This window comes from Cellulomonas sp. P5_C5, from assembly GCF_054049655.1.
The window spans coordinates 1-225012 of record NZ_JBFULY010000008.1 but is presented as its reverse complement, the minus strand read 5'-3'; the positions used below and the strand labels follow the sequence as shown (position 1 = coordinate 225012).

The 225012-nt window shown below is 72.2% G+C and carries 230 protein-coding genes, 4 tRNA genes, 3 pseudogenes and 1 riboswitch (1 of these 238 only partly in view); of the genes and pseudogenes, 168 read left to right on the top strand and 69 right to left on the bottom strand.

Features of this window, described 5'->3' with window-relative positions:
• Together resB and ccsB are read left to right on the top strand one after the other, a co-directional pair.
• Window positions 1-1627, top strand: partial view of a cytochrome c biogenesis protein ResB gene (gene resB, locus ACXJKF_RS10075; RefSeq protein WP_456787569.1) — the 3' portion only. Its footprint begins 62 nt before the window's first position; 1627 of the gene's 1689 nt are visible here — the last part of the coding sequence; the start codon falls outside the window, past its left edge; its stop codon occupies window positions 1625-1627.
• The gene (ccsB, locus tag ACXJKF_RS10070; RefSeq protein ID WP_456787568.1) at window positions 1624-2643 is read left to right on the top strand and encodes a c-type cytochrome biogenesis protein CcsB; all 1020 of its coding nucleotides are present in this window, start codon (window positions 1624-1626) and stop codon (window positions 2641-2643) included. The genes resB and ccsB overlap by 4 nt, the downstream gene beginning before the upstream one ends.
• A 3-nt stretch (window positions 2644-2646) precedes the next feature.
• Here the strand turns inward: ccsB and ACXJKF_RS10065 are convergent, their stop codons facing one another.
• Window positions 2647-2964: a PLDc N-terminal domain-containing protein gene (locus tag ACXJKF_RS10065; RefSeq protein WP_456787567.1), complete on the bottom strand. Its 318-nt coding sequence runs from the start codon at window positions 2962-2964 to the stop codon at window positions 2647-2649.
• Window positions 2965-3021: 57 nt separating this feature from the next.
• On the opposite strand from ACXJKF_RS10065, the gene ACXJKF_RS10060 reads away from it, so the two are divergent.
• Together ACXJKF_RS10060 and ACXJKF_RS10055 are read left to right on the top strand one after the other, a co-directional pair.
• Entirely contained in the window at window positions 3022-3309 is a 288-nt protein-coding gene (locus tag ACXJKF_RS10060) for a DUF4229 domain-containing protein (RefSeq protein ID WP_456787566.1), read from the top strand.
• A gap of 46 nt (window positions 3310-3355) precedes the next feature.
• Window positions 3356-3538, top strand: a complete 183-nt coding sequence (locus ACXJKF_RS10055; protein WP_456787565.1) for a hypothetical protein — start codon at window positions 3356-3358, stop codon at window positions 3536-3538.
• Here the strand turns inward: ACXJKF_RS10055 and ACXJKF_RS10050 are convergent, their stop codons facing one another.
• The gene (locus tag ACXJKF_RS10050; protein ID WP_456787564.1) at window positions 3539-4411 is read right to left on the bottom strand and encodes a 1,4-dihydroxy-2-naphthoate polyprenyltransferase; all 873 of its coding nucleotides are present in this window, start codon (window positions 4409-4411) and stop codon (window positions 3539-3541) included.
• Window positions 4408-5550: an o-succinylbenzoate--CoA ligase gene (gene menE, locus ACXJKF_RS10045; RefSeq protein ID WP_456787563.1), complete on the bottom strand. Its 1143-nt coding sequence runs from the start codon at window positions 5548-5550 to the stop codon at window positions 4408-4410. The genes ACXJKF_RS10050 and menE overlap by 4 nt, the downstream gene beginning before the upstream one ends.
• A 92-nt stretch (window positions 5551-5642) precedes the next feature.
• On the opposite strand from menE, the gene ACXJKF_RS10040 reads away from it, so the two are divergent.
• From ACXJKF_RS10040 to ACXJKF_RS10030, 3 genes are all read left to right on the top strand, one after another.
• Window positions 5643-6737, top strand: a complete 1095-nt coding sequence (locus ACXJKF_RS10040) for a DUF3048 domain-containing protein (protein WP_456787562.1) — start codon at window positions 5643-5645, stop codon at window positions 6735-6737.
• 64 nt (window positions 6738-6801) lie between these two features.
• A complete protein-coding gene (locus ACXJKF_RS10035) occupies window positions 6802-7875 on the top strand; it encodes a DUF3048 domain-containing protein (RefSeq protein WP_456787561.1) in 1074 nt (357 codons plus the stop codon).
• A gap of 118 nt (window positions 7876-7993) precedes the next feature.
• Complete coding sequence (locus ACXJKF_RS10030) at window positions 7994-8149, top strand: hypothetical protein (RefSeq protein WP_456787560.1); 156 nt, start codon at window positions 7994-7996, stop codon at window positions 8147-8149.
• An 8-nt stretch (window positions 8150-8157) separates the two neighbouring features.
• On the opposite strand, the gene ACXJKF_RS10025 is transcribed toward ACXJKF_RS10030, so the two are convergent.
• On the bottom strand, window positions 8158-9126 hold the full coding sequence (locus ACXJKF_RS10025; protein WP_456787559.1) for a 1,4-dihydroxy-2-naphthoyl-CoA synthase: 969 nt from the start codon (window positions 9124-9126) through the stop codon (window positions 8158-8160).
• A gap of 110 nt (window positions 9127-9236) precedes the next feature.
• On the opposite strand from ACXJKF_RS10025, the gene ACXJKF_RS10020 reads away from it, so the two are divergent.
• From ACXJKF_RS10020 to ACXJKF_RS10000, 5 genes are all read left to right on the top strand, one after another.
• Window positions 9237-9566 carry a DMT family transporter gene (locus tag ACXJKF_RS10020; RefSeq protein ID WP_456787558.1) on the top strand — a complete coding sequence of 110 codons (330 nt, stop codon included), beginning with the start codon at window positions 9237-9239 and terminating at the stop codon, window positions 9564-9566.
• 29 nt (window positions 9567-9595) lie between these two features.
• Entirely contained in the window at window positions 9596-10138 is a 543-nt protein-coding gene (locus tag ACXJKF_RS10015; RefSeq protein ID WP_456787557.1) for a TetR/AcrR family transcriptional regulator, read from the top strand.
• A 20-nt stretch (window positions 10139-10158) separates the two neighbouring features.
• Window positions 10159-11127, top strand: coding sequence for an o-succinylbenzoate synthase (locus tag ACXJKF_RS10010; protein WP_456787556.1), 969 nt, complete (start codon window positions 10159-10161; stop codon window positions 11125-11127).
• Entirely contained in the window at window positions 11124-12965 is a 1842-nt protein-coding gene (gene menD, locus ACXJKF_RS10005; protein WP_456787555.1) for a 2-succinyl-5-enolpyruvyl-6-hydroxy-3-cyclohexene-1-carboxylic-acid synthase, read from the top strand. The genes ACXJKF_RS10010 and menD overlap by 4 nt, the downstream gene beginning before the upstream one ends.
• A 289-nt stretch (window positions 12966-13254) precedes the next feature.
• Window positions 13255-14958: a trypsin-like peptidase domain-containing protein gene (locus ACXJKF_RS10000; protein WP_456787554.1), complete on the top strand. Its 1704-nt coding sequence runs from the start codon at window positions 13255-13257 to the stop codon at window positions 14956-14958.
• A 152-nt stretch (window positions 14959-15110) separates the two neighbouring features.
• Here ACXJKF_RS10000 and ACXJKF_RS09995 read toward each other — a convergent pair whose 3' ends face one another.
• Window positions 15111-16463, bottom strand: a complete 1353-nt coding sequence (locus ACXJKF_RS09995) for an isochorismate synthase (RefSeq protein ID WP_456787553.1) — start codon at window positions 16461-16463, stop codon at window positions 15111-15113.
• A gap of 72 nt (window positions 16464-16535) precedes the next feature.
• Here ACXJKF_RS09995 and ACXJKF_RS09990 point away from each other — a divergent pair, with 72 nt between their 5' ends.
• The 23 genes from ACXJKF_RS09990 (at window position 16536) to ACXJKF_RS09880 (ending at window position 40678) form a co-directional block, all read left to right on the top strand.
• Window positions 16536-17234 (top strand): demethylmenaquinone methyltransferase, encoded by a 699-nt coding sequence (locus tag ACXJKF_RS09990; RefSeq protein ID WP_456787552.1) that lies wholly within the window; start codon window positions 16536-16538, stop codon window positions 17232-17234.
• Window positions 17235-17438: 204 nt separating this feature from the next.
• Entirely contained in the window at window positions 17439-18035 is a 597-nt protein-coding gene (locus tag ACXJKF_RS09985; protein ID WP_456787551.1) for an alternate-type signal peptide domain-containing protein, read from the top strand.
• 26 nt (window positions 18036-18061) lie between these two features.
• The gene (locus tag ACXJKF_RS09980; protein ID WP_456787550.1) at window positions 18062-18547 is read left to right on the top strand and encodes a hypothetical protein; all 486 of its coding nucleotides are present in this window, start codon (window positions 18062-18064) and stop codon (window positions 18545-18547) included.
• A 141-nt stretch (window positions 18548-18688) separates the two neighbouring features.
• Complete coding sequence (locus ACXJKF_RS09975; protein WP_456787549.1) at window positions 18689-19144, top strand: hypothetical protein; 456 nt, start codon at window positions 18689-18691, stop codon at window positions 19142-19144.
• Window positions 19141-20085, top strand: a complete 945-nt coding sequence (locus ACXJKF_RS09970; protein ID WP_456787548.1) for a signal peptidase I — start codon at window positions 19141-19143, stop codon at window positions 20083-20085. The genes ACXJKF_RS09975 and ACXJKF_RS09970 overlap by 4 nt, the downstream gene beginning before the upstream one ends.
• On the top strand, window positions 20082-20726 hold the full coding sequence (locus tag ACXJKF_RS09965) for a hypothetical protein (RefSeq protein WP_456787547.1): 645 nt from the start codon (window positions 20082-20084) through the stop codon (window positions 20724-20726). The genes ACXJKF_RS09970 and ACXJKF_RS09965 overlap by 4 nt, the downstream gene beginning before the upstream one ends.
• Window positions 20727-20952: 226 nt before the next feature.
• On the top strand, window positions 20953-22218 hold the full coding sequence (locus ACXJKF_RS09960) for a geranylgeranyl reductase family protein (RefSeq protein WP_456787546.1): 1266 nt from the start codon (window positions 20953-20955) through the stop codon (window positions 22216-22218).
• A gap of 32 nt (window positions 22219-22250) precedes the next feature.
• Complete coding sequence (locus ACXJKF_RS09955) at window positions 22251-22613, top strand: NADH-quinone oxidoreductase subunit A (protein WP_456787545.1); 363 nt, start codon at window positions 22251-22253, stop codon at window positions 22611-22613.
• A 27-nt stretch (window positions 22614-22640) separates the two neighbouring features.
• Window positions 22641-23192: a NuoB/complex I 20 kDa subunit family protein gene (locus tag ACXJKF_RS09950; RefSeq protein WP_456787544.1), complete on the top strand. Its 552-nt coding sequence runs from the start codon at window positions 22641-22643 to the stop codon at window positions 23190-23192.
• Entirely contained in the window at window positions 23189-23977 is a 789-nt protein-coding gene (locus ACXJKF_RS09945) for an NADH-quinone oxidoreductase subunit C (RefSeq protein WP_456787543.1), read from the top strand. Before ACXJKF_RS09950 ends, ACXJKF_RS09945 begins: the two co-directional genes overlap by 4 nt.
• The gene (locus ACXJKF_RS09940) at window positions 23974-25323 is read left to right on the top strand and encodes an NADH-quinone oxidoreductase subunit D (protein WP_456787542.1); all 1350 of its coding nucleotides are present in this window, start codon (window positions 23974-23976) and stop codon (window positions 25321-25323) included. Before ACXJKF_RS09945 ends, ACXJKF_RS09940 begins: the two co-directional genes overlap by 4 nt.
• Window positions 25320-26159 (top strand): NADH-quinone oxidoreductase subunit NuoE, encoded by an 840-nt coding sequence (nuoE, locus tag ACXJKF_RS09935; RefSeq protein WP_456787541.1) that lies wholly within the window; start codon window positions 25320-25322, stop codon window positions 26157-26159. The genes ACXJKF_RS09940 and nuoE overlap by 4 nt, the downstream gene beginning before the upstream one ends.
• Window positions 26159-27499: an NADH-quinone oxidoreductase subunit NuoF gene (gene nuoF / locus ACXJKF_RS09930; protein ID WP_456787540.1), complete on the top strand. Its 1341-nt coding sequence runs from the start codon at window positions 26159-26161 to the stop codon at window positions 27497-27499. Before nuoE ends, nuoF begins: the two co-directional genes overlap by 1 nt.
• The gene (locus ACXJKF_RS09925) at window positions 27496-30075 is read left to right on the top strand and encodes an NADH-quinone oxidoreductase subunit G (protein ID WP_456787539.1); all 2580 of its coding nucleotides are present in this window, start codon (window positions 27496-27498) and stop codon (window positions 30073-30075) included. The genes nuoF and ACXJKF_RS09925 overlap by 4 nt, the downstream gene beginning before the upstream one ends.
• Window positions 30072-31421, top strand: coding sequence for an NADH-quinone oxidoreductase subunit NuoH (gene nuoH, locus ACXJKF_RS09920; protein WP_456787538.1), 1350 nt, complete (start codon window positions 30072-30074; stop codon window positions 31419-31421). The genes ACXJKF_RS09925 and nuoH overlap by 4 nt, the downstream gene beginning before the upstream one ends.
• A gap of 55 nt (window positions 31422-31476) precedes the next feature.
• Window positions 31477-32217 carry an NADH-quinone oxidoreductase subunit NuoI gene (gene nuoI / locus ACXJKF_RS09915; RefSeq protein ID WP_456787604.1) on the top strand — a complete coding sequence of 247 codons (741 nt, stop codon included), beginning with the start codon at window positions 31477-31479 and terminating at the stop codon, window positions 32215-32217.
• Window positions 32214-33146: an NADH-quinone oxidoreductase subunit J gene (locus ACXJKF_RS09910; RefSeq protein WP_456787537.1), complete on the top strand. Its 933-nt coding sequence runs from the start codon at window positions 32214-32216 to the stop codon at window positions 33144-33146. Before nuoI ends, ACXJKF_RS09910 begins: the two co-directional genes overlap by 4 nt.
• Entirely contained in the window at window positions 33143-33442 is a 300-nt protein-coding gene (gene nuoK, locus ACXJKF_RS09905) for an NADH-quinone oxidoreductase subunit NuoK (protein ID WP_456787536.1), read from the top strand. Before ACXJKF_RS09910 ends, nuoK begins: the two co-directional genes overlap by 4 nt.
• 52 nt (window positions 33443-33494) lie before the next feature.
• Window positions 33495-35450 carry an NADH-quinone oxidoreductase subunit L gene (nuoL, locus tag ACXJKF_RS09900; protein WP_456787535.1) on the top strand — a complete coding sequence of 652 codons (1956 nt, stop codon included), beginning with the start codon at window positions 33495-33497 and terminating at the stop codon, window positions 35448-35450.
• 14 nt (window positions 35451-35464) lie between these two features.
• Window positions 35465-37003, top strand: coding sequence for an NADH-quinone oxidoreductase subunit M (locus ACXJKF_RS09895; protein WP_456787534.1), 1539 nt, complete (start codon window positions 35465-35467; stop codon window positions 37001-37003).
• The gene (nuoN, locus tag ACXJKF_RS09890; protein ID WP_456787533.1) at window positions 37000-38703 is read left to right on the top strand and encodes an NADH-quinone oxidoreductase subunit NuoN; all 1704 of its coding nucleotides are present in this window, start codon (window positions 37000-37002) and stop codon (window positions 38701-38703) included. Before ACXJKF_RS09895 ends, nuoN begins: the two co-directional genes overlap by 4 nt.
• 46 nt (window positions 38704-38749) lie before the next feature.
• The gene (locus ACXJKF_RS09885; RefSeq protein WP_456787532.1) at window positions 38750-39757 is read left to right on the top strand and encodes a polyprenyl synthetase family protein; all 1008 of its coding nucleotides are present in this window, start codon (window positions 38750-38752) and stop codon (window positions 39755-39757) included.
• Between the two features lie 186 nt (window positions 39758-39943).
• Complete coding sequence (locus tag ACXJKF_RS09880; protein WP_456787531.1) at window positions 39944-40678, top strand: PP2C family protein-serine/threonine phosphatase; 735 nt, start codon at window positions 39944-39946, stop codon at window positions 40676-40678.
• On the opposite strand, the gene rarD is transcribed toward ACXJKF_RS09880, so the two are convergent.
• A complete protein-coding gene (gene rarD / locus ACXJKF_RS09875) occupies window positions 40665-41621 on the bottom strand; it encodes an EamA family transporter RarD (RefSeq protein WP_456787530.1) in 957 nt (318 codons plus the stop codon). The two genes, ACXJKF_RS09880 and rarD, sit on opposite strands and share 14 nt — an antisense overlap.
• A 304-nt stretch (window positions 41622-41925) precedes the next feature.
• Between rarD and ACXJKF_RS09870 the strand changes: the two genes are divergently transcribed.
• Complete coding sequence (locus ACXJKF_RS09870; RefSeq protein ID WP_456787529.1) at window positions 41926-43731, top strand: carbohydrate-binding module family 20 domain-containing protein; 1806 nt, start codon at window positions 41926-41928, stop codon at window positions 43729-43731.
• A 273-nt stretch (window positions 43732-44004) separates the two neighbouring features.
• Window positions 44005-45378, top strand: coding sequence for an FAD-dependent oxidoreductase (locus tag ACXJKF_RS09865; protein WP_456787528.1), 1374 nt, complete (start codon window positions 44005-44007; stop codon window positions 45376-45378).
• Window positions 45379-45396: 18 nt separating this feature from the next.
• On the opposite strand, the gene ACXJKF_RS09860 is transcribed toward ACXJKF_RS09865, so the two are convergent.
• Genes ACXJKF_RS09860 through ACXJKF_RS09850 form a run of 3 tightly spaced genes read right to left on the bottom strand, consistent with a single transcriptional unit; the run spans window position 45397 to window position 47875 of the window.
• Window positions 45397-46176 (bottom strand): amino acid ABC transporter ATP-binding protein, encoded by a 780-nt coding sequence (locus ACXJKF_RS09860; protein WP_456787527.1) that lies wholly within the window; start codon window positions 46174-46176, stop codon window positions 45397-45399.
• The gene (locus ACXJKF_RS09855; protein WP_456787526.1) at window positions 46173-47039 is read right to left on the bottom strand and encodes an amino acid ABC transporter permease; all 867 of its coding nucleotides are present in this window, start codon (window positions 47037-47039) and stop codon (window positions 46173-46175) included. The genes ACXJKF_RS09860 and ACXJKF_RS09855 overlap by 4 nt, the downstream gene beginning before the upstream one ends.
• Window positions 47036-47875 (bottom strand): ABC transporter substrate-binding protein, encoded by an 840-nt coding sequence (locus tag ACXJKF_RS09850; RefSeq protein ID WP_456787525.1) that lies wholly within the window; start codon window positions 47873-47875, stop codon window positions 47036-47038. Before ACXJKF_RS09850 ends, ACXJKF_RS09855 begins: the two co-directional genes overlap by 4 nt.
• 116 nt (window positions 47876-47991) lie before the next feature.
• On the opposite strand from ACXJKF_RS09850, the gene htpX reads away from it, so the two are divergent.
• Complete coding sequence (htpX, locus tag ACXJKF_RS09845; RefSeq protein WP_456787524.1) at window positions 47992-48876, top strand: zinc metalloprotease HtpX; 885 nt, start codon at window positions 47992-47994, stop codon at window positions 48874-48876.
• Between the two features lie 92 nt (window positions 48877-48968).
• On the opposite strand, the gene ACXJKF_RS09840 is transcribed toward htpX, so the two are convergent.
• Window positions 48969-49475 (bottom strand): YajQ family cyclic di-GMP-binding protein, encoded by a 507-nt coding sequence (locus tag ACXJKF_RS09840; RefSeq protein ID WP_456787523.1) that lies wholly within the window; start codon window positions 49473-49475, stop codon window positions 48969-48971.
• A gap of 150 nt (window positions 49476-49625) precedes the next feature.
• Here ACXJKF_RS09840 and ACXJKF_RS09835 point away from each other — a divergent pair.
• Window positions 49626-49707: transfer RNA gene (locus ACXJKF_RS09835), tRNA-Tyr, on the top strand.
• Between the two features lie 162 nt (window positions 49708-49869).
• Entirely contained in the window at window positions 49870-51960 is a 2091-nt protein-coding gene (locus ACXJKF_RS09830) for a RecQ family ATP-dependent DNA helicase (protein ID WP_456787522.1), read from the top strand.
• Between the two features lie 11 nt (window positions 51961-51971).
• Here the strand turns inward: ACXJKF_RS09830 and ACXJKF_RS09825 are convergent, their stop codons facing one another.
• Window positions 51972-52574 carry an isochorismatase family protein gene (locus tag ACXJKF_RS09825; RefSeq protein ID WP_456787521.1) on the bottom strand — a complete coding sequence of 201 codons (603 nt, stop codon included), beginning with the start codon at window positions 52572-52574 and terminating at the stop codon, window positions 51972-51974.
• A 46-nt stretch (window positions 52575-52620) separates the two neighbouring features.
• On the bottom strand, window positions 52621-53076 hold the full coding sequence (locus tag ACXJKF_RS09820) for a hypothetical protein (protein ID WP_456787520.1): 456 nt from the start codon (window positions 53074-53076) through the stop codon (window positions 52621-52623).
• 128 nt (window positions 53077-53204) lie between these two features.
• Between ACXJKF_RS09820 and ACXJKF_RS09815 the strand changes: the two genes are divergently transcribed.
• The 5 genes from ACXJKF_RS09815 to ACXJKF_RS09795 all read left to right on the top strand — a co-directional run bounded on the left by ACXJKF_RS09815 (window position 53205) and on the right by ACXJKF_RS09795 (window position 54532).
• Window positions 53205-53277 (top strand) — tRNA-Thr (locus ACXJKF_RS09815).
• Between the two features lie 61 nt (window positions 53278-53338).
• Window positions 53339-53412: transfer RNA gene (locus ACXJKF_RS09810), tRNA-Met, on the top strand.
• An 85-nt stretch (window positions 53413-53497) separates the two neighbouring features.
• Entirely contained in the window at window positions 53498-53668 is a 171-nt protein-coding gene (gene rpmG, locus ACXJKF_RS09805) for a 50S ribosomal protein L33 (RefSeq protein WP_028045094.1), read from the top strand.
• Window positions 53669-53678: 10 nt separating this feature from the next.
• Window positions 53679-54128, top strand: a complete 450-nt coding sequence (locus tag ACXJKF_RS09800) for an FAS1-like dehydratase domain-containing protein (RefSeq protein WP_456787519.1) — start codon at window positions 53679-53681, stop codon at window positions 54126-54128.
• Window positions 54125-54532: a MaoC family dehydratase gene (locus ACXJKF_RS09795; RefSeq protein ID WP_456787518.1), complete on the top strand. Its 408-nt coding sequence runs from the start codon at window positions 54125-54127 to the stop codon at window positions 54530-54532. The genes ACXJKF_RS09800 and ACXJKF_RS09795 overlap by 4 nt, the downstream gene beginning before the upstream one ends.
• On the opposite strand, the gene ACXJKF_RS09790 is transcribed toward ACXJKF_RS09795, so the two are convergent.
• The gene (locus ACXJKF_RS09790; RefSeq protein ID WP_456787603.1) at window positions 54525-55592 is read right to left on the bottom strand and encodes a LacI family DNA-binding transcriptional regulator; all 1068 of its coding nucleotides are present in this window, start codon (window positions 55590-55592) and stop codon (window positions 54525-54527) included. The two genes, ACXJKF_RS09795 and ACXJKF_RS09790, sit on opposite strands and share 8 nt — an antisense overlap.
• 181 nt (window positions 55593-55773) lie before the next feature.
• Between ACXJKF_RS09790 and ACXJKF_RS09785 the strand changes: the two genes are divergently transcribed.
• The 3 genes from ACXJKF_RS09785 to ACXJKF_RS09775 all read left to right on the top strand — a co-directional run bounded on the left by ACXJKF_RS09785 (window position 55774) and on the right by ACXJKF_RS09775 (window position 59602).
• Window positions 55774-57150, top strand: coding sequence for an MFS transporter (locus ACXJKF_RS09785; protein ID WP_456787517.1), 1377 nt, complete (start codon window positions 55774-55776; stop codon window positions 57148-57150).
• Window positions 57151-57169: 19 nt separating this feature from the next.
• Entirely contained in the window at window positions 57170-58438 is a 1269-nt protein-coding gene (locus ACXJKF_RS09780) for an MFS transporter (RefSeq protein ID WP_456787516.1), read from the top strand.
• 63 nt (window positions 58439-58501) lie between these two features.
• Window positions 58502-59602 carry a UDP-N-acetylmuramate dehydrogenase gene (locus ACXJKF_RS09775; RefSeq protein ID WP_456787602.1) on the top strand — a complete coding sequence of 367 codons (1101 nt, stop codon included), beginning with the start codon at window positions 58502-58504 and terminating at the stop codon, window positions 59600-59602.
• Here ACXJKF_RS09775 and ACXJKF_RS09770 read toward each other — a convergent pair.
• From ACXJKF_RS09770 to ACXJKF_RS09730, 9 genes are read right to left on the bottom strand one after another with little or no spacing between them, the layout of a single operon-like run.
• Window positions 59524-59964: a GntR family transcriptional regulator gene (locus ACXJKF_RS09770; protein WP_146844298.1), complete on the bottom strand. Its 441-nt coding sequence runs from the start codon at window positions 59962-59964 to the stop codon at window positions 59524-59526. The two genes, ACXJKF_RS09775 and ACXJKF_RS09770, sit on opposite strands and share 79 nt — an antisense overlap.
• Window positions 59961-60890, bottom strand: coding sequence for a hypothetical protein (locus ACXJKF_RS09765; RefSeq protein ID WP_456787515.1), 930 nt, complete (start codon window positions 60888-60890; stop codon window positions 59961-59963). Before ACXJKF_RS09765 ends, ACXJKF_RS09770 begins: the two co-directional genes overlap by 4 nt.
• Before the next feature lie 59 nt (window positions 60891-60949).
• Window positions 60950-61969, bottom strand: a complete 1020-nt coding sequence (locus ACXJKF_RS09760; RefSeq protein WP_456787514.1) for an adenosine deaminase — start codon at window positions 61967-61969, stop codon at window positions 60950-60952.
• Window positions 61966-62658 (bottom strand): response regulator transcription factor, encoded by a 693-nt coding sequence (locus ACXJKF_RS09755; RefSeq protein WP_456787513.1) that lies wholly within the window; start codon window positions 62656-62658, stop codon window positions 61966-61968. The genes ACXJKF_RS09760 and ACXJKF_RS09755 overlap by 4 nt, the downstream gene beginning before the upstream one ends.
• Window positions 62655-64196 carry an ATP-binding protein gene (locus ACXJKF_RS09750; RefSeq protein ID WP_456787512.1) on the bottom strand — a complete coding sequence of 514 codons (1542 nt, stop codon included), beginning with the start codon at window positions 64194-64196 and terminating at the stop codon, window positions 62655-62657. The genes ACXJKF_RS09755 and ACXJKF_RS09750 overlap by 4 nt, the downstream gene beginning before the upstream one ends.
• 42 nt (window positions 64197-64238) lie before the next feature.
• On the bottom strand, window positions 64239-65000 hold the full coding sequence (locus ACXJKF_RS09745; RefSeq protein WP_456787511.1) for a MerR family transcriptional regulator: 762 nt from the start codon (window positions 64998-65000) through the stop codon (window positions 64239-64241).
• A gap of 48 nt (window positions 65001-65048) precedes the next feature.
• Complete coding sequence (locus ACXJKF_RS09740; RefSeq protein WP_456787510.1) at window positions 65049-65885, bottom strand: ABC transporter permease; 837 nt, start codon at window positions 65883-65885, stop codon at window positions 65049-65051.
• On the bottom strand, window positions 65882-66727 hold the full coding sequence (locus ACXJKF_RS09735) for an ABC transporter ATP-binding protein (RefSeq protein ID WP_456787509.1): 846 nt from the start codon (window positions 66725-66727) through the stop codon (window positions 65882-65884). Before ACXJKF_RS09735 ends, ACXJKF_RS09740 begins: the two co-directional genes overlap by 4 nt.
• 4 nt (window positions 66728-66731) lie before the next feature.
• Entirely contained in the window at window positions 66732-67961 is a 1230-nt protein-coding gene (locus tag ACXJKF_RS09730) for a pyridoxal phosphate-dependent aminotransferase (protein ID WP_456787601.1), read from the bottom strand.
• 256 nt (window positions 67962-68217) lie between these two features.
• Between ACXJKF_RS09730 and ACXJKF_RS09725 the strand changes: the two genes are divergently transcribed.
• From ACXJKF_RS09725 to rplA, 5 genes are all read left to right on the top strand, one after another.
• Window positions 68218-68290, top strand: a tRNA-Trp gene (locus ACXJKF_RS09725).
• Between the two features lie 142 nt (window positions 68291-68432).
• Window positions 68433-68720 (top strand): preprotein translocase subunit SecE, encoded by a 288-nt coding sequence (gene secE, locus ACXJKF_RS09720; protein WP_456787508.1) that lies wholly within the window; start codon window positions 68433-68435, stop codon window positions 68718-68720.
• A 108-nt stretch (window positions 68721-68828) separates the two neighbouring features.
• On the top strand, window positions 68829-69677 hold the full coding sequence (gene nusG / locus ACXJKF_RS09715) for a transcription termination/antitermination protein NusG (RefSeq protein WP_456787507.1): 849 nt from the start codon (window positions 68829-68831) through the stop codon (window positions 69675-69677).
• A gap of 91 nt (window positions 69678-69768) precedes the next feature.
• Window positions 69769-70200 (top strand): 50S ribosomal protein L11, encoded by a 432-nt coding sequence (rplK, locus tag ACXJKF_RS09710; RefSeq protein WP_456787506.1) that lies wholly within the window; start codon window positions 69769-69771, stop codon window positions 70198-70200.
• Between the two features lie 179 nt (window positions 70201-70379).
• Window positions 70380-71096 (top strand): 50S ribosomal protein L1, encoded by a 717-nt coding sequence (gene rplA / locus ACXJKF_RS09705; protein ID WP_456787505.1) that lies wholly within the window; start codon window positions 70380-70382, stop codon window positions 71094-71096.
• 73 nt (window positions 71097-71169) lie between these two features.
• Here the strand turns inward: rplA and ACXJKF_RS09700 are convergent, their stop codons facing one another.
• The 3 genes from ACXJKF_RS09700 to ACXJKF_RS09690 form a co-directional block, all read right to left on the bottom strand.
• Window positions 71170-71697, bottom strand: coding sequence for a hypothetical protein (locus ACXJKF_RS09700; protein ID WP_456787504.1), 528 nt, complete (start codon window positions 71695-71697; stop codon window positions 71170-71172).
• The gene (locus ACXJKF_RS09695) at window positions 71678-72307 is read right to left on the bottom strand and encodes an RNA polymerase sigma factor (RefSeq protein ID WP_456787503.1); all 630 of its coding nucleotides are present in this window, start codon (window positions 72305-72307) and stop codon (window positions 71678-71680) included. Before ACXJKF_RS09695 ends, ACXJKF_RS09700 begins: the two co-directional genes overlap by 20 nt.
• Before the next feature lie 68 nt (window positions 72308-72375).
• On the bottom strand, window positions 72376-73767 hold the full coding sequence (locus ACXJKF_RS09690) for a S8 family peptidase (RefSeq protein ID WP_456787502.1): 1392 nt from the start codon (window positions 73765-73767) through the stop codon (window positions 72376-72378).
• A gap of 360 nt (window positions 73768-74127) precedes the next feature.
• Here ACXJKF_RS09690 and ACXJKF_RS09685 point away from each other — a divergent pair, with 360 nt between their 5' ends.
• The gene (locus ACXJKF_RS09685; RefSeq protein ID WP_456787501.1) at window positions 74128-76503 is read left to right on the top strand and encodes a CHAT domain-containing protein; all 2376 of its coding nucleotides are present in this window, start codon (window positions 74128-74130) and stop codon (window positions 76501-76503) included.
• A 10-nt stretch (window positions 76504-76513) separates the two neighbouring features.
• On the opposite strand, the gene ACXJKF_RS09680 is transcribed toward ACXJKF_RS09685, so the two are convergent.
• Both ACXJKF_RS09680 and ACXJKF_RS09675 read right to left on the bottom strand, forming a co-directional pair.
• The gene (locus ACXJKF_RS09680) at window positions 76514-77056 is read right to left on the bottom strand and encodes a hypothetical protein (protein ID WP_456787500.1); all 543 of its coding nucleotides are present in this window, start codon (window positions 77054-77056) and stop codon (window positions 76514-76516) included.
• 5 nt (window positions 77057-77061) lie between these two features.
• Complete coding sequence (locus ACXJKF_RS09675; RefSeq protein ID WP_456787499.1) at window positions 77062-77481, bottom strand: DUF4383 domain-containing protein; 420 nt, start codon at window positions 77479-77481, stop codon at window positions 77062-77064.
• 323 nt (window positions 77482-77804) lie between these two features.
• Here ACXJKF_RS09675 and rplJ point away from each other — a divergent pair, with 323 nt between their 5' ends.
• The 8 genes from rplJ (at window position 77805) to tuf (ending at window position 91541) form a co-directional block, all read left to right on the top strand.
• Window positions 77805-78338: a 50S ribosomal protein L10 gene (gene rplJ / locus ACXJKF_RS09670; protein ID WP_056585871.1), complete on the top strand. Its 534-nt coding sequence runs from the start codon at window positions 77805-77807 to the stop codon at window positions 78336-78338.
• An 84-nt stretch (window positions 78339-78422) separates the two neighbouring features.
• On the top strand, window positions 78423-78812 hold the full coding sequence (rplL, locus tag ACXJKF_RS09665) for a 50S ribosomal protein L7/L12 (protein ID WP_056585868.1): 390 nt from the start codon (window positions 78423-78425) through the stop codon (window positions 78810-78812).
• A gap of 448 nt (window positions 78813-79260) precedes the next feature.
• Window positions 79261-82770, top strand: a complete 3510-nt coding sequence (gene rpoB, locus ACXJKF_RS09660) for a DNA-directed RNA polymerase subunit beta (RefSeq protein WP_456787498.1) — start codon at window positions 79261-79263, stop codon at window positions 82768-82770.
• 107 nt (window positions 82771-82877) lie between these two features.
• Entirely contained in the window at window positions 82878-86747 is a 3870-nt protein-coding gene (locus ACXJKF_RS09655; RefSeq protein WP_456787497.1) for a DNA-directed RNA polymerase subunit beta', read from the top strand.
• Between the two features lie 441 nt (window positions 86748-87188).
• A complete protein-coding gene (gene rpsL / locus ACXJKF_RS09650) occupies window positions 87189-87560 on the top strand; it encodes a 30S ribosomal protein S12 (RefSeq protein ID WP_013770160.1) in 372 nt (123 codons plus the stop codon).
• On the top strand, window positions 87560-88030 hold the full coding sequence (gene rpsG, locus ACXJKF_RS09645) for a 30S ribosomal protein S7 (RefSeq protein ID WP_028045072.1): 471 nt from the start codon (window positions 87560-87562) through the stop codon (window positions 88028-88030). The genes rpsL and rpsG overlap by 1 nt, the downstream gene beginning before the upstream one ends.
• Before the next feature lie 89 nt (window positions 88031-88119).
• Window positions 88120-90222, top strand: coding sequence for an elongation factor G (fusA, locus tag ACXJKF_RS09640; protein ID WP_456787496.1), 2103 nt, complete (start codon window positions 88120-88122; stop codon window positions 90220-90222).
• Between the two features lie 125 nt (window positions 90223-90347).
• The gene (gene tuf, locus ACXJKF_RS09635) at window positions 90348-91541 is read left to right on the top strand and encodes an elongation factor Tu (protein ID WP_456787495.1); all 1194 of its coding nucleotides are present in this window, start codon (window positions 90348-90350) and stop codon (window positions 91539-91541) included.
• An 86-nt stretch (window positions 91542-91627) separates the two neighbouring features.
• Here tuf and ACXJKF_RS09630 read toward each other — a convergent pair whose 3' ends face one another.
• Complete coding sequence (locus tag ACXJKF_RS09630) at window positions 91628-91993, bottom strand: hypothetical protein (RefSeq protein WP_456787494.1); 366 nt, start codon at window positions 91991-91993, stop codon at window positions 91628-91630.
• A 374-nt stretch (window positions 91994-92367) separates the two neighbouring features.
• Between ACXJKF_RS09630 and rpsJ the strand changes: the two genes are divergently transcribed.
• The 32 genes and pseudogenes from rpsJ to ACXJKF_RS09470 all read left to right on the top strand — a co-directional run bounded on the left by rpsJ (window position 92368) and on the right by ACXJKF_RS09470 (window position 110883).
• A complete protein-coding gene (rpsJ, locus tag ACXJKF_RS09625) occupies window positions 92368-92676 on the top strand; it encodes a 30S ribosomal protein S10 (RefSeq protein WP_013117879.1) in 309 nt (102 codons plus the stop codon).
• 22 nt (window positions 92677-92698) lie between these two features.
• Window positions 92699-93358 carry a 50S ribosomal protein L3 gene (gene rplC, locus ACXJKF_RS09620; RefSeq protein ID WP_456787493.1) on the top strand — a complete coding sequence of 220 codons (660 nt, stop codon included), beginning with the start codon at window positions 92699-92701 and terminating at the stop codon, window positions 93356-93358.
• A gap of 2 nt (window positions 93359-93360) precedes the next feature.
• Window positions 93361-94029, top strand: a complete 669-nt coding sequence (gene rplD, locus ACXJKF_RS09615) for a 50S ribosomal protein L4 (protein ID WP_456787492.1) — start codon at window positions 93361-93363, stop codon at window positions 94027-94029.
• On the top strand, window positions 94026-94328 hold the full coding sequence (rplW, locus tag ACXJKF_RS09610; RefSeq protein ID WP_055912151.1) for a 50S ribosomal protein L23: 303 nt from the start codon (window positions 94026-94028) through the stop codon (window positions 94326-94328). Before rplD ends, rplW begins: the two co-directional genes overlap by 4 nt.
• Window positions 94329-94346: 18 nt before the next feature.
• Window positions 94347-95186, top strand: a complete 840-nt coding sequence (gene rplB / locus ACXJKF_RS09605; RefSeq protein ID WP_055912153.1) for a 50S ribosomal protein L2 — start codon at window positions 94347-94349, stop codon at window positions 95184-95186.
• Window positions 95187-95198: 12 nt separating this feature from the next.
• Entirely contained in the window at window positions 95199-95480 is a 282-nt protein-coding gene (gene rpsS / locus ACXJKF_RS09600; RefSeq protein WP_055912154.1) for a 30S ribosomal protein S19, read from the top strand.
• Window positions 95481-95536: 56 nt separating this feature from the next.
• A complete protein-coding gene (gene rplV / locus ACXJKF_RS09595) occupies window positions 95537-95905 on the top strand; it encodes a 50S ribosomal protein L22 (RefSeq protein ID WP_456787491.1) in 369 nt (122 codons plus the stop codon).
• Entirely contained in the window at window positions 95905-96747 is an 843-nt protein-coding gene (gene rpsC, locus ACXJKF_RS09590) for a 30S ribosomal protein S3 (protein WP_456787490.1), read from the top strand. Before rplV ends, rpsC begins: the two co-directional genes overlap by 1 nt.
• 2 nt (window positions 96748-96749) lie before the next feature.
• Complete coding sequence (gene rplP, locus ACXJKF_RS09585; protein WP_028045061.1) at window positions 96750-97166, top strand: 50S ribosomal protein L16; 417 nt, start codon at window positions 96750-96752, stop codon at window positions 97164-97166.
• Entirely contained in the window at window positions 97166-97405 is a 240-nt protein-coding gene (gene rpmC / locus ACXJKF_RS09580) for a 50S ribosomal protein L29 (protein ID WP_055912162.1), read from the top strand. The genes rplP and rpmC overlap by 1 nt, the downstream gene beginning before the upstream one ends.
• Window positions 97406-97409: 4 nt before the next feature.
• Window positions 97410-97715 carry a 30S ribosomal protein S17 gene (gene rpsQ / locus ACXJKF_RS09575; protein ID WP_456787489.1) on the top strand — a complete coding sequence of 102 codons (306 nt, stop codon included), beginning with the start codon at window positions 97410-97412 and terminating at the stop codon, window positions 97713-97715.
• 160 nt (window positions 97716-97875) lie between these two features.
• The gene (rplN, locus tag ACXJKF_RS09570; protein WP_034625870.1) at window positions 97876-98244 is read left to right on the top strand and encodes a 50S ribosomal protein L14; all 369 of its coding nucleotides are present in this window, start codon (window positions 97876-97878) and stop codon (window positions 98242-98244) included.
• A 2-nt stretch (window positions 98245-98246) separates the two neighbouring features.
• Complete coding sequence (gene rplX / locus ACXJKF_RS09565; protein ID WP_146844270.1) at window positions 98247-98588, top strand: 50S ribosomal protein L24; 342 nt, start codon at window positions 98247-98249, stop codon at window positions 98586-98588.
• Window positions 98588-99160 (top strand): 50S ribosomal protein L5, encoded by a 573-nt coding sequence (gene rplE / locus ACXJKF_RS09560; protein WP_056088935.1) that lies wholly within the window; start codon window positions 98588-98590, stop codon window positions 99158-99160. Before rplX ends, rplE begins: the two co-directional genes overlap by 1 nt.
• Window positions 99161-99162: 2 nt before the next feature.
• Window positions 99163-99348 carry a type Z 30S ribosomal protein S14 gene (locus ACXJKF_RS09555; RefSeq protein ID WP_028045055.1) on the top strand — a complete coding sequence of 62 codons (186 nt, stop codon included), beginning with the start codon at window positions 99163-99165 and terminating at the stop codon, window positions 99346-99348.
• Between the two features lie 85 nt (window positions 99349-99433).
• A complete protein-coding gene (gene rpsH, locus ACXJKF_RS09550; RefSeq protein WP_055912171.1) occupies window positions 99434-99832 on the top strand; it encodes a 30S ribosomal protein S8 in 399 nt (132 codons plus the stop codon).
• Between the two features lie 24 nt (window positions 99833-99856).
• On the top strand, window positions 99857-100396 hold the full coding sequence (gene rplF / locus ACXJKF_RS09545) for a 50S ribosomal protein L6 (RefSeq protein WP_456787488.1): 540 nt from the start codon (window positions 99857-99859) through the stop codon (window positions 100394-100396).
• A gap of 2 nt (window positions 100397-100398) precedes the next feature.
• Window positions 100399-100770 (top strand): 50S ribosomal protein L18, encoded by a 372-nt coding sequence (rplR, locus tag ACXJKF_RS09540; RefSeq protein ID WP_055912174.1) that lies wholly within the window; start codon window positions 100399-100401, stop codon window positions 100768-100770.
• A gap of 34 nt (window positions 100771-100804) precedes the next feature.
• The gene (gene rpsE / locus ACXJKF_RS09535) at window positions 100805-101470 is read left to right on the top strand and encodes a 30S ribosomal protein S5 (RefSeq protein ID WP_456787487.1); all 666 of its coding nucleotides are present in this window, start codon (window positions 100805-100807) and stop codon (window positions 101468-101470) included.
• The gene (rpmD, locus tag ACXJKF_RS09530) at window positions 101470-101652 is read left to right on the top strand and encodes a 50S ribosomal protein L30 (RefSeq protein ID WP_028045050.1); all 183 of its coding nucleotides are present in this window, start codon (window positions 101470-101472) and stop codon (window positions 101650-101652) included. The genes rpsE and rpmD overlap by 1 nt, the downstream gene beginning before the upstream one ends.
• Window positions 101653-101654: 2 nt before the next feature.
• Window positions 101655-102389: a 50S ribosomal protein L15 gene (gene rplO / locus ACXJKF_RS09525; RefSeq protein WP_456787486.1), complete on the top strand. Its 735-nt coding sequence runs from the start codon at window positions 101655-101657 to the stop codon at window positions 102387-102389.
• 160 nt (window positions 102390-102549) lie between these two features.
• Window positions 102550-103845 carry a preprotein translocase subunit SecY gene (gene secY, locus ACXJKF_RS09520; RefSeq protein ID WP_456787485.1) on the top strand — a complete coding sequence of 432 codons (1296 nt, stop codon included), beginning with the start codon at window positions 102550-102552 and terminating at the stop codon, window positions 103843-103845.
• Window positions 103842-104423 (top strand): adenylate kinase, encoded by a 582-nt coding sequence (locus ACXJKF_RS09515; RefSeq protein WP_456787484.1) that lies wholly within the window; start codon window positions 103842-103844, stop codon window positions 104421-104423. The genes secY and ACXJKF_RS09515 overlap by 4 nt, the downstream gene beginning before the upstream one ends.
• A 1-nt stretch (window position 104424) precedes the next feature.
• Complete coding sequence (map, locus tag ACXJKF_RS09510; RefSeq protein ID WP_456787483.1) at window positions 104425-105267, top strand: type I methionyl aminopeptidase; 843 nt, start codon at window positions 104425-104427, stop codon at window positions 105265-105267.
• Between the two features lie 329 nt (window positions 105268-105596).
• Entirely contained in the window at window positions 105597-106508 is a 912-nt protein-coding gene (locus ACXJKF_RS09505; RefSeq protein ID WP_456787482.1) for an LPXTG cell wall anchor domain-containing protein, read from the top strand.
• Between the two features lie 296 nt (window positions 106509-106804).
• On the top strand, window positions 106805-107026 hold the full coding sequence (gene infA / locus ACXJKF_RS09500; protein WP_013770189.1) for a translation initiation factor IF-1: 222 nt from the start codon (window positions 106805-106807) through the stop codon (window positions 107024-107026).
• A gap of 68 nt (window positions 107027-107094) precedes the next feature.
• On the top strand, window positions 107095-107208 hold the full coding sequence (gene rpmJ / locus ACXJKF_RS09495) for a 50S ribosomal protein L36 (protein WP_013117849.1): 114 nt from the start codon (window positions 107095-107097) through the stop codon (window positions 107206-107208).
• A 198-nt stretch (window positions 107209-107406) separates the two neighbouring features.
• The gene (gene rpsM, locus ACXJKF_RS09490) at window positions 107407-107787 is read left to right on the top strand and encodes a 30S ribosomal protein S13 (protein WP_056023447.1); all 381 of its coding nucleotides are present in this window, start codon (window positions 107407-107409) and stop codon (window positions 107785-107787) included.
• A gap of 68 nt (window positions 107788-107855) precedes the next feature.
• Window positions 107856-108104, top strand: a pseudogene (locus tag ACXJKF_RS09485) (small ribosomal subunit protein uS11); the annotation flags it as partial.
• A gap of 118 nt (window positions 108105-108222) precedes the next feature.
• Entirely contained in the window at window positions 108223-109236 is a 1014-nt protein-coding gene (locus ACXJKF_RS09480; protein WP_055912188.1) for a DNA-directed RNA polymerase subunit alpha, read from the top strand.
• Between the two features lie 72 nt (window positions 109237-109308).
• A complete protein-coding gene (gene rplQ, locus ACXJKF_RS09475; protein WP_456787481.1) occupies window positions 109309-109851 on the top strand; it encodes a 50S ribosomal protein L17 in 543 nt (180 codons plus the stop codon).
• 300 nt (window positions 109852-110151) lie between these two features.
• The gene (locus ACXJKF_RS09470; protein WP_456787480.1) at window positions 110152-110883 is read left to right on the top strand and encodes an alpha/beta fold hydrolase; all 732 of its coding nucleotides are present in this window, start codon (window positions 110152-110154) and stop codon (window positions 110881-110883) included.
• Window positions 110884-111121: 238 nt separating this feature from the next.
• Here ACXJKF_RS09470 and ACXJKF_RS09465 read toward each other — a convergent pair whose 3' ends face one another.
• Window positions 111122-111889 carry an ROK family protein gene (locus tag ACXJKF_RS09465; RefSeq protein WP_456787479.1) on the bottom strand — a complete coding sequence of 256 codons (768 nt, stop codon included), beginning with the start codon at window positions 111887-111889 and terminating at the stop codon, window positions 111122-111124.
• 268 nt (window positions 111890-112157) lie between these two features.
• On the opposite strand from ACXJKF_RS09465, the gene truA reads away from it, so the two are divergent.
• Entirely contained in the window at window positions 112158-113075 is a 918-nt protein-coding gene (gene truA / locus ACXJKF_RS09460; protein ID WP_456787600.1) for a tRNA pseudouridine(38-40) synthase TruA, read from the top strand.
• Window positions 113076-113294: 219 nt separating this feature from the next.
• Here the strand turns inward: truA and ACXJKF_RS09455 are convergent, their stop codons facing one another.
• Window positions 113295-113735, bottom strand: coding sequence for a DUF5709 domain-containing protein (locus ACXJKF_RS09455; protein ID WP_456787478.1), 441 nt, complete (start codon window positions 113733-113735; stop codon window positions 113295-113297).
• A 102-nt stretch (window positions 113736-113837) separates the two neighbouring features.
• Here ACXJKF_RS09455 and ACXJKF_RS09450 point away from each other — a divergent pair, with 102 nt between their 5' ends.
• A complete protein-coding gene (locus ACXJKF_RS09450) occupies window positions 113838-115520 on the top strand; it encodes an ABC-F family ATP-binding cassette domain-containing protein (RefSeq protein WP_456787477.1) in 1683 nt (560 codons plus the stop codon).
• Between the two features lie 2 nt (window positions 115521-115522).
• Here ACXJKF_RS09450 and ACXJKF_RS09445 read toward each other — a convergent pair whose 3' ends face one another.
• A complete protein-coding gene (locus ACXJKF_RS09445; protein ID WP_456787476.1) occupies window positions 115523-116119 on the bottom strand; it encodes a LysE/ArgO family amino acid transporter in 597 nt (198 codons plus the stop codon).
• A 72-nt stretch (window positions 116120-116191) separates the two neighbouring features.
• Here ACXJKF_RS09445 and ACXJKF_RS09440 point away from each other — a divergent pair, with 72 nt between their 5' ends.
• The 7 genes from ACXJKF_RS09440 to ACXJKF_RS09410 all read left to right on the top strand — a co-directional run bounded on the left by ACXJKF_RS09440 (window position 116192) and on the right by ACXJKF_RS09410 (window position 122073).
• The gene (locus tag ACXJKF_RS09440; RefSeq protein ID WP_456787475.1) at window positions 116192-117127 is read left to right on the top strand and encodes a LysR family transcriptional regulator ArgP; all 936 of its coding nucleotides are present in this window, start codon (window positions 116192-116194) and stop codon (window positions 117125-117127) included.
• 231 nt (window positions 117128-117358) lie between these two features.
• Window positions 117359-117808: a 50S ribosomal protein L13 gene (gene rplM / locus ACXJKF_RS09435; RefSeq protein ID WP_055912203.1), complete on the top strand. Its 450-nt coding sequence runs from the start codon at window positions 117359-117361 to the stop codon at window positions 117806-117808.
• Window positions 117809-117846: 38 nt separating this feature from the next.
• Entirely contained in the window at window positions 117847-118335 is a 489-nt protein-coding gene (gene rpsI, locus ACXJKF_RS09430; protein WP_055912205.1) for a 30S ribosomal protein S9, read from the top strand.
• 124 nt (window positions 118336-118459) lie between these two features.
• A complete protein-coding gene (glmM, locus tag ACXJKF_RS09425; RefSeq protein ID WP_456787474.1) occupies window positions 118460-119809 on the top strand; it encodes a phosphoglucosamine mutase in 1350 nt (449 codons plus the stop codon).
• Window positions 119810-119847: 38 nt separating this feature from the next.
• Window positions 119848-120474 (top strand): peptide deformylase, encoded by a 627-nt coding sequence (locus tag ACXJKF_RS09420; protein WP_456787473.1) that lies wholly within the window; start codon window positions 119848-119850, stop codon window positions 120472-120474.
• Window positions 120475-120639: 165 nt separating this feature from the next.
• A complete protein-coding gene (locus ACXJKF_RS09415) occupies window positions 120640-121338 on the top strand; it encodes a DedA family protein (RefSeq protein ID WP_456787472.1) in 699 nt (232 codons plus the stop codon).
• 120 nt (window positions 121339-121458) lie between these two features.
• Entirely contained in the window at window positions 121459-122073 is a 615-nt protein-coding gene (locus tag ACXJKF_RS09410; RefSeq protein ID WP_456787471.1) for a hypothetical protein, read from the top strand.
• Between the two features lie 9 nt (window positions 122074-122082).
• Here the strand turns inward: ACXJKF_RS09410 and coaA are convergent, their stop codons facing one another.
• Both coaA and ACXJKF_RS09400 read right to left on the bottom strand, forming a co-directional pair.
• A complete protein-coding gene (gene coaA, locus ACXJKF_RS09405; protein ID WP_456787599.1) occupies window positions 122083-122970 on the bottom strand; it encodes a type I pantothenate kinase in 888 nt (295 codons plus the stop codon).
• A gap of 204 nt (window positions 122971-123174) precedes the next feature.
• Window positions 123175-123663 (bottom strand): annotated as a pseudogene (locus ACXJKF_RS09400) (TetR/AcrR family transcriptional regulator); the annotation flags it as partial.
• Between the two features lie 75 nt (window positions 123664-123738).
• Here ACXJKF_RS09400 and ACXJKF_RS09395 point away from each other — a divergent pair.
• From ACXJKF_RS09395 to ACXJKF_RS09385, 3 genes are read left to right on the top strand one after another with little or no spacing between them, the layout of a single operon-like run.
• Window positions 123739-124359, top strand: a complete 621-nt coding sequence (locus ACXJKF_RS09395; RefSeq protein WP_456787470.1) for a YbhB/YbcL family Raf kinase inhibitor-like protein — start codon at window positions 123739-123741, stop codon at window positions 124357-124359.
• Between the two features lie 42 nt (window positions 124360-124401).
• The gene (gene glmS, locus ACXJKF_RS09390; protein WP_456787469.1) at window positions 124402-126258 is read left to right on the top strand and encodes a glutamine--fructose-6-phosphate transaminase (isomerizing); all 1857 of its coding nucleotides are present in this window, start codon (window positions 124402-124404) and stop codon (window positions 126256-126258) included.
• Window positions 126255-126608: a holo-ACP synthase gene (locus tag ACXJKF_RS09385; RefSeq protein WP_056023491.1), complete on the top strand. Its 354-nt coding sequence runs from the start codon at window positions 126255-126257 to the stop codon at window positions 126606-126608. Before glmS ends, ACXJKF_RS09385 begins: the two co-directional genes overlap by 4 nt.
• Before the next feature lie 4 nt (window positions 126609-126612).
• Here the strand turns inward: ACXJKF_RS09385 and ACXJKF_RS09380 are convergent, their stop codons facing one another.
• Window positions 126613-127599 (bottom strand): LLM class F420-dependent oxidoreductase, encoded by a 987-nt coding sequence (locus tag ACXJKF_RS09380; protein WP_456787468.1) that lies wholly within the window; start codon window positions 127597-127599, stop codon window positions 126613-126615.
• A gap of 106 nt (window positions 127600-127705) precedes the next feature.
• Here ACXJKF_RS09380 and ACXJKF_RS09375 point away from each other — a divergent pair, with 106 nt between their 5' ends.
• From ACXJKF_RS09375 to ACXJKF_RS09345, 7 genes are all read left to right on the top strand, one after another.
• Window positions 127706-129199, top strand: coding sequence for a bifunctional ADP-dependent NAD(P)H-hydrate dehydratase/NAD(P)H-hydrate epimerase (locus tag ACXJKF_RS09375; RefSeq protein ID WP_456787467.1), 1494 nt, complete (start codon window positions 127706-127708; stop codon window positions 129197-129199).
• Window positions 129196-129810: a nucleoside/nucleotide kinase family protein gene (locus ACXJKF_RS09370; protein ID WP_456787466.1), complete on the top strand. Its 615-nt coding sequence runs from the start codon at window positions 129196-129198 to the stop codon at window positions 129808-129810. Before ACXJKF_RS09375 ends, ACXJKF_RS09370 begins: the two co-directional genes overlap by 4 nt.
• A 236-nt stretch (window positions 129811-130046) precedes the next feature.
• On the top strand, window positions 130047-131213 hold the full coding sequence (alr, locus tag ACXJKF_RS09365) for an alanine racemase (protein WP_456787465.1): 1167 nt from the start codon (window positions 130047-130049) through the stop codon (window positions 131211-131213).
• Window positions 131210-131740: a tRNA (adenosine(37)-N6)-threonylcarbamoyltransferase complex ATPase subunit type 1 TsaE gene (tsaE, locus tag ACXJKF_RS09360; RefSeq protein ID WP_456787464.1), complete on the top strand. Its 531-nt coding sequence runs from the start codon at window positions 131210-131212 to the stop codon at window positions 131738-131740. The genes alr and tsaE overlap by 4 nt, the downstream gene beginning before the upstream one ends.
• A gap of 4 nt (window positions 131741-131744) precedes the next feature.
• A complete protein-coding gene (gene tsaB, locus ACXJKF_RS09355; RefSeq protein ID WP_456787463.1) occupies window positions 131745-132488 on the top strand; it encodes a tRNA (adenosine(37)-N6)-threonylcarbamoyltransferase complex dimerization subunit type 1 TsaB in 744 nt (247 codons plus the stop codon).
• A complete protein-coding gene (gene rimI / locus ACXJKF_RS09350; protein ID WP_456787462.1) occupies window positions 132485-132958 on the top strand; it encodes a ribosomal protein S18-alanine N-acetyltransferase in 474 nt (157 codons plus the stop codon). The genes tsaB and rimI overlap by 4 nt, the downstream gene beginning before the upstream one ends.
• Entirely contained in the window at window positions 132955-133776 is an 822-nt protein-coding gene (locus tag ACXJKF_RS09345) for a sulfurtransferase (RefSeq protein ID WP_456787461.1), read from the top strand. Before rimI ends, ACXJKF_RS09345 begins: the two co-directional genes overlap by 4 nt.
• A 54-nt stretch (window positions 133777-133830) precedes the next feature.
• On the opposite strand, the gene ACXJKF_RS09340 is transcribed toward ACXJKF_RS09345, so the two are convergent.
• Window positions 133831-134472, bottom strand: a complete 642-nt coding sequence (locus tag ACXJKF_RS09340) for a malonic semialdehyde reductase (protein ID WP_456787460.1) — start codon at window positions 134470-134472, stop codon at window positions 133831-133833.
• Window positions 134473-134559: 87 nt separating this feature from the next.
• Here ACXJKF_RS09340 and tsaD point away from each other — a divergent pair, with 87 nt between their 5' ends.
• Window positions 134560-135600 (top strand): tRNA (adenosine(37)-N6)-threonylcarbamoyltransferase complex transferase subunit TsaD, encoded by a 1041-nt coding sequence (tsaD, locus tag ACXJKF_RS09335; RefSeq protein WP_456787459.1) that lies wholly within the window; start codon window positions 134560-134562, stop codon window positions 135598-135600.
• A gap of 3 nt (window positions 135601-135603) precedes the next feature.
• Here tsaD and ACXJKF_RS09330 read toward each other — a convergent pair whose 3' ends face one another.
• The 4 genes from ACXJKF_RS09330 to ACXJKF_RS09315 form a co-directional block, all read right to left on the bottom strand.
• Window positions 135604-136122, bottom strand: coding sequence for a hypothetical protein (locus tag ACXJKF_RS09330; RefSeq protein ID WP_456787458.1), 519 nt, complete (start codon window positions 136120-136122; stop codon window positions 135604-135606).
• A complete protein-coding gene (locus tag ACXJKF_RS09325; protein WP_456787457.1) occupies window positions 136119-136466 on the bottom strand; it encodes a PadR family transcriptional regulator in 348 nt (115 codons plus the stop codon). The genes ACXJKF_RS09330 and ACXJKF_RS09325 overlap by 4 nt, the downstream gene beginning before the upstream one ends.
• A gap of 76 nt (window positions 136467-136542) precedes the next feature.
• On the bottom strand, window positions 136543-137691 hold the full coding sequence (locus ACXJKF_RS09320) for a glutamate--cysteine ligase (RefSeq protein WP_456787456.1): 1149 nt from the start codon (window positions 137689-137691) through the stop codon (window positions 136543-136545).
• Window positions 137691-138872, bottom strand: a complete 1182-nt coding sequence (locus tag ACXJKF_RS09315; protein WP_456787455.1) for a THUMP-like domain-containing protein — start codon at window positions 138870-138872, stop codon at window positions 137691-137693. Before ACXJKF_RS09315 ends, ACXJKF_RS09320 begins: the two co-directional genes overlap by 1 nt.
• 204 nt (window positions 138873-139076) lie before the next feature.
• Here ACXJKF_RS09315 and groES point away from each other — a divergent pair, with 204 nt between their 5' ends.
• Complete coding sequence (gene groES / locus ACXJKF_RS09310; RefSeq protein ID WP_055912235.1) at window positions 139077-139373, top strand: co-chaperone GroES; 297 nt, start codon at window positions 139077-139079, stop codon at window positions 139371-139373.
• A 145-nt stretch (window positions 139374-139518) separates the two neighbouring features.
• Here the strand turns inward: groES and ACXJKF_RS09305 are convergent, their stop codons facing one another.
• On the bottom strand, window positions 139519-139815 hold the full coding sequence (locus ACXJKF_RS09305; protein ID WP_456787454.1) for a WhiB family transcriptional regulator: 297 nt from the start codon (window positions 139813-139815) through the stop codon (window positions 139519-139521).
• 252 nt (window positions 139816-140067) lie between these two features.
• Between ACXJKF_RS09305 and ACXJKF_RS09300 the strand changes: the two genes are divergently transcribed.
• The 5 genes from ACXJKF_RS09300 (at window position 140068) to ACXJKF_RS09280 (ending at window position 144540) form a co-directional block, all read left to right on the top strand.
• Window positions 140068-140985 (top strand): MerR family transcriptional regulator, encoded by a 918-nt coding sequence (locus tag ACXJKF_RS09300; RefSeq protein WP_456787453.1) that lies wholly within the window; start codon window positions 140068-140070, stop codon window positions 140983-140985.
• A 158-nt stretch (window positions 140986-141143) separates the two neighbouring features.
• Window positions 141144-141869 carry a response regulator transcription factor gene (locus ACXJKF_RS09295; protein WP_456787452.1) on the top strand — a complete coding sequence of 242 codons (726 nt, stop codon included), beginning with the start codon at window positions 141144-141146 and terminating at the stop codon, window positions 141867-141869.
• A 55-nt stretch (window positions 141870-141924) separates the two neighbouring features.
• Window positions 141925-143436 carry an IMP dehydrogenase gene (guaB, locus tag ACXJKF_RS09290; protein WP_456787451.1) on the top strand — a complete coding sequence of 504 codons (1512 nt, stop codon included), beginning with the start codon at window positions 141925-141927 and terminating at the stop codon, window positions 143434-143436.
• Window positions 143437-143443: 7 nt separating this feature from the next.
• Window positions 143444-144181: a class I SAM-dependent methyltransferase gene (locus ACXJKF_RS09285; RefSeq protein WP_456787450.1), complete on the top strand. Its 738-nt coding sequence runs from the start codon at window positions 143444-143446 to the stop codon at window positions 144179-144181.
• Window positions 144182-144198: 17 nt separating this feature from the next.
• Window positions 144199-144540, top strand: a complete 342-nt coding sequence (locus tag ACXJKF_RS09280) for a MazG nucleotide pyrophosphohydrolase domain-containing protein (protein ID WP_456787449.1) — start codon at window positions 144199-144201, stop codon at window positions 144538-144540.
• On the opposite strand, the gene ACXJKF_RS09275 is transcribed toward ACXJKF_RS09280, so the two are convergent.
• Both ACXJKF_RS09275 and ACXJKF_RS09270 read right to left on the bottom strand, forming a co-directional pair.
• On the bottom strand, window positions 144516-146090 hold the full coding sequence (locus ACXJKF_RS09275) for a helix-turn-helix domain-containing protein (RefSeq protein WP_456787448.1): 1575 nt from the start codon (window positions 146088-146090) through the stop codon (window positions 144516-144518). The genes ACXJKF_RS09280 and ACXJKF_RS09275 overlap by 25 nt on opposite strands.
• A 112-nt stretch (window positions 146091-146202) precedes the next feature.
• Window positions 146203-146922, bottom strand: coding sequence for an exonuclease domain-containing protein (locus ACXJKF_RS09270; RefSeq protein ID WP_456787447.1), 720 nt, complete (start codon window positions 146920-146922; stop codon window positions 146203-146205).
• 125 nt (window positions 146923-147047) lie between these two features.
• On the opposite strand from ACXJKF_RS09270, the gene ACXJKF_RS09265 reads away from it, so the two are divergent.
• The 8 genes from ACXJKF_RS09265 to ACXJKF_RS09230 all read left to right on the top strand — a co-directional run bounded on the left by ACXJKF_RS09265 (window position 147048) and on the right by ACXJKF_RS09230 (window position 155777).
• Window positions 147048-148172 (top strand): GuaB3 family IMP dehydrogenase-related protein, encoded by a 1125-nt coding sequence (locus tag ACXJKF_RS09265; protein ID WP_055912249.1) that lies wholly within the window; start codon window positions 147048-147050, stop codon window positions 148170-148172.
• A gap of 222 nt (window positions 148173-148394) precedes the next feature.
• Complete coding sequence (locus ACXJKF_RS09260) at window positions 148395-149156, top strand: DeoR/GlpR family DNA-binding transcription regulator (RefSeq protein ID WP_456787446.1); 762 nt, start codon at window positions 148395-148397, stop codon at window positions 149154-149156.
• Complete coding sequence (gene pfkB, locus ACXJKF_RS09255; protein ID WP_456787445.1) at window positions 149153-150100, top strand: 1-phosphofructokinase; 948 nt, start codon at window positions 149153-149155, stop codon at window positions 150098-150100. The genes ACXJKF_RS09260 and pfkB overlap by 4 nt, the downstream gene beginning before the upstream one ends.
• Window position 150101: 1 nt before the next feature.
• A complete protein-coding gene (locus ACXJKF_RS09250) occupies window positions 150102-150557 on the top strand; it encodes a PTS sugar transporter subunit IIA (protein WP_456787444.1) in 456 nt (151 codons plus the stop codon).
• On the top strand, window positions 150554-152068 hold the full coding sequence (locus ACXJKF_RS09245) for a PTS fructose transporter subunit IIC (protein WP_456787443.1): 1515 nt from the start codon (window positions 150554-150556) through the stop codon (window positions 152066-152068). The genes ACXJKF_RS09250 and ACXJKF_RS09245 overlap by 4 nt, the downstream gene beginning before the upstream one ends.
• A gap of 29 nt (window positions 152069-152097) precedes the next feature.
• Window positions 152098-152376 (top strand): HPr family phosphocarrier protein, encoded by a 279-nt coding sequence (locus ACXJKF_RS09240; protein WP_055912255.1) that lies wholly within the window; start codon window positions 152098-152100, stop codon window positions 152374-152376.
• Window positions 152373-154082, top strand: coding sequence for a phosphoenolpyruvate--protein phosphotransferase (gene ptsP, locus ACXJKF_RS09235; protein ID WP_456787442.1), 1710 nt, complete (start codon window positions 152373-152375; stop codon window positions 154080-154082). Before ACXJKF_RS09240 ends, ptsP begins: the two co-directional genes overlap by 4 nt.
• Window positions 154083-154145: 63 nt before the next feature.
• The gene (locus ACXJKF_RS09230; RefSeq protein WP_456787441.1) at window positions 154146-155777 is read left to right on the top strand and encodes a succinic semialdehyde dehydrogenase; all 1632 of its coding nucleotides are present in this window, start codon (window positions 154146-154148) and stop codon (window positions 155775-155777) included.
• A gap of 72 nt (window positions 155778-155849) precedes the next feature.
• Here the strand turns inward: ACXJKF_RS09230 and ACXJKF_RS09225 are convergent, their stop codons facing one another.
• From ACXJKF_RS09225 to ACXJKF_RS09215, 3 genes are all read right to left on the bottom strand, one after another.
• The gene (locus tag ACXJKF_RS09225) at window positions 155850-157145 is read right to left on the bottom strand and encodes an acetate/propionate family kinase (RefSeq protein ID WP_456787440.1); all 1296 of its coding nucleotides are present in this window, start codon (window positions 157143-157145) and stop codon (window positions 155850-155852) included.
• Window positions 157142-159214, bottom strand: coding sequence for a phosphate acetyltransferase (gene pta, locus ACXJKF_RS09220; protein ID WP_456787439.1), 2073 nt, complete (start codon window positions 159212-159214; stop codon window positions 157142-157144). The genes ACXJKF_RS09225 and pta overlap by 4 nt, the downstream gene beginning before the upstream one ends.
• An 85-nt stretch (window positions 159215-159299) precedes the next feature.
• Window positions 159300-161777, bottom strand: coding sequence for a phosphoketolase family protein (locus ACXJKF_RS09215; RefSeq protein WP_456787438.1), 2478 nt, complete (start codon window positions 161775-161777; stop codon window positions 159300-159302).
• Between the two features lie 292 nt (window positions 161778-162069).
• Here ACXJKF_RS09215 and ACXJKF_RS09210 point away from each other — a divergent pair, with 292 nt between their 5' ends.
• Window positions 162070-162999, top strand: a complete 930-nt coding sequence (locus ACXJKF_RS09210; protein ID WP_456787437.1) for an SURF1 family protein — start codon at window positions 162070-162072, stop codon at window positions 162997-162999.
• Here the strand turns inward: ACXJKF_RS09210 and arfB are convergent.
• The 3 genes from arfB to ACXJKF_RS09195 all read right to left on the bottom strand — a co-directional run bounded on the left by arfB (window position 162965) and on the right by ACXJKF_RS09195 (window position 167242).
• Window positions 162965-163393 (bottom strand): alternative ribosome rescue aminoacyl-tRNA hydrolase ArfB, encoded by a 429-nt coding sequence (gene arfB, locus ACXJKF_RS09205; protein ID WP_456787436.1) that lies wholly within the window; start codon window positions 163391-163393, stop codon window positions 162965-162967. The two genes, ACXJKF_RS09210 and arfB, sit on opposite strands and share 35 nt — an antisense overlap.
• Window positions 163394-163691: 298 nt before the next feature.
• Window positions 163692-165431, bottom strand: a complete 1740-nt coding sequence (locus tag ACXJKF_RS09200; RefSeq protein WP_456787435.1) for an ABC transporter ATP-binding protein — start codon at window positions 165429-165431, stop codon at window positions 163692-163694.
• Window positions 165428-167242, bottom strand: a complete 1815-nt coding sequence (locus tag ACXJKF_RS09195) for an ABC transporter ATP-binding protein (RefSeq protein ID WP_456787434.1) — start codon at window positions 167240-167242, stop codon at window positions 165428-165430. Before ACXJKF_RS09195 ends, ACXJKF_RS09200 begins: the two co-directional genes overlap by 4 nt.
• 234 nt (window positions 167243-167476) lie before the next feature.
• Here ACXJKF_RS09195 and ACXJKF_RS09190 point away from each other — a divergent pair, with 234 nt between their 5' ends.
• The 5 genes from ACXJKF_RS09190 (at window position 167477) to ACXJKF_RS09170 (ending at window position 172928) form a co-directional block, all read left to right on the top strand.
• Complete coding sequence (locus ACXJKF_RS09190) at window positions 167477-168991, top strand: OmpA family protein (protein ID WP_456787433.1); 1515 nt, start codon at window positions 167477-167479, stop codon at window positions 168989-168991.
• 49 nt (window positions 168992-169040) lie between these two features.
• Window positions 169041-170624, top strand: coding sequence for a glutamine-hydrolyzing GMP synthase (gene guaA, locus ACXJKF_RS09185; RefSeq protein ID WP_456787432.1), 1584 nt, complete (start codon window positions 169041-169043; stop codon window positions 170622-170624).
• 4 nt (window positions 170625-170628) lie between these two features.
• Window positions 170629-171027: a DUF3817 domain-containing protein gene (locus tag ACXJKF_RS09180; protein WP_456787431.1), complete on the top strand. Its 399-nt coding sequence runs from the start codon at window positions 170629-170631 to the stop codon at window positions 171025-171027.
• Window positions 171028-171078: 51 nt separating this feature from the next.
• Window positions 171079-172218, top strand: a complete 1140-nt coding sequence (locus ACXJKF_RS09175; protein ID WP_456787430.1) for a glycosyltransferase family 4 protein — start codon at window positions 171079-171081, stop codon at window positions 172216-172218.
• Between the two features lie 140 nt (window positions 172219-172358).
• A complete protein-coding gene (locus ACXJKF_RS09170) occupies window positions 172359-172928 on the top strand; it encodes an aromatic ring-opening dioxygenase LigA (protein WP_456787429.1) in 570 nt (189 codons plus the stop codon).
• A gap of 72 nt (window positions 172929-173000) precedes the next feature.
• On the opposite strand, the gene ACXJKF_RS09165 is transcribed toward ACXJKF_RS09170, so the two are convergent.
• Window positions 173001-173669 carry a hypothetical protein gene (locus ACXJKF_RS09165; RefSeq protein ID WP_456787428.1) on the bottom strand — a complete coding sequence of 223 codons (669 nt, stop codon included), beginning with the start codon at window positions 173667-173669 and terminating at the stop codon, window positions 173001-173003.
• On the bottom strand, window positions 173669-175063 hold the full coding sequence (locus tag ACXJKF_RS09160; RefSeq protein WP_456787427.1) for a PspC domain-containing protein: 1395 nt from the start codon (window positions 175061-175063) through the stop codon (window positions 173669-173671). The genes ACXJKF_RS09165 and ACXJKF_RS09160 overlap by 1 nt, the downstream gene beginning before the upstream one ends.
• Before the next feature lie 136 nt (window positions 175064-175199).
• Between ACXJKF_RS09160 and ACXJKF_RS09155 the strand changes: the two genes are divergently transcribed.
• From ACXJKF_RS09155 to ACXJKF_RS09135, 5 genes and pseudogenes are all read left to right on the top strand, one after another.
• Complete coding sequence (locus tag ACXJKF_RS09155) at window positions 175200-176504, top strand: ATP-binding protein (RefSeq protein WP_456787426.1); 1305 nt, start codon at window positions 175200-175202, stop codon at window positions 176502-176504.
• On the top strand, window positions 176501-177157 hold the full coding sequence (locus ACXJKF_RS09150) for a LuxR C-terminal-related transcriptional regulator (RefSeq protein ID WP_456787425.1): 657 nt from the start codon (window positions 176501-176503) through the stop codon (window positions 177155-177157). The genes ACXJKF_RS09155 and ACXJKF_RS09150 overlap by 4 nt, the downstream gene beginning before the upstream one ends.
• 53 nt (window positions 177158-177210) lie before the next feature.
• Window positions 177211-177447: a type II toxin-antitoxin system prevent-host-death family antitoxin gene (locus tag ACXJKF_RS09145; RefSeq protein ID WP_456787424.1), complete on the top strand. Its 237-nt coding sequence runs from the start codon at window positions 177211-177213 to the stop codon at window positions 177445-177447.
• A complete protein-coding gene (locus ACXJKF_RS09140) occupies window positions 177444-177869 on the top strand; it encodes a PIN domain-containing protein (RefSeq protein WP_456787423.1) in 426 nt (141 codons plus the stop codon). Before ACXJKF_RS09145 ends, ACXJKF_RS09140 begins: the two co-directional genes overlap by 4 nt.
• 24 nt (window positions 177870-177893) lie before the next feature.
• Window positions 177894-178304: pseudogene (locus ACXJKF_RS09135) on the top strand (NUDIX hydrolase); the annotation flags it as partial.
• Window positions 178305-178403: 99 nt separating this feature from the next.
• Here ACXJKF_RS09135 and ACXJKF_RS09130 read toward each other — a convergent pair.
• Window positions 178404-179540, bottom strand: coding sequence for a serine hydrolase domain-containing protein (locus ACXJKF_RS09130; RefSeq protein WP_456787422.1), 1137 nt, complete (start codon window positions 179538-179540; stop codon window positions 178404-178406).
• Window positions 179541-179637: 97 nt separating this feature from the next.
• Here ACXJKF_RS09130 and ACXJKF_RS09125 point away from each other — a divergent pair, with 97 nt between their 5' ends.
• From ACXJKF_RS09125 to ACXJKF_RS09115, 3 genes are read left to right on the top strand one after another with little or no spacing between them, the layout of a single operon-like run.
• Window positions 179638-180753, top strand: coding sequence for an alcohol dehydrogenase catalytic domain-containing protein (locus ACXJKF_RS09125; RefSeq protein WP_456787421.1), 1116 nt, complete (start codon window positions 179638-179640; stop codon window positions 180751-180753).
• Window positions 180750-181505: a 3-oxoacyl-ACP reductase FabG gene (gene fabG, locus ACXJKF_RS09120; RefSeq protein WP_456787420.1), complete on the top strand. Its 756-nt coding sequence runs from the start codon at window positions 180750-180752 to the stop codon at window positions 181503-181505. The genes ACXJKF_RS09125 and fabG overlap by 4 nt, the downstream gene beginning before the upstream one ends.
• A complete protein-coding gene (locus tag ACXJKF_RS09115; protein WP_456787419.1) occupies window positions 181502-181957 on the top strand; it encodes a MaoC family dehydratase in 456 nt (151 codons plus the stop codon). Before fabG ends, ACXJKF_RS09115 begins: the two co-directional genes overlap by 4 nt.
• A 130-nt stretch (window positions 181958-182087) precedes the next feature.
• On the opposite strand, the gene ACXJKF_RS09110 is transcribed toward ACXJKF_RS09115, so the two are convergent.
• Both ACXJKF_RS09110 and ACXJKF_RS09105 read right to left on the bottom strand, forming a co-directional pair.
• Window positions 182088-183311, bottom strand: a complete 1224-nt coding sequence (locus tag ACXJKF_RS09110) for an acetyl-CoA C-acetyltransferase (protein WP_456787418.1) — start codon at window positions 183309-183311, stop codon at window positions 182088-182090.
• Entirely contained in the window at window positions 183311-184504 is a 1194-nt protein-coding gene (locus tag ACXJKF_RS09105; protein WP_456787417.1) for an acyl-CoA dehydrogenase family protein, read from the bottom strand. Before ACXJKF_RS09105 ends, ACXJKF_RS09110 begins: the two co-directional genes overlap by 1 nt.
• 101 nt (window positions 184505-184605) lie before the next feature.
• Between ACXJKF_RS09105 and ACXJKF_RS09100 the strand changes: the two genes are divergently transcribed.
• From ACXJKF_RS09100 to ACXJKF_RS09080, 5 genes are read left to right on the top strand one after another with little or no spacing between them, the layout of a single operon-like run.
• Complete coding sequence (locus ACXJKF_RS09100) at window positions 184606-185247, top strand: QsdR family transcriptional regulator (protein ID WP_456787416.1); 642 nt, start codon at window positions 184606-184608, stop codon at window positions 185245-185247.
• A complete protein-coding gene (locus ACXJKF_RS09095; RefSeq protein ID WP_456787415.1) occupies window positions 185244-185648 on the top strand; it encodes an acyl-CoA thioesterase in 405 nt (134 codons plus the stop codon). Before ACXJKF_RS09100 ends, ACXJKF_RS09095 begins: the two co-directional genes overlap by 4 nt.
• Window positions 185649-185706: 58 nt before the next feature.
• A complete protein-coding gene (locus ACXJKF_RS09090) occupies window positions 185707-186786 on the top strand; it encodes a phosphotransferase family protein (RefSeq protein WP_456787414.1) in 1080 nt (359 codons plus the stop codon).
• On the top strand, window positions 186786-187991 hold the full coding sequence (locus tag ACXJKF_RS09085; RefSeq protein ID WP_456787413.1) for an acyl-CoA dehydrogenase family protein: 1206 nt from the start codon (window positions 186786-186788) through the stop codon (window positions 187989-187991). The genes ACXJKF_RS09090 and ACXJKF_RS09085 overlap by 1 nt, the downstream gene beginning before the upstream one ends.
• A complete protein-coding gene (locus ACXJKF_RS09080) occupies window positions 187988-189571 on the top strand; it encodes a long-chain-fatty-acid--CoA ligase (RefSeq protein ID WP_456787412.1) in 1584 nt (527 codons plus the stop codon). Before ACXJKF_RS09085 ends, ACXJKF_RS09080 begins: the two co-directional genes overlap by 4 nt.
• 57 nt (window positions 189572-189628) lie before the next feature.
• On the opposite strand, the gene ACXJKF_RS09075 is transcribed toward ACXJKF_RS09080, so the two are convergent.
• The 9 genes from ACXJKF_RS09075 to ACXJKF_RS09035 form a co-directional block, all read right to left on the bottom strand.
• Window positions 189629-190894, bottom strand: coding sequence for an ABC transporter substrate-binding protein (locus ACXJKF_RS09075; RefSeq protein WP_456787411.1), 1266 nt, complete (start codon window positions 190892-190894; stop codon window positions 189629-189631).
• Between the two features lie 5 nt (window positions 190895-190899).
• Window positions 190900-191991, bottom strand: a complete 1092-nt coding sequence (locus ACXJKF_RS09070; RefSeq protein ID WP_456787410.1) for a branched-chain amino acid ABC transporter permease — start codon at window positions 191989-191991, stop codon at window positions 190900-190902.
• The gene (locus ACXJKF_RS09065) at window positions 191988-192866 is read right to left on the bottom strand and encodes a branched-chain amino acid ABC transporter permease (protein WP_456787409.1); all 879 of its coding nucleotides are present in this window, start codon (window positions 192864-192866) and stop codon (window positions 191988-191990) included. Before ACXJKF_RS09065 ends, ACXJKF_RS09070 begins: the two co-directional genes overlap by 4 nt.
• The gene (locus tag ACXJKF_RS09060) at window positions 192866-193576 is read right to left on the bottom strand and encodes an ABC transporter ATP-binding protein (protein WP_456787408.1); all 711 of its coding nucleotides are present in this window, start codon (window positions 193574-193576) and stop codon (window positions 192866-192868) included. The genes ACXJKF_RS09065 and ACXJKF_RS09060 overlap by 1 nt, the downstream gene beginning before the upstream one ends.
• Window positions 193573-194319, bottom strand: a complete 747-nt coding sequence (locus tag ACXJKF_RS09055) for an ABC transporter ATP-binding protein (RefSeq protein ID WP_456787407.1) — start codon at window positions 194317-194319, stop codon at window positions 193573-193575. Before ACXJKF_RS09055 ends, ACXJKF_RS09060 begins: the two co-directional genes overlap by 4 nt.
• 109 nt (window positions 194320-194428) lie before the next feature.
• Window positions 194429-195169 (bottom strand): glucose 1-dehydrogenase, encoded by a 741-nt coding sequence (locus ACXJKF_RS09050; RefSeq protein ID WP_456787406.1) that lies wholly within the window; start codon window positions 195167-195169, stop codon window positions 194429-194431.
• A complete protein-coding gene (locus tag ACXJKF_RS09045) occupies window positions 195166-196143 on the bottom strand; it encodes an NADPH:quinone oxidoreductase family protein (protein ID WP_456787405.1) in 978 nt (325 codons plus the stop codon). The genes ACXJKF_RS09050 and ACXJKF_RS09045 overlap by 4 nt, the downstream gene beginning before the upstream one ends.
• 4 nt (window positions 196144-196147) lie before the next feature.
• Complete coding sequence (locus ACXJKF_RS09040) at window positions 196148-196723, bottom strand: TetR/AcrR family transcriptional regulator (RefSeq protein WP_456787404.1); 576 nt, start codon at window positions 196721-196723, stop codon at window positions 196148-196150.
• A gap of 25 nt (window positions 196724-196748) precedes the next feature.
• Entirely contained in the window at window positions 196749-197501 is a 753-nt protein-coding gene (locus tag ACXJKF_RS09035) for an SDR family oxidoreductase (protein ID WP_456787403.1), read from the bottom strand.
• A 106-nt stretch (window positions 197502-197607) separates the two neighbouring features.
• On the opposite strand from ACXJKF_RS09035, the gene ACXJKF_RS09030 reads away from it, so the two are divergent.
• The 3 genes from ACXJKF_RS09030 to pcrA are packed head-to-tail and all read left to right on the top strand — an operon-like array spanning window position 197608 to window position 200977.
• Window positions 197608-197955, top strand: a complete 348-nt coding sequence (locus tag ACXJKF_RS09030; protein ID WP_146844189.1) for a hypothetical protein — start codon at window positions 197608-197610, stop codon at window positions 197953-197955.
• Between the two features lie 38 nt (window positions 197956-197993).
• Entirely contained in the window at window positions 197994-198476 is a 483-nt protein-coding gene (locus tag ACXJKF_RS09025; RefSeq protein WP_456787402.1) for a DUF456 domain-containing protein, read from the top strand.
• Window positions 198477-198535: 59 nt separating this feature from the next.
• Window positions 198536-200977: a DNA helicase PcrA gene (gene pcrA / locus ACXJKF_RS09020; RefSeq protein ID WP_456787401.1), complete on the top strand. Its 2442-nt coding sequence runs from the start codon at window positions 198536-198538 to the stop codon at window positions 200975-200977.
• Between the two features lie 58 nt (window positions 200978-201035).
• Here the strand turns inward: pcrA and ACXJKF_RS09015 are convergent, their stop codons facing one another.
• Both ACXJKF_RS09015 and ACXJKF_RS09010 read right to left on the bottom strand, forming a co-directional pair.
• Window positions 201036-201584: a Clp protease N-terminal domain-containing protein gene (locus ACXJKF_RS09015; RefSeq protein ID WP_456787400.1), complete on the bottom strand. Its 549-nt coding sequence runs from the start codon at window positions 201582-201584 to the stop codon at window positions 201036-201038.
• The gene (locus ACXJKF_RS09010; RefSeq protein WP_456787399.1) at window positions 201584-201796 is read right to left on the bottom strand and encodes an RNA polymerase subunit sigma-70; all 213 of its coding nucleotides are present in this window, start codon (window positions 201794-201796) and stop codon (window positions 201584-201586) included. Before ACXJKF_RS09010 ends, ACXJKF_RS09015 begins: the two co-directional genes overlap by 1 nt.
• Before the next feature lie 192 nt (window positions 201797-201988).
• Here ACXJKF_RS09010 and ACXJKF_RS09005 point away from each other — a divergent pair, with 192 nt between their 5' ends.
• From ACXJKF_RS09005 to ACXJKF_RS08990, 4 genes are read left to right on the top strand one after another with little or no spacing between them, the layout of a single operon-like run.
• Window positions 201989-202531: a hypothetical protein gene (locus tag ACXJKF_RS09005; RefSeq protein WP_456787398.1), complete on the top strand. Its 543-nt coding sequence runs from the start codon at window positions 201989-201991 to the stop codon at window positions 202529-202531.
• 27 nt (window positions 202532-202558) lie between these two features.
• On the top strand, window positions 202559-203287 hold the full coding sequence (locus ACXJKF_RS09000) for a hypothetical protein (RefSeq protein ID WP_456787397.1): 729 nt from the start codon (window positions 202559-202561) through the stop codon (window positions 203285-203287).
• Window positions 203284-204663 (top strand): RCC1 domain-containing protein, encoded by a 1380-nt coding sequence (locus ACXJKF_RS08995; protein WP_456787396.1) that lies wholly within the window; start codon window positions 203284-203286, stop codon window positions 204661-204663. Before ACXJKF_RS09000 ends, ACXJKF_RS08995 begins: the two co-directional genes overlap by 4 nt.
• Window positions 204660-205235: a signal peptidase I gene (locus ACXJKF_RS08990; RefSeq protein WP_456787395.1), complete on the top strand. Its 576-nt coding sequence runs from the start codon at window positions 204660-204662 to the stop codon at window positions 205233-205235. Before ACXJKF_RS08995 ends, ACXJKF_RS08990 begins: the two co-directional genes overlap by 4 nt.
• Window positions 205236-205261: 26 nt before the next feature.
• Here ACXJKF_RS08990 and ACXJKF_RS08985 read toward each other — a convergent pair whose 3' ends face one another.
• Window positions 205262-205954 carry a uridine kinase gene (locus tag ACXJKF_RS08985; protein ID WP_456787394.1) on the bottom strand — a complete coding sequence of 231 codons (693 nt, stop codon included), beginning with the start codon at window positions 205952-205954 and terminating at the stop codon, window positions 205262-205264.
• Window positions 205955-206178: 224 nt separating this feature from the next.
• Here ACXJKF_RS08985 and sucC point away from each other — a divergent pair, with 224 nt between their 5' ends.
• From sucC to ACXJKF_RS08970, 3 genes are all read left to right on the top strand, one after another.
• Window positions 206179-207360, top strand: a complete 1182-nt coding sequence (gene sucC, locus ACXJKF_RS08980; protein ID WP_456787393.1) for an ADP-forming succinate--CoA ligase subunit beta — start codon at window positions 206179-206181, stop codon at window positions 207358-207360.
• A gap of 52 nt (window positions 207361-207412) precedes the next feature.
• Window positions 207413-208288, top strand: coding sequence for a succinate--CoA ligase subunit alpha (gene sucD / locus ACXJKF_RS08975; RefSeq protein WP_456787392.1), 876 nt, complete (start codon window positions 207413-207415; stop codon window positions 208286-208288).
• A 118-nt stretch (window positions 208289-208406) separates the two neighbouring features.
• Complete coding sequence (locus ACXJKF_RS08970) at window positions 208407-209690, top strand: cell division protein PerM (RefSeq protein WP_456787391.1); 1284 nt, start codon at window positions 208407-208409, stop codon at window positions 209688-209690.
• A gap of 6 nt (window positions 209691-209696) precedes the next feature.
• Here the strand turns inward: ACXJKF_RS08970 and ACXJKF_RS08965 are convergent, their stop codons facing one another.
• Complete coding sequence (locus tag ACXJKF_RS08965; RefSeq protein ID WP_456787390.1) at window positions 209697-210230, bottom strand: hypothetical protein; 534 nt, start codon at window positions 210228-210230, stop codon at window positions 209697-209699.
• A 77-nt stretch (window positions 210231-210307) separates the two neighbouring features.
• On the opposite strand from ACXJKF_RS08965, the gene purN reads away from it, so the two are divergent.
• On the top strand, window positions 210308-210955 hold the full coding sequence (gene purN, locus ACXJKF_RS08960; RefSeq protein WP_456787389.1) for a phosphoribosylglycinamide formyltransferase: 648 nt from the start codon (window positions 210308-210310) through the stop codon (window positions 210953-210955).
• A 16-nt stretch (window positions 210956-210971) separates the two neighbouring features.
• Window positions 210972-211059, top strand: a riboswitch (ZMP/ZTP riboswitch).
• 37 nt (window positions 211060-211096) lie between these two features.
• Window positions 211097-212689 (top strand): bifunctional phosphoribosylaminoimidazolecarboxamide formyltransferase/IMP cyclohydrolase, encoded by a 1593-nt coding sequence (gene purH, locus ACXJKF_RS08955; RefSeq protein ID WP_456787388.1) that lies wholly within the window; start codon window positions 211097-211099, stop codon window positions 212687-212689.
• Here purH and ACXJKF_RS08950 read toward each other — a convergent pair.
• Complete coding sequence (locus tag ACXJKF_RS08950) at window positions 212686-213951, bottom strand: FAD-dependent oxidoreductase (RefSeq protein WP_456787387.1); 1266 nt, start codon at window positions 213949-213951, stop codon at window positions 212686-212688. The two genes, purH and ACXJKF_RS08950, sit on opposite strands and share 4 nt — an antisense overlap.
• A 114-nt stretch (window positions 213952-214065) precedes the next feature.
• Here ACXJKF_RS08950 and ACXJKF_RS08945 point away from each other — a divergent pair, with 114 nt between their 5' ends.
• A complete protein-coding gene (locus tag ACXJKF_RS08945) occupies window positions 214066-214437 on the top strand; it encodes a DUF3017 domain-containing protein (RefSeq protein WP_456787386.1) in 372 nt (123 codons plus the stop codon).
• A 64-nt stretch (window positions 214438-214501) separates the two neighbouring features.
• Here the strand turns inward: ACXJKF_RS08945 and ACXJKF_RS08940 are convergent, their stop codons facing one another.
• The gene (locus tag ACXJKF_RS08940) at window positions 214502-215563 is read right to left on the bottom strand and encodes an MIP family channel protein (RefSeq protein ID WP_456787385.1); all 1062 of its coding nucleotides are present in this window, start codon (window positions 215561-215563) and stop codon (window positions 214502-214504) included.
• Window positions 215564-215831: 268 nt separating this feature from the next.
• Here ACXJKF_RS08940 and ACXJKF_RS08935 point away from each other — a divergent pair, with 268 nt between their 5' ends.
• From ACXJKF_RS08935 to ACXJKF_RS08920, 4 genes are all read left to right on the top strand, one after another.
• Window positions 215832-217049 carry an NADP-dependent isocitrate dehydrogenase gene (locus tag ACXJKF_RS08935; protein WP_056585665.1) on the top strand — a complete coding sequence of 406 codons (1218 nt, stop codon included), beginning with the start codon at window positions 215832-215834 and terminating at the stop codon, window positions 217047-217049.
• 105 nt (window positions 217050-217154) lie between these two features.
• Window positions 217155-218144 (top strand): malate dehydrogenase, encoded by a 990-nt coding sequence (locus ACXJKF_RS08930; protein ID WP_456787384.1) that lies wholly within the window; start codon window positions 217155-217157, stop codon window positions 218142-218144.
• A gap of 2 nt (window positions 218145-218146) precedes the next feature.
• Window positions 218147-218536 (top strand): hypothetical protein, encoded by a 390-nt coding sequence (locus ACXJKF_RS08925; RefSeq protein WP_456787383.1) that lies wholly within the window; start codon window positions 218147-218149, stop codon window positions 218534-218536.
• Between the two features lie 84 nt (window positions 218537-218620).
• Window positions 218621-219508 carry a 3,4-dioxygenase subunit beta gene (locus ACXJKF_RS08920; RefSeq protein ID WP_456787382.1) on the top strand — a complete coding sequence of 296 codons (888 nt, stop codon included), beginning with the start codon at window positions 218621-218623 and terminating at the stop codon, window positions 219506-219508.
• Here ACXJKF_RS08920 and ACXJKF_RS08915 read toward each other — a convergent pair.
• Window positions 219487-220146 (bottom strand): alpha/beta fold hydrolase, encoded by a 660-nt coding sequence (locus ACXJKF_RS08915; protein ID WP_456787381.1) that lies wholly within the window; start codon window positions 220144-220146, stop codon window positions 219487-219489. The two genes, ACXJKF_RS08920 and ACXJKF_RS08915, sit on opposite strands and share 22 nt — an antisense overlap.
• A gap of 136 nt (window positions 220147-220282) precedes the next feature.
• Between ACXJKF_RS08915 and ACXJKF_RS08910 the strand changes: the two genes are divergently transcribed.
• Genes ACXJKF_RS08910 through ACXJKF_RS08895 form a run of 4 tightly spaced genes read left to right on the top strand, consistent with a single transcriptional unit; the run spans window position 220283 to window position 224995 of the window.
• Window positions 220283-221809: an ABC transporter ATP-binding protein gene (locus ACXJKF_RS08910; RefSeq protein ID WP_456787380.1), complete on the top strand. Its 1527-nt coding sequence runs from the start codon at window positions 220283-220285 to the stop codon at window positions 221807-221809.
• On the top strand, window positions 221806-222903 hold the full coding sequence (locus ACXJKF_RS08905) for an ABC transporter permease (protein WP_456787379.1): 1098 nt from the start codon (window positions 221806-221808) through the stop codon (window positions 222901-222903). Before ACXJKF_RS08910 ends, ACXJKF_RS08905 begins: the two co-directional genes overlap by 4 nt.
• Window positions 222900-223811 carry an ABC transporter permease gene (locus ACXJKF_RS08900; protein ID WP_456787378.1) on the top strand — a complete coding sequence of 304 codons (912 nt, stop codon included), beginning with the start codon at window positions 222900-222902 and terminating at the stop codon, window positions 223809-223811. Before ACXJKF_RS08905 ends, ACXJKF_RS08900 begins: the two co-directional genes overlap by 4 nt.
• Before the next feature lie 32 nt (window positions 223812-223843).
• A complete protein-coding gene (locus ACXJKF_RS08895) occupies window positions 223844-224995 on the top strand; it encodes a BMP family ABC transporter substrate-binding protein (RefSeq protein WP_456787377.1) in 1152 nt (383 codons plus the stop codon).
• Window positions 224996-225012 lie beyond the last annotated feature (17 nt).

Genomic DNA, 225012 nt, shown 5'->3' with positions numbered 1-225012 from the left:
CGCTGCACCTCCGAACCTGCCCACCCTCGGCTTCGTCGGCTGGATGCGGTGGGCCTGGCGCCAGCTCACCAGCATGCGGGTCGCCCTCCTGCTGCTCATGCTCCTGGCCGTCGCCGCCGTGCCCGGGACGGTCTGGCCGCAGCGCGCGCAGGACACCGCCAAGGTCGCGCAGTACCTCACCGACCACCCGACCAGCGGCCCCTGGCTGGACCGGCTCGGGTTCTTCGACGTGTACTCCTCCGTCTGGTTCTCGGCGATCTACCTGCTGCTGTTCGTCTCGCTGGTCGGCTGCATCCTGCCGCGCACCAAGGTGCACCTCGCGGGCGTCCGCGGCCGACCGCCGCGCGCCCCCCGCCGGTTCACGCGGTTCCCCGCGCAGGGGTCCGGCCTCGCGGACGCCACGCCGTCGCAGGTCGCCGACGACGCCGCGGCCGTGCTGCGGGGCGGCTGGCGCTGGCTCCCGTTCGTCCCGACGTACCGCGTCGACACCCGCGACGAGGGCAGCGGCACCGTCTCGGTGTCCGCGGAGCGTGGGTACCTGCGGGAGACCGGCAACCTCGTCTTCCACCTCGCCCTCGTCGGCCTGCTCATCTCGGTGGCCACCGGGCAGGTGCTGCACTACCGCGGGCAGGCGATCGTCGTGCAGGGCCGCGGGTTCGCGAACGCGCAGGTCGACTACGACACCTTCGAGCAGGGCACCGGGTTCACCCCGACGAGCCTCGTCCCGTTCACGCTGCGGCTCGACGAGTTCGAGTCCCGCTTCGACCCGGACACGCTGCAGTCCCGCGACTTCACCGCGCACGTCACCCTGACCAACCCGGGCGAGGAGCCCGTCGAGGAGACCATCAAGGTCAACCACCCCCTCGACGCGGGCGGCGCCAAGGTCTACCTGCAGGGCAACGGGTACGCGCCCGACATCACGGTGCGTGACGCCTCCGGCCAGGTCGCGTTCTCGGGCCCCACGCCGTTCCTCCCGCAGGACGAGGTCTACACGTCGCGCGGCGTCGTCAAGGTGCCCGACGTGTCCGGCGACCAGGAGCAGATCGGCCTCGTCGGCTACCTGCTGCCCACCGTCGACGAGCGCGAGACGCCGTTCGGGCCCGCCTACGCCTCCGTGAACCCGCAGCCCGAGGACCCGGCGCTGGTCCTCGCCGTCTGGAAGGGCAACCTCGGGCTCGACACCGGCGTCCCGCAGAACGTCTACGAGCTCGACGAGGCCCGGATGACGCAGCTCATGGGCGACGACGACAAGCCGGTGACCCTCGTCGTGAAGCCCGGCGAGACCGTCGACCTGCCCGACGGGATGGGCACGCTCACGTTCGAGGGACTGCCCCGGTACGTCGCGCTCGACCTGCGCCACGACCCCGCCCTGCCGTTCGTGCTCGTGTTCGCGCTGCTCGCGTTCGCCGGGCTCGCCACCTCGCTGTTCGCACCCAGGCGCCGCGTCTGGCTCCGCCTTGCACCGGACGACGGTCGTACAGTGGTGACCGCCGCGGGGCTGGCGCGCGGCGATGACGTCGGGCTCCAACCCGAGCTCGACCGGGTGCTCGCGGAGACCCTCGCCCGCACGGCTGACAGACCCCCGGTCGCTCCCCGCGGCCCGTCCTCAGGAGAGGCCACACCATGACCACCGGTGACCTGAGCACCTTGCTCGTCTGGGGTGCCGCGACCGCGTTCACCGTCGCGCTCATCGCCTACAGCGTGGACCTCGCGCGCATCGCCGACCGGGCGCAGAAGCGGGTCCCCGAGGCTGCCCTCGCGGGTGCGTCGGGCGGCCGTCCCGCCACCGCCGTCGCGGGCTCCGAGGCCCAGAGCGCGCCCGGCCGGTCGGTCCGCGCCGAGGGGATCGCCCGGTCGACCACCCTGCTCGGGCTCGCCCTGCTGTTCGCAGGCATCGTGCTGCGCGGCATCGCTGCCGGCCGGTGGCCTACCGCCAACATGTACGAGTTCACCATCGTCGGGGTGTTCGTCGCCGTCCTCGTGCTGACGATCGTGCAGCGCCGGCGCGTCATCGCGTTCGTCGGCGTGGTCGTCATGGGCATGTCCGTGCTGGCGCTCGTCCTCGCGCTCAACGCGTTCTACATCCAGGCCGACCAGGTGCAGCCCGCCCTGCAGAGCTACTGGCTGATCCTGCACGTCGGCGTCGCGATCACCGCCACCGGGATCTTCACCGTCGCGTTCGCGGCCGCCATCCTCCAGGTCCTGCGCAGCTTCCGCGAGGAGGCGCTCGCCGCCGACGCGCCCGCGGTGACGGTCGGCACCCCGGGTCGCTCGGACCGCTTCCGGGGCTGGGTGGGCGGACCGAGGTTCGGCTGGCTGGAGCAGGTGCCCGGCTCGCGCGAGCTCGAGGCGCTGTCCTTCCGGCTCAACGCGGTCGCCTTCGTGCTGTGGACCTTCACGCTCATCGGCGGCGCCATCTGGGCCGAGCACGCGTGGGGCCGGTACTGGGGCTGGGACCCCAAGGAGGTCGGCACGTTCGTCGCGTGGGTCGTCTACGCGGCCTACCTGCACGCCCGCACCACGCGCGGCTGGAGCGGCCGGCGCGCGTCCTACTTCGTGTTCGTCGGGTACGCCGTCGTGCTCGCGAACTTCACGGTCGTGAACCTCGTCGTCACCGGGAAGCACTCGTACTCGGGCATCTGACCCTCAGGCCGGGGGCGGGGCGTCGTCCGACGCCCCCGGATCGGCGCGACGGCGGTCGTCGTCCAGGCGGGACAGGAAGTCCGGGTCGTCGTCGGGCCCCGTGGTGCGGCGGTGCTGGGTCGACGGGCCCGGCCCACCGGACGCCCGTCGCGACCAGCGCACCGCGAGCCAGGCGAGCGCGCCGATCAGCGGCACGACGAGGATCAGCGCGACCCAGAAGATCGGGTGCACCCCGAGGCGCTCGTCGTCCGTGCTGCGGATGACGTCGATCACGCAGTAGACGATCAGCCCGATGATCAGCAGGACGGCCAGGTTCCTCACCTCGTCAGACTAGACGCCCGGGACGGGCAGGGGGGTCCCAGCGCCTACCCTGGAACCGTGCCTTTCGTCGTCTACTCGGTCCTGCGCCTCGCGCTCTTCGGCGCCTGCCTCGGCCTGCTCTGGTGGGCCGGCCTGCGCTCGTGGCTCGTGGTCATCGTCGCCGCCTTCCTCGCGTGGGGGATCTCCTACGTCCTGCTCGCCGGCCCGCGGGACGCGGCAGCCCGGCAGCTGGCCGATCAGGCGGAGCGTCGTCGTGCCGCGGGCGACCGGACGGTGCTCGGCAAGCGTGCGCAGGAGGACGCGGACGTCGAGGACGCCGCCGACGAGGCCGCACGCGACAGCTGAGTCGCGCCGCGCGCTGTCCGTCTCCTGGCTGTACCGGAACGCCGAGGTGACCGACGTGCCGGCGGTCGACGGCGCCTGGGTCGTGCACCTGCGCGCGCACGAGGTCGCGGCGTGCACAGGTGTCGCCTGGGTCGTCAGCGAGGCGTTCCTGGTCGACGTGGAGGCCTCCGCGCCGCCCGGGTCGGTCAGCCAGCAGGTCGACGTGGTGCGCGGCTGCGGCGACGAGTAGTCAGAGCGCCAGACCCACGCCGAGCAGCACGCCGAACGCGAGCTCGAGCAGACCGGTGCCCGCCAGGACCGGGACCAGTGCCCGTCCGCGCGCGCCGAGCAGCACCGTGACGGCCAGGACGACCGACGGCGCCAGGAGCAGCAGGACGATCAGCGTCCACGGCGACGCGAAGGCGCACCCGATCCCGCCGAGCAGCACGGGGCCGATGACGAGCACCGCGTAGGCACGCCGCGACCACCGGTCGCCCAGCCGCACCGCGAGGGTCCGTTTGCCGACGAGGGCGTCCGTGGGGATGTCGCGCAGGTTGTTGGCCATGAGCAGCGCGCACGCGAGCATGCCGACGCAGACGGCACCGACCCAGGCGGGCCAGGAGAGCTCGTCGGCCTGCGTGTAGGTGGTGCCGAGCACGGCGACGAGACCGAAGAAGACGAACACGCCGACCTCACCGAGCCCGCGGTAGCCGTAGGGCCGCCTGCCGCCGGTGTAGCCCCAGGCTGCCACGATCGCGACGGCGCCGACGGCGAGCAGCCACCACTGGCCGGTCAGCGCGACCAGGACCAGGCCGAGCACGGCGGCGAGGCCGAACGCGGCGAAGGCCGCGGCCTTGACGGTCCCCGGGCTCGCGGTGCCCGACGCGGTCAGCCGCAGCGGGCCGACGCGGTCCAGGTCGGTGCCGCGGATGCCGTCGGAGTAGTCGTTCGCGTAGTTGACGCCCACCTGCAGCGCGAGCGCGACACCGAGCGCGAGCGCCGCGCGTCCGAGGTGGGCCTCGCCGAGCTGGGCGGCCGCCCCGGTGCCGACGAGCACGGGCGCGGCGGCTGCCGGCAGCGTCCGCGGTCGTGCACCCTGCACCCAGTCGCTGGCAGTCGTCACGTGGGGTTCCTCTCGAGCTGACGGGTGGCGAGCTGCGTGGCGGCCCGACGGTCGATCTTGCCCGGCMCGCGCACGGGGAGCGACTCCGTGACCACGAGGTGGCGCGGGGCGTGCGCGGCGCCGAGGTGGTCGGTGACGGCGGCCCGGACCTGCTGCAGCGTGGGCGGGCGGGTGCCCGCCCGGGCGACCACGACCGCGACGACGGCCTGGCCCCACTCGGCATCGGGCACGCCCACGACGCAGACGTCGACGACGCCGGGCAGACCGGCGAGCACCGACTCGACCGGCGCGGGTGGCACCTTGACGCCCCCGCTGACCAGCACGTCGTCGGCGCGGCCGAGCACGTGGAGTGCGCCGTCGGACCACGCCCCGAGGTCCGACGTGCGCAGGTACCGGATCCCGTCCACCTGCACGAACGCCGCTGCGTCGAGGTCCGGGCGGCCCAGGTAGCCGTCGGCCAGGACCGGGCCGGCGAGCAGGATCCGGCCGTCGTCGTCGAGCCGGACGACCACCCCGTCGAGCGGCACCCCGTCGTAGACGCACCCGCCCGACGTCTCGGTCATGCCGTACGTCGTGCGCACGGCGACCCCGGCCGCGCGGGCGCGGCTCAGCAGGTCCGGGGCGGTCGCGGCGCCGCCCAGCAGCACGCCGTCGAAGGACCGCAGGGCGCCGGTCGCAGGGCCGTCGTCCAGGAGCCGCACCAGCTGGGTGGGGACGAGGGACGTGTACCGCGGCCCGCCGGTCGGCATCGCGTCGACCGCCGCGACGAAGGCCGCTGCCCGGAACGGGCCGGGTTCCGGCACGGTCGGCTCGGTCCCCGCCAGCACCGAGCGGACGAGGACCTGCAGCCCGGCGACGTGGTCCGTCGGCAGGGCGAGCAGCCAGTGCCCGGGACCGGAGAGCCGGTCGTGCGTCGCCGTCGCCGACGCACGCAGCGCGGCGGCGGAGAGCAGCACGCTGCGGGGTTCACCCGTGGATCCTGAGGTGCGCAGGACGACCGTGACGTCGTCGCCCACGTCGCCGGACGTCGCCCCGCCGGATCCCGGCGCCACCGCAGGTCCGGCGCCCGAGAGAGCCGCCGCGAGCGCCGGAAGGAGCAGGCCCGGCCGCGCGGGTACGTCACGCAGGGGCCGGATCACCCGCTCAGCGTAGGTCCGCTGCGGCGCGTGCCGGGCGGGGCGCACACCCTCACGCCGTAGAGTGTCGCGCGGTTCACACCCGAAGGAGCACCGTGTCGCCTGTTCTCACCGCCCCGTCCGCCCGTCGGCGATCCCTCGCGATCGTCGCGCTGGCGACCGGCGCCGTCCTCGTCCTCGGTGCGTGCAGCGGGTCGCCGACGGACCCGTCGCCCGTGGCCCCGGTGACCGAGGCGCCCGTCATCGACGCGGCGAAGGCTGCTCCGCCCGCACCGGTCGTGCCGCCGCGCTGGCCGCTCACCGGCGTGGCCGCCGCGGACGTCACGGTGCGCCCCGCGCTCGCGATCAAGGTGGAGAACTCGGGCGAGGCCCGGCCGCAGACCGGTCTGGACCAGGCCGACGTCGTGTGGGAGCAGGTCGTCGAGGGTGGCATCAGCCGGTTCGTCGCCGTGTACCAGTCGCAGGTGCCGGCCGAGGTCGGTCCGATCCGCTCCGTCCGCCCGATGGACCCCGCGATCACGGCACCCCTGCACGGTCTGATCGCCTTCTCGGGCGGCCAGCCCCAGTTCGTCCAGGACCTCAAGAACGCGGGGCTGCAGACCGTCAGCATGGATGCCGGGGCCGACGGCTTCTACCGCAAGAAGGGCGTCGGTCCGGCGCCGCACAACGTGTACGGGACGCCGCAGACGTTCTGGGACCAGGCCGACGGTGAGCACTCGGCCGCGCCGGCCACGCAGTTCGTGATGGCGAAGTCCCCGGAGAAGGCCAGCGCGGTCGTCGCGGGCGGCCCGGCGTCGACCGTGGCCGTGCACCTGTCGGGCTACGCGCGGCCGACGTGGACGTGGGACGCGGCGAGCGGCACGTGGCTGCGCGCTGAGGGCAGCGCGCCCGCGATGCTGCGCTCCGGCGCCCAGATCGCCGCGACGAACGTGGTCACGCTCAAGGTGCAGGTGGTGAACTCCGGCACGACGGACCCCGCGGGCAACCCCGTCCCGGAGACGGTGCTCGAGGGCTCCGGCGACGCGACGGTGTCCAGCGGCGGCAAGACGGTCACGGGGACGTGGGCCAAGACCGGGACGGACGGCGTCCTGACCCTCGCGGCGGCCGACGGCTCGGTCCTGACGCTCGCGCCGGGGATCACGTGGGTCGAGCTGGTCCCGGTGGACTCGGGTTCGGTCACGATCAGCTGAGCCGGGCAGGCTCATGACAGCCTGGTCCGGTGGGCCAGGTGGACGACGGGGGAGCGCGATGACGATGACCACACGACGAGGGACCCGCAGCGCGCTCGCCGCGGTGCTCGCCGGGCTGGCGCTGGCCGTCGCCGGCTGCGGCTCACCGCAGGAGGAGCCGCAGGAGCCGCCCGCCCCGGTGACGCAGGGTCCGACGATCGCGCCCGACAAGGCGCCCGCGCCCGTGCCCGTCGTCCCGCCGACCTRGCCGCTGACCGGGGTCGCRGGCGAGCCGGCCGCGCGGCCCTCGCTCGCGGTGAAGATCGAGAACACCGCCGTGGCCCGCCCGCAGACCGGGCTGGACCAGGCGGACGTGGTCTGGGAGACCATCGTCGAGTTCGACGTCTCCCGGTTCATCGCGGTGTTCCACTCGCAGGTGCCCGCCGAGGTCGGGCCCATCCGGTCCGTGCGGCCGATGGACCCGGTGATCCTGGCCCCGATGCACGGGCTCCTGGCGTTCTCCGGCGGCCAGCCGGGCATCCTCGACCTGGTCGCCGCCAGCGGCGTCCAGATGATCAGCCACGACGCCGGCGCCCCGGGGATGTACCGGACCAAGGACCGGGCGGCGCCGCACAACGTGTACGGGGATCCCAACACGTTCTGGGGCCTGGCGGACGCCGACCACCAGGCGCCCCCCGGGGAGCAGTTCACCTTCGCCCGCAGCGCCGACCGCGCCGCGGCCGTCGTGGCCGGGACGCCCGCGAACACGCTCGCGTTCCAGCTCTCGCCGGCCTCCAGCCCGACCTGGACGTGGGACGCCGCGAGCGGGACGTGGCTCCGGGCCGAGGGTGCGACGCCCGCGACGGCCCGCACCGGCGCGCAGCTCTCGGCGGTCAACGTCGTCTCCATCACCGCCGACCACCCGAACACGGGCTTCGGCGCCCAGGGCGGCGCGCCCGTGCCCACCTACACGCTGGTCGGCTCGGGTGACGGGGTCGTCGCGACGGGTGGCAAGACGGTCGCCGTCCGCTGGCAGAAGGACTCCGACACGGCGCCGATGCGGCTGTTCACCGCGGACGGCAAGCCCGCCGACCTGGCGCCGGGGAACACGTGGGTCGAGCTGGTGCCGGCCGGGAGCGGGTCCCTGACCATCGGCTGAGCCCCGGGGTTGTCCGACCAGGGGATGATCTCCGGGGGCCGGTTGGCCACCTCTGGTCGGGACGTGGACGGGCCTCCGGGTCGATGCCCGGCCGCGGTGCGCKGGGGACGCTGGACGCATGACAGCTCACCACCCCGCACCCGCCGAGCACGACGTCCGGTCCCTCGGTGCCGTCGTGGTCTCGGCCGTCGTCCTCGTCGCGCTGCTCGTCGGTGCCGCCGGGGTCCTCGGCTCGGTCGTCGACCTCGCGGGCTGGGCGATGTCCGGCAGCTAGTCCGGCAGCTAGTACGCGTACGGGAAGCCCGACCAGTCGGGCTCGCGGCGCTGCAGGAACGCGTCGCGCCCCTCGACCGCCTCGTCGGTCATGTACGCCAGGCGGGTGGCCTCCCCGGCGAACACCTGCTGCCCGGCCAGCCCGTCGTCCGCCAGGTTGAAGGCGAACTTGAGCATGCGGACGGCCTGCGGCGACTTGGTCGCGATGATCCGGGCGTACTCGAGCCCGGCCTCCTCGAGCTCCGTGTGGTCGACCACGTCGTTGACGGCCCCCCACGCGAGCGCCTGCTCCGCCGAGTACTCGCGGGCCAGGAAGAAGATCTCGCGGGCCCGCTTCTGCCCCACCTGCCGCGCCAGGAGCGCGGACCCGTACCCGCCGTCGAACGACCCCACGTTGGCGTCGGTCTGCATGAAGCGGGCGTGCTCACGGCTGGCGATGCTGAGGTCGGCGACGACGTGCAGCGAGTGGCCGCCGCCGGCCGCCCAGCCGTTCACCAGCGCGACGACGACCTTCGGCATCGTGCGGATGAGCCGCTGGACCTCGAGGATGTGCAGCCGCCCGGCGCGCGCCGGGTCGACGTCCTGCGCGGTGTCGCCCGACGCGTACTGGTAGCCCGACCGGCCGCGGATGCGCTGGTCGCCGCCCGAGCAGAACGCCCAGACCCCGTCCTTGGGGCTGGGGCCGTTGCCGGTGAGGAGCACCGTGCCGACGTCGGAGGTGGTGCGGGCGTGGTCGAGCACGCGGTACAGCTCGTCGACGGTGTGCGGGCGGAAGGCGTTGCGGACCTCGGGGCGGTCGAACGCGACGCGGACCACCGGCAGGTCCCGGGGGACGGCGCCGCGGCCCGCGTCCTCGGGCCCGGGGCGGGCGAACCCCCGGTGGTACGTCAGGTCGGTCAGGTCCTCGAAGCCGTCGACCGTGCGCCAGCGCGTCGGGTCGAACGTGTCGGAGACGGGGGCCGGCAGCTCGGTGGTCACGGCCGCAGCCTAACCGCGCCGAGCCGTTCTGGTACGATCGTACTAGAAACGTGCGCGGGACGGCGGGGACTGCCACCCGGCGCGCACGGACGGAAGAGTGGTGCACCACCATGTCCCTGGCCTGGATCGTCCTGGTCCTGTCCGGCATGCTCGAGGCCGGCTGGGCGCTCAGCCTCAAGGCGTCCGACGGCTTCACCCGGCTCTGGCCCAGCGTGCTGTTCGTCGTGCTGCTCGTCGCGTCCATGGGCGGGCTGGCCTGGGCGCTGAAGTCGCTGCCCGTGGGCGTCGCGTACGGCGTCTGGGTCGGCATCGGGGCGGCGCTCACCGCGGTCCTCGCGATCGTCTTCTTCGACGAGGCCGTCTCCGTGCTGAAGATCGTGTCGCTCGTGCTGATCATCGCGGGCGTCGTCGGGCTCAACCTCTCGTCTAGCGCGCATTGACCGGTGCACCGGGCGTCCGCCCCAGAGGCGTGCAGCGGCGTGACGACCTCGCCCGCGCCRCCGCGGGCGTCATCCTGCGCGACGGACCCGGTGCGCTCACGCACCGCCGGGTCGCGGCCGAGGCGGGGGCGTCCCTCTCCGCGACCACCTACTACTTCGCGTCGCTCGACGACCTGGCGGCGGCAGCCGGGCGCTCGCTCGCGGACGGCTGGGCCGCGCACGCGCGAGCGGTCCTGGCGACGGCGCCCACCGTGACCGTGCAGCAGGACCCGGCCGCGGCGGCATCCGTGCTGGTCGACGCCGTCCTGCCCGCCGGGGACGACGCCCAGGTGCGCAGCCACTACGAGCACCTGCTCGGTGCCGGGCGGCACGCCGCGCTGGCCACGGCCTTCGCCGCCGGGCGCGACGTCGTCGACGCGGTGCTGGCTCAGCTCGTCGGACGTGTCGGGTCGCCCACCTCGGCGGCCGTCACCACCGCGATCGTCGACGGTGCCGTCGTCACGGCCCTGACCGAGCAGCGTCCGGTGCGCGCGACCGCGTGCGCGCTGCTCGTCGAGGCGTGGGGGCGCTGAGTCCGCCGTACGCTGACGACGTGCCGTACAACCCCGCTGACCTGCACGTCTGGTCCCTGCAGCTCCGGACCCGGTTCCGCGGGCTGACCGTCCGCGACGGGGTCCTGGTGCGCGGCGCGGCCGGGTGGGCGGAGTTCAGCCCGTTCTGGGACTACGACGCCGCCGAGTCGGTGGCGTGGTGGCGGGCCGCGCGCGAGGCGGCCGACACCGGCTGGCCGGCGCCCGTCCGGACGCGGATCCCGGTCAACGTCACCGTCCCCGCCGTCGACGCCGAGACCGCGCACCGGATCGTGCGCGAGTCCGGCGGCTGCCGGACGGCGAAGGTCAAGGTCGCGGAGCCGGGGCAGTCGCTCGCCGACGAGATCGCCCGCCTCGAGGCGGTCCGCGACGCGCTGGGACCGGCCGGACGGATCCGCGTCKACGCGAACGCCGCGTGGGACGTCGACACCGCCGTCGCCCGGCTCGCCGCGCTCGACCGGGCCGCCGGCGGGCTCGAGTACGCCGAGCAGCCGGTGCCGGGCGTCGACGACCTCGCGGCGCTGCGCCGACGCACGCACGTCCCCCTCGCGGCCGACGAGTCGATCCGCCGGGCCGACGACCCCCTCGCGGTCGCCCGCGCGCACGCGGCGGACGTCGTCGTGCTCAAGGTCCAGCCCCTCGGCGGCGTGCGCGCGTGCCTGGAGCTGGCGGAGCGGATCGGGCTGCCGGTCGTGGTCTCGTCGGCGCTCGAGTCGTCCGTCGGGCTCGCGGCCGGGATCGCGCTCGCGGCCGCGCTGCCGGAGCTGCCGTACGCGTGCGGCCTGGCCACCGCGCAGCTGTTCCAGGACGACCTGGTGAGCCACCCGTTCCTGCCCGTCGACGGGGCGCTCGACGTCCGCCGGCCCGATCCCGACCCGGACCTGCTCGCCGCCGCGACCGCACCCGACGAGCTCACCGCGCGGTGGGTCGCCCGGCTCGCAGCCGTCGAGGCCGTCGAGGCTCGGGCATGATGGCGGGCGTGACGCCGCCGCCCCTCGATCCCGACCCGGCGACGACCGCAGCCAGGGTGCTCGTCCAGACCCTCGCCGCCCTGGGCGTCGAGGACGTGGTGCTCGCCCCCGGCTCCCGCAGCGCGCCGCTCGCGTACGCGCTCGCGGACGCCGCCCGCCCGGACGACCAGCGCCCGGCCGGAGCCCCCCGCCTGCGCCTGCACGTGCGGGTGGACGAGCGGTCGGCCGCGTTCCTCGCCGTCGGTCTCATCCGGGCCTCCGCGCACGGCAGCGGCGACCAGCAGCAGGCGCCGCGCCCGGTCGCCGTGGTCACCACCTCGGGGACCGCCGTCGCCAACCTGCACCCCGCCGTCCTCGAGGCGCACCACAGCGGCCTGCCGCTCGTCCTGCTCACCGCGGACCGCCCGCACGAGCTGCGCGGCACGGGCGCCAACCAGACCACCGACCAGGTCGGCATCTTCGGCGGCGCGGTGCGGCTCGCGGTCGACCTGCCCGCCCCCGTCGGGCTGCCCGACGAGGCTCGCAGCGTGCGCCGCACCGTCTCGCGCGCCATCGCCGCGGCCACCKGCGCGCGCACCGGCGACCCGGGCCCGGTGCACCTCGACCTGGCGTTCCGCGAGCCGCTCGTGCCCGGCGCGGCGCCGTGGCCGGAACCCTCGACCGCCGGCCTGACGCTCGTGCAGACGCGGCACGTGGCACCGGCCGCGACCACGGGCGCCCTGCCGACCGTCGACGCCGCCGCACCCGCGCGACGCGGGGGCGTGCCCACCGTGCTGATCGCCGGGGACGGGGCCGGACCCGCCGCGCGCCGGCTCGCGGAGGTCAACGGCTGGCCCTTGCTGGCGGAGCCCTCGTCCGGCGCGCGGGGAGGCACGCACGCGATCGCGGCCTACCGTCTCCTGCTGGAGCACCCCCGGCTCGGCGGCGCGATCCGGCGGATCGTCGTCCTCGGCCGCCCGACGCTGTCCCGGCCCGTCCAGCACCTGCTCGCCCGGCCGGACGTCGAGGTCGTCGTGATCGCCCCGCGCGGCCGCGACTGGCCCGACGCGGCCCGCAACGCCGGCGACGTCCTGCTCGACCCGCCGGCCCGCATGCGGCAGGGCCGGATGCCGGCGCCTGCCGGGTGGCTCGACGCGTGGCGGACCGCCGACGCGGCCGCGAGCGCCGCGATCGACGAGGTGCTCGACGGCCTCGACGCCGGCCGCCGGTCGCGCAGCGGCACCCGCGTGACCGGCCCGGCGCTCGCCCRGGTGGTCGCGCAGGTGACCGGCACGGGCGACGCGCTGGTGATCGGCTCCTCGAACCCCGTGCGAGACCTGGACCTCGTCGCGCGGTGGGACGCCCCGCCGGTGGTCCTGGCCAACCGCGGGCTGGCGGGCATCGACGGCACCGTCTCCACGGCCGTCGGCGCAGCGCTCGGCATGCCGGAGCGACGCGTCCGCGCGCTGCTGGGAGACCTGACGTTCCTGCACGACGTCGGGGGTCTCCTGCGCGGCCCGCTCGAGGCGCAGGTGCACCTCCAGCTGGTCGTGGCGAACGACGACGGCGGGTCGATCTTCGCGACTCTCGAACCGGGGGAGCCGGACCGGGCCGACGCGTTCGAGCGGGTGTTCGGCACGCCTCACGGCGCGGACCTCGCCGCGCTCTGCGCGGGGTACGGCGTCCGGCACACGCGGGTCAGCGACGTCGACGGTCTGCTCCCCGCGCTCGCGGCGCCGGGACCAGGGCTGAGCGTCGTCGAGGTCCGGGTCGACCGTGTCGGTCGTCGCGCTCTCGGCGAGCGGATCGCCGCCGAGGTGTCCGCCGCGGTCGAGACCGCGCTGACTACTGCTGGATAGAGCCGAGCGGCGGACTTCCGTACGTCGGGCGCTCCCTGCCGCAGCGGTCGCAGACCTCGAAGTCCGCACCGGCGCCGCCCATCTCGGGGTTGCGCTCGTGGTGCCACCGATGACGTCCGAGATGACACAGGATCCAGCCCATGACTGCCTCCTCACGGCGGACGCTACTCCTCGGGTGTCACGGGCAGCCGGGGGTCCACTCGAAACTCGCAGGGAATTCCCAGGTTCTGCGAAGGCTCCCCCCAGCCCGGCCCGGTGTGATGTACCTCGACCAAGGAGGGCACACACCATGACGACCACCCCTGAGAACGGCGCGAACAACGCTGCCGACCAGAACCCCCAGACGTTCCCGACCCAGCCGCTGCCGCCCGTGGGCGCGACGCAGCCGCTGCCGGTCCAGGCGACGCAGCCGCTGCCGGCCGCTCCGGCCCAGGCGCACCCGACCAACCCGTTCACGCCTCCGCACCCGGCCGCCCCCGCGGACCAGCGCGCGGCGTACGAGGCCGCCCAGCGCGCCGCGGCGGCACAGCACTACGCCGCCCAGCAGCAGGCCGCCGCGCAGCAGCCGGCGCAGATCGACCAGTTCGAGGCCGTGCGCCGCGCCCAGTGGGAGGCCGCCCAGCGCGCCGCCACCCACGACCCGGCGACGGTGCAGCAGCCCGTGGCCGCCTACGCGGGCCAGCCGGCGCCCGCGCCGCAGGGCAGCGTCCCGACGCAGCGCAAGCGCGGTCTGTGGCTCCCCGTGACGGGTGCTGCGGCCGCGGCGGCGATCATCGCCGCCGTCGCCACCGCGGGCCTCACGCACGCGCTGTCCGACGGTGACGGCTCGACCGCCCGCCCGGCGTCGCTCGCCACCATCGGTCAGTCCAGCAACGACACCGTCCCCGTCTCGGGCTCCACGTCGGACGACCCGAACTGGGAGGCCGTCGCCAAGGCGGTCCAGCAGTCGGTCGTCGCCATCCAGGTGAGCGACGGGAACGGCGGTGGCGCGCAGGGCTCCGGCGTCATCATCGACGACAAGGGCCACATCGTCACCAACAACCACGTCGTCGCCGGCGCGGACGGCGACGTGCAGGTCACCCTGGTGGACGGCCGCCTCTTCGAGGCGACGGTCGTCGGCACGGACCCCACGACGGACCTCGCGGTCATCAAGCTCAAGGACGTCCCGGACGACCTCAAGGCGTCGGCGCTCGGTGACTCGTCCAAGGTCACCGTCGGCGAGCCGGTCATGGCGGTCGGCAACCCGCTCGGCCTGGCCAACACGGTCACCACCGGCATCGTGTCCGCCATCGACCGCCCGGTCTCGACCGCGGGCGAGAACAGCACCGAGGCCACGGTCACCAACGCGATCCAGATCGACGCGGCGGTCAACCCCGGCAACTCCGGTGGTCCGCTGTTCGACGCGCAGGGCAAGGTCATCGGCATCAACTCGTCGATCGCGACGCTGTCCAGCGAGTCCGGCTCGATCGGTCTCGGCTTCGCCATCCCGGTCGACCTGGTCAAGAACATCGCCGCCCAGCTGGTCGAGGACGGCACCGCGGAGCACGCGTTCCTCGGGGTCGGACTGTCCGACGGCACGGCCACGGCCGACGACGTCACGCGCCGCGGCGCGGTCGTGGAGTCCGTCACCGACGGCTCGCCGGCCGCCAAGGCCAAGCTGCAGGTCAAGGACACCATCGTCGCGATCGACGGCAAGGCCGTCGGCGGCGCCGAGTCCCTCACCGCCTACGTCCGGTCGCTCGCGTCCGGCGCGGACAGCACCCTGACCGTGGTCCGCGACGGCAAGGCGATCGAGGTCGACGTGACGCTCGCGGTCCGGCCGGAGAGCGTCCAGCAGGAGCAGGCTCCCGACCAGCAGGCCCCCGACGAGCAGGCTCCCGACCAGGGCCAGCCGGCTCCGGACGACCAGCAGGGCGGCTCCGGCATCCCCGACGGGCTCAGCCCGGAGCAGCTGTGGGAGTGGTTCCAGCAGCAGCAGGGCGGCCAGGGCTGAGCCCGGTCGTCACCCCCTGACCGCCGGCGGTCGCGGCCGTCGTCCCCTCCACGGACCCGGCCGTCGGCATGCACGACCTGTGGTCCGGCAACGGATCACCCTCCCGTCCTGACCGCCGCCCCTGCGGCCGGGACACGGCCTCGGCCGGGACATCAGCTGCGGCTGGTGTCCCGGCCGAGCGCGTACCGCATGGGGACCAGCTTGGCCTCGGACTCCGCCAGCTCGGCCGGCGGGTCGGACGCGGCGACGACGCCGCAGCCGGCGAACAGCCGGACCCGCCGCGGGTCGTCGGGGTCGATCGCCGCGGACCGCAGGGCGATGCCCCACTCGCCGTCGCCGTCGGCCCCGAACCAGCCGACAGGTCCCGCGTACCGGGCCCGGTCCATGCCCTCGATGCTCCGGATGAGCTCGCGCGCCGCGAGCGTCGGGGTGCCGCAGACGGCCGCCGTCGGGTGCAGCGCCGCCGCCAGCGCGAGCGACGACGGGTGTTCGTCCCGCCCAGGGTCGCCGCTCGGTGCTCTCAGCACGCCCGTGACGTCCGACGCGAGGTGCAGGACGTTGGGCAGGTGCAGCACGAACGGGACGTCGGGCACGTTGGTCGAGGAGCAGAACGGCTCGAGTGCGTGGGCCACCGACGTGACGGCGTACTCGTGCTCCTCGAGGTCCTTGGACGAGTGCGCGAGGATCGCCGCCCGGGCGAGGTCCGCGGCGTCGTCGCCGGTGCGCCGGATGGTCCCCGCGAGCACCCGGGAGGTGACGAGGCCCTTCTCGGACCGGACCAGCAGCTCGGGCGTCGCGCCCACCATGCCGTCGACGCTGAACGTCCAGCACGACGGGTACTGCACGGCGAGCCGTTCGAGGGCCCACCGCACGTCGACCGGGTGCTCGGCGCGGGCGTGCACGTCGCGCGCCAGGACCACCTTCTCCACGTCGCCGGCCTTGATGGCGGCGATGCCCCGGGCGACGATGTCGCGCCAGCCGTCCGCGCTGACCGCGCCGTCGGCGTAGACGACGGTGCCGGGGTCGAGGGGCGGCACCCGGGGTCCGACGACGTCGGTGAGCTGCGGTGCGGCGTGCAGCCGGGCTCCCGCGGTGATCGTGGTCAGCCAGGTCTTCCCGCCACGGCGGCCCACCACGACCTTCGGGACGACGATGACGCYGCCGGCGGCGGAGCGGTCGTCGAACGCGAACGAGCCGAACGCGACCGGGCCGGTACCCGGCAGCTGGACCTCGTCGCGGACGATCGCGCGGGCCAGCACGTCCTGCCAGGCACGCTCGGCGTCGGCGAACCGGTCGGCGCMGGAGACCTCCACGCGCAGGGTCTCGCCCCAGGCGACCAGGCCGTCGCCGCGACGGACCCAGGCCAGCGGACGCTCCGTCGGCAGGAGGTCGAGGAGGTCATGGGGGTCCGGTGCGCCGGCGTCGCCCAGGTCGTCGAGGGCGACCGTCCGGACGAGGAGCGGCTGCGGGACGGCGTCCGCGGGGGCGGAGGTCTGCGTGCTCATCGGTTCCAGCGTAGGCCTCGCCACCGTGTCCGCCCTGTCGAAGGGGCGCTGCGGACCTGCGACGATGGACACATGTCCCGTGCCTCCCTCGACAAGGACCCCCAGGACGTCRCCGCCATGTTCGACGCCGTGGCCCACCGCTACGACCGGACCAACGACGTCATCTCGCTCGGCCAGGACCGGTCGTGGCGCAAGGCGACGCTCAAGGCGCTCGACGCGCAGCCCGGCGAGACGGTGCTCGACCTCGCCGCCGGGACGGGCACGTCGGCCGAGCCGATGGCGGACGCCGGTGTCAAGGTGGTCGCGTGCGACCTGTCCGTCGGGATGCTCGACGTCGGCAAGCGCCGCCGCCCTGACCTCGCGTTCGTCGCGGGGGACGCGCTGCACCTGCCGTTCGCCGACGCGTCGTTCGACGCGGTCACGATGTCGTTCGGGCTGCGCAACGTCAACGACGTGGACGCCGCCCTCGACGAGCTGCTGCGCGTCACCAGGCCCGGCGGCCGGCTGGTGGTCTGCGAGTTCTCCCGGCCCACGTTCAAGCCGTTCCGGGCCGTCTACCAGAACTACCTGATGCGGGCGCTGCCGCCCGTGGCCCGCGCGGTCTCCAAGGAGCCGGACGCCTACGTGTACCTGGCGGAGTCGATCCGCGAGTGGCCGGACCAGCACGCGCTGGGTCTGCTCATCAAGCACGCCGGCTGGGAGCACGTGGCCTACCGGAACCTGTCCGGCGGGATCGTCGCCCTGCACCGGGGAACCCGCCCGGACCACTAGGGCACGTCTGACCAGCGCGAAAGCCCGCGCGCCGGAATTGCACTCGTTCGCCTCATGGACTCCGAAGTGTTCTGGGTGGTAGTGCCCACATGACTGCGTGACAGAGGGCGAAGACGCCCTGTCGCACCTCATGGACGCCCGACCTGCTCCCGAGGGAAGCCTCAGCCGGTGGTGTAGCCGGTGACGGCTACGGGAGGCACGGACATGCGCAAGACGACGAAGGGCGCCATCGCAGTTGGCGCGGGAGTGGCACTGCTGCTGGGCGGCGCCGGCACGCTGGCCTACTGGCAGGTGGGCACGGCTGTCGACAGCACGACGGGTATCCAGTCCGGGACGCTCACGATCGCACCCAAGACCGGCGCGACGACGGCCGTCTGGACCTGGGGCACCGGCTCGACGACGTTCAACCCCGCGACCCAGCGGATCGTCCCCGGCGACATCGTGACGCGTACGCAGGTGTTCACGGTCACCGGTCAGGGCGACCACCTCAAGGCGGAGATCGCGCTCAACCTCGCACCCGCGGTCGCGAACAACGCTGCGATGCTGACGGCCCTCGGGACGCCCGTCACGACCATCACCGGTTCGACCGTCACGGCCCCGACCACGCTTACCTCGGCCGCCGGCCCGACGGGGACCGTGCTCACCATCACGCCGAACGTCTCCGGCTCGGTGTCGTTCGACGTGACCGTCAAGTCCGTCGTGACGTTCCCGTTCGGGACCGCAGTCGACAACACCACCATCGGTCAGACCTTCGACCTGTCGGGCGCGACCATCGTCGCCAAGCAGATCGCGTTCCCCTGATCGCCCCTCTCTCCTGAAGGCCTGTCATGTCGATGCGTGCCCGGCTCGCCGCCGTCGTGGTCGTCGCGCTCCTGCTCAGCGGGAGCGCGACGGCCTACGCCGCGTGGTCGAGGTCGGCGGCTGTGGCGGCGACAACAGGTCTCCAATCGGGGAGCTACGCGATCGCGGTCGGCTGGGTCACACCGGTGCCGACGACCGCTATGTGGCCCGGCGAGAGCCGGACCGGGGTCGCGCGGGTCACCCACTCCGGCAGCGGGCGCTGGCAGTACCTGCTGGCGACGGCGACAGGGACGGGGACGCTCCCGGGTCTGACGGTGACCTACGCGGCCTGGGTGGGCGGTGTGTGCACGACGCCGATCGCTGCCGACGTGTGGAGTGCGGTGCAGCCCACCGGCACCTCCGTCGACGTCTGCGTCACCGCGACGCTCCGGTCCGATGCCGCGAGCGCCGCCCAGAACGTGACGTCCGCGTTCAACGTCGTGGTGACCGGTCGGAACCAGTCCACGAGCTGAGTCACCGCCAACCGTCCTCAGGACGCGCGGACGAAGAGGAGGGAACTGATGGAGCGCACACGGCGTGAGCCTCCGTCCTCCCTCCGGCGTGCCCGGTTCGCGCGTGCAGCGAGGTTCTGGAGCAACTCCACTCTCGCCCTGGTGGCAGCTGCGGTCCTCGTGCTGGGCGGGGGCGGGGCCGCCTGGGCCTGGTGGGCCATCAGCGGCACCCTGAGCGGGAGCGCCTCGGCGATGGTGGTCGCGCCTCCCACCGGTCTGCTGTGCGCGGAGACCGGCCTCCTCAACGTCCGGCTCTCGTGGACCGCCAACACCCAGGCCCTGCCGACCGGAGCGGTCCGGCAGTACGCCGTCGTGACGGTCGGGGCCGGGGGTGCGGTCACCGAGATCAGCGCCGCCGACACCACGACGACCCGCACGATCGCGCCCGGCGTGATCACCCAGGACGGGACCAACGCGGTGGCGGTCCAGACGCGGGTCGTGTTCCCCGGGACACCCGGTCCGCCCGCGGTCCCTGGGGCGACGTGGTCCTCCGTGAGCTCGAGCTCTGTCGGCGTGAACCGCAACTGGTTGTTCCTGTACTACCTGGACTGCGCATGAGCGGCGCCGGTTGGAGTGCGGCCAGGCGGTGGACCGGTGCGACCCTGTCCACCCTCGCCCTCGTGTGCGTCGCTGCCGTGGCCCTCGTCATGATCGTGATCCCCCTCGCCATGAAGGCCACGCCCTTCACGGTGCTGACGGCGAGCATGCTCCCGACGATGCCTCCCGGGACACTCGTCGTCACGAGGCCCACGCCCCCCGACGACATCACCATCGGCGACGTCGTCACCTACCAGCTGCGCAGCAACGAGCCGGACGTCGTGACGCACCGCGTCGTCGGCCTGGGGTGGGACTCCGCCGGCGAGCGGTCCTTCATCACCCGCGGTGACGCGAACACCGTCGACGACGAGCCCGTGCGCGCGGTCCAGGTGCGCGGAACGGTCGCCTACGCCGTGCCCTACCTCGGATACGTCAACACCTGGGTAGGGATCAACCGGCCAGGGTGGCTGCTGAAGACTGTCGCCGCCGCCCTGATCGGCTACGGCCTGGTCCTGGTTCTGAGCGGGGTTCGAGATCGTCGTCGGCGGATCGTCGCGACGGACACCGACGAGCCCGACTCCGAGCCGACGACCGAGCTGGACCCGGCGACCGACTCCGTGTCGACGGCCGACGGGGAGCCGGCGATCGAGCCGGAACCGACGACCGGTCCCGGCCCGGAGGTCGAGGTCGAGCCGGAGGCCGGGCCGCAGCCGACGACCAGGTCGACGGCAACGCCGAAGCCCCGTGCCACGACCAAGCCCGGTGCGACGACCAAACCGACGGCCAAGTCGACGGCCAAGCCCCGTACGACGACCAAGTCGACGGCCAAGCCCCGCACGATGACTAAGCCGACGGCCCTGGCACCCACCGCCGAGGCCACGACCGCCGGCAGACCGAACCCTCGCGCCGAGCGGCTGGGGTCGTCCGCCGAGCTCGCCGCCACGTCGCAGGCGTCGTCGTGACCGCGGCCCGGCGATGGCTGCGCGGCGTGTCGTCGGGCTTGCTCATCGCGCTGACGATCGTCGTGCCCGCTCTCCCTGCGGCGGCTGCGAACGAGCTGGAGCTGTCGAGTGACGGGGTCACCTGGTCGAGCACGCTCACGGGCGTGCTCTTCGGTGCGCCCGAGCACGTCGTTCCAGGTGACGTCGTCACGTCGGCGCTCTGGGTGCGCAACGGGAGCGCCGACCCTGCCCAGGTTCGGCTCGACGTCGCGGACGATCTCGGGATCACGCCGGGCACGCTGGCCGGCGACCTGTCCCTCGCGATCGACGGCGACCCGGTGGCGGGCGGTGCGCGGTGGGCAGGGCCGGTGCTCGCACCGGGCGCCGCTGTCCGGATCCCGCTGGTCGTCTCGTTCGCCGCTGCGTCACCGAGCGGGACCCAGATGAGTGCGGCCGCGGTCCTCGACTCGGTGCTCCTTGTGCAGTCTGTCGTCAGTCCGACGCCCACCCCCGGCGCTACTGCGACCGGCACCACGCCCCGCGGTGGGCTGGCGCACACCGGCCAGGACGTCGCCGCGACGCTCCTCGTCAGCCTGGCTGCCGTGGGGTTCGGCGTCCTGCTCCTCGCGTCCCGCCGCCGCGCGCGGCGTCACGAGGGCTGACACTCCGACGCCTGTCGCCCGGACGACTGTCCGGCTGCGCCGCCCGGGTGAACAATGGGCGTCGACCGACCCCTCCCGACGGTTGCGGCACCCCGTCGACCGGGTGATCACGCCACGTCCCGGACCTGCTGCGGTGAGGTTAGGAATGCCTTCGCAGACAGCCCATGTGGCGCTCGTTACACTCGCCGAGAGCAGTACGTGAACAACGTCACAAGTGGGGTCACTGGTGGTGGGAGCTACGCACGATGACGCGGATGTCATCGTCGTCGGCGCGGGCCCGGCTGGGTCCGCCGCCGCGTTCCACTGCGCCTCCGCGGGCCTGGACGTGCTGCTCCTGGAGAAGTCGGAGTTCCCCCGGGACAAGGTCTGCGGGGACGGTCTGACGCCGCGCGCGGTCGCGGAGCTGGTGCGGATGGGCCTGCCCATCCGTGAGCAGGACGGCTGGATCCGCAACGTCGGGCTGCGGGTCATCGGGGGCGGTCATCGCCTCGAGCTCGCCTGGCCGGAGCTGTCCAGCTACCCGTCGTACGGGCTCGCGAAGTCGCGGATGTCCCTGGACCACACGCTCGCGGACCACGCGCGGGCGGCGGGCGCCAAGCTGCAGGAGCGCACCACCGTCACGGGACCGGAGCGCGACGAGCGCTCGGGCCGGGTGGTGGGCGTGCACGCCAAGGTCGACGGCGAGACGGTCACGTACCGCGCGCCCCTGGTCATCGCGGCAGACGGCGTCTCCGCCCGGCTCGCGACGGGCATGGGGCTGGAGAAGCGGATGGACCGCCCGATGGGCGTCGCGGTCCGCACGTACTTCCGCACGCCGCGGCACGACGACCCGTGGATGGAGAGCCACCTCGAGCTCCGGGACGGCGCGAACAACCTGATGCCGGGCTACGGCTGGATCTTCTCGCTCGGCGACGGCACCGCGAACGTGGGCCTCGGGTCGGTGGCCTCGACGGCCGCGGCGACGAAGGTCGACTACAAGAAGCTCTTCGCCACGTGGATGGCCAACGCGCCCGCCGAGTGGGAGTTCACGCCCGACAACCAGGTGGGACCCGTCAAGGGTGCGGCGCTGCCGATGGGCTTCAACCGCGGGCCGCTCTACGGCAACGGCCTGATGCTCGCGGGCGACTCCGCCGGGATGATCAGCCCGTTCAACGGCGAGGGCATCGCGTACGGCCTCCAGGCGGGACGCGTCGCTGCCGACGCCATCTCGCAGGGGCTCGCGCGCGGTACCGCGGCCGGTCGCGAGCGCGCGTTCGCCACGTACGAGCGCCGGATGAAGGACGACCTGGGCGGCTACTACACGCTCGRCCGGGTCTTCGTGCGGCTGATCGAGCACCCGGAGGTCATGCGGGTCTGCACCCGTTACGGGCTGCCGCGGCCGCTGGTCATGAAGTTCGTCCTCAAGCTCCTGTCCGACTGCTACGAGCCGAAGGGCGGTGACCTGGTAGACCGGGTGATCGCCGGCCTGGCCAGGATCGCCCCCGCAGCATGACCCCCGACCACAACGAAGTGGAGTGACGCGCGATGAGCAACCCGTACGTCCCGCTGCTCTTCCTCATGGGCATCGCCGCCGTGCTCGCCCTCGGCGGAGTCGGCTCGAGCGTGATCCTGGGCCCCAAGCGGTACAACCGCGCCAAGCTCGAGGCGTACGAGTGCGGCATCGAGCCCACCCCGCACGCCATCGGCGGCGGCCGCTTCCCGATCAAGTACTACCTGGTCGCGATGACCTTCATCATCTTCGACATCGAGGTGGTCTTCCTGTACCCGTGGGCGGTCAGCTTCGCGGACCTGGCGATCTTCGGCCTCGTCGCGATGATCGCGTTCCTGGTCCTCATCACCGTCCCGTTCGTCTACGAGTGGAAGCGCGGCGGGTTCGAGTGGGACTGAACATCTACGCAGGCTGGGAGATCTGAGATGGGCATCGAAGAGGCACCCTCCGGGTTCCTGCTGACGACGGTCGAGGACCTGGTCGGCTACTTCCGCAAGGGCTCGCTCTGGCCTGTCACGTTCGGCCTGGCCTGCTGCGCCATCGAGATGATGGCCACGGGCGCGCCCCGGTACGACATCTCGCGGTTCGGCATGGAGGTCTTCCGGGCGTCCCCGCGTCAGGCGGACCTGATGATCGTCGCCGGTCGGGTGAGCCAGAAGATGGCGCCCGTGGTCCGGCAGGTCTACGACCAGATGTCCGAGCCCAAGTGGGTGCTCTCCATGGGCGTGTGCGCCAGCTCGGGCGGCATGTTCAACAACTATGCGATCGTGCAGGGCGTCGACCACATCGTCCCCGTCGACATCTACCTGCCAGGCTGTCCGCCGCGGCCCGAGATGCTGATCAACGCCATCCTCACCCTGCACGAGCAGATCCAGAACGAGCCGCTCGGCGCCAACCGCAAGGCTGCGGCCGCTGCCGCCGAGGCCGCCGCGATGGCCGCGACGCCGACGTCGCAGATGACGGGGCTGCTCAAGTGACCGACGAGAAGACCGACGCCGCCGACGCCGCGAAGCCGGGCGAGTCGACGACGGCCGCGCAGCCGACCACCGAGGCCGCGCTCGAGGCCGGCTCGCAGAACATCCCCGCCGAGGGGCGGCGGCAGATCGAGGTCGTCGACGTCCGCCGCGGCATGTTCGGGGCCAGTGGCTCGGGCGACACGTCCGGCTACGGCGGGCTGGTCACCGCGATCGCCCTGCCGGGTCCGAGCGATCGGCCGTACGGCGGCTGGTTCGACGAGGTCGTGGACATCCTCGCCGAGGTGCTCGACGAGTCCGGCACCACCTACGCGGCGGCCGTCGAGTCCGTCGTCGTGGACCGTGAGGAACTCACGCTGCACGTCGCGCGCGAGCACCTCGTGGAGGTCGCGCAGGTGCTCCGGGACGACCAGGACCTGCGGTTCGAGCTCAGCCTCGGCGTCTCGGGCGTGCACTACCCGCACGACGCCGGCCGCGAGCTGCACGCCGTCTACCACCTGGTCTCGGTGACCCACTCGCGCCGGTTGCGGCTCGAGGTCGCGGTCCCGGACTCCGACCCGCACCTGCCGTCGACGGTCGGGGTGTACCCGGCCAACGACTGGCACGAGCGGGAGACGTACGACTTCTTCGGGATGATCTTCGACGGTCACCCCGCGCTGGCGCGCATCGAGATGCCCGACGACTGGCCGGGCCACCCGCAGCGCAAGGACTACCCCCTCGGCGGTATCCCGGTCGAGTACAAGGGCGCCACCATCCCGCCCCCGGACCAGCGGAGGTCGTACCGATGACCACCCAGACACCTCACAGCACGGCCCACGTGGTCGACGCGGACGCCGAGGGCGTCCCGTCCTTCGAGGCGTCGGGCGGCGACTGGTCCGAGATCGCCGAGGAGGCTGCCCGCCTCGGCGAGGAGCGGATCGTCGTCAACATGGGGCCGCAGCACCCGTCGACCCACGGCGTGCTCCGGCTCATGCTCGAGATCGACGGCGAGACGGTCACCGAGGCCCGCGCGGGCATCGGCTACCTGCACACCGGCATCGAGAAGAACATGGAGTTCCGCACCTGGACCCAGGGCGTGACCTTCTGCACGCGCATGGACTACGTCGCGCCGCTGTTCCAGGAGGCCGCGTACTGCCTGGCGGTCGAGAAGCTGCTCGGCATCACCGACGACGTGCCCGAGCGGGCCACGGTCATCCGCGTGCTGATGATGGAGCTCAACCGGATCACGTCGCACCTGGTCTGCCTGGCCACGGGCGGCAACGAGCTGGGTGCGACGACGATCATGACCGTGGGCTTCACGGCCCGCGAGGAGATCCTCAAGATCTTCGAGCTGATCACGGGCCTGCGCATGAACCACGCGTACATCCGCCCGGGCGGTGTCGCCCAGGACATCCCGCCGGGTGCTATCGACACCATCCGCGAGTCGCTGGTGCTCGTGCGGCACTACTTCAAGCAGCTCGAAGACCTCATGATGGCCAACCCGATCCTGCACCTGCGCCTCAAGGACGTCGGCTACCTGGGCCTGTCGGGGTGCATGGCGCTGGGCGTCACGGGTCCGGTGCTCCGGTCGGCGGGCCTGCCGTACGACGTGCGCAAGGCGAACCCGTACTGCGGCTACGAGACCTACGACTTCGACGTCCCGGTCGCCCAGTCGGCGGACTCCTGGGGCCGCCTCGTGCTCCGCGTCGAGGAGTGCTACCAATCCATGAAGATCGTCGAGCAGACCCTGGACCGCCTCCAGAAGATGGGTCCCGGGCCGGTCATGGTCGAGGACAAGAAGGTGGCCTGGCCTGCGCAGATGGCCATCGGCTCCGACGGCATGGGCAACTCGCTGGACCACATCCGGGAGATCATGGGCACCTCGATGGAAGCCCTGATCCACCACTTCAAGCTGGTGACCGAGGGCTTCCGCGTGCCGGCCGGCCAGGTGTTCCAGACCGTCGAGCACCCGCGCGGCGAGCTGGGCGTGCACCTGGTGTCCGACGGGGGGACGCGGCCGTACCGCGCGCACTTCCGGGACCCGTCGTTCAACAACCTGCAGGCCACGTCGATCATGTGCGAGGGCGGGCAGGTGGCCGACGTCGTCGTCGCCGTCGCGTCCCTCGACCCGGTGCTGGGAGGGGTGGACCGATGAGCATCGAGACCAGCCGGACTCACAAGACCTCCTACGACGCCGAGACGCACGCGCGCCTCACCGCGGACTCGGACCTGATCGTCGCCCGCTACCCGCAGGCGCGCTCGGCCCTGCTGCCGATGCTGCACCTGGTGCAGTCGGAGGACGGCTACGTCAGCCCGCGGGGGATCGCGTTCTGCGCGGCCCACCTGGGCCTGTCCACCGCGGAGGTGTCCGCGGTCGCGACGTTCTACACGCAGTACAAGAGGCACCCGAACGGCACGTACACGGTCGGCGTCTGCACCAACACGCTCTGCGCGATCATGGGCGGCGACGCCATCTGGGAGGACCTCTCGGACCACCTGGGCGTGGGGCACGACGAGACCACCGACGACGGGGTCATCACGCTGGAGCGCGTCGAGTGCAACGCGGCCTGCGACTACGCGCCGGTCGTGATGGTCAACTGGGAGTTCTTCGACAACCAGACCCCGGACAGCGCCCGCCAGCTCGCCGACGACCTCACCGCGGGCAAGCCGGTCGTGCCGACGCGCGGGGCGGACAGCGTCTGCTCCTTCAAGGAGATGTCCCGCGTCCTGGCCGGCTTCGGTGACGGACGGGCCGACGAGGGCGTCGGCGCCGGTGTGCCGACGCTGCGTGGTGTCGAGCTGGCGCGCGCCGAGGGCTGGACCGCGCCGGAGTTCCCGGGCGTGTCGACGTCGGCAGCGCCGGTGGGTGCCACCGCGCCGGGCGTCGGCGAGGAGCAGTCGAGCGCGGAGCGTCCGGCCACCACCCCGGCGGACGTCTCGCCGGCGGCCGAGCAGAAGAAGCAGTCCACCGACGACGCGAAGGAGTCGTGATGGCGACGACCCTCACCCCGGTCCTCACGGACACGTGGGACGCCGACCGCTCCTGGTCGCTCGCGTCGTACGAGGATGCGGGCGGCTACCGCGGCCTGCGTCGTGCGCTGGGCATGCAGGCGGCCGACGTGGTCACCATGGTCAAGGACTCGGGCCTGCGCGGCCGCGGGGGAGCGGGCTTCCCGACGGGCATGAAGTGGGGCTTCCTGCCCGCACCCGACGGCGGACCGCGCTACCTGGTGGTCAACGCGGACGAGTCCGAGCCGGGGACCTGCAAGGACATCCCCCTGATGATGGCCAGCCCGCAGCACCTGATCGAGGGCATGATCATCACGAGCTACGCGATCGGCTGCCACCACGCGTTCCTGTACGTGCGCGGCGAGGTCCTGCACGTCTACCGCCGACTGCTGCTGGCCATCGAGGAGGCGCGAGCCGCCGGCTTCCTCGGCACCGACATCCTGGGCTCCGGCTTCGACCTGGAGATCACGCTGCACGCCGGTGCGGGTGCGTACATCTGCGGCGAGGAGACGGCGCTGCTGGACTCGCTCGAGGGCCTGCGCGGCCAGCCGCGGCTCAAGCCCCCGTTCCCCGCGGTCGCCGGTCTGTACGCGCGGCCGACCGTGGTGAACAACGTCGAGTCGATCGCGTCGGTGCCGGGCATCGTCCAGGGCGGCGCGGACTGGTTCAAGTCGATGGGCACCGAGCGCTCGACGGGCCACGGGCTGTTCTCCCTGTCCGGGCACGTGACGCGGCCTGGGCAGTACGAGGCGCCCCTGGGCATCACGCTGCGCGAGCTGCTGGAGATGGCCGGCGGCATCCGCGAGGGCCACGAGCTGAAGTTCTGGACCCCCGGGGGATCGTCGACGCCGATCTTCACGGCCGAGCACCTCGACGTCCCCCTCGACTACGAGTCGGTCGGCGCCGCGGGCTCGATGCTGGGCACGCGTGCGCTGCAGATCTTCGACGAGACGACCTCGGTGGTCCGCGCGGTGACGCGGTGGACCGAGTTCTACAAGCACGAGTCGTGCGGCAAGTGCACCCCCTGCCGTGAGGGCACGTACTGGCTGACGCAGGTGCTGCAGCGGATCGAGGCCGGGCAGGGCACCCTCGCGGACATCGACCTGCTCCTGGACCTGTGCGACAACATCCTGGGCAAGGCGTTCTGCGCGCTCGGTGACGGTGCCACCAGCCCGATCACGTCCGCGGTGCAGTACTTCCGGTCGGAGTTCGAGGCCGGGACGCACACGCCCGCGGACATCCTGTTCCCCCCGGAGCGCAGCAGCCTGTTCTCCTACCGGCCGAAGTCCGACAACGCCGTTCTCGCTGGGGTGCACGCATGACGATCCTGTCCTCCGGGCCGACGACCTCCCTCGTCCCCGCCGCACCGGTCCCGCAGGCCGAGCCGGCGGGTGAGCTGGTCACCTTCACCGTCGACGGCATCGAGACCGCCGTGCCCAAGGGCACCCTGGTCATCCGCGCCGCCGAGGAGCTCGGCATCCAGATCCCGCGCTTCTGCGACCACCCCCTGCTCGCCCCCGCCGGCGCCTGCCGGCAGTGCCTGGTCGAGGTCTGGGCCCCCGGTCGCGACGGCAAGCTGGCCAAGATGCCGAAGCCCCAGGCGAGCTGCACGCTCGAGGCCACCCCGGGCATGCAGGTCAAGACGCAGCACACGTCGCCGGAGGCCGACAAGGCCCAGCACGGCGTCATGGAGCTGCTGCTCATCAACCACCCGCTGGACTGCCCGGTCTGCGACAAGGGCGGCGAGTGCCCCCTGCAGAACCAGGCGATGAGCAACGGCCGCGCGAGCACGCGGTTCGTCGACGTGAAGCGCACGTTCCCCAAGCCGATCGCGATCTCGACGCAGATCCTGCTGGACCGCGAGCGCTGCATCCTGTGCCAGCGCTGCACCCGGTTCTCCGAGGAGATCGCGGGCGACGTCTTCATCGACCTGCAGAAGCGCGGCGCCAACCAGCAGATCGGCACGTTCGACACGTCCGTGCTCGGCTTCGTCGGCGACGCCCCGCTCGGTGCCGCGGCCGAGGACACCTCCGGCCGCCCGTTCGCGTCCTACTTCTCGGGCAACACCGTGCAGATCTGCCCGGTCGGTGCCCTGACCAGCGCGGCGTACCGGTTCCGGTCGCGGCCGTTCGACCTGGTCTCCACGCCCGGCGTCGCCGAGCACGACTCGCAGGGGTCGGCCATCCGGATCGACCACCGTCGCGGCGTCGTGCTGCGTCGGCTCGCCGGTGAGGACCCGACGGTCAACCAGGAGTGGATCACCGACAAGGACCGCTTCGCGTTCACGTGGCAGTCCGCGCCGGACCGCATCACGACCCCGCTCGTGCGGAACGCGGACGGCGAGCTCGAGCCGGCCAGCTGGGTCGAGGCGCTCGACGTGGCCGCCGCCGGTCTGCGGGCCGCGCAGCAGCCGGACGACCCGCGCGAGACCGCGACCGGCGTCGCGGTCCTGCCCGGTGGTCGCCTCACGCTCGAGGACGCGTACGCGTACGGCAAGTTCGCCCGCGTGGCGCTCGGCACCAACGACGTCGACGGCCGTGCCCGTCCGCACTCGGCGGAGGAGGAGGCCTTCCTCGGTCACCACGTCGCCGGCCGCACGCTGGAGGTCACCTTCGCGGACCTCGACCGCGCGCCCGCGGTGCTGCTCGTCGGGCTCGAGGCCGAGGAGGAGGCCGGGATCGCGTTCCTGCGGCTCCGCGACTCCGTGGTCTCGCGCAAGCTGCGCGTGCTGTCGATCGCCGCACTGGCGAGCCGCGGCCTCGAGCGCCTGTCGGGCACTCTGCTGCCCGCGGCGCCGGGGACCGAGACCGAGATCCTCGACGGCATCGGGACCGACCCGTCGCTGCAGGACGCGGCCGAGCTGCTGGGCTCCGCGGGTGCTCTCGTCCTGGTCGGCGAGCGGCTCGCCGGGGTTCCGGGTGGCTTCTCGGCCGCCGTGCGGCTCGCGCAGCGCACCGGTGCCCGGCTCGCCTGGGTCCCGCGCCGCGTCGGTGAGCGCTCCGCCGTCGAGGCGGGCCTGCTGCCGTCCCTGCTGCCGGGCGGGCGCCCGGTCGCGGACTCCGCGGCACGCGTCGACCTCGCGGTCGCCTGGGGGGTGGAGCACCTGCCGGCCGAGCCGGGGCGGTCCACCACGCAGATCCTCGCCGCGGCGCGCGCGGGACTGCTCGGCGGCCTCGTCGTCGGCGGCCTCGAGCTCGCGGACCTGCCCGACCCGGCGATCGCCCGTGAGGCGCTCGACCGGGTCTCGTTCCTCGTCTCGCTCGAGGTCCGGCACTCCGAGGTGACCGACCGCGCGGACGTCGTCTTCCCGGTCGCCCCGCCGACGGAGAAGTCCGGCACGTTCGTCACCTGGGAGGGGCGACCCCGCCCGTTCCCGCAGGCCCTGTCCTCGCACGCCATGGCCGACCACCGCGTGCTCGACCGGCTGGCGGACGCCCTCGGGGTCGACCTGGGGCTGCAGACGCTCGACCGCGTGCACGCCGAGCTCGACCAGCTGGGCGGCTGGGACGGCGCCCGCGTCGGCGCCCCCGACGTGACGGCCGCCGAGCCTCCTGTGGTGCCCGCCGGGTCGGCCGTGCTGGCCACCTGGCACCAGCTGCTCGACGCCGGTCGCCTGCAGTCCGGCGAGCAGTTCCTCGCGGGCACCGCCAAGCGCCCCGTCGCCCGCATCTCCGCCGGCACGGCCGCGGCGGTCGGGGTGCAGGACGGCGGCAGCCTGAGCGTGTCCACCGACGCGGGCACGCTGACGCTGCCCGCCGTGGTCACGGACATGCCGGACCACGTGGTGTGGCTGCCGACGAACGCCGTCGGCGCGGGTGTCCGCGACGCGCTGCACGCCGACGGGGGCGACCTCGTCCGCCTCACCGCAGGTCCGCGACACCTGGAGGCCCGCGCATGATCCCCCTGTCGGCCGCGGCTGTGGCCCCGGTGACCGCCGACTTCAGCAACGACACCTGGTGGATCTGGCTGATCAAGGCCGTCGCCATCGTCGTGTTCCTGCTGACCAGCGTGCTCATCGCCATCTGGTTCGAGCGCAAGGTCGTCGCCCGCATGCAGGTGCGGCCCGGCCCGAACGTGCACGGACCCTTCGGCCTGCTCCAGTCGCTCGCCGACGCCATGAAGCTCCTGGTCAAGGAGGACATGACGGTCAAGGCGGCGGACAAGCTGGTCTACATCGTCGCGCCCATGATCGCGGTGTTCTGCTCGCTGCTGACGTTCGCGGTCATCCCGTTCGGGCCGTCGGTCGACCTGTTCGGCATCATCACGCCGCTGCAGCTCACCGACTTCCCCGTCGCGGTGCTCTACATCCTCGCCTGCGCGTCCGTGGGCGTGTACGGGATCGTGCTCGGCGGCTGGTCGTCCGGGTCCACGTACCCGCTGCTGGGCGCCGTGCGCTCCACCGCGCAGGTCATCTCCTACGAGCTCGCGATGGGCCTGTCGCTGGTCAGCGTCTTCATCCTGGCCGGGTCCATGTCGACGTCGCAGATCGTCACGTCGCAGACCGCGGTGTGGTGGTTCCTGCCGCTGCTGCCCGCGTTCGTCATCTACATCATCTCGATGGTCGGGGAGACCAACCGCCTGCCGTTCGACCTCCCGGAGGCCGAGGGCGAGCTGGTGTCCGGGTACATGACCGAGTACTCGTCGATGAAGTTCGCGTGGTTCTTCCTCGCCGAGTACATCAACATGCTGAACGTCTCGGCCGTCGCCACGACGCTGTTCCTCGGCGGGTGGCGTGCCCCGTGGCCGATCTCCGCGATCAACGACGGCATGTTCAACGAGGGCTGGTGGCCGGTCCTGTGGTTCCTGGCCAAGCTCTGGGCGCTCATGTTCGTCTTCGTGTGGATCCGCGGGTCCGTCCTGCGGTTCCGGTACGACCAGTTCATGAAGATCGGCTGGAAGGTGCTCATCCCGGCCGCCCTGATCTGGGTGGTCGCCGTCGGGGTCGTGCAGGGCGTGCGGCAGTTCTCCGGCCTGGAGCTGCGTTCCGTGCTCTTCGTGCTCGCGGGCGTCGTGCTCGTCGGGCTCGTGATCTCGTTCCTCGTGCCGGAGAAGAAGCAGCCCGCCGCGCCGAAGCGACCACCCGGTCCCCAGGTGTACGACCCCTACGCCGGGGGCTACCCCGTCCCGCCGCTGCCGGGGCAGGTCCTCCCGCCCTCGCCGCGCAAGCAGCGGGCAGCCGCGGCAGCCCCGGACGCCGAGAACCAGACGACCCCCCAGGTCACCCAGGAGGTGCACGGTGGCTGACCAGCGCAAGCCCGTCCGCAAGCCGGCCGCGCAGACGCCCGCCCAGGGCAAGGCCGTGGCGCCGCGTCCCCGGAAGGGCGAGGTCGCCGCGCCCGAGCCGGAGGGCTACACGTCGCTCATCGAGCCGCGCGGTGCCGTGTCGGAGTTCCTCGCGCCCGTGGGCGGGTTCGGCGTCACGTTGTCGAACATGTTCCGGCCGACGGTGACCGAGCAGTACCCGTCGGAGAAGGTGCCGGCCAAGCCCCGGTACCACGGGCGCCACCAGCTCAACCGGTACGCCGACGGCCTGGAGAAGTGCATCGGCTGCGAGCTGTGCGCCTGGGCGTGCCCCGCGGACGCGATCTACGTCGAGGGTGCGGACAACACCCCCGACAACCAGCGCTCGCCGGGGGAGCGGTACGGCAGCGTGTACCAGATCAACTACCTGCGCTGCATCTTCTGCGGCCTGTGCATCGAGGCGTGCCCGACCCGCGCGCTGACCATGACCAACGAGTACGAGCTCGCCGGTCCGACGCGCGCCGGGATGATCTGGGAGAAGCAGGACCTGCTCGCCCCGCTGCGCAGCGGGATGCTCCAGGCGCCGCACCCGATGGTCGAGGGCACCACCGACACCGACTACTACCGCGGCGAGGTCACGGGCTCCACGCCCGCGCAGACCGCGTGGGTCAAGGAGCACCGGCCGGACGACCCGACGCTGCCCGGCGGTGCCGGTCTGGACGCGGCGAACGTGCCGGGCCCGACGGCGGCCGTGATGGCGGCGACCGTGGCGGGCGCCACGAAGCAGGGCACCCGATGAGCGCGCTCGCGACGACGCTGCTGGAGACGGGGGAGACGACCACCGCCGAGGCCGTGCTGTTCTGGACGCTCGGGCCGATCATGGTGCTCGCCGCGCTCGGCCTGCTGTTCGCCAAGAAGGCGGTGCACGCCGCTCTCGCCGTGATCGTCGTGATGATCTCGCTCGCGTTCCTCTACGTCGCACAGGACGCGGTGTTCCTCGGGGTCGTCCAGGTGGTCGTCTACACCGGCGCCGTGATGATGCTCTTCCTGTTCGTCCTCATGCTCGTCGGCGTCGACAGCTCGGACTCGCTGGTGGAGACCATTCGCGGGCAGCGCTGGATCGGGCTGCTGGCCGGCATCGGCCTCGCGGTGGTGCTCGTCGGCGTGGTCGGCCGCGCCACCTACGGCAAGCCGGTCGGGCTTGCCGGTGAGGCGGTCGACAACAACCCGACCGGGGTCGCACACATCATCTTCGGCCAGTACGTGTTCGCGTTCGAGGTCGTCGGCGCGCTGCTGGTCACGGCGGCGCTCGGTGCTCTCGTCCTGACGCACCGCCAGCGGCTCACCCCGCGCGTCGGTCAGAGGGAGCGTGCCGACGCCCGCGTCGCGGCCGGCGCGACCCTGACGCCGCTCCCGGCGCCGGGCGTGTACGCACGGCACAACGCCATGGACGTGCCGGCGCTCGGGCCGGACGGTCAGCCGCTCGAGAGCTCGGTCCCGCGCGTGCTGCGCGTGCGCGGGCAGGAGGCCGACGCCGAGGAGTTCGCGGCACGCACGGAGCGGGTGCTCGCGGGGGTGTCCCAGGTCCGTGGCAACCCGCCGCCCCAGGCCGCACCCGAGGGGGCCGCGGTGAACGCGCCCGACCTCGGGGCCGCCGTGACGGACACCGGCCAGGACGGCCCGTCGACCGGCGCCGCGGGCGTCGTCGGACAGGAGGACGGCAAGTGAGCCTCACCCACTACCTCGTCCTCTCGACGCTCCTGTTCTCGATCGGCGCGACGACCGTCCTGCTGCGCAGGAACGCGATCATCGTGTTCATGGGCGTCGAGCTCATGCTCAACGCCACGAACCTCATGCTCGTGACGTTCGCTCGGATCCACGGTGACCTGACGGGCCAGGTGCTCGCGTTCTTCGTGATGGTCGTGGCCGCCGCCGAGGTCGTCGTCGGGCTCGCGATCATCGTGGCCATCTTCCGCACCCGCCGCTCGGCCTCGGTCGACGACATCAACCTGTTGAAGAGCTGAGGGCGGCGACGTGCACACCCTGACAACTCTGGCTGCGAGCCTGCCGTCTGGCATGTACACAGACAGCTTCTCGCCTGCCTCTGAGACGGTGCGCGCGGGCGTGCTGCTCGTCGCGCCGCTGCTGGTCGGCCTCCCGCTGCTCAGCGCCGCGGTGCTGCTGCTCGCCGGCCGGCGCTCCGACAAGTGGGGCCACTGGCTCGGCGTGCTCGCGTCGGCCGCCTCGTTCGTCGTCGCCGCGATCGTGTTCGTCGCGATGCTGCAGCGCTCCGCGGACTCGCGGGTGATCGACGTGTCCCTGGGCACCTGGATCGACGCGGGCGCGTTCCAGCTCGACGCGGGCATGCGGCTGGACCCGCTGTCGCTGACGTTCGTGCTGCTGGTGACGTTCGTCGGCACGCTGATCCACATCTACGCCGTGGCCTACATGGACCACGACGTCGACCGCCGGCGGTTCTTCGCGTACCTCAACCTGTTCGTCGCGGCGATGCTCATCCTCGTGCTGGCCGACAGCTACCTGCTGCTGTTCGTCGGCTGGGAGGGTGTCGGTCTGGCGTCGTACCTGCTCATCGGGTTCTGGAACTACAACACCGAGTACGCGGTCGCCGCGAAGAAGGCGTTCGTCGCCAACCGCATCGGTGACCTGGGCCTGATCATCGCCCTCGGGATCATGTTCGCGACCTTCGGTGCGGTGGACTTCGGGACCGTGCTGAGCGGAGCGGACGGCAGCGCCAGTGAGGGCACGCTCACGGCGATCGGGCTCATGCTCCTGCTGGCCGCCTGCGGCAAGTCGGCGCAGTTCCCGCTGCAGTCGTGGCTCGGCGACGCGATGGCGGGCCCGACGCCGGTCTCCGCGCTCATCCACGCCGCGACCATGGTCACCGCCGGCGTCTACCTGATCGTCCGGTCCGCGCCGCTGTTCGACGCGGCCCCGACGGCCCAGCTGGTCGTCGTCATCGTGGGCGCGATCACCCTGCTCTTCGGGGCGATCGTCGGCTGCGCGAAGGACGACATCAAGAAGGCGCTGGCCGCCTCGACGATGTCGCAGATCGGCTACATGATCCTGGCCGCCGGCCTGGGCCCTGTCGGGTACGCGTTCGCGATCTTCCACCTGCTCACGCACGGCTTCTTCAAGGCCGGCATGTTCCTCGGCGCCGGGTCCGTCATGCACGGCATGGACGACCAGGTGAACATGCGCCGGTTCGGCGGGCTCGCGCGGTACATGACGATCACGTGGCTGACGTTCATGGCCGGCTGGCTGGCCATCATCGGCGTCCCGCCGTTCTCCGGGTTCTTCAGCAAGGACAAGATCATCGAGGCCGCGTTCGTGCCGGTCGACGGCGCACCGTGGCGGGCGTGGGTGTTCGGCAGCATCACCATGCTGGCGGCCGGGATCACGGCGTTCTACATGTCCCGCCTGTTCTTCATGACGTTCGAGGGCGAGCGCCGCTGGTCCACCAAGCGCGACGGCTCGGCGCAGCACCCGCACGAGTCCCCGAAGCTCATGACCGGGCCCATGATCGTCCTGGCCGTCGGCTCCGTCGGACTCGGATTCTTCCTCAACTCCGGGGGCCGGTTCGTGGAGTGGCTGGCGCCGGTGCTCGGGCATCCGGAGCACGAGGAGCCGGTGCTGCCCATCTGGGTGCTGACGGTCCTCACGCTCGCGCTCGTCGTCCTCGGCGTCGTCATCGCCTGGCGCCGGTACGCGGTGTCGCAGGTGCCCGTCGTGCCCCCGGTCGGCACGGCGCTCACCCGCGCGGCGCGTGTCGACCTCTACCAGGACTCGGTGAACGACATCGCCCTGGTGGAGCCCGGTCAGGCGCTCACACGCTCGCTCGTGTACGCCGACCGGACCGTGATCGACGGCACCGTCACCGGTGTCGGGCTGTCCACGGTCCTGCTGGGCGGCTGGGTGCGGCGCCTGCAGACCGGGTACGTCCGGTCGTATGCCGCCTCGATGCTGCTCGGGCTGGTCGTCCTCGTCGTCGTCGTCCTGCTCGTGCAGAGCTGAAGGAGCACTGAGTGATGTCGTCCTCCTTCCCCTGGCTGACCGCCCTGATCGTCCTGCCCCTGCTGGGTGCGGCGGCGCTGTGGGTGGTCCCTGCCGGACGCGCCCGAGCCGTCGCGCTCGGCGTCTCCCTGCTCGAGCTGCTGCTCGGTGTCGCGGCGCTCACGGCGTTCGACGTCGCCGACGCGGGAGCGGTCCAGCTCCTCGAGGTGCACGGCTGGATCCCCGCCTTCGGGGTGTCCTACGCGGTCGGCGTCGACGGCGTGGGGCTGATCCTCGTGCTCATGTCGGTGCTGATCGTGCCGCTAGTGGTCCTGGCCGCGTGGCGCGAGCAGGGCAGCCTCACGGTGCCCACCGACCAGCTGCGCCGGTACCTCGCGCTCGTGCTGCTGCTCGAGGCGTTCATCGTCGCCGTGTTCGCGGCCCGGGACGTGTTCTTCTTCTACGTCCTGTTCGAGGCCATGCTCATCCCGGTCTACTTCATGATCGGCCTGTTCGGCGGGGCGCAGCGGCGCTACGCGGCCGTCAAGTTCCTGCTGTACTCGCTGACCGGCGGCCTGATCATGCTGGTCGCCGTCATCGCCCTGTACCTGCAGGGACCGGGCGGACCGCAGGGCTTCCTCACGGAGAACCTCACCGGCCTCACGCTGGACCCCACCGCCGAGAAGCTCATGTTCTGCGCGTTCTTCCTGGCGTTCGCCATCAAGGCGCCGATGTTCCCGGTGCACACCTGGCTGCCGGACGCCGCGCAGCAGGCCCCTGCGGGGACCTCGACGCTGCTGGTCGGCGTGCTGGACAAGGTCGGCACGTTCGGGATGCTCACGCTGTGCCTGCCGCTGTTCCCGAACGCGTCCCGCTGGGCCGCGCCCGTGGTCATCGTGCTGGCCGTCATCTCGATCCTGTACGGGGCGCTGCTGGCCATCGGGCAGAAGGACCTCATGCGGCTCATCGCGTACACGTCGGTGTCGCACTTCGGGTTCATCGTGCTGGGCATCTTCGCGTTCACGTCGACGTCGATCGCCGGCTCGTCGTTCTACATGGTCAACCACGGCCTCTCGACCGCCGCGCTGTTCCTCATCGCCGGGTTCCTGGTCGCACGCCGGGGGTCGCAGCAGATCGCCGACTTCGGCGGGCTGCAGAAGATCGTGCCGGTGCTCGCGGGGACGTTCCTCGTCGCAGGCCTGTCGGCGCTGTCGCTGCCCGGCCTGTCGACGTTCGTCAGCGAGTTCCTGGTGATCGTCGGCACCTTCGCCCGGCACCCCGCCGCCGCGATCGTGTCCAGCCTGGGTGTCGTCCTCGCCGCGATCTACGTCCTGTGGACCTACCAGCGCATGTTCACCGGCCCCGAGCGCCCMGAGCTGGCCGGCATGGTCGACGCGAGCACCCGGGAGCGGTGGGTCGTCGCACCGCTGCTCGCCCTGATGATCGTGTTCGGCTTCGTCCCCGGTCCGGCGCTCGACCTGGTCCGACCTCCGGCGAGCGTCACGCTCGAGCAGGTGGGGGTCCAGGACGTGCCCGCCACCGCAGCAGCTTCTGAGGAAGGGAGCGACCAGTGACCGAGTTCGTCGCACCGACGGTCGACTGGGCGGCACTGAGCCCCGTCATCATCGTGCTGCTCGCCGCCGTGGTCGGCGTCCTGGTCGAGGCGTTCGTCCCCGCCCGGGTCCGCCGCACGGTGCAGCTGACCATCGCGGTCGCCGCGCTCGCCGGGGCCGTCATCGCGGTCGCGGCGCTGTGGAACGGCGTCGAGGAGACCGGCGGCACCGTCGTGCTCGGCGGTTCCCTGCTCGTCGACGGACCCACGCTGGTCCTGCAGGCCACGATCGCGCTGCTGGCGCTGATCTCGCTGCTGATCATCGCGGACCGGACGGAGACCGGGGAGGACGCTTTCGCCCCCAACGCCGCCGCCGTGCCGGGCTCCGACTACGAGGAGGCCGCGCGCCGCAAGGGGGTGCAGCAGACGGAGATCTACCCGCTGGTGCTCTTCGCGACCGGCGGCATGCTGATCTTCCCGGCCACGGGTGACCTGCTGACGCTCTTCGTCGCGCTCGAGGTGCTCTCCCTGCCGCTCTACCTGCTCACGGGCATGGCCCGTCGCCGGCGCCTGCTCTCGCAGGAGGCGTCGATGAAGTACTTCCTGCTCGGGGCGTTCTCCTCGGCGCTGCTGCTCTTYGGCATCGCCCTGGTCTACGGCTACTCGGGCTCGTTGCGGTACTCGGACATCGCGGAGGCCACGCAGGTCCCGGGCGGTCTGGACAGCCTGCTGCTGGTCGGCTCGGTGCTGATCCTGTCCGGGCTGCTGTTCAAGGTGGGCGCGGTGCCGTTCCACACGTGGACGCCCGACGTGTACCAGGGCGCCCCGACGCCGATCACCGGGTTCATGGCGGCGTGCACCAAGGCGGCGGCGTTCGGTGCGCTGCTGCGGATCGTCTACACGATGCTGCCCGGTCTGGCGTGGGACCTCGGCGTCCTGCTGTGGACGGTGGCCATCCTCACGATGGTCGTCGGCACGGTCGCGGCCCTCGTTCAGACGGACATGAAGCGTGTCCTGGGCTACTCCTCGATCGCGCACGCCGGGTTCATCCTGACCGGCATCATCGCGCTGAACCAGGCCGGCATCGTCGCGGTGCTGTTCTACCTGCTGGTCTACGGGGCGGCGACCGTCGGGGCGTTCGGCATCGTCTGGCTGGTGCGGGAGCGCGCCGGCCGCGCCGACGGGGCCGGCGGGCAGAGCGCGATCCTCGGCGAGGCGACGCACCTGTCGCAGTGGGCCGGTCTCGGCCGGACGCACCCGCTGCTCGCGCTGACGTTCGGGCTGTTCCTCCTCTCGTTCGCGGGCATCCCGCTGACCGCCGGCTTCGCGGGGAAGTTCTCCGTGTTCTCCGCCGCGGTCGAGGGCGGGGCGTGGCCGCTGGCCCTCATCGGCGTGCTGGCGTCGTCCGTGGCCGTGTTCTTCTACGTGCGGATCATCGTGCTGATGTTCTTCACGGAGCCCACGGGCGCCGACGACGAGGGCACCACCGTGGCGGCACTGGCTCCGTCGGCCGACGGGTTCGCCCTGGCCGGTGACTCGGCCGTCGCCGTCGAGGCGGAGCCCGTCGTGCTGACGCGCTCGACCGTCACGACGACGGTGGTCGGCACCGAGGGCTTCGCGGTGGTCGCGATCACGGTGTGCGCGCTCGTGACGATCGTGCTCGGCGTGTTCCCGTCCCCGGTGCTCGACCTCATCGCGTCCGTGGCGACATTCCTGCCGTGACGCACGCCTGTCCGGCGGGATCGCTGCGCCGGGATAGGTTCTAGCCGTGACTTCGTCGACGGCCTTCCCGCTGGCCGACCCTGATCTGGCCGACCGGCTGGCCGTGCGGCTCGCACTGGTCGAGGAGCGTCTGCGCGACGCGGTGACCAACGTGGACCCGCTGGCCGACGACGCCTCACGGCACCTGGTCAACGCCGGTGGCAAGCGCCTCCGTCCGCTGCTGACGCTGCTCGCCGCCGAGCTGGGCGACGGGTCCCGTCGGGAGGTCGTCGACGCCGCGGTCGTCGTGGAGCTGACGCACCTGGCCACGCTGTACCACGACGACGTCATGGACTCCGCGCCGCTGCGCCGTGGAGCCCCGGCGGCCCACGAGGTGTGGGGCAACTCGGTCGCGATCCTCACCGGGGACCTGCTGTTCGCGCGGGCGTCGGCGACGGTCGCCGGTCTCGGGCCCGACGCGGTCCGGATCCAGGCCGCCACGTTCGAGCGGCTGTGCCTGGGCCAGCTGCACGAGACCGTCGGCCCCCGTCCCGAGGACGACAAGGTGGCCCACTACCTGCAGGTGCTCGCGGACAAGACCGCGTCGCTCATCGCCACGTCGGCCCGGTTCGGTGMGATGTTCGCGGGCTGCCGCCCGGACGTCGTCGCCACCGTGACGGGGTTCGGGGAGAAGATCGGCGTCGCGTTCCAGCTGGCGGACGACGTCATCGACCTCACCTCGGACGGCGACGTCACCGGCAAGACCCCCGGCACGGACCTGCGGGAGCGCGTGCCGACGATGCCGGCGCTCCTCCTGCGGGCCCGCGCCGCGCAGGAGGGGTCGTCCGACGAGGACCGCCGCCTGGTCGCCCTGCTGGACGGAGACCTCTCGGGTGACGACGACCTGGCTGCCGCGGTCGCCGCGCTGCGGGTGCACCCCGTGGTGGCGGACACGCGCGCGCGGGCCGTCGCGCTGGCCCAGGCTGCCGTCCGTGAGCTGGACCCGCTGCCCGCGGGGCCGGTCAAGGACGCCCTGGTCTCGTTCGCCGACGCCCTGGTGGACCGCGCCGCCTGACGGCGACGGACCGCGATCCCACCGACATCGGCTGTCCGGTTCGCCCGGTGAACGCTGCAGGTCATGGGTGTCCTGCACCGGGGCGTCGCGGCCGGTCCGACTGGCTATGCTGACCGTCGACTCACGTCGGGCTGCCCATGCCCGACGCATCCGAAGGACGCCGATGACGCACCGGAGCACCACGCGATGACTGACTCCCGCGTGATCCTCCGTGTCGGCGTCGCCACGGAGACTGCCCGACGAGTGCGCAACGAGGACTCCGTCTGGGTGTCCGACGGCCTGTACCTCGTCGCGGACGGGATGGGCGGTCACGAGGCCGGCGAGGTGGCCAGCCGGACGGCCATCGACGCGTTGCGCGGGCTGGGTGCCGGGACGCCGACCCCCGAGGACGTCCGGTCGTTCGTCCGGTCGGCGCACACGGCGGTCAGGGGCCTCCCGTCGGTCACCGGCCGTCGGCCCGGCACGACCGTGTCCGGTGTCGTGGTGACCTCGCACGGAGAGACTCCGTGCTGGCTCGTGCTGAACGTGGGCGACTCGCGCACCTACCGGATGGCCGGGGGCGTGCTCGAGCAGGTGACCCGGGACCACTCGGAGGTGGCGGAGCTGGTCGAGCGTGGCCTCGTCGCCGCGGCGGACGCGCAGCACCACCCGCGCCGGAACGTGGTGACGCGCGTGCTCGGCGGTGGTGCGTCCGACGTGGAGCCGGACGTCTGGCTGCTCCCGGTGAGCCCGGGGGACCGCATGCTGGTGTGCTCGGACGGGCTGACCGACGAGCTGTCCGACGCCCGGATCGAGGCCGAGCTGCGGGCCGAGGACGAGGCGCAGTCCGCCGCGGACCGCCTGGTCGCGGCCGCGCTGGCCGCCGGTGGCCACGACAACGTCACGGCGATCGTCCTCGACGCGACGCTCAGCCCGCGCTGACCGCGGCCGCGCGTCGGCTCAGCCGCTGCGCCCGGCTGTTCCGGATCCCGTCGACCGTGAGGATGCCGAGCGCCGTCCACACCAGCGCGAAGCCCCACCACCGGGCGGCGGGCATCTGCTCGTGCAGGACCAGGACCCCGATGAGCAGCTGCAGGGTCGGGGCGATGTACTGCAGCAGCCCGAGCATGGCCAGGGGCAGCCGCCGTGCGGCGGAGTTGAAGAGGAGCAGCGGGATGGCGGTGACGACGCCGGACGACGCGAGGATCAGCGCGTGCGCGGCTCCCTCGGTCTCGAACGTCCCCTGGCCGACCGCGCTCATCCAGACCAGGTACGCGAGCGCCAGCGGGGCCAGGACGAGGGTCTCGACGGCGAGCCCGGGCACGGCCCCGACCGTGCGGCCGACGCGGTTCTTGATGAGGCCGTAGAACCCGAAGGTCAGCGCGAGCACCAGGGCGATCCAGGGGAGCTTGCCGTAGCCCGCGGTGATGACCACGACGGCGGCGGCGCCGAACCCGAGGGCCACCCACTGCACGGGCCGCAGCCGCTCGCGCAGCACGACGACGGCGAGCGTGACGGTGACCAGCGGGTTGATGTAGTAGCCGAGCGCGGCGTCGACGACGCGGTCGGTGAGGATGCCGAACACGAAGACCAGCCAGTTGATCGCCAGGAGAACCGCGGCGAGCGACAGCACCCCGAGGGTGCGGCGGTTGCGCAGCGCGGTGACGAACGCGCGCCACGTCCGTGTGGCGGCGAGCAGGACCAGGCAGAACAGCAGGGACCAGACGACGCGGTGCGCGATGATCTCGACCGCGCCGGCCGGCTGCAGCAGCGGGAAGTACAGCGGGAGCACGCCCCACAGGACGTACGCGCCGACGCCCGTCGCGAGGCCGAGACCGTCCAGAGGTGCGGAGACTGCGCGGTCGGCGGTCGGGGAGTCGGGCACCCGACGAGCCTAAGGTCCCCGGTTGACGGCGGGTGACACCTCCCCTAGTGTCCGGTTGCAGCAACTTTCATCGGCGTTGCAGGGCCCGTTGCAGGTCCCCGCGGTGCCGGTACAGCGCGCCTTCCGCCGGGGATCCCGGCGGTCGGCACACCTCCTCCGGGACCGGTCAGCCGGTCCCACCCGCAGTGCCGCGCCCCGCCACCACCCGGTGCGCGTCGTGCGGAGGCAGGCCGGTCATCGCGACGATGCGATGACCGCGAGCGGCCCGACGACGACGTCGGCCCCACCGCGAGGAGTGCACCACGTGTCGACCCCATCCACCCGCCCACGCCGAGCCGCGCTCGGCGCCCTGCTCGCCGCGGTCCTGTCCCTGGCCGGTCTCACCGCCGCCGGACTGACCGCCGCCCAGACCGCCACCGCGGCGCCCGCCACCATGCGACCCGCCGCGAACCTCTTCCAGTGGACCTGGAACGCGATCGCGCAGGAGTGCACCACCCAGCTGGGCCCCGCCGGCTACGGCTACGTCCAGACGTCCCCGCCCAACGAGCACGTCGTGCTCTCCGGCCAGTGGTGGACGTCCTACCAGCCGGTCAGCTACAAGGTCGCCTCGAAGCTGGGCACCCGCGCCGAGTACAAGGCCATGATCGACAGCTGCCGCGCAGCCGGTGTCTCGGTCATCACGGACGTCGTCGTCAACCACATGTCGGGCCAGACCAGCGCCGGCACCGGCTGGGCGGGCACGCCCTACTCCGAGGAGCGGTACCCCGGCCCCGAGGGCGGCTACGGACCCCAGGACTTCCACAGCTGCAAGACCAACATCAGCAACTACAACGACCGCTACCAGGTGCAGAACTGCCGGCTGGTCTCGCTGCAGGACCTCGACACGGGCAGCGACTACGTCCGGTCGGAGATCGCGGCCTACCTCAACGACCTCATCTCGCTCGGCGTCCGCGGGTTCCGGGTCGACGCCTCCAAGCACATCGCGGCGGGGGATCTCGAGGCGATCCGGGGCAAGCTGACCGACCAGAGCGTGTACATCGAGCACGAGGTGATCGCCGGCGGCGGCGAGCCCATCCAGCCCGCCGAGTACTTCGGCTCGGGCGACTCCAACGAGTTCAACTACTCCAGGAATCTCAAGTCGGTGTTCCAGAGCGGGAACCTCTCCTCGCTCGGCGGCCTCAAGGACCAGTCCTGGCTGCTGCCGACCGACAAGGCCGCGGTGTTCGTCGACAACCACGACACCGAGCGCAACGGCGAGACCCTCAGCTACAAGAACGGCTCGGACTACCGCCTGGCCAACGTGTTCGCGCTCAGCTACCCGTACGGCTGGCCGACGGTGTACTCCGGCTACGCGTTCAGCAACAACGACGCCGGGGCGCCGCAGCAGAGCAACGGCAAGGTGAACGACGCCGTCTGCGGCCAGGGCACCTGGACCTGCGCGCACCGCTGGAACGAGACCGCGCACATGGTCGGCTTCCGCAACACCGTCGGCACCGCGGCCCTGACCAACGTCTGGAGCGACGGCGGCCGGCTGGCGTACGGGCGGGGGTCGCTCGGGTACGTGGCGATCAACCGCAACGGCTCGGCGCTGGAGCGCATGTTCCAGACGTCCCTGCCGGCAGGCCGGTACTGCGACGTGATCAGCGGGGCCTCCACGAGCGGCGGCTGCTCGGGCACCACGGTCACCGTGGCCTCGGGCGGCTCGGCGACGTTCACGGTCCCGGCCAACGGGTCGGTGGCCCTGCACGTCGGTCAGCTCGCGGGGGGAACGGCCACGCCGACGCCCACCGCGACGCCCACGCCGACGCCGACGGGCGCCTCGCAGATCTCCTTCGGGGTCAGCGCGACGACCTCGTGGGGCCAGAACATCTTCGTCGTGGGTGACCGGGCGGAGCTGGGCAGCTGGAACCCGGCGAGCGCGATCGCGCTGTCGTCGGCCACCTACCCGGTCTGGCGGGCGAGCGTGTCCCTGCCGGCCGGGACGGTGGTCCAGTACAAGTACGTGCGCAAGGAGTCGAACGGTGCGGTGACCTGGGAGTCCGGGTCCAACCGCACCGCGACGGTGCCGGCCAGCGGGGTCCTCACCCTGACCGACACCTGGCGCGGCTAGGACGTTCCGGGTGTCGTCCCCTCCGTCGGGGACGACACCCGGGACCGCGAACGGGGGTGGCGTCGAGCGCGTGGAGGTGTGCGGCGCCACCCCTCCCGCCGTCTCACGGGTGTCCAGATGCTGGCGCGCAAGGAAGGTCAGCCTCACGGCCGGTCCTACACTGGCCCTGAGCACAGTCCTGCACGGTGCCGTCGGTCGTGCCTGGCCTTCGCCGGGACCCGGCGTGATGCACCAGCCCGTAGGGCTCCCCTGATCGGAAGGCACCCGCGTCCCGTGAGCACCCCGACTCTGCGAGTGGCCGTCGTCGGCGCAGGCCCGGCCGGCATCTACGCCGCCGACATCCTGTCGAAGACCGACCTCGACGTCAGCATCGACCTCTTCGAGCGCCTGCCCGCGCCGTTCGGCCTCGTGCGCTACGGCGTCGCGCCGGACCACCCCCGCATCAAGCAGATCATCGTCGCCCTGCAGAAGGTGCTGGAGCGCGGCGACATCCGCCTGCTCGCCAACGTCGACTACGGCACGGACCTCAAGCTGGACGACCTGCGCCAGTTCTACGACGCCGTCATCTTCTCGACGGGCTCCATCCGCGACGCCGCGCTGCCGGTCCCGGGCATCGACCTCGAGGGCTCCTACGGCGCCGCGGACTTCGTGTCCTGGTACGACGGGCACCCGGACGTCCCGCGCACGTGGCCGCTGGAGGCACAGCACGTCGCCGTCCTCGGCGCCGGCAACGTGGCGCTCGACGTGGCCCGCATCCTGGCCAAGCACGCCGACGACCTGCTGCCCACCGAGGTCCCGGCCAACGTCTACGACCTCCTCAAGGCCTCGCCGGTCACCGACGTGCACCTGTTCGCACGCCGCGGCCCGGCCCAGGTCAAGTTCTCCCCGCTCGAGCTGCGCGAGCTCGGGCACGTCCCGGACGTCGACGTCATCGTCTACCCCGAGGACTTCGACTTCGACGAGGGCTCGATGGCCGCCATCCACTCGTCCAACCAGACCAAGCAGGTCGTCAAGACCCTGACCGACTGGACGCTGAAGGAGCCGGAGGAGAACACCGCGAGTCGGCGCATCCACCTGCACTTCCTGCACAAGCCGGTCGAGATCCTCGGCGAGGACGGCCGCGTGGTCGGCGTCCGCACCGAGCGCACCGCGCTCAACGGCGACGGCAACGTCACCGGCACCGGGCAGACGCACGACTGGCCCGTGCAGGCCGTCTACCGCGCGGTCGGATACTTCGGCTCGCCGCTCGTGGACATCCCGTTCGACGACGTCGCGGGCGTGATCCCCAACCGTGAGGGTCGCGTGGTGGACGTCGACGGCGAGCAGCTGCCGGGCGTCTACGCGACGGGCTGGATCAAGCGCGGCCCCGTCGGGCTCATCGGGCACACCAAGTCGGACGCGTCGGAGACCATCCGGCACCTCGGCGAGGACGTCGCCGCCGGCGGCGAGGGGTTCTACACCGCGACCGACCGCGACCCGGAGGCCGTCACCGAGTTCCTGCACGGCCGCGGCGTCGACGTCATCACGTGGGAGGGCTGGGAGCTCCTCGACGCTTACGAGCGCTCGCTGGGCGAGCCGCACGGCCGCGAGCGCGTGAAGCTGGTCCCGCGCGACGAGATGGTGTCGGTCTCCCTGGGCCGCAGCTAGCCCCACCGACGTTCCTGTCTACGGGCCGGTGATGCGGCGGAGGAACTCGCGGGTGCGTTCCTCGCGCGGGTTCTCCAGCACCTGCGCGGGCGTCCCGCGCTCGTGCACGCGGCCCTCGTGCAGGAAGCAGACCTCGTCGGCGACCTCGCGTGCGAAGCCCATCTCGTGGGTGGCCACGACCATGGTCAGCCCGGTCCCCTTGAGCTCGGTGAGCAGCGAGAGGACCTCGCCGACGAGCTCCGGGTCCAGGGCGCTCGTCACCTCGTCGAGCAGCATGACGGCGGGCTTGGCGACGAGGGCGCGCGCGATCGCGACACGCTGCTGCTGACCGCCGGACAGCTCGTCGGGGAACGCCTGCGCCTTGGCGGCCAGGCCGACGCGGTCGAGGACGGCCATCGCCTCGGTCCGGGCCTGCTCGGGCGACGTCTTGTGCACCAGCCGCGGGGCCAGGGTCACGTTGTCGATCACGCGCAGGTGCGGGAACAGGTTGTACGCCTGGAACACCATGCCGATCCGGGCGCGCACCGCGTTGGCGTCCAGCCGCGGGTCGGTGATGTCCTGACCCTCGAGCTCGATCACCCCGTCGTCGACGTCCTCGAGCAGGTCGATGCACCGCAGCAGCGTCGACTTCCCGGAGCCGGAGGCGCCGATGAGGACGACGACCTTGTGGGGATGGACGTCGAGGGACAGGTCGTCGAGCACCACGTGGTCGCCGAACGCCTTGCGCACGCCCCGCACCGACAGCAGGGGGGTCGGCGCGAGCGGGAGGCTCGGGTCCCGCAGTCTTCCCGGGCTCATCGCAGCGCCCCGCCGCCGGCCAGCGAGCTCTGCGCGCCGACCCAGCCCGACCGTCGCGCCAGCACGTCCGTGAACCGGGTCAGGGGGATGGTCAGCGCCACGAACAGCACCCCGGCGACGACGTACGGCGTGAAGTTGGCGTAGCGCGCGGTCTCGATCTGCGCGGCGCGCACGGCGTCGATGGCGCCGAGGATCGAGATCAGCCCGGAGTCCTTGGACAGGGCGACGAGGTCGTTCAGCAGCGGCGGGACCACCCGTCGGACGGCCTGGGGGAGCACGACGTGCCGCATCGCCTGCGCCCGGGTCAGCCCGAGCGAGCGCGCGGCGGCGACCTGCGACGGGTGCACCGACTCGATGCCGGCGCGGAACACCTCCGCGACGTACGCCGAGTAGGTGAGCACGAGCGCGAGCGTGCCGAGCGCGACGGCGGAGGTGGGGATGCCCTGCAGCCGCAGCCCCGGCAGTCCGAACCCGACGAGCAGCAGGACGAGGATCAGGGGCAGGCCGCGGAACACGTCGACGTACCCGGTGGCCAGCGCCCGGACGGGGAAGAAGACCGGTCCGCGCAGGGTCCGGGCGAGGGCGAGGCCCATCGCGACGATCACGATGAGGACCGCGCTGACGGCCATGACCCGGATGTTCAGCCAGAGCCCCTGCAGGATCGCGGGGAACGACTCCTGCGCGACCTCCCAGTCGAAGAACGACGCCTTGACCCGCGGCCACCCGGGGGAGGACGTGAGCGCGAGGACGGCGACGGCGACCAGCGCGACCGTCGACACGACGGCCACCGCGGTGGACCGCTGGGCGCGGCTGCGGCGGTAGGCGTCCCGCTCCTGCTGGCGCTCGGAGGGCACCCAGCTCACTGGAGGACCGGTGCACCCGCGGCGTCGGTGAGCCACTTCGCCTCGAGGTCGCCCAGCGTGCCGTCCTCGTCCAGGGCGTCGACCGCGGCAGTGACGGCGGCGGTCAGCGCGCTGCCCTTGTCGAGCACAAGCCCGAACTGGTCACCGCCGGCGCTGTCGGGAAGCTGGCCGAGCAGGAGCCCGCCGTCGAGCTCCGCCGCGGTGATGTACAGCGCGGTCGGCAGGTCCACGACGATCGCGTCGACCAGCCCGGATGTCAGGGCCTGCTTGACCTGGTCGTTGTCGTTGAACGGCGACACCGGCGTGGTCGGGTCAATGGTCTCCTGGGCCGCGGTCAGGCTCGTCGTGCCCACCATCGCGCCGATCTTCAGGGCCTTCAGGTCCGCGATGCTCGTCGCGTCCGCACCGGCCGACCCCTCGAGCGTCACGACGGCCTGAGCGGTCGTGTAGTACGGAGAGGAGAAGTCGAGGTTGGCCTTGCGCTCGTCGCTGATCGACACCTGGTTGATCGCGAAGTCGAAGTCCTTGGCGCCCGGCGCGATGATCTGGTCGAAGCTGGCGACGGTMCACTCGACGTGGTCCTTGTCGAAGCCCAGCTGGTCGGCCACGGCGTACGCGACGGCGGACTCGAAGCCCTCACCACTGCTCGGGTCGCTGTCGACGACCCACGGCTCGTAGGCGGGGTCGGACGTGGCGATCGTCAGGATGCCGTCCTTGAGCGTGGACAGCGAACCGTCCGTCGACTCCTGCGACGAACCCGCGTCGTCGGTCGGTGCACAGGCCGCGAGGGCCAGGACGGCGATGGCGGCGAGGGTGGTCCAGCGGGCTGTGCGCACGGCGTGCTCCGGGGTCGTGGGGTGGCGTGGGGGCCAGGATACGAGGGGATACGAGGGAACCCGCGCTCGACCGCGAGCGTTCCACCGGTGCACCGCAGTCACGAGAGAGAGCAACCATGGGTCACCGGCACCACAACGGACTGAAGACGGCAGCGCTGTTCGGCGTGATGTGGGCCGTCCTGCTCGGCATCGGCTGGCTGCTCGGCCGCGGCACCCCCAAGTACCTGCTGCTCTTCACGGTCCTCGGCCTCGGCATGACGGCGTTCAGCTACTGGAACTCGGACAAGATCGCGATCCGCGCCATGAAGGCCCGCCCGGTGAGCGAGATCGAGCAGCCGGCGATGTACCGGATCGTGCGRGAGCTCTCCACCGCCGCACGCCAGCCGATGCCGCGTCTCTACATCTCCCCGACGGCCGCGCCCAACGCGTTCGCCACCGGCCGCAACCCGAAGAACGCCGCGGTCTGCTGCACCGAGGGCATCCTGCAGATCCTCGACGAGCGCGAGCTGCGCGGCGTGCTCGGCCACGAGCTCATGCACGTCTACAACCGCGACATCCTCACGTCCTCGGTGGCCGCGGCTGTCGCCGGCGTCATCACGTCGCTCGCGCAGTTCGCGCTCTTCTTCGGCGGTGGCAGCGACCGTGACCGCGGCGGCAACCCCATCGCCGGCCTGCTCCTGGCGCTCCTGGCACCGCTGGCCGCGATGATGATCCAGCTCGCGATCACCCGCACCCGTGAGTTCGACGCCGACGAGGACGGCGCCCGCCTGACGGGCGACCCGCTCGCGCTGGCCTCCGCGCTGCGCAAGCTCGAGCAGGGCACCAAGGCGCGTCCGCTGCCGCAGGACCGGGAGCTGGTCGACGTGTCGCACCTGATGATCGCGAACCCGTTCCGCGGCGCAGGGCTCGCCCGCCTCTTCTCGACGCACCCGCCCATGGCCGACCGCATCGCCCGCCTGCAGGCCCAGGCAGGCCCGCAGGACGGCATCTCCCGCTACTGACGTCGGGAGCTCCCCGCGGCTGGTGGCACGACCCGGTCTCGTACCGAACGATCCACGTGTCCAGACACATGGATCGTTCGGTACGAGAAGGCTCAGCGGTAGTTCGTGAACTGCAGGTCGGCGTCGACGTCGGCGCCCTTGAGCAGCGCGATGACCGCCTGCAGGTCGTCACGGCTCTTGCCGGTGACGCGCAGCTCGTCGCCCTGGATCTGCGTCTTGATGCCCTTCGGACCCTCGTCGCGGATGATCTTGGCCACCTTCTTGGCGGTCTCGCTGCTGAGGCCCTCCTTGATGAGGGCCTCGAGGCGGTACTCCTTGCCGGACGGCTTGGGCTCGGGGGTGTCCTCCTCGCCGGTGTCCAGCGACTTCAGCGAGATGCCGCGGCGGATCAGCTTGGTCTGGAACACGTCGAGGACGGCGAGCACCCGCTCGGAGGAGTTGGCGATCATCAGGATCTTCTCGCCGCTCCACGCGATCGACGCGCCCACGCCCTTGAAGTCGTACCGCTGGGCGATCTCCTTGCTGGCCTGGTTGAGCGCGTTGTCCACCTCCTGGCGGTCGACCTTGCTGACGACGTCGAACGAGGCTTCGCTCGCCATGGCACTCCTCCTGCTGCCCTGTCATCAGGGCTGGTCGCGGGGGCCGGTGCGTCCTGTTTCGCTAGCACCGCCCGGGTGTTGCTATCCTTCCACCCGCACGCTGCACGCGCGTTCGCCCCTGGGGCGTCCTCTCGTTCGGCAGGCATCCCCGGCGGGTTACCCGAGTGGCCAAAGGGGGCTGACTGTAAATCAGCTGGCAACGCCTACGGGGGTTCGAATCCCTCACCCGCCACGTTGCGACCACGACCCCGGACCTCTGCGGTCCGGGGTCGTGTCATGTCCGGGTCTCGCAGGCGTCGTCGGGCCGGATGCCGGGGTCCGGCGCGCGGCCCGACGGGAGCGGCGCTGCAGCGCGTCGGCCAGGGCTGTGGGTGTGGGCTGGCAGGGTGGGCGCGTGCCAGACACCCGTCAGTCAGCCTTGGTCGTCCTGCGTCGCCTCGTCGGCAACCCCGACGCCGAGTTCCACGACGGGCAGTTCGAGGCCATCGAGACGCTCGTCGACGACCACCGCCGCGCGCTCGTGGTGCAGCGCACCGGGTGGGGGAAGTCGGCGGTCTACTTCGTCGCGACGATGCTGCTGCGCGAGCGCGGCGCCGGACCGACCGTCCTGGTCTCCCCGCTGCTCGCCCTCATGCGGGACCAGGTCGCCGCCGCCGAGCGGGCGGGCGTGCGCGCCGTGGCGATCAACTCGACCAACGCCCACGAGTGGGACGAGCTGCTGCAGCGCCTGGCCGCCGACGAGGTCGACGTGCTCCTCGTCTCTCCGGAGCGCCTGAACAACCCCGCGTTCCGGGAGAACCAGCTGCCCACCCTCGTCCGGCGCCTCGGCCTGCTGGTGGTCGACGAGGCGCACTGCATCAGCGACTGGGGCCACGACTTCCGCCCGGACTACCGACGCCTGCGCGACCTCATCGCGACGATGCCCCCGGGCGTGCCGGTGCTGGCGACGACGGCGACCGCGAACAGCCGCGTGGTGGCTGACGTCGCCGAGCAGCTGGGCAGCGGCGGCGTCGAGGACGTCCTGACCATCCGCGGACCCCTCGCGCGCGCGTCGCTGCGTCTCGGGGTGCTGCGGCTGCCCACCGCGCGCGCCCGGCTGGGCTGGCTGCTCAGCCACCTGGGCGACCTGCCCGGCTCCGGCATCATCTACACGCTCACGGTGGCCGCCGCGCAGGACACCGCCCGGCTGCTGCGCGAGGCCGGGCACGACGTGCGCGCCTACACGGGCCAGACCGACCCGGCCGAGCGCGAGGAGTCCGAGGGCGCGCTCAAGGCCAACCGCGTCAAGGCGCTGGTCGCGACGAGCGCGCTCGGGATGGGGTTCGACAAGCCGGACCTCGGCTTCGTGCTGCACCTCGGGGCGCCCTCGTCGCCGGTCTCGTACTACCAGCAGGTGGGTCGCGCGGGCCGCGCGACGGCGAGCGCCGACGTGCTGCTGCTGCCCGGCCCGGAGGACCGGGACATCTGGCAGTACTTCGCGACGGCCTCGATGCCCGACGAGGACCGGGCGCAGCGCGTGATCGCGGAGCTGTCGGAGCGCCCCCTGTCCACCCCGGCGCTCGAGGCCCGCGTCGACGTCCGCCGCACGCCCCTGGAGCTGCTGCTCAAGGTGCTCGACGTCGACGGTGCCGTCCGCCGGGTCCAGGGCGGCTGGGTGGCCACCGGGCAGCCGTGGACGTACGACGCGGAGCGCTACGCGCGTATCGCCGCGGCCCGCCAGGCGGAGCAGGAGCACATGCTCGAGTACGAGCGCACCGACGGCTGCCGCATGGAGTTCCTGCAGCGCAGCCTCGACGACGAGACGGCGACCCCGTGCGGCCGCTGCGACTCGTGCGCGGGTGCGTGGTACCCGCAGGGGATCGCCGAGGGTGCGGCGGCGTCGGCAGAACGGTCGCTCGACCGCGTCGGCGTCCCCGTCGACCCGCGGGCGCAGTGGCCGGTCGGCGCGGACCGTCTCGGCCTGCCCGTGCGCGGCAAGATCGGCGAGGGGGAGCGGGCGGCCGAGGGGCGCGCCCTTGCTCGGCTGACCGACCTGGGCTGGGGGGCCGCACTGCGCGACGTCTTCGCGGCGGGCGCGCCGGACGCGCCGATCACCCCGGCGATGCTCGCGGGGTGCGTGCGCGTGCTGGCGGAGTGGGGGTGGGACGAGCGTCCGACGGCGGTGGTGGCGCTGCCGTCGCGGCACCGGCCGCTGCTCGTCGACTCCTTCGCCCGGGGGCTCGCCGAGATCGGCCGGCTGCCCTACGTGGGCGCCCTCGCGCCCCGGGACGGCGGTCCTACGGGCGGGCCCGGCGGGAACAGCGCGTTCCGCCTCGCGGGCGTGTGGGGGCGTCTCGACGCGTCCGGCCTGACCCTCCCGGGCGGACCGGTGCTGCTCGTCGACGACCTCGTCGACAGCCGCTGGACCATGACCGTCGCCGCTCGCGAGGTGCGGCTGGCGGGGGCGTCCGCGGTGCTGCCGTTCGCACTGGCGCTCCGGGGCTGAGCGCAGGGCGTTCAGTCGGAGCCGTCGCTCGTCGTCAGCGTCGCGCCCTGGTCCGACAGCCGGGCCACGGCGCGCAGGGTGGTGGGCAGGGCCACGGCGGCGGTCAGGTCGAGCAGGACCGTGGCCGCGAAGCCCGCGGCGACGGCGTCCGACGCGGTCGCGGCGACGCAGTGGTCCGTGGCCAGGCCGACGACGTCGACGTCCGAGACGCCCGCGGCGCCCAGGACGTCGGCGAGGGTGGCACCGTCGGCGCCGACGACCTCCCCCTCGAACCCGGAGTAGTCCTGGCGGCTCTGGCCCTTGCGGACGTGCACGGTGGCCGCGGGCAGCGCCAGGTCCGGGTGGTACTCGGCGCCGGGGGTCCCGGCGACGCAGTGCACCGGCCAGGTGGTGACGTAGTCGGGCTCGGCGCCGACCGCGAAGTGGCCGTCGTTGGTGTCCGGGAGCGGCGCGTGCCAGTCCCGGGTGGCGACGACCAGGGCGTAGCGGCCGGCGTGCTGCTCCAGGTGGCCGGTCACGGCGCGGGCGACGGCGTTCCCGCCGCTGACGGCGAGCGCGCCGCCCTCGCAGAAGTCGTTCTGGACGTCGACGACGATGAGTGCCCGGGTGCCCATGGCGACCATCATGCGCCGGGACCGGCCCTGGAGCTCAGGTGCCGGCTCAGGAGCCGCAGGTGTACGTGCCCTCGGTCAGCGAGACCGTCTTGCCGTCGTACAGGGTGTCGAACGTGCCGGCGTCCTGCGCCGACGCGAAGACGACCCCGACACCGAGCGGGTTCGCGAAGCCGGTGAGGCCGGCGAGCAGCTCCTCGGCCCCGCCCTGGCAGGCGGGGTCCCACGGGAGCGTCTGGTAGCCCAGCGCGGCCAGCGAGTCGATCGACGGCTGGAGCGCGGCGGTGTCGCCCTCGCCGGTCTCGACGACGTCGGTCCAGACGACGAACAGCGGCTCGGTCGTGCCGGCCGGGTCGACCGCCGTGGGCCACGCCGGGGTGGTCACGGCGGCGGCAGGGTCCGCGTCGGCGTCGGTGGCGTCGTCGCCACCCGTGCAGGCGGCGGTGCCGAGGAGGGCGGCGGAGAGCGTGAGGGCAGCAACGATGCTGCGTCGGGGCTGGCGCATGGGCCGGATCGTGGCACGCGGGGGCGGGCGCGGACCATGAGATGAATCGTTTAGGCAACCTGCGTCCCGACGCGCTCCGGGAGCCGATTTCGCGAGCACCCCACAGCCCGTGTAACCTTGCTCGCGCTGCCCCGATAGCTCAGTCGGCAGAGCGTCTCCATGGTAAGGAGAAGGTCAAGGGTTCGATTCCCTTTCGGGGCTCTGTGGTGTGTTCGAAGGAAGTGCCGTGATTCCGCGGCACGGACCACGTGCACATCGACATGGCGGGGTAGCTCAGGTGGTTAGAGCACACGGCTCATAATCGTGGTGTCGCGGGTTCGAGTCCCGCTCCCGCTACTTCCAGTGACACAACAGCGCGTCGGCCGGCGCGCAATGACGAGATCGCATGCATCCCGTACCGGGTGCGAGAGGTGGCAAGACCATGGCCAGCAAGAGCTCGGACGTCCGTCCGAAGATCACGCTCGCGTGCACGGAGTGCAAGGAGCGGAACTACATCACCAAGAAGAACCGTCGGAACGACCCCGACCGTCTCGAGATGAAGAAGTTCTGCCCCCGCGACAACCGTCACACCGTGCACCGCGAGACCCGCTGACCTCGGACCGATGCCGGTCGACGTCGGTTACGCGGGTCGTCAGTACCCGCCGACCGCTGCCTACGAGGTAGGCCGCCAGAAGCTCCAGGAGTTCGCCGACGCGGTCGGCGCCTCCCACGGGGCCCACACGGATCCGTCGGTGGCGCGCACGCTCGGGTACCCCGACGTCATCGCGCCGCCGACGTTCGCCGTCGTCGTGGCCCAGCGGGCCGAGGCCCAGCTGTTCGAGGACCCCGCTGCCGGGATCGACTTCAGCCGCGTCGTGCACGCGGACGAGCGGTTCACGCACCACCGGCCCATCCACGCGGGCGACCGCCTGGTCACGGTGCTGCACGTCGACTCGATCACCGTGCGCGCCGGGCTGGCCATGATCACCACACGCGCCGAGATCGCGTCCGAGGACGGCGAGCCGGTCGCCACGGTGATCTCCACGCTCGCGGTGCGCCCGGAGGACTCATGAGCCTGGCCGTCGGCGACGAGGTCGCCCGCCGCGAGATCACCGTCGACCGCGCCCGCCTCGTCCGGTACGCCGGTGCGAGCGGCGACTTCAACCCGATCCACTGGAACGACCGCGTCGCCACCTCGGTCGGCCTGCCGGGCGTCATCGCGCACGGCATGTGGACCATGGGTGCCGCGTCGAGCGTCGTCGCCGACTGGGTCGGGGACCCGGGTGCGGTGCTCGACTACCAGGTGCGCTTCACGCGCCCCGTGCCCGTGCCGGACCCCGGTGCGGCCACCATCGAGGTGACGGCGGTTGTCGGCGCGCTCGACCCCGAGGCAGGGACGGCACGCATCGACCTCACGGTCGCTGTGGACGGCGTCCGCGTGCTCGGCAAGGCCCAGGCGCTGGTCCGCCTCAGCTGAGGTCGGGCGCCGGCCCCGTCGTCGTCCCGATCCGCAGGGTCACGGGCAGCTCGCGTGTCGACGGCCCCGCACCCGACAGGAAGTCCTCGACCGCGTGCCCGATGGCGGCGCCCTTCTCGGCGAGCGGCTGCACGACGGTGGTGAGCACGTCGGGGGCCAGCCAGGGCAGGTCCAGGCCGTCGAAACCGCTGACGGAGACGTCCTCGGGGACCCGCAGCCCGAGGTCGCGCGCCGCGAGGACCACGCCGGAGGCGAGCAGGTCGGACTGGCAGGCGACGGCGGTCGGGCGATCCGGTCCGGACAGCAGCGCGATCCCGGCGGTCCGGCCGTGCTCGACCAGCGACGCCGGCGTCGCCCAGATCGCCACCGGGGTCACGCCCGCGTCGGTCACCCCGGCCAGCCGGCGCCGCGTGATCTCCCAGTCGAGGTCGTCCATCTGGTCGGGCAGGACGAGGCCCTCGCGCCGGCAGCGGTCGAACGGCAGCGTCACCGACGCGATCCGCGTGTGGCCGAGCGCGAGCAGGTGCTCGGTGGCCTGCCGCATGCCGCCGCGGTCGTCGATGCCGACGGTCGCCACGTCCGGCGCGTGCTGGCCCTCGACGAGGACCGTCGGGGTGCCGCGACGCCGCAGGGCGCCGAGCATCGGGTCGTCGGTGGTGCCGCCCCACATGATGACCGCGACGTCCATGGCGGCGGTCTCCAGGAGCGGGTCCACCGCCGGGCCGCTCGGGTCGCTGGACCCGGGGATGAGCAGGACGCCGAGGTCGAGCGGGCCCAGGGTGCTGACCAGGCCGTCGAGCACCTGGATCGACACGGGGTCACGGAACGACCGGCGCAGCGAGTCGCCGACGACGACGCCCACGATCCCGGACCGGCCCCGGCGCAGCTGGCGGCCGAGGGGGTTGGGGCCGGAGTAGTCGAGCGCGGCGGCGGCATCCAGGACCCGTTGACGGGTCGCCGCGGCGATCGGTCCCGCTCCGGAGAACGCGAGCGAGGCGGTCGACACGGAGACGTGCGCGGCGGCGGCGACGTCGGCCAGGGTCGGGCGGTGCGGAGACAGGGTCGGACCTCCGGTTCGGCGTCGCGGGACCCGGGGGACGCGACGCGCGGGCAGCGCGCAAAGGTTTGACGCAGCGGCCAGCGTACCCGCAGAATGACGTCGTCCCTCAAATCGATTCGACCTGACCGATGGCGCAAGATCGAATCGATTCGATACGTAGCCAGAACCATGGAGCAAGCCCGTGCGCCACCCCGCCCCCGCCGTGAGTCGAGCCCGCTGGCTCCTCATGGGCCTCTTCGCCCTCGCCGGCATCACGTTCTCCAGCTGGCTGGCCCGCATCCCCACGGTCCGCGACCTGCTCGACCTGTCGACGTCCGAGCTCGGCCTGATGCTGCTCGTCGGCTCCGTGGGGGCCCTGCTCACGGTCACCGTCTCGGGCGTCGTCGTGCAGCGCTTCGGCAGCCGGGTCGGGATCATCGCGTCGACCGGGGTGCTCGCGGTCGCGCTCGTGCTCATGGGCGTCGGCCCGACCGTCGGCTCGGTCGCGCTGCTCGGGGTCGGCATCTTCCTCAACGGTGTCGCGGTCGCGCTCGGCAACGTGCCGATCAACGTGGAGTCCGCCCGCATCGAGCGCGCGATGGGCCGCACCGTGATCCCGCAGTTCCACGCGGCGTTCTCGATCGGGGCCGTCGCAGGCTCGGCGCTCGGTGCCACCGCGTCGCACCTCGGCATCTCGGTCACGGTGCAGTTCACCGCCGTCGCACTGCTCGCGGTGGTCTGGCGGCTGGCGTCCCTGCGCGGCCTGGTCCTCCCGGACGCGCCGGGTGACCGGCCCCGGACGCCGAGCAGGGCGTTCGTCGGGACGGTCACCGTCGGCCGCCGGCGCCGCATCGCCACCGCCCTGGACTCCTGGCGCGAGCGGCGCACGCTGCTCATCGGCGTGGTCGTCATGGCGGCCGCCCTGTCCGAGGGGTCCGCCAACGACTGGCTGTCGCTCGCGGTCGTGGACGGCTTCGACCAGTCCGAGGCCGTCGGCGGCGCCATGCTCGKGGTGTTCGTCGGCGCGATGACGCTCGTCCGGCTGCTCGGCACCCGCCTGATCGACCAGTTCGGCCGGGTGGACGTGCTCCGCGTCTCGGGCACGGTMTCCATCGTCGGCCTGCTGCTGTTCGGGTTCGCGCCTACCTTCGCGCTCGCCGGGGTCGGCACGGTGCTGTGGGGCTTCGGCGCCGCGCTCGCCGTGCCCGTCGGCATCGCGGCCGCGTCCGACGACCCCATGCGCGCCGCCGGCCGCGTGGCCGTCGTGTCGTCGTTCGCGTCCGTGGCCTCGATCGCCGCGCCGCCGCTGCTCGGCATCGCCGCCGCCTCGACGGGCGCCCGGCACGCCCTCGCACTCATCGCCGTGGCGATGGTGGCCAGCGTCCTGCTCGCCGGCAACGTCGCCCCGGCCCGGCCGTCGATCGAGGACGCGCCCGAGCGTCATGACGACGACGAGCCGCTCGCGCACGTCGCCGACGCCGACCCCGACCCGTACGGCGCGATCGTGGCCCGGCACGCCGACCACGTGACCGCTCGCACCCGATCCCTGCGCCGCCGCCGCCCTGTGCGCGTGCCCTGACCACGAGACGGACGACATCATGAGCACCGGAGGGCCGATGACGACGCCAGCGGGACACGACGACGAGCTGACCACCCCGAGCGCGCCCGCGCCCGTCTCGCAGGCGGTCCGGCGGGCGTCCGTCGCCGTCTTCGCCGTGTTCTTCCTCAACGGCTTCAACTTCGCCACCTGGGCCGCCCGGCTGCCCGCCATCCGCGACGGCCTGGACTTCTCGCCCGCGCAGATGGGTCTGCTCCTGCTGGTCGGCTCGGTCGGGTCGCTCGTCGCGCTGCCGCTGTCCGGGATGGTCGTCGAGCGGCTCGGTGCGCGCCGCACCGTGCTGGCCTTCGCGTGCCTGAACGCCACCGGCCTGATCGTGGCGTCCGTCGGCGTCGCGATGGGCGAGGTCCTCGTCGTCGGGTTCGGCCTGGTCATGTTCGGGGTGGGCACCGGTGTCTGGGACGCGTCGATGAACGTCGAGGGCGCCGTCGTGGAGCAGCACCTCGGCCGCACCGTGATGCCGCGGTATCACGCCGGGTTCTCCTTCGGCACGGTGGCCGCCGCCGGGATCGCCGCCGTCGCCGCCGGGCTGCACGTGCCGGTCGTCGTGCACGTCCCCGTCGCGGTGGTGCTGTCGGTCATCGGGGTCGCGTTCGCGGTCCGCGCGTTCCTCCCGATCGTCGACGAGCCCGAGGTCCACCACGGGTCCGAGCGCCAGGAGAAGGGCGCCCGCGGAGCGCTCGCGGCTTGGCTCGAGCCGCGCACGCTGCTCATCGGGCTGGTCGTCCTCGCCGCCGCCCTGACGGAGGGCTCCGCGAACGACTGGGTCAGCCTCGCCGTCGTCGACGGGTTCGACGTGCAGGACGCCGTCGGAGCGGTCGCGTTCGCGGTCTTCGTCACCGCGATGACCGCGATGCGCTGGTTCGGCACCACGCTGCTCGACCGGTACGGCCGGGTCGCGGTCCTGCGCCTGTGTGCCGGGCTGTCGCTCGTCGGCCTGCTGATCTTCGGTCTCGCCGGCCCGCTGTGGCTCGCCGTCGTCGGGATCGTGGCGTGGGGCGCCGGTGCCGCGCTCGGGTTCCCGGTCGGCATGAGCGCCGCCGCCGACGACCCGCTGCGGGCCGCCGCGCGTGTGAGCGTGGTGTCGACCATCGGCTACAGCGCGTTCCTCGCCGGTCCGCCGCTGCTCGGTCTGCTCGCCCAGCACGTCGGCTACCGGCACGCCCTGCTCGTGATCATCATCCCCATCGTGCTCGGGCTGCTCGTGGTCAACGCCGCCGCGCCGCTCAAGAAGGTGGCCCAGGGTTAGCCTGAGCGCGTGCAGACAGAGCTGAACGCGGCCGACTGCTCGCCGTCGACCGTCCCTCCGACGATCACCTGGCCGGCCCGGACCGCCCCCTCGTCCACCCTCGCGGACCTGACGACGCTGCGCGTCGGCGGTGCGCCGCAACGGTATGTCGAGACCACGACCGAGGCCGAGCTGCTCGACGCGGTCCGTGCGGCGGACACCGACGGCGAGCCGCTGCTGGTCCTCGGGGGCGGGTCGAACCTCCTGGTCGCCGACGCAGGGTTCGACGGCGTCGTCGTGCGCGACGTGCGCAGCGGCATCGAGGTGCCCGACGCGTCGGCGTGCGCCGGCGCCACGCTGACCGTTCCCGCGGGGACGCCCTGGGACGAGGTCGTCCGGTACGCCGTCGAGCAGGAGCTGACCGGGATCGAGGCGCTGTCCGGCATCCCCGGGTCCACCGGCGCGACGCCCGTGCAGAACGTCGGCGCGTACGGCCAGGAGGTCTCCCAGAGCATCGCGACCGTCCGGGTCTGGGACCGCGGTCGCGGCAAGGTCCGCACGCTCCCGCTCGTCACGCTCGCGTTCGGCTACCGGACGTCGCTGCTGAAGCGCTCGATGCGCGAGGCCGACCCGGCCGATCCGCTTGCCCCGTGGTCGCCGACGCCCCGCTACGTGGTGCTCGACGTGACGTTCCAGCTGCGCCCCGGCACGCTGTCCCGCCCGATCGCCTACGCCGAGCTGGCTCGCACGCTCGGGGTCGAGGTGGGCGGCCGCGCCCCGCTGGCGGAGGTCCGGGACACCGTGCTGGCGCTGCGTGCCCGCAAGGGCATGGTGCTCGACGCGGCCGACCCCGACACGTGGAGTGCGGGCTCGTTCTTCACCAACCCGTTCCTCGACGCCGCCGCGGCGGCCGGGCTGCCGGACGACGCGCCGCGCTTCCCGGCGGACGACGGACGCGTGAAGACCAGCGCCGCCTGGCTCATCGAGCGGTCCGGGTTCTCGCGCGGCTTCGGCGCCCCCGGACCGGCGACCCTGTCGACCAAGCACACGCTCGCGCTCACCAACCGCGGGGGAGCCAAGGCCGAGGACCTGCTGGCGCTCGCGCGTCAGGTGCGCGACGGTGTCCGGTCGACGTTCGGCGTGGAGCTCGAGCCCGAGCCCGTGCTGGTGGGCGTCACGCTCTGACGCCCGAGCAGCGCGCCGTGCACGAGCACGAGCGCCTCGTCGTCGGTCAGCCCGGCGGCACGCACGGCGGCCACGTAGGTCTCGGCGGCGCGGCGCGCGAGGTCCGTCGGCACGGACGCGCCCTCGGCGATGACGGTCCCCGCGCGCCGACGGGTCTCGACGACGCCCTCGGCCTCGAGCTCACGGAACGCCCGCGCGACCGTTCCGGCGGCCAGCCCGAGGTCCGTGGCGAGGGCGCGGATCGTCGGCAGCCGGTCGCCGGCGACCAGCCTCCCGGCCGCGACGTGCGCGACGACCTGCGCGCGGATCTGCTCGAACGCGGGCACGCCGGAGGTGAGGTCCACCTCGAGCTGCGCGGTCATGCCGCCACCTGCGCGGGCCGCGAGGAGGGCTCCGCGAGCCGCGCCGTCGTCCCTGGCTGACGAGCGCGCGACGCCCGGAGGGCGACCACGAGCGAGGCGATCACCAGGGCGACCGAGACGATGCGGCCGATCGTCCCGACCGACTCCGAGCTGCCCCGACCGACGACGTCCGCCCAGATCGGCTGGACGGTGCCCACGGCGTTGGCGGCGAAGAAGAGGCAGCCGGCGAGCGTCCACGCGGTGACCAGCTGGACCCCGGCCAGGACGCGTGCCGCGGACGTCCGGCGCAGCGCCACGTCGTCGGCGGGGGAGGTGTCGGACACGGCTGCCCGCCGGGCGACGAGGAGCAGGACGCCGACGCACCCGATGCCGAGCACCGCCGTCGCGGCAGCGATCGTCCGGCCGTAGTAGAGGCCGGGGAACGGGCTGGAGGTCGAGACCATCTGGTCGGCGAAGCCGTAGGACAGGCTCCGGCCGTCGGTGCCCGCCGCGAGCGCGCACACGCCCAGCAGCATGCCGAGGGCGACGAACCAGGTGACKGTCAGCCAGGAGAGGGCGGGTGGCGCCACGTCGCGGATGCGCCGCCGGACCAGGGCCGCACGCCGCACGGCGCCGGCCGGTCGGGGCCACGTCAGCTCGCCGCCGGCGTGCACGGCGAGGTAGGCGATCCCCGCGACGGCCGGGAGCGCAGCGACGAGCACTCCGCGCGACGGTCCGCTCAGCGTGCCGCTGATGCCCACGGCGAGGAGCACCGGCAGCGGGACGAGCGCGGTCCACGCCGCCACGGTGACGCGACGGGCGTGCCGCTCGGCGGTGATCCAGGCCTGCGACGGCGTCGCGGGTCCGAGCGTGCGGACGGGCCGGAGCGACCAGCCGAGGCCGGCGACGAGGACGGCGACGAGCACGAGCCAGAGCCAGCTGGCCATCGGAACCCCCATGTATCAATCAACTAGTGCATTGATACAATCGTTCGCGACCGCCGATGTCAAGCAGCGAGCCAGGCGTCGATCCCCGAGAGCAGGCGCGCCCGCACGTCGTCCGCCGCCCGGCTGGCCCGGACGGACGCCCGGGCCAGGTCCGCGAGCTCGTCGTCGGTGAACCCGTGCACCTCGCGCGCGAGGACGTACTGGTCCACCAGCCGGGAGTGGAACAGGAGCGGGTCGTCGGCGCCGAGCGCCACGGTCGCGCCGGCCGCCACCAGGGCGCGCAGCGGCACGTCGTCCGCCGACGCGTACACCCCGAGGGACACGTTCGACGCGGGGCACACCTCGAGCGCCACACCCTCGTCGACCACCCGCTCGAGCACCCGGGGATCCTCCGCGGACCGCACGCCGTGCCCGAGCCGGTCGGGGAGCAGGTGACCGACCACGTCCTCGACGTGGGCGGGGCCCAGCAGCTCGCCACCGTGCGGCACGGACGCGAGCCCCGCGGCCCGGGCGATCGCGAACGCCGGCGCGAACTCCGACGTCTCGCCCCGCCGCTCGTCGTTGGACAGCCCGAAGCCGACGACCTGCCCGGGGCCGTCGCCGGCGTGGTGCGCGGCCAGCCGGGCGAGGGTGCGTGCCTCCAGCGGGTGCCGCATCCGCGACGCCGCGACGATCACGCCGACGTCCACCCCGGTGTCGACCGCCGCCTGCCGGGCCGCGTCCAGCACGATCTCCAGCGCGGGCGTGATCCCGCCGACGAACGGCGCGTACGACGTCGGGTCCACCTGGATCTCGAGCCGGCCCGACCCCTCCGCGGCGTCGTCCTGCGCCGCCTCCGCGACGATCCGGCGCATGTCCGCCTCGCTGCGCACGCACGCCCGCGCCGCGTCGTACAGCCGCTGGAACCGGAACCAGCCGCGCTCGTCGGCAGGCACGTGCAACGGGTCGTCGTCGAGGAGCGCCGACGGGAGCCGGATGCCGTGCGTCGCCGCCAGGTCCGCCAGCGTCGAGACCCGCATCGACCCCGTGAAGTGCAGGTGCAGGTGTGCCTTCGGGAGCAGGCTCAGGTCTCGGGTCACACGCCAGCCGTGGTGGTGGTCGTGGCGTCGATCAGCCGGTAGCCGACGCCGCGCACGGTGTCGAAGTGCTCGGCCCCGACCTTCCGGCGCAGGTACCGCACGTAGACGTCGACGACGTTCGAGCCCGGGTCGAAGTCGAAGCCCCAGACCTCGGACAGCAGGCGCTCGCGCGTCAGGACGTCGCCCGGGTGACGCAGGAACGTCTCCGCCAGGGCGAACTCCCGGGCCGACAGGTCGACCTCCTGGTTGCCGACCTTCATCCGCCGGGTCCGCAGGTCCAGCTGGAGCGCGCCGTGCTTGAGCACCGACGCCTCGCTCGCCGACGCACCCTGGGCGCGCAGCCGCAGGCGCACCCGGGCCAGCAGCTCCTCGAACCGGAACGGCTTGGCCATGTAGTCGTCGGCCCCCGACTCCAGACCGGTGACGGTGTCCGTGACGGACGACCGCGCGGTCAGCACGATCACCGGGACGGTCTCCCCGGCCGCGCGCAGCCGGCGCAGGACCTCGAAGCCGTCGATGTCGACGAGCCCCAGGTCGAGGATGAGCAGGTCGACGTCGCCGGACTGCACCCGCGTCAAGGCCTCTTCGCCGGAGGTCACCGCGCTCGTCTCGAAGCCGGAGGCGCGCAGGCCCTTGGCGACGAACGCGGCGATGCGTTCCTCGTCCTCCGCGATGAGGATGTGCGTCATAGGTGCTCCACCAGCTCGGTGACAGGTTGGGGTTCGCCGTCCACGAGGTCGACGGCCGGCAGGTCCAGGACGAAGACCACGCCGGAGCCGACGTTAGCCGGTGGATGCTCCACGAACACGCGTCCGTGGTGGGCGTGTGCGATCGCGGCGACGATGGGCAGCCCCAGACCGGCACCGTGCGAGATGCGGTCGGCCTGCCCGCGGTGGAAGCGCTCGAAGATGCGGTCGGCCTCGTCCGGCGGCACGCCGGGTCCCTCGTCGCGGACCCACAGCAGCAGCCGACCGCCCGCGACCTCGCTGCCGAGCCGCACCGTGGAGCCCGGGGCCGAGTACCGGTGCGCGTTCGCGAGGAGCTGCAGCCACGCCTGGGTGATCCGCTGGGCGTCCAGCTGCACGTCGACGTCCGCCCGCGACGCGACCACCCACCGGCGATCCCCGAGGCCCCGCGCCTTGTCGTGCACGTCGTCCGTCAGCCGCCCGACGTCGGTGGGCGCGAGGCGCACGAAGTCCGGGCGGTCCGCGGTCGCGAGCGTCATCAGGTCGTCGACCAGCCTCTGCATCCGGTCCAGCTCGTCCAGGGCGAGCGCCTGCGTGGCGCGCACGTCGTCGGGATCGTCCGGGTCCAGGAGCTCGAGATGGCCACGCACGATCGTCAGGGGGGTCCGCAGCTCGTGGCCGACGTCGTCGAGCAGCTCGCGCTGCGACCCGAACGCGCGCTGCAGCCGGTCGAGCATCGCGTTCACCGTGCGCGCCAGGTTGGACAGGTCGTCCTTGCCGGTCACCGTGATGCGTTCCGAGAGGTCGGACTCCGTGATGCGACGCGTGGTGTCGCGCAGGAGCCGGATCGGACGCAGCAGCCGGCCGACGACGAACCACGCCACCACCGAGATGACCGCGAGGGCGCCGAGCCCGACCGCGGAGTAGGTCAGGAACGTGCTGCGCAGCCCCGACATCTCGGCGGACCGGTCGAACGCCACGACGAACAGGCCGACGCCGGGGTCTCCGGTCATGAGCACCGGGACGGCGATCAACCGGTACTGCGTCACGGACGTGGACACCGTCTGGGGCACGGACGGGGTGTCTTCGTCCATCTCGGCCAGCACGGCGACGAGCTCGGCATCCTCGTCGAGGCGGATCGACCGGGTCTCCGGGGCAGGCAGCCACGCCGGCTTGCCCTGGAAAAGCGAGAAGACCCCTTCGTTCTTGCCCGGGATGCGGCTGCGCACGCCCTTGTAGAGGACCTCGCTCACGGTGGTGAAGGGTTGCTTGGCGGTCTCGTCGCCCTTCGCCTCGACGTTGCGCAGCGCGGCGACGGCGCGGGACAGGGAGTTGTCCATGCGCTCGTCGGTCTCGGCCGCCTGCAGCGCGAACGCCGTCCCGCCGGCGATCATCACGGTCAGCGCGGAGAGCACCACCACGGCCGTCAGCAGCCGGGCGCGGACCGTCAGGTGCGCGACCGTGCGCTGGTAGGCGGGGATGGCACCCGTGGTCGCGCCGGGAACGTCGGCGCGGCGACCGGCGCTGGCGCTGCGTGACATGGACGCAAGTATGTCCGCCGCGCACCGCGGCGCGCAGGTGTCTCAGTCCAGCGACCGCAGGAACGACCACAGGTGCCCCTCGAGGTCGTACGCGCTGTACACCCGGTACCCGTAGTCCTGGTCCACCGGCTCCTGCCGGACGTCGACACCTGCCTCGACGGACCTCCGGTGGTGCGCGTCGACGTCGTCCACGAGCACGGCCACCGAGCCGGTGGTCGCACCGACCGTGCGGGGCGAGGCCAGCCGGTACTCCGCCTGCTCCGGGTGCAGCCAGATCACCCCGTCGCCCGCGTGCACCTCCCCGTGCACCGCCCGGCCGTCGCCGTCGCGCACCAGCTCGCCCGGCAGCAGGCCGAACCGCTCGACCAGCCACGCGTGCGCCGCGCCGATGTCCGCGTAGACGAGCAGCGTGATGCGCCGCTGCGCGGGAGGCTCGAGCGTCGTCAGCTCCTCGAGCACGGCCAGGAGGTCCGCGCCGCCCGTCGCGAGCGCCCCGGCCACCTTCGAGCGCAGCCGCGCCGTCGCGTCGAGCCGCGCGTCGAGCGCGGCGAGGTGTGCCTCCAGGGCGGACGTGAGGTCCCACGCGGGGTCGTCGAGCGCCCGCCGGACCTCGGCGAGGTCCATGCCCAGCCGGCGCAGCAGGCCGACCCGGTACAGCCGCGCCTCGTCGGCGGCGTCGTAGATGCGGTGGCCCGCAGGGCTGCGACCCGACGGGGTCAGCAGCCCGACCTGCTCGTAGTAGTGCAGCGTCCGGACCGTCAGCCCGGTCGCCGCCGCCAGCTCTCCCACTCGGTGTCCTGTCATGCGACCGACGCTAGGACCTCACGCCGCGTCAGGAGCAAGGGCCGTTCCTCAGCCGTCGTCCCGCCGCTGCCAGCGGAACGTCCGCACGCCGACGACGAGGGCGGCGACGGCCCACACGAGCAGGACCACGGCGGTCGCGACGTGCTGCCAGGACCCGCTGACCTCCCACGACTCGGCGCTGGGCGGCAGGAAGACCGACCGCATGCCCTGCGCCATCCACTTCAGCGGGAACACCGACGCCACCTGCTGCATCCAGGTGGGCAGGTCGTTGAACACGAAGAACACGCCGGAGATGAACTGCAGGACCAGGACGATGGGGGTCACCACGGCGCTCGCGGACTTCCCGGAGCGGGGGACCGACGAGAAGGCGACCCCGCAGAGCGTGCCCGTGGCCGTGCCGAGCACGAAGACCCACGCGAACGTCGCCCAGGCCGTCGTGCTCGTCGGCAGGGTGACACCGAAGAGGAGCGCCGCCGCCGCCAGCAGCAGCGCGGTCTGGACCAGGGAGGTCACGAGCACCTCGCCGATCTTGCCCAGGAAGAACGACGACGGAGGCAGCGGGGTGCCGCGCAGGCGCTTGAGCCCACCCTCGTCGCGCTCGACGGCGATCGAGATCGCGAGGTGCTGAAAGCTCGACAGCATGATGCCCGTCGCCAGCATCCCGGGCAGGAAGTACTGGGCGAACGGGATCCCCGGCGGCGGACCGACCGTGGCGCCGTCCTGACCGAACACCGTCGCGAAGATCGCGAGCATGATGATCGGGTACGCGAAGATGAACACGACCGCGTCGCGCTCGCGGAAGAACGTCCGCACCTCGTAGCGGGTCCGGGCGGCCCCGAGGCGCAGCACCCCGGGCAGGGTGGTCCGGGTCTCGACGGCGGTCACGAGGCGTCCCCGTCGATCAGGCTGAGGTAGACGTCCTCGAGGGTGGGACGCAGCACCTGCAGGCCGGGCACCTCGTCGCCCAGCGCTGCGGTGAGCTCGACCACCGTCCGGGTCGGGGTGTCGGTGCGGACCTCGCGCGTCTGCCCGTCCTGCGTCCAGCGCACCACCGCCTGCCGCGCGGTGCGCCCTCCGAGGTCCGCCGGTGGGCCCTCCGCCACGACCTGCCCGTCCCGCACGACCACCACCCGGTCGGCCAGACGCTCGGCCTCCTCCAGGTAGTGCGTGGTGAGCAGGATCGTCGTGCCGTCGGCAGCGAGGGACTCGACCAGGTCCCAGAACGAGCGCCGGGCCTGCGGGTCGAACCCCGTGGTGGGCTCGTCGAGGAACAGCAGCTCCGGGCGGCCGACGATGCCGAGGGCCACGTCGAGCCGGCGCCGTTGGCCACCGGAGAGCTGCCGTGCGCGCGTCCGGACCTTCTCCTGCAGGCCCACCGACACGATCACCTCGTCGGGGTCGCGCGGGTCCGGGAAGAACCCGGCGAAGTGCCGGACCAGCTCGGCCACCGTCGCCTCGGCCAGGTCGTTGTTGCTCTGCAGGACGATGCCGAGGCGCGAGCGCCACGCACGGTCGCCGTCCCGCGGGTCCGTCCCGAGCACCCGCACGTCGCCGCCGTCGCGCGACCGGTAGCCCTCGAGGATCTCCACGGTCGTGGTCTTCCCCGCGCCGTTGGGACCGAGGATCGCCACGACCTCACCGTGCGCCACGTGCAGGTCGAGACCGTCGACCGCCCGCTTCTCGCCGTAGACCTTCCGGAGCCCGGTGACCTCGACGGCGTCCGGCACGGCCTTACTCGGCCTCGGCCAGCAGCGACTGGATGCGCGTGACGCCCTCGACCAGGTCGTCGTCGCTCAGCGCGTACGACAGCCGCAGGTAGCCGCTCGGCCCGAAGGCCTCACCCGGCACCACGGCGACCTCGGCCTGCTCGAGGATCAGCGTCGCCAGCTCGGCCGACGTCCGGGGCGTCACGCCGCGGATCGTGCGTCCGAGCACGCCCTCGACGGACGGGTAGACGTAGAACGCCCCCTCGGGCGCGGGGATCCGCACGCCGTCGATCTGCGAGAGCATCTCGACGATCGTGCGCCGGCGACGGTCGAACGCCGTCCGCATCTCCTCCACCGCGGCGAGGTCTCCGGTGAGCGCGGTGATCGCGGCGCGCTGCGAGACGTTCGCGACGTTCGACGTGAGGTGCGACTGCAGGTTCGTGGCGGCGGTGATCACGTCGGCCGGGCCGATCATCCAGCCGACCCGCCACCCGGTCATCGCGTAGGTCTTGGCGACGCCGTTGACGACGATCGTCGTGTCCGCCAGCTCCGGCACCGCGCGCACGATGGGCGTGAACACCGCGTCGTCGTAGGTGAGGTGCTCGTAGATCTCGTCCGTGATCACCCAGACGCCGTGCTCGAGCGCCCAGCGCCCGATCGCGGCGGTCTGCTCCGGGGAGTACACCGCGCCGGTCGGGTTGGACGGCGAGCAGAACAGCAGCACCTTGGTCCGCGGGGTGCGGGCGGCCTCGAGCTGCTCGACGGTGACCAGGTAGCCCTGGTCCACCCCGGCGAACACCTCGACCGGCACGCCGCCCGCCAGCCGGATCGCCTCGGGGTAGGTCGTCCAGTACGGCGCAGGCAGCAGGACCTCGTCACCCGGGTCCACCACCGCCGCGAACGACTGGTACACCGCCTGCTTGCCGCCGTTGGTGACCAGCACGCTCGACGGCTTCACCTCGTACCCGGAGTCCCGCAGCGTCTTCGCGGCGATCGCCTCGCGCAGCGCCGGCAGGCCCGCGGCGGGCGTGTAGCGGTGGTTGACGGGGTCCTTCGCCGCCGCGACGGCGGACTCGACGATGTACGCGGGGGTCGGGAAGTCGGGCTCCCCGGCGCCGAACCCGATCACCGGGCGGCCGGCGGCCTTGAGCGCCTTGGCCTTGGCGTCGACCGCCAGCGTCGCGGACTCGGCGATCGCGGCCAGTCGGGCGGACACACGGGGACGGGGAGGGGTCTGCTCGCTCACGGGGCCCATAGTGGCAGAGGTCACGTCGGCACGTGCCAGCCGATATCGGTGGATGGAACGGCAACCACCGACGGCTCCCGCACGCGTCGCGGAGCGCTTCCGGGAACGGTTCGACCCACGCGCGCTCGTCGCGTACAGTGGACCCCCGGCGGTTGACGTCCGCCATGATGAGCCGTGCCCCGGAGAACTCCGGAAGCAGCACGGACCCCCTCAGGGTGGTGTCCGTGAGTGTCGCGCGGGTTGTCGTGGAGGCCCAGGCCGCCGTAGGGCAGTGGCGCAATTGGTAGCGCAGCGGTCTCCAAAACCGCAGGTTGCAGGTTCGAGTCCTGTCTGCCCTGCGCACGCGTCTGGTCCTCCGGGTTCGCCCGGTGGCCCAGGAGAAGCGAGCAGGACCGCCGGTCGGTCCGGCGCGACGCGTCGGCCCGTCCGTTCGTCAGGTTCCGCACGGAACCCGACCACCACGAGACGTAGGGGCCAGACGTGAGCGAAACAGCACCGGCTGCGGCGTCCGACGCCGAGGGTTCGGCGGCACGCCCGTCGACGGCCAAGCCCGCCCGCAAGGGTGACTCGCGTGGCGGACTGTTCGCACGCATCGCGCTCTTCGTCCGCCAGGTCGTCGCGGAGCTGAAGAAGGTCGTCCGGCCCACGCGGTCGGAGCTGATCACCTACACGAGCGTCGTGCTCGTGTTCGTCGCGGTGGTCATGGCCTTCGTCACCGTGGTCGACCTGGGCATCGGCAAGCTCACGTTCTGGGTCTTCGGAGGCTGACGCTCATCGGGGCTCCGGCCCCGGCGACGACGTCCCCGCCCCACCAGGGTCGAGCACCCATCGCACCGGCACGCCGGTGCGCACACGCAGGAGAAAGCAGGTTCGCACGTGTCGCAGGAGTCGCAGGAGCCCACCACGGGCGCCGAGGCGGAGCTCGAGGACGCCATCGCGTCGGTCGAGGCCGTCGAGTCGTCGGCTGTCGAGGACGCCTCAGCCGAGGACGTCAGCGCCGACGCCACCGAGAGCGACGAGCCGGCCGACGAGGGTGCTGAGCCTGCCGCCGACGAGGCCGACGAGGCCGACGCTGAGGCCGTCGAGGTAGAGGCCGACGAGGACGAGGACGAGCCCGACGTCGAGGAGGACYCGGTCGCCGCGTTCAAGGCGCAGCTCCGGAGCCAGCTCGGCGACTGGTACGTCATCCACTCCTACGCGGGCTACGAGAACCGCGTGAAGGCGAACCTCGAGAACCGCCGCCAGAGCCTGAACATGGAGGACTTCATCTACGCGGTGGAGGTCCCCATGGAAGAGGTCGTGGAGATCAAGAACGCGCAGCGCAAGGTCGTCAAGCGCGTCCGGATCCCCGGGTACGTCCTGGTCCGCATGGACCTCACCGACGAGTCGTGGGGCGCTGTCCGGCACACGCCGGGCGTCACYGGCTTCGTCGGCCACACGCACCAGCCCGTCCCGCTGACGCTCGACGAGGTCTTCTCGATGCTCGCGCCGTCGCTGGAGCCCAAGCAGCCGACCACCGCCGCGGGCGCCGCCAAGGCCGCCTCGCAGATCAAGGTCGACTTCACGGTCGGCGAGTCGGTCACCGTCACGGACGGCCCGTTCGACACGCTCCCCGCCACGATCTCCGAGATCAACGCCGAGAACCAGAAGCTCAAGGTCCTCGTCTCCATCTTCGGCCGGGAGACCCCGGTCGAGCTGTCCTTCAGCCAGGTCGCCAAGATCTGACTGATGCTGGTCTGCTCGCCGGCGTTGCCGGCGAGCACTGCAACCGGGTCATCGCCCACGGCGTCGGCCCACGACACGAACGGAAGTAGCAATGCCCCCGAAGAAGAAGGTCACCGGCCTGATCAAGCTCCAGATCAAGGCCGGCGCGGCCACTCCTGCGCCGCCCATCGGTCCGGCACTGGGCCAGCACGGCGTCAACATCATGGAGTTCTGCAAGGCGTACAACGCGGCCACMKAGGCGCAGCGCGGCAACGTCATCCCCGTGGAGATCACGGTGTACGAGGACCGCTCGTTCACCTTCATCACGAAGACGCCGCCGGCCGCTGAGCTGATCAAGAAGGCCGCCGGTGTGGCCAAGGGCTCCCCGACGCCGCACACGGTGAAGGTCGCCACTCTCACCAAGGCGCAGGTCAGCGAGATCGCGAGCACCAAGCTCGAGGACCTCAACGCGAACGACCTCGCCGCGGCCGAGAAGATCATCGCCGGCACGGCCCGCTCGATGGGCATCAAGGTCGAGGGCTGACCGGAGCGAGCACGTAGGTAGGGCGAGCGAAGCGAGTCCTGCCGGAGTGTGAGCGCAGGTCAGACCGAGAAGCACGACCAGAGGGCTGACCGACAGCAAGAACAGCGAGCTGAACCCGGTTCGCTGAGACACATGTGGAAGGGCCTGAACAGCCCGACTGACCACGACAGGAGAACAGCATGGCCAAGCACAGCAAGGCGTACCGCGCCGCGGTCGAGAAGATCGAGGCGGACCGCCTCTACACGCCCCTCGAGGCCGTCCGGCTCGCCCAGACGACGTCGACCACCAAGTACGACGCGACCGTCGAGGTCGCGTTCCGCCTCGGTGTCGACCCGCGCAAGGCGGACCAGATGGTCCGTGGCACGGTCAACCTGCCCCACGGCACCGGCAAGACCGCGCGCGTCATCGTCTTCGCGACGGGCGAGCGTGCCGAGCAGGCCCGTGCGGCCGGCGCGGACGAGGTCGGTGGCGACGAGCTCATCGACAAGGTCGCAGCCGGGTACACCGACTTCGACTCCGCCGTCGCGACGCCCGACCTCATGGGCAAGGTCGGTCGACTGGGCAAGGTCCTGGGCCCGCGTGGTCTCATGCCGAACCCGAAGACCGGCACCGTGACGATGGACGTGGCCAAGGCCGTGTCCGACATCAAGGGCGGGAAGATCGAGTTCCGCGTGGACCGTCACGCGAACCTGCACTTCATCATCGGCAAGACCTCGTTCAGCGACACGGCGCTCGTGGAGAACTACGCCGCGGCGCTCGACGAGATCCTGCGTCTGAAGCCGTCCGCCTCGAAGGGCCGCTACATCGCCAAGGCGACGTTCTCGACGACGAACGGCCCCGGCATCCTCGTCGACCAGAACAAGACGCGGAACCTGCTCGAGGAAGACGCCGCCTGACGGTTGCACCAGCACGACGAAGGCCCGGTCCCCCCTGCGGACCGGGCCTTCGTCGTTCGTGGGTGTCCGACCGTCAGTACGGCAGCCACTGCGTGAGGCACGTACCACCGTCGCTGGAGCACTCCAGCCGCAGTGGCCCGGCGGGGTGGACGTCGAACCGGAAGTACCCGACGTCGTCGGTCTCGATGGTCGCGACGACACCGTCGGGCGTCCGCAGGGAGACCCGTCCCGGAGTCGCCGGCAGCAGCTGGCCCTCGATCGACGACGACTCGACCTCCACCTCGACGCCGAGGTCGTGCCCCTCGAACACGAGGGTGCGGGAGCTCCCGCCGGAGCGGTCGCGGACGCCGGCGGGCGCGTCGAGCGCCGTGGAGTCGTAGACGAGCTCGAGCAGCAGGAGGTCCATCTCCAGGCCGGCGCGGGCGTCGACCATGCCACGGTGCGCGCGGAACGCCACGTCGGCACTGGCCACGACCCGGTCGTACGTCTCCCGCTCGGCCAGGGCCGTGGTCAGGTCCGCACCGAGCGTCTCGTCGTCCACCCAGGGTGAGCCACCGTGGGTCGTGGAGCTGTGGGCGCGGTCATCCGAGTGCCAGGACATCGCGTCCTCCTTCGTCAGCCGTGGAGGCCGTCCAGGCCTGCACGTAGTTCTTGATCGCCGCTGTCTGTCGCAGGCGGGCGAGTCCACGGCCCCGGGTGGGGCCGATCGAGCCGACGGGTACGCCGAGCTTGTCCGCGATCTCCGCGTAGCTCAGCGGTGGGTCGACCGCGAGCATCAGCAGGATGTCGCGCTGGTGGTCGGGCAGCTCCGCGAGTCCTTCGCGCAGTGCACGCTCACGCTCGACCGCCAGCATCCGTGCGTCGAGGTCGGAGTCGGAGACGCCGTCGAGCCGACCGGTCTGCGGGTCGACCGGCACGGTGCGCCGGTTGACGTTGGTGACCCGGATGCACTCGTGGCGCGCGGTGGTGGCGATCCACCCCGGCAGCGCGTGCGGGTCACGGAGCTTCTCGAGGTTCTCGAGCAGGTTCAGCCACACCGTCTGTGCGACGTCCTCCGCCTGGTGCGGCGTGAGCCGGAACTGGCGCACGCGCGCCACKACAGCCGGCGTGTGCCGGCGCACGATCTCGCCCCAGGCCCCCTGGTCGCCGTTGAGCGCACCTGCGACCAGTGCCGGTGCGTCCCATGCCCGGTACGGGTCCTCGTTGTCCACGTTTGCATCCTTTCGTCTGTCGACGTGGATGCCATCATGACGCGCCCGCCACAGTGTGCCCAGCATGGTTAAACACCGGGCAGGATGCTGAAGGTCTGCCCGAAGTCGGGCAGCGGCCTGCCCGCGGCGAGCAGCTGGACGTAGGCCTGACGCGCGGAGATGCCTCGCGTCTGTGCGATGCGGGCGATGGCTCCGGTGACCTGCGGTGCGGCGAACGACGTCCCCGTCCACCGTGCGAACGCGTTGGGGCCGAACGTCTCGGGGTCGTCGGTGAAGGCCGGCGACTGCTCGCCCTGGACGTAGGTGGACAGGATCCCCTCGCCCACGGTCGCGCAGTCGACCCACCAGCCACGGCTCGAGAACGTGCTGGGCCGCAGGTCCGAGGTGAGCGAGCCCACGGAGATGACGCGCCGGAACGCGGCGGGCCAGGTCGGGACGGTGTCCCCGAAGTTCCCCGCGGCGGCGACGATCAGCACCTCGGACTCGGTGTCGCGCTCGATCTCGGCGATGACCTCGAGCGCCGCGGCGATCGCGAGGGCCGGCTGGTCGGAGAGCGTCTGCGTGCCGAGCGACAGGTTGACGATCTGCGCTCCGTCGCGCACGGCGTGGATCAGGGCACAGGCGACGTCGATCTCCGAGCCGGTGCCCGCCGTGGTCAGCGCACGGTAGACCGTGATGTCGGCGCCGGGGGCGACCTGGGCCACGATGCCGCTGACGAAGGTCCCGTGGCCGGCCGAGAAGTCGAGGAGGCCGTCGAGCGGGTCGATGTCGAGCGGATCGATGTTCGACTCGTTCGGGGCGGTCGCGGGGGCGTCCGGGGTGCGGGGMACGCCGGCGAGCCAGCCATCGGTGCGGATCCGCCCCTCGATGCCCGTGTCCACGACCGCGACCTTGACCCCGTCGCTGTCGCCGGAGCTGACCGGGTACTCGGAGAACGTCTCGATCGCGCTCGCCGCGACACTGCTGCACGCCTTGATCACCGGCTGGAGGGGTGTCAGGTGGGTCAGCGACGCGGCGTGCCCGCGATCGCGGAGCTCGGCCACGATGTCGTCGAGCTGGCGGGACGTCACGGACTCGTCGGCGACGAGCCGGACGAGCCGGCTCTCGAGGGCCTCGCACCCGACCCGCTCGCGCCGCAGTCCCTGACCCTTGACGTAGGCACGGATCTGCCGGTCGTCCCAGGACGTCCGGCGCAGCAGGATCTCTCCGCCGACGACCAGGGAGTCCGGGCCCTCGGTGGTGGTGACCAGGTCGATCCGCGTCTCGCGGAGGTCGGCCCAGCGGGTCTGGATGGCGCCTGCGATGCTGCGCCGACGCCGGTCGTCGGAGCGCCGCTGCGTCAGCTCTGTGACCTGCTTCTGGACCCGCTGGCGCACGTGCGCGTCGATCCCCGACGCCGCACGCAGGTTGTCGTAGTCATCACCGAAAGGCCGACCGGGATCGCCGGGGAACTCGCTCACTGGTGCTCCATTTCTCCGCCTAGAATTCTGAAGATGTGCCCGTCCAGGCTCGAGATCGAGCCGGCGACGTCGGATGACGAGCCCTACGCATCATCAGAGGGCCGAGTGGGCCTCCTGATACATGCACGCGAGCTCATGGATGCGGTCGATGCAGATCCGCGTGCGGTCGAGCCCCAGGCGGTCGCCCTCGTCGCCGCCGCTCGCAGGATGAACGACCCGGAGCTCCTCGGCTTGAGCCTAAGGGCGCTGGCCTGGGCATTTCGGGCACGGTGGGACGAATCAGCCGCGCGTCGCACGCTGAACGAGGCGGTCCGCGTCGCCCGGCGGCACCAGCTCCACCACGTCGAGGCGCTGGCGCTCGTGAGCCGGGCCGCAGTGCTCCTGGAGCTGGGCAGCGCGTCTGCCTCCGCCCGCGACCTGGACGCCGCCGCCCGGGCCGTCGGTCGCGCCACCGACATGGACCTCCCGGACCAGCGACGGCTCCTGGCGCAGATCGGCATGTCGCGGGCGGTCGCCGACCAGGCCGCCGGCCGCCGCGCCGCCGCCGAGTCGCGGCTGTGGGGGGTGCTCGACGTGCCCGGCGTCGACGGTCGGCTCGCGGTGGTGGCACGCAACAACCTGGCGCTCGTGCTCGCGGAGCGGGGTGCCTACGCGGCGGCGATCGAGCAGGCGGACGAGGCTCTTCGCCGCTCCGCCGAGCTCCCGGCCCTCCAGGCCCTCCTGATCCAGACGCGCGCGTGGGTCGCCGTCCGCGCCGGTCACCTGATCGACGGGCTCCGCGAGTTCCACCGCTCGGCCGAGGCGTACGAGGCCGCCGGCATGCCGCTGGGGGAGTACTACACCGAGTATGCCGACGCGATGGTCGACCTGCGCCTGCTCCCCGAGGCGTCCTCGGCCGCGGAGCGTGCGGTCGAGGAGTTCGTCCTCGCAGGGGTGCCGTTGCTGGCCACCGAGGCGCGGCTGCGTCTCGCGCGGATCTCGCTGCTGGCCGGCGAGCTGGAGCGGGCGGGTGCGCTCGCGGACGAGGTCGCGGACGAGGCCCGCCAGCAGAGGCGCGGTGTCTCGCGGGACCACGCCGTCCTCATCGGCGTCGAGTCACGGCTGGGCCGGAGCCAGGCCGGACCGCACGAGCTCGTCGTCGCGCGGCGGGCGGCGGGCCGTTTCGAGCGAGCCGGGAACCTGCACAGCGCGGTCGAGGCGTACCTGGTGGCCGGACGGGTGGCGCTGTCCATCGACCGGGACCGCGACGCGGTACAGACGTTGTCCCAGGCGGACGGCCTGGCGCGCAGCGGACAGGTCCTCGTGCGGCTCCGCGGCCGGGTCGCGGCCGCGCTCGCCGCCCGTGTCGAGGAGCGACCGAGTGCAGCACTGGTGCACTGCCGCACCGGTCTGCGCGACCTCGCACACCACCGGTCGAGCCTGCCCACGATCGAGCTGCGCGCCCTGGCCTCCGGGCACGGCGCCGAGCTGGGCGAGATCGGGCTGGGCGTGTACCTGGACCGTGGGCAACCGGCGCGGACCCTGGCGTGGATGGAACGCACCCGGGCKGCGGCGCTGCTCATGCCGGTCCCCGCGCCGTCTGTTCCTCTCACTCGAGAGCATCCGCAGGCGGTGGAGGTCGCGGACGCGGTGCCGGTCGAGGTCCGCGACGGCTCGGCGACGCGTGCCGCGCGCGACGACGAGCACGAGGCGCGGGCGGCGGGATGGCGCCAGACCATCGACCCGCCGGCGCGCTCCCCGAGGCCGGCGGACGTGGTCAGCCTCGCCGACCTGCGCGTCAGCCTGGGTGAACGGACGCTGGTGGAGTTCGGCAGCTTCGAGGGCAGGTTCGTCGCGGTCGTGGTCGAGCCGCGTCTGTCCCGGCTCGTCGAGCTCGGGCCGACGGCGGCGGTCCTGGACGAGCTGCGGCCGCTGCTCTTCGCCCTGCGCCGGCTCGCCAACGTCCGCAGTGCAGCGGCCGCGGGCGCGGCTCGCGCCAGTGCGGACCTGCGGATCGCCCGGCTCCGCGCGCTGCTCATGGCCCCGCTCGGCATCGCGGGTGACGCGGAGATCGTCGTCGTGCCTGTCGGGATGCTGCACGGCGTGCCGTGGTCCTGCCTGCACGACGGCCCCCTGGCGCAGGCACCGTCGGCGACGTTCTGGGCCCGCACCCTGCGGGCCGCGGACGAGCACGCCGACGGGGGCCGGACCGTCCTGGTGGCGGGCCCGGAGCTCGACGGCGCGCTCGAGGAGGTCGAGGCTCTCCGAGCGGTGCACGCCGGTGCGCTCGTGCTGACGCACGAGCGCAGCCACGCCGAGGCCGTCGTCTCCGCGCTCGCGGACGCCGACCTCGCCCACCTCGCCTGCCACGGCTCTCCGCGTGCCGACAACTCGATGTTCTCCTCGCTCCTGCTGGCGGACGGACCCGTGACCGTCCAGGAGCTGCACGGTGCGGGCGTCGCGCCCCACAGGCTGATCCTGGCGTCGTGCCACTCAGGTGCGGATGTCGCGTACCTCGGCGACGAGGTCCTCGGCTTCGTCAGCGCGATGCTCGCGCAGGGCACCGCGGGCGTCGTGGCGAGCATCGCCGCGGTGCCCGACGTGGCGGCGGTCGACCTGATGCTCGAGCTGCACCGCGGGCTGCGGGACGGGATGACCCTCGCGCGGGCGCTGCACGCGGCCCGCGGTCAGGTGGACCGGGACACGCCCGAGGGCTTCGTCAACTGGTGCACGTTCAGCGCCCACGGTGCGGCCTGAGCCCACCGGGTCAACCGTGGCCGTGGTGGCTGGATCCCATCCCGGGCATGCCCGGCGCCTGGGTCCCGGCCTCCGTCGCTGCGAGCCCGGGAACGGTGAGGGTCGCGGTGACCAGCGACCCGAGCGCGAGGATGCCGAGCCGGGTGAGTGGTCGGGTGGGCCGCGTGGCTGCTGCGGCGGGCCGGACAGCGACTGCGAGCAGGATCGCCGCGACGAGCTGCAGGCCGGCCGCGGTGACGTCCGCGAGCCCGAGGGGGCCGGTCGCCGTCGCGGACACCAACCAGCCGACCGCGCCCACGACCAGCGTTGCCAGCGCCAGTCGGGGGAGCGGAGCCGGGCCTCGAAGGGCTGCGACGGCCCACCCGATCTCGGCGGCACCGAGGACGGCAGCGGTCACGCCCAGGAGGGAATGGTGGCCGAGGTGCTCGGCGCCCAGGGCGACGAGCACGAGCCCGCCGCCCAGCGCCGCGTAGGCCGCGCCGGTGCGTCCGGCGAACGCGCGTCCACCCTCGTCGGCCTGCGCGGAGCCGACCCCGTCGGTCGGGGTGCTCACCAGCGTCACGCCGCCCGGGAGCGGGAGACCGCGCGCACCGGGTCCTTGTCGGCGGCGAGACCGACTCCGAGCAGGAGGATCGCGCTGGCGAAGTGCAGGACGTTGTCGGCGCCGTTGAGCGCGAGGATGTTGGCGGCGGAGCCGATGAGGAACAACCCGAGGACTCCGACCAGCAGGTAGACGGCACCGACGGCGGTGTTCATCCCCTTGGCGGCCCGGACGGACGAGCGCGCCGCCAGCAGCAGTGCTGCGCCGATGAGCAGGTGGACGATGTTGTGCAGCGGGTTGACGTCGAACACGAGGAGCGGCTCGCCCTCGGTGGCGGCGAACGAGACGCCACCGGTCACGACGAAGCCGGCGAGGCCGACGAGCAGGTAGACGATGCCGAAGATCGTCCCGACGAGGCGGTTCGGGGACTGGGACATGGTTGCCTCCAACGTGTGGCAGGTGTCGTGCTGACATGAGGGGGTTCGGACCGGTCGGATACCCGGATGGGCGCGGATTTGGTCGGCCTCGGTCGGTGCCGTACTCTGGGGGGACCCAAAGACCGCCGGTCGTCGACCGTGTCGTGCGCACGCAGTGCTCGCGGCCCGATCGCCCGAAGTCCCGCAGCAGCGGAGGCCAGCGCAGGTGAGAGTTCCCGGATGGTTCGGTTTGTGCCGAGCTGCCTGCCGAGCCCCGCGCCTGCGCGGGGCTCTTTCGTTTGCGGGGCGTGACGACCGGTGGCACCACCATCGGAAGGATTGCCATGGCGAGGCCGGACAAGGCAGCCGCTGTCGCAGAGCTCACGGACCTGTTCCGTGACTCCAACGCGGCCGTGCTGACCGAGTACCGCGGGCTCACCGTTGCGCAGCTCAAGAAGCTGCGCAAGGCGCTCAGCGGCAACGCAACCTACGCCGTGGTGAAGAACACGCTGACCGCGATCGCGGCCAAGGATGCCGGCCTCGAAGGCCTCGACGACGCGCTCAAGGGCCCGTCGGCGATCGCCTTCGTCTCCGGTGACCCGGTCGAGGCCGCCAAGGGACTGCGTGACTTCGCCAAGGCGAACCCTGCACTGGTCATCAAGGGTGGTGTCCTCGAAGGACGCGCCCTGACCGCTGCGGACGTCACCAAGCTCGCGGACCTCGAGTCCCGTGAGGTCCTGCTGGCCAAGGCAGCCAACGTGTTCAAGGCGTCGCTGTTCCAGGCGGCCTACCTGTTCACCGCGCCCGCTGCTCAGGCTGCACGCACCGTCGACGCTCTCCGGCTCAAGCTCGAGGAGTCGACCGAGGTCGCTGCCTGAGCCGTCCGGCTCCAGGCACTTACTGAACCCCCGCTCGGGTCGGCCGCACCGGCCCCCGGGCATCGATCGGAAGGAACCGCCACCATGGCGAAGCTCACCACCACCGAGCTCATCGACGCGTTCAAGGAGCTCTCCCTCATCGAGCTCTCCGAGTTCGTGAAGGCGTTCGAGGAGACCTTCGAGGTCACCGCTGCTGCTCCCGTCGCCGCCGCGGCCCCCGCCGGCGCCGGTGGCGCTGCCGAGGTCGAGGCCGAGGAGGAGAAGGACTCGTTCGACGTCGTCCTCGAGGCCGCCGGTGACAAGAAGATCCAGGTCATCAAGGAGGTGCGCGTCCTGACGTCCCTCGGTCTGAAGGAGGCCAAGGACGTCGTCGACGCCGCCCCCAAGGCTGTTCTGGAGGGTGTCACCAAGGAGGCCGCCGAGAAGGCCAAGGCGCAGCTCGAGGCCGCTGGCGCCACCGTCACCCTCAAGTGATCGCCGCCTCCGTCGCCGGTCAGCCGGTCGCGCGGAGGTAGCACGCGAGCACGCTCGACGAGGCCCGCACCCTGCACGGGGTGCGGGCCTCGTCGCGTCCGGACCCGCGTCCGCATGGGGGACGGGCTTTCGCGGTACCGCCACGTGTGCCACCATGTGCGCGGCGACAACGTCGTCGCCGTGCGGGCGGAGCCGCTCGTTCGTACCGGACGCCTCAGGGTCCGTCGCCCGGCTTGTCGGGTGGCGCCAGGAGGTGTCGATGCCGGGTGGACTTTGACACCGCGGCCGAGTATGCTAGCGCTTTGCGCTGGCCTGTGCCCGCGATCCCGTATAACCCGAGCCCACCTTCGTCGTCAAGACACGACGTCGTGGGGCTCGCCGGCCGGGGGATCGCGCCTAGCCAGGACCAGTGCAGCGTGCACTCGATCCGCTGGGAAGGACCCCTCTTTTGGCTGCCTCGCGCACCCCTTCTGCTCCGACCGCCGACGCCATCGCGAACCGCACCGCCTCTCGCCGTATCTCCTTCGCCAAGATCCACGAGCCCCTCGAGGTCCCGGACCTGCTCGGTCTGCAGACGGAGAGCTTCGACTGGCTGCTCGGCAACGAGAAGTGGCAGGCCCGCGTGGCCCTGGCCCTCGAGGCCGGTCGGCAGGACGTTCCCGAGACCGCTGGTCTCGAGGAGATCTTCGAGGAGATCTCGCCTATCGAGGACTTCGGCGGATCCATGTCGCTGTCGTTCCGCGAGCACCGCTTCGAGCCGCCGAAGTACACGGCCGAGGAGTGCAAGGAGAAGGACTTCACCTTCGCCGCGCCCCTCTTCGTGACGGCGGAGTTCGTCAACTACACCACCGGTGAGATCAAGAGCCAGACGGTCTTCATGGGCGACTTCCCGCTCATGACCGAGCGCGGCACCTTCATCATCAACGGCACCGAGCGCGTCGTCGTGTCGCAGCTCGTCCGGTCGCCCGGCGTCTACTTCGAGCGCACGGCCGACAAGACGTCCGACAAGGACGTCCTCACGGCCAAGGTCATCCCGAGCCGCGGTGCCTGGCTCGAGTTCGAGATCGACAAGCGCGACAACGTCGGCGTCCGCGTCGACCGCAAGCGCAAGCAGAACGCCACGGTGCTGCTCAAGGCGCTCGGCATGACGGACGCGGAGATCCGCGAGGAGTTCGCCAACTACCCGGCCGTCATCGACACCCTGGACAAGGACCACGTCCAGACGCAGGACGAGGCGCTGCTCGACCTCTACCGCAAGATCCGCCCGGGCGAGCCGCCCACGGTCGAGGCCGGCCGCGCGCTCATCGAGAACTTCTACTTCAACCCGAAGCGCTACGACCTGGCGAAGGTCGGCCGCTACAAGCTGAACAAGAAGCTCGGCCTGGACGTCCCGCTCGCGGACTCGGTGCTGTCGCGTGACGACGTCGTCGCCACGATCAAGTACCTCGCGTCGCTGCACATCGACCTGCCGTCCCTGCCGGGCACGCGTGCCGGCGAGGCCGTCGACATCCGCGTCGAGCCCGACGACATCGACCACTTCGGCAACCGTCGCATCCGCGCGGTCGGCGAGCTCATCCAGAACCAGGTCCGCACGGGCCTGTCGCGGATGGAGCGCGTCGTGCGCGAGCGCATGACGACGCAGGACGTCGAGGCGATCACGCCGCAGACCCTGATCAACATCCGCCCCGTGGTGGCGTCGATCAAGGAGTTCTTCGGCACGTCGCAGCTGTCGCAGTTCATGGACCAGAACAACCCGCTCGCGGGCCTGACGCACAAGCGTCGCCTGTCCGCGCTCGGCCCGGGTGGTCTGTCCCGCGACCGCGCCGGCATGGAGGTCCGTGACGTCCACCCGTCGCACTACGGCCGCATGTGCCCGATCGAGACCCCGGAAGGCCCGAACATCGGCCTCATCGGCTCGCTCGCCACGTACGGGCGGATCAACCCGTTCGGCTTCGTCGAGACCCCGTACCGCAAGGTCATCAAGGGCAAGGTCTCCGACGAGGTCCACTACCTGACCGCCGACGACGAGGACCGCCACGTCATCGCGCAGGCGAACGCCCCGCTCAAGGCGAACGGTGCCTTCGAGGAGGACCGCGTCCTGGTCCGCGTCAAGGGCGGCGAGATCGAGTACGTCGCCGGCGAGGCCGTCGACTACATGGACGTCTCCCCGCGCCAGATGGTGTCGGTGGCCACGGCCCTGATCCCGTTCCTCGAGCACGACGACGCCAACCGTGCCCTCATGGGCGCCAACATGCAGCGCCAGGCCGTCCCGCTGGTCCGTTCCGAGGCCCCGCTCGTGGGTACCGGCATGGAGCGGCGTGCGGCCATCGACGCGGGCGACGTCATCGTCGCGACGAAGCCGGGTGTCGTCACCGAGGTGTCGGCGGACCTGATCGTCGTCGCCAACGACGACGCCACCACGTCGACGTACCGCGTCGCCAAGTTCCGCCGCTCGAACCAGGGCACCTCGTACAACCAGCGCGTGCTGGTCGACACCGGCGCCCGCGTCGAGGTCAACTCGGTGCTCGCCGACGGCCCGGCCACGGACGAGGGCGAGCTCGCGCTCGGCCGCAACCTGCTGGTCGCGTTCATGTCGTGGGAGGGCCACAACTACGAGGACGCGATCATCCTGTCGCAGCGCCTCGTGCAGGACGACGTGCTGTCCTCGATCCACATCGAGGAGCACGAGGTCGACGCGCGCGACACCAAGCTCGGCCCGGAGGAGATCACGCGGGACATCCCGAACGTCTCCGAGGAGGTCCTCGCGGACCTGGACGAGCGCGGCATCATCCGCATCGGTGCCGAGGTCGGCGCCGGCGACATCCTCGTCGGCAAGGTCACGCCCAAGGGTGAGACCGAGCTGACCCCGGAGGAGCGCCTGCTCCGTGCGATCTTCGGTGAGAAGGCGCGCGAGGTCCGCGACACGTCGCTCAAGGTCCCGCACGGCGAGTCCGGCACGGTCATCGAGGTCCGCACGTTCAGCCGTGAGGACGGMGACGAGCTGCCCGCCGGTGTCAACGAGCTGGTCCGCGTGTACATCGCGCAGCGCCGCAAGATCACGGACGGCGACAAGCTCGCCGGCCGTCACGGCAACAAGGGCGTCATCTCCAAGATCCTGCCGGTCGAGGACATGCCGTTCCTCGCCGACGGGACCGCGGTCGACGTCGTCCTCAACCCGCTCGGTGTCCCCGGCCGCATGAACGTCGGCCAGGTCCTCGAGACGCACCTCGGCTGGGTGGCCAAGCAGGGCTGGGACATCGAGATCGCCGAGGGCGACGACCTGTCCTGGCGCGACGACGTCCCCGCGATCGCCTCGAAGTCGCCGGCCGGCAACCCGGTCGCGACGCCCGTGTTCGACGGTGTCCCGGAGACGACCCTCACCGGTCTGCTCTCGGCCACGCTGCCGAACCGTGACGGTGTGCGCACCGTGGGCGGCGACGGCAAGGCGCGCCTGTTCGACGGGCGCTCCGGCGAGCCGTTCCCGGACCCGGTCGCGGTCGGCTACATGTACATCCTGAAGCTGCACCACCTCGTCGACGACAAGATCCACGCACGCTCCACGGGTCCGTACTCGATGATCACGCAGCAGCCGCTGGGTGGTAAGGCGCAGTTCGGTGGCCAGCGGTTCGGCGAGATGGAGGTCTGGGCCCTGGAGGCGTACGGCGCTGCCTACACGCTGCAGGAGCTCCTCACCATCAAGTCGGACGACGTCCCCGGACGCGTCAAGGTGTACGAGGCGATCGTCAAGGGGGAGAACATCCCCGACTCGGGCATCCCGGAGTCCTTCAAGGTCCTCCTCAAGGAGATGCAGTCGCTCTGCCTGAACGTGGAGGTGCTGTCCTCGGACGGCGTCTCCATCGACATGAAGGAGAACGACGACGAGGTCTACCGCGCAGCGGAGGAGCTCGGCATCGACCTGTCCCGGCGTCCGAACGCCAGCAGCGTCGAAGAGATCTGACGTCGAGCCTGCCGCCCTTCCGTGAAGGGTGGGCGGCGGGCCCGCACCTTTAGCAACATTTCCGTTCAGCCGGGTCACACCGGCAAGCGAAGGAAGTAGGACCCCCCTTGCTCGACGTCAACGTCTTCGACGAGCTGCGTATCGGCCTTGCCTCGGCCGACGACATCCGTGCCTGGTCGCACGGTGAGGTGAAGAAGCCCGAGACCATCAACTACCGGACCCTGAAGCCGGAGAAGGATGGCCTGTTCTGCGAGAAGATCTTCGGTCCCACCCGGGACTGGGAGTGCTACTGCGGCAAGTACAAGCGCGTGCGCTTCAAGGGCATCATCTGCGAGCGCTGCGGCGTCGAGGTGACCCGCTCGAAGGTCCGTCGTGAGCGCATGGGCCACATCGAGCTGGCCGCGCCCGTCACGCACATCTGGTTCTTCAAGGGTGTGCCGTCGCGTCTCGGCTACCTGCTCGACCTCGCCCCGAAGGACCTCGAGAAGGTCATCTACTTCGCGGCGTACATGATCACGTGGGTCGACGTCGACGGTCGCCACGAGGACCTCCCCAACCTCCAGAACGGGATCGACCTGGAGAAGAAGGAGATCTCGGACCGCCGCGACAACGACATCAACACCCGCGCCACCAAGCTCGAGGCCGACCTGGCCGAGCTGGAGGCCGAGGGTGCCAAGGCCGACGCCCGCCGCAAGGTGCGCGACTCGGCCGAGCGCGAGATGGCTCAGCTGCGCAAGCGTGCCGACCTCGAGCTCGACCGTCTCGACGCGGTCTGGGACCGGTTCAAGAACCTCAAGGTCGCCGACCTCGAGGGCGACGAGATGCTGTACCGCCAGCTCCAGGACCGGTACGGCAACTACTTCGAGGGCTCGATGGGCGCCGCGGCGATCCAGAAGCGTCTCGAGGCGTTCGACCTCGAGGCCGAGTCCGACTCGCTGCGCGAGATCATCAAGACCGGCAAGGGCCAGCGCAAGACGCGTGCCCTGAAGCKGCTCAAGGTCGTCAACGCGTTCCTCACGACGACCAACTCGCCCACCGGCATGGTGCTCGACGCCGTCCCGGTCATCCCGCCGGACCTGCGTCCGATGGTCCAGCTCGACGGTGGCCGGTTCGCCACCTCGGACCTGAACGACCTGTACCGCCGCGTGATCAACCGGAACAACCGCCTCAAGCGGCTGCTCGACCTGGGCGCGCCCGAGATCATCGTCAACAACGAGAAGCGGATGCTCCAGGAGGCCGTCGACTCGCTGTTCGACAACGGCCGCCGTGGCCGTCCGGTGACGGGTCCGGGCAACCGCCCGCTSAAGTCGMTCKCSGACATGCTSAAGGGCAAGCAGGGYCGYTTCCGYCAGAACCTGCTCGGCAAGCGCGTCGAYTAYTCGGGMCGYTCGGTCATCGTCGTCGGCCCSSAGMTGAAGCTSCACCAGTGCGGCCTGCCCAAGCAGATGGCGCTCGAGCTGTTCAAGCCGTTCGTGATGAAGCGCCTCGTGGACCTCAACCACGCGCAGAACATCAAGTCGGCCAAGCGCATGGTCGAGCGTGCCCGTCCCGTCGTCTGGGACGTGCTCGAAGAGGTCATCACGGAGCACCCGGTGCTGCTCAACCGCGCACCSACGCTSCACCGYCTSGGCATCCAGGCGTTCGAGCCCSWGCTGRTCGARGGCAAGGCGATCCASCTKCAYCCGCTSGTCTGYGCCGCSTTCAACGCGGACTTCGACGGCGACCAGATGGCCGTCCACCTGCCCCTGAGCGCCGAGGCGCAGGCCGAGGCCCGCATCCTCATGCTCTCGAGCAACAACATCCTCAAGCCGTCGGACGGTCGTCCGGTGACCATGCCCTCGCAGGACATGATCATCGGCCTGTACCACCTGACGAACGACAAGGACGAGGCGCTCGGCGCCGGCCGCGCGTTCAGCACGGTCTCCGAGGCGGTCATGGCGTTCGACCAGGGTTCCCTGGACCTGAACGCCGTCGTCAAGATCCGCTTCGACGACCTGGTGCTGACCGAGGAGGACGCCCCCGAGGGCTGGACCGAGGGGGAGCCGCTCCTCTTCGAGACGACCCTGGGTCGTGCGCTGTTCAACGAGCTGCTGCCCGTGGACTACCCGTACGAGAACGGCGTCGTCGACAAGAAGCGCCTCTCGGTCATCGTCAACGACCTGGCCGAGCGCTACCCCAAGGTCGAGGTCGCGGCCTCGCTGGACGCGCTCAAGGAGGCCGGCTTCCGCTGGGCCACCCGCTCGGGCGTCACGATCTCCATCTCGGACGTCGCGACCCCGGCGGCCAAGGCGGCCATCCTCGAGGAGCACGAGGGACGTGCGGCGAAGGTGCAGGGCCAGTACGAGAAGGGCCTGATCACCGACGACGAGCGTCGCCAGGAGCTCATCGAGATCTGGACGCAGGCCACCGACAAGGTCGCCAAGGCGATGCAGGAGAACTTCCCTCGCCAGAACACCGTCTACAAGATGGTCGGCTCGGGCGCGCGTGGTAACTGGATGCAGGTCCGCCAGATCGCCGGTATGCGTGGCCTCGTCGCCAACCCGAAGGGCGAGATCATCCCTCGCCCGATCAAGTCGAACTACCGCGAGGGGCTGTCGGTCCTCGAGTACTTCATCGCGACGCACGGTGCCCGCAAGGGTCTGGCGGACACCGCTCTGYGGACCGCCGACTCGGGCTACCTGACCCGTCGTCTGGTGGACGTCTCGCAGGACGTCATCGTCCGTGAGGACGACTGCGGCACCGAGCGTGGTCTGACCATKCCGATCGGCGTGCCCGGGTCGGACGGTGCCCTGCGCCGCCACGACAAGGTCGAGACGAGCGTCTACTCGCGCACGCTGGCGACGGACGTCGCGATCGACGGCGAGGTCATCGGCCACGCCGGTGACGACGTCGGCGATGTGCTGCTGGACCGCCTCCTCGAGGCCGGTGTCACCGAGATGAAGATCCGCTCGGTGCTCACCTGCGAGTCCCGCGTCGGCACCTGCGCGCGCTGCTACGGCCGTTCGCTGGCCACCGGCAAGCTCGTCGACATCGGCGAGGCCGTCGGCATCATCGCGGCCCAGTCGATCGGTGAGCCCGGCACGCAGCTGACGATGCGTACCTTCCACACCGGTGGTGTGGCGTCGGCCGACGACATCACGCAGGGTCTGCCGCGTGTCCAGGAGCTCTTCGAGGCCCGCACCCCCAAGGGTGAGGCGCCCATCGCGGAGTTCTCGGGCCGCATCGCGGTCGAGGAGGGGGACCGTTCGCGTCGCCTCGTCCTCACGCCGGACGACGGCTCGGAGGAGATCGCCTACCCGATCACCAAGCGCTCGCGCCTGCTGATCTCGGACGGCGACCACGTCTCCGTCGGTACCCAGCTGGTCCAGGGTGCGGTCGACCCGAAGAAGGTCCTGCGCATCCTCGGCCCGCGTGCGACGCAGAAGCACCTGGTCGACGAGGTGCAGGTCGTCTACTCGTCGCAGGGTGTGGACATCCACGACAAGCACATCGAGGTCATCGTGCGGCAGATGCTGCGCCGCGTGACGGTCCTCGACTCCGGCACCACCGACCTGCTGCCCGGCGAGCTCGCCGAGCGTGGGCGCTTCGAGGACGCGAACCGCGCTGCGGTGTCCGAGGGCGGTCAGCCGGCGTCGGGTCGTCCGGAGCTCATGGGCATCACGAAGGCGTCGCTCGCGACGGACTCGTGGCTGTCGGCGGCCTCCTTCCAGGAGACCACCCGGGTGCTCACCGAGGCCGCGATGTCGGGTCGTTCCGACCCGCTGCTCGGCCTCAAGGAGAACGTCATCCTCGGCAAGCTCATCCCGGCCGGCACGGGCCTGCCCCGCTACGGCAACATCGCGGTCGAGCCCACCGAGGAGGCGAAGGCCGAGCTGTACCCGACCTTCGGCTACGACGAGATCGACTTCCCCGCCCTGGGCCTCGGCTCGGGCGAGGCGATCCCGCTCGAGGACATCGACTTCGGCGACTACCGCTGATCGACGCACCACCGAAGGGCTCACCGGTTCGCCGGTGGGCCCTTCGGGCTGTCCGGAACAGGCGCACGCGTGGCGATGTTCACTCCTGGTGTGACCCAGTCGCTTTGACGCCCATCCGGGCGCCGGGTAACGTAGGACACCGTGCCCGCGCCGTCGGGCTCTCGCGCATGCACTCGGTGGACGCCTTGGTTCCGGACTTCTGTTCGGGATGGGCGGGTCCGGTTGCATCGGGTGGTTTCCCCCACCGCGCCGTCTCTCCGTCAAGGCAACCTTGCGGAACGCGGTGCGGAGGACCGGGGCGACACGCCCGGGCGCGGGGGTCGGTGCGGGACGAACGACCTGCGGGGTAGTCGCGCGACGGGCGACGAACCTCGACCATGCCGGCCGTCCAGGGTGACGGGTGCCGGTCGACCAGAGATTCATCCAACAGACGGAGACGTAGTGCCTACGATCCAGCAGCTGGTCCGCAAGGGCCGGCAGGCGAAGACGAACAAGTCGAAGACGCCTGCCCTCAAGGGCTCCCCCCAGCGACGCGGTGTGTGCACCCGCGTCTACACCACGACCCCGAAGAAGCCGAACTCCGCGCTCCGCAAGGTCGCGCGCGTCCGCCTCTCGAGCCAGGTCGAGGTCACCGCGTACATCCCCGGTGTCGGTCACAACCTGCAGGAGCACTCGATCGTGCTCGTGCGCGGTGGCCGTGTGAAGGACCTCCCGGGTGTCCGGTACAAGATCGTCCGTGGTGCCCTCGACACGCAGGGCGTCAAGAACCGTAAGCAGGCGCGCAGCCGCTACGGCGCGAAGAAGGTGGGCTGATGCCTCGCAAGGGTCCGGCCCCGAAGCGGCCGCTCGTCATCGACCCCGTCTACGGGTCCCCGGTCGTCACGCAGCTGATCAACAAGGTCCTGCTCGACGGCAAGAAGTCCGTCGCGGAGCACATCGTCTACGGCGCCCTCGAGGGTGTCCGTGAGAAGACGCAGGGCGACCCGGTCGTCGTGCTCAAGCGCGCGCTGGACAACGTCCGCCCGTCGCTCGAGGTGCGTTCGCGCCGCGTCGGTGGCGCCACGTACCAGGTGCCCGTCGAGGTGCGCCCGGTCCGCCAGACCACCCTCGCGCTGCGCTGGCTCACCGACTACTCGCGCGCTCGCCGCGAGAAGACGATGACCGAGCGCCTCATGAACGAGATCCTCGACGCGTCCAACGGCCTCGGTGCCGCGGTGAAGCGTCGCGAGGACATGCACAAGATGGCCGAGTCCAACAAGGCCTTCGCGCACTACCGCTGGTAATCCCGGCACCCACGGGCGCTGCGCCGCCGGTCCGATCCTCGGGCCGGACCGGTGGCGCCACCCAAGCCAACCGACAAGGGGCAACTCACGTGGCACTGGATGTGCTGACGGACCTCACGAAGGTCCGCAACATCGGCATCATGGCTCACATCGATGCCGGCAAGACGACGACCACCGAGCGGATCCTGTTCTACACCGGGGTCAACTACAAGATCGGTGAGACGCACGACGGCGCGTCGACGATGGACTGGATGGAGCAGGAGCAGGAGCGCGGCATCACGATCACGTCCGCCGCGACGACCTGCTACTGGCACGACAACCAGATCAACATCATCGACACCCCGGGCCACGTGGACTTCACGGTCGAGGTCGAGCGCTCGCTGCGCGTCCTGGACGGTGCCGTCGCCGTCTTCGACGGCAAGGAGGGCGTCGAGCCCCAGTCGGAGACCGTCTGGCGTCAGGCCGACAAGTACGACGTCCCGCGCATCTGCTTCGTCAACAAGATGGACAAGCTCGGCGCGGACTTCTACTTCACGGTCGACACCATCGTGAACCGTCTCAAGGCCCGCCCGCTGGTCATCCAGCTCCCGATCGGCGCCGAGAACGACTTCATCGGCGTCGTCGACCTGGTCACCATGCGTGCCCTCGTCTGGCGCGGCGAGACCGCACTGGGCGAGAAGTACGAGGTCGAGGACATCCCGGCCGACCTGGTGGAGAAGGCGGACAAGTACCGCGCCGAGCTCCTCGAGGCCGTCGCCGAGACCGACGACGAGCTGCTCGAGAAGTTCCTCGGTGGCGAGGAGCTGACGGTCGCCGAGATCAAGGCCGGCATCCGCAAGCTCACGGTGAAGTCCGAGGCCTACCCGGTCCTGTGCGGCTCGGCGTTCAAGAACAAGGGCGTCCAGCCCATGCTCGACGCCGTCATCGACTACCTGCCGACGCCCCTGGACGTCCCGGCGGTCGAGGGCCACGACATGAAGGACCCCGAGCTCGTCGTCGAGCGCCACCCCGACTCGACGGAGCCGTTCTCGGCCCTCGCGTTCAAGGTCGCCTCGCACCCGTTCTTCGGCAAGCTCACCTACGTCCGGGTGTACTCGGGCAAGGTGGCGCAGGGCGCTCAGGTGCTCAACTCGACCAAGAACAAGAAGGAGCGCATCGGGAAGCTCTTCCAGATGCACTCCAACAAGGAGAACCCGGTCGACGACGCCACGGCGGGTCACATCTACGCGTTCATCGGGCTCAAGGACGTCACCACCGGTGACACCCTGAGCGACCCGGCGCACCCCGTCGTGCTCGAGTCGATGACGTTCCCGGAGCCGGTGATCGACGTCGCCATCGAGCCGAAGACGAAGGGTGACCAGGAGAAGCTCTCCGTGGCCATCCAGAAGCTCGCCGAGGAGGACCCGACCTTCCGCGTCAAGCACGACGAGGAGACCGGCCAGACCGTCATCGGCGGCATGGGCGAGCTCCACCTCGACATCCTCGTGGACCGCATGCGTCGCGAGTTCAAGGTCGAGGCCAACGTCGGCAAGCCGCAGGTCGCGTACCGCGAGACGATCCGTCGCTCGGTCGAGAAGATCGACTACGTGCACAAGAAGCAGACCGGTGGCTCGGGCCAGTACGCGAAGGTCCAGATGACCTTCGAGCCGCTGGACCCAGCCGAGGGCGAGCTGTACGAGTTCTCGAACAAGGTCACCGGTGGCCGCATCCCGCGCGAGTACATCCCGTCGGTCGACGCCGGCATCCAGAGCGCGATGCAGCTCGGCGTCCTCGCGGGCTTCCCGCTCGTGGGCGTCAAGGCGATCCTGCTCGACGGTGCCGCGCACGACGTCGACTCCTCGGAGATGGCGTTCAAGATCGCGGGCTCGATGATCCTCAAGGAAGCGGTCCGCAAGGCCGACCCGGTTCTCCTGGAGCCGGTCATGGCCGTCGAGGTCCGTACTCCCGAGGAGTACATGGGTGACGTCATCGGCGACATCAACTCGCGCCGCGGCATGATCCTTGCCATGGAGGACGCAACCGGCGTGAAGGTCATCCGCGCCACGGTGCCGCTCTCCGAGATGTTCGGGTACGTCGGTGACCTGCGGTCGAAGACCCAGGGTCGCGCGGTGTACTCGATGCAGTTCGACAGCTACGCCGAGGTTCCTCGGAACGTTGCCGAGGAAATCATCAAGAAGACCCGGGGCGAGTAGTCCCACAGGTCGAACCCTGTAGTTCCATCACACAAACCGACCCGTAGGACGCCGCGTCGAGCGGCTACCGTCCGGTAGCCGCAGAACGTCGGCCAATCTCTACCAAGTCCTGAGGAGGACACCCAGTGGGCAAGGCGAAGTTCGAGCGGACGAAGCCGCACGTCAACATCGGCACCATCGGTCACGTCGACCACGGCAAGACGACGCTGACGGCGGCCATCTCGAAGGTGCTGCACGACAAGTACCCCGACCTGAACCCCTTCACGCCTTTCGACGAGATCGACAAGGCGCCCGAGGAGAAGCAGCGCGGTATCACCATCAACATCGCGCACGTGGAGTACCAGACGGAGAAGCGTCACTACGCTCACGTCGACGCTCCCGGTCACGCGGACTACATCAAGAACATGATCACGGGTGCGGCGCAGATGGACGGCGCCATCCTCGTGGTCGCGGCGACCGACGGCCCGATGGCCCAGACGCGTGAGCACGTCCTGCTCGCCCGTCAGGTCGGCGTGCCCTACCTGCTCGTCGCGCTCAACAAGACCGACATGGTCGACGACGAGGAGATCCTGGAGCTCGTCGAGGTCGAGGTGCGCGAGCTCCTCTCCGCCCAGGGCTTCGACGGCGACGACGTCCCCGTCGTGCGCGTCTCCGGCCTGAAGGCGCTCGAGGGCGACCCGGTCTGGGTCAAGTCCGTCGAGGACCTGCTCGAGGCCGTCGACGAGTCCGTCCCGGACCCGGTGCGCGACATCGACAAGCCCTTCCTCATGCCGATCGAGGACGTCTTCACGATCACCGGTCGTGGCACCGTCGTCACCGGTCGCGTGGAGCGCGGCAAGCTCAAGGTGAACGAGGAGGTGGAGATCGTCGGCATCAAGGAGAAGGCGATCAAGACCACGGTCACCGGCGTCGAGATGTTCCGCAAGCTGCTCGACTACGCCGAGGCTGGCGAGAACGTCGGTCTGCTCCTGCGTGGCACGAAGCGCGAGGAGGTCGRGCGCGGCCAGGTCGTCGTCAAGCCCGGCTCGATCACGCCGCACACCGAGTTCGAGGGCCAGGTCTACATCCTGGCCAAGGACGAGGGTGGCCGTCACAACCCGTTCTACGGGAACTACCGCCCCCAGTTCTACTTCCGCACCACCGACGTCACCGGCGTCATCACGCTGCCCGAGGGCACCGAGATGGTCATGCCCGGCGACAACACCGAGATCCACGTGAACCTCATCCAGCCCATCGCGATGGAAGAGGGCCTCGGCTTCGCCATCCGCGAGGGTGGCCGCACCGTCGGCTCGGGCAAGGTCATCAAGATCATCAAGTGATGCTCGCCCCTCGGGGCAGCTGAACTGACGGAAGGGCCCGGGAGCTTCGGCTCCCGGGCCCTTCCGTCGTCTGCCGTCGGGGCGGCTCAGCCGGAGTCCGGGTAGCCGGCGAGGCCGTCACCGTCGAGGTCGGTGCACAGGCCGTAGCGCTCGTCGGTGGTGAACGACGCGACGCACGCGGCGTACCCCTCGATGTAGCGGAACTCCGAGTCGGCGGTCGCGTCGGTGCAGTCGGGGGAGCCGTCAGCGGGATCGCACGGATCGCCCGGCAGCGGCATGCTCGCTGTGCTCGGGCTCGCTGCGCGCGTGACGGGTGGGGCCGACGACGCCGAGCCCGGCGGAGTCGTGGGGGTCGGTCCCGGTCCCGGCGAGCCGGAGGTGCACGCGCCCAGTGCCAGGACCAGCACACCGAGCGCCGCGACGGCGGGGGCGTGGGGGGAGCGGGGTGGCATGGCCGCACCCTAGTGGTCGATCGTCGACCAGGTGACGACGCGGAGGTGGACCGGCCGAGCCGGCCGCCTGTGCGGGAGATCACGCGGATCTCGCCGCCCGGTGTGACGGACGCAATTGGAGTTCCGGGGCGCCGTCTGGCACACTGTTCAGGTTGCCTAGTTGAGGGCGGCGCGTTCGCGCGCGCAGCACACGACGGGGCTCACACACGTGGACGGCGTCTGGACCCCGGGATCACCCGGTGGTTGACGCCCGACAACAACCACCGATCTCGTGCCTGAGAGGGTACGCAGCGCAACGGTGTGTCGCGCCAAGCGACACGCCCGAGTGCGGGGGTCGGACGGGCCGGTTCCAAACAGAGGGAAGTAGAAGCGCCATGGCGGGACAGAAGATCCGCATCAGGCTCAAGTCCTACGACCACGAAGTCATCGACAGCTCGGCGCGCAAGATCGTCGACACGGTGACTCGCGCTGGTGCGTCGGTCGTGGGTCCGGTGCCGCTGCCGACGGAGAAGAACGTGTTCTGCGTCATCCGGTCGCCCCACAAGTACAAGGACAGCCGCGAGCACTTCGAGATGCGTACTCACAAGCGGCTCATCGACATCATCGATCCCACGCCGAAGGCCGTCGACTCGCTCATGCGTCTCGACCTGCCTGCGGACGTGAACATCGAGATCAAGCTCTGACGCTGGGAAGGAACTGATTTCTATGGTTACCCAGCAGAACGAGCGCGCAGTCACGGCCCTGCTCGGCACGAAGCTCGGCATGACCCAGGTGTKGGACGACAACGRTCGTCTCGTCCCGGTCACCGTCGTCGCTGTCGGCACGAACGTCGTGACCCAGGTGCGCTCCGCCGATGCTGACGGCTACGCCGCGGTCCAGCTGGCCCACGGCCAGATCGACCCGCGCAAGGTCACCAAGCCGCTGAAGGGCCACTTCGAGAAGGCCGGGGTCACCCCCCGCCGGCACGTGGCCGAGATCCGTACGCCGAACGCCTCCGAGTTCACGCTCGGCCAGGAGCTCACGGCCGCCCTCTTCGAGGCCGGCTCGCTCGTGGACGTCATCGGCACCACCAAGGGCAAGGGCACCGCCGGTGTCATGAAGCGTCACGGCTTCCACGGCGTCGGCGCCTCGCACGGTGCGCACCGCAACCACCGCAAGCCCGGCTCGATCGGTGGCGCTTCGACGCCGTCGCGCGTGTTCAAGGGCATCAAGATGGCCGGTCGCATGGGCGTGGACCGCCAGACCACCCAGAACCTGACCGTGCACGCGGTCGACGTCGAGAGGGGCCTGCTCCTCGTCAAGGGTGCCGTCCCCGGCCCCAAGGGTGGCGTCGTGGTCGTGCGTTCCGCTGTGAAGGGGGCGTGACCATGAGTGACACGCTGACTGTCGACGTGGTCGACTCCCAGGGCAAGAAGACCGGCTCGGCCGATCTGCCCGCGGACGTCTTCGACGTGCAGACCAACATCCCGCTGATCCACCAGGTCGTCGTCGCGCAGCTMGCGGCGGCTCGCCAGGGCACCCACGACACGAAGTCTCGTGGCGAGGTGCGCGGTGGTGGGCGCAAGCCGTACAAGCAGAAGGGCACCGGCCGCGCCCGTCAGGGTTCGACGCGTGCTCCGCAGTTCGCCGGTGGTGGCGTCGTCCACGGCCCCACCCCGCGCGACTACTCGCAGCGCACCCCCAAGAAGATGAAGGCCGCGGCGCTCCGCGGTGCTCTCTCGGACCGCGCTCGTGCCGGCCGCGTGCACGTCGTCTCGGGCTTCGCCCCGGGCACGGCGCCGTCGACCAGGTCCGCGCTCGCTGTGCTCGACAACCTCTCGGGACGCAAGAACGTCCTGGTCGTCGTCGAGCGTCAGGACGAGATCACGTGGAAGTCGCTGCGGAACGTCGAGCGGGTGCACCTGCTGGTCGCTGACCAGCTCAACACCTACGACGTCCTGATCTCGGACGACGTCGTGTTCACGCAGGGCGCGCTCGACGCGTTCCTGGCGGGCCCCGTCAAGGGCGCTGCCGACGCGAAGGGCGATTCCAAGTGACCGACATCGGCAAGAACCCGCGCGACATCCTGCTCGCGCCGGTCGTCTCCGAGAAGAGCTACGGCCTGCTCGACGAGGGGAAGTACACCTTCCTCGTCGACCCGCGGGCGAACAAGACCGAGATCAAGATTGCCGTCGAGCAGGTCTTCGGCGTCAAGGTCGACTCGGTCAACACCGCGAACCGTCAGGGCAAGGCCCGTCGGACCCGTTTCGGCATCGGCCGCCGCAAGGACACGAAGCGTGCGATCGTCACCCTCCGCGAGGGAACGATCGACATCTTCGGTGGTCCGGTCGGCTGAGCGAAGGACTGAGAACTCATGGGAATCCGCAAGTACAAGCCGACCACGCCGGGCCGTCGTGGCTCCAGCGTCGCCGACTTCGTCGAGATCACGCGCTCCACTCCGGAGAAGTCGCTCGTCCGTCCCCTCCACAAGACGGGCGGCCGTAACTCCACGGGTCGCATCACCACGCGCCACCAGGGTGGCGGTCACAAGCGTGCGTACCGCGTCATCGACTTCCGTCGCCATGACAAGGACGGCGTGCCGGCCAAGGTCGCTCACATCGAGTACGACCCCAACCGCACCGCCCGCATCGCGCTCCTGCACTACGCGGACGGCGAGAAGCGCTACATCATCGCGCCGAACAAGCTGTCGCAGGGTGACCGCATCGAGAACGGCCCCGGCGCCGACATCAAGCCCGGCAACAACCTGCCGCTGCGCAACATCCCGACCGGTACGGTCATCCACGCCATCGAGCTGCGGCCCGGTGGCGGTGCGAAGATCGCCCGCTCGGCTGGTGCGTCCGTGCAGCTCGTCGCCAAGGACGGCCCCTACGCCCAGTTGCGTATGCCGTCCGGTGAGATCCGCAACGTCGACCTGCGCTGCCGCGCCACGGTCGGCGAGGTGGGCAACGCCGAGCAGTCGAACATCAACTGGGGCAAGGCCGGCCGCATGCGCTGGAAGGGCAAGCGCCCGACCGTCCGTGGTGTCGCCATGAACCCGATCGACCACCCGCACGGTGGTGGCGAGGGCAAGACGTCCGGTGGACGTCACCCCGTCAGCCCGTGGGGCCAGGCCGAGGGTCGTACCCGCCGTCCGAACAAGCCGAGCGACAAGCTCATCGTGCGCCGTCGGCGCACCGGCAAGAACAAGCGCTGATAGGAGCCTGAGATGCCACGTAGCCTGAAGAAGGGCCCGTTCGTCGACGGTCACCTGCAGAAGAAGGTCGACGTCCAGAACACCGCCGGCACGAAGAACGTCATCAAGACGTGGTCGCGCCGTTCGGTCATCACGCCGGACTTCCTCGGCCACACGTTCGCTGTGCACGACGGACGCAAGCACACCCCGGTGTTCGTGACGGAGGCGATGGTCGGGCACAAGCTCGGCGAGTTCGCTCCGACGCGGACGTTCCGCGGCCACGAGAAGGACGACCGGAAGGGTCGTCGCCGCTGACCCCCGGGTCAGCCAGGCGACGCCCTCACCGGCAGAGACAAGAAGGCAGGACAGCAATGGAAGCCAAGGCGAAGGCGCGGTTCGTCCGCGTCACGCCCCAGAAGGCCCGGCGCGTCGTGGACCTCATCCGTGGCAAGCAGGCCGGCGAGGCTGTGGCGGTGCTGAAGTTCGCACCGCAGGMCGCGGGGGAGACGGTGCTCAAGGTTGTGGAGAGCGCGATCGCCAACGCTCGGGAGACCGCCAAGCGGTCGAACGAGCGTCTGGACGAGGCGGACCTCTACATCTCCGAGGTATTCGTCGACGAGGGTCCGACGCTCAAGCGGTTCCGTCCGCGGGCGCAGGGTCGGGCCAGCCAGATCCTCAAGCGGACGAGCCACATCACCGTGGTCGTCGCTGAGCGTGAGACGAAGGGACGGGCCCGATAGTGGGACAGAAAGTCAACCCGCTCGGGTACCGCCTGGGCATCACCACCGACCACCGCTCGCGCTGGTTCGCCGACTCGACGAAGCCGGGTCAGCGCTACCGCGACTACGTGGGCGAGGACGTCAAGATCCGCAAGCTCATGGCCACGGGCCTTGAGCGTGCCGGCATCGCCAAGGTCGAGATCGAGCGCACGCGTGACCGCGTGCGCGTCGACATCCACACCGCCCGCCCGGGCATCGTCATCGGGCGTCGTGGCGCGGAGGCCGACCGCATCCGCGGCGAGCTCGAGAAGCTCACGGGCAAGCAGGTGCAGCTGAACATCCTCGAGGTCAAGAACGCCGAGATCGAGGCTCAGCTCGTCGCGCAGGGCATCGCCGAGCAGCTGGCGAGCCGCGTCTCGTTCCGCCGTGCCATGCGCAAGGGCATCCAGTCGGCCCAGCGCGCCGGTGCCAAGGGCATCCGCGTGCAGGTCTCCGGCCGCCTCGGCGGCGCGGAGATGAGCCGCACGGAGTTCTACCGCGAGGGCCGCGTGCCCCTGCACACGCTCCGCGCGAACATCGACTACGGCTTCTTCGAGGCTCGCACCACCTTCGGGCGCATCGGCGTCAAGGTGTGGGTCTACAAGGGCGACATGACCGAGAAGGAGTTTGCTCGCGAGCAGGCGACCCAGCCCTCGCGGCCGGCTCGTGGCCCGCGGACGGACCGCCCCGGTGGCGAGCGCTCGGACCGCGGTCCGCGCGCAGGTGCTCCTCGTCGTGAGCGCTCTGACGCCCCTGAGGCCGCCGCTCCTGAGGCCGCCGCTGCTCCGGMAGCGACGACCCCCGACAGTGGAACGGAGGCCTGACCGTGCTGATCCCGCGCAGGCTGAAGCACCGCAAGCAGCACCACCCGGGGCGCTCCGGCGCCGCGACCGGTGGTACCGCGATCTCGTTCGGTGAGTTCGGCATCCAGGCTCTCGAGCCTGCGTACGTCACCAACCGGCAGATCGAGGCTGCTCGTATCGCCATGACCCGCCACATCAAGCGTGGAGGGAAGGTCTGGATCAACATCTACCCGGACCGCCCCCTCACGAAGAAGCCTGCCGAGACCCGCATGGGTTCCGGCAAGGGTTCGCCCGAGTGGTGGATCGCCAACGTCAAGCCCGGCCGAGTTCTCTTCGAGCTCGCCGGCGTCCCGGAGCCCCTGGCTCGCGAGGCCATGCGCCGCGCGCAGCACAAGCTCCCGATGAAGACACGTTTTGTGGTTCGCGAGGGTGGTAACTGATGACTATCGGCACCAAGGAACTGGCTCCCAGCGAGCTGGACACCTTCGACGACGAGAAGCTTGTCGCTGAGCTGAAGAAGTCCAAGGAGGAGCTGTTCAACCTCCGCTTCCAGTCCGCGACCGGCCAGCTCGAGAGCCACGGGCGTCTCAAGGCCGTTCGCCGCGACATCGCGCGGATCTACACGATCCTGCGTGAGCGCGAGCTCGGCATCCGTACCGCCCCGAGCGCGAGCGAGTGAAGCGATGACTGACGAGAAGAACACGAACAACACGGACGCGACCACCGCGCTTGCAGTGAAGCGCGGCGACCGCAAGACGCGCCGCGGCTACGTGGTCAGCGACAAGATGGAGAAGACCGTCGTGGTCGAGGTCGAGGACCGGGTCAAGCACCCGCTCTACGGCAAGGTCATCCGGCGGACGAGCAAGGTCAAGGCGCACGACGAGCTGGGCTCGGCGGGCGTGGGCGACCTCGTGGTCATCATGGAGACCCGGCCGCTGAGCGCCACCAAGCGGTGGCGCCTGGTCGAGGTCGTCGAGAAGGCTAAGTAGCCTCAGCAAGCCAGCAGCACCCCCAGTTGCCCACGGGCGCCGGGTGGAGTCGCGAGACGACACCCGGCGCAACGTGTGCATCACGGCAACTACCCGTTCGGCCAGGCTCGGCCGCTCGCCCCGGTGAGCACCGAGAACCCGCCAGACATCAGGAGAAATAATGATCCAGCAGGAGTCGCGACTTCGTGTCGCCGACAACACTGGTGCCAAGGAGATCCTTTGCATCCGTGTGCTCGGCGGCTCCGGCCGTCGCTACGCAGGCATCGGTGACGTCATCGTCGCCACCGTCAAGGACGCCATCCCCGGCGGCAACGTCAAGAAGGGCGACGTCGTCAAGGCTGTCATCGTGCGCACCCGCAAGGAGCGCCGCCGTCCGGACGGTTCGTACATCAAGTTCGACGAGAACGCCGCAGTGATCCTCAAGAACGACGGGGAACCCCGTGGCACGCGCATCTTCGGCCCGGTGGGCCGCGAGCTGCGCGACAAGAAGTTCATGAAGATCATCTCGCTGGCTCCGGAGGTGCTCTGACCATGGCGAAGATCAAGAAGGGCGACCTCGTCCTCGTCATCTCGGGTCGGGACAAGGGCCGTCAGGGCCGTGTCCTCGAGGTGCTCGTCGAGTCGCAGCGGCTCGTCGTCGAAGGCGTCCAGCGCGTGCAGAAGCACGTGAAGGCCGGCCAGACGCAGCGCGGCACGCGCACCGGCGGCATCGAGACCGTCGAGGCACCCATCCACATCAGCAACGTGATGCTCGTGGACCCGGAGACCAAGAAGGGCACCCGGGTCGGCTACCGCACCGAGCAGGTCGAGCGCGACGGCCGTACCCGCACCGTTCGGGTCCGCGTCGCCAAGCGCTCCGGTAAGGACATCTGATGACCGAGACGACTCTCACGGCTCCGGCGCTCCCGCGTCTGAAGTCCAAGTACAACGACGAGATCAGGACCGCTCTCTTCGAGCAGTTCTCGCACGAGAACATCAACCAGGTCGCGCGCCTGGTGAAGGTCGTCGTGAACATGGGCGTCGGCGAGGCCGCCAAGGACTCCAAGCTCATCGAGGGCGCGATCCGCGACCTGACCCAGATCACGGGCCAGAAGCCGCAGGTCACCAAGGCTCGCAAGTCGATCGCGCAGTTCAAGCTGCGTGAGGGAATGCCCATCGGCGCCCACGTCACCCTGCGTGGCGACCGTGCCTGGGAGTTCCTGGACCGCCTGCTCTCCACCGCGCTGCCGCGCATCCGTGACTTCCGTGGCCTCTCGCCGCAGCAGTTCGACGGTCACGGCAACTACACGTTCGGCCTCGTGGAGCAGTCCGTGTTCCACGAGATCGACCAGGACAAGATCGACCGCGTCCGCGGGATGGACATCACGGTCGTCACCACGGCTGACACCGACGACGAGGGTCGCGCTTTCCTCAAGCTCCTCGGCTTCCCGTTCAAGGAGATCTGACCATGGCGAAGACCGCCCTCAAGAACAAGGCTGCTGCCAAGCCGAAGTTCGCGGTGCGTGGCTACACGCGCTGCCAGCGTTGCGGCCGGCCCCACTCGGTGTACCGCAAGTTCGGCCTGTGCCGGATCTGCGTGCGCGAGATGGCCCACCGCGGCGAGCTCCCCGGCGTCACCAAGAGCAGCTGGTAACCCCAGAACAACCCAGCAACACGAACGTCGGTAGGTCCCGCTCTCTTGAGGGCGGGATACCCCGGCGAGGAAGGGCGGAAGCCCCATGACCATGACCGACCCCATCGCAGACCTGCTCACGCGGCTGCGTAACGCGAACTCGGCTCACCACGACACCGTGCTGATCCCGTTCTCGAAGCTGAAGTCGCACATCGCGGAGATCCTCCAGGCGGAGGGCTACATCACGGGCTGGAAGGTTGAGGACGCCGTCGTCGGCAAGAACCTCATCATCGAGCTCAAGTACGGCCCCAACCGCGAGCGTGCGCTCGCCGGCGTCAAGCGCGTGTCCAAGCCGGGCCTGCGCGTGTACGCCAAGTCCACCAACCTGCCCAAGGTGCTCGGCGGCCTGGGCGTGGCGATCCTGTCCACGTCCTCCGGTCTCCTCACCGACAAGCAGGCCGCCAAGAAGGGCGTGGGTGGGGAAGTCCTCGCCTACGTCTGGTAAGTCCGAGACGGAAAGGAGCTAGCCATGTCCCGAATCGGCAGAGTCCCCGTCCCGGTCCCCACCGGCGTGGATGTCGACATCAACGGCGCGGTCGTGACGGTCAAGGGCCCCAAGGGCACCCTGACGCACACGATCCCCGCCCCCATCGAGGTGGCGCGCGACGAGGCAGGAGCCCTCGTGGTGACCCGCCCCGACGACGAGCGCGCCTCGCGCTCGCTGCACGGCCTGACCCGCACGCTGCTGGCGAACCTCGTCATCGGCGTGACGGACGGCTACATCAAGAAGCTCGAGATCGTCGGTACCGGTTACCGCGTGACGGCGAAGGGTTCGGACCTCGAGTTCGCGCTCGGGTTCAGCCACCCGGTCACGGTCAACCCGCCGGAGGGCATCACCTTCGTCGTCGAAGCCCCCACGCGCTTCTCGGTGCAGGGCATCGACAAGCAGCAGGTGGGCGAGGTCGCCGCGAACATCCGCAAGATCCGCAAGCCTGAGCCGTACAAGGGCAAGGGCGTGCGGTACGCGGGCGAGAACGTGCGCCGCAAGGTCGGAAAGGCCGGTAAGTAACCATGGCTCTCAAGATCCTCGGCAAGGGCAAGCGTGTTGCCCGCCAGCGTCGCCACCTGCGCCTTCGCAAGAAGGTCTCGGGCTCGGCCGCCCGTCCCCGTCTCGTCGTGACCCGGTCCGCCCGGCACATCACGGCGCAGGTCGTGGACGACGGCATCGGCCAGACCCTCGTGTCCGCGTCGACCCTCGAGGCCGACCTGCGTGGCTCGAACGACGACAAGACTGCCAAGGCCCGCAAGGTCGGCGAGCTCATCGCCGAGCGTGCGAAGGCTGCCGGCCTCGACGCTGTGGTCTTCGACCGCGGCGGCAACAAGTACCACGGCCGTGTCGCCGCGGTGGCTGACGGCGCCCGCGAGGGTGGGCTGAAGCTGTGACGACCACGACCTTCCGAAAGAAGAGGACTCACTGATGGCTGCTCCTCAGCGCAGCAACACCGGGGCGCCCGCGGGCAGCACCGGCGGAGGCGGCGACCGTCGTGACGGCGGTCGTGGCCGTGATGGTGGCGGCGGCCGTGGCCGCGACGCCGCAGAGAAGAGCGCGTTCCTCGAGCGCGTCGTGACGATCAACCGCGTGGCCAAGGTCGTCAAGGGTGGCCGCCGCTTCAGCTTCACCGCGCTCGTCGTGGTCGGCGACGGCGACGGCACCGTGGGTGTCGGCTACGGGAAGGCCAAGGAGGTGCCCGCGGCGATCGCCAAGGGCGTCGAGGAGGCCAAGAAGAACTTCTTCAAGGTCCCGCGCATCCAGGGCACCATCCCGCACCCCATCCAGGGTGAGGCCGCTGCCGGTGTCGTCTTCCTGCGTCCGGCCTCGCCGGGTACCGGTGTGATCGCCGGTGGCCCGGTGCGCGCCGTGCTCGAGTGCGCCGGTATCCACGACGTCCTGAGCAAGTCGCTCGGCTCGTCCAACGCGATCAACATCGTGCACGCCACGGTCGCGGCCCTGCGTGGCCTCGAGCGTCCCGAGGCCGTGGCCGCGCGCCGTGGTCTCCCGGTCGAGCACGTCGTCCCGGCTGCCCTCCTCCGTGCCCAGGCTGCCGGCCTGGCCGCAGCGGCGGGCTCGAAGGCAGGTGCCTGATGGCTCGACTCAAGGTGACCCAGACGCGTTCTGGCATCGGCGGTAAGCAGAACCAGCGCGACACCCTGCGCACCCTCGGCCTCAAGCGGATCGGCGACGTCGTCGTCAAGGAGGACCGCCCTGAGATCCGCGGCATGGTCAAGACGGTGACGCACCTTGTCGCGGTCGAAGAGGTGGAGTGACCATGGCTGACGAGAAGAACGAGAAGGCGGAGGCTGAGGTGACGGCCCCCAAGAAGGCCGCTGCCAAGAAGGCTCCCGCGAAGAAGGCCGCCGACACGGAGTCCGCTCCGAAGGCGACCAAGGCGAAGGCTGCTGCTGCGGACAAGCCGGCGAAGGCCGACAAGGCCGAGGCGGCGACCGAGGCTGCTCCGAAGGCGAAGGCCACCAAGGCCGCGCCCAAGGCTGCTGCGCCGAAGAAGACGGTCTCCGCCGCGGCGGCGAAGGCGGCCGAGGCCGCTGCGCAGCCCGGCAACGGCGGCACGCTCAAGGTGCACCACCTCCGTCCGGCTCCGGGCGCCAAGACCGCCAAGACCCGCGTGGGTCGTGGCGAGGCGTCCAAGGGCAAGACGGCCGGTCGTGGCACCAAGGGCACCAAGGCCCGCTACCAGGTGCCGACGCGCTTCGAGGGCGGGCAGATGCCTCTGCACATGCGCCTCCMGAAGCTCCGCGGCTTCAAGAACCCGTTCCGTGTCGAGTACCAGGTCGTCAACCTGGACAAGCTCTCGGCGCTGTACCCGAGCGGTGGCGACGTGACGGTCGCCGACCTCGTGGCGAAGGGCGCTGTCCGCAAGGGCAAGCCCGTCAAGGTGCTCGGTACCGGTGAGCTCACGGTCAAGGTCTCTGTCGCGGTCGACGCCTACTCGGCGTCCGCGAAGGACGCGATCGTGGCTGCCGGCGGAAGCGTCGCGCAGGACTGATCGAAGGACGGGACCGGTGGGGACGTAGTTACCCACCGGTCCCGTTCCGTATGTCGGCGGGCATCAGTTAGGGTGCCCCGGTGCTTGCGACTCGTCGCAGGCTGCACGGCCGGAATGGACCGGTCGTACGAGATGCCGCTCCGGCGGCCCAGGAGGACAGGTGCTCAGCGCATTCGTGCGGGCGTTCCGAACGCCCGACCTGCGGCGCAAGCTGCTCTTCACCATCGGGATCATGGTGCTCTTCCGTGTCGGCTCGTTCCTGCCGACGCCGGGAGTCTCCTACCCGAACGTGCAGACGTGTATCGAGCAGTCGCAGGGCAACGACCTGCTCGGGCTGGTGAACCTGTTCAGCGGCGGAGCCTTGCTCCAGCTCTCGGTGTTCGCGCTCGGGATCATGCCGTACATCACGGCGAGCATCATCGTGCAGCTGCTGCGGGTGGTCATCCCCCGCTTCGAGCAGCTGCACCAGGAGGGCCAGTCCGGCACCGCGAAGCTCACGCAGTACACGCGGTACCTGACGATCGGCCTCGCGATCCTGCAGTCGACGACGATCATCACGGTCGCGCGCAGCGGTCAGCTGTTCAGCGGCTGCACCGTCGACGTCATCCCGAACGACTCCTGGCAGACGCTGCTGATCATGGTCATCACCATGACGGCGGGTACCGGCCTGATCATGTGGCTCGGTGAGCTCATCACCGAGCGCGGCGTCGGCAACGGCATGTCGCTCCTCATCTTCACGTCGATCGCGGCCAGCTTCCCCGGCGCCATGTGGTCGATCGCCGGTGGCGACAACGGCGTCTCGAAGTTCATCGTGGTCATGGCGATCGTCGTCCTGGTCATCGCGCTCGTGGTGTTCGTCGAGCAGTCGCAGCGGCGGGTGCCCGTCCAGTACGCCAAGCGGATGGTCGGACGCCGCATGTACGGCGGGTCCAGCACCTACATCCCGATCAAGATCAACATGGCCGGCGTCATCCCGGTGATCTTCGCGTCGTCGCTGCTCGCGGTGCCCGGGCTGCTCGCGCAGTTCGGTGACCCGACCGCGGCCTGGGTCCAGTGGGTGAGCCGCTACCTGGCGTCGCCGAGCGCTCCGCTGCACCTGGCGATCTACGTCGTCCTGATCATCTTCTTCTGCTACTTCTACACCGCGATCACGTTCAACCCGGACGAGGTCGCCGACAACATGAAGAAGTACGGCGGCTTCATCCCCGGCATCCGTGCCGGCCGCCCGACGGCCGAGTACCTGGACTACGTCATCTCCCGGATCACCGCGCCGGGCTCGCTGTACCTGGCGATCGTCGCGCTCATCCCGACCATCGCGTTCATCGTCCTGGGCGTCGGCTCGAACATCCCGTTCGGTGGGGCATCGATCCTCATCGTCGTCGGTGTCGGCCTCGAGACCGTGAAGCAGATCGAGTCCCAGCTGCAGCAGCGGCACTACGAAGGGTTCTTGCGTTGAGCACCCGTCTCGTCCTGCTCGGTCCTCCGGGGGCGGGCAAGGGCACCCAGGCCGCACGGCTCGCCGAGCGGTTCGCGGTGCCGGCCATCTCGACCGGCGACATCTTCCGCGCCAACATCAAGGGCGGCACGCCGCTCGGTCGGACCGTGCAGGAGTACACCTCGCGCGGTGCCCTGGTGCCGGACTCCGTCACCAACGACATGGTCCGCGACCGGCTCGCCCAGGCCGACGCCGTGGACGGGTTCCTGCTCGACGGGTACCCCCGCAACGTGGCGCAGGTCGGCGAGCTCGACACGATCCTCGCGGACGCCGGGCTGACGCTCGACCTCGCGGTGGAGATCACCGCGGACCCCGATGTCGTGGCCGAGCGGCTCCTGAAGCGTGCCGAGATCGAGGGCCGCGACGACGACACCGAGGACGTCATCCGGCACCGGCTCGACGTCTACGCCCAGGAGACCGCCCCGATCGCGCGCGTGTACGCGGAGCGCGGGCTGCTCGTCCAGGTGGACGGGATCGGCGACATCGACGACGTCACCGAGCGTCTGGCCGCGGCGATCGGCGCCACCAGCGGGCGCTGACGTGTTCGGGCGCGAACGCATCGAGTACAAGAGCCCGGAGCAGGTGCTGCTCATGCGGCGCGCAGGTCTGGTGGTCGCCGAGGCGCTCGCCGCGGTCCGTGAGCACGCGGCACCCGGCGTCACCACCGCCCAGCTCGACGCGGTCGCGGCGGAGGTCATCGCCGAGCGTGGTGCGACGGCGTCCTTCCTGGGGTACCACGGCTACCCGGCGACGCTCTGCGTGTCCGTCAACGACGAGGTCGTGCACGGCATCCCGGGGGCTCGGGTGCTGGAGCCGGGCGACGTCGTCTCGATCGACTGCGGTGCGATCGTCGACGGGTGGCACGGCGACTCCGCGATCACGGTCGTCCTCGACGGTGCGACGCCCGACGACGTCGACCTGGCGTCCACCACCGAGCGGGCCATGTGGTCCGGGATCGCGGCGCTGGCCGGGGCCGAGCGGCTCGGGGTCGTGGGGGAGGCGGTGGAGGACGTCGTCGACGCAGCCKAGGCTGCCGGCCTCAACGGCGGTGCGCGGTACGGGCTCGTCGAGGAGTACGTCGGTCACGGGATCGGCACGTCGATGCACCAGCCGCCGGACGTCCCGAACTTCCGCACCCGTGACCGCGGTCCGCGGGTCCGCCCGGGCCTGTGCGTCGCGGTCGAGCCCATGGTCGTCCGTGGGCAGAGGTTCACGCAGGTGCTGGACGACGACTGGACCGTCGTGACCTCCGACGGGTCGCGTGCGTCGCACTGGGAGCACACGGTCGCCATCCTCGAGGACGGCATCTGGGTGCTGACGGCGCAGGACGGCGGCGCGCAGGAGCTCGGCGCGCGCGGCGTGACGGTCGCGCCGCTCGACTGAGGGACGCAGTTACCCGCCAGTAGGTCCGACTAGGTGAACTTGCGTCCAGTTATCCACAAATCGCCCCTGAGCGGGCGAATTGCGCGCGCACTGACCGGATTGTCCGATACGGTCCTGACCGGCGGTGAACGATCCGCCACGGGTGCTCCTCGGGGCCCGCACGGTCTGTGCCGCGCGGTGAGGGGTGCGAGCGCCCGACTCCGGCAGGCTCGTGGTCAGCGCGCGCCTGCACTCGACGTGATGGGTGACTCATGCAGCGCAGCGTTCTTCCCTCCCTGACCTCCCCTCGGCACGGCCGTCGGCGCGCGCGTCTGCTCGGCGCCGTCGCCGTGACCTCGGTCCTCCTGGTCGCACTCGGCACCGGCGCGGCGCAGGCACACGACCGCAACGGCAACGGCGGCCACGGAGGCGGCTACGGCGGAGGTCCGAAGGGCTCGCCGACGCCGACCGCGTCGCCCACGGCGGACGAGCAGCAGACCACGGGTGCGTACGTGTACCTGAAGAAGGACGCCGGCAAGCCCGCGGCGTGGGAGAACTCGACCCAGCAGTACCTCGTGGCGACGTGGCCGGGCGCCTCGTGGCGCGACCTGACGCTCGACGAGGTCACTGYCGCCCTCCCGGCCGGTCTGACGCTGTGCGGACCCGGCTGGGGTGTCCAGGAGGACAAGGCGTGGGGTGACGAGACCGTCTTCACCGAGAACAAGGCGCCGTTCTACCCGAAGGACTACATCGGCTGGCGGACGAAGAGCAACCCGACGGGCGCGATCTTCGCCGCCAAGCACTGGGACCTGTCCGCGATGGTGACCGTGCCGGAGTGCGGTTCGACGCCGACGCCGACGCCGAGCGCGACCCCGACCGCCACCCCGACGCCGACGGCCACGCCGACCGTGACGCCGACTCCGGTCGAGACGCCGACCCCGTCGCCGTCGGTGACGACGCCTCCGGCACCGACGCCCTCGGTGACGCCCACGCCGGTCGTCGAGGTGGGCGGCACGCCGACGCCGACCGCGACGCCGACGACGCCTCCCGCGACCTCGACGCCGACTCCGACCACCGTGGTCCTGGCCGCGACGCCGAGCCCTAGCGCATCGGTGTACTCGGAGGTCCTGGCGAACGGCAGCACCGGCGGTGCCGCGCTCGCCTCGACCGGGACGTCGCCGCTGCCCGGGCTGCTCGCCGGCGGGATCCTGGTGCTCTCGGGCGCCGCTCTGCTCCTGCTGCGACGCCAGCGCGCAAGCTGACCCAGCGCCGGAGGGCCGCCGTCGAGCTGACGGCGGCCCTCCGTTCGTCTGTCACCCGCCACACGGGGAGCGAGTGTGGCGGACTGCACAGGCGCGCAGGCGCGGTCCGTCCGGCCACGGTTTCGTCCCGAGGGCCCGATGGCGTAAGATTGTCCGTTGGGTGTGCGCCCGGTTCTCGTGGCGCGCGGTTCCCACAGCTATTTCCAGCACGATCCCACTCCTTCCGAACCCGGCCACTCCTGGACGGGATCGGCTGTCGTGGGCTGATCCATCAGAACCGACAGTTAGCGGAGGATATGGCGAAGAAGGACGGTGTCATCGAGATCGAGGGCAGCGTCGTGGAGGCTCTGCCTAACGCGATGTTCCGCGTGGAGCTCACCAACGGCCACAAGGTGCTCGCCCACATCTCGGGCAAGATGCGACAGCACTACATCCGGATCCTCCCCGAGGACCGGGTGGTGGTCGAACTGAGCCCGTACGACCTGTCCCGTGGCCGGATCGTCTACCGCTACAAGTAACAGCCACTCGAACACGCCGTCATACCTCGGGGCAGCCCGGGAGCAGAGCGGCGGCGGAGGAACACGCGATGAAGGTCAAGCCCAGCGTCAAGAAGATCTGCGACAAGTGCAAGGTGATCCGCCGGCACGGTCGCGTCCAGGTGATCTGCGAGAACCTGCGCCACAAGCAGCGCCAGGGCTGATGCCCTGACGCGGGTCCGTCGGACCTGCAGCTCGACCAGCACCACCGGTTCCCCAGAGAGACTTCTTTGAGGGACCAGCAAGCGCACAGCCACTCCGGCGATCACTCGCCGGTGCACCCTCGGTCGGAGGCCGGGGCCCGCAGCACGCGGGAGGGCAGTGCGGCAGACCTCCGATGCAGTTCAGGAGCCACCAGGCACATGGCACGTCTTATCGGCGTCGACCTCCCCCGCGAGAAGCGGCTCGAGATCGCGCTCACCTACATCTACGGGGTCGGCCGTACCCGCGCCCAGGCAACTCTGGCCGCGACCGGCATCAGCCCGGACCTGCGCGTGAAGGACCTCGGCGACGCCGAGCTCGTCGCGCTGCGTGACTTCCTCGAGACGAGCTACAAGCTCGAGGGTGACCTCCGCCGTGAGGTCGCTGCGGACATCCGCCGCAAGGTCGAGATCGGCTGCTACGAGGGCCTGCGCCACCGCCGTGGCCTTCCGGTGCGCGGCCAGCGCACCAAGACCAACGCGCGTACCCGCAAGGGTCCGAAGCGCACCGTCGCCGGCAAGAAGAAGGCCGGGCGCAAGTAGCCCTCCCGGCTGGCTGCACCCCGGTGCGCCGCCCGGTCATCCACAGCTGATCTCGAGAGAAGAAGAGCATGCCTCCCAAGACCCGTTCCGCCGTGCGCAAGCCGCGCCGCAAGGAGAAGAAGAACGTCTCCCACGGCCAGGCGCACATCAAGAGCACGTTCAACAACACGATCATCTCCATCACCGACCCGACCGGCGCCGTCATCGCGTCGGCCTCGTCGGGCCAGGTGGGCTTCAAGGGTTCGCGCAAGTCGACCCCCTTCGCGGCGCAGCTCGCCGCCGAGGCGGCCGCTCGTCGCGCCCAGGAGCACGGCATCGACCGCACGTCGCGCACCGACCCGGACATCCTTACGTCGACCAGGTGGACCGAGACCAGGCCGGCCCGTAGTACTGCGCAGCGTCATATGGCGGACGCCCGCTGAGAGGAAACACACCGTGCTGATTGCACAGCGCCCCACCCTGACCGAAGAGGTCATCTCGGAGAACCGGTCGCGGTTCTCCATCGAGCCGCTGGAGCCGGGATTCGGCTACACGCTCGGCAACTCGCTCCGCCGGACGCTGCTGTCCTCCATCCCCGGTGCCGCCGTCACGTCCATCCGGATCGACGGCGTGCTGCACGAGTTCTCCACCGTGCCGGGCGTCAAGGAGGACGTCACCGAGATCATCCTCAACATCAAGCAGCTGGTCGTCTCCTCGGAGAACGACGAGCCCGTCGTGATGTACCTGCGCAAGCAGGGTGCCGGCGAGGTCAGCGCCGCTGACATCGTGCCGCCGGCCGGGGTCGAGGTGCACAACCCCGACCTGCACCTGGCGACGCTCAACGACAAGGGAAAGCTCGAGATCGAGCTGACCGTCGAGCGTGGCCGTGGGTATGTCTCGGCGAACCAGAACAAGTCGTTCGACACCGAGATCGGCCGTATCCCGGTCGACTCGATCTACTCGCCGGTCCTCAAGGTGACCTACAAGGTCGAGGCGACGCGTGTCGAGCAGCGCACGGACTTCGACAAGCTGGTCGTCGACGTCGAGACGAAGTCGGCGATCGGTCCGCGCGACGCGCTGGCCTCGGCCGGCAAGACCCTCGTCGAGCTCTTCGGCCTGGCGCGCGAGCTGAACATCGAGGCCGAGGGCATCGAGATCGGCCCGTCGCCGACCGACGCTGCGCTCGCCGCGGACCTCGCTCTGCCGATCGAGGACCTGCAGCTCACGATCCGCTCCTACAACTGCCTCAAGCGCGAGGGCATCCACTCCGTGGGTGAGCTCGTCGCCCGGTCCGAGGCGGACCTCCTGGACATCCGCAACTTCGGTGCGAAGTCCATCACCGAGGTCAAGGAGAAGCTCGCCGAGCTCGGCCTGACGCTCAAGGACAGCCCGCTCGACTTCGACCCGTCCGCCGCCGGCGCCTACTACGGCGACGACGAGGGCGACTTCGTCGAGGACGAGCAGTACTGACGCCGGGGACGTAGACGGTCGGCCCACGGCTGACCGTCACAGCCCATCACTGGAACTCAAGGAGTAAAGACCATGCCTACGCCCACCAAGGGTCCCCGGCTCGGTGGCGGACCGGCGCACGAGCGGCTGATCCTCGCGAACCTCGCGACGTCGCTGTTCGAGCACAAGCGCATCACGACGACCGAGACGAAGGCCAAGCGCCTGCGTCCGCTCGCCGAGCGCCTCATCACGTTCGCCAAGCGTGGTGACCTGCACGCCCGCCGCCGCGTGATGACCGTCGTCAAGGACAAGTCCGTCGTCCACGTGCTGTTCACCGAGATCGCCCCGGCTGTCGCCGAGCGTCAGGGTGGCTACACGCGCATCACCAAGATCGGCCCCCGCAAGGGCGACAACGCCCCGATGGCCGTCATCGAGCTCGTGCTCGAGCCGCTCTCCCCGAAGCAGGCCGTCGTGAAGGAGGCCACCAAGGCCGCCTCGAAGGCTGCGCCGAAGGCGAAGAAGGCCGACACGGTCGAGGACAAGCCGGTCGAGGACGTCGTCGAGGACGCACCGGTCGAGGACGCGCCCGTCGAGGACGCGCCCGCCGAKACGAAGGATGACGCCGACAAGGCGTGATCTGACAGCACTGCCGGAAGGCCTGGGACCACTGGTCCCAGGCCTTCCGCCGTCTCACGGCCGATGGGGAGCGGCTCCTGAGGCAACGTGCGACGAGCGACGAGTGCGCGGCGGGGTCACGGCTGACCGGCGGTCAGCGACGGGCGACGGTCGCGCGGAGGGTTCACGGGACGGGTGTCGGGCGGTCAACGGGGCGGCGCGCGGTAGTCGGCGGGCGGCGCACGATCGGGCGACGGTCGCGCGACGGCATCTTGCGCGACGGCATGCGTGCGGGCGGCGGGCGAGCCTAGGGTCAGACGTATGAGCCTGCCGGTCGTCCTGGTGCACGGGTTGCGGACCTCCCGCACGATGTGGCGGGCGCAGGTCGAGGCGCTGGAGCGGGTGGGTCACCGCGCTGTCGCGGTGGACCTCCCGGCCCACGGGACCCGGATCGGCGAGGCGTTCACGCTGGGCGCGGCGGTGGACGTGGTCTCGGACGCGATCGACGAGCTCGGAGGGCGGGCGTTCGTCGTCGGCCTCTCGCTCGGGGGGTACGTCGCGATCCGGCACGCCGCGCGGCACCCGGACCAGGTCGCAGGGCTGGTCGCCGCCTCCTGCTCGACCCGTCCGCACYGGGTGCTGCTGGCGGGGTGGTCGGTCGGCGCTCTGGGGATCGCGCGGCTGCCGGACCGGGGCGCCCGGCTGAACCAGTTCTTCGTCGACCTCGCCCTGCCAGCCGTCGGTGCGGCGGACGTCGGTGCCGGGGGGTTCGCGCTCGACGCGACCAACGAGGTCCTTCGGGAGATGTCGATCGCGACGCCCCTGGCCGACCTGGCGCGGGTCGAGGCGCCGGTCTGGCTGGTCAACGGCGCGTTCGACCACTTCCGGGGCGAGGAGCGGCGCTTCCTGGCCGCCTGCCGCGACGGGCGGCTCGTGGTGGTGCCGCGCGCGACGCACCTGGTGAGCCTGGTCCAGCCGGCCCGGTTCACGCGCGTGCTGCTCGAGGCGCTGGACGAGGTCGAGGCGCGGTCGGCGGTCTCCGCCGGGTCGTGACGACGGCGGGAGCGTGCCCGACGCGGGCGGAGCGTCGCGGCAGCCGTGGTCGATGCGGGCGGAGCGTCGCGGCAGCGGTGCCCGATGCGGGCTGGAGCGTCGCGGCAGTGGTGGTCCGATGCGGAGGGAGCGTCAGGGCAGCGGTGGTCGACGCGGCCGACGTGATGGGCGACCGGCCCGCCGGCTGATCGGGGCGTCGGATCGTCGGGGGTGTCGGCGCGGTGTCGACGGCCGGACGTCAGCGGCCCAGGGACCAGGCCCTGACGCCGCCGACGATGCCGGCCTGGTTCGGGACGACCACGACGTCGTCGCCGAGCCGCGCGAGCGTGGTCGCGGTGACCTGCCGGGCGTTGCCGCCGCCGAGGTACAGCCGGTCCCACACGAACACGGGCCGGAAGCCGTCGACCACCCGGCGGACCCGCCGGGACCAGAGCGCGTCGCCGAGGCGTGCCCGCTCGACCTGCCCGATGTACGCGTCGTACGTGGTGCCCCAGCGCACCGGGGCGCGCGAGAGCTCGAGGTGCGGGGCGAGGGCTCCGCCGTCGAAGAGCGCGGTGCCGAGCCCGGTGCCGAGGGTGAGGACGAGCTCGACGCCCGTCCCGGAGATCACCCCGGCACCGTGCACCTCGGCGTCGTTCAGGACGAGCGTGGGCAGCCCGAGCCTGCTCTCGACCGCCGCGCGGATGTCGCAGCCCGCCCAGGCGGCGACGAGCACGGGGTCGATCGCGGTCCGCGGGCCGGAGCGGGTCACGTAGTGCGGGGTGGCGACGACGACGCCGTGCCGGATCATCCCGGGCATCCCGACGGTCGCGCGGTCGGCGGGCGGGAGGCCGGCGGCGATGTCCGCGATGGTGGCGACGAGGCGTTCCGGGGGCAGCGGGTAGGGCGTCGGCACCCGCACCGCGGGCGCGTGGAGCGTGCCGGCCGCGTCGAGGACCGACGCCTTGATGCCCCCGCCGCCGCAGTCGACGGCGAGCGTGAACGGGTCGGAGCCGGTGGCGGGCACGTGCCCACGCTAGGCGACGGCCGGTGCGGACGGGTCGGGACGCGGCGGCGGGGTGCGGGAACGGGCTCAGACGGGCTGCGGACACGGGTGCGGCGCCCGGGTCGCGCGCGTGCCGTGCAGGCCCGACGTGGCGGGGCACGGTGAGTCGCACGCGGGTGCGGCGCCGGGGTCGGCGCGCGTGCCGTGCGGGCCCGACGGGGCGGAGCGTGGTGCGGGCGCACCGGGACCCGGTGTGGGCCGACTACCGTGTGGACCCGTGAGCGAGAGCATGGACGGCGTGCCCACGGGCGTGCCGACGCAGGAGCCCGCCGTGCGGCTGCGGCTGGAGCTGGCGTACGACGGCAGCGCGTTCGCCGGCTGGGCCATCCAGCCGGGCCTACGGACCGTCCAGGGGGTGCTGGAGGCCGCCCTGGGCACCGTCCTGCGCACCGACGGGCCCCCGCGGGTGACGGTGGCCGGGCGCACAGACTCGGGCGTCCACGCGCGCGGGCAGGTGGCACATGTCGACATCCCGGTGGGCCTGATCGAGAAGAGCAGCGGCCGATCGTCGCGCCCGGTCGACGAGGTGCTGCTGACCCGGCTCGGGGGCATCCTGCCGGCGGACCTCGTCGTGCACACCCTGACGCGGGCGGCCGAGGGGTTCGACGCGCGGTTCTCCGCGCTCCGCCGTCGCTACACGTACCGGATCTGTGACGATGCCGCCCGGCGCGACCCGCTCTCGCGCACGCACGTCCTGTGGCACCGACGGGGTCTCGACGTCGACGCGATGGCGGCGGCGGCACGGCCGCTGGTGGGGCGTCACGACTTCGCGTCGTACTGCAAGCCCCGGCCGGGCGCGACGACGATCCGCACGCTCGAGGCGTTCGCGTGGTCCCGGCCCGTCGACGGTCCGGACGCCGGCCTCGTGGTCGCCACCGTGCAGGCGGACGCGTTCTGCCACTCGATGGTGCGCTCGCTCGTCGGCGCCAGCCTGGCCGTCGGGGAGGGGCGGCGTGGGCCGGGCTGGCCGGCGGAGCTGCTCGCGGCCCGGCGGCGGGGCGAGGGTGTGCACGTCGTCGCCGCGCACGGGCTGACGCTCGAGGAGGTGGGCTACCCGCCCGACGACGAGCTGGCGGCGCGCGCGGTCCAGACGCGGGCCCGCCGCGCGGCCGAGGACCTGCAGCACGCGGCGAGCTGCTGCGGCTGACGCCTGCAGCACGCGGCGAGCCGAGCCGCAGTGGCTGACGCCCGCCCGGCGGTCAGCTGACGACCTGGTCGAGTCAGCAGAGCCGGGGACGACGTGACGTGTCGTGGGTCCGACGGTCAGCCGAGGACCTGGTCGAGTCAGCAGAGCCGGGAACGACGTGACGTGTCGTGGGTCCGATGGCCGAGCCGGACGGTCTGACGGTCAGCAGACGGGCGGCGGTCAGACCTCGTCGACGTCGTCCCGGTATCGCCGGTCGTCGACGTACTCCTCCTCGATGAGGTGCACGGCCGCCTCCTCGGCGCTGGCGGCGCCGCCCGAGAACCCGGCGTCGACGGCGAACCCGTCGGTGCCACCGGCCTCGACGGCGTCGTCGTCCTCGACCAGCCGCCCGGCGCGGGACTCGTCGCGCTCGGGGCGCGGCCGGGCCTCCCAGACCTCGGGTTCCTCCTGGCCGATCCGCTGGTCGATCGTCTCCCGGTGCGCCTCTTCCCACGCCGTCTCGCCGTAGTGGTTGGTGCGCGGCCGGTCCGGGACCGTGTAGCCCTCGTCGAGCAGGTCGTCGACCCCGCGGTCGATCAGGGTGTCCTCGCTGGGAAGCTGGTCGGTGTCGCCCTCGCTGCCGAGCTCGGGGTCGGTGCTGGTGCCGGGAGTCTCGCTCATGACCCGACCCTTACACCGCACGCCCCCGGGCGCCAGGGGGAGTGGGGGACGCCACGATCAATCCGGTGTCCGGAGAGGTCGTGGGCCGGGGACACTGGGCGCATGGGCCACCTCGACATCGGCGGCATCGGGTACTTCCTGCCTGACGGCCGTCCCCTCCTCGACGACGTGTCGTTCCGCGTGGGTGACGGCGCCCGCGTCGCACTCGTCGGGCCCAACGGTGCGGGCAAGACGACGCTGCTGCGGATCGTCGCGGGGGACGAGGCTCCGCACGCAGGGTCCGTCGGTCGTAGCGGTGGGCTCGGGATCATGCGGCAGGACATCGGCCGGATCGACGACGACCGGTCGATCCGGGACCTGCTGGCGTCGTTGGCGTCGCCGGCGGTCCGGGACGCCGCGGTGGAGCTCGCGGCGGCCGAGGTGCTGATCATGGAGGTCGACGACGAGCCCGCGCAGATGCGGTACGCGCAGGCGCTCGTCGACTGGGCCGACGTGGGCGGGTACGAGGCGGAGGCGGGGTGGGACCGCGTCACCGACGCCGTGCTGTCCATCCCGTTCGACGCCGCGCAGCACCGGGAGGTGCGCACGCTGTCCGGCGGTGAGCAGAAGCGGCTCGTCCTGGAGGCGCTGCTGCGTGGCCCGGACGAGGTGCTGCTGCTCGACGAGCCCGACAACGCCCTGGACGTCCCGACGAAGCGCTGGCTCGAGGACAAGCTGCGGGCGTCGAACAAGACCGTGCTCTTCGTCAGCCACGACCGCGAGATGCTCGCACGGGTGGCGACCCAGGTGGCGACGCTCGAGCCCGGTGTGAACGGTGCGGCGGTCTGGGTGCACGGCGGCGGCTTCGCGACGTACCACCAGGCGCGCGAGGACCGGCGCTCGCGGCTGGAGGAGCTGCTGCGGCGGTGGGAGGAGGAGCACGCGAAGCTCAAGGAGCTGGTGCTCACGCTCAAGACGAAGGCCGCGTTCAACGACGGTCTCGCGTCCCGGTACTCCGCCGCGCAGACCCGCCTGCGCAAGTTCGAGGAGGCGGGTCCGCCGACGCTGCTGGCGCGCGAGCAGAACGTCAAGGTCCGCCTGCGCGGCGGCCGGACCGCCAAGCGCGCGGTCGTCGCCACCGACCTCGAGCTGACGGGGCTGATGAAGCCGTTCGACCTCGAGGTCTGGTTCGGTGAGCGCGTCGCGGTGCTGGGCTCCAACGGGTCCGGCAAGTCGCACTTCCTGCGCCTGCTCGCGGCCGGCGGCAGCGACCCGAGCCCCGAGCACGAGCCTGCGGACGACATCCCGGTGGCGCCGGTGACGCACACGGGCAGGGTCGTCCTCGGTCCGCKGGTGCGGCCGGGGTGGTTCGCGCAGAACCACGGGCACCCCGAGCTCGTCGGGCGGACCCTGCTCGAGATCCTGCACCGCGGCGAGGGGCACCGGGCGGGGCTCGGGCGGGAGCAGGCCAGCAAGGCCCTCGACCGGTACGAGCTCGTCGCCGCGGCCGAGCAGCGCTACGAGACCCTGTCGGGTGGCCAGCAGGCGCGCCTGCAGATCCTGCTGCTCGAGCTCGGGGGAGCGACGTTGCTGCTGCTCGACGAGCCGACCGACAACCTCGACCTGCACTCCGCCGAGGCGCTCGAGACGGGGCTGGCCGCGTTCGAGGGGACCGTCCTCGCGGTCACCCACGACCGCTGGTTCACCCGGACCTTCGACCGGTTCCTCGTGTTCGGCGCAGACGGCGAGGTCGTCGAGACGCCCGAGCCCGTGTGGGACGTCGGGCGCGTCGACCGGGTGCGCTGAGCTCAGACCAGCAGCGCGACGGCGAGCGTCGCCATCACCACGGCGATGACGATGTCGAGCACCTGCCAGGCCCGTGGCCTGGCGAACACCGGGCGCWGGTAGGTGGCGCCGAACCCGAGGGCGGTGAACCAGGTGATGCTCGCGAGCACGGCGCCGGCGCCGAACGCCCACGCACCGGGGTCGTGCTGGTGGGCCAGCGAGCCCAGCAGCACGACGGTGTCGAGGTAGACGTGCGGGTTGAGGAACGTCAGCGCGAGGCACGTCGTCAGCACCGCGCCGAGGGACACCGGCCCCTCGGTCGCGGGGTCGAGGTGCTCCGGTCGTCGGGCCCGTCGCGCCGCGCCGACGGCGAGCACCAGCAGGAAGGCGGCGCCCGCGTACCGGGTGACCGTGAGCACCGCGGGGTGGTCGGTCACCAGGGCGCCGAGCCCGGCGATGCCCGCCGCGATGAGCAGGGCGTCCGCGACGGCGCAGACCGCCACGACCGGCAGCACGTGCTCGCGCCGGATGCCCTGGCGCAGGACGAACGCGTTCTGGGCGCCGATGGCGACGATCAGGGAGAGCGCGGTGAGGTAGCCCGAGAGGGCGGCGGCGGGCATGGCGACGACGCTAGGCGTTCGATTCATCTGTAGTCCAGTTCATGATGCTGTCGAACCATTAGGATCATTCATGTGGCCTTCGATGTGGATCAGCTCAGCGCCCTCGCAGCCGTCGTGCACGAGGGCAGCTTCGACGCGGCCGCACAGCGTCTGCACGTCACGCCGTCGGCGGTCAGCCAGCGCATCAAGGCCCTGGAACAGCAGGTGGGACGCGTGCTGGTGCTCCGGACGCGCCCCTGCCGGCCCACCGACGACGGCGAGGTGCTGGTGCGGCTGGCCGGCCAGATGGAGCTGCTCGGACGGGACGCGATGGCGCAGCTGGTGCCCGCGCCGGGCGCGTCACGGGCCGCGCCGTCGTCGCGCCGCCTGCCCGTCGCCGTCAACGACGACTCGATGTCCACCTGGTTCCCCGCGGCCGTCGCCGACCTGCCGGCGGACGTCCTGCTCGACCTGCGACGCGAGGACCAGGAGCTCTCCGCCGACCTGCTGCGGGACGGCACCGTGATGGCCGCCGTCACCGCCGACCCGCGCGCGGTGCAGGGCTGCCGGGTCCGCCGCCTGGGGGCGATGCGCTACCTGGCCGTCGCGGCACCCGACCGCCGGGACCGCTGGTTCGCCGACGGGCTGGGGGCGGAGGCCTTCGCCGCGGCTCCCTTGCTGGCGTTCAACCGGGAGGATGGCCTGCAGGAACGCTTCGTGGCCTCCGTCGTGGGGCGCCGCACGGTGACGCCGCACGTGCACTACGTGCCGTCGCAGTCGGCGTTCGTGGGGCTCGTCGAGGCGGGGCTCGGCTGGGGGATGGTGCCGGAGGTCGCGGCCGGACCGCTCATCGCGGCCGGCGCGCTGGTCGAGATCCGGGCCGGCCGCTCCCTGGACGTGCCGCTCTACTGGCAGCACTGGGCGCTGCGGACGCCCACCCTCGACGACCTCACCGAGCGCGTCGTGCGGGCGGCCACGGGAGCGCTCCGGCCTGTGCGCAGGCACGGACCGCCGTCGACCGCGGGCTGACGAGTTCCGCGTTTTGACCCCTCGGTCCAGCGCCAGGTAATCTTGTGAGTCGTTGTGCGTCCCCGTTCGTGCCGCTGCCCGTGCCATCTCAGCACGCGGCACCGAGCCAGAACGGCAGGGCCGGTGCGTTCCCGCTCGCCGCCTGGATGCCGACGGAGCATTCATCGGCGGACCCGCACCCTGCGGAGTTCCGCCGCGACAAGATTCGCAACGAAACGAAGGCTGACGACCGTGCGCACGTACACCCCGAAGCCCGGCGACGTCGAGCGGACCTGGCACATCATCGACGCGAACGATGTCGTCCTGGGTCGCCTGGCCACACATGTGGCCACGTTGCTGCGCGGCAAGCACAAGGCAACCTTTGCCCCCCACGTCGACGGCGGTGACTTCGTCATCGTCATCAACGCGAGCAAGGTGGCACTGACCGGCAACAAGCGCGAGAACAAGCTCGCGTACCGCCACTCCGGATACCCGGGTGGCCTGCGCGCCGTGGCCTACTCCGACCTTCTGGAGAAGCACCCCGAGCGCGCGATCGAGAAGGCTGTCCGCGGCATGCTCCCCAAGAGCTCGCTCGCGCGTCAGCAGCTCACCAAGCTCAAGGTCTACGCCGGTGCGGAGCACCCGCACGCGGCGCAGCAGCCGAAGCCCTTCGAGATCACCCAGGTCTCTCAGCAGGCGTGAGCCGGCTGAGTACAGAGAACAAGGACGCGAGGACACCAGTGGCAGAGACCACGGTCGACATCGACCTCGAGGGCGATGACACCCCCACCAGCTACACCTCCGAGACGGTTGCCCCCACGGGGCGCGGTCAGAGCATCACGGCACCGGCGAACGCGCTCGGCCGTCGCAAGGAGGCCATCGCGCGTGTGCGCCTGGTCCCCGGCACCGGTCAGTGGAAGGTCAACGGGCGCACGCTCGAGGACTACTTCCCGAACAAGGTGCACCAGCAGCTCGTGAACTCCCCGTTCAAGCTGGTCGACGTCGAGGGTCGTTTCGACGTCGTCGCCCGCATCACCGGCGGTGGCGTGAGCGGCCAGGCCGGCGCGCTGCGCCTGGGCATCGCCCGTGCGCTGAACGCGATCGACGAGGAGCACAACCGCCCGGCCCTCAAGAAGGCCGGCTTCCTGACCCGCGACGCCCGCGTCGTGGAGCGCAAGAAGGCCGGTCTCAAGAAGGCCCGCAAGGCTCCGCAGTACTCGAAGCGCTGATCCACCTGCTTCGGCCCGATGGCCCTTCCGGTCTCTCGACCGGCGGGGCCATCGGCATGTCTGCAACCATCAGCGAGGGGCGCGTGCCGACATCGTCGTCGCCGCAGGACGAAGGAGTCTGACCATGGGCCGACTGTTCGGTACCGACGGCGTGCGTGGGCTCGCCAACCGGGACGTCACCGCGGAGCTCGCGCTCGACCTCTCGGTCGCCGCCGCGCACGTGCTGGGCTCCCTCGGCGAGTTCGAGGGACACCGACCCCGCGCGATCGTCGGGCGTGACAGCCGCGCCTCGGGGGAGTTCCTCGCCGCCGCCGTGTCGGCGGGCCTGGCCTCGGCCGGGGTCGACGTCAACAACGTCGGGGTGCTGCCGACGCCCGCGGTGGCGTTCCTGACCGCCGAGCTCGGCGTCGACATCGGCGTGGTGCTCTCGGCGTCGCACAACCCGATGCCCGACAACGGCATCAAGTTCCTCGCCAAGGGCGGGCACAAGCTGGACGACGAGCTCGAGGCCGCCATCGAGGCGCGCATGGGCGAGGACTGGGAGCGTCCGCTCGGCGGCGCCGTCGGCCGGATCCGGGTGGACACCGGGCGGGCCGGCGAGCAGTACATCGAGCACCTGGTCGGGACCATCGACGTGCCGCTGACGGGGCTGCGCATCGCGGTCGACTGTGCGAACGGTGCGGCGAGCGAGGTCGGTCCCGCAACCCTGCGGGCGGCCGGCGCGGACGTCGTCGTCATCAACGCCTCGCCCGACGGCCGCAACATCAACGAGAAGTGCGGCTCGACCCACCCCGAGCAGCTGCAGGCCGCGGTCGTGGCCTCCGGGGCCGACCTCGGGGTCGCGTTCGACGGGGACGCCGACCGGTGCCTCGCCGTGGACGCCTCCGGCGCTCTGGTGGACGGCGACCAGATCATGGGGATCCTCGCGATCGCGATGCGCGACCGCGGCGCCCTCGTGGCCGACACCCTGGTCACCACCGTCATGAGCAACCTGGGCCTGAAGATCGCGATGACCCAGGCCGGGATCGCGACGATCGACACCGCGGTCGGCGACCGGTACGTGCTCGAGGCGATGCGGGCCGGCGGGTACTCCCTCGGTGGCGAGCAGTCGGGGCACATCATCATGGCGGCGCACGCGACCACCGGCGACGGTGTCCTCACGGCGCTGCAGCTGGCCGCGCGCGTCGCAGAGACCGGGACGACGATCGCCGACCTGGCCGGGGTGGTCCGGCGGCTGCCGCAGACCTTGGTCAACGTGCCGGGCGTCGACAAGCGCCGCGCGGCCTCGGACGAGTCGGTGCTGGACGCCGTGCGGTCGGCGGAGTCCGGCCTGGGCAGCACCGGACGGGTGCTCCTGCGCTCGTCGGGCACCGAGGACCTCGTCCGGGTCATGGTCGAGGCGGGGACGCAGACGGAGGCCGACCGGGTGGCCCACGAGCTGGCGGACATCGTCCTGGACCGGTTGGCGCTGTAGTGCCGTCGGGACCGCAGTGGGACCAGGCGMTGCGGGACGTGGCGCTCTGGATCATCGAGGCCGGGACGCGCTCCGCCGACGGCGTCGCACCGATCGTGCAGGCGGGGCACCCGGCCCTGCGTGCCGAGGCGACGCGGTACGACGGCCAGCTGTCCGACGCGGAGCTGGCGGCGCTCCTCGAGGTGATGCACCGGACGATGCGGGCCGCTCCGGGCGTGGGGCTGGCGGCGCCGCAGCTCGGGCTGCCGGTGGCGATCGCGGTGCTCGAGGACCCGGGCTCCCTGTCCGAGGAGCACGCGGAGGTCCGGGAGCGCGAGCCGCTGCCGTACCGGGTCCTGGTGAACCCGCGGTACACGCCGGTCGGGGACGAGCGGGTCTCGTTCTACGAGGGGTGCCTGAGCGTCGTGGGCTACCAGGCGGTGGTGGCCCGCGCGCGGCACGTGCACCTGACCGGCACGGACGAGCAGGGTGACGCCGTCGACGAGATCGTGGGCGGCTGGTCCGCGCGGATCGTCCAGCACGAGACCGACCACCTCGCCGGGACCCTCTACCTCGACCGTGCCGAGCTGCGCTCGCTCGCGGCGAATGACGAGTTCGGTGCGCGGTGGGCGGCGGAGCCGAGGCCGGCTGCCGCGGCCCGGGCGCTCGGGTTCTCGCTGGACTGAGGGCCCCGCAGGGGGAGCAGGGGTACGACCCTGGGATGATTCGGGGCTGCACCAGGGATGAACCGGGGGTCACCCCTATGTCTTCCGGACCGTCGGGCGACTTACCGTGGAGGCACGACACCGGGCGGATCGCTGCTCGGTGCACGACGCAGGAGCTGATGTCACGTGCTGGAGGGGTGGGCCCTGGCCCTCGTAGGTTCCCCGTGGATCTTCGTCGTGCTCTATCTGTTCGCCACGATCGACGGCTTCTTCCCCCCGGTCCCCAGCGAGTCGATCGTCATCGCGCTGTCCGCGGTGGCCGTGGCCGAGGGCACGCCGAACCTGGCGCTGATCATGCTGGTCGCCGCCGCCGGTGCGTGGACCGGGGACCAGATCGCCTACCAGATCGGCACCAAGGTCAAGGTGCGTGAGCTGCGCGTCCTGCGGTCCCCGCGGGGTCAGGCTGCCGTCGACTGGGCCGAGAACGCCCTGGCGAACCGTGGCGCGGCCTTCATCATCGCCGCGCGGTACATCCCGATCGGTCGCGTGGCCGTGAACATGACGGCGGGCGCCGTGGGCTACAGCCGCCGCCGGTTCATGGGGCTCACCGCCATCGCAGCCGTCACCTGGGGCACCTACTCGGCGCTCATCGGGATCGGTGCGGGGGCCTGGCTGCACGACCACACGCTCGTCGCGGTCGCCGTCGGCGTCGTCGGCGGCCTGGCGATCGGTCTGGTCATCGACTGGGTGCTGCGCAAGCTCACGCACCACCACCCCGTCGTCGAGGGTGCACCGGTGCTCCGGGTGGCCGACGAGTCGGACACGCCCCGGCCCGAGGCGAGCGCCCCGGTCACAGGACGCTCACGATCTGACCCCGCTGCCTAACGATCCGGTATCACTGCGTCATTTCGCCCATGACTGTGCTTACTCTCTGACTGTGTCGACGTCGCGGTCGGCGCTCCCGTGCCTCACCACACCCCCGGGGGTGTCTCTCGGCATGGGCAGATGCAGACAGGGGGCGAGATGGGCGTGCGTGCGCGGTGGGCCGTCGGTCTCGTGCTGCCCGCTGCGCTCCTGCTGGGCCTCGCCGCGTGCAGTGCCTCCGGCGAGCAGGCGCAKGAGGCGCCCACCGCGGTCGTCGTCGGCGCGGCTGACTGCCTCTCCTCGCAGGTCCTCGCCGACCTCGGCCTTGTCGCGGCCGGTGCGTCCGGTGGCACGGGCACCCCGCACGCGGACGCCCCCGACGCCGGCCGCGTGCCGGACGACTTCCTCCCGGTCAGCGTCGTCGTGTGCGCCCCCGGAGGCACGCTGCAGGACTCGTCCGGGACGTGGGTGGCGCTGACCGCGAGCCGGCGCGAGGGCGACCTGGACCCGCTCGTCGCGGCACTGCGCCGACCGTCCGCGCAGCGGGGCGGGACGTGCAGCAGCGCCGCCGTCGCAGCGCCCTCCCTCTGGCTCGTCGACGCCCTCGGCCGCGCGATCCGCCCGGTGTGGCCGACCGACCGCTGCGGCTCGCCGCAGGAGGCGGTGGCGACGGCGCTGGACGCGCTCGAGGAGACGGACAGCGAGCAGTACCCGGTCCGGCTCGTCATCCCCGCGGAGCCCACGGCTCAGCGGTGAGCTGAGCCCTTACAGCTTGCGCAGGCGGACACGCTCCACTGCGTGGTCGCTGTCCTTGGTCAGCACCAGGGTGGCGCGGCTGCGGGTGGGCAGGATGTTCTGCACGAGGTTGGGCTGGTTGATCGAGTCCCAGATCCGCTCGGCACGCTCCACGGCCTCGTCGTCGGTGAGGGCGGCGTACCGGTGGAAGTACGACTCGGGCCGTGCGAAGGCGGTCTTCCGCAGCGCGAGGAAACGGTCCACGTACCAGCGCCGGACGTCGCTGGTGCGGGCGTCGACGTAGATCGAGAAGTCGAAGAAGTCGCTGACCGCCAGGTTCGACGTCCCCTCGGCGGTCGGCCGGGCGGGCTGCAGCACGTTGAGCCCCTCGACGATGAGCACGTCGGGACGGTTCACCACGATCTCGCGGCCGGGCAGGATGTCGTAGGTCAGGTGGTCGTACACGGGCACCCGGACCTCCGGGCGGCCGGCCTTGACCTTGGAGACGAAGCGGAGCAGCGCCCGGCGGTCGTACGACTCCGGGAAGCCCTTGCGCTCCATCAGCCCGCGGCGCTCGAGCTCGGCGTTGGGGTAGAGGAAGCCGTCGGTGGTGATCAGCTGGACCCGCGGCGTCGCGGGCCACCGTGCGAGGAGCTCGCGCAGGAGTCGCGCGGTGGTCGACTTGCCGACGGCGACCGACCCGGCGACGCCGATCACGAACGGGGTCCCGCCGACGTCCTCGCGCAGGAACGTGCTGGAGGCGGCGTGCAGCCCGCGGGTGGCCTCGATGTGCAGGTCGAGCAGCCGGGAGATCGGGCGGTAGATGGCGTCGACCTCGGCCAGGTCGATCGGGTCCCCGAGGCCGGCCAGGCGCTCGACGTCGGCGTCCGTGAGCGGCAAAGGGGTGGAGGCGGACAGCCGGGTCCAGGCGTCGCGGTCGAGGTCGACGTAGGGCGACGCGGGTGCGACGGCCGCGCGACGTGGCTCCTGCGACGTCGGTGCCGCGTCGAGGGTGGCGGGTGCGCCGAAGCCCACGAGCACCGCGCGCACCCCGGCGTCGAACTCCGTGCGGGCGGCGGCGGACGGCACCCCCCGGCTCGGGTCGGCCTGCAGGATCTCCGTCATCACCCAGCCGTGGACCTGGGACCAGATGCTACGGGCGATCGTCTCGGTGTCGCCGACCAGCTCCCCGCGGTCGACGGCGTCCTGCGTCCGGGCGACGTGGTCGTCGAGCGAGAGGCCGCCGCGCTGCGCGGACGCGTCGGTGGCGTCGTTGGCGGTGATGCTCGGGGCGAACATCACCGTGTACTCCAGCGGGTGGGCGAGGGCCCAGTCGCGGTACGCGTGCGCGCCGCGGAGCAGCCTGTCGACGCCGTGGGACGCGTCGGTGGGCGCCAGGGCCTGGTCGAGCCCGGCGAACGCCTCCATGATCGCGGCGTCGACGAGCGCGGCCTTGCTGCCGAAGTGGGTGTACACCCCGATGGTCGAGCAGCCCGACAGGGCGGCGACGCGGCGCACGGTGAGTGCCGCCGGTCCCTCGGTGCCGAGGATCTTGACGGTCTCGGCCAGGATCCGGTCGCGCAGGGGCAGCGTTGACGTCGCTGTGGTCACATCACTACGTTATGGCCATAACAGCGTAATGCCGCGCTCGGACCTGCCGACGCGGACGATGCACGAGGAGCCGACATGTCCCGCAGAGTCCCGGCCGGTCGACGACGACGAGACGGCCGCCGTGCGCGCGTGCTGGCCACCCTGGCCCTGGCCGGCGTCCTGGCGGGCTGCTCGGCCGACGCCTCCGCCGACGCCTCCGCCGAGACCGACGTCGATGCCGCGAGCGCTGCGCCGACCACGGACCTGGTCCTGACGAGCCCCGACCTCGACGACGCGGGAGCGCTGCCCGCCTGGGCCTCCGGCGTGTACGGCACCACCTGCGCCGGGGAGAACCGGTCGCCGGAGCTCGCCTGGGACGGTGTGCCCGAGGGGACGCGGTCGTTCGTCGTGACGTTCACCGATCCCGCGCACCCCGCCTACGTGCACTGGGTCGTCACCGGGATCGAGCCGACCGCGACCGGTCTCGCGTCGGCCGACGCCGGGATGGTCGACGGCGGCATCGTCGGGGACAGCTTCCGGGGCACCGGCAGCTACTCGGGGCCGTGCGTCGACGGGAACACGTACGTGTACACGGTGTACGCGCTCGACGAGGTGGTCGCCGGCGACGCGACCACCACGCTCGGCGACGCGCTCGCGCAGATGGAGGGGCACGTCCTGGACCAGGCGGAGCTGCCGGTGGTGCGGGCCTCCTCGTAGGGGCGGGCAGGGGCGCGGTGGCCGCCGACTAGACTCGCGGACATGTGTGGAATCGTCGGCTACGTCGGTAGCCAGGTAGCCAGCGACCGCCCCCTGGACGTGGTGCTGGAGGGTCTGCGACGCCTCGAGTACCGCGGGTACGACTCGGCGGGGGTCGCGCTGGTGAGCCCCACGGGGACGCTCGCCACGGCGAAGAAGGCCGGAAAGCTGGCGAACCTCGTCGAGGAGCTGGACCTGCGCCCGCTGCCCGAGTCCACGGCCGCGATCGGGCACACGCGGTGGGCCACCCACGGCGGGCCGACCGACGTGAACGCGCACCCGCACGTCGCCGGCAAGCTCGCGGTGATCCACAACGGCATCGTCGAGAACTTCGCCACGCTCAAGGCGGGGCTCGTGGCCGACGGCGTCCGGTTCACGTCCGAGACCGACACCGAGGTCGCCGCGCAGCTCATCGCGCGCGCCTACGAGACGACGGGCGACCTCACGGCCGCGATGGCGACGGTCGCGCGGACGCTGCACGGCACGTTCACGCTGCTGGCCGTCCACGAGGACGCCCCCGACGTCGTCGTCGGCGCCCGGCACGACTCGCCGCTGGTCGTCGGCATCGGCGACGGCGAGAACTTCCTGGGGTCCGACGTCGCGGCGTTCATCTCGCACACGCGCGAGGCTCTCGAGCTCGGCCAGGACCAGGTGGTGACCATCACCCCGACCGCCGTCACCGTCACCGACTTCGACGGCCGTCCGGCGCAGGCCCGTCGCTACACCGTGGACTGGGACGCCGCCGCGGCCGAGAAGGGCGGCTTCGCGTCCTTCATGGACAAGGAGATCCACGACCAGCCGCACGCGGTCGCGGACACGCTGCTCGGCCGGACCGACGCGCACGGCCGGCTGGTGCTGGACGAGATCCGGATCGACGAGTCCGTGCTGCGGTCGGTGGACAAGATCGTCGTCGTCGCCTGCGGCACCGCCGCGTACGCGGGCCACGTCGCCAAGTACGCGATCGAGCACTGGTGCCGGATCCCCGTGGAGGTCGAGCTCGCGCACGAGTTCCGCTACCGCGACCCCGTGGTCAACGAGCGCACGCTGGTCGTGGCGGTGTCCCAGTCCGGCGAGACCATGGACACGCTCATGGCCGTGCGGCACGCGCGGGAGCAGGGCGCCAAGGTGCTCGCCCTGGTGAACACCCACGGCTCGACCATCCCGCGCGAGGCCGACGCGGTGCTCTACACGCACGCCGGCCCCGAGATCGCGGTGGCGTCCACCAAGGCGTTCCTCGCGCAGATCACGGCGGCGTACCTGCTCGGCCTGTACCTCGCCCAGCTGCGTGGCAACAAGTACGCGGACGAGGTCGGGGCGATCCTGACGGAGCTGCGCGCCATGCCCGACAAGATCCAGCAGGTGCTCGACCGGGCCGACCGGGTGCGCCAGACCGCGCGCTCGATGGTGGACACGACGTCGGTGCTGTTCCTGGGCCGGCACGTCGGGTTCCCGGTGGCGATGGAGGGTGCCCTCAAGCTCAAGGAGCTCGCCTACATCCACGCCGAGGGGTTCGCCGCCGGGGAGCTCAAGCACGGTCCGATCGCGCTCATCGAGGAGGGGCAGGCGGTGTTCGTCGTCGTGCCGTCGCCGCGCGGACGCGACTCGCTGCACTCGAAGGTCGTCTCCAACATCCAGGAGATCCGCGCTCGCGGTGCCCGCACCCTGGTGATCGCGGAGGACGGCGACGAGGACGTCCTGCCGTACGCCGACGAGGTGTTCTACGTGCCGCAGTCCCCGACGCTGCTCGCCCCGCTGCTGGCCGTCGTACCGCTGCAGATCTTCGCGTGCGAGCTGGCGACCGCCAAGGGTCTGGACGTGGACCAGCCGCGCAACCTGGCCAAGTCCGTCACGGTCGAGTGATCGTCGGGGTCGGGATCGACGTCGTCGACGTCGCGCGCTTCGTCGACACCCTGCACCGGGTGCCGGCGCTGCGGACGCGGCTGTTCACGCCCGAGGAGCGGGAGATGCCGGAGACCTCCTTGGCCGCGCGGTTCGCGGCCAAGGAGGCCATCGCCAAGGCGCTCGGCGCGCCCGCGGGGATGAGCTGGCAGGACGCGACCGTGCGCCGGGTCGCCGGGGCGCAGCCGGTGGTCGAGGTCGTCGGCACCGTCGCCGCCGCAGCGGCCGCGGCGGGCGTCGACCGGTTCCACCTGTCCATCTCCCACGACGCGGGCATCGCGTCCGCCGTGGTGATCGCCGAGCGCGACTGAGGGCTCAGCGCAGCGCGGGGACGACCTCGGACTCGAACAGCTCGATGCCCGAGCGGTCGTAGGCGGCCTCCGCGAAGTACGTGATCGCGTAGGTCATGCCGAGCTTCTCGAGAGTCTGGAGCTTCTCGACGATCTGCTCCGGGGTGCCGACGAGCGGGCCGTTGCGGAAGTCCTCGGCCACCTCGGCCGCCTTGGCGGGGACCGTGTTGCTCAGGTGCTCCTCGACCCAGGCGATGCGGTCGTCGACCTCGGCCTCCGTGGCGCCGATGACCACGTTGTAGTTGGCCGAGCGGGTGATCTCCTCGAACGGCCGGCCGATGGCCTCGCAGTGCCCGCGCAGGATCTCGGACTTGTGCGCGAAGGCCTCGGGGGCGCCCGCGAAGTTGGTGTAGGCGGCGTGCTCGGCCGCGATGCGCAGAGTCTTCTTCTCGCCTCCGCCTGCGATCCACAGCGGGGGACCGTCCACCTGCAGCGGGAGCGGCGACAGCTGGGCGCCGTCCACCTGGTAGTGCTTGCCGGCCAGGGTCGCGGTGCCGTTGGTCCACATCTGCTTGAAGATCTGGACGCCCTCGTCGAGCATCGCGATCCGGGTGCCGGCGGACGGGAAGCCGTAGCCGTACGCGAGCCACTCGTGCTCGTACCAGCCGGCGCCGATGCCCATCTCGACGCGGCCACCCGAGATGATGTCCGCGGTGGTGGCCACCTTCGCCAGGTAGGCGGGGTTGCGGTACGCCATGCAGGTGCACATCTGGCCGAGGCGGACACGGCTGGTGCTCGCGGCGAACGCGTTGATGAGGCTCCAGGCCTCGTGGGTCGCCTCACCGTTGGGCTCGGGCACCGCGTGGAAGTGGTCGTACACCCAGATCGACTCGAAGGCGTCGCCCTGGTCGGCGTGGGTGGCCAGCCCGCTCATGGTCTGCCAGTGGTCACGCGGCTCGATGCCTGTGAGGTCCTGCCGCCAGCCCTGGGGGATGAAGAGTCCGAAGCGCATGCGGGCACGTTACCTGCGCGGGAGCCCACGCGCGCGGTCGGCTCGAATCGATGCAATCGGACCTGGTCGCCCGCGCCCGCGTGCGAATGCGCTCCCACCCGTCAGGATGAGAAACGTGCTGCAGACCTGGACCTCCGCGCAGGTGCGGGCCGCCGAGGAGCCGCTGCTCGCGGCCGGCGTCCCCCTCATGGAACGGGCGGCGTTCGCGCTGCACGCGCGCACGGCCGCGGTGCTGCGCGAGCGGCGCGGCGCCGTCGCCGGCGCGCGGGTGGCCGTCCTGGCGGGACCGGGCAACAACGGCGGCGACGCCMTGTACGCGGGCGCGCTGCTGGCTCGACGCGGGGTCGAGGTCCACGCCGTGCTCACCGGCTCGCGCGTCCACGAGGGTGGCCTGGCCGCCCTCCTGCGGGCCGGGGGGCGTGCGCTGCGGGTCGACGGACCCGTCGACGACGCCGCCGTGCTCGCGGCCGGCGCCGACCTGGTGCTGGACGGGCTGCTCGGCATCGGCTCGGACGGGTCGGGCCTGCGCGGTCCGGCAGAGGCGCTCGTGCGGGCGCTCCTCGACCTCGGGCGCCCGTACGTGGTCGCGGTCGACGTCCCGTCTGGCCTCGGCGTCGACGACGGGCGACGGGTCGGGACCGTCCTGGACGCCGACCTGACGGTGACGTTCGGTGGGCTCAAGCCCGGTCTGCTGCTGCCGCCGGGCGCCCGGGCGGCAGGCCGCGTCGAGCTCGTCGACCTCGGGCTCGACCTCTCCGGCGTGCCCGCCGTGGCGCGGCTCGAGCCGGACGACGTCGCCGACCTGTGGCCCGTGCCCGCCCCCGACGCGCACAAGTACACGCGCGGGGTCGTCGGGATCGTCGCGGGCTCGCGCGCCTACGCGGGGGCCGCGGTGCTCACGACGAGCGCCGCCGTGCGGGCGGGCGTCGGGATGGTGCGGTACCTGGGGGACGTCGGGGACGTGGTCGTGGCGGCACACCCGGAGGTCGTGGTCGGCCACGGGCGCGTGCAGGCGTGGGTGTTCGGTCCGGGGGTCTCGCCGGACGACGCCGGGCAGCGGCGTCGCATCGGGTACGCGTTCGAGCACGTGCGGGAGCGCGGCGAGGCCGCGGTGGTCGACGCCGGCGCGCTCGAGCTGCTGCCGGCGCACGTCGGGCCCCACGCGGTGCTCACGCCGCACGCGGGCGAGCTGGCGCGGGTGCTCGCGCAGCGTGGCGAGGACGTCGACCGGACGGCGATCGAGGCGGAGCCGCTGCGGTGGGCGCGCCGCGCGCACGAGCTGACCGGCGCGACCGTGCTCCTCAAGGGCCCGGTGACGGTGGTCGCCGGCGCGCAGGGCGCCGCCTACGCACAGGCCGACGCCCCGGCGTGGCTGTCGACYGCGGGGGCGGGCGACGTGCTGGCCGGGCTGCTGGGCGCGCTGCTCGCGGGCCGGGTCGACGCGATCCACGAGGACCCGTCGCTGGCGGCCGCGCTCGCGGCGACCGCCGCGCTGGTCCACGGCCGTGCCGCCCACCGGGCCAACCCCGGCGGCCCGATCTCGGCGCGCGCGGTCGCGGACGCGCTGCCGGGCACGATCGCGGAGCTGCTGGACCGGTGACGCTGACCCCTGATCTGGTCGGCCGGCTGGACACGCTGCTGGCGCGCGGACCGCGGCAGGTCCTGGGCATCGTCGGCGCGCCCGGGGCGGGCAAGTCGACGGTCGCGGCCCAGGTGGTCGAGGCCGTCGGAGCCGCCGCGGTCGTCGTGCCCATGGACGGGTTCCACCTCGCACAGACGGAGCTGGAGCGGATCGGGCGCGCCGACCGCAAGGGCGCGCCGGACACGTTCGACGCCGACGGCTTCGTCGCCCTGCTGACGCGTCTGCGCGTCCCCGAGCGGACGGTGTACGCGCCGGAGTACCGCCGTGACCTGCGCAATCCCGTCGCGGGTGCCATCGCGGTGCCGCCCGAGGTCCGGCTCGTCGTCGTCGAGGGGAACTACCTGCTGCTCGACGCGCACGGCTTCGGTCCCGTGGCGGACCTGCTCGACGAGTCGTGGTTCCTGGCGCCCGACGACGGCCTGCGGCTGTCCCGGCTGGTGGCGCGGCACGAGGCGTTCGGCAAGTCGCCCGAGGCGGCGCTCGCGTGGTCCCACGGTCCCGACGAGAACAACGCCCGGCTGGTCGCGGCCACGGCCGTCCGCGCCGACGTCGTCGTCCCCCTCGCCTGATGACGTCGACGCGCGGGGCTGGTCTCTCGGTGCCGGTGGTCTGTGCTGAGGTCCTCGTCCGCCTCGCCTGACGACGTCGACGCGCGGGGCTGGTCTCTCGGTGCCGGTGGTCTGTGCTGAGGTCCTCGTCCGCCTCGCCTGACGACGTCGACGCGCGGGGCTGGTCTCTCGGTGCCGGTGGTCTGTGCTGAGGTCCTCGTCCGCCTCGCCTGACGACCGGTGCAAGACTGGTCGCCGTGAGCTCGTACCCTGCACGCGCCGTCGTCGACCTCGCGGCCGTCCGCTCGAACGTCCGGTCCCTGGCCGCGCACGCGCCGACCGCGCAGGTGATGGCCGTCGTGAAGGCCGACGGCTACGGCCACGGCCTCCTGCCGACCGCAGCCGCCGCCGTCGCCGGAGGTGCGACGTGGCTCGGCGCGGCACAGATGGACGAGGCGCTCGCCCTGCGGCGCGGCGGGATCACCGACGCCCGCGTCCTGACCTGGCTCTACGCACCGGGCGCGCCGCTGCGCGAGGCCGTCGACGCCGACGTGGACGTGTCCGTGTCCGCGCGGTGGGCGCTCGACGAGCTGGCCGCCGCCGCACGCGCGGCCGGTCGACCGGCGCGTGCGCACCTCAAGATCGACACCGGTCTGGGCCGCAACGGGCTGACCCCGGCGGACCTGGCGGCGATCCTGCCCGAGGTCCTGCGGCTGCGCGCGGAGGGTGCGGTCGACGTCGTCGGGCTGTGGAGCCACCTCGCGTTCGCCGACGAGCCCGAGCACCCGACCGTGAAGCACCAGGGCGAGGTCTTCGCGGACGCGCTGCGCACCGTCGAGGCCGCCGGGATCGGGCTCGAGGTCCGGCACCTGGCCAACTCCGCCGCGACGCTGACCACCCCGGCGGTGCACTACGACCTCGTCCGGCCCGGCATCGCCGTCTACGGCCTCTCGCCCGTCCCGCAGCTCGGCGGGCACGACGACTATGGTCTCGTGCCCGCGATGACCCTGGAGGCCGAGCTGGCGAACGTGAAGACGGTGCCCGGTGGGCACGGCGTCTCGTACGCCCACCAGTACGTGACCACGCACGACACGGTGCTCGGGCTGGTGCCGCTGGGCTACGCCGACGGGATCCCGCGGCACGCGTCGGGCACGCAGGAGCAGCCCGGCGGTCCCGTGCGCGTCGGCGGTCGCACGCTCGGCGTCGCGGGACGGGTGTGCATGGACCAGGTGGTCATCGACCTCGGACCGGGCGCCACCGAGCAGGCGGGGGACCGCGTCGAGCTGTTCGGCTCCGGCCGCGACGGCGGGCCGACCGCGCAGGACTGGGCGGTCGCCGCCGGCACGATCTCCTACGAGATCGTCACGCGGATCGGCGCACGGGTGCCTCGGGTGCACGTCGACAGCGAGGCGGTCGCCCGATGAGCGTGACGGTCCGGCTGCCTGACGCCGATGCCACCCGGGCGTACGGTCGCGCGCTCGCGGACGTCCTGAGGGCGGGTGACCTCGTCGTGCTCACCGGGGACCTGGGAGCGGGCAAGACGACGCTGACGCAGGGCATCGGCGCGGGTCTGCAGGTGCGGGGGCAGGTGGCCTCGCCGACGTTCATCATCGCGCGCGAGCACCCGCCGGTCGCGCGTCCAGACGGCACGCGCGGCCCCACGCTGGTGCACGTCGACGCCTACCGGCTGGGCTCCCTCGACGAGGTGGACGCGCTCGACCTCGACGCGAGCCTGGACGAGGCCGTGACCGTGGTCGAGTGGGGCGAGGGGTGGGTCGAGACGCTCGCGCAGGACCGCCTCGAGGTGACGCTGCAGCGGCCGCGCGGGGGAGCGCTGGCCGACGACGACCTCGACGACGCGGCCGCGGGGGAGCGTGTGGTCACCGTGCGGGCCGTCGGTGCACGCTGGGCGGACGTCGCGCTGCCCGACGCCGACCCGGTGGCAGGCTGACCTCGTGCCCGTCCTCGCCCTCGACACGTCCGCCGCCGTCGCGGTCGCCCTCACCGACGACGCCGGCGCCCTGCTGGCCGAACGCTCGGACGCGCAGCAGCGCCACCATGCCGAGCTGCTGACCCCGATGATCGCCGCCGTGCTGGCCGAGGCCGGTGTGGACCGGCGCGAGCTCACGTCCGTCGTCGTCGGCACGGGACCGGCCCCGTTCACCGGCCTGCGCGTCGGGCTCGTCACCGCGCGGACGCTCGCGCTGGCCCTCGGCATCCCGGCGCACGGCGTCCCGAGCCTCGACGCGGTGGCGCTGCGTGCGTCGCGCGTCCTGCCCCCGGGGACGGACGTGCTGGTCGCGACGGACGCCCGGCGGCGCGAGGTGTACTGGTCGCTGTACCGGCTGGTCGAGACAGGGCGGATCGAGGTGCTCGTGGCACCCGAGGTCGCCGCGGCCGCGGACGTGGCGGCCGACGAGCGCACAACCGGTGCCCTGGTGATCGGGCGCGGCGCGCTGCTGTACGCCGGTGCACTCGGACCGCAGCCCGGTCCGGTCGGGGCCGTCGGCGTCGAGGCCCCGCTCGCGCAGGACGTCGTGGACCTGGACGGGTTCGGGCTCCTCGACCCCGACCCGGCCGAGCTGACGCGACTGGCCCTGGACCGCGTCGCCGCCGGTCACGTGCTCGGTTCCGAGCCGCTGTACCTGCGTCGGCCGGACGCCGTGCCGCAGGCCGCGCGCAAGCGCGTGCTCGGATGACCGGCCAGTCCGACGACGTCCGCGTCCTGACTCCGGCAGACCTGCCCGCCCTGGAGCGCATGGAGGTCGAGCTCTTCGGGGCGGCGGCGTGGTCACCCGAGAGCCTCGCCTCGGAGATCAGCGGCCCTGGGCGCTGGTACGTCGGCGCGGTCGTCGGCGGTGAGCTGGTCGGGTACGCGGGCCTGTGGTTCGACGGGTTCGACGCGCAGGTGATGACGATCGGCACGGACGAGCGCTTCCAGGGGCGAGGTCTGGGTCGGCGGATGCTGGTGAACCTCCTGGAGCACGCCCGGGCGGTCGGCGCGGCCGTGGTTCTGCTCGAGGTGCGGGTGGACAACGACCCCGCGATCCACCTCTACGAGAGCGCCGGCTTCGAACGGCTCGGCATGCGCCGGGCGTACTACCAACCCGGGAACATCGACGCGTGGACCATGCGGCTGGACCTGCGTGGTCGGGAGGAGCCTGCATGACGAGGGACGCGGTCATCGTGGACGCGATCGCGCTGACGGAGGCCCTGGAGGGTGCCGACCCGCCGGTCCTGCTCGACGTGCGCTGGGCGCTCGGGCAGACGGACGGTCACGACCGCTACCTCGACGGCCACCTGCCGGGCGCGGTGTTCGTGGACCTGGACACCGAGCTGGCCGGGCCGGCCTCCCCGCAGGCCGGCCGCCACCCGCTGCCCGACGTCGCCGGGTTCGAGGCCGCCGCCCGTCGGTGGGGTGTCTCGGGCGAGCGGTCGGTCGTCGCCTACGACGCGGTCGGCGGGACGTCGGCGGCCCGCGTGTGGTGGCTGCTGCGCTGGGCGGGCGTGCGCGACGTGCGGCTGCTCGACGGCGGGCTGGCGGCCTGGACGGAGGCGGGTCTGCCGCTCGAGGCCGGATCCGTGACGCCCGAGCCGGGGGACGTCGTGCTGGAGCCCGGTGCGCTGCCGACGATCGACGCCGACCAGGCGGCGGGCTGGGACGGGTCGTTGCTCGACGCCCKGGCCGCCGAGCGCTATGCCGGTGACGTCGAGCCGGTCGACCCGCGTGCGGGCCACATCCCTGGCGCGATCTCCGTGCCGACGGCCGGGAACCTCGGCCCCGACGGCACGTTCTTGCCCGACGCCGCCCTGCGGGAGCGGTTCGCGTCCGTCGAGGGACCGGTCGCGGTGTACTGCGGCTCGGGTGTGACGGCCGCGCACGAGGTCGCCGCGCTGGCGTCGATCGGGGTCGAGGCGGCGCTGTACCCGGGCTCGTGGTCGCAGTGGTCCAACGACCCCGCCCGCCCGGCCGCTGTCGGGCGCTAGCCGAGCACGACGACGGCCGCGACCCCGGGTCGGGACCGCGGCCGTCGTGCGGGCTCAGACGGTCAGCGACGCCTGCGTGTAGCCGAGCCGCTCGGCGCGGGCCCGGTGCGTGCCGGTGCCCTCGACGTGGCCGACGTTGACGACCAGGAGCGACTTCCAGCCGTTCTCGGCGAAGAACTCCTGGTCGATGGCGTCGGCGTCCATGCCGCCCATCGGGCCCGCCGCCAGGCCGGCGGCGCGCAGGCCGACGATCAGGTAGCCGGCCTGGATGAGCGCGTTGGTGCGCGCCATCGTCTCGCGCTGCTCGGGCTGGCCCTCGAGCGCGTCGGCGAGCGCGGCCATGTGCGGCGCGAGCGTCGGGATGTGCGTGTGGAAGCCGGTGTCGGCCGCCAGGACCAGCGAGACGGGGGCGGCCAGGACGCGCTCGCGGTTGCCCTCGCTCATGCGCGCGGCGAGCCGCTGACGGGCCTCGGGCGTGCGGACGACCAGGAGGCGCAGCGGGATGGTGTTGAGGGCGGTCGGGCCCCACTTGACCAGGTCGTAGACCGCGGTGATCTGCTCGTCGCTGACCTCGTCGGACGTGAACGCGGCGGCGGTGCGCGCCTCGCGGAACAGCAGGTCCGCGACGTCGTCGGCGACTGCGAGTGTGGGCACCCCGAAGTCGAGGCCGTCGAGGACAGTGGTGTCAGTGGTCATGTGTGGTTGAAGCATCAATCACTCTGAGTTGTTCCGGGCACCGGGGTGGCGGTCGTCACACCTCGCGACGCACCTATCCTGGTGCGCATGGCAGACCCCCTCGTCCTCGGGATCGAGACCTCGTGCGACGAGACCGGCGTCGCCCTGGTGCGCGGCTACGACCTGCTGGTCGACGCCGTGGCCAGCTCGGTCGACGAGCACGCGCGGTTCGGCGGGATCATCCCGGAGATCGCGTCGCGCGCCCACCTCGAGGCCATGGTGCCGACGATCGAGCGGGCGCTGGCCACGGCCGACGTCTCCCTCGGTGCGGTCGACGCCATCGCGGTCACGGCCGGTCCGGGGCTCGTCGGACCGCTGACCGTCGGGGCGTCCGCCGCCAAGGCCCTCGCGCTCGCGCTGGACAAGCCGCTGTACGGCGTCAACCACGTCATCGGGCACGCGGTCGTCGACGAGCTGGTCGACGGCGCGTTCCCCGAGCGGGTCATGGCGCTCGTCGTCTCCGGCGGCCACTCGTCGCTGCTGCTCCTCGACGACACCGTGCACGTCACCGAGCTCGGCTCGACGCTCGACGACGCCGCGGGGGAGGCGTTCGACAAGGTCGGTCGGCTCCTGGGCCTGCCGTACCCCGGCGGGCCGCACATCGACCGCCTGGCGCGCGAGGGCAACCCCGCCGCGATCCGCTTCCCGCGCGGCCTGACCGCCGCGAAGGACCAGGCCGCGCACGCCGCCGACTTCTCGTTCTCCGGGCTCAAGACCGCCGTCGCGCGCTGGGTCGAGGCGCGGCAGGACTCCGGCGAGGAGGTGCCGCTGCCGGACGTCGCGGCCTCGTTCGCCGAGGCGGTGGCCGACGTGCTGACCGCGAAGACGATCGCGGCGTGCCGGGTGCACGGGGTGGACACCCTCGTCGTGGGCGGCGGATTCTCCGCGAACTCGCAGCTGCGGGACATGGCCGCGAAGCGGTGCGCCGAGGCCGGCATCACGCTGCGCATCCCGCCCATCCGGTACTGCACGGACAACGGCGCGATGATCGCGGCGCTCGGGGCGGCGGTCCTCCGGCGCGGGCTGCCTCCGTCGTCGCTGGACCTGCCCGTCGACTCGTCGATGCCGCTGACGCAGGTCCTGGTCTGACGCTCAGGCAGCGACCGCCTGCCCGGTGGGTGTCTTCGTCCAGCTGCGCCACACCCGGGCGCCCAGCAGGAACGGCACCGTGAAGACGAGGGCGTAGAACGCGAGCACCTGCCACGTGAAGGTGGACTCGACGGCGAGCGTCCGGCCTTCGGCGATGAACGTCGTGGTCGCGCCGAGGAAGACGCGCTCGAGCGTGCCGCCTCCCATCTGCTCGATCGTGTCGAGGGTCCCCATCGCGTACGCCATCGCGAGGTAGGCGACCGCGCCGACGGCGAGCGCTCCCCAGACCGCGCCGGTGGTCCACCGCGGGACCGGTCGGCCGAGCTCGCTCAGGTAGCCGTCCGCCAGCACCCGAGGATGCCCCAGGTCCGCGACGGCCTTGCGCATGCCGACCTCGGCGGCGGTCGCGGTCAGCTCGGTGCGCAGCTCGCGCACGACCGGCTTGTACTTCGGGTAGTCCTGCATGGCCCAGCTGAAGCGCAGCAGGTAGCGCTCGCGGACGAGGGTGTCGTGCAGGCTCATGAGGACTCCTTCGGGGTGGCGCGGGCGAGCAGGTGGTCGACGGTGACGGCGAGCTGCCGCCACGCGCGTGCGGTGCTCCACAGCTGCTCCGCACCCGTGTCGGTGGGCAGGTAGTACTTGCGGGCCGGTCCCGCGCTGGAGGCGACGAGGCGCGACGAGATCTGCCCGTCGCGCTCGAGGCGGTTGAGGACGGGGTAGAGGGTCCCGGCGCTCAGGTCGTCGAGGCCGCCCTCGTGCAGGCGCGTGACCAGCTCGTACCCGTACGACTCGCGCTCCGTGAGCAGCGCGAGCACGAGCATCGGGAGCACTCCCTTGAGGAGCTGCGGGTCGCGGGGCTCGTCCATGCGTTCAGGCTATGCCCGCTAGTAGGCATAAACAAGTAGCGGGCCAGGCCAAACTCACACGGGTTCCGACGGGGGTCTAGAGGGGTCGTCCGGCCGTGAGCTCGGCGACGAGGGACCGCACGACGGCGTCCAGCTCGCCCGCGTGGCGCCGGGCGACCGCCCGCTGCCGCTGGTACGAGGCGCCGCGGCGCAGGATGACCCGCACCTGCTCGAGCTCGGCCGCGCAGCCCAGCCGCTCGGCGACGGGCGCCAGCTCGACCAGCCAGCGACCGACCGCGTCCGTCACCAGCTCCTCGTCGCCGGCCGCGTTGGTGATGATGATCGCGTCCATGCCGTACCGCGCGGAGCGCCACTTGTTCTCCTGCGCGAACCACGGCGGCAGCGTCGGCAGGGTCTCGCCGCGGTCGAGCATCGAGGAGAAGTGCTCGACGAAGCAGTGCGTCAGGGCGGAGATCGCACCCACCTCGAGCAGGTTCGAGGCGCCGTCGGCGATCCGCATCTCGAGCGTCCCGAACCGCGGCGACGGCCGGACGTCCCAGCGGACCTCGTCGAACTGGTCGATGACCCCGGTGTGCATCATGTCGCCGACGTACTGCTCCAGCTGGGACCAGTCCTCGAACGCGAACGGCAGGCCGGCGGTCGGCAGCTGCTGGAAGAGCAGCGCGCGGTTCGAGGCGTAGCCGGTGTCCTTGCCGCCCCAGAACGGCGACGACGCGGACAGCGACTGGATGTGCGCGAACACCGTGAGCATCGCCCGGGACAGCGGGAGCACCTTGGCGCGGTCCTCGACGCCGACGTGCACGTGCACGCCGTAGATCAGCATCTGCCGGCCCCACCACTGCGTCCGGTCGATGAGCGTGGCGTAGCGCTGCTTGTCGGTGACCTTCTGCTGCGCCCAGTGGGCGAACGGGTGCGTCGCGCCGCCCATGAGCTGGATGCGCAGCGGGGTCGCCGCCGCCTCCACCTCGTCGAGGGCCCGCTGCAGGTCGGCCGTCGCCTCGCTGATCGTGCGGCACTTGCCCGACCGGATCTCCACGGTGTTGAGCAGCAGCTCCTGGGTGATCAGGGGGTGCTCGCCGCCGCCGGCGGGCCGGACGGCCGCGAGGATCGCCTCGGCGGCCTGCCGCAGGTCCCCGGAGTCGGCGTCGACGAGGGCGACCTCCCACTCGATGCCCACGGTCGACCGCTCCGAGTGCCCGAAGGGGACCGTGACCGGCGCGGCCATCAGACCGGCTCCACCACGAGCACCTGCTGGCTGCCCGCCACGCGCGTCAGGATGATCGTCCCCGTGGCGCTGCCCCGCAGGTCGAGCTGGCGTCGCAGCTGCTCCGGGACGACGGCCGTGCCGCGCTTCTTGATGGTCAGCTTGCCCACGTCGCGTCCTCGCAGGTAGGTGCGGAGCCGCTTCAGGCCGAACGGCATGACGTCGAGCACCCGGTAGGCGGTCGCCGTGGGCACGTCGGTCAACGAGTCCGAGGTCACGTAGGCGATCGTGGCGTCCAGCAGCCGGCCGTGCACCTGCGCGGCGGTCTCGCCCACCAGGCCGGCGCGGATGACCGCCCCGTCCGGCTCGTACAGGTAGCCGCCCAGCGCGCCCGTCGGCGGCCGCTCCTCCGACGTCTGCTGCACGACGTGCGCCTCGCCGTCGCGCAGCACGAGCGCCGAGCGGCCCGGCCCCTCCGGCGCCAGCGGGCCGAACCACAGGCCGACCTCGACGACGTCGCCGTCCACCGAGACCCACTGCGCCTGCGCGTCGGCGGGCAGCGCCGTGTGCGGGATGCCGGGACCGAGCTTGAGGCCGAGGGCGGGCACCCGGTCGCGGACCGCGAGCACCGCGTCGAGCGCCGGCTCGTACGCGGCGGGGTCGAACACGCGGCTCCCCGACGACGTCCGGCGCGCAGGGTCCGCGTAGACGCCGTCGATGCCCTCCGCCGCCAGGTCGAGCGCGAGCCCGTCGCCGTGCCGGACCTCGGCGTCGGGGAAGTGTCGCAGGTTCACGGTCGCGATCGCCGCCGTCGCCTCGTCGACGTCGGTCGCGAGCACCCGCAGGCCGATGCCGGCGAAGGCCATCGCGTCCGCCCCGATCCCGCTGGTGAGGTCCGCGACCCGGGTGCTGCCTGCGTCGCGGTACCGGCGCGCGTGGTGCGCCGCGACGCTGAGCCGGGTGGCCTGCTCGAGCCCGGCGGCCGTGAAGAGCATGCCGTCAGCGAACGTCCCGAACTTCCCGGCGGCCTTCGCGCGCAGCCGCGACTGCGTCAGCGCGGCGGCCACCAGGGCCGGGTCGATGCCCTCGTCGCGCATGCGCTCGGACAGGGCGAGCGTGCGGCTCTCGTCGTAGGGCGGCAGCGCCGACAGCAGGGCCCAGCCTGCGGGGCTGAGCAGCTGGGCGATGCCGTCGCGGTCCATGCCGCGATCCTCGCACGCAGGGGCTGTCCAGAACCGCCCGTTGGCACTCGCCTTGACCGAGTGCTAACCGGTTCCTAGAGTGATGGCTGGCACTCTCCCGGTGAGTGTGCCAGCTGCGCTCCGGACCGCGGCACCCGCGACGACGTGGTCCGACAGCGCGCACGAACCTCAGAGAACTACTCACATGCGAAGGGGAGGTCCGCTGTGTCGGTCTCCATCAAGCCCCTCGAGGACCGGATCGTCGTCAAGACGCTCGAGGCAGAGACGACGACCGCTTCCGGTCTCGTCATCCCGGACAGCGCCAAGGAGAAGCCCCAGGAGGGCGAGGTCCTGGCGGTCGGACCCGGTCGTGTCGACGACAACGGCAACCGGATCCCGCTCGACGTCGCCGTCGGCGACAAGGTCATCTACTCGAAGTACGGCGGCACCGAGGTCAAGTACTCGGGCGAGGAGTACCTCATCCTCTCGGCCCGCGACATCCTCGCGATCGTCGTCAAGTGAGCTGAGGGGCGCCCGCGCCCCGCTCGCTCGGAAGGCCCCCACGGCAGCGCCGTGGGGGCCTTCCGGCGTCCTGGGGTGCACCGGACACGCCAGAGCCCCCTCCCCGGTCGTGCCGACGGGGAGGGGGCTCTGGTCGTGCGTGCGGTCAGCTGATGCGAGCGGCGCGGCCACGCTCCTGGAGGACGGCGGCGCGCTCGTCCTCGGAGAGGCCGCCCCAGACGCCGTACGGCTCGCGGACGGCCAGCGACTGGTTGAGGCACTCCTTGATCACCGGGCAGGTCGCGCAGATCGCCTTGGCGGCCTCGGCGCGACGGCGGCGGGCAGACCCGCGCTCGCCCTCGGGGTGGAAGAACAGGTCCTGGTCCTCGTCGCGGCAGGCTCCGTCGAACTGCCACTCCCACAGGTCCATCACCGGTCCGGGAAGGCGCGAGATCTCGGCCATGTGTGTTCCTCCTGAGTCGCTCTGGTGCGGTGCCGCCGTAGCGGGTGCTCCGAAAAGTTGTGAACACGGGTGTCCGGTGATGTCCACCGGGGGTGACGCGTTGGGGAGGACGTTACAACCGCGCCAGAAGTTGTTCAAGGGTGTGTCACACATTCGTGTGATGGCGCGATTGCCGATGTCGTCGCAGGTCGGCGTGTCGCAGGCGACACGCTTAGATCGGGCTGAATCGCGTCGGCCTGGCAGAATCGCGCCATGGTGACGCGCGACGACGACGAACCGGCGGCGACGCCGACGCCCGCGCTCGCCGTCGCCGCAGTCGCCCGTCGCCTCGGTGTCGCCCCCGCGACCCTGCGCACCTGGGACCGCAGGTACGGCCTCGGGCCGTCCGAGCACTCCGCGGGCGCGCACCGCCGCTACTCGGCCACCGACGTGGAGCGGCTGCTGATCATGCGCCGGCTCACGCTCGACGGCGTCGCGCCGGCCGAGTCCGCACGGATCGCGCTCGCCACCGATGTGGTCGCGGGACCGGACACCGCCACCGAGGACGCGGCGCCCACGACGCCGACCGCCGTGGTGGACGCGGCGCTCGCGGGCGACGTCGTGCGGTGCGCCCGGCTGCTCACCCTCGAGGGGCGCCCGGACGTCGTCCTGTGGTGGACGAGCCTGGTCGAGCCGGTCCTCGCCGCCCTCGCCCGGCGCACGGTCGTCGACCTGCCCGGGGTCGACGCGACCTTCGCCGTCCACGCCGGGGTGCTCGCCGCGCTCCGGGACCGCCCCGTCCCGCCTGGCGCCGGACGTCGGCCCGTCGTCCTGGTCCTGGTCGCCGCGCGCGAGGCCCGGCCGCTCGTCGCGCACGTCCTGGCCGGGGCGCTGGCGGCGCAGGGTGTCGACGCCCGCATCGTCGGAGGCCCGGTGGGGCCGCACCACGCGGTCGAGCTCACCGCGATGACCCGGGCGCGGGCCGTCGTCACCGTCGGGGAGCGCGTCGACGCCGACCTGGAGGTGGTGGACCGGCTGGCGAGCGAGCAGCCGGACCTCCCGCAGTTCGTGATGGTTCYCGACCGGGCTGCCGGCGCGGTCCCGCTCGGGCGCTCGGTCCACCGGGCCCGGACGTTCACCGGGCTCCTGCACGAGGTCCTCGCCGTCGCGACTGCGAGCGTGGACGGGTGAGATCGCCGCCCAGCGGGGGAGACATTCCGCTCAGGTGGCGCACAGGCGGACGAAGCCCCGCCCGTCGCGGGTGCGGTTCGCCTCTCCGGCTAACTTCAGCGTGATCCTCGGCCGATAGGACTCAGGTGGCCCGCACGGGGCCCGAGAGGGGAAACAACATGGCGGGAGTCGTGGTCTGTCACGGCTCGGCGGTCGTTCGAGAGCGGCTCGTCGTGACCTCCATCGGCGTGCCCGCGCTCGGTCCGGTGCGAGCGGCGTCCACGGTCGACGAGCTGCTGAGCCTCGCGCGGCGGATGCCGCCGACGGTCGTGCTGCTGGACGCGCACCTCGGGGCGCCGGGCGCGATCGAGGCGATCCGACGGCTCCGCGCCGTGGCACCGTCGGCGGCCATCGTGCTGCTCGCGCTGCCGGACGACACCGTGGCGCTCGACCGGGCGCTCGCCCTCGGGGCGCGTGGCTTCCTCGCGCCCGACGTCGGCCGCGCCGAGCTCTCCGCGGTCGCCGCCCACGTGCTGGCCAGCCCCGTGCTGCCCGCGCAGCCCCCGTCGCGACCGTCGGTGGACGTGCCCAGCCAGGGCAGCTTCCGGGCCAGCGACCTGCGCACCCCGTCGAACGGCAACCCCGCCGTCCTCGCCCCCGACGCGAACGGCGCCCCGGTGGGCGTGCCGACCACGGGCGCGATCCCGGGGGTCCCGCTCACCAAGCGCGAGATCGAGGTCCTCACGGGGATGAGCCACGGCCGGTCGAACGCCCAGATCGGTGCCGAGCTCTACCTGTCCGAGGACACGGTCAAGACGCACGCGCGCCGGCTCTTCCGCAAGCTCGGTGCCAACGACCGCGCCCAGGCGGTCGCGATCGGTCTGCGGCGCGGCCTGATCCAGTAGGCCGGACCTCAGCACGCAGGGCCTGAGCACCCGGGTGTCCGAGTATCCTTGCCGGATGACGGAGCACTCGCCTGCCGACCCGTTCGCCCGCATCGGGCTCACCTACGACGACGTGCTCCTCCTGCCGGGGGAGACCGACGTCATCCCCAGCGAGGTGGACACGTCCTCGCGCCTGACGCGCGAGATCACCGTGCGTGTCCCGCTGCTGTCCGCCGCGATGGACACCGTCACCGAGTCGCGCATGGCCATCGCCATGGCGCGCCAGGGCGGCATCGGGATCCTGCACCGGAACCTGTCCATCGAGGACCAGGCCCACCAGGTCGACCTGGTGAAGCGCTCCGAGTCCGGCATGATCACCGACCCCGTGACGGTGTCGCCCGACGCGACGCTCGCCGAGCTGGACCACCTGTGCGGCATCTACCGCGTGTCCGGCCTGCCGGTGATCGCGGAGAGCGGGCTGCTGCTCGGCATCATCACCAACCGCGACCTGCGCTTCGTGCCCCCGGGTGACTTCGAGACGCGTCGCGTCCGGGACATCATGACGCCGATGCCGCTGGTGACCGCGCCCGTCGGCATCGCGCGCGACGACGCCGCGGCCCTGCTGGCCAAGCACAAGATCGAGAAGCTGCCGCTCGTCGACGAGGCCGGGATCCTGCGCGGGCTCATCACCGTCAAGGACTTCGTGAAGTCGGAGCAGTACCCGGACGCGACCAAGGACGGCGAGGGGCGGCTCGTCGTCGGCGCCGCGATCGGCTTCTTCGGGGACGCCTGGGAGCGGGCGTCCGCGCTCGTCGAGGCCGGCGTCGACGCGCTCGTCGTCGACACCGCGAACGGGCACGCGCGCCTCATGCTCGACATGGTCCGCAAGCTCAAGTCCGACCCGTCGACCCGCCACGTCCAGGTCATCGGCGGCAACGTCGCGACGACCCCCGGCGCGCAGGCGCTGGTCGACGCGGGCGTCGACGCCGTCAAGGTGGGCGTCGGGCCCGGCTCCATCTGCACCACGCGCGTCGTCGCCGGCGTCGGCGTCCCGCAGGTGACCGCCATCTACGACGCCGCCCGCGCCTGCAAGCCCGCCGGGGTCCCGGTCATCGGCGACGGTGGGCTCCAGTACTCCGGGGACATCGCCAAGGCCCTGGTCGCCGGCGCCGACACCGTGATGCTCGGCTCGCTGCTGGCCGGCTGCGACGAGTCGCCGGGCGAGCTCGTGTTCGTCAACGGCAAGCAGTTCAAGCACTACCGCGGGATGGGCTCGCTCGGCGCGATGGCGTCCCGCGGCCGGATCTCCTACTCCAAGGACCGGTACTTCCAGGCCGACGTGTCCTCCGACGAGAAGATCGTCCCCGAGGGCATCGAGGGCCAGGTGCCGTACCGCGGCCCGCTGTCCGCCGTCGCGCACCAGCTCATCGGCGGGCTGCACCAGTCGATGTTCTACGTCGGCGCGCACACGATCCCGCAGCTGCAGGACCGCGGGCAGTTCGTCCGGATCACGGCGGCCGGGCTCAAGGAGTCGCACCCGCACGACATCCAGATGACCGTCGAGGCCCCGAACTACACCGGCCGCTGAGCCGTCGGTGACGGATCCGGCGGACTTCTACACCGGGCTCGTCGCCGAGCTGTACGCGCCCCTGCGGTCCTTCACCTCGGACCCCGCCGAGTACGCGTCGTTCGTCGCGTCGTCCGGCGAACCCGCCCTCGAGCTCGGCTGCGGCGACGGCGACCCCCTGCTGGACCTGCGCGCGCTCGGGATCGACGTCGACGGGGTGGACTCGTCGGCGGACATGCTCGCCCGGCTCCGCGCGTCCGCGGCCACCCGCGGACTGTCCGTCACCGTCCACCAGCAACGCATGGAGGACCTCGCTCTCCCACGCCGGTACCGGTCCATCTTCCTGGCGGGCGCCACGTTCACGCTGCTCGCCACGGACGCTGTCGCCCTGCGCGCGCTCCGGGCGATCCGCGCGCACCTCACCGACGACGGGACCGCGCTCGTCCCGCTGTTCGTCCCTTCCCMGACGCCGGCGGACCAGGTCGGGGTCTTCCGGTCGGTGGTCACCGACGACGGTGCGACGATCCGGGTGGGCGTCGTCGACGAGGACTGGGACGCCGCGAACCGCACCCGGCGGACCACCCTGCGCTACGAGCGGTCGACGGGGGCCGGCGTCGAGCGGGTGGAGCGCGTGTGGCTGCTGCACTGGCACACACCGGCAGGGTTCGGGGCCCTGGCGGCCGAGGCCGGGCTAGAGGTCCTGGACGGTGCGGCCGCCGACGACGCGCAGGAGTTCACGGTCCGGCTCGGCCGCTCCCGCTCCTAGGCGCCGATACTGGGCGGGTGGAGTTCCAGGAGATGCAGGCCCAGGCTCGTGCGGTGCGGGACGCCTACGCCGCGCGGGAGGTCGCGCAGTACGGGCGCAGCTGGAGTGCCGAGGAGCTGATGCTCGGGTTCCTCGGGGACGTCGGTGACCTCGCCAAGCTGGTGCAGGGCAAGGCCGGGGTGCGTCCGCGCGAGGATCTCGACGAGGCCCTCGCGCACGAGCTCGCCGACTGCCTGTGGTCCGTGATGTCGCTGGCGGACGTCTACGGGGTCGACCTGCAGTCGGCGTTCGGCCGCACGATGGCCGAGCTCCGCACGTACCTGGAGGGCGACACTCAGTCGCGGAACGTCTCGATCTGAGCGCCCAGCTCCACCAGGCGGTCCTGGAGCTGCTCGTAGCCGCGGGCGATGATGTCGACATCGCGCAGCACGGACGTGCCCTTGGCGGCGAGCATCGCGAGCAGGATGACGACCGCGGGGCGCAGCGCGGGCGGGCAGGAGACCTCGGCACCGGACCAGTGCGTCGGGCCGCTGACCTGCAGGCGGTGGGCGTCGAGGAGCCGGACGTCCGCGCCGAGCCGGGTGAGGTCGGTGAGGTGGATGGCCCGGCCCTCGTAGACCCAGTCGTGGATCAGGGTGGAACCCTCGGCGCACGCGGCGATGGCCACGAAGAACGGCAGGTTGTCGATGTTCAGCCCGGGGAACGGCATCGGGTGGATCTTGTCGATGGGTGCGCGCAGCTCGCTCGGGTGGACCGTGACGTCGACCAGGCGGGTGCGGCCGTTGGCGGCGGCGTACTCCTCGGAGAGCGTGTAGCGCAGGCCCATCTCGGCCAGGGTCGCCAGCTCGATCTCCATGAACTCGATCGGCACGCGGCCGACGGTGATCTCCGAGCCGGTGACGATGCCGGCGGTGAGCAGGCTCATCGCCTCGACCGGGTCCTCGGACACCGCGTACTCGACGTCCGCGTCGATGGCCGCCAGGCCGTGCACGCGCAGGGTGGTGGTGCCGATGCCGTCGATACGCACCCCGAGCAGCTCGAGGTAGAAGCACAGGTCCTGGACCATGTAGTTGGGGCTCGCGTTGCGGATGGTGGTGACGCCCGCACGGCCGGCCGCGGCCATGATGACGTTCTCCGTGACCGTGTCGCCGCGCTCGGTGAGGACGATGGAGAGGTCCTGCGCGCCGGCACGGGTGACGAGCCCGTGGTAGTCGCCGGCGGTCGCGGTGACGTCCAGGCCGAAGGGGCGCAGGCCGATCAGGTGCGGCTCGACGGTCCGGGTGCCGAGGTCGCAGCCGCCCGCGTAGGGGAGCCGGAACTCGTCCTCGAGCCCGAGCAGCGGGCCCAGGAACATGATGATCGACCGGGTGCGGCGCGCGGCGTCCACGTCGATGGCGTCGAGGTCGAGGTGCCGCGGGACGACGATCTCCAGGTCGCGGCCGTCCGTCGACCAGGTGGCGCGGACGCCGACGGAGCGCAGCACCTCGACGATCCGGTCGACCTCGACGATGCGGGCGACGTTGCGCAGCCGGGTGGTGCCGCGGTTGAGCAGCGACGCGCACAGCAGCGCGACGGCGCCGTTCTTGCTGGTGTTGACGTCGATCCGGCCGCTCAGCGTCTGGCCGCCCTGCACGCGCAGGTGGGTGCGCTGCGGGCCGCCGAGCGTGACGATGGGGGAGTCGAGCGCGGCGCCGATGCGGGTCAGCATCTCGAGGCTGACGTTCTGGGCGCCCTGCTCGATGCGGTGGATGGCCGACTGGCTGGTGGCCAGGCGCTCGGCGAGCTGGGCCTGCGTGAGGCCGCGGTGCTGGCGCGCCGAGCGGACGAGGGAGCCGACGTGCGCGAGCGGGTCCTGGATGACCGGGAAGGATCCGGTGCTCGTCGGAACCGGGGTGATGGTCGTCGTCATGCGGACGACGTTAACTCATGGATGAGATATTGCCACTCTGGGGCGCGTCGGCGAATCGGTCGGATCCGTCGGCGGGCGCCGTGCCGAACTCAGCCGCGATATGACGTGCGTCTCACCAGAGCGTGCCGACGGGCTCCCGCGTGGGCCAGACGTCGGACGCCCCCGGCCCGTCGAAGCCCTGCTCGGTGCGCCAGGCGTTGAAGCTCTCGGCCCAGGCCTGGTGCGCCGTCGACTGGTACTCGTGCAGCGTGTCGAGGTCCAGCGAGGCGAGGTGCGGGAAGCGGCCGACGATCCGCTCGAGCACGTCGAGCGTGGCGACGACGTCGACGTCGGCGGTGTGCAGGTTCCCGGACTCCACGACCTCGTAGTAGCCGCAGAGATCGACGAGCTTGCGCTTGCCGCTGCGCAGCCGGTCCTCCGCGCGGTCGAGCACCAGCGGGTCGATCACGGGACGCGCGTCGCTGCACAGGCGGTCTGGCAGGGTCCTGAGGCGGTGCCGCCGCAGCTCCGCGTCGAGCAGGCACAGGTCGAACGAGGCGTTGTAGGCGACGACCGGGACGCCTTCGCGCAGGGCCTCCGCCAGGTCGGCGGCGATCTCCTCCAGCGCCTCGCGCGGCGGGCGACCGTGCGTGCGGGCGTGCTCGGTGCTGACGCCGTGGATGGCGGCGGCCGCGTCCGGGATGGGGACGCCGGGGTTGATGAGCCAGCTGCGGACGTGCGTGCCGGAGGCGTCGCGACGCACGAGGGCCGCGGTCACGATGCGGTCGTTGTCGACGTCGATCCCCGTGGTCTCGGTGTCGAAGCCGAGCAGTGGCCCGTCCGTCCAGCTCATCGTGTCGCGCTCCTTCGGTGCTCGCGTGCTGCCGCCAGACTCGCACCGACGTCCGACATTGCCGCGGAGGTGGCCCGCGTGCCGCCGTTTCGGGCGGGTGGCCGCCGCCCCGGTAGCCTTGCCCGGTGAGCAACGAGATCGAGATCGGCCGCGGCAAGCGCGGACGCCGGGCCTACTCCTTCGACGACGTCGCGGTCGTCCCGTCACGGCGGACCCGCGACCCCGAGGAGGTCTCGGTCGGCTGGCAGATCGACGCCTACCACTTCGACCTGCCGATCATCGCGGCACCGATGGACTCGGTGATGAGCCCGGCCACGGCGGTCGCGCTCGGGCAGGCCGGCGGGCTCGGCGTCCTCGACCTCGAGGGGCTGTGGACGCGGTACGAGGACCCGACGCCGCTGCTCGCGGAGATCGCGACGTTCGACAGCGCGCGTGCCACCGCACGGATGCAGGAGATCTACGCGGCCCCGATCCAGCCCGAGCTCATCACCGCCCGCCTCAAGGAGATCCGCGCCGCGGGCGTGACCGTCGCGGGTGCCCTCTCGCCGCAGCGCACCAACGAGTTCTGGCGCACGGTGGTCGACGCCGGCGTCGACCTCTTCGTCATCCGCGGCACCACGGTGTCGGCGGAGCACGTGTCCGGCCGCGTCGAGCCCCTGAACCTCAAGCGGTTCATCTACGAGCTGGACGTCCCGGTCATCGTCGGTGGCGCCTCGACGTACACGGCGGCGCTGCACCTCATGCGCACCGGGGCGGCGGGCGTCCTCGTCGGCTTCGGCGGCGGTGCCGCGCACACCACCCGGCTGTCGCTGGGCATCCACGCGCCGATGGCCTCGGCGGTCGCCGACGTGGCCGCGGCCCGGCGGGACTACCTCGACGAGTCGGGCGGCCGGTACGTGCACGTCATCGCCGACGGCGGCGTGGGCCGCTCGGGTGACCTGGTCAAGGCGGTCGCGTGCGGTGCGGACGCCGTCATGCTCGGTGCCGCGCTGGCCCGGGCCACCGAGGCGCCCGGCCGCGGCTGGCACTGGGGGCCCGAGGCGCACCACCCGAAGCTGCCGCGCGGCGAGCGGGTCGAGGTCGGGACCGCCGGCTCGCTGGAGCAGATCCTGTTCGGCCCCGGGCACACGGCCGACGGGACGCTCAACCTCGTCGGGGCGCTCCGGCGCGCGATGGCGACGACCGGCTACTCGGACCTCAAGGAGTTCCAGCGCGTCGAGGTCGTGGTGAGCCCGTACCAGCCGCACTGACGCCTCCGACGACGCCCGGTGGCGCCCCGAAACGGGCGCACCCGGGCGTCTTTGCGTGTCCGGGCGTGTGGGCAACGGACTCCTGACCAGGAGTGATGCCCGAATCAACATTTGAATACCGCCGAATATGTCCGAATGTCTTGACATGGCGGCGTGAGGGGGCGCACCCTGGACGAAGTGGACGCCGGAGTCAGGGCCGGCGCGCGGGACGACGGAGTCGATGTGTACGCACCCGAGCGGCACCAGCAGATCCTGGCCACGGCACGCGCCGACGGCCGGGTCGACGTGAACCGGCTGGCCGAGGACCTCGACGTCACCCCCGAGACCATCCGCCGCGACCTCACGGTCCTCGAGCGCCACGGGCTGGTCCGCCGGGTGCACGGTGGCGCGATCCCCGTCGAGCGGCTCGGCTTCGAGCCCGGCGTGGCGGACCGCGAGACCCGGTTCGCGGGGGAGAAGGAGCGCGTCGCCAAGGCCGCGCTCGACGAGCTCCCCGACGGCGGCGCCGTGATCCTCGACGCCGGCACCACGACCGTCCGGCTCGCCGAGCTCCTGCCGTCGGACCGCGAGCTCACGGTGGTGACCCACGCCCTGCCTGTCGCGATGGTGCTGGCGATGCGGCCGAACCTCACGCTGCACCTCGTCGGCGGGACCGTGCGCGGCCGGACGCTCGCCGCCGTCGGGTCGTGGGCGGAGCGCGAGCTGGCCGACATCCACGCCGACGTCGCCTTCCTCGGCACCAACGGGCTGAGCGTCGAGCACGGGCTGACCACGCCGGACCTCGCGGAGGCCGCAGTCAAGCGGGCGCTCGTCGCCAACGCGCGGCGCACCGTCGTGCTCACCGACCACTCGAAGATCGGCCGCGTCGAGTTCGCGCACGTCGTGCCGCTGTCCCAGGTGGACACGATCATCACGGACAGCGGGGTGGAGCCGGAGCTCGTCGAGGAGCTCGAGGCCGCCGGCCCGCGGGTGGTGACCGCATGATCATCACGCTGACGCCGAACCCGAGCCTCGACCGGGCGCTCGAGGTCGACCGGCTGCGCGTCGGCGAGGTCAACCGCGCCCACGGCGGGCACCTGCACCCCGGCGGCAAGGGCATCAACGTCTCCCGCGTCCTGGTCCGCCACGGCGTCCCGACGCTCGCGGTGCTGCCGACCGGCGGTGCCGACGGTGCCCGCCTGGTGGAGATGCTCGCCGAGATCGACGTCCCGACCCTGGCCGTCCCGCTCGTCGACCACAYCCGCAGCAACCTCACGCTGGTCGAGGGCACGGGCGTGACCACCAAGATCAACGCCCCGGGACCGAGGCTCACGCCCGACGAGGTCGACGCACTGCTGGCCGCCCTGGAGACGCAGCTGGCCACCAGGCCCGCCGCGCTGGTCAGCGCGGGCAGCCTGCCGCTCGGCGCACCGGAGACGTTCTTCGTGCAGGTCGCGGGACTGGCTGCCCGGTACGGCGTGCCGTTCATCCTCGACACCTCCGGGGTGCCGCTGACCCGAGCCGTCCGGCAGGGCGGTCTCACGCTGGTGAAGCCCAACGACGAGGAGCTGGCCGAGCTCGTCGGTCGCGAGCTCACGACCGTGGGGGACGTCGTCGACGCCGCCCGTGAGGTCATCGCGGCGTGCACCCGGGCCGTCCTGGTCAGCCTCGGCGCGCACGGTGCGCTGCTCGTGCTCGCCGACGGCGTGTGGTGGGCGGGCGGTCCCGCGCTCGTGCCGCTGTCCACCGTCGGCGCGGGGGACTCGACCCTCGCCGGCTTCCTCACCGCGGACGGGTCGCCCGCCGACCGCCTGCGCACCGCGGTCGCCTTCGGCCGCGCGGCGGTCCTGCTGCCCGGCACGGCCGTCCCCGACCCCACCGACATCGACCTGGACGCCGTCCGGGTCGTGGAGAACCCCGATCCCCGACTCGCCCTCAAGGAGCTGTGACGTGAGCACCCCGCTGATCACCCCGGACCTGGTCGCCGTCGACCTCGTCGCCACGGACCGCGACGACGCGACCCGCCAGCTGATCGACCTGCTGTACGCCGCGGGCCGAGTGACCGACGCCGACGGGTTCCACGCCGACGTGCGTGCCCGTGAGGCGCAGATGGCCACCGGCATGCCCGGCGGCATCGGCCTGCCGCACGCCCGGTCCAGCCACGTGACCGTGCCGAGCCTGGCGGTCGGCAAGGTCGCGGCCGGTGTCGACTTCGGCGCCCCCGACGGCCCCGCGACCCTGGTCTTCCTCATCGCCGCACCCGACGCGGGCGACGGCGACCACCTCAAGATCCTCGCGGCGCTCGCCCGCCGCCTCGTCCACGAGTCCTTCCGCACGTCGCTCAAGGACGCTCCTGATGCAGCCACCGTCGCGGAGATCGTCACCCGAGAGGTGGTCCCCTCATGAAGCTCGTCGCCGTCTCCTCCTGCCCCACAGGCATCGCGCACACCTACATGGCCGCCGAGGCCCTCGAGCAGGCGGGCAAGGCCGCCGGGCACGAGGTCCACGTCGAGACGCAGGGTGCCGCCGGCTCGACGCCGCTCGACCCCGCGATCATCGCCGCGGCCGACGGGGTCATCTACGCCGCCGACCTCGAGGTCAAGGACAAGGACCGGTTCGCCGGCAAGCCGTTCATCGACGTCGGCGTGAAGAAGGCCGTGCACGACGCCCCGGGCGTCATCGCGGCCGCCGTCGCCGCCGTCGAGGCGGGCGTGCCCGCCGGTGGTCCCGCGGCACCTGCCGCTGCTCCGGTGACGAAGGTCGACCGGAACGCGGGCGTCGGCACCAAGATCCGCCAGTGGCTCATGACCGGGGTCTCGTACATGATCCCGTTCGTCGCCGCCGGGGGGATCCTCATCGCGCTGGGGTTCATGGTCGCCCAGTTCGCGGGGGGCTCCGACGGCGTCATCGCGGTCACCGACATCCCCGTCTCGCACCTCCTGAACGACTTCAACGCCACCGTGGGCATGGACTGGGCGGCGCTGCTCTTCCAGACCGGTGTGGTCGCGTTCGGGTTCCTGGTCCCGGTGCTCTCCGGGTTCATCGCCTACGCGATCGCCGACCGGCCCGGGCTGGTGCCCGGCTTCGTCGGTGGCGCGATCTCCGTCGCCGTCGGCGCCGGCTTCCTCGGTGGCCTGGTCACCGGCTTCATGGCCGGGTTCCTCGCGCTGTGGATCAGCCGCTGGAAGGTGCCGAAGGGCGTCCGCGGCGTGATGCCGGTCGTGGTCATCCCGCTGCTGTCGACCTTCGTCGTCGGCCTGGTGATGTTCCTCATCATCGGGCAGCCGATCGCGAGCCTCATGGACGGGCTGAGCAGCTGGCTCAACGGCCTCTCCGGCTCCAACCTGATCCTCCTCGGCGCCCTGCTGGGCGCGATGATGGGCTTCGACCTCGGTGGCCCGATCAACAAGGTGGCCTACACGTTCGCGGTCACCGGCCTGGCGACCGAGGGGCTCGCCACGGACGCCGTGCAGTACCGGATCATGGCCGCGGTCATGGCCGCCGGCATGGTCGCCCCGCTGGCCATGGCGCTCGCGTCGACCGTGCGCAAGAAGCTGTTCACGCACGCCGAGCAAGAGAACGGCAAGGCCGCGTGGCTGCTGGGGCTCTCATTCATCTCCGAGGGGGCCATCCCGTTCGCGGCGGCCGACCCGTGGCGCGTCATCGTGTCCTCGCTCGTGGGCTCCAGCGTCACCGGCGCCCTCGTGATGGCGGTCGGCTCCGGCCAGCGCGCCCCGCACGGTGGCATCTGGGTCCTGCCGCTCATCTCGAACCCGCTCGGGTTCCTCATGGCCGTCGCCATCGGCACCGTGATCTCCGCCGGGCTCGTGATCGCCCTGAAGAGCGCCAAGCCGAACGAGATCGTCAAGGCCGAGCAGGCCGCCGACGCCCAGGCGCTCGTCGCCACTGCCGCCTGACCCTCACCTGACCTCGATCGGAGAACGTCATGCCTCAGCGCACCGTCGCCGTCGCCTCCCGCGTCGGCCTGCACGCCCGCCCCGCCATGCTGTTCACGCAGGCCGTCGCCGAGACCGGGCTGCCCGTCACTATCGCCCGCCCGGACGGTGAGCCGGTCGATGCCGGCAGCATCCTGTTCGTCATGTCGCTCGGCGTCCCCAGCGGCGAGGTCGTCACCCTGACCGCCGAGGGGGAGGGGGCCGACGCCGCGCTCGACGGGCTGGTCGACCTCCTGGCGACCGACCTGGACGCGGAGGAAGCCTCATGAGCACGACGAGCACGGCGCGTGTGCTCCAGGGGGTGGGGGTCGGCCGCCGCGCGATCGTCGGTCCCGTCGCCCAGGTGCGGCCCGCGCCGCACGTCGCGGCCGATGCGCCGTTGCTGGTCGACGGGGTCCCGGCCGACATCCCCACCGCGCACGCCCACGTCGAGCAGGCGTTCGCCGGCGTCGCCGCGCGCCTGCGTGAGCAGTCGGGACGGTCCACCGGCACGGTCAAGGACGTCCTCGCGGCCACCGCGCAGATGGCCGACGACAAGGCGCTGCGCAGTGGCGTCCTGAAGCGGATCGACGCGGGCGAGCCTGTGGTCAGCGCCATCGACGGCGTCGTCGAGATGTTCGCGACGATGTTCGAGCAGGCCGGCGGCTACCTCGCGGAGCGCGTCACGGACCTGCGCTCGGTCCGCGACCGTGTGGTCGCCGCCGCGATGGGTCTGCCCGCCCCGGGCGTGCCCGCGCTGGACCGGCCGTCGGTGATCGTCGCCAAGGACCTCGCCCCCGCCGACACGGCCGCGCTCGACCTGGCCAACGTGCTCGCGATCGTCACCGAGCTGGGCGGGCCCACCGGCCACACCGCGATCATCGCGGGGCAGCTCGGCCTCCCGTGCATCGTGCGTGTGGCGGGCGCGACGGCGCTCGCGGACGGTGCCGACGTGGCCGTCGACGCGGCCGACGGCACCGTCACCCTCGACCCGTCCGAGGACCAGCGTGCCGAGCTGGAGCGGCGGGCGACCGTCGAGCGGACGCTGGAGTCCGACACGGCTCCGGGCGCCACGGCGGACGGCCGGGCTGTCGCGCTGCTGGCCAACATCGGCACCGCCGAGGACGCCGCACGCGTCTCCGGGGGCGGCGTCGAGGGTGTCGGCCTGTTCCGGACCGAGGTGCTGTTCCTGGAGAGCACGACGGCGCCGACGCAGGAGGACCAGGCGGCCGTCTACACGCGTGTGCTGCGCTCGTTCGGCGACCGCAAGGTCGTCGTCCGCACGCTCGACGCGGGTGCCGACAAGCCCCTGGCGTTCGCGACGCAGCCCGACGAGGAGAACCCGGCGCTCGGCGTGCGCGGCTACCGCCTCGTGCGGACGCACCCCGAGCTCCTGGACACCCAGCTCGAGGCCCTCGCCCACGCGCAGGCCGCGACCGGGACCACCCCGTGGGTCATGGCGCCGATGATCGCCACGGCCGCCGAGGCACGGGAGTTCGCGCGGAGGGCACGCGCCGCGGGCGTCGCGACCGTCGGCGTGATGATCGAGGTGCCCGCGGCCGCCCTGCGCGCGCAGGAGATCCTCGCCGAGGTGGACTTCGTCTCCCTGGGCACCAACGACCTCGCGCAGTACACGATGGCGACCGACCGCCTGCGCGGCGAGCTGGCCGACCTGCTCGACCCGTGGCAGCCGGCCGTCCTCGACCTCGTCGACGCGACCGCCCGCGCGGGGCTGCAGGCGCGCAAGCCCGTCGGCGTCTGCGGCGAGTCCGCGTCCGACCCGGTGATCGCGCTGGTGCTCGTCGGGCTCGGGGTGACCAGCCTGTCGATGTCCGCCGGGGCCGTGCCCGCGGTCCGGTACGCGCTGCGGCACCACACCACCGCCGAGTGCGCCACCATGGCGGCCGCCGCGCTCGCCGCCCCGTCGGCGGCCGAGGGCCGTGCCGCGGTCGTCGGGCTGCTGCACGTGGACGTGCGGGAGACGTTGGGCGTCTAGCGCGACAGGCCGGGAGAGGGCACGCGCGCGGATTTCTGCGGACGCGCGCGTACCCTCGCGGTTATGGCGCACGACCCGGGACACATCGAGCTCCACGACCCCGAGACCGACCCGCTCGCGACGTACGTCCTCGAGCCGGACGACGTCCGCCCGCTCCTGAGACGCGTGGTCACCTCGCCCCGCGCGGGGGTGTTCACGTCGCACGCACCGTTCACGGGCAGCCCGATCGCGGCCATCCCGCTGTCGACGCCCGACGACGTCGCGCGCGCCGCGAAGAACGCTCGCGCCGCCCAGCGACTGTGGGCGGCGCGCCCGTTGCGCGAGCGGACGGCGGTCCTGTCCCGCGTGCACGACCTGGTGCTCGAACGCCAGAGCGACGTGCTCGACCTCATCCAGCTGGAGTCCGGCAAGGCGCGGGTCTCCGCTTTCGAGGAGGTCTGCGACATCGCCCTGGTCGCCCGGCACTACGCCGCGCGCGCCGGCCGCTACCTCGCGCCCCGTCGGGTGCCGGGCCTGCTGCCGGGCCTCACGAGCGTCCGCGTGCTGCGGCACCCCGTCGGCGTCGTCGGGATCGTCGCCCCCTGGAACTTCCCGCTGACCCTCACGCTCGGGGACGTGCTGCCCGCGCTGGTGGCCGGCAACGCCGTCCTCCTGCGGCCCGACCCGCAGACCGCGCTCACGTCCCTGTGGGCCGCGGAGCTGCTGGAGGAGGCCGGGCTTMCGGACGGGCTCCTGCAGGTGGTCGTCGGCGACGGCCCGACCGTCGGGGCGGCCGTCGTGGAGAACGTCGACCACGTGAGCTTCACCGGGTCCACCCGCACCGGCCGGATCGTCGCCGCGCAGGCGGGGGAGCGGCTGGTGACGGCCACCCTCGAGCTGGGCGGCAAGAACCCGATGTACGTCGCGGAGGACGTGGACGTCGAGGTCGCCGCCGAGGGGGCCGTCCGCGCGTGCTTCGTCGGCGCCGGGCAGGTCTGCGTGAGCATCGAGCGGATCTACGTGCACGAGGACGTGGCCGACGAGTTCACCGCGGCGTTCGTCCGCCGGACCCGCGAGATCCGCCTCGGGTCGGGGCTCGACTACCGCTCGGACATGGGCTCGCTGACGTCCGCGGCGCAGCTGGCCACCGTCGTCGAGCACGTCGAGGACGCCGTCGGGCACGGCGCGACGGTGCTCGCCGGCGCCGTCCACCGCGCCGACCTCGGGCCGTGGTTCTACGAGCCGACCATCCTCGCCGACGTGCCGAACGAGGCGCGGCTGGTGCGCGAGGAGACGTTCGGGCCGGTCGTGAGCATCTACCGGGTGGCCTCGGACGACGAGGCCGTGGCGGCGATGAACGACAGCGACCTCGGCCTGAACGCGAGCGTCTGGACCGCCGACACCCGCCGGGGCGCGGCGATCGCCGCCCGGGTCCGGGCCGGCACCGTGAACGTCAACGAGGGCTACGTCGCCACCTGGGGCTCGGTCGCGGCGCCGCAGGGTGGCGTCGGCTCGTCGGGCATCGGCAGCCGGCACGGGCGCGAGGGCCTGTGGGAGACGACCCGGTTGCAGACGGTCGCGGTCCAGCACGGCGCGCACGGCATCCTCGGCGCTCCCGGCATCGGCCTGCACCGGCTCTTCGACCTGGGCACGGACACCTGGCCGCGCGTCTACACGGAGGTCCTGCGCACGATGAAGAGGCTCCGCCTCCCGTGACGTGCTGCTTCACCTGCGCGCGGCGGAACTCATGGCTTGCTCGCGTGAGGATCGGGACGTGCCCGCCGACCGTCAGGCGTGGCCCGTAGCCGCCGGGGCCGGGTCGGACTCGTCGCTCGTGCCCTCGTAGCCGGCCGCCTCGATCGTCGCGACGGCCTGACGGGCGATCGCCAGCTCCTCGTTGGTCGGGACCACCATCACCAGGGTGCTGGTCCAGTCCGGGGAGATGATCGTCGGCTCCTTCTTGCGGCCCGCGTTCCGGTCCGGGTCCACCGCGATGCCCAGCGGCTCCAGCCCTTCGAGCGCGCGGGCGCGGACGACCGGGTCGTTCTCGCCGACGCCCGCCGTGAACGTGATGACGTCCACGCGGCCGAGCACGGCGTAGTAGGCGCCGATGTACTTGCGCAGCCGGTGCAGGTACACGTCGAGGGCCAGCGCGGCGTCCTGCGAGCCCGCGTCGACCAGCTTGTGCAGCTCCCGGAAGTCGTTCTCGCCGGCCAGTCCCTTGAGCCCGGAGCGGCGGTTGAGCAGGTCGTCGACCTCGTCCACCGACAGCCCCGCGTTGCGCTGCAGGTGGATGAGCACCGCGGGGTCGAGGTCGCCCGAGCGGGTGCCCATGACGAGGCCCTCCAGCGGGGTCATGCCCATCGACGTCTCCACCGCGACGCCGCCGCGGACCGCCGAGGCCGACGCCCCGTTGCCGAGGTGCAGCACGATCTGGTTGAGGTCCTCGATCCGCCGGCCGAGCACGCGCGCCACCTTGCCGGACACGTACTGGTGCGACGTCCCGTGGAACCCGTACCGGCGCACCCCGTGCTCGCGCGCCACCTCGCGGTCGATGGCGTAGGTCGCGGCCGCCTCGGGCAGCGTGCGGAAGAACGCCGTGTCGAACACGACGACGTGCGGCACGTCCGGAAGCAGCTCGCGCGCCACCTGGATGCCGGTGAGGTTCGGTGGGTTGTGCAGGGGCGCCAACGGGGAGAGGGCGTCGATCTGCGCGACGACCTCGTCGTCGACGATCACCGGTGAGCCGAAGACGGAGCCGCCGTGCACCACCCGGTGCCCGACCGCGACCACGTGCGCCTGGGCCAGGTCCGGACCGACCTCCTCGAACAGGGCGAGCACCGCCCGCAGGCCGGCACCGTGGTCGGCGACCGGGTCCGTGCGCTCGGTCGTGTTGCCGCCGTACGTGTGCCGCACCGAGCCCTCGTCCTCGCCGATCCGCTCGACGATCCCCGACGCGATGGCCTCGCCGCCCACGGGGTTGACCAGCTGGTACTTGATCGACGACGAGCCCGAGTTCACGACGAGCACGCTGCCGTGCGCTCCGTGGGCCGATCCGGGCGTCGGCTGGGAGACGGGGCTCATGAGGGGTCCTCCGCTTGTGCCTGGATGGCCGTGATCGCGACGGTGTTGACGATGTCCTGCACCAGTGCGCCGCGCGACAGGTCGTTGACCGGCTTGCGCAGACCCTGCAGGACCGGGCCGATGGCGACGGCACCCGCCGAGCGCTGCACCGCCTTGTACGTGTTGTTGCCGGTGTTCAGGTCGGGGAACACGAACACCGTCGCGCGTCCGGCCACCGCGGAGTCGGGCATCTTCGTCTTGGCGACGGAGGCGTCGACGGCGGCGTCGTACTGGATGGGCCCCTCGACGGACAGGTCGGGCCGGCGCTCGCGGACCAGTGCCGTCGCCGTGCGGACCTTCTCGACGTCTGCGCCGGAGCCGGACTCGCCGGTGGAGTAGGACAGCATCGCGATGCGTGGCTCGATGCCGAACTGCTGCGCGGTTCCCGCTGACGAGATCGCGATGTCGGCCAGCTGCTCCGCCGTCGGGTCCGGGATCACGGCGCAGTCGGCGTAGACGAGCACCCGGTCCTCCAGGCACATGAGGAACGCGCTCGACACGCTGGAGACGCCCGGGCTGGTCTTGATGATCTCGAACGACGGCTTGATGGTGTGCGCGGTGGTGTGCGCGGCCCCGGAGACCATGCCGTCGGCGAGCCCGAGCTGGACCATCATCGTGCCGAAGTACGACACCGACGAGACGATCTCCCGCGCGCGGTCCACGGTCATGCCCTTGTGCTTGCGCATCTCGGTGTACTCGACGGCGAACCGCTCGAGCAGCTCGCCGTCGTGCGGGTCGATGATCGCGGCGTCGTCGAGGTCGAGACCCAGCTCGGTGGCGCGGGTGCGGATGGCGGGCTCGTCGCCGAGGATCGTGAGGTCCGCGACGCCGCGCTGCAGCAGGGTCGACGCGGCGCGCAGGATCCGGTCGTCGCCGCCCTCGGGGAGCACCACGTGCTGGCGGTCGGAGCGTGCCCGGTCCAACAGCGCGAACTCGAACATCAGCGGGGTGACCACCTCGGGCCGCTCGACGTCGAGCGCGGCCAGCAGGGCGGCACCGTCGACGTGCTGCTCGAACAGCGACAGCGCCGTGTCGACCTTGCGCTGCGAGTCGGCCGTGAGGCGTCCGTGCGTGTCCCCGACGGCGCTCGCCGAGCGGAAGGTGCCCAGCTCGGTGGACAGGATCGGCAGCCTGCTCCCGAGCCCGTTCACCAGGCGGGTGATCAGCGGTGCCGGGTGGAAGCCGCCGTTGAGGATGATGCCGGCCAGCGACGGGAACCCGTCGGCCTGGTGGGCCATGAGCAGCCCGAGCAGCACGTCGGACCGGTCGCCCGGCGTGATCACGACGGACCCGTCGGTCAGCTTGCCCAGCAGGTGCTCGACGGACATCGCACCGACGATGACGTCCAGCACCTCGCGCGACAGCAGGTCCTCGTCGCCCGCGATGAGCGTGCCGCGCACCGCCTCGGACAGCTGCCGGACCGTCGGTGCGGTGAGCAGCGGGTTCTCAGGCACGGCCCACGACGGCAGCCCGGTGCTGTCCCGGAGGGCGTCGCGGACTCCGCTGACCGTGCCGGGTGCGCACCGGTTGGCCACCACGGAGACGACCTGGGCGTGGTTGGCGTGCATCTCCGTGACGACGACGTCGGCCACCTGCGCGACGACCGCGGGCTTGCGGTGGCTGCCGTTGATGACGAGCACCACGGGCGCACCGAGGTTCGCGGCGATGCGGGCGTTGTAGGCGAGCTCGGTGGGACCGGCGACGTCGGTGTAGTCGGTGCCGACCACCACGACCGCGTCGCAGCGCCGCTCGACGTCGTGGTACCGGGACACGATCTCCGCGAGCGCGGCCTCCGGGTCGTCGAGCACCTGCTCGTACGTCACCCCGACGCACTCGTCGTAGGTGAGGTCGACGCCGTCGTGGTGGAGCAGGAGCTCGAGCACGTAGTCGCGGACGTCCGTGGACCGGGCGACCGGGCGGAACACCCCGACCCGCTGGACGGTGCGGGCCAGCAGGTCCACCAGGCCGAGCGCGACCATGGACTTGCCGGAGTCTCCCTCAGGGGAGGTGACGTAGATGCTGCGGGCCACGGTGGGAGTCTCCGATGCGGTGGTGCGGTTGTGGTGCGGGACCGTGGGGCGGGCAGCGGCGCCCGCCCCACGGACGAACKGGGTGCTACTCGTTGTCACCGCCGGTCGACAGCGTCGCCGCCACCTGACCGGAGTCCGACTCGTCCTGCGCGTCGGGCCAGACCCAGTCGCGCACCTCGGGCAGGTCGTCGCCGAACTCGCGGGTGTACTCACGGGCCCGGAGGCGCTCGTCGACCATCTTCTGCCGCAGGTTCGCCTGCGCGGAGCCGAGGGACGGCACGTTGTCGATGACGTCGATCACGAGGTGGAACCGGTCGAGGTCGTTGAGCATGACCATGTCGAACGGCGTCGTCGTGGTGCCCTCCTCCTTGTAGCCGCGCACGTGGATGTTGGTGTGCCCGTGGCGGCGGTACGTGAGCCGGTGGATGAGCCAGGGGTACCCGTGGTACGCGAAGATCACCGGCCGGTCGGAGGTGAACAGCCCGTCGAACTGCGCGTCGGACAGCCCGTGCGGGTGCTCCCGCGCGTCCTGCAGGCGCATGAGGTCGACGACGTTGATGACGCGGACCTTGAGGTCGGGCAGCTCGCGACGCAGGATGTCCGCGGCCGCCAGCACCTCGAGCGTCGGCACGTCACCGGCGGCACCGAGCACGACGTCCGGCTTCTCGCCGGGCACCTCCGAGCCCGCCCAGTCCCAGATGCCCAGACCGCGCGTGCAGTGCGCGATCGCCTGCTCCATCGTCAGGAAGTTCGGTGCCGGCTGCTTGCCTGCGACGACCACGTTGACGTACTGCCGGCTGCGCAGGCAGTGGTCGTACGTGGACAGCAGCGTGTTGGCGTCCGGCGGCAGGTAGACCCGGACCACGGAGGCCTTCTTGTTGACCACGTGGTCGATGAACCCCGGGTCCTGGTGGCTGAAGCCGTTGTGGTCCTGCCGCCACACGTGGCTGGACAGCAGGTAGTTGAGGCTCGCGATCGGGCGGCGCCACGGGATCTCGTTGGTGACCTTCAGCCACTTGGCGTGCTGGTTGAACATCGAGTCGATGATGTGGATGAACGCCTCGTAGCAGTTGAACAGGCCGTGCCGCCCGGTCAGCAGGTAGCCCTCGAGCCAGCCCTGGCACTGGTGCTCGCTGAGCATCTCCAGCACGCGGCCGGCGCGCGCCAGGTGCTCGTCGACGTCGGCCCCGAAGAACTCCGCGTTCCACTGCTTGTCCGTGGTCTGGAACACCGACTGCAGGCGGTTCGACGCCGTCTCGTCCGGGCCGAAGATCCGGAAGTTGTCGGGGTTCAGGCGGATCACGTCGGTCAGCCAGTCGCCCAGCACGCGCGGCGCCTCGCTCATCGAGCCGCCGGGCACCGGCACGTCGACCGCGTACTCGCGGAAGTCCGGCAGGCGCAGGTCCTTGAGCAGCACCCCGCCGTTCGCGTGCGGGTTGTCGCTCATCCGCAGGGGCCCGGCCGGCGCCAGGGCGCGGATGTCGTCGTGCAGCCGGCCGTCCTCGTCGAACAGCTCGTTGACCCGGTACGACTCGAGCCACTGCCGCAGCACGTCCAGGTGCTCCGGGGTGTCCCGCGCGTTGGCCAGGGGCACCTGGTGCGCCCGCCACGACCCGGTGGTCTTCTTGCCGTCGATGTAGTCCGGGCCCGTCCACCCCTTGGGGGTGCGGAACACGATCATCGGCCACTGCGGGCGCTGCTCGTTGCCGGCGTGCGCGCTGCGCTTGATCTCCGCGATCTCGTCGAGCACCTCGTCGAGCAGGGTCGCGAACCGGCGGTGGATGTCCTCGTGCGACTCGTCGTCGAACCCGGCGACGAACATGTGCGGCTTGTGGCCGTAGCCCACCATGAGCGAGGCGAGCTCGTCGTCGGGGATCCGCGCGAGCACCGTCGGGTTCGCGATCTTGTACCCGTTGAGGTGCAGGATCGGCAGCACGACGCCGTCGTTCTCGGCGTTCACGAACTTGTTCGAGTGCCAGCTGGTGGCCAGCGGCCCGGTCTCCGCCTCGCCGTCGCCGATGACCGTCGCGACGAGCAGGTCCGGGTTGTCGAACGCGGCACCGTAGGCGTGGCTCAGCGCGTAGCCCAGCTCGCCGCCCTCGTGGATCGACCCCGGCGTCTCCGGCGCGACGTGGCTGGGGATGCCGCCCGGGAACGAGAACTGCCGGAACAGCCGGTGGATGCCCTCGGTGTCCTCGGTGATGTCCGAGTAGAACTCCGAGTACGTGCCGTCGAGATACGCGCTCGCGACGAGCCCGGGACCGCCGTGGCCCGGCCCGGTGACGTAGATGGTGGACTGCTCGCGCTCCGCGATCGCGCGGTTCAGGTGCGCGTAGAGGAAGTTCAGCCCAGGGGTGGTGCCCCAGTGGCCGAGGAGCCGTGGCTTGACGTGGTCGCGCGTGAGGGGTTCGCGCAGGAGCGGGTTGTCCAGCAGGTAGATCTGCCCCACCGACAGGTAGTTCGCAGCCCGCCACCACTGGTCGATGCGGGCCACGGTCTCGGCGTCGACCACCGAGCCGCTCCCGGTCTGCCACGTGTTGCGTGCCGACGTCGTCGTGCTCATCGCGCTCCCCAGTCGTCGTTCCGGTCTGCCACCGGCGCGGTGCCAGCCTTCCGTCGGGCGCACGGCGCGGACGAGGGTCCTTGGTCCTGTGTCGCGCGAGCGCGAGCCCACTTGTCATACAACCGCACTCCGCGCGTCGGCGCAGTAGGTGTGGGCGAACGCACGCCGAACGTCCCGTGGTGCACGGACCAGGTCGATGCGCAGGTCAGCGGGGTTGTGGGGCGCCCCGGGGTGCCCTTCCGGGTGCTCGTGCGGGTGCCAGTCGCGCCTGTGCTGCGGGGTACCGTGAGACGTGACCGAGCCGACCCCCGCTGCCGTCGCGCGCGAGCGTGCGCCGGGGCTCGGGCCCGACGCCGGGGACCGCCCGTCCCCGGCGCACGACCACACGGTCGCCGCCGCACCCGACGAGACGCCCGCCTCCGCCTGGGCTCAGGCCGAGCGACGCCCTCCGACCACGATGCTCCGTGCTGCGGTGCGCCCCCGGATGCTCGTCCTGCTCGTCCTGCTGCTCGCCGCCGCAGCGCTGTGCGCCCGGCTCGGCGCGTGGCAGCTGGACCGTGCCCAGGTGCACGGCGCCGCCGCCGCGGAACGCCACACGGCCGAGCTCGTCGCCGCTCCCGCCGTCCCGCTCGACGACGTGCTGGTCCCACAGACCACGTTCACCGGCGACCTCGTCGGCCGGAAGGTGGCCGTGACCGGGACCTACGACGCCGACGGCCAGCTGCTGGTGACCGGCCGCGCGCACGACGGGACCACCGGCCTGCTCGTCCTGACGCCGCTGACGACGACCGACGGCGCCGTGCTGCCGGTGGTCCGGGGCTGGGTGGCGACGCCGGCCGACGCCGACGACCCGCCGTCCGGGACCGTGGACGTGACCGGCTACCTGCAAGCGTCCGAGCAGGCAGGCACCGGGGTGGCCGACGGGCAGACCGACGCGATCAGCTCCGCGGAGCTGCTCAACTCCTGGGGCGGCCCGATCTACACGGGGTACCTCGTGGTCTCGGCGTCGGACCCCGCCCAGTCCGACGCCGTCGCGCTGCTGGACCCGCCGACCAAGCCCGGCGCGGGGCTGAACATCCAGAACCTCGCCTACGCGGCCCAGTGGTGGATCTTCGGTGCGTTCGCGGTGCTGCTCTGGCTGCGGCTGGTCCGCGACGAGGCCCGCGGTTCGGGGCCGGAGGCCGTCGTCAGCCCAGCGGGGGACGGCGCCGCAGCTCCTTGACCGCGCGGCGCTTCTGCTCGCCCTGGACACGGCGGACCTGCGACCCCCGGCTCGGCCGGGTGGCGCGCCGCGTCGGGCCCGGGGGAGCGAGCGCGTCGTCGAGCAGCGCGTGCGCGCGTGTGAGGGCCGCCTCCCGGTTGCGCAGCTGGGACCGGTACTCCTGGGCGCTCAGCGTGAGCAGCGAACCGCGCAGGCGGCCGGCCAGCCGGGCCAGGACGCGGTCCTGCTGGGTCGGGCTGGTCCAGGCGATGCGCGCGAGGTCCACGGTGAGCTCGACGCGGGAGTCGGTCGTGTTGACCGACTGACCTCCGGGTCCGCTCGAGCGCGAGAAGCGCCACGCGAGCGCGTCGTCGGGCACGACGATGCCGCCGCGCAGGGTCAGGGGGTGGACCATGCGTGCATTCTCCACCGCCGTCCGGTCAGTCGTGCTGTCGTGCTGGTCGACGGGCGTGCTGGGCGACGAGGGTCAGCGCCAGGCCGAGCAGCAGGGTCGTCCGCTCCCGGGCCCACCTGGAGGATCCCGGAGACGGCAGGGGCCACGAGCGCGGACGCGGCCAGGGCGGCCTGCACCCGCGCGTTCGGTGACCGGTGGGGTGCACGCGAGAGAAGCTCCTCACGCAGCCTCACCGATTCGCACCGATCGGCGTGGCGAGCCCGCACGCACCTCCGTCCGGGCCGCCAGGGTCGGGTCCTCAGACGGCGTCGTGCTGCCAGGAGTGCCACAGCGCGGCGTAGTCGCCCCCGGCCGCCACCAGCTCGTCGTGCGGGCCGATCTCGGTGATCCGGCCGCCGTCGACGACCGCCACCCGGTCCGCGTCGTGCGCGGTGTGCAGGCGGTGCGCGATCGCGACCACGGTCCGTCCCGACAGCACCGCCGACAGCGAGCGCTCGAGGTGCCTCGCCGCCCGCGGGTCGAGCAGCGAGGTGGCCTCGTCGAGCACCAGCGTGTGCGGGTCGAGCAGGACCAGCCGCGCCAGCGCGATCTGCTGGGCCTGCGCCGGGGTCAGCGCCGCCCCGCCCGAGCCGACCTCGGTCTCCAGACCCTCGGGCAGCGCCTGGACCCACTCCCAGGCGTCGACCGCCCGCAGCGCGCGCTCGAGCGCGGCCGCGTCGGCGTCCACCTGGGCCAGGCGCAGGTTGTCCGCCACCGACCCGACGAACACGTGGTGCTCCTGGGTGACCAGGGCGACGTGCCCGCGCAGGTCCTCCAGCGGCAGGTCGATCAGCGGGACGCCACCGACCGTGACCGTGCCGTCGGTGGGCGGGTGGATGCCGGCGAGCATCCGCCCGAGCGTCGACTTGCCCGCGCCGGACGGCCCGACGACGGCCAGCCGCTCGCCCGCGGCCAGGTCGAGGTCGATCCCGTGCAGCACGTTGTGGCCCTCGCGGTACGCGTACACCAGGCCCCGGGACGCGATGTCCTCGTCCACCGGCGTCCCCGCACGCGTCTCGCGGTCGGGCTCGACCAGCTGGACGCCCACGATGCGCGCGAGCGAGGTCGCCGCCACCTGGATCTCGTCGACCCAGAAGATCAGCTCCCACACCGGGCCGGTGATCTGGTACGTGTACAGCACGATCGTGGTGACCGCGCCGACCGTGACGTAGCCCTCCGACGCGAGGTAGCCGCCCCAGAGCAGCACGGAGGCCGGTGCCAGGACGAACGCCGCGTCGATGCCCGGGAACAGGATCGTGCGCAGGCGCAGCGTCACCTTCTCCGCCTCGAACGCCTCCCGCAGGTCGGCGTCCACGCGGCCCATCCGGCGCCGGCCCAGCCGCAGCGCGTCGACCGTGCGCGCGCCCTCCACGGACTCCGTGATGGTCCCGTTGAGCACCGCGTACGCGGCCGACTCGCGCTGGTAGGCCGGCGTCGCACGCCTGAGGTACCAGCGCACGACCAGCAGCAGCGTGGGCACGCCGATGAACATCGCGATCGAGACGACCGGCGAGAGGACCAGGCACGCGACGATCGTCAGCGTGATCGTCACGACGGCGACGATCACGCGCGGGACACCGAACCGCACCGCGTGCTGGAGCTTGTTGACGTCGTTCGTCGTGCGCGCCACCAGGTCGCCCGTGCCGGCCCGCTCGACGACGGACAGCGGCAGGGCGGTGACCTTCTCGATGAACTCCTCGCGCAGCTCGGCGAACACCTCCTCGCCGAACACCATCGAGGCCCGCTGGGCGAAGCGGATGAGCACGGTCTGCGCGAGCACGGCGACGACGCCGACGGCGATCAGCGTGTTGATGTACGTCGCCGTCGTGCCGCCCGTGACGGCGTCGACCAGCATGCCCAGCAGCCACGGACCTGCGAGGCCCGCCGTCGCGGCCAGCGTGTGCAGGACCGCGATGAGGATCAGGGGGCGACGGTGCTTGCGGAAGAGGACGCCCGTGTACGCCCGGACCGTCGCCGTGTCGGCGATGGGGAGCTTCATGACTGTCCTCCGCTCTGCTGGTCGACCATCAGTTCCTGGTACAGCCCCTCGTCGTCCGCGAGGTCCTCGACGGACTCGTCCTCCATCTGCCGGCCCACGACGGCGCCGTAGGCGCGGGCGACCTCGAGGTCGCCGTGCGCGAGCAGGTCGTCGTGCCCGGCGCGGGCGCGCACGACACCGTCCTGCACGAACGCGACCTCGTCGACGTGGTCCAGCACCAGCGGGCTGGCCGTGACCAGGAGCGTCGTGCGGCCGCGCCGGACGTCCGCCAGCCGCGCGGCGATCCGGGCCTCGGTGTGCGCGTCGACCGCACTGGTCGGCTCCACCAGGACGAGGATCTCCGGGTCGATGAGCAGCGCCCGGGCGAGGGCGACGCGCTGCCGCTGCCCGCCGGACAGCGAGCGGCCCTTCTCGGGGAGCTCGCCGGCCAGGCCGTCGGGCACCGAGTCGAGCACGTCCTGCGCGTCGGCCGTGGCGATCACGCGCAGCAGGTCGTCCTGCGTGGCCGCGCCGCGCACGTCGAGCTCGTCGGTCAGCAGGCCGGAGAACAGGTGCGGAGTGGCCTCCGCGACGACGATCCGCTCCCGCACGACGTCCTTGTCCAGCTCGGACAGCAGCACGCCACCGAGCCGCACCGGGGTGTCCTTCTCCGCCGCGTCGTCGAACCGGCCGAGCCGCGTGGCGATGCGCGCGGACTCGTCGGGGTCGGCGCTCACCAGGGCGACCACCCGGCCGGGCTCGAGGGTCAGCCCGCTGACCTCGTCGACCAGCGGCACGTGCGGTCCCGGCGCGGTGGCGGTGCCGGGCGTGGCGCCGGTGGCCGGGACGACCTGCAGGACCTTGACCACCTTGGTGGCGCCGATGTGCGCACGCGTGGCGGCCTGGAGCATCTGCGTGGCGTTCTGCACCGGCCACGACAGGAACGCCGCGAAGCCGTACGTCGACACCAGCTGGCCGGGCGTGATGGTGCCCGCGAGGGCCATGTGGGCGCCGAGCCAGATGAGGGTGACGACGAACGCGCCCGGCAGCAGCACCTGGAGGGCGTCGAGGACCGACTGCGTCCGGGCCACCTCGACGCCGCGGCGCCGGGTCTCCTGCGACTGCGCGCGGTAGCGCCCGGTGAAGACGGTCTCGCCGCCGATGCCCCGCAGGATGCGCAGGCCCGAGACGGTGTCCGCGCCGAGCGTCGTCAGGCGGCCGGACGCCTCGCGCTGCGCCGACTGCCGGCGGGACAGCGGCTTGACCAGCAGGCCGAGGATCGCCGCGACCGTCGGCAGGCCCAGGACGACCACGAGGCCGAGCGGCACGGACACGCGCAGCATGAGCACCGCGACGATGCCGTACGCGACCAGGCTGCCGAGGAAGTGGGCGGCGAGCGCGAAGACCTCGCCGATGCGCAGCGCGTCGTTGGCGACGGCCGAGACGACCTCGCCCGTCGGCAGCTCCTTGGTGATGGTGTGCCCCGACCGCGCCACGGTCCGGCCGACCAGCTGCGACGACGTGAACGCGGCCCGCAGCCAGTTGTTCACGTCGTACCGGTGGCCGATGGCCGACGTGGTGATGATCACGGCGCCGAGCGCCAGCAGGGTGCCGCACGCGCGCCACAGGTCCGGGCCGAAGCCGCTGTCCAGACCGTCGTCGATCGCGCGGCCGACGACGAACGGGGTGAACGCCTGGGCCGCGAACTGCAGGATGCCGAGCCCGACGGCCGTCAGGAGGATGCCCCACTGCCGACCGGCCAGCCACCAGAGCAGCGCGACAGGCCCGCTCAGGGGCGGGGTGCCGGGGTCGTCGAGGGGGAGAGAACGCACGAGCGTCAACGTTACGGGCCGGTACCGACACGGCCCGCATGGTTTTCCGACGCCGGACGACGCACGTCCGCCGCGTGCGGACCGGGCTCGACCGACCGTCTGGCCCCACCGTCTGCAGGCTAGGGTTCCGGACGATGCGCCTCGTCGACGTCTCCTGGACGCGGCCCTCTCCGGTCCCGGCCGACCGGCAGCACGATCGTGCGTCCGTCCGCTCCCTCGAGACAGGTGTCCCTGGTGCGCAGATCTGCCCCCGTCCTCCTCGCCGCCGCGCTCCTGCTGACGGGCTGCACGTCGCCTGACGACGTACCGTCGCCGACCGAGCCCGTGACGGCGTCGGCGAGGACGACGCCGCCGGGGGCCGGGCCTGTCACGGTCGAGGTCGAGCACCTCGGGCTGCCGATCGAGATCACGGTGCACCCCGTCCAGGTCACGGACGAGGCCGCGCTCGTCACGATCGACTTCGCGATGCCCGACGACGCGCCGGAGGGCACGTCGCTCGCGCTCAGCCTGTTGCTGCACGACCCGGCGTCGATGTTCAACCTCGGACAGGTGCGGCTGCTCGACCTGGCGGCGTCGACGATCTCCGACCCGGCCCAGGACGCGAGGAGCAGGTCCGTCTCGACGTCCGAGCTGCTCACCCTGACACCGGGCGCGTCGGTGTCGGCCGAGGTCGTCTACGCCGCACCGACGTCGCCGAGCGTCTCCGTCCTGTTCCCCTACCTGGGGCTGGTGTCGGGCGTGCCGGTCACGGACGTCGAGACCTTGCCGACGACGCCGGAGGACCTCGGCGCCGAGGGCGAGGTGACGTACCCGCAGGCCGGCATCGACGCGTTCACCGTCGCGTACGACGACGGGTCGAGCGCCCGTGTCGAGGGCGAGGCCGCGACCGTCACGCTCKCCTCGGACGTGCTCTTCGCCACCGACCAGTTCGTGCTCACCCCGGAGGCGGCCGCCGTCGTCGATGCCGCGGGCGGGCAGATCGTCTCCAGCGGTCAGGCCGGCGAGGTCACGGTCGTGGGGCACACCGACGACGTCGGCACCGACGAGTACAACCAGGAGCTGTCGGTCAAGCGGGCGCAGTCGGTGGCCGACCGCCTCATCCCCCTGCTCGGAGCCGACTTCACGGTCGTCGTGGACGGCAAGGGCGAGAGCGAGCCCGTGGTCTCCGGCACGTCTCCCGAGGAGCGCGCCGTCAACCGCCGCGTGGAGATCCGGTTCACCACGACGGACGCGGGAGCCGCGGTGGACGTCCCCACGGTCGCGCCCGTGCCGGAGCCGGTGGGTGGTGTGTCGTCGGGCGCGGACCCGGTTCCGGTCGTCATCGACGACGGCGCCTACGACGTCTCCGTCACCTCGGTGCTGCGCGACCAGGGCTACCTGGTGGGAACGCTCGAGATCGAGCGGACGTCTCCGGGGACGGGGCAGATCGTCGGGCTGTTCGGGAGCTACGCGGAGGGCAGGGACCTCCAGCGCGGTCTCGGTTCGTTCACGACGACGGCTGGGGCGTACGCGGTCACCCTGCTGGGCGCGGGAGGGCGGCTGTACCCCGGGGACTACGTCGTCGAGGTGGGGGTCGACGGTGCCAGCGACCGACGGGCTGTCGTCGCCGACAGGTTCGTCGACCAGATGGTCGCCCAGGGGGAGTCCCTCCAGGTGACGGTGGTGTGGCCCGACAGGGGCGGCGACACCGTCGACATCGACGTCCCAGGGCGGTTCCGGATCACCGACGTCCCCGTCACGGAGCCGTGATGCTCGTCGCCGTGCACGCTCACCTCCGAGCGCCGACTACCCTTGCGGCGTGACGCAGACGCCTGACCCGGCCGCCACCACGACCCACCGTCCCGTGCTCGTCGTGGACTTCGGCGCGCAGTACGCGCAGCTGATCGCGCGACGCGTCCGCGAGGCCAACGTCTACTCCGAGATCGTGCCGCACACCGCGTCCGTCGCGGACCTGCTGGCCAAGGACCCGGCCGCGATCATCCTGTCCGGCGGACCGTCGTCGGTGTACGCCACCGGTGCCCCGTTCGTCGACCCGGCGCTGTTCGAGGCCGGCGTCCCCGTGCTCGGCATCTGCTACGGCTTCCAGGCGATGGCCGCCGCCCTCGGCGGGACCGTCGCGCAGACCGGCCAGCGCGAGTACGGCGGCACGGCCGTCGAGGTCACCTCCGCCGGCACGGTCCTGTCGGGGAGCCCGGCCTCGCAGACCGTGTGGATGAGCCACGGCGACGCGGTGCACGCGGCGCCTGAGGGCTTCGAGGTGCTCGCGACGTCGTCCGGCAGCCCTGTCGCGGCGTTCGAGGACCGCACCCGTCGCCTGTTCGGCGTGCAGTGGCACCCCGAGGTCAAGCACTCGCCGCTCGGGCAGAAGGCGCTCGAGAACTTCCTCTACGAGGGCGCCGGGCTGACCCCGGACTGGAACGCGGGCAACGTCGTCGCGGAGCAGGTCGAGAAGATCCGCGCGCAGGTCGGCGACGCGCGCGTGATCTGCGGGCTGTCCGGCGGGGTCGACTCCTCGGTCGCCGCGGCGCTCGTGCAGAAGGCCGTCGGCAGCCAGCTGACCTGCGTGTTCGTCGACCACGGCCTGCTGCGGTCCGGCGAGGCCGAGCAGGTGGAGAAGGACTTCGTCGCCGCCACGGGCGTGCAGCTCAAGGTCGTCGACGCCCGCGAGCGGTTCCTGCGGGCGCTGGCCGGGCACACCGACCCCGAGACCAAGCGCAAGATCATCGGCCGCGAGTTCATCCGCGTGTTCGAGGACGCCGCACGGGAGATCGTCGAAGGGTCCGACGAGGAGGTCAAGTTCCTCGTCCAGGGCACGCTCTACCCCGACGTGGTCGAGTCCGGCGGTGGTGAGGGCGCGGCGAACATCAAGTCCCACCACAACGTCGGCGGTCTCCCGGACGACCTGCAGTTCGAGCTCGTCGAGCCCCTGCGCACCCTGTTCAAGGACGAGGTGCGCGCGGTCGGCCTGGAGCTGGGCGTGCCCGAGGGCATCGTGTGGCGCCAGCCGTTCCCCGGCCCGGGCCTCGGCATCAGGATCATCGGCGAGGTCACGGCCGAGCGGCTCGACATCCTGCGGGCGGCCGACGTGATCGCCCGCGAGGAGCTCACTCGTGCCGGCCTCGACCGCGACATCTGGCAGTGCCCGGTCGTGCTGCTGGCGGACGTCCGGTCCGTCGGGGTGCAGGGAGACGGCCGGACGTACGGGCACCCCGTCGTGCTGCGGCCGGTGTCGTCGGAGGACGCGATGACCGCCGACTGGACCCGCCTGCCGTACGACGTGCTGGCCGTGATCTCGACGCGGATCACGAACGAGGTGCCGGAGGTCAACCGGGTGGTCCTCGACGTCACGAGCAAGCCGCCGGGCACCATCGAGTGGGAGTGACGCAGTGAACGAGACCCCGACCACGACCAGCACCGACCCCTGGGTCCGCAAGGCCCGGGGAGCGACGCTGCGCTACCGCGTGATGGCCTGGATCACCGGGACGCTGCTGCTGCTGCTGTGCGTCGAGCTGATCCTCAAGTACGTGTTCCACGCCAACGGGGTGGACGCCGCGGGCACGCCCAACCCCGTCATCGGCGCCTGGATCGCGTACGCGCACGGCTGGGTCTACGTCGTCTACCTGGTCACCGTCTTCGACCTGTGGTCGAAGATGCGCTGGCGGGTCGGGCGGCTGGCCACCATGGCCGCCGCCGGCGTCGTCCCCGTCATGTCGTTCGTGCTGGAGCGCACGGTGCACGCCCAGGCGCTCGCGCGCATCGAGGCCGCCGGCGGCGCACGCGGGTGATGTGGGCGGGATCGTGAACAACCGTCCGGTTCACGCCGTTACGGTGGCCCCGTGCTGATCGTCCACGTCTCCGACTGCTACGCGCCGCGTACCGGCGGGATCGAGTCCCAGGTGGGTGACCTCGCCGCGCGCCAGGCCGCCGCCGGGCACGAGGTGCACGTGCTGACCGCCACTCTGGGTGTCGGCGGCGAGCGCGGTGGGGTCGTGGACCTGGAGGACGGGGTGCACGTGCACCGCCTCGGGGCACGGCTCCCGTTCGACCTGCCGGTGAACCCGGTGGGCCCGCGGCTGATGCGGTCCGCGTTCGCCGACCTGCGGCCCGACGTCGTCCACGTGCACGCCGGGGTGCTCTCCCCGTTCGCGTACGACGGTGCCCGGACCGCGCTCGACGCCGGGCTGCCGACCGCGATCACGTGGCACTGCATGCTCGACGGCGTGGTCGGCGCCCTGCGGACGCTCGTCCACCGCACCCACTGGCAGCGGACGCCCGCCGCCCTCAGCGCCGTGAGCCACGCCGCGGCCGCGCGCGTGCGCGAGGTGTTCGGCGCCGACGTGTCCGTGATGCCGAACGGCATCGACCTCGACCTCTGGGCGCCCACCTCGCTGTCCGAGGGGCGGGGCCGGCCCGGCGAGCGCGGCCCGCTGCGGCTGGTGTCGACCATGCGGCTGGCCCCCCGCAAGCGCGCGGTCCCGCTGATCGAGCTCGTCGGCCAGGCTGCCCGGCGGCTGCCGCCGGACCGGCTGCGGCTGTCGATCATCGGCTCCGGACCCGCGCAGGGCAGGGTCGCGTCCGCCGTCGCGGGGCAGGGTCTGCAGCACGTGGTGGAGCTGCGCGGGCGGCTCACCCGTCCGCAGGTGCGGGCCGCCTACACCGACTCCGACGTGTTCCTGGCGCCGGCCGAGCTGGAGGCGTTCGGCATCGCCGCGCTGGAGGCGCGCACCGCGGGCCTCGCCGTCGTCGCGCGGCGCGGCACCGGCATCGCCGAGTTCGTCGAGGACGGCATCGACGGGCTGCTGGTGTCCGACGACGCGGAGATGACGGAGGCCGTCGTCCACCTCGCCCGGGACAGCCGGCTGCTCGACGGGATGCTCGCGCACAACCGCGTCGTGCGTCCCCGCTTCGGGTGGGAGGACGTGCTCGGCGCCGCCGAGGCGGAGTACGCCCGCGCCCGGGACCTAGCCCGCGTCTGAGAGACAACCGGCGATTCGCCGTGTTCGTCCAGGTCACATGTCACTAGAGTCGATCTCGTTGGGCGCTTTGTCATGGGTCGCGTGCGGCCTACCGGGTCCAGGGGGTTCGGACCCGTCCGTCGGGGTTCGGAAGGGGAGACATGACGACGACAACGACCACGGGGGGCTCGAAGGCGGTCCGCGTGCTCGGACTGCTGACGATCATCTTCGGGATCATCTTCATCATCGCCGGTGGTGTGACCTGGGGGGCTGTGGCCAGCAACCTCGCCGCCGAGAAGATCACCGTCTCGGACGACGCCCAGGCGTTCGGGGGACAGCTGGTCGACACGCCGTGGGAGGCCTGGTTCCAGGCCGACATCATCAACACCCACGCGCTGGAGGCCTCGGGCGGCAAGACGTACGCCGAGCTGGACCAGGACGACCCGACCCGGCAGACCGTCATGACCGCGTCGTTCCTGCGGGCGTCGCTGTTCACGTCCGTGGTCGCGTTCGGCGTGGCGCTCCTGGTGGTCGGCATCGGCGTGGTGTTCATCCTCATCGGGTGGGCGCTGCGCAAGGCTGCCGTCGCCAGCGGTGTCGTGGCCTCGCCGGCCACGTCGACCGGCTCGGCGGCCTACCCGGACCCGGTCCCGGCGGGACGGCCGACCGCGCCGCCCGCACCGACCTCGTCGACGACACCGCCGCCGGCCCCGACAGGCCCGAAGGCCTGACGGAGACGACGACGTCCGAGCAGTCGCGGCACAGGGGCCGTGGCTGCTCGGACGTCGTGCGTCCCGGGCCGGTCAGCGGCGGGCGGCGCGTGCTCCGCTGACGATCGACCCGACCAGCAGCGCGGTGCCGGCGACCGCGAGCAGCACGATCATCGCCAGCTGGAAGTCGATCGCGACGCCGGCCGCCCACGCCAGCAGGCCGACGCCGATCGCGGCGATGACCAGGCCCCAGACGACGGTGCCGACGCGGAGCCGACGGCGCGGCGGGTCGACGACCACCGGGGCAGCCTCGACGACCGCGTCGGGGTCGACGCGGTCGGCGGGCGCCGGTCCGGGTCGGTCGGTCGGCGCGTAGAGGACACCGATCGGGGACGTGTACGGCTCGGGCTCGTCCTGCGACGTCCACGCGGAGGTGGCCGGGTAGGGGAGGGCCTCGTCGGTGACCGGCAGCGACCGCGTCTCGTCCGGTGCGACCACGGTCGTGTCGTCCTCCTCGACCGGGAGGAGGGCCGTGTCGTCGGCGGCCGGTGTGGTCTCGTCGACCCTCCCGACCGGGAGGACGGCGGTGTCGTCGGTGCCAGGCGTGGTCCCGTCGGTCTCCGTGAGCGGGAGGACGGCCGTGTCGTCGGCCTCGGACGGGCGTGCTGTCGCGTCGTCGTCGGCGGCCGTCGTGGGATCCTGGTCGGTGACCGGCAGGGCGAGCGTCTCGTCGCCGTCGCGCGGGGTGTTCTCGGTGGACATCAGTTCTCCTCGATGATCGAGACGTCGCCGGCGCCGATCTGGACCTGCAGCGCGAGCTGGGGTCCGTCGTCGTCGATCGCGCCGGCGGTGAAGGTGCGCGGGTTGAGGCCGACGCCGTCGACGCTCTTGCTCTCGCCGTCGACGTCCCAGCGCACGGTGCCGGCGCCGGCGTCGACATCGGCGGAGATGCTGGCGTCGCTGGGGACGACGATGGTGAGGTCGCCGGCCGCGAGCGAGATGGGGACCTCGAGGGTCTCGGAGGTCATCGGCACCTCGCTGAGGTCGATCGTGACGTCACCGAAGCCCATCGAGTAGCCGTTCGCGGCCTCGGAGCGGTCGGTCACGACGACCGTGCCATCGGCGGAGAAGTCGTGCTGCGAGTCGCTCGACCAGATCCAGCTGGCGTTCTGCACGGCCCCGACGGGAACCGCGACGAGGATGCCGACGACGGCCAGGCCGCCGAGTCCGCCGCTGGTCCGACCCCGCAGTCCGGAGATGATGATGCCCAGGCCGCAGAGCACGATGCCGACACCGAGCGCGGTCAGGCCGACCGGGCCCGTGAAGTCGCCCTGCCGCTCCGCGATGAGCAGGACCGCGAGGCTGAGCAGGCTGAGGGCGACGACGACACCGACGGTGCCGACCCCGGCGCCGGGGGTGCGCGGACGCGGCGGGGTGACCGGGCGCGGTGGCTTGGGCGCGGGGCGCTGGGCGGCGGGCGCGGGGGCGTACGAGGCCGACCACGCCGGGGGTGCCGGCGGGGTGTCCACGGTGGGCGGTACGGGCTGCACCGGCGGGACGCCGTAGGCGGGCGCCGAGGAAGTGACCGGAGCCGACGGGTACGTMGCCGCGGGGTACGTCGCAGGGGGCACGTACGGCCCGGAGGTGCCGCTCGGCGGTCGCGGCTTCGAGGACTGCTGGTTGGAGACGATGGCGATCAGCATCACGACGCCGCCGATGAAGGAGATCCAGAGGATCGCCTGCACCCACTCCGGCGGAGCCCAGAAGAAGAACCAGTTGTCGCCGCGGCCGAGGCCGACGATGACGAAGGCCAGCGCACCGAGCAGGGCGATGTCGAAGCGGCCGAGGAACATCTCCTCGAGGTGGATGCGACCGTCGCGGCGCTCCGGCAGCAGCGCCCAGGCGATGCCGTAGGCGACGATGCCGAGGCCGCCGAGCAGGAGCGTCGCGAAGAAGATGCCGCGCACCAGCAGCGGGTCGATGCCGAACCGGTCCCCGAGGCCACCGCTGACGCCGCCGATCCAGCGGTCGTCGGAGCGGGTGATGCCGAGACGGCGCACGGCGGCGAAGAAGCTGTTCGGCGTGTTCTGGTCCGGCGCGGGGCTGTCCGGTGCCGGGTCGGGTCCGGCGGGGCCGGTCGGGGTCGTCGTGTCCATGTCTCGATCCTGGCGGTCGCGACGAGCGCGGGGCATCGGGTGGTCCCCTGACCGCACCCTGAACCTGGTGCCGGGCGCCCCTGAACGGACCCCGGACCCGACCCCGGAACGGCTCAGGGCATGTGACGATCGGACCGTGCACCCCGCCCCGACCGTCACCGCGCGCCGCCGGCTGCCGCTGCGCCGACCCKAGCGCGGGCGGCTCGTCGGCGGCGTCGCGCTGGGGCTCGCCGCGCACCTCGACGTGCCGGTCGGCCTGGTGCGGCTGGCGTTCGTCGTCCTCGCGCCCGTCGCCGGCGTCAGCCTCGTGCTGTACGTCTTCTGGTGGCTGGCGATCCCGGCCGGAGACCCCGCCGACGCGGCGCAGGAGGTGCGCCCGAGCGCGCTGACGCGGCTGGCGCGCCGGCAGGCGATCATCGAGCCGGGCCGACGGATCCCGGTGACGGACATCGCCATCGGCGGGGTCCTCGTCGTCGCGGCGGCGCTGATGATCGCGGTCCGGTCCGGTGCGGACGTGCAGGCGGACTGGCTGCTGCCCGCGGTGATCGTCCTGGCGGGCCTCTGGCTGGCGTGGAGCCAGCTGGACGCGGTGCAGCGCGGTCGCCTGAAGGACCGGGCGGGCGGGCGGACGCCGGTCAGCCTGCTGCGGGTCGCCGGCGGGATCCTGCTGGCGGGCGTCGGGGTGCTGCTGTTCGTCGGGCTGGCGTCGGGGGAGGGCGTCGAGGCGGCGACGCTCGTGCAGTCGATCGTCGCGGCCGTCGTCATGCTCGGCGGGGTGGCCCTGGTCCTGACCCCGTGGTGGCTCCGGCTGGTGCGCGAGCTCGGCGACGAGCGCGCGGCCCGTGCGCGCGAGTCCGAGCGCGCCGACATCGCGGCCCACCTGCACGACTCGGTCCTGCAGACGCTCGCCCTCATCCGCTCCCGGGCCGACGACTCCGCTGAGGTCGCCCGCATGGCGCGCGCCCAGGAGCGCGAGCTGCGCGAGTGGCTCTACGACGACCGGCCCGCGCCSGGCACCTCGGTCGCGGCSKCGCTGCGGGGGATCGTCGCSGAGGTCGAGGACTCCCGGTCCGGCCCCACGGGTGACCCGGTGGCCATCGAGTCGGTCGTGGTCGGCGACCGGGTGCCCGACGCCGACACAGAGGCACTGCTCCAGGCCACGCGCGAGGCGCTGGTCAACGCGGTCGTGCACGGCCGCCCGCCCGTCTCGCTGTACCTGGAGGTCGGGACGTCGGAGGTCGAGGTCTTCGTGCGCGACCACGGCGACGGGTTCGACCTCGACGAGGTGGGGACCGACCGGTTCGGGGTGCGCGAGTCGATCATCGGGCGGGTCCGACGTCGTGGGGGCACGGCGAAGGTGACCAGCAGCCCCGAACGTGGGACCGAGGTGCACCTGGTGGTGCCCATCAGGACGCCGGACGAACAAGGAGTGCAGTCATGAGCGAAGCCGTCGACGTCGTGCTGGTCGACGACCACCACATGTTCCGGACCGGCGTGAAGGCGTCGCTCGACGCGGGCGTGCGGGTGGTGGGAGAGGCGGACACCGTCGACGACGCCATCCGCCTCGTCCGTGAGCTGAAGCCGCCGGTGGTGCTGCTCGACGTGCACCTGCCCGGTGGCGACGGGGGCGGCGGCGCGGAGGTCATCAAGGCCTGCACCGACCTGCTGGGGGAGACCCGGTTCCTTGCCCTGTCCGTGTCGKACGCGTCCGAGGACGTCGTCGCGGTCATCCGCGCAGGCGCCCGCGGGTACGTCACCAAGGCGATCGACGGCACCGACCTGTCCGACGCGGTGCGCCGCGTGGCCGGCGGCGACGCCGTCTTCTCGCCGCGCCTGGCGGGGTTCGTGCTCGACGCGTTCGGTGCGGCGGCGGGGGACGTCGCGATCGGCGACGACGAGCTGGACCGGCTGTCCGCCCGCGAGCGCGAGGTCATGCGGCTGATCGCGCGCGGGTACTCCTACCGCGAGGTGGCTTCCGAGCTGTTCATCTCGATCAAGACGGTCGAGACGCACGTCTCGGCGGTGCTCCGCAAGCTCCAGCTGTCCAGCCGGCACGAGCTGACGCGCTGGGCGGCGGCACGCCGGCTGCTGTAACGTAGGTACGTACCTACATCTGATCGCTGCCGAAGTGAGGTGATCGCGTGCGCATGACGTCACGCGAGTTCAACCACGACGTGTCGGCGGCCAAGCGGGCTGCGCGATCCGGCCCGGTCGTGATCACCGATCGAGGTGTGCCGTCTCACGTCCTCGTCACGTTCGACGACTTCGAGCGGATGACAGGCCCGCACTGCGTCTTCAGCGAGGCGTTGCGGATGGATGACGCCACCGACATCGAGTTCGATCCGCCCCGCGTCGCCGTGTCCGCCCGTCCGGCGGACCTGTGAGCCATCTGCTCGACACCAACGTCCTGTCCGAGCTGCGCAAGCGGGACGCCGACCGCGGAGTCGTGGCGTGGGTCGACTCCCGGCCGAGCGGGAGCCTCTACGTCTCGGCGATGACGCTGTTCGAGATCGAGCTCGGGATCCTCGCCAGGGAACGGCGGGATCCCGTCCAGGGGGCGTCGTTGCGCGCGTGGTTCGTCGGCAAGGTGCTTCCCCAGTTCGCGGAGCGGACGCTCCCGGTCGACGCCGAGGTCGCCGTCCGAGCGGCCGGTCTGTCCGATCCCGACCGACGCCCGCACACCGACGGCCTGATCGCGGCGACCGCGCTCGTCCACTCCATGGCGATCGTCACGCGCAACGTCCGTGACTTCGCCGGTGTCCCGGGGCTGGCGATCGTGAACCCGTGGCAGCAAGAGCCCGACTGACTGGACGGCCCTAGGCTCGTGCGGGTGAAGCTACGCGTCGCCGCCTACGCCGTCGTCGTCGAGTCCGGGCGGGTGCTGCTCGCGCACTGGGTCGAGGGTGGCCGGTCGGGGTGGACGCTGCCGGGCGGCGGCATCGACCCGGGCGAGGACCCCGCCGACGCCGCGGTCCGCGAGGTCCTCGAGGAGACCGGGTACGACGCGGTGCTCGACGAGCTGCTCGGGATCGACTCGATCGTCGCCCCGGCCGCCCTGCGCCTCGACCCGAGCGAGGGCCCGCTGCACGGGCTGCGGATCGTCTACCGCGCGCACGTGGTCGGCGGTGAGCTGCGCGACGAGGTGGACGGCAGCACCGACACCGCGGCGTGGTGGGACCTGACGGAGCTGGCGGCGCTGGACCGGGTCGAGCTGGTCGACACCGCCCTGCGGATGGCGGGGTTCCCGGTCCTCGCCGACGACGACCGGGCGGCCGGTGCGCAGGGTCTGCTCACGCTCGCCCGCCGGACGGGAGGCGCCGCCGACCCGCGCCACTGAGGGTCACGCAGCGAGCGAGCCGTACAGCGCCTGCAGGTAGGCGTCCGAGCGGGGTGAGCCGAGGATGCCGGGGGACATGCGGTTCATCACGTAGGCGAACGTGAGGCCGCGGTCGACGTCGTTGACGACGATCGAGCCGCCCCAGCCGCCCCAGAACGCGACGCGTCCCTCGGGGATGTACGGGGTGCTCGCCGGGTTGGACACCGCGTAGCCCAGGCCGAACCGCAGCGGGAGCCCGAGGACGAGGTCGACGTTGTCGGTGTGCTGCGCGAACACCAGGTCGACGGTCTCGGGGGACAGCAGGCCACCGCCGCCGTTGGTGAGCACGGACTGGGCTGTGGCGACCGAGCGGGCGTTGCCGTGGCCGCCCGCTCCGCCGATCCCGGCGGCCTTCCAGGCGCGGGTCCACGTGATGGAGGCGTCGAGCCCGGGGCCGCCGAGGGTGCGACGCGCGGGGGCCTCGGGCGGCAGCTGGGACAGGTCGAGCTGCGACGGCGGCGGGGGGACGACGTGGCTGACGCGGGCGTCCTGCGACTGCGGCAGACCGAGCCAGAAGTCGGCGTCGAGGGGTTCGGCGATCTCGGCGCGGAAGTACTCGCCGAGCGTCCTGCCGGTGACGCGCAGGACGAGCTCGCCCACCAGGTGCCCGTAGTCGAGCAGGTGGTAGCCGGACAGGGTGCCCGGCGGCCACCAGGGTGCCTGCGTCGCGAGGCGGGCGGTCGCCGTCGGCACGTCGAGGATGTCCTCGCCCGTGACGGGCTGGTCCCAGCCGGAGACGCCCGAGGTGTGCTGGAGCACGTGCCGGACCAGCACGCCCTCCTTGCCGGCTGCCTTGAACTCCGGCCAGTACGTGCCGACGGGCTCGTCGGGGTCGAGCAGGCCGCGGTCGATGAGCACGAGCGCCGTCAGGGACGCCATGGTCTTGGAGATCGACCAGACGTTGGTCAGCGTGTCCGCAGCCCACGGCGTCGTCCGCGCCTGGTCGGCCCAGCCGCCCCAGAGGTCGAGCACGAGCGTGCCGCGCTCGACGACGGCGAGGCTCGCACCGAGCTCGTCGGCGCTGTCGAGGTGCTGCTGGAACGCGTCGCGCAGCGGGGCGAAGCGCTCGTCGGCGGCTCCCTGGACCGGTGTGCTCGTCATCGAGCGTCTCCCTGACCTCGGCGATGGTGTGTACTGTGGCGGCAACATACCGCGCGGTCGGTATGCGTGACAACGACGTCGACTCCTGGAGGTACGCGTGCAGATCGTCGGTGCGGTGCTGGAACGCTCCGGTGCGCCCGCGCCGTTCGCGCGGTCGAAGCCGTTCACCGTCGGCCCGCTGGAGCTGGACGGCCCCGGCCCGGGCGAGGTGCTGGTCCGGATCGAGGCGGCCGGCGTGTGCCACTCCGACCTGTCCGTCGTCGACGGCAACCGCGTCCGGCCCACCCCGATGCTGCTGGGCCACGAGGCGGCGGGGATCGTCGAGGCGCTCGGTGACGGCGTCGACGACCTGGCGGCGGGCGACCGCGTCGTCATGACGTTCCTGCCCCGCTGCGGCGACTGCCCGGAGTGCGCGACCGACGGGCGGCTGCCGTGCCGCGTGGGCAGCGCGGCGAACGGTCTCGGCCTGCTCGTCGGCGACCACCGACGGCTCTCCCGGGACGGTGAGCCCGTCCACCACCACCTCGGCGTCTCCGCGTTCGCCAGCCACGCGGTCGTCAGCCGCACCTCCGTCGTCCGCGTCGACCCCGACGTCCCGCCGGAGGTCGCGGCGCTGCTCGGCTGCGCGGTGCTCACCGGGGGCGGCGCGGTGGTCAACGCCGGCCGTCCGCGGGAGGGTGACACGGTGATGGTCGTCGGGCTCGGAGGGGTGGGCATGGCCGCCCTGCTGGTCGCCGTGGCGCTCGGGTTCGAGGTGATCGGGGTCGACGCGCTCGCGGACAAGCTGTTGGCTGCCCGCGAGAACGGCGCGGCGGCCACCTACACGCCCGCCGAGCTGGGCCACGTGCGCGCCCCTGTGGTGATCGAGGCTGCCGGCAATGCGCGCGCCTTCGAGACGGCCTTCGCGGCGACCGCGCCGGGCGGCACGACCGTGACCGTCGGCCTGCCCGCGCCGGACGCCCGCGCGTCGGTCAGCCCGCTGACGCTGACCGCCGAGGCGCGGACGGTGATCGGCAGCTACCTCGGGTCGGCCGTCCCCGCGCGCGACATCCCGCTCTACGTCGACCTGTGGCGGTCCGGGCGGCTGCCGCTCGAGCGCCTGGTCTCCTCCCGCATCACCCTGCACGACCTCGACGTCGCCATGGACCGCCTCGCGGCCGGTGGCGAGCTCCGCCAGCTCATCGTTCTCGACGAAAGGAACGCCCCCCGATGACAGAGACCAGAACCGCCCTCGTGACCGGAGCCGCCCGTGGCATCGGCGCCGCGACCGCCCTCCGGCTGGCCGCCGACGGGTACCGCGTGGCCGTCCTCGACCTGCGCGAGCAGGACTGCGAGGAGACCGTCGACGCCATCCGCGCGGCCGGCGGGGACGCGCTCGCACTCGGTGCCGACGTGGGAGACACCGACGCCGCCGCCGCGGCGGTCGCGCGCGTCGTCGACGAGCTCGGTGCCCCGACGGTCCTGGTGAACAACGCCGGGATCCTGCGCGACAACCTGCTGTTCAAGATGACCGAGAACGACTGGGACTCCGTCATGTCCGTGCACCTGCGCGGTGCCTTCCTCATGACCCGCGCCGTGCAGAAGCACCAGGTCGAGGCGGGCTGGGGCCGGATCGTGAACCTGTCGAGCACGTCGGCGCTGGGCAACCGCGGGCAGGCCAACTACGCGACGGCCAAGGCCGGGATCCAGGGGTTCACCAAGACGCTCGCGTTCGAGCTGGGCCGGTACGGGATCACCGCCAACGCGGTGGCGCCCGGGTTCATCGGGACCGACATGATCCGGCAGACCGCGGAACGGATGCACATCACCTACGAGCAGTTCATCGAGGCCGCGGCCAAGGAGATCCCGGTGGGGCGGATCGGGGTGCCCGAGGACATCGCGAACGCCGTGTCGTTCTTCTGCTCGGACGCCGCGGGCTTCGTCAACGGGCAGGTCCTCTACGTGGCGGGCGGGCCGAAGGCATGATCGCGGTCGACACCCCTGCCGGGCTGCTTGACGTGGTCGGCCAGGACGCGACCGCCGACGGTTKGTTCGCGGTCGAGCAGGCGCGCATCGACGCGTTCGCCGACACCACCGACGACCACCAGTGGATCCACGTCGACCCCGAGCGCGCCGCGGCCGGTCCGTTCGGCGCGACGGTGGCGCACGGGTACCTCACGCTGTCGCTGATCCCGTCGCTCACCGACGGGCTCGTCGAGGTGGGCGGGACCGGGCTGGTGGTCAACTACGGCCTCGACCGCGTGCGGTTCCTGCAGCCGGTCACGGCGGGCTCGCGCATCCGGGCGCGGTCCACGGTGACGTCGGCGGAGCCGACCCCGCAGGGCGTGCGCGCCACGTTCACGGTCACGATCGACATCGAGGGCGCCACCAAGCCGGCGCTGATCGCAGAGACGGTCGTCCTGTACTTCGCCGCCTGACCCGACAACGTCCGAGGAAGTGGCCGCCACAGCGGCCACCTCCTCGGACGTTGCTCTGTCACAGACCGCAACGTCCGAGGATGTGAGGGCGATAGCGGCCATTTCCTCGGACGTTGCAGGTTGTTCGGGGTCAGGAGACGCGCTCGACCACCATCGCCATGCCCTGGCCGCCGCCGACGCACATGGTCTCCAGACCGAACGTGGCGTCACGCGCGGCCAGGCCGTGCAGGAGCGTGGTGGTCAGGCGGGCTCCGGTGCTGCCGAACGGGTGGCCGACGGCGATCGCGCCGCCGTGCACGTTGAGCTTCTCGTGGTCGATGCCGAGCGCCTTCGCCGAGGGCAGCACCTGGGCGGCGAACGCCTCGTTGAGCTCGACGAGGTCGATGTCGTCCATCGAGAGCCCGGCGCGCGCCAGCGCCATCCGCGACGCGTCGACCGGGCCGAGGCCCATGATCTCCGGCGACAGGCCGCTGACCCCGGTGGAGACGATGCGGGCGAGCGGGGTGAGCCCGAGCTCGTCGACGATCCGGTCGCTGACCACGACGATCGCGGCGGCGCCGTCGTTGAGCGGGCAGCAGTTGCCGGCCGTGACGGTGCCGTCGGGCCGGAACACCGGGTTGAGACCCGCCAGCGACTGAGGCGTGACACCCGCGCGGGGGCCGTCGTCGGCGGACACGACCGTGCCGTCCGGCAGGGTCACCGCCGTGATCTCCTCGGCCCAGAACCCGTTGGCCAGCGCCTTCTCGGCGCGGTTCTGGCTGAGTGCCGCGAACTCGTCCTGCGCGGCGCGCGTGGTGCCGGTGAGCGCGGCGACGTTCTCCGCCGTCTGGCCCATCGCGATGTAGGCGTCGGGGAGCAGACCGGTCTCGCGCGGGTCGACCCACGCCTCGTCGGACACCGCCCGCGCGGCCGTGCGCCCCACGGCTTCTGCGAACCGCGGGTTCTCCAGCGTGGCCCCGGGGATGTAGTCGGAGTTCCCGATCGCCGACCGGCTCACGCACTCGACGCCCGCGGAGACGAACACGTCGCCCTCGCCGGCCTTGATCGCGTGGAACGCCATCCGGGTGGTCTGCAGCGACGACGAGCAGTACCGGTTGACGGTCGTGCCGGGCACGCCGTCGAGCCCCAGGAGCACCGAGACGATCCGGGCCATGTTCATGCCCTGCTCGCCGCCAGGCATGCCGCAGCCGAGCAGCAGGTCCTCGACGCGACCGGGGTCGAGCTCCGGCACCTGCGCGAGGGCGGCGCGGACCATCGACGCGGCGAGGTCGTCGGGCCGCACTGATGCGAGCGACCCCTTGAACGCGCGGCCGATGGGGGAGCGGGCGGTCGCGACGATGTACGCCTCGGCCATCAGACGAACGCCGCGATGCCGGTGATGGCACGCCCCACGATGAGGTTGTTCATGTCGTGGGTCCCTTCGAACGAGTAGACGGCCTCGGCGTCGGCCATGTAGCGCGCGACGCCGTGGTCGAGCTGGATGCCGTTGCCGCCGAGCGTCTCGCGGCAGAGGGCCACGGTCTCGCGCATGACGGACGTCGTGTACGCCTTGGCGAGGGCGGAGTGCTGGTCGAACTGGCGGTCCTCGTCCTGGAGCTGGGAGACCCGCACGCACATCGCGATGCTCGCGGTGATGTTGCCGAGACACCGGGCGAGCCGGTCCTGGACCAGCTGGAACGACGCGATCGGCTTGCCGAACTGCTCGCGCTCGAGCGCGTACCGCACGGTCGCCTCGTAGGCGCCGACGGAGACCCCGACCGCCTGCCACGCGACCTCCGCGCGGGTCAGGCGCAGCACGATGGCGACGTCCTTGAACGAGTGGATGTTCGGCAGCCGGTCCGACTCGTCGACGACCACGCCGTCGAGCAGGATGTCGGCGTTCTGCACGGTGCGCAGCGCCTGCTTGCGCTCGATCTTCGTCGCGGTGAACCCGGGGGTGCCGCGGCGGACCAGGAAGCCCTTGACCTGGTCGTCGGCGGTGTCGCGCGCCCAGATGACGACGACGTCCGCGAACGTGGCGTTCCCGATCCAGCGCTTGGCGCCGTTGAGCACCCAGGTGTCGCCCGTGCGGTGCGCGGTGGTGCGCAGGCCGCGGGCGGTGTCGGAGCCGGACAGCGGCTCGGTCAGGCCGAAGCCGCCGATGACCTCGCCCCTCGCCATCGGCGGGAGCCACTCGGCGCGCTGCTCGGGGGAGCCGCCGACGCCGATCGCCCCCATCGTCAGCCCGTTCTGCACGCCGACGAACGTCGCGAACCCGGGGTCGACGCGTGCGAGCTCGAGCGCGACCCACCCGCGGTACAGCGCCGTGTTCTCGAAGCGCTTGGTCTCCGGCCACACCGGCCCGAGCATGCCGAGGCGCCCGACCTCGGGGATGAGGTGCATCGGGAACTCCGCGCGGTCCCAGTAGTCGTCGGCGATGGGCCGCAGCTCGCGTTCCAGGAACTCCCGGATCTCCATGACGTGCGCGTTCTCGTCCGGGGTGAGGAGGTCCTGGAACGAGTAGAAGTCGCTCGTCAGGAGGGCATGGGAAACATCGGTTTGAGTCACGTCATGGCTCCGCTCGTGGATCGGCTCTGATCTCACCCTCGAGTGTGCATCATTTTCTGAGATGTTGCATAGCCCCCGGCGGAGAGGAGTAGGTTGCCGCCATGTCGAACCTTGGCGTGATCGGAGACGGGCTCGGCCGCATCGGCACCCGCGTCGCCCCCTCGTGGCTGTCCCAACGGCTGGAGGACGGTGAGCACGCGGATGCCGTGCGGGCCTTCGTCGCCGCCCGAGCGACCTTCATCGAGGGCGCCCGCATCGACATGGGCCGCCTTGCGACCAAGCTCGGCGTCGACCGGACGTCGCTGTTCCGCTGGGTCGGCAACCGCGACGCGCTGCTCTCCGAGGTCCTGTGGTCGCTGGCCGTCCCCACGCTCGAGCAGGCCGAGGCGGCGACGCGCGACACCCAGGGTGCCGCCCGCGTGGCCGGCGTGCTCACGCACTTCGCCGGCGACCTGATCACCGCCGACTACTTCCGCGGCTTCCTCCAGCGCGAGCCCGCCCGCGCCCTGCGGCTGCTGACGACCAAGGAGAGCGAGATCCAGCGACGGTACGTCGCGGTCGTCGAGGCCCTCGTGCGCCAGGAGCTGGGCGACGACCCGTTCGGGCGCGGCGTGACGGCGCACGACCTGGCCTACCTGCTGGTCCGCATCTCGGAGTCGTTCACGTACGCCGACCTGATCAACGGCGACCGGCCGAGCGCGGAGCGGGCGCGCGCGGCCTTCGAGCTGGTGCTGCGCCCGTGACCTACCCGCACACCGCTGCGTTTGCGACGCGCTGGAACGACAACGACGTCTACGGCCACCTCAACAACACCGTCTACTACGAGGCGATGGACACGACGATCAACGTCTGGCTCATGTCGGCGGCCGGTCTCGACCCGACGGGCGGGGGCCCGATCGGCGTCTGCGTCTCCTCGTCGTGCGAGTTCAAGGCGTCCGCCGCGTTCCCGGAGCCGCTCGAGGTGGGCCTGCGCGCCGGTCGCGTGGGGACGTCGAGCGTGACGTGGGAGCTCGGCATCCTGCGCGACGGCGAGCTGCTCGCCGAGGGGCGCTTCGTGCACGTGTTCGTCGACGACGAGACGCGTCGTCCCGTGCCGATCCCCGCCGGGATCCGTGCGGCGATCGAGCGCGACCTGGTCGTCTGATCCGGTAGCATACCGACCGGGCGGTATGACGACGTGCCACCCGGAGAGGTGGTCGACGATGACTGGTGCCCGGAACGCGACCCGACGCATGCCGGACCCACCCGGGCTCGACGTGGCACGGCTGGAGGCGTACCTGCGCCGCGAGCACCCGGACGTCGTGGGTGACGGTGCGTTGTCCGCACGGGTCATCGCCGGCGGGCGCAGCAACCTCACGTACCGGGTCGACGGAGGCCTCCGGCCCCTCGTGGTCCGCCGGCCACCGCTCGGGCACGTGCAGACCACCGCGCACGACATGGCCCGCGAGCACCGCGTCATCTCCGCGCTGCGCGGGTCGCGGGTGCCCGTCCCCCCGACGGTCGCGCTGGTGGAGGACCCGTCGGCCGGGACCGGGACCGTGTTCTACGTCATGGACCTCGTCGAGGGCACCGTGCTCGCCCACCCGTCGCAGAACACCACCTACACCGCCGACGAGCTGCGCGCCGTGAGCCTCGAGCTGGCCACCCTGCTGGCCGAGCTGCACGCGATCGAGCCTGCCGACGTCGGGCTGGCGGACCTGGGCCGGGCCGACGGCTACCTCGACCGCCAGCTGCGGCGCTGGCGGACGCAGCTCGACGGGTCGCGCTCGCGGCCGGTGCCCGTCCTCGACGACCTCCAGGACCGCCTGGCCGAGCGCGTCCCGGCCACCCGGCGCAGCAGCATCGTGCACGGCGACTACCGGCTGGACAACGTGCTGGTGGGAACGTCGACCAGCAGCAGCCCGCGCATCACCGCGATCCTCGACTGGGAGATGGCGACGCTCGGCGACTCGGCCGTCGACCTGGGGATGCTCGGGCTCTACTGGCACATCCGCCGGATCGAGGGCGGCGGCAGCGTCGCGCCCAGCGCGGTCGACCCGGCCGCCGGCTACCCGGAGTTCGACGAGCTGGTCGACGCGTACAGCGCCCGCCTGGGCAGCAGCGTCCCGGAACTCGGCTGGTACCGGGCGTTCGCCGCGTACAAGCTCGCGGTCATCCTCGAGGGCATCCACTTCCGGTTCCTCGGCGGCGACACGGTGGGGGAGGGCTTCGACAAGATCGGCGCCCTCGTCACGCCGCTGGCCGACGAGGGACTCGCGCAGCTGGCCGGGGTGGTGCGCTGATGGACTTCGCCCCCGACGCGGTGACGGTCGACGTCGTCGCGCGCGCACAGAGGTTCCTCGACGAGCACGTCTACCCGGCCGAGCCGGTGCTGGAGGCCGAGCTGGCCGCGACCCCGACCGAGTGGGGCACGCGGCCGGTGGTCCGGCGCCTGCAGGGGCTGGCCAGCGAGCAGGGTCTGTGGAACCTGTTCCTGCCGAGCGTCCTGACCAACCTCCAGTACGCCCCCGTCGCCGAGCTCACCGGCCGCAGCCCACGCCTGGCCCCCGCCGCGTTCAACTGCGCCGCCCCGGACACCGGGAACATGGAGCTGCTGACCGAGTTCGGCACCCCCGAGCAGAAGGAGGAGTGGCTCGAGCCGCTCCTGGACGCCGAGATCCGGTCCGCGTTCTGCATGACCGAGCCGGACGTGGCCTCGTCGGACGCGTCCCAGATCGCCACCCGCATCGTCCGCGACGGCGACGAGTACGTGATCACCGGCCGCAAGTGGTGGTCGACGGGTGCGATGAACCCCGACTGCGCGCTGCTGGTCGTCATGGGCGCCACCGACCCCACCGCCGAGCGGCACCGTCGCCAGAGCATGGTGCTGGTTCCGCGGGACACGCCGGGGGTGCGGATCGTGCGGCCGCTGACCGTGTTCGGCTACGACGACCGGGACCACGGAGGGCACGCCGAGATCGTCTTCGACGACGTGCGCGTCCCCGTGAGCAACATCGTCGCCGGCGAGGGCGAGGGCTTCGCGATCGCGCAGGCCCGGCTCGGCCCCGGCCGGATCCACCACTGCATGCGGTCCCTCGGGATGGCGGAGCGCGCGATGGACCTCGTCGTCGAGCGTGCGACGTCGCGGATCGCGTTCGGGCGGCCGCTCGCGGACCAGGGGGTCGTGCGCGAGTGGGTGGCCGAGTCCCGCCTGCAGATCGAGGCGCTGCGGMTGCTGGTGCTCAAGACCGCCTGGCTCATGGACACCGTCGGCAACCGCGCGGCGATGACCGAGATCCAGGCCATCAAGATCGCGGTCCCGCGGGCCGTGCAGCAGATCCTCGACCGCGCCATCCAGCTGTTCGGCGCGGGCGGCCTGTCCGGCGACCAGCCGCTGGCCGAGATGTTCGCCGGCGCCCGGGCCCTGCGCCTGGCGGACGGTCCGGACGAGGTCCACCTCGCCTCACTGGGGCGAGCCCAGCTCTCCAAGGGAAAGGGAAACCGATGACACACGACGCAGCCCTCGACGGTGCGGGCTACGGGAGCATGTCGGTCGCGGCGATCCTCGCCGAGACCGCCCACCGCGCCCCCGACCGCACGGCGTTCTTCATGGGCGACCAGGTGGTCCGCTACGGCGAGCTCTGGGACCAGACCCGTGCCTACGCCGGTGCCCTTCGCGCCCGCGGGATCGGACCGGGTGACCGGGTCGCGATGATCGTGCCGAACGTGCCCGACTTCGCCCGCGTCTACTACGGCGTGCTGGCCCTCGGCGCGGTCGTCGTGCCGGTCCACCTGCTGTTCAAGGCCGAGGAGATCGAGTTCGTCCTGCGCGACTCGGGCGCGACGGTCCTGGTCGCCGCGGCGCCGATGCTCGCCGAGGCCGCCCCCGCGGCCGCACGCGTGGGCATCCCATTGCTGACGGTGCTCGTGCCGGACGGGATGGCCGTCCCGTTCCCGCGCCTGGAGGACGAGGCCGCGGCGGCACAGGCGATCGACCTGTACGAGTCCGTGCACCCGATCAGCCCCGCGACGATCCTCTACACCAGCGGCACCACTGGGCGGCCGAAGGGTGCCGTCGGGTCGCACCTGGCGATCATCGAGCAGGTCAACGTGGCCCTGATCGACCTGTTCGACATGGTGCGCGACGACGTCGTGTTCGGTGGCCTCCCGTTGTTCCACACGTTCGGCCAGGTGTCCGTCATGAACACCGCGTTCCGCCGCGGTGCCGCGGTGATCCTGCTGCCCAAGTTCGACCCCGACCAGGCGCTCGCGCAGATGGTGCAGCACGGCGCGACCGTGTTCACGGCCGTCCCGACGATGTACATCGGGCTCATCCAGGCCGCCGCACGCAGCACGCAGCGCCCGCCGCTGCGGTACGCCGTCTCCGGCGGGGCTGCGCTGCCCGTCGCGGTGCTCGAGGCGTTCGCCCGGGACTTCGGCGCCGAGGTGCACGAGGGCTACGGCCTGACCGAGACCTCGCCCGCCGTCGCGTTCAACCACGTGGGCGAGCCGATCCGGCCCGGCACCGTGGGGCGGCCGCTGTGGGGCGTCGACATCGAGATCGCCGACGCGAACATCGACGACCGCATCGAGCGGCTGCCCGTCGGGGAGCTGGGCGAGATCGTCGTGCGCGGTCACGCCCTGTTCAAGGGGTACCTGGGCAACCCGGACGCGTCCGCCGCCGCGGTGGTCGACGGCTGGTTCCGCACCGGTGACCTGGGCACCAAGGACGCCGACGACATCGTCACGATCGTCGACCGCAAGAAGGACATGATCGTCCGCAACGGCTACAACGTGTACCCGAGCGAGGTCGAGGACGTCATGATGCGGCACCCCGCCGTCGCGTTCGCCGCCGTCTTCGGGCTCCCCGACGAGGCGCGCGGGCAGGAGGTCCACGCCGCGGTCGTGCTCCTCGACGGGCACGAGGCCACGCCCGAGGAGCTGGTGGCGTTCGTGCAGGAGCGCATCGCCGCGTACAAGTTCCCGCGCGTCGTCCACCTGGTCGAGGCCCTCCCGCTCGGGGGCAGCGGCAAGGTGCTCAAGCGCGAGCTCGTGGCGCAGTTCTCCACCAGCGCGTCGCGCGCCTGACACACCGGAGGCCCGGTCCCCTCGTGGGGGACCGGGCCTCTGTCGTGCGTGCGGGCCTCAGGCGGTCGGGATGCCGTCCCCCTCGAGTGCCACGGGCGAACCGGTGTACGGCTMGACGGGACCGCTGCCGGCGTCCGTCGTGTAGATCTCGCCGTCGACGTAGTCCTGGACGCCCTTGTCGACAACGGTGATGCCGACGCCCTGGAACGCGGCGTGGCTGTCCTTGGAGAAGCTCAGCGGCACGATGCCGTTGCCCGGGAGGGCACCCACCTCGAGCGCGTCGAGCAGGCTCTTGCGCGTCGGGTCGTCGCCGGCCTTGGCCAGGGCCTGCGCGAACAGGTAGCCGACCGACATGCCGTACACGGTGTTGCCACTGAACGGGGCGCCGTCGTTGTACTCGTCGTTGATCTCCTGGAAGAGCGAGACCCACTCGTCGTCCGGGCTGAACGGCAGGTAGTTGGAGCTGACGAAGCCCTGGAGCAGCAGCGGCGCGATGTCCTCACCGAGGTAGCCGACCAGCGTCGGGTAGTCCCCGCCCGACGACGACGACACCCACTGCGCCGGGTACTTCATCTTGGCGGCGGTGCCCAGCGCGAGCGCCGTGAAGCCGTTGACGGTGGCCAGGAAGTTGACCTCGCAGCCGGCCGCCTGCATGGCGCCGACCTGGGCGACGACGTCCTGCACGGACACCGAGTAGGTCTGCGTCGAGGCGAGCCCGTCGTTGCCGAGCACCTGGAGGAGGCCCGTGGTGAAGTCGGTGCCGAAGTCGTCGTCCTGGCCGAGGACGCAGAACGTCTTGTCCGGCCAGGTCTCCTGGGCGTAGGCGGCCAGCGCCTTGGCCTCCACGATGTAGTTGGCGTTGTAAGCGAACGTGTTCGGGAACGTGCCGGGCTGGTCCCACTTGGGGCTGCCCGACGCGACGAACAGGTCCGGCACGTCGTTCTCGTTGAGGTAGTCGACGACGGCCGAGTGCGTGGGCGTGCCCAGGCCGTTGATGACCGCGAAGACCTCGTCCTCCTGGACCAGCTCGCGGACCACGGTCGAGGTGGTCGCCGGGTTGTACCCGTCGTCCTTGACGATGTAGTCGATGCTGCGTCCGTTGATCCCGCCGTTGGCGTTGACGTACTCGAAGTACGCGTTCGTCGCGGCGGAGATGGACGAGTAGCCCGCTGCGGCCGGGCCGGTGAGGGGGGTGTGCGTGCCGACCGTGACCGTGTCCTCGGTGATGCCGGGGGAGGGCTCGGGGGTGCTGCAGGCGGCGAGGCCGGCAGCGAGGAGGGCGGTGGTGGCGATCAGCGCGACGGACCGGGAGCGTTGTGACATCGGTGTCACCTCTGTTCTTCGGTAGGGACGAGGACCTTGCGCGGTGCGGGTTCTTCTGTGGGGCGAGGGACATCAGGGGAAGGGCGACGACGGCGGGCGACGAGCGCCCCGTGCAGTCCGTGCGGGGCGACCGCCATCACCGTGATGAGCAGGAGCCCGAAGACGAGGACCGCGAGGTTCCCGTCGAGTCGCTGCGCGGCGTCGGCCGGGAGGCCTGCCGTGAGCCGGCCGATGAGCCAGGGCAGGAGCACGATGACGACCGAGCCGAGCGCGGCACCGAGGATGCTGCCCAGCCCGCCGATGACGACCGCGACCACGAGCAGCAGCGAGAACCCCACGGTGTAGGCGCCGGGGCTGACGGTCTGCGCGACGAAGCACAGGACGGCTCCGCCGATGCCGGCCGCGACCGAGCTGGCCGTGAACGCGAGCACCTTCACGCGACCGGCCGGGATGCCGCTCAGCCGGGCGGCCACCTCGTCGTCGCGCACCGCGAGCATCCGCAGCCCGAACCGCCCGCCGCGCAGCAGCGTCAGACCGGTCACGACCGCCGACGTGACGACGACGGCCACCATCGCCTGCCACTGCTCGAGGGCGACCACCCGGCGCAGGCCGTCGGGCACCCCCTCGAACGCGATGTGCACGCCCTGGTCGCCGTGCAGCACGGTCGACCAGGTCGACGCGACGGCCGGCAGGGCGACCACGACGGCGAGCGTGAGACCGGCCAGGTACGGCCCGGACAGGCGGGCCGCGGCGAGCCCGAGGAGCAGGCCGACGACGGCCGCCGCGAGCGCGCCCGCCAGGAGCGCCAGCACGAAGGCGGGGAGCCCGTCGAACGGCAGCGCGTTCCGGGTGAGCGCGAACCCGTACCCGCCGACGGCCATGAGCGCGGCGTGCCCGAGGGAGAGCTGGCCGGTGGCGCCGACGAGCACCGTGAGCCCGGCGGTCGCGCACAGGTACGCCGCCACGAGCGCGAGCTGGTAGTTGCGGAACGGGTCGAGGGCGAACGTGCCGCCGAGGGCCACGGCGGTCCAGCCCGCCGCGAGGACCAGGGTGCGGGTCAGCGACCGCTGTCCGGGGAGTCTCTGCCGGCCGGTCATGCGCGCCTCGCCTCCGCCGCCGCGAACAGTCCTGCGGGTCGCAGGAGGAGCACCAGCACGAGCAGCACGAGGACCGCGATCGGCACCAGGCCGGCGCCGAGGTAGCCGGTGACCAGGCTCATCGCGACGCCGACCACCACGCCGCCGACCAGCGCGCCGACCGGCGAGTCGAGCCCGCCGACCACCGCGACCGTGAAGCCGAGGACGAACAGCGAGTCCGTGGCGTGCGGGTTCAAACCGAGGCTCGTCGGCACCAGGAGGATCGCCGCGAGGGACCCGACGAGGCTGGACAGGACCCAGCCGACGGTCACGGTGCGCGAGACCCGGACACCGAGCAGCCGGGAGACCTCGGGGGCGAACGCCGCGGCACGCATCTGCAGGCCGAGCGACGTCCACCGGAACAGGACGGCCAGCGCCCCCATCACCACCACGGCGACGACCAGCACGAACAGGTCGTACGGCGAGAGCAGCGGCACCCCGCCGACGACGATCGCGCGGTCGTCGAACGGCACGCGCATCGGCCGGTAGTCCGGGCCGAAGATGATCCCGAGAGCCGACTGCAGCACCATCACCAGCCCGATCGCCAGGATGACGCCGGACAGCGGCGAGGCCGGCGACGCGAACCGCATGACCCCGCGCTCGACGGCGAACCCGAGCAGCCCGCCGGCGAGCAGGGCGGCCAGCAGGCCGAGCCAGTAGCTGCCCGTCAGCGACGTCACCTCGAACGCGACGTAGGTGCTGACCACCGCCATGGCGCCCTGCGCGAAGTTGACGACGCGCGCCCCGCGCCAGATGAGGACGAGCGCGAGGGCGAACAGCGCGAGGACGGCACCGCGCGCGAGGCCGGTGCCCAGGAGGAAGACGAGTCGGTCCATCAGAACCCCAGGTAGGCGTGGCGGAGGCGGTCGTCGGCGGCGAGCTCGTGCGCGGGCCGGGACGCGACGACCTCACCGAGCCCGAGCACGACGCCGTGGTCGGCGACGGACAGCGCCCCGACGACGTTCTGCTCGGCGAGCAGGACGGTGAGCCCGGTGCGGTCGGCCAGGGAGCGCAGGACGCCCATGATCTGGGCGACGACGCGCGGCGCCAGGCCGAGCGACGGCTCGTCGAGCAGCAGGACGGTGGGCCGCGCGACCAGCGCCCGGCCGAGCGAGAGCATCTGCCGCTCGCCGCCGGAGAGCTGGTGGCCCGGGTTGTCGCGGCGGCGGGCCAGCGGCTCGAACAGCTCGTAGACCTCGGCCACCGCCGCGCGGCGGTCGGGTCCGCGCCACAGGCCACCGAGCCGCAGGTTCTCGTCGACCGTCAGCTCCGCGACCACGCCGCGGCCCTCCGGCACGTGGGCGAGCCCGCGCCGGACCCGGTCCTCGACGCTGATCCCGGCGAGGTCCTGCCCGGCGAGACGGATGCTGCCGTGCGTGAGCGGCACCAGCGCAGAGAGAGTCCGTAGGAGGGTCGTCTTGCCGGCCCCGTTGGCGCCGACGAGGGCGACGATGCTTCCGGCCGGCACGTCGAGGTCGACGTCGCGCAGCACCGGCGCGCCGCCGTAGCCGACGGTCAGCCCCCGCACCTCCAAGAGCGCGCTCACGAGGTGGTCACCTCGATCCCCAGGTAGGCCTCGTCGACCGCCGGGTCGCCCGCGACCTCGTCCGGGGTGCCGGACGCGATCACGCGCCCGAAGTCGAGGACGACGACGCGGTCGCACACGCTCATGACGAAGTCCACGTGGTGCTCGACCAGCAGGACCGCGCAGCCGGTCGCGGCGGTGTGCCGGACGAGGTCGCCGAGCGCGGCGATGTCCTCGGCGCCGAGGCCGCCCGCGGGCTCGTCGAGCAGGAGCAGGCGCGGCTGCGCGACGAGCGCCCGGGCGAGCGCGACCTTCTTCTGCTCCGGGTAGGGCAGGTCGCCGACGGGGCGGTCGGCGTGCGCGGCGAGGTCGAGCGCGTCGAGCTGCCGCTGGGCGTCCGCGCCGGGGTCGGCGGCGTGCAGGTGCCCGGCGAGCACGTTCTCCCGGACGGTCAGGCCGCGGAAGAGGCCGAGGCCCTGCAGCGTGCGGGCGACGCCGCGGGAGGACAGCCGCGTCGGGTCGGCGGGGAGCGGGACGCCCTCGACCGTGATCGTTCCCGCGCTGGGGCGGACGAGCCCGCAGACCGCGTTGAACAGCGTGGTCTTGCCGGCGCCGTTGGGGCCGATCAGGCCGACGACCTCGCCCTCGTCCACGTGCAGGCTCACGTCGTCGAGGGCGCTCAGGCCCCCGAAGCGGACGCTCAGGCCGCGGACGGCCAGGTACGGCTCACCGCCCGTGCTGACGGGCGTCATCTGTGCGGACATCGGCACCTCTTCGTGTCGGTGAGGACGAAAGTACAACAGAAACCGACCGGACGGTATGGAGATCAGGACACGGTTCGATCACGTCGTTCGTTCGGCGCAGGCGCCCGGTCTAGGAGTGCGGGACGCCCGCGATCATGCCCCCGTCGACCACCAGCTCGGTGCCCGTCGTGTAGGCCGAGTCGTCGCTCGCGAGGAACACCACGGTGCCCGCGACGTCCGCCGGGAGCGCCGGCCGACCCAGGGGGATCGGCACCGCGGTCGGGTCCAGGCGGGAGGTCATCGACGTCTGCACGAAGCCCGGGTGCACGGAGTTGACCCGGATCCCGTCCGGACCCAGCTCGACCGCGAGCGACTTGGTCAGGCCGCGCACACCGAACTTCGAGGCGACGTAGCCGTGCAGGTGGGAGCCGCCGAGCATGCCCTCGACCGACGAGATGTTGACGATCGAGCCGCGGCCCGCCGCCTTCATCGTCGGGACCACCGCCTGCACGCCGAGGAACACGCCCGTGAGGTTGACCGCGATGACGGCGTCCCACTTGGCCAGGGGGTAGTGGTCGATCGGCCCGGCGTTGGCGATGCCGGCGTTGTTGACCAGCACGTCGACCGTCCCGAAGGCGCTGCGGGTGGCCTCGACGGTCGCCGCCCAGCTCTCCTCCGACGTGACGTCCAGGTGGGTGGCGAGCGCGCGGTCGCCCAGCTCGGCCGCCAGGGCGCCGGCGTCGTCGTCGAGCAGGTCCGCGACGACCACGCTCGCTCCGGCGGCGTGCAGGGCGCGCGCGAAGGCTGCACCGAGCCCGCGCGCGGCACCGCTGACGACGGCGACGCGTCCGTCGAGCCTGGTGTCGGTCATGAGACGCGCACCACGACACGGCCCGTGGTGGCGCCGTCGGCGAGCCGCTGCACCGCGGCCGGGGCGTCCTCGAACGCGACGACGTCACCGACGACCGGCCGGACCTGCCCGGCGTCGACCAGCCGGGTCAGCTCCGCGTGCGCGGCGTCGACCAGCCCGGGCCGACGCTGCGCGTAGAGCGCCCAGTGCAGGCCGAGCACGCTGTAGTTCTTCACCAGGGCGTGGCCCGCGTTGACCGCCTGGATGGTCCCGCCCGCGAAGCCGACGACCACGATCCGTCCCTCGAACGCGATGCACTTGGTGGACTGCTCGAACGCGGTGCCGCCGACGGGGTCGAACACCACGTCGGCACCCGCACCGCCGGTCTCGGCCTTGACCACGGCGACGACGTCCTGGCTCGACCGGTCGACGACGACGTCCGCGCCGGCCTTCCGGGCGACCTCCGCCTTCGCCGCGCTGCCGACCACCCCGATCACCCGCGCACCCGCGGCCGCCCCGAGCTGCACAGCGGCGGTGCCGACGCCTCCGGCCCCGGCGTGCACCAGGAGGGTCTCGCCCTGCTGCAGGGTCGCGCGGCGGTGCAGGCCGAACCAGGCGGTCTGGTACCCGATCGTGAGGGCGGACGCCTCCACGTCGTCGAGCGCGGCGGGCGCGGGGAAGACCTCACGCTCGTCGAGCACGGCCAGCTCGGAGAGGACCCCGATCCGCGACCCCACCACCCGGTCGCCGAGCGCGGCGCGCGTGACCCCGTCGCCGAGGCCGACCACCTCGCCGCACAGCTCGATCCCGGGGGAGAAGGGCAGCGGAGGCCGCACCTGGTACTCCCCGCGGGCCAGCAGGACGTCGGGGAAGTTCACCGCGACCGCCCGCACCCGGACCAGCACCTGTCCCGGGCCGGGGGTCGGGTCCGCCACGTCCACGAGCCGCAGGACCTCGGCCGGCTCGCCGTGCTGCACCACCTGCCACGCGCGCACCGGCTCAGGCCTTGATCGCGACGAGGAAGAGGTCGGTCAGCTGCTTCGCGAGGAGCACCTTGTCCTCGGCACCCTCGGGGGAGTACCAGTTCGACAGGTAGTGCACGTCGGAGAAGAAGTGCGCCACCAGGACCGCGCGGGGGATGTCGGTCCGGTAGAGGCCCTCCTCCTGGCCGCGCTCGATGAGGCTCGCGAACACGTCGTGGTACTGCCGGCGGCGGCGGGTGACCTCCTTCTGGCGCGGCTCCGAGAGCATGTGCACGCTGCGGAAGAACACGGTGCCCTCGGGCAGGAAGTCGATCGACGTCTCGATCACGTCGACGCACACGTCGTGCAGCGTCTGCGCGGTCGGCGTGCCACGGCCGACGATCTCCTCGAGGTGGCTGGTCTGCAGCGAGAGCATCCGCTCGTACACCGAGAAGAGGAGGTCGTCCTTCGACTCGAAGTAGTGGTACATCGCGCCCTTGGTGACGCCGGCTGCTTCGACGATCTGCTGCACCGAGGTGTTGGCGTACCCCTGGGTGGAGAACAGGTCGACGGCAGCGCGCGTGATGTCGTCGACGACGCTGGAGGTTGCCATGGGTGCCTCTCGTTCTGTGCTGGAGCTAGCCGACGGCGACGGCACTGGCGCCGCCGTCGATGGTGAGCGTATGACCGGTGATCCATGCGGCGTCGTCGGACAGCAGGAACGCCACCGGTCCGGCGACGTCCTCGGGCTCCCCGATGCGACCGAGGGGGTAGGCCGACGCGAGAGCAGCCTCCCGGTCGCCCTCGTACAGCGCCTGCGCGAGCCGCGTGCGGACCACCGCGGGGGCCACGGCGTTGACGCGGATGCCGGGAGCGAGCTCGACCGCGAGCTGCTGGGTGAGGTTGAGGAGGGCGGCCTTGGACACGCCGTAGAACGCGACGCCGGGGCTGGCCGACAGGCCCGCCACCGAGGCGGTGTTGACGATCGAGCGGCTCAGCCCGGCGTCCACGGCGGACCGTGTCCAGTCGAGGGCCGCGACCACGTTGACCTCGAGGATCTTGCGGACGACCGCGCTCTCGATCTCCAGGGCGGGGCCGTACGCCGGGTTGATGCCCGCGTTGTTGACCAGGTGGTGCAGGCGGCCGAACCGCTCGCTGACCTGCGCGAAGACGTCGGCTCGGTGGTCGGCGTCGTCGGCCTTGCCCGCGATGCCCACGGCGTGCCCGGGTTCGATCGCGTCGAGCTGCTCGACGGCCGCGGTCAGCGACTCCGGCTTGCGTCCGGTGATGACGACCGTGGCACCCTCGGAGACCAGCCGTTCCGCGACGGCCAGACCGATCCCACGGCTCGCCCCGGTGATCAGGGCGACTCTGCCCTCGAACCTGCGCATCGTTGCACCCTTCTCGATACCGACTGTTCGGTATGTCGCCAGACAGTAGCGCATGCAGACGCCGAAGTTTTCTGACTCTGCGTCAGATACGGCTAGGCTGCGTTCCATGGATCTCGTCTACAACCTGCTCGTCGTCCTCCACCTGCTCGGCTGGGCCATCGTGCTCGGCGGCACCCTGGTCAACCTGCGCACCCCCAAGATCGCCACGGGCGTGCTGCACGGCATCCTCACCGCCCTGGTGACCGGCATCCTCATCGTCGGCATCGCGTCCGCGGGCCTCGCCGGCCACGAGCCGAACACCACGAAGGTCGCGGTCAAGCTCGTCGTGGCCCTCGTCGTGGCCACGCTCGTGATCCTCGGGGTGCGCAAGCCGTCCCGCGTGACCACCGGCTACCTCGGCGCCATCGCGGGCCTGACCGCCCTGAACGTGGCCATCGCGGTCCTCTGGCGCTAGTCGGGCAGTAGCGCTGGTCGGGCAGTACTGTCCACCCCGTGAACTCCGTGGGTGACCTCCTGGTCGGGCTCGTCGTGCTCGTCGGCCTGTTCGGCGTCGTGGTCCAGGTGCTGCCCGGCGGGCTGCTCGTCGCCGGAGCGATCGTCGTCTGGGGTGTCGTCACCGGGGGTGCTGCGGGGTGGACGGTCGTCGCGATCACGGTGGTCGTCACGGTGCTCGCGGGCATCGGCAAGTACCTGCTGGCCGGGCGCCACCTCAAGCGCGCAGGGGTGCCGTCGTCCACGCTGATCTGGGGTGGGATCGCGGGCGTGATCGGGTTCTTCGCGATCCCCGTGGTCGGCCTGTTCGTCGGCTTCGTGCTCGGGATCTACCTCGCGGAGTGGCTGCGCTCGCGCGAGCCCAGACCTGCGTGGCGGGCCACGGTCGCGGCGCTGCAGGCCACCGGTCTGACCATCCTCGTGGAGCTCGCGGCGGCCCTCGTGTCCACAGGTGCCTGGCTGACCGCGCTGGCGCTGACCTGACCGGCGCGCTCCACAGGCAGCACCTCTCTGTCAGTCGCGGCGCCTATCCTTGAGGGGCCATGACGTCGCTCTTCGAGAACCTCGCCCTGCCCATCCCGGGCGCCTCCGCAGACCCCTCGGGCGAGGCGGCTGCGGCCCGTCGCCGGGGCGAGGCCGAGGCGCTGCTCCGCGGTCTGAACCCCCAGCAGCGTGAGGCCGTCCTGCACCAGGGCGGGCCCCTGCTGATCGTCGCCGGCGCCGGCTCGGGCAAGACGCGGGTGCTGACCAACCGCATCGCGTACCTGCTGGCCACCGGCCGCGCGCGGGCGGGCGAGGTCATCGCGATCACGTTCACCAACAAGGCCGCAGCGGAGATGCGCGAGCGCGTCGAGGGGCTCGTCGGGCCGGCCGCGGGCCGGATGTGGGTGTCCACGTTCCACTCCGCGTGCGTGCGGATCCTGCGGCGTGAGGCGGCGACCCTGGGCCTGCGGTCCAGCTTCTCCATCTACGACTCCGCGGACTCCCAGCGCCTGCTGACGCTCGTCGCCCGGGAGCTGGACCTCGACCCGAAGCGCTACCCGGCTAAGGCGCTGCAGAACAAGATCTCCTCGCTCAAGGACGAGCTCGTGGACCCCGAGACGTTCGCGGCCACCTCCGGGGGCGGCGCGGCCAACGACTTCGACACCGCGCTCGCGCAGGTCTACACGCGCTACCAGGCCCGGCTCAAGCAGGCGCACGCCCTCGACTTCGACGACCTGATCATGACGACGGTCCACCTCCTGCGCGCCTTCCCGGCCGTCGCGGAGCACTACCGACGGCGGTTCCGGCACGTGCTCGTCGACGAGTACCAGGACACCAACCACGCGCAGTACGCGCTGGTGCGGGAGCTGGTCGGCTCGTCGCGGGGGATAGTCGACGACTCGACGGACATGGAGCTGCCGCGCGGCGAGCTCACGGTCGTCGGTGACGCGGACCAGTCGATCTACGCGTTCCGGGGCGCGTCCATCCGCAACATCCTCGAGTTCGAGGTGGACTACCCGGACGCGCGGACCATCCTGCTGGAGCAGAACTACCGGTCCACGCAGACCATCCTCTCGGCCGCGAACGCGGTGATCAGCCGCAACCCCGGCCGCGAGAACAAGCGCCTCTGGACCGACTCCGGCGCGGGGGCCCAGATCGTCGCGTACGTCGCGGACACCGAGCACGAGGAGGCCCGGTTCGTCGCCGAGGAGATCGACCGCCTGGGCGACTCCGACGGCGTCCGGCCCGGTGACGTCGCCGTGTTCTACCGCGCGAACGCGCAGTCCCGGGCGCTGGAGGAGGTGCTCATCCGCGTCGGCCTGCCGTACAAGGTGGTGGGCGGCACCCGGTTCTACGAGCGCAAGGAGATCAAGGACGCGGTCGCCTACCTGCGCGCGCTCGACAACCCCGACGACGACGTGAGCCTGCGCCGCATCCTCAACGTGCCCAAGCGCGGGCTGGGGGACCGGTCGGAGGCGATGGTCGCGTCCTACGCCGAGCGCGAGCGCATCTCGTTCGGCGCGGCGCTCGACCGGCTCGACGAGGTCCCGGGCCTGGGGACGCGCGCGATCACCGGGCTGTCGGCGTTCGCGGCGATGATGACGGACCTGCGCGTGCTCGCGTCCAGCGCCGGACCCGCCGAGGTCCTCGGCGCCGTTCTCGAGCGCTCCGGCTACCTCGCCGAGCTGCGGGCCAGCGACGACCCGCAGGACGGCTCCCGGGTGGAGAACCTGGCCGAGCTGCACGCGGTCGCCTCCGAGTTCGAGCAGAGCGACCCCGAGGGTGTCCTCGCCGACTTCCTCGAGCGTGTCTCGCTCGTCGCGGACTCTGACCAGATCCCGGACGACGACGGCGGGGACGACGACGGCGAAGCCCGTCCGGACCCCGGCGTGGTCACGCTGATGACCCTGCACACCGCCAAGGGCCTGGAGTTCCCCGTCGTCTTCCTCACGGGGATGGAGGACGGCACCTTCCCGCACCAGCGGTCCCTGTCGGACGCGCAGCAGCTCGAGGAGGAGCGTCGCCTCGCATATGTGGGACTGACCCGGGCGCGGGAACGTCTGTACATCTCACGCGCCGCCGTCCGTACGGCCTGGGGCGTGCCCAACGAGTTCCCGCCCAGTCGCTTCCTGGACGACCTCCCGGACGAGCTCATCGACTGGCGTCGTCGCGAGTCCTCCACCTCGCAGCTGCGCGGCGGATGGGGCTCGGGCTACGGCTCCGGCGGCGGTGGCTACCGGGCGACCTCAGCGCCGCGGGTCGAGCGCGAGACGCGTCCCACGCTGCCGTCCACCGGAGCGACCTTCGGCTCCGCGAAGCCCCGGCCGGACTCCGCCATCCCGCAGCTGTCGGTGGGTGACCGCGTCACGCACGACTCGTACGGGCTGGGCACCGTCATCGCGCTCGAAGGAGCCGGCCCGAACGCGGTGGCCAAGGTCGACTTCGGCACCGACGGCGTCAAGCGGCTCCTGCTGCGGTTCTCCCCGGTCACCAAGCTCTGACGCGTCGACGCCCACGCCCGGGTCCGCAGGACGGTCGACAGCGTCCAGGTGGTCATCGTCAGCCGACCGGTACGTCGGCCCACACCGCGGTGACCGCCTCGCGCACGGCGTCCGGTCCGACGCCGACGGCGGCGAGCGTCCGGTAGGCGGAGGTGTCGTCCAGCCGGACGGCCGCGAGCAGCAGGTGACCGCTGTCGATCCGGCGGTGCTTGCAGCGGATGGCCTCACGCAGCGCGACCTCGAGCAGCTTCTTGGCGGAGGGATCGAACGGCAGGTKCCCCTTCCTGGGGCTCGACCCCGTCGCGGCGTCGAGCGCACCCGGGCCGAACGACGCCTCGACCTCCGTCCGCACCGACGCCAGGTCGATCCCGATCCCGGCCAGCGCGTCCGCGTCGATGGCGTGCGCCGGCAGTGCCCGGACCGCGGCGAGCAGCGTGGAGTGGTCGACACCGAGCCGTCCCAGCGCCTGCGCGGCCACGGTGCCGGGTGCCCGCACCGTGCCGAGCAGCACGTGCTCCGGCCCGATCCGGTCCGCACCGAGCGATCGTGCCTCGTCCTGGGCGTGAACCACGGCCTCGCGCGCGTCCTTGGCGAACTTCTCGAACATCAGCCGAACCTCTTCCCGTACTTCTTGTGGACCGCCTGCCGGGAGACCCCCAGGGCGGCGGCGACCTGCTGCCAGGACCAGCCGAGCCGGCGGGCGCGCTCGACGTGCAGGGCTTCCAGCCGGTCGGCCAGCGCGCGCAGCGAGCGGACGGCCCGCAGACCGTCGGCGGGCTCGGCCGCACCGGCGGCGGCGGTCATGAGCTCATCGGACATGGATGTCAACCTACGTTGACGCGCGGAGATGTGTCAATCCACGTTGACGCGGTCGCGACCGAGCGCGACGTGCGAGTCAGGGGCCGTACATGGCACAGGTGACCTGTTGCACGTTTCGGGCGCCGCGAGCACCCTGAAGCCAGATCCAGTGCCGGGTCGGGACGCTGGACGAGTGGACTGGGGAGGTTCACGGTGGACGTTCGACGCGCACGCAGGATCAAGATCGGGCTGGCAGGACTGGCGGTTCTCGGCGTGGGCGCAGCGCTCACGAGCGCCGCATGGACGGACGTGGTCTTCTTCGACGCCGACGTCACCACCGGAAACTTCAACCTCCAAGGTGCACTTCCCGCCGACCAGGCAGCGCCTGACGCGCCGCCGGACGGCGCGGCATGGGAGGAGTCCGACGACATCACCGCGATCACGCTGACCTTCGACGAGATCCAGGTCGCGCCCGAGGAGTCCGTCGTGCTGACCGGCTACGTGCGCAACGACCCGGCGAGCACATGGACGGCGGACCTGACCGCGATCGGGCTCGACCCCACGTCGTCCCTGCCTGCGGGGGTCACCGCCGTCGTGGCCTTCACCGACCCGATCCCGCCGGAGGACCTGGCGCCCGGGGATGTGGCCACCTTCACGCTCACCGTCTCCGCCGACGACACCGTGGTGGAGGATGCGGCAGGCACCATCATCGTGCGGGCCGACGGGGAGTCCGTCGACCCCGTCACCGCGCCCTGATCCTCGCCGGCGCGTCGAGGTCACGCAGTGCTCGGTAGACCAGCGCAGTCCCACGTCGGGGGCGCGGCCCTCGTCGTGGTGCTCGCTGCCACGCTCATCGCTGCCCTCCCGGGGGCGGCGGTGCCCGCGCGTGCGGGCACGGTCGTCGCGGCCGTGCCGGACCCGCGCGTGTCGCCCGGCACGCTGCAGTTCGAGCGGATCGAACCCGGGACGACCGAGGTGCGCACGGCGACCGTCACCCCCGACGCGCCCGACGGTGCGGCGGTCGTCCGCGCAGTCGTGTCCGGTACGGGTGAGCTCGCCGCGTACCTCACGACGCGGGTGGAGGTGTGCGCGGTCGCGTGGACGGCCCAGGGGTGCAGCGCCGGCGAGGTCGTGCTCGTCGCGGGCTCGGTCGGTGCCGGGATGGACGCCACTCTCGACGTGCCCGTCCCGGAGAGTGGTGTCGCGTACCTGCGGGTCGGGATCACTGCGGACAGCGCGGCCCCTGCCAATGCGGCGAGCAGGGTCAGCTACGAGCTGCACCTGCTCGCACCCGACGCGCCGCCGCCGACGCCCGCTCCGTCGCCGTCGGCTCCTCCCGTGGCTGGTGGGGGAGGGCCACCCGCCCCCGCCGGCCCGGGGTACCTGCCCACCACCGGCGCCGAGATCGCCGCGCTCGGGGCAGCGGCGCTCGCGCTCGTCGCGCTGGGCCTGACGCTGCGTACGTGGGGTCGGGAGCGTCGGCGGGCGGGGTCGACGGGGTGGACGTCGTGACGAGGACGCGCAGGATCAGACGACGCTGGGCCGTCCTGTCGGTCGCGGTCGTCGGCATCCTGCTCGCGGTGGCGGCGCTCGTGCCGAGCATGACCTCGGCTGCCTGGCAGGACCAGGTGTACGCCGAAGCCGACGTGCTGATCCTCCCCGCCCTTGTCCCGAACGAGCTCGATGCCGGTCTCGGCTTCACCTGCGCTCTCGTCGTCGGAGACATGTGGTGCTGGGGCGAGGGCGGCGACGGCCAGCTCGGCGTGGGCAGCACCGCCGACGCCGATGTCCCGGTGTCCGCGGGCAACGGCGTGACCGCGATGGCGGTGGGCACGGCCGACCACGTGAGCGCGGGGAACGGTTACGCGTGCGGTGCCTCCGGCGGTCGCGCGTACTGCTGGGGAGCCGGTGGAGGGAAGCTCGGGAACTTCAACGTCGCGGAGCCGTGGCAGTCGCCGTCCGTGTCCGTGCCCACGGCGGTGTACGACCTCCCCGCCGGCACCGGGAACCAGTACCAGTCACCGCTCGACGGTCGGGTGGTCCGCGAGGTCGTGGCCGGGCAGGACATCACGTGCGCGGTGACGGAGCTMGCTCCGCTGCAAGCCACGCCCGGAGCGTGCTGGGGGCTGCAGGTCGGGCTCACTCGCCCGGCCCMCCCGGCGCCGCAGAGCTGGGCCAACGCGCCGATCGCGTTGCCCAGCGTCGCCCAGGACCCGGGAAGCCAGCTCCCCGCGGGGGTGCCGATCTCCTCACTCACGTCGAGCTTCGAGGATGCCTGCTTCATCGCAGCCGGCGTCGACTACTGCTGGGGCACGAACGAGCAGGGCCAGCTCGGCGTCGGCACCGTCAACGTCGCATACACCTCCCCCGTCCAGGTGCTGCAGGGCGCGATGCCGGCGGCACCGGTCGACGCGATCACGGCGGGGGTGTTCCACACCTGCGCGATCGCCGCCGCGCAGGTGTACTGCTGGGGACTGCGATCGGGTGGGAGGCTCGGTGTCAACGACGGCGAGAGCGGAGCGCTGACCGAGCCCGGACTGGTCGTCGGGCTCACCGGGCGCACGATGGTCGCCGTCTCCGCCGGTATCGACTCGAGCTGCGCGCTCGACAGCACCGGCCAGGCGTGGTGCTGGGGCTCGAACTTCCAGGGGCAGCTCGGCACCACGGCGGTGCCGGTCCGCCAGAGCAGCCCGGTCCCCGTGGCGGTCCAGCAGCCGGGCGGAGTCCTGTTCACCTCGATCTCGGTGGGCGGGAACCACGCCTGCGCCATCGCCGACGACGACGACATCTACTGCTGGGGTGCGGCGGGCACGCTCGGCACCGGTGCGGGGCAGGAGATCGCGCCGGTGCCCGCGGTCCCCGTCACCGCCACCTGGAGGGCACCGTGAGGGCGCTGCGCATCCTGGCCGACGCGCTCCTGACCGTCGCMGCGGTCGTCGGGGTCCTCGGGTTCGCGCTGTTCGTCGCTGTCCGCCTCGGCGCCGTGCAACCCCTCGTCGTGACGTCGGGCTCCATGCGCCCCACCTACGAGACGGGCGACCTCGTCGTGTCGCGCCCGGTGGCCGCCGACACCCTGACGGTGGGCGACGTCGCGACGCTCCGGAGCGCAGACGACCGGCTCATCACCCACCGCGTGGTGTCCGTGACACCCGCGGCGCAGAGCTCGAGCGAGGGCGTGGTCGCCGTCCAGATGCAGGGGGATGCGAACGACGCGGCCGACCCCCAGCCGTACGTCGTCCGTACAGCCCTCGTCCCGGTCGTCACCGTCCCCGGGGTCGGGCCCCTGGTGGCGACGGCGCAGCGCCCCGCCGTCGCGGTACCCGCGCTCGTCGCGGTGGCCGCTCTCGTCGCCATCGCCTTCGTGCCGAGCGGCCACCCGCCCACGCCCGCCGTGGACCAGGGTCCTGACCTGGCGCGACGCAGGCCTGCCCGTGCCGGCGGGGACTCCCCTGCGCAGTGAGGACCGCGACGCCGGAGGGCTCAGGGTCAGGGGTCGAGCATCACGCGCGGGCGGGTGAGGTTGCGGTTGTCGACGACGACCGTGGCGCGCGTCGCCGGGCGGCACGCGGCGAGGTAGTGGCGCTGCCCCTCGACGTAGCGCGCGTTCGCGGGGTGGGTCGGGTCCGGCGAGCACCCGTCGCGGACGGCCATGCGGGCGAACGTCTCGGCGAAGTCGACGTCCAGGTACACGGAGAAGTCCCACCAGGCGGCCAGCTCGTCGCGGTGCAGGAAGATCCCGTCGACGATGAGCACCGTGCTGTCGGTGCCGTGCTCGCGCGGGAGGTCGAGCGCCGTGTCGCTGGCGACGTCGCGGACGGCCCGGCGGAACCGGCGGGACCCGCCGGGCGCGAACGGCTCCAGGACCTGGGTGCGCAGCGCGTCGTAGTCGTAGGAGTCGGCCCAGAAGCCCTCGGGGGAGTGCCGGCCACGGCGGTAGCGCTCGTCGCGCGGGCGGTGGAACCCGTCGACGCTGATCCGCACGACGGTGCGGCCTGCCCGCAGCAGCTCGGCGGCGAGCTCGTCGGCGAAGACGGTCTTGCCCGCGCCGTCCATGCCGTCGATCCCGACCAGGACGGGCCGCCCGAGGGCTCGGGGGTCCGCGATGCGGTGCGCCACCTCGCGCAGGACGGCGAGGCGCGCGACCGATGCCGTGGGCGCCGTGTCCGAGGGCGCGCTCATCGGTCGCCGAGCAGTGCAGCCACGACCGTCACCGGATCCATGCGGGGAACGTAGCGGATCGGGACGATTCGGGGGAGGGGTTGCGGAGAATGTGTGGACGATCCGGCGTTGCGAACGCCACATCTCTCGATGTGAAGAGATCTCCGCGTGCCCGCTACCATCGACCGGGGCGTTTCGGCCGCACAGAGGCCGTCGAATGCCGGTGATGAGAGGACCCAGACCAGGTGGACCTGTTCGAGTACCAGGCACGTGACATCTTCGAGAAGCACGGCGTTCCCGTGCTCGGCGGCGTGGTCGCCACGACTCCCGAGGAGGCCCGCGCCGGCGCGGAGCAGCTCCTGGGCGGCCAGCCCGGCGTGGTCGTCGTGAAGGCGCAGGTCAAGGTCGGTGGCCGCGGCAAGGCCGGCGGCGTCAAGCTGGCCCGGTCCGCGGACGACGCGGCCGAGAAGGCCACCGAGATCCTCGGCATGGACATCAAGGGCCACACGGTCCACCGCGTGATGATCGCCGCGGGCGCCAAGATCGCGACCGAGTTCTACTTCTCCCTCCTGCTGGACCGCGCCGAGCGCCGCTACCTGGCCATGTGCTCGGTCGAGGGCGGCATGGACATCGAGCAGCTCGCGGTGGAGCGTCCCGACGCCCTGGCCAAGGTCGCGGTGGACCCGCGCACCGGCATCGACCAGGCGAAGGCCGACGAGATCGTCGCCGCCGCAGGGTTCGCGCCCGACATCGCCCCCAAGGTCGCCGCGGTCCTGCAGACGCTGTGGACCGTCTACCGCAGCGAGGACGCCACGCTCGTCGAGGTGAACCCGCTGGTCCTCACCGAGGACGGCGAGATCGTCGCGCTCGACGGCAAGGTCACGCTCGACGAGAACGCGGGCTTCCGCCACCCGGAGCACGCCGACCTCGAGGACGCCGCCGCGGCGGACCCGCTGGAGGCGCGCGCCAAGGAGAAGGACMTCAACTACGTCAAGCTCGACGGCGAGGTCGGGATCATCGGCAACGGCGCCGGGCTCGTGATGAGCACGCTCGACGTCGTCGCCTACGCCGGCGAGGCGCACGGCGGGGTCAAGCCCGCCAACTTCCTCGACATCGGTGGCGGCGCCAGCGCCGAGGTCATGGCCGCGGGCCTGGACATCATCCTCACGGACCCGCAGGTCAAGGCCGTGTTCGTGAACGTCTTCGGTGGCATCACGGCGTGCGACGCCGTCGCCAACGGCATCGTCGCGGCCCTCGAGATCCTCGGCGACGAGGCCTCCAAGCCGCTCGTCGTGCGCCTGGACGGCAACAACGTGGTCGAGGGTCGTCGCATCCTCGCCGAGGCCGGCCACCCGCTGGTCACGATCGCGGACACGATGGACGGCGGCGCCGACAAGGCGGCCGAGCTCGCCCACGCCGCGGCCTGAGCCCGCTGACCGAGACTGACTGAGACAGACCCAGAGAGAAGCAGACACCACCATGGCGATCTTCCTGACCGAGGCATCCAAGGTCATCGTCCAGGGCATGACGGGTTCCGAGGGCCAGAAGCACACGACCCGCATGCTCGCGTCCGGCACGTCCGTCGTCGGCGGGGTGAACCCTCGCAAGGCGGGGACCTCCGTCGCGTTCGGTGACACGGATGTCCCCGTGTTCGGCTCCGTCGCCGAGGCGATGGACGCCACCGGTGCGGACGTCTCCGTCGTCTTCGTGCCGCCGGCCCACACCAAGGCCGCGGTCGTCGAGGCGATCGAGGCGGGCATCCCGCTCGTCGTCATCATCACCGAGGGCGTCCCGGTGGCCGACACCGCCGAGTTCTTCGCGCTCGCGCTGGAGAAGAACGTGCGGCTCATCGGCCCCAACTGCCCCGGCCTGATCAGCCCCGGCAAGTCCAACGTGGGCATCATCCCGGCGGACATCACCGGCCCGGGCCGCGTGGGCCTGGTGTCGAAGTCGGGCACGCTGACCTACCAGATGATGTACGAGCTGCGGGACTTCGGGTTCTCCACGGCCATCGGCATCGGCGGTGACCCGATCATCGGCACCACGCACATCGACGCCCTCGCGGCGTTCKAGGCGGACCCMGACACCGAGGTCATCGTGATGATCGGTGAGATCGGCGGTGACGCCGAGGAGCGTGCCGCGGCGTACATCGCCGAGCACGTCACCAAGCCCGTCGTCGGCTACGTCGCCGGGTTCACGGCGCCCGAGGGCAAGACGATGGGCCACGCCGGCGCGATCGTCTCCGGCTCGTCGGGCACCGCGCAGGCCAAGAAGGAGGCCCTCGAGGCCGCGGGCGTCAAGGTCGGCAAGACGCCGTCCGAGACGGCCGAGCTCGCGCGCCAGCTGCTCGGCTGACACCCCACCCCGTCGACCCCGGTGAGCCGCGCTCACCGGGGTCGACGTGTCTGACCCGACAGCCGACGCGCCGCGCCGGGTTCGTCCTTCCGGCGAGCCCGGCAGGGACCATGGCACGGTGAGCGCCACCGGCCCCCGCACGGGGGGCACCCCCGTCGTCGACCGTCGCCGTCGCCGCACGCTGTCCGACGAGCCGGCGCCCACCTTCTTCACGAGCGCGCTCGACGGTGCGCCGCGCTGGGTCGCGGGCATCCTGTCCGCGCTGCAGGCCGCGCTGCTCTCGTTCCTGGTCCTGACGCTGCCCGCCGTCGCGGCCTACGTCGCGACGTCGGCGGACCCGTCCAACAGCGGGGTCGGCTGGTTCMGCTCGGTGGGCGTGGGCTCGTCGCTGTGGTTGCTCGGGCACGGGGTGCCCGCGCACGTCGGCCCCGTCGTGGTGACCCTCGTGCCGCTCGGGGTGACGCTGCTCGCGCTCTTCGTCTGCTACGCCTCGGCCCGCCGGTCGGGGCTGGCGACGTGGTCGGCGTACGCGGCGGGCGTGGGCACGTACACCCTCGTCGCCGTCCTGCTGGCGCTCGTCACGGGCGTCGCGGGGGCGGACCTGGCTCGTGCCCTGGTCGGAGGTGCGACGGTGTCCGCGGTCGGTCTCGGCGCCGGGCTGCTCGCGCGTCCCGAGGCGCCGTCGTGGCGAGCGCTCACCCGACCCGTGTGGTCCCGCTGCCCGTCACCCGTGCGGACCGGCGCCACCGGCGGGGTGCTCGCGTCGGCCGCGCTGGTGCTCGTCGCCGCCCTGCTGACCCTGCTGTGGATCGTGGCCGGCCGGGCCACCATCGGGGACGTCGTGCGGGGGCTCGGGCTGGACGCCGTCGGCGGCGCGGTGCTCGCGGTCGCCGAGCTGGCCTACCTGCCGAACCTGGTCGTCTGGGCGCTCGCGTGGCTGACGGGTGCCGGTTTCGCGGTCGGTGAGGGGACGCACTTCGCGCCCGACGACGTGGTCGGGGGTGCGCTGCCCGCGGTGCCGATGCTCGGCGCGCTCCCGTCCTCCGACGTGCTCGGACCGGCGACGAGCCTGGCCCCGCTCGTCCTGGTGGTGGTCGGCACCGTCGTGGGGCTCTACGTCCACCGCCGGCTGGTGCCGCAGCGGTGGTGGGACACGGCGCTCGCGTGCGCCACTGCCGCGACGTGCGCCACCGCCGTCGTCACGCTGCTCGTCACCCTGGCGAGTGGCGGGATCGGCTCCGACCGGCTGGCTGACGTCGGGGCGCAGGGCCTCGTCGTCGGGCTGCTTGCCGGTGCGGGTGTGCTGGTGGGGTCGCTGCTGGTGGCGCTGCCCAGCGACGCGCTTTTGCGGGCACAGCTCGGCCGCGCTCTGCGCGCGACCGTGCGGCGCGACGGGGACTGACGGCGGTCAGGACCCCGTGCCGCCGGGGTCCAGCCGGGTGCGGACCTCCTGCTCGTACTGCGACTCGCACGCGTTCGTCGCGCTGATGGTCAGCGCACGCTGCAGGCACTCCTGCCGGGCCTGCTGCACGGGCCAGAGCGTGAGCTGCACGCTCAGGTACAGCGTCCACACCAGCGCGAGGACCGAGCCGACGGCGAGCATGGGCACCAGGCCACGGCCCCGCGAGCGGACGGCGGCCACCAGGGCCCAGGCGCCGACGACGATCGCGGCGAGCGCGAAGACGAGCGAGGCCGCCTGCCAGGGGAGCGGCAGCGTCCCGACGAGCACCGAGCTGAGGATCAGCACGCCGAACAGGCGCGCGTGCTTGGTGGCGAGCGCCACGGCCTCCGGGTCCGGAGGCTCGGGCTGGGCGGCCACGGCGTTCTCCGGCCGCTGTGCGGGCRGCGGCCACTCGGGGGCGCCGTAGGCGCGGGGGGCATCCGTCTGCTCGCCGTCCGGCGGGCGCGGACGGTCCTCGGGCGGCGCGTACGGGTTGCTCACCCGTGCATTCTCGCGCACGAACGGCGGACGCCGGACGGTCCGGCCGCTCCGAGCCCCGCGCCGGTAGGGTCGGCCGCGTGACGCACGAGACGCCCCCGCGCCCCGCCCCGGCCACCCGCGAGTCCGGCCGGCTGGTCGTCCTCGTCTCGGGCACCGGCTCGAACCTGGCGGCGCTGCTGGCGGCCCACGACGACCCCGCCTACGGTGCGCGCGTCGTGGCGGTGGTCGCGGACCGACCGAACATCCGGGCGCTCGACATCGCGCGCGAGGCGGGCATCCCGACGGCGGTGGTGTCGGTCAAGGACTTCGACGACCGGGCGGCGTGGGACGCGGCGATCGCCGAGACGGTGGCGGTGTTCTCGCCCGACCTGATCGTGCTCGCCGGGTTCATGAAGCTCTTCGGTGCCACGTTCCTCGGCCGGTTCGGCGGGCGGATCGTCAACACCCACCCGGCGCTCCTGCCGTCGTTCCCCGGTGCGCACGGCGTGCGGGACGCGCTCGCGCACGGTGTGAAGGTCACCGGGTGCACGGTCATGGTCGTCGACGAGGGCGTCGACACCGGGCCGATCCTGGCGCAGGCGGCCGTCACGGTCCTGCCGGACGACGACGAAGGCACGCTGCACGAGCGGATCAAGGCGGTCGAGCAGCCGTTGCTGGTCGAGTGGGTCGGACGGATCGCGCGCGGCRGGCTGCGGGTCGACGGGCGGCACGCGATCGTCGGCTGACGCCTCGGCTAGACTCGGCCCCGGTCGTGACTGGCGCAGGTGGGCTCAACCACCGGGGAGCGGCCGCAGTGCCCCGCCTCGCACCGCCCGCCTGGGTGCATGGGTCCGCCCTAGCCGACCCTGCATCAGGAGCCGCCGCGCATGTCCTCCACCGAGAACCAGCGACCCGTCCGTCGCGCCCTCGTCAGCGTCTACGACAAGACCGGCCTGACCGACCTGGCTGCCGCGCTGCACGCCGCCGGTGTCGAGATCGTCTCCACCGGATCGACGGCCGCCACGATCGCCGGCACCGGCGTCCCGGTCACGCGCGTCGAGGAGCTCACCGGCTTCCCCGAGTGCCTCGACGGCCGCGTCAAGACGCTGCACCCGCGGGTGCACGCGGGCGTGCTCGCCGACACGCGGCTGCCGGAGCACCTGGCGCAGCTGGACGAGCTGGGCATCGCGCCGTTCGAGCTGGTCGTCGTGAACCTCTACCCGTTCACGGCCACGGTCGCGTCCGGCGCGGGGCCCGACGAGTGCGTCGAGCAGATCGACATCGGCGGCCCGTCGATGGTCCGCGCGGCCGCCAAGAACCACCCGAGCGTGGCCGTCGTCGTCGACCCCGCGCGCTACGACGAGGTCGTCGCCGCCGTCGGGGCCGGGGGCTTCACGCTGGCCGCCCGCCGCCTGCTCGCGGCGGACGCGTTCGCGCACACCGCCGCGTACGACGCCGCCGTCGCCAGCTGGTTCGCCGCCGACTACGCGCCCGACGAGCAGGCCGCCGACTCGGGCTTCCCGGCGTTCACGGGCACGACGTGGGTGCGCGGCGAGGTGCTGCGCTACGGCGAGAACCCGCACCAGCAGGCCGCGCTCTACCTGACGCCCGACGGCGCCGCGGGCCGCGGGCTGGCCGGCGCGCAGCAGCTGCACGGCAAGGCGATGAGCTACAACAACTACGTCGACGCCGACGCCGCGTGGCGCGCCGCGCACGACCACGCCGACCCCGCCGTCGCGATCATCAAGCACGCCAACCCGTGCGGCATCGCGGTGGGCGCCGACGTGGCCGACGCCCACGCGAAGGCGCACGCGTGCGACCCGGTCTCTGCGTTCGGCGGCGTCATCGCCACCAACCGGACCCTCACGGCCGCCGCGGCGGAGCAGATCGCGCCGGTGTTCACCGAGGTCGTCGTCGCCCCCGGCTTCGAGCCCGAGGCTCTCGAGATCCTCGCGCGCAAGAAGAACATCCGGCTCCTGCAGGTGGCCCCGGTGGACGGCGTGCGCACCGAGCGGCGTGCCGTCAGCGGCGGCCTGCTCGTCCAGGAGCTCGACCAGGTGGACGCCCCCGGCGACGACCCGTCGGCCTGGACGCTGGCGGCCGGTGCTGCTGCCGACGACGCCACGCTCGTCGACCTGACGTTCGCCTGGCGGGCCGTGCGCGCCGTGAAGTCGAACGCGATCCTGCTCGCCGACGCGGGAGCGTCCGTGGGCGTCGGGATGGGACAGGTCAACCGCGTGGACTCGTGCCGGCTCGCGGTCGAGCGCGCCAACGCCGGGGACGCCGAGCGCGCCCGGGGTGCCGTGGCGGCCTCGGACGCGTTCTTCCCGTTCGCCGACGGTGCCCAGGTGCTCATCGACGCCGGCGTGCGGGCCATCGTGCAGCCGGGCGGGTCGGTCCGGGACGAGGAGGTCATCGCCGCGGCGCAGGCTGCCGGCGTGACGCTCTACCTGACAGGCACGCGGCACTTCGCGCACTAGACGACGGAGGCCTCCCGCAGGGGCCGCCCCGGGTCGCGCGCCAGCGTGCGGTCGAGCCGGGGCAGTCCCGGCGCGGTGAACAGCCTGCGAGCCGCGCCGACGTCGCGCGGGCGGTCGACGGTGAGGATCGCGCCGACCTCGTCGGAACCCCGCCGGAACCACAGCGCGCCCCAGCCGTCGCCGTCGGCGGGGACGCCGCGCAGGACGACCTCGTCGTCGATGTGCGGGCTGCCGAACAGGGCCAGCTCGTGGCCCAGCTGCGTGGAGAACACGTAGGGCGCCACGTCGGTGGTCCCCGGGTCGCCCAGCAGGTCGGCGACGAGCGCGGCGGGTCCCCGCAGCGCGCCGTCCCAGTGCCCGCCGGGCACCCAGCCGTGCCGGGAGGACCGGCGCAGCGCGACGTCCCCGACCGCCCGCACGCTGCCGGGTGCGCCGACCACCCGGTGGTGCTCGTCGACCCGCAGCGAGCCGTCCTGCTCGAGGGGGAGCGCACCGGCCAGCCAGCCGGTGCTCGGGCGCGCCCCCACCGCCGCGAGCACGACGTCGGCGGCGACCATCTTGCCGTCCGCGAGGCTCACACCGTTGGTGCCGACCTCGACGACGTGCTCGCCGGTCAGCAGCCGGACACCGGCCGCGGCGTACCAGGGGACCGTCAGCTCCCCGACGGTGGGGCCGAGCGCCGCCACGAGCGGGGCACCGTTCGCCTCGACCACCACGACGTCGACCCCCGCGGCGGCGGCGACACCGGCCACCTCCGCGCCGATCCACCCCGCGCCGATCACGACGAGCCGGGCGCCGGGCGCCAGTGCCGCCCGGAGCCGCTCCGCGTCGGCGGCGGTGTGCAGGGTCAGGGCAGCCTCCCAGCCCGGCGGCCGGACGGCGTGGGCGCCGCTGGCCACGACGAGGGCGTCGGCGCTCAGGGGGCCGTCGTCGGTGAGCACCTCCGGTCGCGCCCCGGACAGGGAGAGCGCACGTGCCGGGCTGCTCAGACGGACCTCGTCCGCGAGCGTGAGCAGGTCGGCGCCGAGCTCGTCGGCGAGCCACGTCGGCCGCGGCCGGTCCAGGAGGTGCTTCGACAGCGGCGGCCGGTCGTACGGGGCGACGCCCTCGGCGCCGAGCACCGTGACCCGTCCGTCGTACCCCCGCTCCCGCAGCGCGGCGACCGTCTGGGTGGCGGCGAGACCCGCCCCGACGACGAGCACGTCACCGGGTGGTCGGGCGTCAGCGGCGCCGCTGCGGTCGTCGTGGGTCCGGGCGGTCACCTCGCAACGGTAGTCTCCCGTCGGGGAGGCACGAGCGAGATGGTGAAGGAGCGCATGAGCGGGGCAGCCGAGGTACGCCGCGTCGCTGGCGCTCACCCGCACACTGCCGAACCCGTGCGCCGGGAGGCCCCGCTGCCCGACCAGCCGGCTCCCGACCAGCCGCCCGCGACCGGCCCGATCCCGGTCGAGCAGGCACCCCTGGACCCGCGCGCCATCGCCCGGGCGTCGCTCGACGCCGCACGCAACGTGTCGCTGTGGTGGACCAGCTCCGGCATCGTCGTCGCCACGGTCGTGGCGCTCGTCGTCGGCACGCGGGCGGGTGCGTTCGTGCTCGCCGGTGTCGTGCTGGTGTGCGCCGTGGTCCGCGCCGTGCTGCCGTCGCCCGGGCCGGTCGCGATCACCGTGCGGGCGAAGGCCCTGGACGTCGCCGTGCTCGTCCTGCTGGGGGCGGGCCTGGCCGTGCTCGCGCAGATCCTGCCCCGCTGACACGCACGGACGCCCGGGACCGTGAAGGTCCCGGGCGTCCGGTTCGTGCGGGGTCAGCTGGGCGTCAGCGCTCCGTCACCACGAGGACGTCGTCCGTCGTGACGTACGCGTCGTCCTCCTCGAGCAGGTTGTCCTCCACCGGCTCGGCGGCGAACGCCCGGTAGACCAGGCCGGCCAGCGCCGCACCGACGATCGGGGCGACCCAGAACAGCCAGAGCTGGCTCAGCGCCCAGCTGTCGGAGAAGATCGCCGACGCCGTCGAGCGGGCCGGGTTGAGCGACGCGTTCGTGACCGGGATGGCGACGATGATAAGCACGGCCAGCGACAGGCCGATGGCGAACGGCGCCTGCTTGTTGGCCGAGCGGCGGTCCGTGGCGCCCAGGATGACGCCGACGAACACGGCGGTGACGACGATCTCGACGAGCAGCGCGCTCACCAGGGAGAACTCGACCTGACCGCCCGAGATCCCGCTCAGCGGCGAGTGCGCGGCGTAGCCGTTGGACACCGACGAGAAGAACGACCGGGTCGTGGCCGAGCCGCTGGCGTCGATCAGGCCGGGGAGCTTCGACGGGACCGAGATGAACAGGACCGCTGCGGCGAGGATGCCGCCGACCAGCTGCGCGAGCCAGTAGGGCAGTACGTCCTTCCACGGGGTCCGGCCGCCGATGGCGGCACCGATCGTGACGGCCGGGTTGAAGTGGCCGCCTGAGATGTGCCCGACGGCGATGGCGCTCGCGAGCACCGCGATGCCGAAGCCCAGGGCGACGGTGATGGTGCCGCCGCCGATGCTGGGCAGGCCGGCGTACAGCGCGATGCCGAGGCCCACGAGCACCAGCGTGAACGTGCCGAAGGCCTCCGCGCCCAGGCGGGCGACCAGGCTCGGTCCGGTCACGACGACCGTGCCCGCCGGGACGACGTACGCGTCGAGCTCCTCGACGACGACGTCCTCGTCGGCGTCGGGGGTGGCGACCGGCTCTTCGACGGGCTCAGCGACCGGTGCAGCGGCGGGCGCGGCGGCGTCGGCGGCTGCTGCGGCCGTCGCCTCCTCGGGTGCGGGCGTGCCGGCGGCGGTGGCCTCGTCGGGCTCCGGGGAGCCAGCGGCCTTGTCGGGGTTGTCCTGTGACATGTCGATCCTGTCGTGAGTAACCGTCGATGGAAGGGCGGTGCGCGCGGAGCCTGCCACGTCCGGCTGTGCGGTCGTGGTGACGCGGTGAGCAGCGTCTCGCCCCTGGTGGGTGCCAGCATGCCAGTACTGGTGTCATCGGTCACGGTGCGCGCCGAGGGGCGGACTCACGCAGATCTCTCGACGTCGAGTAATCTTGTCCCCGGACCCGCGCCGGCACCCCGCATCACGTGCCGTGCCCCCTTCCGTCCCCAGCACAGGAGATCCCCGCATGGCGAAGATCAAGGTTGTCGGCCCGGTCGTCGAGCTCGACGGCGACGAGATGACGCGCATCATCTGGCAGTTCATCAAGGACCGCCTGATCCACCCGTACCTCGACATCGACCTGCGCTACTACGACCTGTCGATCCAGCACCGCGACGCCACCGACGACCAGGTGACGATCGACGCGGCGAACGCCATCAAGGAGCACGGCGTCGGCGTCAAGTGCGCGACGATCACGCCCGACGAGGCGCGGGTCGAGGAGTTCGGCCTGAAGAAGATGTGGGTCTCGCCCAACGGCACCATCCGCAACATCCTCGGCGGCGTCGTCTTCCGCGAGCCCATCATCATCAGCAACATCCCGCGCCTGGTGCCGGGCTGGAACAAGCCGATCATCATCGGCCGTCACGCCCACGGCGACCAGTACAAGGCGACCAACTTCAAGGTCCCCGGCGCCGGCACGCTGACGCTGACGTACACCCCCGCGGACGGCTCCGAGCCGATCAACCAGACGGTCGTCACGTACCCCGACGGCGGTGGCGTCGCGATGGGCATGTACAACTTCAACGACTCGATCCGCGACTTCGCGCGCGCCTCGTTCGCCTACGGCCTGCAGCGCGGCTACCCGGTGTACCTGTCGACGAAGAACACGATCCTCAAGGCCTACGACGGCGCGTTCAAGGACATCTTCCAGGAGGTCTTCGACGCCGAGTACGCCGCCGACTTCGCGGCCGCCGGACTGACGTACGAGCACCGCCTCATCGACGACATGGTCGCCGCGGCCATGAAGTGGGAGGGCGGCTACGTCTGGGCCTGCAAGAACTACGACGGCGACGTGCAGTCCGACACCGTGGCCCAGGGCTTCGGCTCGCTCGGCCTCATGACGTCCGTGCTCATGACGCCCGACGGCAAGACGGTCGAGGCCGAGGCGGCCCACGGCACCGTGACGCGCCACTACCGCCAGCACCAGGCCGGCAAGCCGACGTCGACCAACCCGATCGCGTCGATCTACGCCTGGACCGGTGGCCTGAAGCACCGCGGCAAGCTGGACAGCACGCCCGAGGTCACGCAGTTCGCGGAGACGCTCGAGCAGGTCGTCATCGAGACGGTCGAGTCGGGCGCCATGACCAAGGACCTCGCGGCCCTCGTCGGCCCCGACCAGGCGTGGCAGACCACCGAGGAGTTCCTCGCGACGCTCGACGCCAACCTGGCGGCCAAGCTCGCCTGAGCCAGTCTCGTCCGGACGGCGTCCACCCTTGTCAGGGTGGGCGCCGTCCGTCGTCTGCGGGGTAGCGTGAGGTCGCCGTCGTCGCCGATCGAAGGAGCCCGTTCCGTGGCCAGCTCGCCCGTCACCGTCACCGTCACCGGAGCCGCCGGGCAGATCGGCTACGCGCTGCTCTTCCGCATCGCGTCCGGCCAGCTGCTCGGCGCCGACACGCCCGTCCGCCTGCGCCTGCTGGAGATCCCGCAGGCCGTCAAGGCCGCGGAGGGCACCGCGATGGAGCTCGACGACTGCGCGTTCACCACGCTGGACAGCGTCGAGATCTACGACGACGCCACAGCCGCGTTCGACGGCGTCAACGTCGCACTGCTGGTGGGTGCGCGCCCGCGCACGGCCGGCATGGAGCGCGGCGACCTGCTCTCGGCCAACGGCGGCATCTTCAAGCCCCAGGGGGCGGCCATCAACGCCGGTGCCGCCGACGACGTGCGGGTGCTGGTCGTCGGGAACCCCGCCAACACGAACGCGTTCATCGCGGCGTCGCACGCGCCGGACGTGCCGCGCGAGCGCTTCACGGCGATGACGCGCCTGGACCACAACCGTGCGGTCTCGCAGCTGGCGACCAAGACCGGTGCGGCCGTCGCGGACATCGCGCGCCTGACCATCTGGGGCAACCACTCGGCGACGCAGTACCCGGACCTGTCGCACGCCACGGTCGGCGGGCGGCCCGCGCTCGAGGTCGTCGGCGACGACGCGTGGGTGCGCGACACGTTCATCCCGACCGTGGCCAAGCGGGGCGCGGCGATCATCGAGGCGCGCGGCGCGTCGTCGGCGGCCTCCGCGGCGAACGCGGCGATCGACCACGTGCACACCTGGGTGCACGGCACGCCCGCKGGTGACTGGACCTCCGCCGGGATCGTCTCCGACGGCTMCTACGGGGTGCCCGAGGGGCTCATCTCGTCCTTCCCGGTGACCTCGGTCGACGGCCGCTGGCAGATCGTCCCGGACCTGTCGGTCGACGAGTTCTCGCGGTCCCGGATCGACGCGTCCGTCGCGGAGCTCGTCGAGGAGCGCGACGCGGTGCAGGCCTTGGGCCTGCTCTGACCTTGTGGGCCGAGGAGGTCCGCGCCCCGCTCCCGGGTACGGGCGTCGGGGCGTTCCTCGGCTGGGTGCTGCTCGGTGCCGGGATCGGCGCGGGCCTGGGGCTCGGGATCCCGGGCGGGCTGTTCGTGGCGCTCGCGCTGCTGCTGGTCGGGGGTCTGCTCGTCGTGCGGCAGGGGCTGCGTCCGGCGCAGCTCGGCGTGGTCACCGGCCTGGCTGCCCTCCCGTTCGCGCTCGCGTGGCTGAACCGGCACGGTCCGGGGCCGTTCTGCACCGGGGGCGTGACCGGCGCGTCCGCGTGCGTCGTGGAGGCGAACCCGTGGCCGTACGTGCTCGTGGGCCTCGCCGTGGCGGTCGTCGGGGTGGTGCTGTTCGTCCGCACCCGCAGGGTCTGAGGCGCGGCACAGCGCGCTCCTAGGTTGGCCGCGCAGCATGGGGGCAGAAGGCTCGCGCCCGCGGGCCCGGACCGGAGGTCGGACATGACGCGCGTTCCCGAGGCCGTCCCGTCGGACGGCGGCCCTACGTACCAGGGGCGGCTGCTGGTGCGTCCGGACGAGGAGGTCGTCGACCAGGGGCTCCCGTTCGACGTGGGAACCCTGGTGACGCGCCGCGCGGTGCTGTCGCTGCTCGGCGTCACCGCGCTCGCCGCGTGCACGCCCTCGCCTGCGACGCAGACGGCCTCCGGCGGTGAGATCCCCGACGAGACCGCCGGGCCGTACCCCGGGGACGGGTCCAACGGACCGGACGTGCTCGAGCAGTCGGGTGTGGTCCGCAGCGACCTGCGCAGCAGCATCGACGGGTCGGCCACCGCCGAGGGCGTGGCCATGACGCTCACCCTGACCGTCCTGGACATGGCCCGCGGCGACGTGCCGTTCGAGGGGGCGGCGGTGTACGTGTGGCACTGCGACCGCGACGGCGGGTACTCGCTGTACTCGCCGGGGCTGGAGGACGTGACGTACCTGCGGGGCGTCCAGGTGGCTGGCCCGGACGGGACCGTGACGTTCAGCAGCGTCTTCCCGGCCTGCTACACCGGTCGCTGGCCGCACGTGCACTTCGAGGTGTACCCCGACGTCGACGCGATCACGGACGCGACGAACGCCGTCGCGACCTCGCAGGTCGCGCTGCCGCAGGACGTGTGCGACACGGTGTACGCCACACCAGGCTACGAGGGGTCCGTCACGACGCTGTCGTCGCTGACGCTGGCGACGGACGACGTGTTCGGCGACGACGGGGGCGTCGACCAGCTGGGCACCGTCACCGGCGACGTCGACGCGGGGTTCCGGGTGTCGCTCGTGGTGCGGGTCGACACCGGCACCGTCCCGTCCGGGGGCGGGGGTGCCGGAGGTCAGCCGGGCGGGCGGGGCTGAGCGCCCGCTCCCTCGACGACCGAGCGGATCACGGCGACCAGCGCCGCCGGGTCGTCGTGCTGGACGAAGTGCCCGGTGCCGGGCAGGACGCGCACCTCGACGTTGAGCAGGTGGTGCAGCGCCCGGGCCGCGTCGTGCCGGGCCGGCGATGAGAGCTCCCCGACCGTGACCACGACGGCGCCCTGCCCCGGGTGCAGGGGAGCGGGCTCGAACCGGCGGAACATCGCGAGGTCGCGGGCGACCGCGTCCTGGTCGGCGGGTGCCATCGCCGGCGTCCACGAGGGTCCGTAGAGCGCGGCGCCGAAGCCGGGGACACCCCCGGAGGTGAAGCCGGCGACGACGTGGTCGAGCAGGCCGGGGACGAGCGACCCGACCGCCGGCTCGTGCAGGACGGCACCGGCGAGCGGCCGGTCCGAGGCGAGGGCGAGGGCGAGGGTCGCGCCGCCGGAGACGCCCACGACGACCGCGCCGTCAGCGAGCCCGGCGAGGGCGTCGAGCTCGGTGGTGAGGTCGCCGCTGCTCGCCCGGTCGGGGACGACGACGTCGAGGCCGTCGTCCCGCAGGAGGTCGCACACCGGGTCCCAGATCCGCGACGTCGTCGCTGCTCCGTGCACGAGGAGCACGCGCGGGGTCGCCATGGCGTGAGCGTAGGCGCCGTCCCAGGTCAGACACGCAAGTGTTACGTATGTCGCGAATGTCCGAAACATCGCGCTCCTAGCCTCCCGTAATGGATACGCGAGCGGATACGGCTCTGGATACGCAGCGGCCACGCGCATGACCACCGACGCCGTCGCCCGCGCCCGAGGTCGGGTGGGCAAGCCCGCCGCGCTCCTCGAGGTGCGCAGCCTGTCCAAGCGGTTCGGCGAGGTGCAGGCCAACTGGGACGTGGACCTCACCGTCCTGCCCGGGACCGTGCACGGCCTGATCGGGGAGAACGKGGCCGGCAAGAGCACGTTGCTCAAGATGATCTACGGCGTCTACACCCCTGACGAGGGGCGCATGTTCGTCGACGGCGCCCCCGTGTCACCGGGCAGCCCCGCCGACGCACGAGCGCTCGGTATCGGCATGGTGTTCCAGGACCTGCGGCTGGTGCCCGCGCTGACGGTCGCGGAGAACATCGCACTCGCCCTGCCGGACGGGCCGACCCTGCGCCTGGCCCGGCTGGCCGCCCGGATCACGGAGGCGTCGGAGGCGTACGGGCTCGCCGTCGACCCGTCCGCGAAGGTCCGGCACCTGTCGATCGGCGAGCGGCAGCGTGCGGAGATCCTCAAGGTCCTCATGACGGGAGCCCGGCTGGTCATCCTCGACGAGCCGACGAGCGTGCTGGCGCCGCAGGAGGTCGAGGCGCTGTTCGGCGTCGTCGCGCAGCTGCGTGACCGGGGCCTCGGCGTGGTGCTGGTGACGCACAAGCTGGGCGAGGTCCGCACGATCGCCGACCAGGTGACCGTGCTCCGCGGCGGGCAGGTGATCCTCAACGCCGAGGACCCCGGGAACTTCTCCGACGCCGAGCTGGTCGAGGCGATGGTGGGCCGGCGGGTGCCGCCGCTCGCGGTGGAACGCGTCGCGGTGCCGCCGCGCGAGCGTGCCGTGCTGGAGCTCCAGGGCGCCACGGCGCTCGGCGACCGCGGGCACGTCGCGCTCAAGGGAGTGGACCTCGAGGTGCACCCGGGCGAGCTGGTCGGTGTCGCCGGGGTCGCGGGGAGCGGGCAGAAGGAGCTGTGCGAGGTCGCGCTCGGGCTGCGGCCGGTGACGTCGGGCTCGGTCCGCGTCGGTGAGTCGGTGCCGGGGCTGACCGGTGCGGTCGCCGTGCCCGAGGACCCGGTCGTGGACTCGGTCGTGCCGGGGCTCACGGTGCTGGAGCACATGGTGCTCGACGGCCGGGCCGTACCGCGCCGCGGGCTGGGGATCGACTGGCCGGCCGTCGGCGCGCGGACCGCGGTGCTCGACGAGCGCGTCGGCCTGCACATGGCGCCCACCAAGCGGACCCTCTCGTCCCTGTCGGGCGGCAACATCCAGCGCGTCCTGCTGACGCGCGAGCTGGGCCAGGACGCGTCGCTCGTCGTCGCGGCGTACCCGAGCCGCGGGCTCGACGTCGCGAACACCCGCCGCACGCAGGAGCTGCTGCTGGAGCACCGCGCCCGGGGCGCCGGGGTGCTCATGGTCTCGGAGGACCTCGACGAGCTCATCGCCGTGGCCGACCGGATCGCCGTCATGCACGACGGGCACCTGGTCGGGGTCGTCGACACCGCGGGTGCCGACCGGATGTCCATCGGACGACTGATGCTCGGAGGCGTGGCATGAGCCAGGAAGTCGAGAAGTCGGCGCCACCGCTCCCGCCACCGCCCGCACCGCCGAGCACGGCCGGCCGGGGACGGTTCCTGAGCCGGGGCTCCACCCTGCTGCGGTGGATCGGTGCCCTGATCGCAGGACTCGTGGTGTTCGGGGCGTTCGTGCTGGCCAACGGTGCCGACCCGTTCGCGGTCTACGCCGACATCTGGACGTCGACCCTCACGCAGCCGGGACAGTTCCAGCAGATCGTGCTGCGGGCCGCACCCATCGCGCTCGCCGGGCTGGCCGTCGTCGTGCCCGCCCGCGCCGGCCTGGTGAACGTCGGTGGTGAGGGGCAGCTGATCATCGGGGCCGTCGCAGCCGCCGGGGTGGCGCTGTGGCTCACGCCGGTCGCGTCACCGTGGCTCGTMCTGCTGCTGATGGTCCTGGCCGCGATGGTGGCGGGCGCCGCGTGGGCCGGGATCGCCGCGGCCATGCGCCTCGTCGTGAAGGTCAACGAGGCCGTCACCACGCTGCTGCTCAACTACGTCGCGCTGTACTCGATGCTCTTCCTCATCCTCGGACCCTGGAAGGACCCGGCGGCCCTCGGGCAGTCCACGAGCGTCGAGCTCAACGACGCGATGAAGCTCCCGGTGTTCGCCGGGACCGCGATCCACGTCGGGGTGGCCCTCGCGGTGGTCGCCGCCGGGGCCGTCTGGTTCGCCCTGTCCCGCACGACGTGGGGCTTCCGGCTGTCGGTGGTCGGCGGCAACGCGGAGGCCGCGCGCCGGGCGGGGCTGCCGGTGGTCACGCTGCTGCTCACCGCGCTGCTCATCGGCGGTGCGCTGGCCGGCCTGGCGGGCTTCATCCAGCTCGCCGGGATGGAGTACAAGCTGCGGCCGACCTTCGGCCTGACCATCGGCTACGTCGCGTTCCTGGCCAGCTGGCTGTCGCGGCACAAGCCCTTGCCGCTGCTGGTCGCGTCGCTCGTGCTCGCCGCGATCGCCGTCTCGGGGAACAGCCTCCAGATCGGCTCGGGCCTGCCGGCCGCGAGCGTCAACATCCTCATGGGTCTGGTGCTGCTGGCCGTCCTCGGCTGGACCAGCCCGCGGAAGGTGCGCTCGTGATCATCGACATCCTGGCCGGGGCGGTCCGCGGCGGCACGTCCATCATGTACGCCGGCCTGGGGGAGACGATCTCCGAGCGGGGCGGCGTGATCAACCTCGGCACCGAGGGGGCGATGCTGCTCGGGGCCCTCGGCGGGTACGCCGTGACCGCGGAGACCGGGAACCCGTGGCTGGGCGTCCTCGGCGGCGCGCTCGCGGGTGCCCTGCTGAGCCTGATGCACGCGGTCCTGGTGGTCAGCCGGCGCGCCAACCAGTTCGCCAGCGGCCTCACGCTCTACTTCCTGGCCCTCGGGGTGACCGCGCTGTTCGGCGTCGGCTACGTGAGCCGGCAGATCAACGCGTTCACGCCCGTCCCCGTGCCCGGCCTGAGCGCGATCCCCGGGATCGGCCCGATCCTGTTCGACCACGACCCGCTGGTGTACATCGCGTACGTCGCGGCGCCCGTCATCTGGTGGGTGCTCTTCCGCACCCGCGTCGGCCTCCTGGTCCGCACGGCCGGTGAGCGCACCGAGGCGCTCGAGGTGCACGGGTACTCCGTCAAGGCCGTCCGCTACTGCGCGACCGTCGCGGGTGGCGCGCTGGCCGGCATCGGGGGCGCGCACATCTCCATCGCGTACGCCAACAGCTGGTTCGAGAACATGATCGCCGGCCGCGGGTTCATCGCCGTGGCCCTGGTGATCTTCGCGATGTGGAACCCCATCCGGATCATGGCCGGCGCGTACCTGTTCGGTGCCGCGCTGTCGCTGGCGTCCGTGCTGCAGACCTCGGGCATCGCCGTGAACCAGTTCGCGCTGAACGCCGTGCCCTTCGTCCTCACGCTCGTCGTCCTGGCGGTGCTGGGCCGCCGCACGATGCTCGCCGCCCCGGACGAGCTGCTCAAGGTGTTCGACAACAGCCGCACCACCTGATGGTCCCCGCCCCCCCGAACAGAAGGATCACCATGCGCCTCACCAGAACAGCCCGCGTGTGTCTCGTCGCGGCGGTGGTAGCGGTCCTCGCCGCGTGCAGCCCTGCCGTCACCGCCCCCGACAGCGAAGGCTCCGCCCCCGCCGGTGACTCGGCCCCGGGCGCGGACGCCACGACGGTCGGTGTCATCGCCGTCGGGCCGAAGGACGACTTCGGCTACAACCAGGCCGTCTTCCAGGGTGTCGAGGCGCTGCGCGAGGAGTTCCCCGACCTCGACGTCCTCGAGGCCTACAACATCCCCGAGGACGACACGGCCGCCACGACGATGGAGAGCATGGTCGCGCAGGGGGCGACGATCATCTTCGCCACCAGCTACGGCCACCTGGACGCCGCCAAGCAGGTGGCGGAGGCGCACCCCGAGGTCGTCGTCGTCCACCAGGGTGGGCTGCTCGACCCGGTGCCCGCCAACATGGGGACGTACTTCGGGAGCGTGTTCGAGCCCGTGTACCTCGCGGGCATCGCCGCGGGAGCCGCGACGCAGACCGGGAAGCTGGGCTACGTCTACGCCATCCCGATCCCGCAGACGCTCGCCAACATCAACGCGTTCACACTCGGCGCCCAGTCGGTGCGTCCGGACGTCGAGGTCGTCGCGGTCTCGACCACCAGCTGGTGCGACCCGGCCACCCAGGCGGACCGGGTGGCGTCGCTGCTCAGCTCCGGTGTCGACGTGATGACGCAGCACCAGGACTGCACCAAGACGATCATCGAGGCCACGGAGGCCGCCGGCGCGTACACCGTCGGCTACCACGCCGACGCGTCGTCCCTGGCTCCCGAGGGCTGGCTCACGGGGTCCGAGTGGGACTGGGGTCCGCTGTACACGGACATCGTGCAGACGGCGATCGACGGCGACTTCACGGGCAGCGAGTACAACGCCAACTACCGCGCGAACATGGCCAGCGGCGCGAACCCCTTCGTGGCCTCGGCCTTCGGGCCCAGCGTCACCGAGGAGACCCAGGCGCTCATCGCCGCCGCGGCCGCGGACCTCGAGGCGGGTGGCAGCCCGTTCGTCGGACCGGTCACCGCGCAGGACGGGACCGTCATGGTGCCCGAGGGTGACACGCCGCCGATCGAGACCATCGAGCAGATGGACTACTTCGTGCAGGGCGTGACCGGCACGGTCTCCTGACCCTTGACGGGGGCCGG

Coding starts and splice junctions, on each gene's coding strand:
- ccsB (WP_456787568.1), top strand. CDS start 1,624: ATGACCACCGGTGACCTGAGCACCTTGCTCGTCTGGGGTGCCGCGACC.
- ACXJKF_RS10030 (WP_456787560.1), top strand. CDS start 7,994: ATGACAGCTCACCACCCCGCACCCGCCGAGCACGACGTCCGGTCCCTC.
- ACXJKF_RS10020 (WP_456787558.1), top strand. CDS start 9,237: ATGTCCCTGGCCTGGATCGTCCTGGTCCTGTCCGGCATGCTCGAGGCC.
- ACXJKF_RS10000 (WP_456787554.1), top strand. CDS start 13,255: ATGACGACCACCCCTGAGAACGGCGCGAACAACGCTGCCGACCAGAAC.
- ACXJKF_RS09985 (WP_456787551.1), top strand. CDS start 17,439: ATGCGCAAGACGACGAAGGGCGCCATCGCAGTTGGCGCGGGAGTGGCA.
- ACXJKF_RS09980 (WP_456787550.1), top strand. CDS start 18,062: ATGTCGATGCGTGCCCGGCTCGCCGCCGTCGTGGTCGTCGCGCTCCTG.
- ACXJKF_RS09970 (WP_456787548.1), top strand. CDS start 19,141: ATGAGCGGCGCCGGTTGGAGTGCGGCCAGGCGGTGGACCGGTGCGACC.
- ACXJKF_RS09955 (WP_456787545.1), top strand. CDS start 22,251: ATGAGCAACCCGTACGTCCCGCTGCTCTTCCTCATGGGCATCGCCGCC.
- ACXJKF_RS09950 (WP_456787544.1), top strand. CDS start 22,641: ATGGGCATCGAAGAGGCACCCTCCGGGTTCCTGCTGACGACGGTCGAG.
- ACXJKF_RS09940 (WP_456787542.1), top strand. CDS start 23,974: ATGACCACCCAGACACCTCACAGCACGGCCCACGTGGTCGACGCGGAC.
- nuoE (WP_456787541.1), top strand. CDS start 25,320: ATGAGCATCGAGACCAGCCGGACTCACAAGACCTCCTACGACGCCGAG.
- nuoF (WP_456787540.1), top strand. CDS start 26,159: ATGGCGACGACCCTCACCCCGGTCCTCACGGACACGTGGGACGCCGAC.
- ACXJKF_RS09925 (WP_456787539.1), top strand. CDS start 27,496: ATGACGATCCTGTCCTCCGGGCCGACGACCTCCCTCGTCCCCGCCGCA.
- nuoH (WP_456787538.1), top strand. CDS start 30,072: ATGATCCCCCTGTCGGCCGCGGCTGTGGCCCCGGTGACCGCCGACTTC.
- ACXJKF_RS09910 (WP_456787537.1), top strand. CDS start 32,214: ATGAGCGCGCTCGCGACGACGCTGCTGGAGACGGGGGAGACGACCACC.
- nuoL (WP_456787535.1), top strand. CDS start 33,495: ATGTACACAGACAGCTTCTCGCCTGCCTCTGAGACGGTGCGCGCGGGC.
- ACXJKF_RS09880 (WP_456787531.1), top strand. CDS start 39,944: ATGACTGACTCCCGCGTGATCCTCCGTGTCGGCGTCGCCACGGAGACT.
- ACXJKF_RS09860 (WP_456787527.1), bottom strand. CDS start 46,176: ATGAGCCCGGGAAGACTGCGGGACCCGAGCCTCCCGCTCGCGCCGACC.
- ACXJKF_RS09840 (WP_456787523.1), bottom strand. CDS start 49,475: ATGGCGAGCGAAGCCTCGTTCGACGTCGTCAGCAAGGTCGACCGCCAG.
- ACXJKF_RS09825 (WP_456787521.1), bottom strand. CDS start 52,574: ATGGGCACCCGGGCACTCATCGTCGTCGACGTCCAGAACGACTTCTGC.
- ACXJKF_RS09820 (WP_456787520.1), bottom strand. CDS start 53,076: ATGCGCCAGCCCCGACGCAGCATCGTTGCTGCCCTCACGCTCTCCGCC.
- rpmG (WP_028045094.1), top strand. CDS start 53,498: ATGGCCAGCAAGAGCTCGGACGTCCGTCCGAAGATCACGCTCGCGTGC.
- ACXJKF_RS09800 (WP_456787519.1), top strand. CDS start 53,679: ATGCCGGTCGACGTCGGTTACGCGGGTCGTCAGTACCCGCCGACCGCT.
- ACXJKF_RS09795 (WP_456787518.1), top strand. CDS start 54,125: ATGAGCCTGGCCGTCGGCGACGAGGTCGCCCGCCGCGAGATCACCGTC.
- ACXJKF_RS09780 (WP_456787516.1), top strand. CDS start 57,170: ATGAGCACCGGAGGGCCGATGACGACGCCAGCGGGACACGACGACGAG.
- ACXJKF_RS09770 (WP_146844298.1), bottom strand. CDS start 59,964: ATGACCGCGCAGCTCGAGGTGGACCTCACCTCCGGCGTGCCCGCGTTC.
- ACXJKF_RS09755 (WP_456787513.1), bottom strand. CDS start 62,658: ATGACGCACATCCTCATCGCGGAGGACGAGGAACGCATCGCCGCGTTC.
- ACXJKF_RS09750 (WP_456787512.1), bottom strand. CDS start 64,196: ATGTCACGCAGCGCCAGCGCCGGTCGCCGCGCCGACGTTCCCGGCGCG.
- ACXJKF_RS09745 (WP_456787511.1), bottom strand. CDS start 65,000: ATGACAGGACACCGAGTGGGAGAGCTGGCGGCGGCGACCGGGCTGACG.
- ACXJKF_RS09730 (WP_456787601.1), bottom strand. CDS start 67,961: ATGGGCCCCGTGAGCGAGCAGACCCCTCCCCGTCCCCGTGTGTCCGCC.
- rplA (WP_456787505.1), top strand. CDS start 70,380: ATGGCCAAGCACAGCAAGGCGTACCGCGCCGCGGTCGAGAAGATCGAG.
- ACXJKF_RS09700 (WP_456787504.1), bottom strand. CDS start 71,697: ATGTCCTGGCACTCGGATGACCGCGCCCACAGCTCCACGACCCACGGT.
- ACXJKF_RS09675 (WP_456787499.1), bottom strand. CDS start 77,481: ATGTCCCAGTCCCCGAACCGCCTCGTCGGGACGATCTTCGGCATCGTC.
- rplJ (WP_056585871.1), top strand. CDS start 77,805: ATGGCGAGGCCGGACAAGGCAGCCGCTGTCGCAGAGCTCACGGACCTG.
- rplL (WP_056585868.1), top strand. CDS start 78,423: ATGGCGAAGCTCACCACCACCGAGCTCATCGACGCGTTCAAGGAGCTC.
- rpsG (WP_028045072.1), top strand. CDS start 87,560: ATGCCTCGCAAGGGTCCGGCCCCGAAGCGGCCGCTCGTCATCGACCCC.
- ACXJKF_RS09630 (WP_456787494.1), bottom strand. CDS start 91,993: ATGCCACCCCGCTCCCCCCACGCCCCCGCCGTCGCGGCGCTCGGTGTG.
- rpsJ (WP_013117879.1), top strand. CDS start 92,368: ATGGCGGGACAGAAGATCCGCATCAGGCTCAAGTCCTACGACCACGAA.
- rplB (WP_055912153.1), top strand. CDS start 94,347: ATGGGAATCCGCAAGTACAAGCCGACCACGCCGGGCCGTCGTGGCTCC.
- rpsS (WP_055912154.1), top strand. CDS start 95,199: ATGCCACGTAGCCTGAAGAAGGGCCCGTTCGTCGACGGTCACCTGCAG.
- rpmC (WP_055912162.1), top strand. CDS start 97,166: ATGACTATCGGCACCAAGGAACTGGCTCCCAGCGAGCTGGACACCTTC.
- rpsQ (WP_456787489.1), top strand. CDS start 97,410: ATGACTGACGAGAAGAACACGAACAACACGGACGCGACCACCGCGCTT.
- rplN (WP_034625870.1), top strand. CDS start 97,876: ATGATCCAGCAGGAGTCGCGACTTCGTGTCGCCGACAACACTGGTGCC.
- rplX (WP_146844270.1), top strand. CDS start 98,247: ATGGCGAAGATCAAGAAGGGCGACCTCGTCCTCGTCATCTCGGGTCGG.
- rplE (WP_056088935.1), top strand. CDS start 98,588: ATGACCGAGACGACTCTCACGGCTCCGGCGCTCCCGCGTCTGAAGTCC.
- ACXJKF_RS09555 (WP_028045055.1), top strand. CDS start 99,163: ATGGCGAAGACCGCCCTCAAGAACAAGGCTGCTGCCAAGCCGAAGTTC.
- rpsH (WP_055912171.1), top strand. CDS start 99,434: ATGACCATGACCGACCCCATCGCAGACCTGCTCACGCGGCTGCGTAAC.
- rplF (WP_456787488.1), top strand. CDS start 99,857: ATGTCCCGAATCGGCAGAGTCCCCGTCCCGGTCCCCACCGGCGTGGAT.
- rplR (WP_055912174.1), top strand. CDS start 100,399: ATGGCTCTCAAGATCCTCGGCAAGGGCAAGCGTGTTGCCCGCCAGCGT.
- rpsE (WP_456787487.1), top strand. CDS start 100,805: ATGGCTGCTCCTCAGCGCAGCAACACCGGGGCGCCCGCGGGCAGCACC.
- rpmD (WP_028045050.1), top strand. CDS start 101,470: ATGGCTCGACTCAAGGTGACCCAGACGCGTTCTGGCATCGGCGGTAAG.
- infA (WP_013770189.1), top strand. CDS start 106,805: ATGGCGAAGAAGGACGGTGTCATCGAGATCGAGGGCAGCGTCGTGGAG.
- rpmJ (WP_013117849.1), top strand. CDS start 107,095: ATGAAGGTCAAGCCCAGCGTCAAGAAGATCTGCGACAAGTGCAAGGTG.
- rpsM (WP_056023447.1), top strand. CDS start 107,407: ATGGCACGTCTTATCGGCGTCGACCTCCCCCGCGAGAAGCGGCTCGAG.
- truA (WP_456787600.1), top strand. CDS start 112,158: ATGGACGGCGTGCCCACGGGCGTGCCGACGCAGGAGCCCGCCGTGCGG.
- ACXJKF_RS09455 (WP_456787478.1), bottom strand. CDS start 113,735: ATGAGCGAGACTCCCGGCACCAGCACCGACCCCGAGCTCGGCAGCGAG.
- glmM (WP_456787474.1), top strand. CDS start 118,460: ATGGGCCGACTGTTCGGTACCGACGGCGTGCGTGGGCTCGCCAACCGG.
- ACXJKF_RS09395 (WP_456787470.1), top strand. CDS start 123,739: ATGTCCCGCAGAGTCCCGGCCGGTCGACGACGACGAGACGGCCGCCGT.
- glmS (WP_456787469.1), top strand. CDS start 124,402: ATGTGTGGAATCGTCGGCTACGTCGGTAGCCAGGTAGCCAGCGACCGC.
- ACXJKF_RS09380 (WP_456787468.1), bottom strand. CDS start 127,599: ATGCGCTTCGGACTCTTCATCCCCCAGGGCTGGCGGCAGGACCTCACA.
- tsaE (WP_456787464.1), top strand. CDS start 131,210: ATGAGCGTGACGGTCCGGCTGCCTGACGCCGATGCCACCCGGGCGTAC.
- rimI (WP_456787462.1), top strand. CDS start 132,485: ATGACCGGCCAGTCCGACGACGTCCGCGTCCTGACTCCGGCAGACCTG.
- ACXJKF_RS09340 (WP_456787460.1), bottom strand. CDS start 134,472: ATGACCACTGACACCACTGTCCTCGACGGCCTCGACTTCGGGGTGCCC.
- tsaD (WP_456787459.1), top strand. CDS start 134,560: ATGGCAGACCCCCTCGTCCTCGGGATCGAGACCTCGTGCGACGAGACC.
- ACXJKF_RS09330 (WP_456787458.1), bottom strand. CDS start 136,122: ATGAGCCTGCACGACACCCTCGTCCGCGAGCGCTACCTGCTGCGCTTC.
- ACXJKF_RS09325 (WP_456787457.1), bottom strand. CDS start 136,466: ATGGACGAGCCCCGCGACCCGCAGCTCCTCAAGGGAGTGCTCCCGATG.
- ACXJKF_RS09320 (WP_456787456.1), bottom strand. CDS start 137,691: ATGGCCGCGCCGGTCACGGTCCCCTTCGGGCACTCGGAGCGGTCGACC.
- ACXJKF_RS09315 (WP_456787455.1), bottom strand. CDS start 138,872: ATGGACCGCGACGGCATCGCCCAGCTGCTCAGCCCCGCAGGCTGGGCC.
- ACXJKF_RS09305 (WP_456787454.1), bottom strand. CDS start 139,815: ATGGCCGAGATCTCGCGCCTTCCCGGACCGGTGATGGACCTGTGGGAG.
- ACXJKF_RS09295 (WP_456787452.1), top strand. CDS start 141,144: ATGGCGGGAGTCGTGGTCTGTCACGGCTCGGCGGTCGTTCGAGAGCGG.
- guaB (WP_456787451.1), top strand. CDS start 141,925: ATGACGGAGCACTCGCCTGCCGACCCGTTCGCCCGCATCGGGCTCACC.
- ACXJKF_RS09275 (WP_456787448.1), bottom strand. CDS start 146,090: ATGACGACGACCATCACCCCGGTTCCGACGAGCACCGGATCCTTCCCG.
- ACXJKF_RS09270 (WP_456787447.1), bottom strand. CDS start 146,922: ATGAGCTGGACGGACGGGCCACTGCTCGGCTTCGACACCGAGACCACG.
- ACXJKF_RS09245 (WP_456787443.1), top strand. CDS start 150,554: ATGAAGCTCGTCGCCGTCTCCTCCTGCCCCACAGGCATCGCGCACACC.
- ACXJKF_RS09240 (WP_055912255.1), top strand. CDS start 152,098: ATGCCTCAGCGCACCGTCGCCGTCGCCTCCCGCGTCGGCCTGCACGCC.
- ptsP (WP_456787442.1), top strand. CDS start 152,373: ATGAGCACGACGAGCACGGCGCGTGTGCTCCAGGGGGTGGGGGTCGGC.
- ACXJKF_RS09225 (WP_456787440.1), bottom strand. CDS start 157,145: ATGAGCCCCGTCTCCCAGCCGACGCCCGGATCGGCCCACGGAGCGCAC.
- ACXJKF_RS09215 (WP_456787438.1), bottom strand. CDS start 161,777: ATGAGCACGACGACGTCGGCACGCAACACGTGGCAGACCGGGAGCGGC.
- arfB (WP_456787436.1), bottom strand. CDS start 163,393: ATGGTCCACCCCCTGACCCTGCGCGGCGGCATCGTCGTGCCCGACGAC.
- ACXJKF_RS09200 (WP_456787435.1), bottom strand. CDS start 165,431: ATGAAGCTCCCCATCGCCGACACGGCGACGGTCCGGGCGTACACGGGC.
- ACXJKF_RS09170 (WP_456787429.1), top strand. CDS start 172,359: ATGACGACGACAACGACCACGGGGGGCTCGAAGGCGGTCCGCGTGCTC.
- ACXJKF_RS09165 (WP_456787428.1), bottom strand. CDS start 173,669: ATGTCCACCGAGAACACCCCGCGCGACGGCGACGAGACGCTCGCCCTG.
- ACXJKF_RS09145 (WP_456787424.1), top strand. CDS start 177,211: ATGACGTCACGCGAGTTCAACCACGACGTGTCGGCGGCCAAGCGGGCT.
- ACXJKF_RS09130 (WP_456787422.1), bottom strand. CDS start 179,540: ATGACGAGCACACCGGTCCAGGGAGCCGCCGACGAGCGCTTCGCCCCG.
- fabG (WP_456787420.1), top strand. CDS start 180,750: ATGACAGAGACCAGAACCGCCCTCGTGACCGGAGCCGCCCGTGGCATC.
- ACXJKF_RS09110 (WP_456787418.1), bottom strand. CDS start 183,311: ATGGCCGAGGCGTACATCGTCGCGACCGCCCGCTCCCCCATCGGCCGC.
- ACXJKF_RS09100 (WP_456787416.1), top strand. CDS start 184,606: ATGTCGAACCTTGGCGTGATCGGAGACGGGCTCGGCCGCATCGGCACC.
- ACXJKF_RS09090 (WP_456787414.1), top strand. CDS start 185,707: ATGACTGGTGCCCGGAACGCGACCCGACGCATGCCGGACCCACCCGGG.
- ACXJKF_RS09080 (WP_456787412.1), top strand. CDS start 187,988: ATGACACACGACGCAGCCCTCGACGGTGCGGGCTACGGGAGCATGTCG.
- ACXJKF_RS09070 (WP_456787410.1), bottom strand. CDS start 191,991: ATGACCGGCCGGCAGAGACTCCCCGGACAGCGGTCGCTGACCCGCACC.
- ACXJKF_RS09065 (WP_456787409.1), bottom strand. CDS start 192,866: ATGGACCGACTCGTCTTCCTCCTGGGCACCGGCCTCGCGCGCGGTGCC.
- ACXJKF_RS09055 (WP_456787407.1), bottom strand. CDS start 194,319: ATGTCCGCACAGATGACGCCCGTCAGCACGGGCGGTGAGCCGTACCTG.
- ACXJKF_RS09050 (WP_456787406.1), bottom strand. CDS start 195,169: ATGACCGACACCAGGCTCGACGGACGCGTCGCCGTCGTCAGCGGTGCC.
- ACXJKF_RS09040 (WP_456787404.1), bottom strand. CDS start 196,723: ATGGCAACCTCCAGCGTCGTCGACGACATCACGCGCGCTGCCGTCGAC.
- ACXJKF_RS09035 (WP_456787403.1), bottom strand. CDS start 197,501: ATGCGCAGGTTCGAGGGCAGAGTCGCCCTGATCACCGGGGCGAGCCGT.
- ACXJKF_RS09030 (WP_146844189.1), top strand. CDS start 197,608: ATGGATCTCGTCTACAACCTGCTCGTCGTCCTCCACCTGCTCGGCTGG.
- pcrA (WP_456787401.1), top strand. CDS start 198,536: ATGACGTCGCTCTTCGAGAACCTCGCCCTGCCCATCCCGGGCGCCTCC.
- ACXJKF_RS09010 (WP_456787399.1), bottom strand. CDS start 201,796: ATGTCCGATGAGCTCATGACCGCCGCCGCCGGTGCGGCCGAGCCCGCC.
- ACXJKF_RS08985 (WP_456787394.1), bottom strand. CDS start 205,954: ATGAGCGCGCCCTCGGACACGGCGCCCACGGCATCGGTCGCGCGCCTC.
- purH (WP_456787388.1), top strand. CDS start 211,097: ATGTCCTCCACCGAGAACCAGCGACCCGTCCGTCGCGCCCTCGTCAGC.
- ACXJKF_RS08940 (WP_456787385.1), bottom strand. CDS start 215,563: ATGTCACAGGACAACCCCGACAAGGCCGCTGGCTCCCCGGAGCCCGAC.
- ACXJKF_RS08935 (WP_056585665.1), top strand. CDS start 215,832: ATGGCGAAGATCAAGGTTGTCGGCCCGGTCGTCGAGCTCGACGGCGAC.
- ACXJKF_RS08920 (WP_456787382.1), top strand. CDS start 218,621: ATGACGCGCGTTCCCGAGGCCGTCCCGTCGGACGGCGGCCCTACGTAC.
- ACXJKF_RS08915 (WP_456787381.1), bottom strand. CDS start 220,146: ATGGCGACCCCGCGCGTGCTCCTCGTGCACGGAGCAGCGACGACGTCG.
- ACXJKF_RS08895 (WP_456787377.1), top strand. CDS start 223,844: ATGCGCCTCACCAGAACAGCCCGCGTGTGTCTCGTCGCGGCGGTGGTA.